This window comes from Pantoea sp. 9140, assembly GCF_000745295.1.
GTDB classification, from domain to species: Bacteria; Pseudomonadota; Gammaproteobacteria; order Enterobacterales; family Enterobacteriaceae; genus Pantoea; species Pantoea vagans.
Map to the genome: position 1 here is coordinate 2,002,353 of NZ_JQNO01000001.1, position 230,686 is coordinate 2,233,038.

The following is a 230,686-nucleotide window of genomic DNA, read 5'->3' on the forward strand; positions in this document are numbered from 1 at the left end:
TGGGACCGCTGGCCGGTGTTGGCGACCCGATCTTCTGGGGTACGGTACGTCCGGTGTTTGCCGCACTGGGTGCCGGTATTGCCATGAGCGGCAGTCTGCTGGGTCCGCTGCTGTTCTTTGTACTGTTTAACCTGGCACGTCTGCTGACCCGCTACTACGGCGTGGCGTATGGCTATCGCAAAGGGATCGACATCGTCAGCGACATGGGCGGCGGTTTCCTGCAGAAGCTCACTGAGGGCGCCTCGATTCTGGGGCTGTTTGTCATGGGGGCGCTGGTCAACAAGTGGACGCACGTCAACATACCACTGGTGGTGTCGCGCATTACTGACTCAACCGGCAAAACCACCGTCACTACGGTACAGTCAATCCTCGATCAGCTGATGCCAGGCATTGTGCCGCTGCTGCTGACCTTTGGCTGTATGTGGCTGTTACGCCGTAAAGTGAATGCGCTGTGGATTATCGTCGGCTTCTTTGCCATCGGTATCTTTGGTTACTGGATCGGCCTGCTCGGTCTGTAATTTCATCCTGCCGGGAGCCTCTGCTCCCGGCTTTTAAGCGTGGTGAGCTGAGCCACAACTGGCTGAGCTCACCCTGTTTGAGGTAGAAGTGATGTCCTTAACTGACGCGTTGATTGCGTGTTGTATCGCCGCCCTGATGGGATTTGCTGTTTACCATGAGGCGATTCTGCCGCGTCGGCACGGGCCGACCCGCTTACGGGTAACGCTGCGGAGGCAACATAAACTCGATAGCCTGATTTTCATCGGCCTGCTGCTGATTTTGCTGTGGAACAATGTCAGTCATCATGGCCCACAGCTCACCACCTCACTGCTGATGGTGCTGAGTTTTCTGGCGTTCTGGCTCTTCTGGCTGCGCAAACCGATGCTGCTGATGAAAAATGAGGGATTGTTTTACGCCGGTGTCTGGATCGATTACCGGCGGATTCAGGGCATGAATCTTTCTGAGGATGGCATTCTGGTGATTCAGCTGGAGCAACGCCGTCTGCTGATTGCCGTGCAGCAACTCGACGACCTGGAGCGCATCTACACTACGCTGGTCGAGGCGCGCTAGTCGCGCTGCCACATTGTCAGGGTAAAATCAGCATCGCAGCTGAACTGCTCACTCTGCTGCAGCGTTTGCCAGACGTCTTCACGCGCCCGCCAGGCAAAGGGCGTCATCTGCAGAAGTGTCGTCGCGGCTGCGCCGGTTAATGCCATCGGATAACGCAGGGCATGCTGCGCTACCTGCCGGAAGCCAGGATAATCTTTCTGTTCCGGCACATGTAGCTGCACTTCGCGGTAAATCAGCGCTTTGAACTGCTGCAGATGATGCGGGCCTGGCGTGACCGTCAGCACCATGCCACCCGGCTTCAGCACGCGAGCCAGTTCTGCTTCATTGCAGGGTGCGTAGATGCGTACAATCGCATCCAGGGACTGATCGGCAAAGGGTAAGCGCTGACTGGAAGCCACGCAGAAACGTACTGCAGGATAGCGCTTAGCCGCCAGCCGGATGGCCATTCTGGCAACATCCAGGCCATAAATCTCAGCGTCTCCGTCCGCCGCCTCCGCCAGTGCGGCGGTGTAGTACCCTTCACCGCAGCCGATATCCAGGATTTTGCACTCCGGCTGATTCAGCACCGGCGCAAGCAGGCTGACTACCTGCTCACGTAGCGGCTGATAATAGCCTGCCTCAAGAAATTCCCGTCGTGCCTGCATCATCTCTGCACTGTCACCCGGTTCACGCGATCGTTTATGCTGAACGGGCAGCAGATTGACATACCCTTCTTTCGCCTGATCGAACTGATGGCGGTTTTCACAGCACCAGCTGCGGTCGGTGAGGGTCAGTGGAGAGTGACAAAGAGGGCAAATCAGGGACATAGGGTGCTCCGGCATCAGATAACGCGGCGCAGTGTAACCTTAACGTTTACGCATCGGAAGCATAAAGAAAGCCCCGACTGAAGAGCCAGGGCTTTAAGATTCCATGTCAGGGTGCATTGCACCGAGGTGGAGTCGAATCAGATAGCAGTGACGTTAACAGCTGCAGGGCCTTTCTGGCCGTCCTGAATTTCGAACTCAACGCTCTGGCCTTCAGCCAGGGTTTTAAAACCGTTGCCCTGAATAGCAGAGAAGTGTACGAACACATCTTTGCTGCCGTCAGCAGGAGTGATAAAACCAAAACCTTTAGACTCGTTGAACCACTTAACCTGACCTTTAATCTTTGCCATTTTGCAAATTCCTTTAGATGTTTATTTAGCCCGAAGGCTGTCTTACAGAAAAACCAGAGACATTACTGCATGAGGCACTAATTAAGGTTCGGCAAGGAAGCGGTATTCAACGTCAACGTCTTTACTCGTACTTCTTTACTGAAGATGCCATGCATAAACAGAACTGTACCTCGTTTAACCCACGAATTGTTATCACATATCCCAAAAATAATGGCAAGCCATTTTTAAAGCCCTGGCGCGCCTGCGCACATATTTGCCAGAAGGCTCACATTGCCTGTTCCGTGGGGTTTACAACTGCACCTGCGAATAAAGTACGCGGGCAGCCAGCGCCCTCTCCTGCCTGTGTTGCCAGGCTTAACCTGATGGAGACCATAAGAAATTAATATTTCACAAATATGGCAATGGCGAAATGAATAAGCGAAACGGTAACCGTGGCAGATATCAAAGATCGGGCGTCAATCCTGTACAGCGACTTTTATTTCGTACAAATAACGCTTTTTTTGCACCAAAATCAGGAGCCAGCCATTAGCCTTGCTCCAAATAAAAGCAACGATGCGGATTTTACTTATTAGGAATTTAACTTTCGATTTGAAAAATTGACGTCTGATAAAAAACCTCCGGCTTGTATTTATACCGGAGGCTTTAGGATTATTCCTGGCTGCAATTATTCAGACTGCGACCTTCGCCTATTCGCCAGGGGGCGAAGCGGCCGTTATGTTCGTCTGCCCGCTGTAGCGCATTCGCCAGCTCCTGGGGTGGCGCATCCAGCGACTCATCGGCCAGCTCAAACACGCCCCAGTGAATAGGCAGCGTCAATGGCCTGCCTGCCGCCTGCCATAACGCCACCGCCTGATCGGGATCCATATGCTGGCTTGCCATGAACCATTTAGGTGCATACGCGCCAATCGGCAACGCAGCCACGCTGAACGGGCCAAGCCGGGCCGGAATCTCCAGCAGGCTATCGCTATAGCCACTGTCGCCCGAAAACCAGAAACGCAGGGAGGCAGAGCGCACGACCCAGCCGCACCAGAGCGAACGGTTGCGATCGCGTGGGGTTCGCATACTCCAGTGACGGGCTGGCACCGCATCAAAACAGAGGTCGCCGAGCGTTACCTGCTGCCACCAGTCGATCTGGTGCACCTGTTTCACGCCCTGCGCTCTGCACCATTTCGCCAGTCCCAGCGGCACAATAAAGGTCGCCTGCGGAAAATGCCGGATAATCGCTTTAACCGTCGGTTTATCCAGATGATCGTAATGGTTGTGTGAAATCAGCACGACATCAAGCTGCGGCAGATCAGCGATGCTGATGGGCGCGGGCGTTTTACGCTGTGGCCCCGCAAACGCCAGCGGTGAGGCGCGTGGTGAGAGCGCCGGATCGATCAGGATATAGTGTCCATTGAGCCGTAACAGGACGGCAGCATGTCCCAGCCACCAGATACGATCGTCACTGCCGCTGATATCCGCGGGCTGCCACCATTGCCTCGTGAACGCCGCATAGCCCTGCTCTGGCGGTATTGGTAGCCCCTGTGCTTTGCGCTCCCTGCGCCAGCGTTTCAGGTCACCCGGCCTGCGCTGTTCCGGTTCAGGATTACGGAATCCCTCTGGCGTGTGATGCGCTTTGCTGCTGTCATACCACGGATTTTTCCAGGCCATTCCGTCTCTCTGCTGTGATTAACGTTCCGGGATTAACCGGATAAAGTCGCGCTTCTCCCGATCGTCATCGGTTTTTGTATTTTCTGCCCCAGGCTGCATCTCAATCAGGCGGCGCAGCAGCTGATTCTGTTTCTTCTGCTCTTCCAGTAAGGATTCCAGTAAGCGGATTTGCTCACCGGCGCGCACGCTGGCCCGGTTAACAAAGAACCAGGCGATAAACGCCACAATCAAAATAATGACCAGCAGCCCATAGCTGACCAGGGGGCCCGGATTTGCGGCTAACTCATTCATAACTGCCTCGTAAAACTCAGTGGAAACGCCAGAACATGGCAACCGCCTATTCTACCTGTAGCCATCGCAAAAGATAATGGGGGAGACAGCAATGCAGAATTTGCCGTTTCAGTTATCTCTGATCGATCCCACCAGAAAAGCGAGGCATGCTGATATCATCATAACCGGCAGCACCAGGTGGCGCGCTGAGTTATCTTTCACAAGGAGACACAATGAAACTGTTTATTCGCACAATAGGCTTGCTGGCGGTGATCTGGCTGGCAATGCTGCTTACCGGCTATGGCGTGTTAACCGGTAGCACTAAAAATGCTGCCGGACTTGGCCTGCAGTGCAGCTATCTTACCGCTCGCGGCGTCATCAGCGCGCAGTATCTGCATACCGACAGTGGCGTGGTGGGCGTGACGGATTGTCCGTTGCTGAAGAAAAGCGGAGAAGTGATCGATAACTAGTGATAAAGCGGGCCGGATGGCCCGCTTTATTCAGAATGGGTAGTCGTGATAGCCCATTTCTGCTGAAAGCGTACGTGCCGCCCGATGCAGCATCGCCACATAATCCTGGCGGGCATCTTCCGAAAAGCGAATGGTGGGAAACGAGATGCTGAGTCCCGCAATCACCACGCCAAACCGATCAAACACCGGCACGGCAAGGCAGCGTAATCCCTCTTCCTGCTCTTCATTATCTTCGCCGTAACCCTGCGCTTTGACCTGATCCAGCGTCGTAATCAGCGCCTCGGCGCTCAGCAGCGTATTGGCCGTGCTGCGTTTGAACTCCACATCCCGCAGAATTTCCTCAACATCGCTGCGATCACGCCAGGCGAGCAGGACTTTACCAATCGCGGTGGTATGCAGCGGGTTGCGACGGCCAATGCGCGAATACATGCGCAGATTGTAAAGTGAGTCGATTTTATGAATGTAGACAATGCTGTCCTCTTCCAGTGCCCCCAGGTGAATCGTCTCTTTGGTCAGACGCGACAGCTCACGCATCTGCACATCCGCGCTGCGGATTAAATCGACGTTCTGTAGCGCTTTGGCACCCAGTTCAAACAGCTTCAGCGTCAGTGAGTACTTCTCGCTTTCACCTTCCTGCGTGACATAGCCCAGCGACTTCATAGTCTGCAGAAAACGGTAGACAGTACTTTTTGACATCATCACGCGCTGCGCAAGCTCGGTTATACCGTGATCGCGCTCTTCACCCAGCGCCTGCAGAATGCCGAACACTTTAAGTACCGAAGAGACGGAATCGGGCTGTTTATCATTTTCAGCAGAGGACATCACGCACCTTATTAGCCTGTTTCAAAAAAAATGGAACGGACTGTCAGTATAGATTGAGGCACAGGATGGCAGCAATGCTTTAACCATTAAGTCATATTTTAAGACAGTTTTTTATCCATCTGATCGCTGCATTTCAGCGCTGATTTCATTAGCATGATGATATTCACCCTCTTTAGTAATTAACTTATGACACTCTCTCCTCCTCAGGATGGATTACCGACGCGTCAGCGCTATATGGCTATCGTCACTATTGCGCTGGGCCTGACCATGGCGGTATTAGACGGCGCGATTGCCAACGTCGCGCTGCCGACTATTTCGCGTGAACTGAATGCCAGCCCGGCGCAGTCCATCTGGATTGTGAATGCCTATCAGATTGCGATTATCGTCTCGCTGCTGTCACTTTCGTTTCTGGGCGACATGCTGGGTTATCGCCGCGTCTATCAGGCTGGCCTGGCACTGTTTATTGCGACCTCACTGTTCTGCGCCTTTTCGACCACCCTAACCATGCTGACTTTTGCCCGCGTGCTGCAGGGGTTGGGCGGCGCGGCGCTGATGAGTGTGAATACCGCGCTGATACGCATTATCTATCCGCAGCGTTATCTGGGACGCGGCATGGCGATCAACTCGCTGGTGGTGGCCGTATCAACCGCGGCTGGCCCGACGGTAGCTGCAGCGATACTCTCGGTAGCCAGCTGGAAATGGCTGTTTCTGATTAACGTCCCGCTGGGGGGTATTGCCCTCTGGCTGGCGCTGCGAACCCTGCCTGATAACCCGCAGAAAGCCACAACACAGAAATTCGATGTGCCCAGTGCGATCATGAATGCCCTGTTCTTTGGCCTGATCATCTCCGCTCTGAGCGGCTTTGCCCAGGGACAGAGTCATCTGCTGGTGCTCTCCGAGGTCGTTGCGCTGCTGGTCATCGGCTGGTTCTTTATTCGTCGTCAGCTCAATATGGCAGTGCCGCTGCTGCCGGTTGATCTGCTGCGTATCCCGATATTCAGTCTGTCGATGGGAACGTCGGTCTGTTCGTTCTGCGCCCAGATGCTGGCGATGGTCTCACTGCCCTTCTTTCTGCAGAACGTCCTGCAGCGTAATGAGGTGGCAACCGGTCTGTTGCTGACGCCCTGGCCGCTGGCAACGATGGTATTTGCGCCGATTGCCGGCCGTCTGATTGAGCGGGTGCATGCCGGGTTGTTAGGGGGAATCGGACTGGCGATGTTTGCGCTGGGACTGTTCCTGCTCGCCTGGCTGCCGGTAAATCCGGGTGATGGCGATATTATCTGGCGCATGATGCTGTGCGGTGCCGGTTTCGGGCTGTTCCAGTCACCCAACAACCACACGATTGTCACCTCCGCGCCACGTAATCGCAGTGGCGGAGCCAGCGGCATGCTGGGTACTGCGCGTCTTCTGGGGCAGAGTATGGGTGCCGCGCTGGTCGCACTGATGTTTAATCTGTTTGATGAACGTGGGACGCACGTTTCGCTGCTGCTTGCAGGGAGCTTTGCCGCCGTGGCGGCGCTGGTGAGCGTGTCGCGCATGACGCAGACCCGGGCCTGATAGCATTAAAAAAAGGCGAACTCATGACAGAATGTGACCCGATTCACTGTATGGTCGAGCCTGCACAGGGAACCCTGTCAGATCGGAAAGACTACTGTCATCCATGACGGTCGGCCCGCACCATTGCGCACCTCATCCCTGAGGTGCGACCATAAACGGTCCAACGCTTTGCGTTGTTTAAAAACGCTCCCGGCGTTTTTGTCCAGGCGTCGGGACGCTTTCCTCCTCTGCCAGGGTTCCCTCCTCGTTCAGCTAAGATATTGCTGTCAGATTCAATCTGATGCTGATTGCTAAAACAGAAAAGGCGACCCGGGGGTCGCCTTGTTTGCTCTGCTTAGCGCTACTTCAGATACTGACCGCTGCGCAGTGCTTCAATACGCTTGTCTAACGGCGGGTGAGACATGAACAGCTCGCTGAACGATTTGCCCTTACCGTTGATACAGAACGCCATCATGCTGCTCGGCTCCTGTGGTTCGTAGCTGGTTTTCAGACGCTGCAACGCCGCAATCATCTTCTCACGACCGACCAGCTTCGCTGAACCGGCATCGGCGTGGAACTCACGATGACGGGAGAACCACATGGTGATGATGCTGGCGAGAATACCAAACACCAGTTCCAGCACCATCGACACCGCAAAGTAAACCAGCGGATTACCGTTGCTGCTCTCCTCACCATCACGGTTGCCGGACATAAAGCCCGCCGCAATCTGCGCCAGAATACGTGAAACGAAAATCACGAAGGTGTTCACCACACCCTGAATCAGCGTCATGGTGATCATGTCACCGTTAGCGATGTGCGACACTTCGTGAGCCAGCACCGCTTCCGCCTCATCACGGCTCATGTTCTGCAGCAGACCGGTTGAGACAGCCACCAGTGAGGCGTTACGACGCGCGCCGGTCGCAAAGGCATTGATATCAGGTGCGTGATAGATCGCGACCTGTGGCATCGCAATACCCGCCTGCTGGGCCTGACGGCCAATGGTATCCACCAGCCAGCGCTCAGTTTCATTGCGTGGCTGTTCAATCACTTCACCGCCAACCGAACGCAGCGCCATCCACTTCGACATCAGCAGTGAAACAAACGCACCGCCGAAGCCAAACAGGCCTGCCATGATCATCAGGCCCTGAACACTGCTTGACTGGATCCCTGTCAGGCTGAGAATCAGCCCGAATACCAACATCACAGCCAGGTTGGTCATCAGGAAAAGAGCAATACGCATCATTTTTGTTAATCTTCCTCAGTAGTTCACGCGCCTATACGCGGATACATATCCTATGAGCATTGTGCGGCTTTTCAAGCGACCTTAACGTTTAAGTGCCTAAAAAGACATAACTTTACATTCTGACATGTCTGCCGGGCGGCATGGCCTGCAGACGGGTTCACCATCGCTAATCATTGGTTACCGGAAACTTTTCCGGGGGCAAAAAAAAGCACCGCAGAGCGGTGCTTTTTCTGACAACAGCGGATTATTTCGCTGCTGGCGCGTCTGGCTGGGATTTCTCCAGTTGCGCAAGATCGTTAGCGATCTTCACCGTCTCATCAAGATACGGATCCGGCTCTTTATAATCTTTCGGCAACTCATCCAGGTTCTTCAGCGGTTTTTTGCCTTCGGCCTGATAGCGCGCATTGATTCGTTCCAGACGTGACGCATCATCTTCGTGGTTCTCTTTCTCGCGCTGAGCAAGATTAAGTGACACGATGTTGCGCTTATCTTTCAGGGCATTGTAACGGGCAATGTCCTTCATGATGTACTGGAACTCGCGATCCTGAGCGATACGGTCAGCATGCTGCTTCGTCAGCTGCGCGACCAGCGGTTTAACATCACCGGTTTTGGTATAGGTGGCCGCTTTGATGCTGTCCCATGGCAGGGCGTTATCTTCAAATTTCTCACCGGTTTCAGCCGCTTCAACGCCGGTTGGCATCAGCAGATCCGGCGTGACGCCTTTACGCTGTGTACTGCCGCCGTTAATGCGATAGAACTTCTGGATGGTGTAAGAAACGGAGCCTAACGCTGGCCACTCCGGACGTAGCATCTGATCGTAGATGCGGTTCAGCGAGCGATATTGCTGAACGGTGCCTTTACCAAAGGTTGGCTCGCCGACAATCACTGCACGACCGTAATCCTGCATCGCGGCAGCAAAGATCTCAGAGGCGGAGGCGCTGAAGCGATCGACCAGTACCACCAGCGGACCTTTGTAGTAGACCACGCCGTCGTTATCGCTGTCTTCACGCACCCGACCATTGTTATCGCGAACCTGCACCACCGGACCACTCGGAATAAACAGGCCGGAAAGCGAGACCGCTTCGGTCAGCGCGCCGCCGCCGTTGGTACGCAGATCGATCACCACGCTATCGACGTTCTGTTTCTGCAGTTTCTGCAGCTGAACTTTCACGTCGTCGGTGAGACCGACATAGAAGCCAGGAATATCAAGCACGCCTACTTTCTGCTTGCCGACATTTTTGATGGTCAGTTTAACCGCGCGATCTTCCAGACGGATTTTCTCACGCGTCAGCGTCACAGTTCGGGTTTTGGTGCCCTTACCGGCGGGCAGAACTTCCAGGCGCACTTTGCTGCCCTTGGGTCCTTTGATTTTTGCCACGACATCATCCAGACGCCAGCCGATAACATCTTCCATCGGCTTGCCTGGCTGACCGACACCCACGATGCGATCGCCCACGGTGATGGCTTTACTTTTCGCTGCCGGACCGCCTGCGACCATCGAGTTGATCACGGTGTAGTCGTCATCCATCTGCAGTACCGCGCCGATGCCTTCCAGTGACAGGCTCATCTCGGTATTGAACTGCTCGGTGTTACGCGGCGACAGATAGCTGGTGTGCGGATCGATTTCGCGGGCGAAAGCGTTCATCACCAGCTGGAAAACGTCTTCACCGTTGCTCTGGGCCAGACGACGGATCGCGAAGTTATAACGCTTGGTCAGAACGTCGCGGATCTCGTTATCGTCTTTGCCTGCCAGCTTCAGACTCAGCTGGTCATATTTAACCTTGGCATCCCAGAGCGCGTTCAGTTCAGCCTGATCTTTCGGCCAGGGCGCTTTGGCGCGGTCAATGTCGATGGTGTCATTGCCGCTGAAATTCATCGGACGCGCCAGCACCGTCAGCGCATACTGATAGCGCTCAAAACGGCGTTTCTGCGCCAGATTATAAATATCGTAAAAGAGATCCAGCTTGCCACTGCGCAGCTCATCGCCGACGGTGGTTTTTTTGCTGGCAAACTGCGCCACATCTGACGCCAGCAGCACATTGTGGCTGTAGTCGAGCATGTTCAGGTAGCGATCAAAAATTTTCGCGGAAAAGTTCTGATCCAGATCGAACTGGCGGTAATGAGAACGAGTAAAGCGCGACGTGACGCGCTCACTGACCGTCGGATCCTGCGGGTCTTCGTGAAGCTGGGGAATCTGATCGGCGCGGGTAATATTCTCTGCGCCGAAGGTTGGGCCTGCTAAGAGCAGGCCCGCAATAAGTCCAACTTTAAAAAGGGTGTTCATGCCGGGGTTAGCCTCCGTTTCAGAACTGCAAGTGTTCTGCGCGCACAATCATTGCCATGCCGGAAGCGAGCTGGACCCGAACGCCGTCTTTTGATACTTCAAGAACGGTAGCGTCCATCGCACTTTTGCCTGCTTTAACTTTAATACTCTGGCCGGGTTGCAAAGTTGAGGTATCAGTGATGGGTCGGGCTTCCTGCTCCGGACGTGGGGCTGGCTTGCGATGCTGTGAGGCGGTCGCACGCGGAGCAGTCGTCTGCGGACGGGGTTTACGCGCAGCATCGGCTTCTGCAGGCTTACGTGGCGCGGGCTTGCGTGGACGACGCGGTGCGGCGCCCTCTTCGCTTTCGCCTGCTTCACGGCGTGCAGCACGCTGCTGGTCACGCTGCGCCTGAACGCGCGCTTTGGCTTCTTCCAGCTGCTTGCGGGCATGCTCAACATGCTGCTCATCCAGCACGCCACAGGCGTTGCCGTCAAGATCGACACGAATCGCACCGGCTTTGATGCCGTACAGATAACGCCAGCTTGACGTATAAAGACGCAGCGCGGAACGCAGCTGTGTTTTGCTCAGACCCATTTCGCCCTGAACACGCTCGACCAGATCCTGAAAGATACCGATTTTGAGCGGACGCGCTTCACCTTCAGCGCTAAAGCAGTGCGGAAAGCGCTCCGCCAGAAAAGTGATGACTTCTTTACTGCTATTCAACTTAGGTTGATTTTCCATGAAATTTCCTGATTACAACGGGTTTGCCGACCAGCGCAGGCATGAACAGGCGACATTATAATGACAACATCGCTAAATGCCATGTGATCCAGTCGATTAGCTGCGCGTCAGCTGCAGATATTTTTCTAAGTCGCTGTTCGCAAGCACTTCACAAAGCCCATCGGTCAGTGTGACCAGTCCCGCTTCGTCGTCGCTGTCAAAGCGATTGTACTCCACGCTGTCGATGTCCAGCACCCCAACCACAGTGCCATTCACTTTCAGAGGAATCACAATCTCAGCATTGCTGGCAGCATCGCAGGCAATGTGGCCCGGGAAGGCATGCACATCATCTACGCGTTGCACTTTTTCTTCTGCCAGCGCCGTGCCACACACACCTTTACCGACCGGAATACGCACACAGGCGATTTTGCCCTGGAACGGGCCCAGCACCAGCGTATCGGCTTCCGTCAGCAGGTAGAAACCTGCCCAGTTCACGCCATCGAGACGTTCGTACAGCAGCGCGCTAAAGTTTCCCATCGCGGCGAGGAACGCCGTTTCTCCCGCCAGCAAGGCGCGCATATCGCGATTCAAATCGGCGTAAAAGGCAGTTTTGTTCATTATTTAACCGTTACCAATGACATCTGAACGGGGCAAAAGAAACCGTTCGTTAAAAATAAGTTTTAAATATCCAGAGCCACAAGGTGAATCATAGCGTTAGTTGCTATACCCTTAGCATTCTGTGGATCGAAGCGTGATGCCCGAGACAGGCACACAGACAATGTCTTAATGACCGATATCTGTTCCCTCTGAAGAGCGAAAATTGCATCACCCTATGAAAATTCACGCTATCAGCCAGACATTGCCTCACGCACGTTATCAGCGTTGCCCGCAATGCGATACCCTTTTTTCCTTACCGGATGTGAAAACGCATCAGTCGGCACACTGCCCGCGCTGCAACGCTGAGATTCTCAGTGGACGCGACTGGCCAATGACCCGACTGATGGCCATGGCCGCCACCATGATCGTGTTAATGCCCTTCGCCTTTTCCCTGCCGCTGGTGGATATCCGGCTGCTGGGTATGCGCATCAATGCCAGCGTACTGGAAGGGGTGATTCAGATGACCCAGCAGGGTGATGTGCTGACCGCTTCGATGGTGGCGTTCTGCACTATTGGCGCGCCGGTAACGCTGGTGGCCGGCATCTGTTATCTCGGTATCGGTCATCGTCTGGGCATGAACCTGCGGCCCGTATTGATCATGCTGGAGAAGCTCAAAGAGTGGGTGATGCTCGACATCTATCTGATCGGCATCGCCGTGGCATCCATCAAAGTGCAGGACTATGCTTCGCTGGAGATTGGCTATGGGCTGGCGGCTTACATTGCCCTGACGGTGCTGAGCGTGCTGACCATGATCCATCTGAATATGGAGCAGCTGTGGGAGCATTTCTATCCGCAAAGCCCCGGCAATATGGCCCGTGACGACATGCAGGTCTGCCTCAACTGTCACAACACCGGCCTACCTGACGAACGGGGGCGCTGCCCGCGCTGCCACACGCCGCTCGACTTCCGACGCCGCCACAGCCTGCAGAAATCCTGGGCCGCGCTCATCGCGTCGATCGTGCTGCTGATACCCGCGAACCTGATGCCCATTTCCGTGGTTTACCTCAACGGTTCCCGGCGCGAGGACACCATCTTCTCCGGCATCCTGGGGCTGGGTGAAGGCAACATTCCGGTGGCAGCGATTGTGTTTATCGCCAGTATTCTGGTGCCCTTTACCAAAGTACTGGTCATGCTGACCCTGCTGCTCAGCATTCATTTCCGCTGTGAACAGGGACTGAGAACCCGCATCCGGTTGCTGCGTTTTGTGACCTGGGTTGGCCGCTGGTCCATGCTCGATCTGTTTGTCATTTCATTAACCATGTCGCTGGTCAATCGTGATCAGCTGCTGGCTTTTACCATGGGACCGGCTGCGCTGTTTTTTGGCGCGGCCGTCATCCTGACCATTATGTCTGTTGAGTGGCTGGACAGCCGCCTGCTCTGGGATGCACATGCAACAGGAAACGCCGACTACACCGACTAACGCAACGCTGCGTAATAAGCGAAAAATTTCGCCCTTCTGGCTGCTGCCAGTCATTGCGATGCTGATCGCCTGCTGGCTGCTCTGGACCAATTATCAGGAGCGAGGCACCACTATCACCATCAATTTCCAGACGGCGGATGGTATCGTGCCGGGTCGTACCCCGATCCGTTATCAGGGCGTGGAAGTGGGCACCGTACAGGGCATTAATCTCAGCGACGATTATCGCAGCATCCAGATTAAAGCCAGCATCAAAAGCGACATGCGCGACGCGCTGCGTGAGGATACCCAGTTCTGGCTGGTGACGCCCAAAGCCTCACTGGCGGGCGTCTCGGGTCTGGATGCGCTGGTCGGCGGTAACTACATCGGGATGATGCCAGGTAAAGGTAAACCCAGCGAGGCGTTTACCGCGCTGGATACGCAACCGAAATATCGGGTCAATACCGGCGAGCTGATGATCCATCTGCATGCGCCCGATCTCGGCTCACTCAACACTGGCTCGCTGGTCTACTACCGCAAAATTCCGGTTGGCCGGGTCTATGACTACAGCATTGATAATAAAGCCGATGGCGTGGCAATTGATGTGCTGATTGACCGTCGCTTTATCAATCTGGTGAAGACCAACAGCCGCTTCTGGAACGTGTCAGGCGTCAATGCCGACGTCAGCCTGAGCGGGGCTAAAGTCCAGCTGGAGAGTCTGGCGGCGCTGGTCAATGGCGCGATTGCGTTTGACTCACCGCAGGGGGCCGAAACCGCCAAAGCGGAGCAGAACTACCGGCTCTATCCCGATCTGGCGCACAGCCAGCGCGGCGTACAGATCACGCTTGACCTGCCCAACGGTAAAAATCTCAAGGCCGGCAGCACGCCGCTGATGTACCAGGGCCTGGAGGTCGGTACGCTGACTAAACTGAATCTGCTGGATGGCGGCAAGGTGACCGGCGAGCTGACGATTGATCCTTCTGTAGTTGGCCTGATGCGCAGCGGCACCCGCATCGAGATGCACAGCCCTAAAATCAGCCTGACCGATACCAGCCTCAGCGCACTGCTGACCGGCAATACGCTGGAACTGGTGCCGGGTGAAGGCGAACCGCAGCAGCACTACACCGTGCTGGCGTCCAATGAGACTCTGCTGCAGAAACCCAACGTGCTGACGGTAAAACTCAGCGCACCGGAGAGCTACGGCATCGATCAGGGCCAGCCGCTGATGCTGCACGGTATGCAGATTGGTCAGGTGATGTCGCGTTCGCTGGATGAAAATGGCGTCAATTTCGTTGTCGCGGTCAATCCTGAAAACCGCAATCTGGTGCATGGCGACAGCAAATTTATCGTCAACAGTCGCCTCGATGTGAAGTTCGGCCTTGATGGCATGCAGGTATTAGGTGCCAGCGCCCGCGAGTGGGTGGATGGTGGCATCCGGCTGGAGCCGGGCAAAAAAGGCGAGCCGAAAACGGCCTATCCGCTGTTTGCTGATGCGGAAAAAGCGGACGAAGGCATTACCGGCGATGGCCCGTCCACGACGCTGATGCTGACCGCCAACAGCCTGCCTGACGTACAGGCCGGTTCGGTCGTGCTTTACCGTAAATTCCAGGTCGGTGAGATTGTCAAAGTGACGCCGCGCGCTGACGCTTTTGATATCGCGGTGCACATTCAGCCGGAATATCGCAAGCTGCTGACCAGCGAAAGCGTGTTCTGGGCTGAGGGTGGCGCACGCGTCAGCCTGAACGGCAGCGGCCTGACGGTGCAGGCCTCGCCGCTTAACCGTGCGCTGAAAGGCGCAATCAGTTTCGACAATATGAGTGGTGCGCAGTCGGTCAAAGGGGCTAAACGCATGCTCTACTCCTCTGAAACCGCTGCCCGCGCGGTGGGTAGTCAGATTACGCTGCACACCTATGACGCCAGCAAACTCTCTGCCGGAATGCCGATTCGTTATCTCGGTATCAACGTCGGACAGGTAGAATCTCTGTCGTTAAGCAAAGATAACAATCAGGTCGTGGCGAAAGCCGTACTTTACCCTGAGTATGTGAATGATTTTGCCCGCCTCGGCAGCCGTTTCTCAGTGGTTTCACCGGAGATTTCCGCTACCGGCGTGAATCATCTGGAGACCCTGTTACAGCCGTACGTCAACGTTGATCCGGGCAAAGGCGGTGCCGCACGCACCTTTGAATTGCAGGAGAGCACCATTACCGATTCGCGCTACCTGAATGGCCTGAACATTTATGTTGATGCCACCGAGGCAGGTTCCCTGTCGCTGGGTACGCCGGTGCTGTTCCGGGGTGTGGAAGTGGGTACCGTCACCGGCACGTCACTGGGGAATATGGCGGACCGCGTGCAGATCGCCCTGCGCATCAGTAAGAAGTATCAGCATCTGGTGCGGAACAATTCGGTGTTCTGGCTGGCGTCCGGCTACAACCTCGACTTCGGTCTGGTGGGCGGCGTGGTGAAAACCGGGACCTTCCAGCAGTTTATTCGCGGTGGCATTCAGTTTGCGACGCCACCGACGGTGCCGCTGGCACCGCAGGCCAACCCGGATAAACACTTCCTGCTGCAGGATGAAGCGCCGAAAGAGTGGCGTAACTGGGGAACGGCGATTCCGTCTCCGCGTTAATTTACTCTGAACGGGCAGCCTGGCTGCCCGTTTTCATTCCTCATGGTACACTGCCGCCTTTGCCTTAACTGGAATGTGCCCGTGTCAGATGCGTCTTCGTTTTTCCCCGCCGATTTTCTCTCATTAATGCGTCAGAGCCTGCCCGATGAGGCGAGCTTCACGCAGTTCATCGCTTACAGTCAGCAGCCCCTGCGCCGCAGTATTCGCGTCAATACCCTGAAGATCAGCGTGGCCGATTTTCTGAGCCAGACGGCGGGTTATGACTGGCAGCTGACGCCGGTGCCGTGGTGCGAAGAGGGATTCTGGATCAGCCGGGAAGATGAGAGCCTGCCGCTGGGCAGCGTGGCTGAACATCTCAGCGGCCTGTTTTACATCCAGGAAGCCAGCTCCATGCTGCCGGTAACCGCCCTGTTTGACGCCCAGCCAGAGGTCAGCGCCGTGATGGATATGGCAGCGGCACCGGGTTCTAAAACCACCCAGATTGCGGCCCGGATGGGCAATCAGGGCGTTATCCTGGCAAACGAATTCTCCTCCAGCCGGGTAAAAGTGCTGCACGCTAATATCAGCCGCTGCGGCGTCAGCAACAGTGCGCTGACGCACTTTGACGCGCGGGTCTTCGGGCCAGCGCTGCCGGAACAGTTCGACGCCATCCTGCTGGACGCTCCCTGCTCCGGCGAAGGAGTGATCCGCAAAGATGCAGATGCGCTGAAAAACTGGTCGCTGGCGAGCACCGAAGAGATCGCCGCGACCCAGCGCGATCTGCTCGACAGTGCTTTTCACGCATTAAAACCTGGCGGCACGCTGGTTTATTCAACCTGCACCCTGAATCAGATTGAGAATCAGCAGGTGATTGACTGGCTGTTGCAGCGCTATCCGGATGCGGTTGAGGTCGTGCCGCTCGATGGGCTGTTTGAGGGTGCCGAACGGGCCGCGACGCCCGAGGGCTATCTGCATGTCTTCCCGCAGATGTTCGACAGCGAAGGCTTTTTCGTGGCGCGTCTGCGTAAAACCGCATCAGTCGAGCCCTTACCGCTGCCGGGCTACAAAGTCGGCAAGCTGCCCTTCTCCCATCTCAGCCGTAAGCTGGAAAGTGAGATCGTACAGGCTGCCGCTGCTGTCTCTATCAAATGGGATGACGCACTGGAGCTCTGGCAGCGAGATAAAGAGATCTGGCTGTTCCCTAAGGCCGTTACCCCGCTGCTGGGCAAAGTGCGCTTCTCGCGCATTGGCCTGAAGCTGGCAGAAACCTTTGCCAAAGGCTATCGCTGGCAACATGAAGCGGTGATAGCACTGGCGCAACCTGATGCGACGCAGACCTTTGAGCTCACGGCGGCAGAAGCAGAAGAGTGGTATCGCGGCCGCGATATCTATCCGGAAACTGCCCCGGCAAACAATGAGATGATTGTGACCTGGCAGCAGCAGCCGCTGGGGCTGGCGAAGAAAGTCGGCAGTCGCATCAAGAACAGCTATCCACGCGAACTGGTGCGTGACGGCCGCCTGTTCCGCTGAGTCACTTTAGTTGCAGCATCGTCAGATGATTGCCAAACACTGCGCCGGTATCGATGTAATGCAGATTGGCAATCGTCAGCGGCTGTTTCAGCGGAGTATGACCGAAGTAAAAGGCATCTGCGCCAGGGATGCCCGCCTGCTCACCTGACTCCATCTCCTCCAGTCGCTGACGGCTCCAGACCACCTTTTGCCAGTCGAGTGGCTTATTCAGCGCGTATTCCCGTGCCGGATAGTCCGCATGAGCAATCACAACAGTGCGCTCACCCAATTGCAGATGCAGTATCAGCGGCAGTTCACGACAGTGCCGCAACGCGTGCCGTGCCGCGATTAACGCTGCGCCCCGCAGCCGAAAGAACCAGTCGCCCCCGTTCATCTGCCAGAACGCCATGTCCTGTCCCTGTAACGCGGACACCGCCATCTCCTCATGATTGCCGCGCACGCAGCGAAACCAGGGCTCCTGCAGTAGCGCCAGACAGCCCAGGCTGTCTGGCCCGCGATCGATGATGTCGCCAACCGAAATCAGTAAATCCTGCTGCGGATCAAACTGATGTTGCTGCAACAGCGCATCAAGTTCGCGGCGGCAGCCATGCAGATCGCCAACGACCCAGATCCGTCGCCATGCTGCGCCATTCAGGCATTCATAATACATCGGTGCATGTGCCTCTCTGTGCTGAAAGTACCCTAAGAGTATAAGAGCTGACGGAGAACAGGAGTGAGGAGAGAGAAAGCAGGGTGTGACAGAAAAGGCGTCACACTGTCGGGAATGAAAGATTCGCCGGGCCTGAAAAGTACGTCCCTCCCGGCGCTTATCTCCGGCACTCAGTTAAGGTGGTAGCTCTGTCAGGGACGAAATTCATCATAACGACATCGGGCCGCGCAGGCTATTCTGCCTCTGACGTATTCGTCGTCATTTGAGATCGGCTGCGCATTTTAGCCGGATATTTCTGTAGCTTCTCTGCCGGACGCACCGGACGGCGCACCAGTTCACCACCGCAGTTGGGACAAACATGCGCGAAATGCTCATCGCAGTCAGCGCAGAAGGTGCATTCAAACGAGCAGATGCGTGCCGCCAGAGAGGATGGCGGCAGATCGACGTCGCAGCGTTCACAATTAGGGCGCAGTTCGAGCATGGTGTGACTCCTGAAGAAACGGGTTACCCAGCATCGCCGCTGCTGGCCCGAATGTCGAGCCAGCGACCGGACAGAAGTGAGCCAGATCCGGACATCATACATTTACCCCCCGCAGAGAGGGGCGAACAACGTGATGCCCTGTCGCGGCTATTAATGACGCTGATCTTCGCGAACATCACCGGGATGATCATCGGGCAACACCTCTTCATCAGCCGTATCAGCATCCTCATCGCTCTCCACTTCCGGTTCCTGACCGCCCATCGACGCATGAATCACCTCCTCTTCCAGCGTCGGGATCAGCGCGGCACCCAGTGGCGAGGTCGCCAGACTGTCAGGCATGACCACGTGCGGCAACGGCACTTCGGTTGTCGGAAGCGGACCTGGCGCACGGACAAAACTCAGTCCGCCAATCACCAGCGCACAGAGCGCAAAGAAGAGATAAAGCATATTGCTGCCCAGCGGCTGCATCAGCGCACCCACTACCAGCGGGCCGATACTGGCACCAATACCAAACGCCATCAGCAGACAGGCGGTTAACGACACGCGGCGCTCGGCGGCAACCTGATCGTTGGCCAGCGCCACCTGCAACGGATAGAGCGCGAACTGCATCATGCTGGCGGCAAAGGCGATGCCGATCATCCAGTCAAACGTCAGATGCGGCAGCAGGATCAGCGGCACGCAGATAACGGCAAACAGCATCGCAATGATGAATAACAGCCGCTGACGATCGTAGCGGTCAGAAAGCCAGCTCAGCGGAAACTGCGACACCAGCCCGGCAAAGATCGTAAGACTCATAAAATAGCCGGTCTGGCTGGTGGTAAAGCCTTTGCTGCTGCCATAAACCGGTGCCAGACCGTAGAAGGCACCAATTACCATGCCGGTTACCAGCGTGGTGCCGAGCAGTTTGGGGATAGTGCGGATAAAATAGCCCAGCTCCATCGGGGCTGGCGTCATCGGCCTGACATGAGTGCGGGTGGTCAGCGCTATCGGCACCAGACAGAGCGCGAAACAGAGTGCGACAATCAGCAGCGTGCTGACACCAAATCCGGTCTGCAGGCTCAGTATCACCTGCCCGCCACTCAGTCCAAGGTAGGTCGCGACCATATATAAGCCGAAAATCATGCCACGCTGGGACGATTCCGCCTGATCGTTGAGCCAGCTCTCCAGCACCATGTACTGGCACATCATGCAGAGTCCGATAATCAGACGCAGAAAGACCCACAGCGGAATAAAGTCAGTCAGACCGTGACCCACCACAGAGGCGGTAATAATCCCGGCGCAGGCCACATAGGCGCGGATATGGCCGACGCGGGCGATCAGGTTGTGCCCCACCTTGCCGCCAATCACCAGCCCGATATAGTTTGCCGCGATAATCGCACCAATCAGCGCGCCGTTAACCTGCTCACTGGCCAGCCGCAGGGAGACATAGGTGGTCAGCAGACCGGAACCGAGCAACATCAACAGCGTGGTGGTGTAGAGCGGCAGAAACGTACTGAATATTTTTCCCATATGACTCCCTGTCTATACCCTTCAGGCATCAGGCCAGCAAAGCCCTAAAGATAGACGATATCGGCAGGCGACGGCGTGTAACAACTCGTTGATGGCAAAAAAAAGCCCGCCAGCACACTGCTGACGGGCCTGGTTTACACGCTCGGGAAGCTGATATTGCTGCCCGGCGCTTCACGGTTGAGATGGATGAAGTTCAGGTGTCGCTCATACTGATCCAGTATGTCGATGATCACCTGCTCTTTGCTGTAATCCATCAGGTCGTTACCCTGGCTGCCCTCCATCAGGAAGGTTTCCAGTCGGTAGTAGGTCGACTTACCGCTGCGGGCGCGATAGGTAAAGCCCGGAATCGAATATTGCTGCGGCCAGACCTGATAAATGAAGTCCTGCTCTTCGCCCAGATGGACGCGCAGATCCAGATAGCCAATCGGGTTCGCCTCATCTGCTTCGACGCTTTCCAGCGTGACGCGGGCATCACGCAGTTCCAGCTCTTTCGCCACTTCCTGCATTGCCGGGAAAATGGTCTTTTCCATCATCTGCTGGGTGTAACGCGAGCCTGGGTAGTTCATCAGGCGTGACAGACGCTTCTTCCAGGTCAGACGGTCGGTCGCATGCGCCAGATAGGGCGCGGTGTCGCGCGTCGCGCTGGCCCGGCGGTGATCCTCAATCTTCAGCGATTTAAACAGACCCGCCATCACAAAGAAGATCACAAAGCTGAACGGCAGTCCCATGATCACAGTGGTGTTCTGCAGGGCAGTAATCCCGTTAGTCATCAGCATGCTCAGCGTCAGCACCCCAATCGCCACGGACCAGAAGATGCGCAGCCAGTTCGGCGCATCGCTGTTAATATCTTTCAGCCGCGAGGTGAAGTTACCCAGCACCAGCGAACCGGAGTCCGCCGAGGTAACGTAGAACAGCATCCCGGTGATGGTGGCAACCGATGCGCTGAGCTTAAACGCCGGATACTGCGCCAGCAGACTGTAGAAGCCACGCTCCGCATGGTTCATCACTTCCTGCGCAAATTCTGTATTGCCGTGAATGATCTGGTACAGCGCGGCGTTACCGAACACGGACAGCCACAGCAGCGTAAAGGTAAACGGAATAATCAGCGTGCCCAGTACGAACTCACGGATGGTACGACCGCGTGAGATACGCGCCAGGAACAGGCCGACAAACGGCGACCAGGCCACCCACCACGCCCAGAAGAAGAGCGTCCAGCTGTTCATCCATTGAGTCGGGCGATCAAAGGCAAAGGTATTGAGCGTCATGCCCATGAAGCGGTTGATGTAATCGCCGACGTTCAGCACCAGCGCATTCAGCAGGAACTCGGTGTTGCCGAAGAACAGCACAAACAGAATCAGGCCCAGCGCCATGATCACATTGAGTTCGGAGAGGAAACGAATCCCTTTATCAACACCCGACGTTACAGAGATAGTGGCGATCACCACGGAGAGGACAATCAGCGCAGTCTGCGCGGTCAGGCCTTCCGGGATATCAAACAGCACTTTCAGGCCGTAGTTGAGCTGCACGACCCCAATGCCGAGCGTAGTGGCGATACCAAAGATGGTGCCGACCACGGCTGCGATATCTACCGTGTGACCTATCGGACCATAGATGCGTTTACCGAAGATGGGATAGAGCGCCGAACGAATAGTCAGCGGCAGGTTATAACGGTAGCTGAAGTAGCCCAGCGCGATGCCCATCAGTGCATACATCGACCAGCCGGTCAGTCCGTAGTGGAACAGCGTCCAGACCATCGCCTGGCGGGCGGCTTCCAGCGTCTGCCCTGCTCCTTCCGGCGGCTGCATATATTGCGTCACCGGTTCGGCGACCGAGAAGAACATCAGGTCGATGCCGATCCCGGCGGCAAACAGCATGGCGGACCAGCTGAGCACGCTGAATTCGGGTTTGGAGTGCTCCGGCCCGAGCTTAATCGAGCCAAAGCGTGAGCAGGCCATATAGAGCACAAAGACAATATAGAGGGTGGCAGCCAGCATGTAGTACCAGCCGAAGGTGGCGGAAACCCAATTGACCGCCTTGAGGATCCAGCTCGCGGCCAGTTCACTGTAGAGAATCGTCACAAGTGAAAACGTCAGAATCAATCCGGCAGAGGTATAAAATACAACGGGATTGAGTCTGTCTTTTTCACCGGCAGGTGGATTATTCATCAATTACCTCTGGTTAATATCCTGAAAATACGCAATGGATAACGTTTGCCGCTCACGGGGTTTTCAGGCCGTGCGGCCTCATCTCGTTCTGTCACTTCCTGTTTAAGCGCAGCGGCTGGTAAAGAGCTTAGCACTCATTACCGTTTCGCTTACGCTACATTTAAAGAACACTACCCTAACAAATTTTCTTTTTATATTGAACGTGCAATCAAAAAAAGATTTAATAGGGGCTCGATTTGAGGGTGGAGCTGGAGCTATGCCAAAGGTAGGGATGCAGCCGATACGTCGTCGGCAACTGATTGATGCGACCCTGAGCACGATTAATGAGATGGGGATTAATGATGCCACGATTGCCCAGATCGCCCGTCGGGCGGGGGTCTCTACCGGCATCATCAGTCACTACTTCAAAGACAAGAACGGTCTGCTGGAAGCCACGATGCGTGACGTGACGCGTCAGCTGCGCGAGGCGGTGCTGACGCGGCTGAAACCGCTGGCCGATGCCTCCGCAGAACAGCGGCTGTGCGCCATTGTCGACGGGAATTTTGATGAAACCCAGGTGCACACCGCAGTAATGAAAGCCTGGCTCGACTTCTGGTCGAGCAGCATGCATCAGCCCCAGCTCAACAGACTTGAGCGGGTCAGCAGCCGTCGGCTCTTCTCAACGCTGGTGGTCGAATTCCGTCGTGAACTGCCACTGGATAAAGCACGCCTGGCCGCACACGGCCTGGCGGCCCTGATCGACGGTCTGTGGCTGCGCGCCGCGCTGAGCGGTAAGCCATTCGATCCCGCTATCGCCCTCACACTGACCACCCAATTCATCCGTCAGCAACTGGCTGGCGAGCACGAATAACGGAAGGAGAAAACATGTCCCGATTCACCGAGCAGAAACTCTACATCGATGGCGCTTATGTTGCCGCAGCGTCTGGCGAAACGTTCCAGACGATCAATCCGGTCAACGGCGAAGTGCTGGCAGAGGTTCATGCCGCCGGCCAGGACGATGTCAATCGCGCCGTTGCTGCCGCCAGAAAAGGCCAGAAGGTCTGGGCCGCGATGACCGCCATGGAGCGTTCACGCATCCTGCGTCGCGCCGTCGATATTCTGCGTGAGCGTAATGATGAGCTGGCAGAGCTGGAAATGCTCGACACCGGTAAACCTTACAGCGAAACCTCCGCGGTCGATATCGTCACCGGTGCAGACGTGCTGGAGTACTACGCGGGTCTGGTTCCGGCGCTGGAAGGTCAGCAGATCCCCCTGCGTGAAACCTCCTTTGTTTATACCCGCCGCGAACCGCTGGGCGTGGTCGCCGGTATCGGTGCCTGGAACTACCCGATTCAGATCGCCCTGTGGAAATCCGCACCTGCACTGGCTGCGGGTAACGCGATGATTTTCAAACCCAGCGAAATGACCCCGCTTACCGCCCTGAAGCTGGCAGAAATCTACACCGAAGCGGGCCTGCCGGATGGCGTGTTTAACGTGCTGCCGGGCATCGGTTCGGTTACCGGTCAGTTACTGACTGAGCATCCAGGTATCGACAAAGTCTCCTTCACCGGCGGCGTTGTCAGCGGCAAAAAAGTGATGGCCAATGCAGCGGGTTCAACGCTGAAAGAGGTCACCATGGAGCTGGGCGGTAAATCCCCGCTGATCATCTTCGATGATGCCGATCTCGATCTGGCCGCTGACATCGCCATGATGGCGAACTTCTACAGCTCCGGTCAGGTCTGCACCAACGGCACCCGCGTCTTTATTCCTGCAAAACTGCAGGCGGCGTTCGAGGCCAAAATCAGCGAACGCGTTGCCCGTATCAAAGCAGGCAACCTGCGTGACCCGGCCACCAATTTTGGTCCGCTGGTCAGCTTCAGCCATCGCGACAACGTGATGCGCTACATCGAGTCCGGCATTGCTGAAGGCGCACGCGTGCTGTGCGGCGGCAAACGTCTGACCGGTGGCGATTTCGACCAGGGTGCCTGGGTGGCACCGACCGTGTTCACCGACTGCCGGGATGAGATGAAGATTGTCCGTGAAGAGATCTTCGGGCCGGTGATGTCGATTCTGAGCTACGAAACCGAAGCAGAAGTGATCCGCCGCGCCAACGACACCGAATTCGGTCTGGCCGCCGGACTGGTGACGCAGGATCTGAATAAAGCACACCGTGTGATTCATCAGATCGAAGCCGGTATCTGCTGGATCAATACCTGGGGCGAGTCCGCCGCAGAGATGCCGGTGGGCGGCTACAAGCACTCCGGCATTGGCCGCGAGAATGGCCTGATGACGCTGCAGAGCTACACCCAGGTGAAGTCAGTGCAGGTTGAGCTGACGCGTTTTCAGTCAGTCTTTTAATCACTTAACCTGAGGAACGACGAATGGAATTTGATTACATTATTATTGGAGCCGGATCCGCAGGAAACGTTCTGGCGACCCGCCTGACCGAAGAAAGCAATGTGAGCGTTCTGTTGCTGGAAGCGGGCGGCCCGGATTACCGTTTTGATTTTCGCACCCAGATGCCTGCGGCCCTTGCCTTCCCGCTGCAGGGAAAACGCTATAACTGGGCGTATGAAACCGAGCCAGAGCCTTACATGAACAACCGCCGCATGGAGTGTGGTCGCGGCAAAGGTCTGGGCGGTTCATCACTGATTAACGGCATGTGTTACATCCGCGGCAACGCGATGGATCTGGACAACTGGGCCAGCGAGCCGGGACTGGAGAACTGGAGCTATCTGGACTGCCTGCCCTACTACCGTAAAGCGGAGACCCGTGATATCGGCCCGAACGATTTCCACGGCGGCGATGGCCCGGTGTGCGTTGCAACCCCGAAAGCGGGCAACAACGTGCTGTTTGATGCGATGATTGAGGCGGGCGTGCAGGCGGGCTATCCGCGCACCGACGACCTGAATGGTTACCAGCAGGAAGGTTTCGGTCCGATGGATCGTACCGTGACGCCAAAGGGTCGTCGTTCCAGCACCGCGCGTGGCTATCTCGATATGGCCAAAGGCCGCACTAACCTGAAGATCATTACGCATGCTACCACCGATCGCATCATCTTTGACGGCAAGCGCGCGGTCGGCGTGGAGTATCTGCAGGGCGATAGCAACACCATTAACAAAGTCACCGCTCGCCGTGAAGTGCTGCTGTGCGCGGGCGCTATCGCCTCGCCGCAGATCCTGCAGCGTTCTGGCGTGGGTTCGCCTGAGCTGCTGAAGCAGTTCGACATCCCGCTGGTGCATGACCTGCCGGGCGTGGGTGAAAACCTGCAGGACCATCTGGAGATGTATCTGCAGTATGAGTGTAAAGAGCCGGTTTCTATCTATCCTGCCCTGAAGTGGTGGAATCAGCCGAAGATCGGTGCAGAGTGGATGTTTAACGGCACCGGTATCGGCGCCAGCAACCAGTTTGAAGCAGGCGGCTTTATCCGCAGCCGCGAAGAGTTCACTTGGCCGAACATTCAGTATCACTTCCTGCCGGTGGCGATTAACTACAACGGGTCTAACGCCGTTGATGCTCACGGTTTCCAGTGTCACGTCGGCTCAATGCGTTCGCCAAGCCGCGGTCATGTGCGCCTGAAGTCACGCGATCCGCGTCGTCATCCGGCCATTCTGTTTAACTACATGTCACATGAGCAGGACTGGCACGAGTTCCGCGATGCTATCCGCATTACGCGCCAGATCATCAACCAGCCAGCGCTGGATAAGTATCGTGGCCGTGAAATCAGTCCGGGCCTGGATTGCCAGACGGATGAGCAGCTGGATGAGTTCGTGCGCAACCACGGTGAAACCGCCTATCACCCGTGCGGTACCTGTAAGATGGGTAACGATCCGATGGCCGTCGTGGATGGCGAAGGACGTGTGCATGGATTGCAGGGATTACGCGTGGTGGATGCGTCGATTATGCCGCTGATCATCACCGGTAACCTGAATGCCACCACCATCATGATTGGTGAGAAGATTGCCGATAAGATTCGTGGACGCGATCCGTTGCCACGCAGCACTGCCTCTTACTATGTCGCGGGTGACGCGCCGGTTCGCACCGTGCCGCAGCGCGCAGAGTAATTAGTGACAGCGTCACTTAACAATCGCCGGGCACGCTGTTGCCCGGCTTTTTTTATGCAGGGTTTAACAGCCCCCCTTTTCCATACATCCTTTTACATAGCCTTCTTTTTTCAAACCATCAAACCTTAACCTGCGTCAAATAAAGCAGCATCTGCTGTTGATTTCATGATGTGCAGAATGCTATAAATCCGGCGTGTATTTAACCGGAGGCACTATCCGTCCACTGATGAGAAGCAACAATGTGGATGCGTTGTAAATTTTATGAGCAGAATGTTCATGTCACATCTTACCCTCACCTTCCTTTCTGGCTGGAACGTCGCCGATCAGCACTGGCGTAACGCCCTGTAGTCCTCTCACCACTTCGACACTGTTCTGAGTCTGCCCCGTGTACTGTTGCAGGTCGTCATTTATCGTTGCTGGAGAGCATCCATGTTCGCCTGGATTTTATTATCACTCGCTATTGTTACTGAAATTATTGGTACCCTTTTCATGAAGTGGTCCAGCGTTAATGGCAGCCATTCAGGCTACCTGATGATGCTGGGCATGATTGCCTGTTCCTATATTCTGCTGAGTTTCGCCATCAAACGTATCGCGCTGGGCGTGGCTTATGCCCTGTGGGAAGGTATCGGCATCATGCTGATTACCTTATTCAGCGTGCAGCTGTTTGGTGAAGCGCTGTCCGCGCTGAAAATCTGCGGGCTGGTGACGCTGATCGTCGGGATTGTGTTGATCAAGACCGGCACCCAATCATCAGCGGAGGTTAATCATGGTCATGGCTGATTTTGTGCATGCCGCCTGGCTGGCGCTGGCGATCATGCTGGAGATTGCCGCCAACATATTCCTTAAATATTCTGACGGGTTTAAGAAACCGCTGCACGGCGTGCTGTCACTCTGCTGTGTCCTGCTCGCGTTCAGCGCACTGGCTCAGGCGGTCAAAGGTATCGATCTGTCGATTGCCTATGCCGTCTGGGGCGGTTTTGGCATCATCGCCACGGTTGCGGCCGGATGGGTGCTGTTTGGTCAGCGACTGAACCACAAAGGCTGGGCCGGTCTGATCCTGCTGCTGGCCGGTATGATCCTGTTAAAGCTGGCCTGATGGATCCCCGTAATTAGTAATCCAGGTTAAGGGTGTGTCACCGCACGCCCTTAACTTACTGTGCTTTACCTCCCTTTCCCGATTGATTTTTCTCTCTTTCCTGTGCTCGGAATCCTCTTACTTTTGTAAAGGGCCGTTTACATATCTTTTGCCTTAAGGCTTAGTGAGCGCCAAAAGCCGGATAAAAACGAGGAAAAGTTATGTCTGCAACACGAGGTTGGTCAACGGAGCTGGAAGGATTACGCGGCATTGCCTCTCTCTGGGTTCTGGTTGGCCATATCAGCTTACTGGTTCATTGCCACATCACGCTGATTTCATCACCGGGCATCGGGGTCGACCTGTTTATTCTGTTATCGGGTTATCTGATGGCGAAAAACTACGTCGAACGCCAGCAGAAGGAGCCATGGCAGAGCGCGGAGACGATTAAGAAATTCTGGATCCGCCGCTTCTTCCGTATCGCCCCGCTCTACTATCTGCTGTTAATCATCGCCCTGATTTATGGCCCGTGGTTTGGTGAGATGCGTGACACCATTGCGCATTTCTATTCCGGCACCGCCACGGAGTCGTCGCGTTACAACGACCAGTCACTGGCAAACATCCTGACTCACTTCAGCTTCCTGTTCGGCCTGCTGCCCGAGTATGGGTTTAACACCGTGCTGCCAGACTGGAGCATTGGGCTGGAGATGCAGTTCTATCTGCTGTTCCCGTTCATCATGCTGGTCACGCTGCGCTTTGGTTATGCCGCCTCGCTGATTGGCATCATGGCGCTCTGCTGCGCCGGTCGCTATGTGCTGGCCGATTATTATGAAGCGTTTGAGATGCCTTCGATGATCCTGATTAAGCTGAACATGTTCCTGGCTGGAATGCTGCTGGCCGAAGCGATTCGCCGTAAATCCCTGCTCTATGTTGCCTTTGCGCTGCTTGGCCCGGTCGTCACCGTAGCGATTGGCATGGACGCGATTAAGCTGCAGGTGATTATGGAGGCGCTGATGATCGTCGGTATGGCGGCAATTCTGTGGCAATACCCGCAGGGCAGCATGATGGCTCAGCTGATTGCCCTGCCGCGTAAGCTGCTGAACAACCGCCTCAGCACCTGGCTGGGTGACGTCTCGTTCTCAGTCTATCTGCTGCACCTGCTGATTGTGATCCCGCTGATCGCCCTGCTGCTCACTCACACCGACATTGAGTATAAGAGCGATATGACACGCTTCCTGATTGTCTGCGTTTCCGCTATCCCGGTAACCTATGCGCTGGCTTCTTTACTCTATAAGTATGTTGAGAAGCCCGGCATTCAGATGGGTAAGCGCGTGCTGAAGCCGAAGCTGGCCGATCAGACCAGCTAAGTTCGCTAATAATCATGATTAAGCCCCTGACTGGGGCTTTTTTTGCCTCTGGCGCTCGTTATCAGCCCTTCACAGGCATTGATGACGCGCCGTCGCCAGCATGCCTGCTGAGGTGAACTACACTTTCCCGGTTAGCAATCTGACGCAAAGGAGAGAACATGAGCATTCAGCATCTGCTGCTATCCAGTGACGGTGGCGCGGTGATTATTGAAGCAGAACAACTCGAAAGCGAGCTGGTTATCCCGCCCCATCTGCAGACCCTGAGCGGCGGTGAAGCTGACAGTGATACCGGCCATCGGGTGGCGGTCACAAAGCATTACTGTAAGGGACGCTACTATGCGGTTGCCCTGGATCGCCATGCGGCCAGTAATGAAATCGATGACGTGATTGACCTGCTGCATCCTGCCCCGCTGGATTAGCCTTTGTCGGCCACGCTGCCTTTAACGGCATGTTCCGCTGAGGCCACGGCGGGAAAACGGCCTGTTAATGCATTACCGCCACGCGGCATCACCATTTTCAGAAGAGGAAGAGCATTATGGAAAAGAAGAAGTGGTTTGTTTCCTACGTGATTAAGCCAAAAGGTGAAAATCATGTTACGACGCACGCCTTTATTGAAGGTGACAATGTTGAGGAGGCGCTCGAAGCCTTTATGTTTGAAACCAAAAAAAGCCTGTCGCTGGAAACTGAAGAGCTAACGCTGCTGTCGGTAAGTCTGGTGTAACCTCTGATTAACCTCGCGTTCGCGGGGTTTTTTCTGCCCTGTTTGAGGGTCATTTTCTATTTATATTATTTATAGTTTCCCTGGTGCGGCACTCAGTTACTTAGTGGGATAAGGCCAGGCGTGATCCATACCCGTTGATGACATCAGGCCGGTCACAGCCAGATACGCCAGTATCAGGACAAACAGTACAATTGCAGCAATTTCAATGGATTTAAGTAAGTGATGCTTCGCCATAAATAACCCTCCTTCAGTTGTGTGTAATCAAGACCTCATCTCATAAACTATAATGTTACCGGTAAAGTGCAAGTGAAAATCACATAATGAAACATAAAGCCTTGCTTATTAATGTTTGTAGAGAATACGCGTTAAGGGTTTCACGTGGCAGGACCAGGCGCTGCAGGCATAAAAAAGCCCGCAATGCGCGGGCCTTAGTGACGATCAGTTGGGTGCTAACTGGCAGACTGACCGGTAAAGTCGATCACCATCCTGCCGCGGATTTTGCCGTGAATCATCTCATCGAAGATGGCATTGACCTCACCAATCTTCCTTTTAGTTACCTTGGGCACCACCTTGCCTTCTGCCGCAAACTGGAAAGCCTCCGCCAGATCGTTGCGCGTTCCGACCAATGATCCCACCACCTGGATGCCATCAAGCACCAGTCGCGGGATATTCAGGCTCATCGCTTCCGGCGGCAATCCGACTGCTACGACCCGACCTCCGGCTCTGACCGCATCCACCGCCGAGTTAAAGGCCGCTTTGGCGACGGCTGTGACCACAGCCGCATGCGCCCCACCGGTTTTCTCCTGAATAAAGCGTGCCGCATCTTCGCTGGCAGAGTTGACGACCAGATCGGCACCCATCTCTTTCGCCAGTGCCAGCTGTCCGTCACTGACATCAATCGCAATCACTTTGGCGTTAAAGACGTTTTTCGCATATTGCAGCGCCAGGTTACCCAGCCCGCCAAGGCCATAAATTGCCAGCCACTGCCCCGGTTTAACCTCTGATACTTTTACCGCTTTGTACGTAGTGACACCGGCGCAGGTGACGCTACTGGCGGCGAAAGGATCGAGCCCATCGGGAACTTTAACCGAGTAGTCAGCAACAACAATACACTCTTCAGCCATACCGCCATCGGCGGTATAACCGGCATTGATGACGTCTCTGCAGAGCGTTTCGTTACCGGAATTACAATATTCACAGTGCCCGCAGCCCTTGAAGAACCAGGCGACGCTGGCGCGATCGCCCGGCTTGAGCGAGGTGACATCCGGCGCGACCTCCTCAACGATGCCGATCCCTTCATGACCCAGCGTGACGCCGGTCTTGTCACCAAAATCACCGTTCTTCACATGCAAATCGGTATGGCATACACCACAGCATTCCATCCTGAGCCGCGCTTCGCCGGTTTTGAGAGGACGCAGCGTCTTCTCAACCACTTCAACCTGGTGTTCACTATTAGCAATTGCCGCTTTCATAAACATTCCTCCTTTTGACTGGAGATTAAGAATAAGCCAAACGGAGATGATGACAAGATGACAGATAAGCTTTGGGTGCGAGTCTGGCGGGGTTGTTGCGGCTTTTGCGAGTGGGGTCGGTTTTTTAGGGATTGTGTTTAGCGGCAACGCTTCGTCAGGCTTACGTTCTCTGTCGGGTAGAGATGAAGCGCGCTTACTGAACAATTTGGTCAGGTGAACATTGCCCGTTAAAAGGGGCGATTAAGCCCCAGTCGCTTCAGAAGATTTCGTACTGATTGCTCAAACGTCTCTTAAGAGTGCCAGCGGTGGATGCCATTGTCAGCGGGTGGCGGCCCCATATGCTGAGCGGCACTATCCGGCGCTGGCGGTGGTCCCATATGCTGAGAAGCGTTGTTTGCGGGCGCAGCCGGCCCGGCGTGATGGCTCCAGCTGGTGTTGTTATGCTGGCTTTCATGATGACGATGCCAGTCAGAAGATGGGCCACGGTGATGACCACCATCAGCCATCACACAACCTGACATTGCGGCACTTGCCAGCGCTAGAATCACACAAGGAATAACTTTTTTTATGAACATATCTGACCCTGGTTAAATATCACTGGGGCAGGTTACGTCCCGGTTTTTATACGGTGGGTAAACGTTAGAAGGGGTCTGGGGAGGATGTTGGGGGAGGTTGATTGAGGTCAATTTTGGGGATGACCTGCTATCGGGAAAGGATCGATTATGCTGTCAGTAAGGTGAAAGCGTCAATGAGCATTAACTGGACCTAAGATAATGACAAAAATAGTGGAGCAGTGATTGATTTTTGAGCACGCCACTGATCGTTAGTCAGATAAACGGATACGCTTTCTTAGCCTCAATCAGTGACGACAAGTTGATATAATCACTACATATAAACCAGGTCTCCTTTTAAGGGTGTTACTCTTCTCTCACTTTAATCGCTAATGATTTGAATAGAACATTTAAATATTTCCGGATCGAGCTAATACCATCTATTGTATTTAATATACACATAAGAAACGATAGCTACCCATGATATGCTAAGAAGCCCTGCATGCTCTGGAATAAACCGGATAAAAATGTACAAACCTGCCATAATGACAGCAAAAGGTATTAAATAGAAAAAAGACTGTACTAGCCATAAAAGTACACGCTTCATTTATTCAATATCTCATATAAAGCATCTGCGATTTCTTCTTCATTATTATCCCCTGAATTTATCTGATAAATTATCTGGCTCATTTGAGGCTCAATCAGAAAGTAAAGCATTTCGATATTTTCCTGACACAAGGAATGATAGTAAGAAGCATCCTGAAACTTCAGCCTGTTAGCTGCAGCTGCGGCAATTTGTGCATTAGCATACAGCGTAGCCCCATTCACAAACCATGTAGAGAAGGAGTTAACGATTTGGATACGTTTTTTTTTGAAATCGCCACTTTCAAGAATTAAATTAGCGAGAGTCAGTGACAGGGAAAGCTTGTTAGCTTTGGTTGAAGCATGTTCTGCTGCTTTGCCGATCAATTTCTGGATCCGAGACACAAGATCACTACTTTTTTGAGGCCCGAGTTTTGTTAAAGTTTTACGAAAATAAATTTCAACCATATCAAGACTAACGTCACCCCCTTGCATATATTTCACCCAAAGCGAGAACTAACCTTTTGTCCTCTCTCCACGTATCACGGCATGAACTGCGATAATATTCATCGGCAAGGAAACATGAACCATAATTCATAAGCCTTTGACTACCTAATCTGAATTTTTCAATTGTAGATATATGGTCTGCATGGATGTCATTAAGAGAATTTGTAAGAACTACCGCTAGCTGCTTATTAGCCTGCATCTTCAATTGCAAATAGGTTTGTGACATTATTTAGGTCCATGTTGTATCATTTAACCAATTTTTGATCATGTTCACCTTTAAGGGCAAGAAAGGAGATGAGTAAAGCAAAAAAAATGTTGATTTATGTCCCTGTTGTTATTATTTTTTTCTAATTATACCGGAGATTACCCTTCGACTAACGACACCTGAACAGCTGGCAAGTCTGAGTGATTTTACAAGCTTAGGAGGAATGCTGAACCCATTGCTTTCATTAATGATTTTTTTAGGATTTTTTTCGATCTTTCTGGCTGTTATCACCGTATCCGTTTCCAAAAAAATCTATCAGACAAGAGCAAACTCAAAGAACAAATGAAGTCTGGTATTAGCTGTAATTGGCTTCACTTACAATGACTGCCAATTAAGCACATGACTAATATTGATTTTAGCGTTCTGTAATTATTGCTCCCTTTTTTCGGAGCGAGGCAGGAGGAACAAGCACCTAAAATCGTTGTTTCCCGGACAACGTCACCAAGTCGATACTGATTTTCGATGAAAAACAACGTGAGCATGTCATAGGCTGAGACACAGAAAGTCTTTGAAAGGGTTAATGTATTTTCATACATGGATGAGTGTACTGAGGTTTCGGTAAATCCCGCTATCTTTGGTAAATAATAATTCTGATGAGTTGATTCAAATTCTGGCTTCAGCTTCAGCCAACCAAAAAAAGACCGAATACGATTCCTATATTCGGTCCAGGGAAATGGCTCTCAAGGAGCCGTGCGCTAAAAGTTGGCATTTATGAAGGCGGTGTCGCCTTGCAATTTAAGGTTAGAACAGCGCGGTGGAAATGCCAGCAAACGCAGGGATCAGGGCCATAAACCGGATCAGTTTGTGATCGCAACGGCAAAAATCCTTGATTGGGCGCAGTGCGAGGCTGCACCCGGGAGGTTTATTTACCGCACAGCGCCTGAGTGCGCTCAACAATCGGCTGCAGACTCATCATCTGACCCGGATGCGCCTTGTCTTCGGCCTGAATCACGCTAATCGGCTGCGCTTTCACCTGTTTGTTTTTAAACAGCTGGTCGGCGATGTCGTTCAGCGGGTATTGCATCAGCGTGCTCGGGTTGATGGCAAACATCGCACCATCTTTCTCGCAGGTCAGCATTACCTCTTCACGGTTAAACGGCCACTTCTCTTTCCCGATCTCAAAGCGGCTGACGGTAATGATTTGTGCCGCCAGCGCCTGGCCGCATACGGATAACAACAGGATTGCGGGGATCACTTTCTTCAGCAACATAATTACCCTTTTCTCTCTTAAACCACATTCAGGCGGGTGACAGCGTAGCAAATACGCTCACCAGCCCAACCACGCCACACGCCAGCAGCAGTTCAAGCTGCGTCATGCGAATAAATTTTTGCTGCGTCCCGCTGCCCGCCAGGCGGAAGCGCGGCACCAGCCAGTATCGATTGATCAGCGCCACCAGCACCATCAGGGCAACCAGCAGCACCTTGCACAGCAACAACACAATGTAGCGTGAATCGTGCCACATGAGTGGCCAGCCTGCGATCATCACACTGTTTATCACACCACTCAGCAGCGTTAGCGCTACAGCCAGATGACCATAGCGCGAAAACCGCATCATGGTACGAATCGCGTCAGTGCGTCGATCGATCTGGCGCGCCTCGCGCATCAACAGCAGCAAGGGCAACAATCCGCCCACCCAGAACGCCGCCGCAATCAGATGCATTGCCTGGTTAATCTGCTGAAGCAGACCGGGCAATCCATCACGCATCGCGGCATGACCTATCAGGGCCATGCAGGCAAGTTGCAGCAGGCCCGCCAGCAGTAACACCTGCTGACGCAGCTTTCCGGTCAGTAATAGCGCAACAAAGCCCATAACGCCGAAAATGATTTCCCACTGCCACACCGCACCAAAATGCGTGTCGAGCACCGCCAGCCAGATGTCTAAATCGGCCAGATTCGTGCTGTCGCCGCTCATCAGCACATTCTGGCAGGCCAGCATCAATAGCGCACTCAGCAGCGCCAGCCAGGCGCTCCCCTTCACCAACGGATTTAATCGTCTCGCCAGCAGAGGTCGATAGCGTTTGGGTGCCAGCAGCGCGCTGTAACAGGCACTGCCGGTCAGCAGCATCACAGCGGCAAAATGCAGCCCGCGCAACAGGATCCAGAGGGTGGTCACCGGCTTACTTCACGCTAAAGCGATAGCTTCCTGCGGTTTTATGTCCATCCACCGACAGCACATGCCAGTTGACCTGATAACTGCCCGCTTTCAGCGGCTGAGAAAGGCCAACAATCAGGCGATTTTTCTGCCCCGATTCAACGCGGGCTTTGTCGATCGCGACAGGCTTGCTGGCACTGTCCAGCAGCGTGACGCCGCTAAACGCCGCTTCAATATCTTCGCTAAAATTCAGCGTCAGCGCATCGGGGGATGTCGTCACCTGCGCTTTAGCTGCGGGTGCGGAAGACTGGAGATGCGCATGCGCTGCGGCCAGCGAGCTGAATGCCATCAGTCCGGCTGCCGCCAGCGCAATAACCATGCGGGAAATGGGTTTTTTCTGCATTAGATCATCCTTTTAACCGCCGCCAGGGCGATAAACGTGGCAAAAGGATACGCTGCTGGTTTTGCACTGTCGAGGCCAGCAATGCGATCCTTATCCTTGATTCATACCGCCGAAAACATTACTTTTGCCGGCTATCGTCAGGAGAATATTATGAGCCATAACCTTGCCGTGCTGTCCCAGGAAGAGAAAGACAAGATCAATGTCGATTTAGCGGCAGCGGGCGTGGCGTTCAAAGAGCGCTATAACATGCCGGTCGTTGCCGAGATGGTGGCGCAGGAGCAGCCCGAAGCGCTGCGTGACTGGTTTCGTCAGCGTCTGATGCAATACCGCCAGGCATCACTCAGCCTGTCGCGCCTTCCTTATGAACCGAAGATGAAGCAATGATGTTCCGCGTTATCGATACCGAAACCTGCGGTCTGCAGGGCGGCGTGGTGGAAGTCGCGTCCGTGGATGTGGTCAACGGTCAGATTGTGAACCCAATGAGCGACCTCACCCTGCCCGACCGCCCTATCAGCCGTCAGGCGATGGCGGTGCATCGCATTACCGAAGCGATGGTCGCCGGTAAACCGACCATTGAAGAGGCGATCCCGCGCTATTACGGCAGTGCTTTCTACGTGGCGCATAACGCCAGCTTTGATCGCCGTATGCTGCCGGAAATGTACGGTGAATGGATCTGCACCATGCAGCTGGCGCGCCAGCTCTGGCCGGGCATTAAATATGGCAACCAGGCACTGCGTCATTCGCTAAAACTGGATGTGACGCCGCCCGCTGATCTGCATGCGCACCGCGCGCTCTATGACTGCTATGTCACTGCGGCGCTGCTGATTCGGATTATGGAGGTCTCCGGCTGGGGTGCTTCCGAGATGATTGTGCGTTCACAACCGGCGGCCCAGCGCGACGACATTCTGCCGTTCGGCAAATATCGCGGCCAGGCCATTGCGGTGATTGCGAGAAAGGATCCGGGCTACCTGAAGTGGGTGCTGAATAATGTCAGCGATCTGCGCCCGCCATTGCGGCAGGCGCTGAATAAATACCTGTCGGAGTCTCAGTAATCCTGAGCGGGCGGCAGGGTACCCTGCGCCAGTCCCAGCAGGAAAGTGTATTCCATCGCGATACCCTCGTAGGCTTTGTAACGCCCCGACTTGCCGCCGTGACCGGAATCCATATCGGTGCAGAGCAGCAACAGGTTGTTATCCGTTTTCAGCGATCTCAGCTTCGCCACCCACTTGGCCGGTTCCCAGTACTGCACCTGTGAGTCGTGCAGGCCGGTGGTGACCAGCAGATGGGGATACGATTTCGCCTCAATGTTGTCATAGGGGCTGTACTGGCGGATGTAGTGGTAGTACTCAGGATCGTTGGGGTTGCCCCACTCGTCATATTCACCGGTCGTCAGCGGAATCGACTCATCCAGCATGGTGGTGACCACATCCACAAACGGCACCTGCGCCACCACGCCGTGGAACCGCTGAGGCGCCAGATTAATCACGCCGCCCATCAGCAGGCCGCCTGCACTGCCGCCCATCGCATAGAGCCGTTCCGGGTGGCCGATGTCGCGCGCCACCAGCGCATCCGTGACATCAATAAAGTCGGTGAAGCTGTTCATTTTGTTGAGCAGGCGACCGCCGTCATACCATTGCTGTCCCAGCTCACCGCCGCCGCGCACCTGTATCAGCGCATAGACAAAGCCGCGATCCAGCAGGCTCAGACGGCTGACGCTGAAATCGGCATCCATGCTGCTGCCGTAGGCGCCATACCCATAGACCAGCATCGGGTTCTGACCGGGCTGATAATGTTTGCGGTGATAGACCAGCGACACCGGTACTTCGGTGCCATCGCTGACTTTGATCCAGTGATGCTCGCTTTTGTAATCTTCCGCGTTAAAGCCTTTAACCTGGCTCTGCTTCAGAATGCGGCGTTCGCCGGTATCCATATCCAGTTCAAACAGCGTGGTCGGCGTGGTCATCGACGAATAGCCGTAGCGCAGTTTGCTGGTGCGCGGCGTCGGATTGTACGCCAGCCAGGTTACATAGGTCGGATCGTCAAAGGCGATGCCGCTGGTCTCGCCGCTGGCCCAGTTAATCTGTCGCAGGCTGGTTAAGCCGCGCTGGCGCTCCTCAACCACCAGCCAGTCGCGGAACAGCTGGAAATCCTCCATAACCACCTGTTCCCGTGCCGGGATCAGCGTTTCCCAGCGAGTCTCATCCAGATAGCGACTGCGATACAGCCCGAAGTTTTTGCCTTCGCGATTGGAGCGAATGAAGAACTGATGATCGTAATGGTCGATGCTGTATTCATGATCGCGACGGCGCGGCAGAAAGACATGTGGCTGTGCATCGGGGAAGTTCGCATCGATCAGCTGAATTTCGCTGGTGTTGGTGCTGTAGAGCGCAATCATGATGAACTGCTTGGAGGTGCTCTTGTGCACGCTGAGATGATAGGTGTCATCCTGCTCTTCGTAGACGAGCTTGTCTTCCGACTGCGGCATACCTAGTTCATGTCGCCACACCTGATACGAGAGCAGCGTCTGCGGATGTTTCTGCACATAGTAGATCGTACGGGAGTCGTTGCCCCAGGCGAAGCTCGATGAGGCGTTACTCAGCACTTCAGGATACCAGCTGCCACTCTCCAGGTTGCGGAACCGGATGCCGTACTGGCGTCGCGACAGGAAATCTTCGGCCAGCGCCATGACCCGGTTATCGGGGCTGATGTGCAGCGCGCCCATCGTGTAAAAATCGCTGTGCGAGGCGCGCTGGTTGGCATCCAGCAGCAGACTCCACTCGCCAGACTCCTCGCTTGCTGCCGGTTGCCGGTAATAGGCCGGATATTCGTTACCGCTCTGATAGCGGCTCTGATAGCGGTAACCGTTTTTCACATAGGGCACAGAGTGATCTTCCGGCGGCAGCCGATCGATAATCTCTTTTAATACCCGGTCCTGCAGCGGCTGCTGCGATGACATGATTTTTTTGCCGTAATTGTTTTCGGCACGCAGGTAATCAAGGACTTCGCTGTTTTCACGTTTGTCGTCGCGCAGCCAGTAATAATCGTCAACGCGCGTCTCGCCGTGCAGCGTCATCTCATGGGGAATTTTTTTTGCGATGGGTGCTTTCATCCATCCGTCTCCATCAACGTAATGATCTGTAAGCGTAACACTTCGGCAGCCGGAAGCCAGGTATGACGAGAGAAGCTGCCGCTGGCCAATCACTTCGTGTGACCAGCCAGCGGACTTCAGCCAGGATTAACCGGCAGGCAGACGGGATTTTTCAGCCTCAAGATCCTGCTGGATGCCGTCACGGACATCCTGAGGAATTTTCAGCGCGTCGCCCAGCGCGGAGAGATAGCTGCGTTCCATGAAGTGATCGACGTCGATAGCGGTACAGCTCAGGAAGTAAAGCTCCAGTGCCTCTTCCTCATTTTTCACATCGGCGGCCAGCCACTGCGGGTCCAGCGGGCGGTTCATCGCTTTCTGAATCAGCTGTTCTGCATCCTGGCCGTAACCGGACTGATGAATATTCTGCTCAATGGCTGCCCGCTCCTGATCGTCGATGTGCCCGTCACTTTTAGCGGCAAACACCAGCGCCGTGACCAGACGTTCAGCGCGCTGGTCTATGGGCGTCTGAGCCACGCCAAAATCAGGTTCATTCTGGTGCGCTTCGCTGACCCGCTGCTTATATTTGTTCCACAGCACCGCACCAGCGGCCGCGCCACCACCAATAATCAGCGCTTTGCCGCCATATCTGGTCAGCAGTTTGCGTGAAGACTTACTGGAGACCAGCATGGCGGCCAGACCGCCCAGCGCACCCGGTGCCAGCATGTCACTTAAGCCGCCGCCCGATTTTCCTTCACCGCCCTTCTTTGCCAGTACCGACTGAATCTGTTGCAACCAGTTATTCATCATTCACTCCTTATTCACTCCTTTCAGGATGTCAGCCCGCTATCCTGACCAAAAGCTTGTCAGGAAACGTCAGAGCGGGAAAAGTACGGCAAAAAGCAGTGTCAGATGGACGAAAGATGAGAACGCAAACGTTTTCGTTTATACTTGCGCGCGAATTTTGACTGCTTAGGTGAATGTATGACGACTCTCGGAACAGCGCTGCGTCCGGCGGCGACGCGTGTAATGCTATTAGGTTCAGGTGAACTGGGTAAAGAGGTGGCGCTGGAGTGTCAGCGTCTGGGTGTGGAAGTGATTGCGGTGGATCGTTACGCCGATGCCCCGGCGATGCATGTCGCCCATCGCAGCCATGTGATCAATATGCTGGATGGGGCAGCGCTGGCTGCGCTGATTGCCGAAGAGAATCCTGACTTTGTGGTGCCGGAAATCGAAGCCATCGCCACGGATACGCTGGTTGAGCTGGAGCAGCAGGGCCAGCGCGTGGTTCCGACCGCCCGTGCCGCAAAGCTGACCATGAACCGCGAAGGCATTCGTCGCCTGGCGGCTGAAGAGTTGTCACTGCCCACTTCACGCTATCGCTTTGCCGACAGCAAAGCGCGTTTCGATGAAGCCGCAACCGAAATCGGCTTCCCATGCATTGTAAAGCCGGTGATGAGTTCATCCGGTAAAGGCCAGAGCTTTATCCGCGACGCCAGCCAGCTGGAGAAAGCCTGGGACTATGCCCAACAGGGTGGCCGCGCCGGTGCCGGTCGCGTCATCGTCGAAGGCGTTGTTAACTTCGATTTTGAGATCACCCTGCTGACCATCAGCGCCGTCGATGGCATTCACTTCTGTGCGCCGATTGGTCACCGACAGGAGGATGGCGACTATCGTGAATCCTGGCAGCCGCAGCAGATGAGTGACCTGGCGCTGCAGCGGGCGCAGGATGTTGCCGCGCAGGTGGTGAAGGCGCTGGGCGGTTATGGCCTGTTTGGCGTTGAGCTGTTTGTCTGCGGTGATGAGGTGGTATTCAGTGAAGTGTCGCCACGTCCCCACGACACCGGGATGGTGACGCTGATTTCACAGGATCTGTCAGAGTTTGCGCTGCACGTGCGGGCGTTCCTGGGTCTGCCGATTGGTGGGATTCGTCAGTATGGTCCATCGGCATCTGCCGTTATCCTGCCGCAACTGACCAGCCAGAATGTGCAGTTTGTAAATGTCGAAGCCGCACTGGGGGCCGGTCTGCAACTGCGGCTGTTCGGCAAGCCGGAGATCAGCGGGCAGCGTCGTCTGGGCGTCGCGCTGGCCAGCGGTGAGAGCACCACGCAGGCGATTGCGCGTGCAGTTGCCAGCGCAGCGGCGGTTACGGTTCAGGGGTAAAGGTGTGCGGTGAGCAGACGCTCACCGCCATTACTTACTTCGCGCCTTCGACAGCTTCGCGAGCCAGGCGGGTGATGCGATCCCAGTCGCCCGCTTCCAGCGCATCGTTAGGCACCAGCCAGGAGCCGCCGATGCACAGCACGCTTTTCAGCGCCAGATAGTCACGGTAGTTGGCCGGAGAGATACCGCCGGTCGGACAGAAACGCACCTGCGGGAAAGGTCCGCCAATCGCCTGCAGCGCTTTCACGCCGCCATTTGCTTCTGCCGGGAAAAATTTAAATTCGCGCAGACCATAGTCCATACCGGTCATCAACTCAGAAACCGTGCTGATTCCCGGAATCAACGGAACCGGCCCTTCAACCGCCGCTTTCAGCAGCGATTCCGTGACGCCAGGGCTGATAACAAACTGTGCACCGGCATCGGTCACTTCCTGTAACTGCTGCGGATTAATCACTGTGCCCGCACCGACAATCGCATCCGGCACTTCTTTGATCATCGCACGCAGTGCATCCATCGCTACGGGCGTGCGCAGCGTGACTTCCAGCACTCTGACACCGCCTGCCACCAGCGCTTTCGCCATCGGCACAGCATGTTCCAGTTTATTCACTACGATGACCGGCACCACAGGTCCGGTGGTCAGAATCTGTTCAGCACTCGTTTTCCAGTTTTTCATCAGTTCCCCTTGCTTGATAACACCGGGATTGTGGCCCGGTCATGGAGCATCGGCTCCTGCCCTGTAAATTGCGTCACTACCATACATGATTCGCTTCCTGAGCGTCTATCCTCCTGCGCCCATTTTGAAACAGCAGTTCAGTTTTATTCGTATCCGCTGGCCCGGTTTAAAGGCGAAAAAAAAGCCCGCGTGGCGGGCTTCATCATCACTTCAGTTATTCAAACTCGTTCCACGAGCGACCATCGCGGGTGATCATCGCCACCGAGGCCACCGGGCCCCAGGTGCCAGCCTGATACGGCTTGGAAGAGTCACCATCTGCCGCCCATGCGTTGATAATCGAATCAACATAGGTCCATGCGGCTTCAACTTCATCGCGACGCACAAACAGCGCCTGGATGCCGCGCATGCTCTCCAGCAGCAGACGCTCGTAAGCATCGGCAAGGTGCGACTGGTTGAACGTCTCGGAGTAGCTCAGATCCAGCTTGGTGGTCTGCAACTTGTGCTTGTGATCGAGGCCTGGCACTTTATTCAGGATCTCGATATCCACGCCCTCGTCCGGCTGCAGACGAATGGTCAGCTTGTTCTGCGGCAGCTCTGAGTAGGAATCTTTGAACAGGTTCATCTCGGGGTTTTTAAAGTAGACCACCACTTCGGAACATTTGGTCGGTAAACGCTTACCGGTACGCAGGTAGAACGGCACGCCTGCCCAGCGCCAGTTGTCGATATCGACACGAATTGCGACGAAAGTCTCCGTAGCGCTCGTTTTATTGGCCCCCTCTTCTTCAAGGTAGCCTGGCACTTTTTTACCCTGCACAAAGCCCGCAGTGTACTGACCGCGTACGGTTTTCTCACGCACGTTGGTCTGGTCGATGCGGCGCAGCGAGCGCAGCACTTTAACTTTTTCGTCACGGATGCTGTCGGCACTGAGATCGGACGGCGGCGACATGGCGATCATGGTCAGAATCTGCAACAGGTGGTTCTGAATCATGTCACGCATCTGACCCGCTTTATCGAAGTAACCCCAGCGGCCTTCAATACCCACCTCTTCGGCCACCGTGATCTGCACGTGGTCGATGGTGCGGTTATCCCAGTTATTCACGAAGATAGAGTTCGCAAAGCGCAGCGCCAACAGATTAAGCACGGTCTCTTTGCCGAGATAGTGGTCGATACGGAATACCTGGCTCTCATCGAAGTATTCACCAACGCTGTCGTTGATCTCCTGCGAGGTTTCCAGTGAGGTACCGAGCGGCTTCTCCATCACCACGCGCGCCGGTTTCGCATTCAGCTTCGCGGTGCCCAGTCCCTGACAGATCGCGCCAAAGGTGCTCGGCGGCATTGCAAAGTAGTTAATGGTGGTGCGGTTTTTCTGGTCCAGCATCTTGCCCAGTTTCGGGAAGTGCGTGGTGTCGTTAACATCGAGGTTGCAGAAGTCGAGACGATTGCTGAGTTTGTCCCACAGCGCTTCGTCAATCTTCTCCTTCATGAAGGTTTCCAGCGCTTCACGTACCACTTTGGTGTATTCCGCTTTGTCCCACTCGGCACGGCCGACACCAATAATGCGGGTTTCCTCGTGGATCTGACCCGCTTTCTCTAACTGGTACAGTGAAGGCAACAGTTTACGGCGTGCAAGATCGCCTTTGGCACCGAAAATCACCAGATCGCATGCCTGGGCTGTTTGTGTTACCGCCATTTTCCTCTCCTCGTTGCAGGATAGTCCGGTGGTGATGCATCCTCTGCCACCGGGTCCAGGTTATTATTTTCTTTCAGCACAATGTACTTTTTTCCCCGCGCCAGGTAAACCGACTCGCCGGGTCAACCGCATTAACTCTGTACCGGATGCGCTGCATGCGTGTGATGACACGTGCGGATTGCCGGTTTTTTCTGTGTCTGCTGGTGTCAGGAAATCTGGCACCGGTCAAAGTATCCCAAAAAAAAGCGCCATCGGCTTGTCCGCCGTTGCGCCTGTCGGCCGCTGACGCGATATAGTCTCTGTTAATCGGCGCTGACGACAGTGATAATTGAAATTGATAAAAGCGATAATGGTCATCGGCTTATGAATATGCTGGAAAAAATTGAGGCGCAGTTCGCTGCGCTGAGCAAAGCGGAACAGAAAGTCGCCCGGCAGATTCTGGCTGCCCCCCAGGCGGCGATGCACTCCAGCATTGCGACGCTGGCAGGCGTTGCCGGCGTGAGTGAACCCACCGTAAACCGCTTCTGCCATCGCCTGGGCGCACGCGGCTTTCCCGACTTTAAACTGCTGCTGGCGCAGAGCCTGGTGAAAAGCAGCAGCTGGGTCAGCCGGGGTGTGGAGGATAACGACAGTGTGGAGGACTACAGCCACAAGATCTTCGACTCGGCGCTGGCTGGACTGCAGCGGGTGCGCGACCAGTTGAACAGCACGCAGCTGCAACAGGCCGTCACCCTGCTTGCGCAGGCCGATAAACTCACCTTTTTCGGGCTGGGGGCATCCGCGGTCGTGGCGCATGACGCCTTTACCAAATTTCTGCGCTTTAATCTGCCGGTCATCTGGTCGGACGATATTGTGATCCAGCGCATGAGTTGCATAAATAGTCGAGCCGGTGACGTTTTTGTGCTCATTTCACATACTGGACGCACAAAAAATATGGTAGAACTGGCTCGCCTGGCCCGTGTAAACGGTTCCACCGTTATTGCCATCACCTCTCCCGATTCACCCCTTGCCCATGAAGCAGCGATAGCTTTAGTGCTTGATGTACCGGAAGATACGGATGTCTATTTGCCGATGGTGTCGCGCCTGGCGCAGTTAACCGTGATCGATGTGCTGGCGACCGGTTTTACCCTGGAACGGGGTGCCCCCTTCCGGGAAAACCTGAAACGCGTGAAAGAGGCGTTGAAAGCGTCGCGTTATGAAAAGAACACCCTTCGGGAAGAGAGTGATCAGTAAAAAAATTAACATCACATTTACAATGTGAGTCGTATCACAACCCGTCGATCATATAGAATAGATAACCATGCTGTGTCCACAGACCCGGACACGCTTAAATGTTTACGGAGTCCCCGATGTCAAGACGTCTCAGAAGAACCAAAATCGTAACAACCCTCGGCCCGGCCACCGATCGTGATAATAACCTCGAAAAAATCATCGCTGCCGGTGCGAACGTTGTACGACTCAACTTCTCTCACGGCACGCCAGAAGACCATCAGCTGCGTGCCGACAAAGTGCGTGAGATTGCCGCAAAACTGGGCCGCCACGTGGCTATTCTCGGTGACCTCCAGGGTCCAAAAATTCGTGTTTCGACCTTCAAAGAAGGTAAAGTTTTCCTGAATATCGGCGACCGTTTTCTGCTGGATGCCAGCCTGGGTAAAGGCGAAGGCGATAAAGAGCGCGTGGGTATCGACTACAAAGGTCTGCCTGAAGATGTGGTGCCGGGCGATATCCTGTTGCTGGATGATGGCCGCGTGCAGCTGAAGGTGCTGGAAGTTCAGGACACGAAAGTCTTCACCGAAGTCACTGTCGGCGGCCCGCTGTCGAACAACAAAGGCATTAACAAGCTGGGCGGCGGCCTGTCAGCTGAAGCACTGACCGAAAAAGACAAGGCAGACATTATCACCGCCGCTAAGATCCGCGTCGATTATCTGGCCGTCTCCTTCCCACGCTGTGGCGAAGATATGAACCTGGCGCGTCGTCTGGCGCGTGAAGCGGGTTGTGACGCTAAGCTGGTCGCTAAAGTGGAACGTGCCGAAGCGGTTGCCAGCCAGGAAGCGATGGATGACATCATTCTGGCATCAGACGTGGTGATGGTTGCGCGTGGCGACCTGGGCGTTGAGATTGGCGATCCGGAGCTGGTCGGCATTCAGAAAGCATTAATTCGTCGTGCCCGTCAGCTAAACCGCACCATCATTACCGCGACGCAGATGATGGAGTCGATGATTACTAACCCGATGCCAACCCGCGCAGAAGTCATGGACGTGGCTAACGCCGTGCTGGATGGCACCGATGCCGTGATGCTCTCTGCAGAAACCGCAGCGGGTCAGTATCCGGCAGAAACCGTCTCAGCGATGGCGAAGGTCTGCCTGGGCGCGGAGAAGATCCCAAGTGTCAACGTCTCCAAGCACCGTCTGGATGTGCAGTTCGACAACGTCGAAGAAGCGATTGCCATGTCGTCCATGTACGCCGCAAACCATCTGCAGGGCGTTACTGCGATCATCACCATGACCGAGTCGGGCCGTACTCCGCTGATGACCTCACGTATCACGTCGGGCCTGCCGATCTTTGCGATGTCCCGCCATGAACGCACGCTGAATCTCACTGCACTCTATCGCGGTGTGACGCCTGTGTTCTTCGACAGCAACAACGACGGTGTCGCGGCCGCACACGACGCGGTTAACCTGCTGCGCGATAAAGGTTTCCTGGTTTCAGGCGATCTGGTTATCGTGACCCAGGGTGATGTGATGGGCGCCACCGGCACCACTAACACGACTCGCGTGCTGCGCGTGGATTAATTGCGCCCGCGTTTACATTGTCGGTGTAGAATCAACGACGCGACTGCCTGGCAGTCGCGTTTTTCTTTTCTGACAAGGAGGCAAGATGCCCCGTTTCCAGCCCATCAGCCAGCTTACCGGCCGAATTTTACTTTTTCCTCTGGCGTTAGTGCTATTCGAGTTTGCTACCTATATCGCCCACGACATGATCCAGCCCGGCATGCTGATCGTCACCAGCGAGTTCTCCGTTGGCCCGGAATGGGTTTCTACGTCGCTGACCGCTTACCTGATTGGTGGCGTGGTGCTGCAATGGCTGCTGGGTCCACTCTCTGATAAGTTTGGCCGGCGACCGGTGATGCTCTCCGGCATCCTGTTTTTTGCCGTCGCCTGCATACTGACCAACTGGGTCAGTTCGATTGAAGAGTTTGTTGGGCTGCGTTTTATTCAGGGTATCAGCCTCTGCTTTATTGGTGCGGTTGGCTATGCCGCCATTCAGGAAGCCTTTGATGAGGCGCTGGCGGTGCGCATGATGGCGCTGATGGCCAACGTGGCGCTGCTGGCTCCGCTGGCAGGTCCGCTTGCCGGTGCCGCCTGGCTCACCGTGGGCAGCTGGCGCAGTATGTTCTGGCTGTTTGCCGCCTGCAGCCTCGTTGCGTTTGTGGTGCTGTGGCGTGTGATGCCCGAAACCGCAGGCGACCGCAGCCACTCAATCGCCCTGCCGAATCTGGCGCGTAACTATGGCCGGTTGATGAAAGACCGGCTGGTGATGTTTGGGTCTTTTGCTATCGGGCTGGTGTTTATCCCAATCCTCACCTGGGTTGCGCTGTCACCGGTGATCCTGATGCATGACGAAGGTCTGTCTCGCATGCAGTATGCCCTGCTGCAGCTGCCGGTGTTTCTGGCGATGATTGCCGGTAACCTGACGCTGAGTAAGCTGGCCGGACGGGTGCCGATTGAACAGCCGGTGAAGTTCGCCGCCTGGCCGATTCTGATTGGCCTGAGTCTGGCGCTGGTGGCAAGCCTGCTGAACAGCCACGGTTATCTGCTCATCACGGCTGGCCTGAGCTTCTACGCCTTTGGCGCAGGGATGGTGAATGCCGGACTCTATCGCCTGACGCTCTACGCCAGCGATGAAGGCAAAGGCAGCGTGGCGGCCATGCTGGGGATGATCAGTATTCTGACGCTGGCGGTGGGGATTGAGCTGGCGAAAAGTGGCTACTTCAGCGGCGGCACGTTGTGGTTCTGTCTGATTAACTTTATCAGCGGCGTGCTGTGGTTTGGTCTCGTGACCCTGTTTATGCGCGAACGTAAACGTCGCAGCAGGCTGGAGGCGTTATAACAGAGCTGCGTAATCGTCTGCGCTGAGCATGCCACGGATGGCGATTTGCGTCTTTGCGCAGGGGGTATGCTTCCTGAGCCAGCTCTTTTATTCACTCATAAAAGGCTGCGAAAGCGGCCTTTTTATTATCACTTAATCGCTGGATCTGGGTGAATCTGAAAGCGGCAAATAAACTTAAAGCGCAGGGAACACGGGCAGAGGAGGAAAGCGTCCCGCGCCACGGATGGCGCGGGACGAGCGGCCAGGGATGGCTTAAGCGCCTTTCCGATCTGACCGTGTTCCCTAAGCATTTTCGAACTTACCGCTAACCAAACCCGACGTACCAAAAAGGCCGCTTTCGCGGCCTTTCTGCTATTTGCGCGGATAAAGCTCTTTGCGCGAATAGGGTTCGATGTCACCCTCTTTGCGGGTCTTCAGCAGCTTGAGGATCCACGTGTACTGCTCGGGATGCGGGCGGACAAATATTTCCACCTCTTCATTCATCCGGCGAGCCAGCTGGTGATCGTCGGCCTCCAGCAGATCGTCCATCGGCGGACGCACATAAATCTCAAGCTTATGCGTTTCACTGTTATAAACCGGGAACAGCGGCACCACGCGGGCATGGCACACCTTCATCAGCCGGCCAACCGCAGGCAATGTCGCCTTATAGGTAGCGAAGAAATCGACAAATTCGCTGTGCTCAGCACCGTGATCCTGATCGGGCAGATAGTAGCCCCAGTAACCCTGACGTACTGAACTGATAAACGGCTTAATCCCGTCGTTGCGGGCATGCATCCGGCCGCCATAGCGACGACGGGCCGTGTTCCAGGCGTAGTCCAGCAGCGGGTCGCTCTGATTGTGGAACATGGCCGCCATCTTCTGGCCTTCTGACGCCAGCAGCATGGCAGGAATATCCACCGCCCAGCCGTGTGGCACCAGGAAAATCACATTCTGCTGCTCAGCTTTCATCTGGTCGATGATTTCACGACCATGCCACTCAACGCGCTGCCGGATGCGAGCAGGATCGCGCAGCACCAGCTCGGTCATCATTGTCATCGCCTGCGGCGCTGTCGCAAACATCTCATCGACCAGCGTGGCACGCTGCTCTTCACTGAGTTCCGGCAGGCAATAATAGAGATTAATCAGCGCGCGGCGACGTGCGCCCTTTGCCAGCTTACCGGCAAACCGGCCTAACCGGCCCAGCAGCGGATCGCGCACTTTCGGCGGTAAATACGCCAGACCCGCCAGCGCACCTATTGCCAGCCAGCTGCCCCAGTACTTAGGTTTGAGAAAAGAACGTTCAAAAACGGGAATAAATTCAATGTTATTTTTTTTACGGGTTTCCATGCACTCGCCTCAAGCAATGACCGGCTTATGATAGTGACGACCTGAAAATTTGCAATCATCCTGCGCCAGATAGCAAAAAACCGACGGAGAAGCCGTCGGTTTTTGCGCGATTTGACGAAATTCGCTTACTTCAGACCCAGCTGAGGTAGCCAGGATTTAACCTGTGCCATGTAGTCGCTGCGATCTTTGCCGGTCAGACCTTCCATGCGCGGCAGCTTCGCCGTTAATGGGTTAACCGCCTGGTTATTGATCCAGATTTCGAAATGCAGATGCGGTCCGGTGGAGCGCCCGGTGTTGCCGGACAGTCCAATACGGTCGCCACGTTTCACTTTCTGACCTGGCTTCACCAGCACTTTCTTCATGTGCATATAGCGTGTCATATACTGACGGCCATGACGGATAGCGACGTAGTTACCGGCGGCACCGCCGTTTTTCGCTACCACGATCTCACCATCACCCACTGCGAGCACCGGCGTACCGATTGGCAGCGCAAAGTCGACGCCTTTGTGCGGCGCAATGCGGCCCGTTACCGGGTTAAGACGACGCGGATTAAAGTTGGAAGAGACACGATACTGCTTAACCGTCGGGAAGCGCATAAAGCCGCGTGCCAGACCGGAGCCGCTGCGATCGTAGAACTTGCCATCTTCCGCGCGGAATGCGTAATAATCTTTACCGCCGCTGCGCAGGCGCACGCCCAGCAACTGACTCTGTGCACTCTTGCCATCCAGCATTTCACGTGACATCAGCACGCTGAACTGGTCGCCAGCACGCAGCTTACGGAAGTCCATCTGCCACTGCATCGCTTTAATCACGGCGCTGGCTTCAGCCCCGCTCAACCCCGCCCGCATGGCGCTGGCGGCGAAACTGCCGCGCACTTCGCCCTGCATCACGCTGTTGCGCCATTCGCCCTTCTGCATCTCCGCATCCATCTTAAAGCCACCGGCTGGGGTGCGCTCATAGGTGCGGGTTTCACGACGGGAAATTTCCCAGCTCAGGGTTTTCAGGCCACCATCATCATCCAGCGTCCAGCTCAGCTGCTGACCGACCTGCAGATTACGCAGATCGCGATCGCTCACCACCAGCGCATTGATATCACTGATGTCGATGCCATATTGATTCAGGGCACTGCTCAGGGTGTCGCCGGATGAAACAGTGTAGTCGTGAACACCGGCCGTTTCGGGCACGTCGGTGTCGACATCATCCGCAGGCAGCTCTTCGTCCGGTTCCGGTGTGCTCTGATCGATCGGCTCACTGGCTTCCGGCAACAGCGTGCGGAGCGTGTTCTTATCCAGTTCAATATTTTTAACGATGGGGGTCACATCATCTGTCGGATGATAAACGTAAGGCCGCCAGACAGCGACGGCCAGAGTGACTACAGTTAACGATCCCAGCATTACGCGGTGGGGGCGCGGCAAATTATTAAATGCGAGGGCGACAGAGCGGGCTATCTGCTGCACTTTTACCTATTCCTCATGCTCCATTCAGGCAGCTTTCATACTGGCTCGACAGTTGTGAGAGGAATTTCACATAGCTGTCTTTGGCTAAGCTGATGTCCGTGCCCAGGGGATCAAGCGTGCCTTTACGCACCTGTGTTCCGCGGGAGACAGCATCGATGACTGCTGGTCTGAATTGTGGCTCAGCAAAGACGCAGACCGCCTTTTGCTCAACCAACTGTGTTCGTATCTGGTGTAAACGCTGAGCGCCCGGTTGAATTTCAGGATTGACGGTAAAATGCCCGGCGGGCGAGAGACCGTAGTGCTTTTCAAAGTACGTGTAAGCGTCGTGAAAAACGAAATATCCTTTATTTCTGACCGGAGCAAGTTGTGCGCTGACGCGTTTGTCCGTGTCCGCCAAAGCTACCTCAAACTGCTGGAGGTTGGCGTCAAGTTTGGCCTTATCTTGCGGCATAAGTTCCAATAATTTTCCATGGATTGCAACCGCGGTTTTGCGCGCAATCTCTGGCGACAACCACAGGTGCATATTAAACTCGCCGTGATGGTGATGATGCGCTTCAGCATCCTGATCTTCGGATTTTTCCGCTGCGTGTTCATCTTCATCTTCACCACCGCTAATCAATAACGGTTTTACCCCGTCGATGTTCACCATCGCGAGGTTTTTTTGAGCCGGAAGTTCAGCCGCAGACTTCGCCATAAAGGCTTCCATTTCTGGCCCGACCCAGACAACTAAGTCCGCGTTTTTTAAGCGTTTTGCATCAGATGGCCGCAGGGCGTAATCATGTTCGGACGCGCCGTCCGGCAGCAGCACCTCAACCGGTGTAACGCCATCGGCAATAGCAGCAGCAATAAAACCTACCGGTTTGAGTGAAGCCACAACATTCGCCTGGGCAGGAAGGGTTAACAAAGCTGAAACAGATAAAGCAGCCAGGGCGAAAATTGAGCCCTTTTTATTATGTAACATATTGCGTCATTCCATCGTGACCATGAGGTGGAATGTGATATTATAACATTCGAAATTCTGTGCAACCTGTAAATACTATGACCTCACTTGTCACACTCGATAACGTTTCGATAAAGTTTAACCAGCGCAATGTGTTATCAGGCGTCAGCCTGGCATTGCAGCCTGGTCGCATTCTCACCCTGCTGGGTCCCAACGGTGCCGGAAAATCAACGCTGGTGCGTGTGGTGCTCGGCCTGCTCGCCCCTACAACCGGTTCGGTTCAGCGTGATCCTGCTCTGCGTATCGGCTACGTGCCGCAGAAGCTGCACATCGATCCCACCCTGCCGGTCAAGGTTGAGCGCTTTATGCGTCTGACCCGTGGCAGCAAACACGCGGAGATTATGCCAGCACTGAAACGTGTGCAGGCGGGCCATCTGCTCAACTCCCCGCTGCAAAAGCTCTCCGGCGGTGAAACTCAGCGTGTGTTGCTGGCACGCGCCCTGCTGAATCAGCCTCAGTTGCTGGTGCTGGATGAACCAACGCAGGGAGTGGATGTGAACGGTCAGGTTGCGCTGTATGACCTGATCAATCAGTTACGCGTGGAACTGAACTGCGGCGTGCTGATGGTTTCCCACGATCTGCATCTGGTGATGGCGAAAACTGACGAAGTGTTGTGCCTCAATCACCATATCTGCTGTTCCGGCACGCCGGAAGCCGTCTCGCAGCATCCCGAATTTATCGCGATGTTTGGCCCGCGTGGCGCGCAGGAGTTGGCGATCTACCGTCATCATCATAATCACCGTCACGACCTTCAGGGACGTATCGTTTTACGCAAAGGACAGGGTTCATCATGATTGAGTTGTTATTACCGGGCTGGATAGGCGGTGTGATGTTAGCGCTGGCTGCCGGTCCGCTGGGTTCGTTCGTCGTCTGGCGTAAGATGTCCTATTTCGGCGATACCCTGGCGCACGCGTCTCTGCTCGGCGTAGCCTTTGGCCTGCTGCTGAACGTGAACCCCTACTACGCGGTGATTCTGGTGACGGTCTGCCTGGCGCTGGGACTGGTCTGGCTTGAGCGGCGTCCGCATCTGGCTATCGATACCCTGCTGGGCATTATGGCGCATAGCGCGCTGTCGCTGGGCCTGGTCGTCGTCAGCCTGATGAAGAACGTGCGCGTTGATTTAATGGCGTATCTGTTTGGCGACCTGCTGGCCGTAACGCCTGATGACCTCTGGATGATGGGTGGCGGCGTGATAATTGTGCTGCTGGTGATGGCGTGGCAGTGGCGTTCGCTGCTGTCGATGACCATCAGCCCGGAACTGGCGCAGGTGGATGGCGTGAATATCCAGCGAACCCGGCTGATTCTGATGCTGGTTACGGCGCTGACGATTGGCGTGGCGATGAAGTTTGTGGGTGCGCTGATTATCACTTCATTGCTGATTATTCCGGCTGCAACCGCTCGCCGTTTTGTGCGTTCGCCGGAAGGCATGGCGGCCGTCGCGGTGGTCATCGGCGTGATTGCCGTCACCGGCGGTCTCACCTTCTCTGCGTTCTACGACACGCCTGCCGGTCCGTCCGTGGTGCTCTGCGCCGCCATCCTGTTTATCTTCAGCATGGTGCGCAAACCGGCCATGTAGTCACTCTTCGCGCGTAATGCCGAAGTGACGATAAGCATGCTGCGTGGCCAGACGGCCACGCGGTGTGCGCTGAATAAAACCCTGCTGAATCAGGAAGGGTTCAATCACATCTTCGATGGTCTCACGCTCTTCACCAATCGCAGCAGCCAGGTTATCCAGCCCCACCGGCCCACCCATAAACTTGTCGATAATCGCCAGAAGCAGTTTACGGTCCATATAATCGAACCCTTCACTGTCGACGTTAAGCATATCCAGCGCGCTGCAGGAGACTTCTCCGCTCATATCACCATTAGCCCGCACCTCTGCGAAGTCACGCACGCGGCGCAGCAGGCGGTTGGCGATACGCGGGGTGCCGCGTGCGCGACGAGCAATCTCTAACGCCCCTTCGTCACTCAGCGCCAGGCCCAGACAGGCGGCACTGCGTCCTACGATGTGCTGCAGATCTTTAACCTGATAGAACTCCAGACGCTGCACAATGCCAAAGCGATCGCGCAACGGCGAGGTCAGCGAGCCTGCACGGGTGGTGGCACCAATCAGGGTAAACGGCGGCAGATCGAGCTTAATCGAACGCGCCGCCGGGCCTTCACCGATCATGATATCCAGCTGATAGTCTTCCATTGCCGGATAGAGCACCTCTTCCACCACCGGTGACAGGCGATGGATCTCATCGATAAACAGCACGTCATGCGGTTCAAGGTTAGTCAGCATCGCAGCCAGATCGCCTGCCTTCTCCAGCACCGGACCCGAGGTGGTACGCAGGTTCACGCCCATCTCGTTGGCCACGATGTTCGCCAGCGTGGTTTTCCCCAGACCTGGCGGACCGAAGATCAGCAGATGATCCAGCGCATCACCACGCAGCTGTGCGGCTTTGATGAAAATCTCCATCTGCTCACGCACCTGTGGCTGGCCGACATACTCGGTGAGCATCTTCGGGCGAATGGCGCGGTCAATTATCTCTTCTTCGTTAATACTGGCAGCGGAGACCAGGCGGTCGGCTTCTATCATGACTTACCTCAAATGGCGGCGCGGAGCGCTTCGCGGATCAGGGTTTCACAATCCGCATCCGGTCGGCCGACTTTACTGATCATACGGCTCGCTTCCTGCGGTTTATAACCCAGTGATACCAGCGCTGCAACCGCTTCAGATTCCGCATCGTTGGTTTCCGGCTCAGCGCTCGGCGTGGTGAGCGTAAAGGCCGAATCGCCGCCAAACAGGTCGCCGTGCATCCCTTTGAAGCGGTCCTTCATCTCAACAACCAGACGCTCAGCGGTCTTTTTACCCACGCCAGGCAGTTTCACCAGTGACGCGATCTCTTCTTTTTCTACCGCAGTCACAAACTGCTGCGCCGACATGCCGGAGAGGATCGCCAGTGCCAGCTTGGGGCCGACGCCATTCACTTTAATCAGTTCGCGAAACAGCGCGCGCTCCTGCTTGCTGTTAAAACCAAACAGCAGCTGAGCGTCTTCACGCACGACAAAGTGGGTAAAAATCACCGCTTCGTGCTGAAGTTCAGGCAATTCATAAAAACAGGTCATGGGCATGTAAATTTCATAGCCGACGCCGTGTGCCTCAAGCAGCACCAGTGGCGGCTGCTTTTCCAGAATGTTGCCCCGTAAACGACCTATCACCTGAATGCTTCCTTAACTAACGAATGTGGCGGATTTTATAACATAAAAAAGGCTGGATGAATATCCAGCCTGAGCGTCTGTTCTGTGCGATGCCCTAACCTGAGCGCAACCGTCCGCGCGTCAGCACCAGCTTGCTGTCACTCATGCGCGCGGCGTTCTGCGCCACGTGACAGTGAGTAATGGCTATCGCCAGCGCATCGGCGGCGTCCGCCTGCGGGTTTGCCGGCAGTTTCAGCAGAGTTCGCACCATATGCTGCACCTGACTTTTCTCGGCGCTGCCGATGCCCACCACCGTCTGTTTCACCTGACGGGCGGCATACTCAAACACCGGCAGATCGTGGTTTACCGCAGCAACGATCGCAGCACCCCGCGCCTGGCCGAGCTTCAGCGCGGAGTCAGCATTCTTCGCCATAAACACCTGCTCGATAGCGAAGAAATCAGGTGAAAACTGCGTGATGATTTCGCACACGCCCGCATAAATCAGCTTCAGGCGGGCGGGTAACTCGGTGGTATTGGTGCGGATACAGCCGCTGCCCAGATAGGTGAGCTGGCGGCCGGTCTGACGAATAACACCATAACCGGTGATGCGTGAGCCGGGATCGATACCCAGAATAATCGACATTACGCCTCTCCGGTTAACGCTGTGACGGTAAACGCCATTACAGCGTTTCCGCCACCTCGTCGGAGATCTCACCGTTGTGATAGACCTCCTGCACATCATCGCAATCTTCCAGCATGTCGATCAGACGCAGCAGTTTTGGTGCGGTTTCCGCATCCATTTCCGCTTTGGTGGTCGGGATCATTGCCACTTCTGCGGTATCCGCTTTCAGGCCAGCGGCTTCCAGTGCATCACGCACGGTGCCCATCTCTTCCCATGCAGTAAAGACATCAATCGCGCCGTCATCATAGGTGACGATGTCTTCGCCGCCCGCTTCCAGTGCGGCTTCCATCACTGCGTCTTCATCCTGACCTGGCGCGAAGGAGATGACGCCTTTTTTGTTGAACAGGTAAGCCACGGAGCCGTCGGTACCAAGGTTGCCGCCGGTTTTGGTGAAGGCGTGACGCACTTCGCCCACGGTACGGTTACGGTTATCACTGAGGCATTCAATCATGATGGCTGAGCCGCCAGGACCGTAACCTTCATAAATGATGGTTTCCATGTTGGCGTTGTCATCGCCGCCCACACCGCGCGCGATAGCGCGATCCATGGTGTCACGGGTCATGTTGTTCGCCAGCGCTTTATCCATTGCTGCACGCAGACGCGGGTTAGAACCCGGATCGCCACCGCCCAGCTTGGCCGCTGTCACCAGTTCACGAATGATTTTGGTGAAAATTTTGCCGCGCTTGGCATCCTGCGCCGCCTTACGGTGTTTGGTGTTTGCCCACTTACTGTGTCCTGCCATGTTAACTTTTCTCCGATCTTTTACAGGGTGCAGACTCTCCTGGCTGCGAGCTTATTTACCGTCGGTGCTCAGCCAGGTGAGTGACAACCTGACTGCCCTGAGAGGCGAGCGTTGCGCATCATCCTCACGTAGCGGTGTACGCAGGCGACGTCGCGCTGACGGTGAACAATTTCGTGGCGAGGATGACGCCTGACTGTTCAATAGGTTGGTGTAGTCCTGTTAAAACTCACCAGATTCATAAAATTTAATCTATCCGCCGCCGGAATACCGGGCGATGGCGAGCATTCAGATAAATTCTTCAATTGCCTGGCGGTTACTCCATGATCGGGTTAATGCTGCAGCGTCAGCGGGTGCCAGCCAGCGAAACGCCAGATGCTCGGTCAGCGTGATATCGCGCTCTTCCGGCAGTTGCAGGCGAAACCAGTGTTCGTGATTATGGGTGACATCCGGTGCATAGCGATGGCGGAAATGGGGAAAGATTTCAAAGTCAATCTGACGCTGACAATCCTCTATTTCCAGCCGCTCAGCCAGCACGTCAATGCCGACCTCTTCATTCACCTCACGACACGCGGTTGCCAGCGGTGACTCTCCCGCTTCCAGGCTGCCGGTCACCGACTGCCAGAATGCGGGATCGTCACGCCGCTGCAGCATCAGCACCCGGCCAGTATCGCGCGCCGAAATGACGACCAGCACTGAAACCGGGTGTTTATAGCCCATTATTTATTCTCAGGCTTTTCTTTTTTAACGACCTGGATGCCAAGCTCCAGCAGAGAAGCCGGGTTCGCTTCGCTTGGCGCTTCGGTCATCATGCAGGCTGCCGCCGTGGTTTTCGGAAACGCGATAACGTCACGAATGTTGTCGGTGCCGGTCAGCAGCATGGTCAGGCGATCCAGACCAAAGGCCAGGCCCGCATGCGGTGGTGTACCGAACTTCAGCGCATCCAGCAGGAAGCCAAACTTCTCGCGCTGCTCGTGCTCTTCAATACCCAGAATGCTGAACACGGTCTGCTGCATTTTGCCGTTGTGGATACGCACTGAACCGCCACCCACTTCATAACCGTTGATCACCATGTCGTAGGCGTTCGCCACGGCACGGGTTGGATCTGCAGCCAGCCCGTCTGCGCTCATCTCTTTCGGCGCAGTGAACGGATGGTGCATGGCGGCCAGACCGCCTTCCTCGTCCTCTTCGAACATCGGGAAGTCGATCACCCACAGCGGGGCCCAGGCTTTCTCATCGGTGATGTTCAGCTCGCGGCCCACTTTCAGGCGCAGTGCACCCAGAGCATCAGCGACCACTTTGGCGCGGTCGGCACCAAAGAAGATGATGTCGCCATCCTGCGCGCCGGTGCGGCTCAGAATGCCTTCAACGATTTCTGCATTCAGGAACTTGGCAACCGGGCTCTGCACGCCTTCCAGACCGTCGGCACGGACGTTAACCTTCATCCACGCCAGCCCTTTCGCGCCGTAAATCTCCACGAACTTGCCATATTCATCAATCTGCTTACGGCTCAGCTGCGCACCGGTCGGCACGCGCAGCGCGGCAACACGGCCTTTTTCATCGTTAGCCGGGCCAGAGAAGACCTGGAACTCCACGTTTTTCAGCAGGTCGCCAACGTCCACCAGCTCCATCGGGTTACGCAGGTCCGGCTTATCGGAACCGTAACGATGCATCGCTTCCGCGAAGGTCATCTGCGGGAACTCGCCGAGGTCCACACCCTGCACGTCCTGCCACAGATTGCGGATTAGACGCTCCATGATGTCTCGCACCTGTGGCGCGGTCATAAAGGAGGTTTCGACGTCGATCTGGGTAAATTCTGGCTGGCGATCGGCACGTAAATCTTCATCGCGGAAGCATTTTACGATCTGATAGTAGCGGTCAAAGCCGGACATCATCAGCAGCTGTTTGAACAGCTGTGGTGACTGCGGCAGCGCATAGAATTTGCCTTTGTGAACCCGACTTGGCACCAGATAGTCGCGCGCGCCTTCTGGCGTCGCCTTGGTCAGCATCGGGGTTTCGATATCCAGGAAACCTTCGTCATCCATAAAGCGACGGACAAAGCTGGTGATTTTTGCGCGGGTTTTCAGACGCGTTACCATCTCAGGGCGACGCAGATCCAGATAGCGGTATTTCAGGCGCGCTTCTTCGCTGTTGGTCTGATTCGAGTCCAGCGGCAGGGGCTCAGAGCGGTTGATGATGGTCAGCGCCTGGGCAAACACTTCGACTTCGCCGGTCGCCATGTCGCTGTTTTTGTTCTTCTCATCGCGTGCGCGCACGGTACCGGTGATCTGGATGCAGAATTCGTTACGCAGTTCAGAAGCCAGCTTAAATGCGTCCTGACGATCGGGATCAAAAAACACCTGCACGATGCCTTCACGGTCGCGCATGTCGATAAAAATCAAACTGCCCAGATCGCGACGGCGGTTTACCCAGCCGCAAAGCGTGACTTGCTGACCCACATGAGACAGATTGAGCTGTCCGCAATATTCTGTACGCATAACACTATCCTTTTAACTTCGCCGCTGCAGCTGACAGCATCCGGCCGCGTTACCTGATGCGATGCTGTCGCAAAAATGGCGGCCATTATAATGGAAAAAGCCAGACAGGATAAGCAGATCAGCGCCAAAGCGCCGATTTCCTGTGTGCATTTGCCCCTCAGCCCGACCATAGCGGATAATGCAATCTCTTAACCTGCAGCCAGGAGCGCGCGTGACACTTCGTATTGGCCTGCCCCAGTGGCAGCATTCACACTGGAAACGCTGGGGTATCGAAAGCCTGGCGGACTATGCCCGCTACTTCCACTGCGTAGAGGGAAATACCACCCTCTACGCGCTGCCGAATGCGGAAACGGTGATGCGCTGGCGCGACATGACCCACGATGCATTTCGCTTCTGCTTTAAATTTCCCAATACCATCAGCCATCAGGCGGCGTTGCAGCACAGCGACGACCTGCTGACCGATTTTCTGCGCCTGATGGAACCGCTGGCCGACCGCATCGGTCAGTACTGGCTGCAGCTGCCCGCCAGCTTCTCCCCGGCACAGCTCAACGACCTGTGGCGTTTTCTGGACAGTCTGCCGCGCCGCTTTCACTACGGCGTCGAAGTGCGTCATCCGGCTTTCTTCGCCAAGGGCGAGGCGGAACGGTCACTCAATCGGGGCCTGCTTGAGCGCGGCATCAATCGTGTAATGCTCGACAGCCGTCCGGTTCACGCCTCCACCTCGCAAAGCCCGGCAGCGCTGGTCGCGCGTTCGCAGAAGCCGAAAGTGCCGCCGCATGCCCTGCGAACCGGCTCCCAGCCGATGGTGCGCTTTATCGGCAGCGACAGCGTGGACGAGAGCGTGCCGCTGTTTCAGATCTGGCGTCCCAAGCTCGTGGAATGGCAGCAACAGGGCGACGCCATGCTCTTTCTGCACACCCCCGATATGGGCCAGGTTTTTCCGCTGGTGCAGGCACTGTGGCCGCAGTTGCAGGAGATCGATCCGGCTATTGGCAATGGACCGGACTGGCCGCAACAGACGTCCCTGTTTTGATGGCGTTACAGGACAGCAGGCTGCACGCCCGTTAGAATAGAATCATTATGGACAGTCGCTGGAGTGGCTATGGTTAGCGCGTTATATGTGGTGATAGGGGCATTGCTGGTAATGAAATTCACGCTGGACGTGGTGCGTTACCGCCGGTTCTACCGGGTGGCGTATGGTGATGGCGGCTATCACGACCTGAAAATGGCGATCCGCATTCATGGCAATGCCATCGAAACCATTCCGCTGGCGCTGTTTCTGCTGGTGATGATGGAGATGAACGGCGCCGATATCTGGATGGTGCATCTCACCGGCCTGCTGTTCTTTATCAGCCGCCTGCTGCATGCATGGGGATTGCGCAGCAGCGCCATGGCAGGCCGTAAATATGGCATGCTCCTGACGCTGTTTTCCCTGTGCGGCATGGTGATTTTCAACCTGATCTACATGCCGTGGGAACTGGTCCTGACGCTCCATTAAGCCAGCCTGGGTTAAGGGGTGCAGCCCGCCCCACTTTCTGCGAGAATAGCGCCCTTTCCGTCGTCTCTTCGGATTTTCGATATGTCTGACCGCGATCAACTCTTCTCAGCGCCCATTGCAAAACTGGGCGACTGGACTTTTGACGAGCGTGTAGCTGAAGTCTTTCCTGACATGATTCAGCGCTCGGTGCCGGGCTACTCCAACATCATTTCGATGATTGGCATGCTGGCAGAACGTTTTGTTACCCCGGACAGCAGGGTCTATGACCTGGGCTGCTCGCTGGGCGCGGCCACCCTCTCGGTGCGCCGCAATATTCATGTGCCAGGTTGCCAGATCATCGCGGTGGATAACTCCCCGGCGATGGTGGAGCGCTGCCGCCGACATCTTGATGCGTTTCGCGCTGACACGCCGGTCACGGTGCTGGAAGCGGATATCCGCGACATTGAGATTGAAGACGCCTCGCTGGTGGTGCTCAACTTCACGCTGCAGTTTCTGGAGCCGCCTGCACGCCTGGCGCTGCTGGAAAAGATCTGGCAGGGACTTAAACCGGGCGGCGCGCTGGTGCTGTCGGAGAAGTTCAGCTTTGAAGACGCCGAGGTCGGTGAGCTGTTATTCAACATGCATCACGACTTCAAACGCGCCAACGGCTACAGCGAACTGGAAATCAGCCAGAAACGCAGCATGCTGGAAAATGTGATGCTTACTGACAGCGTTGAAGCGCATAAAGCCCGCCTGAAACAGGCCGGGTTCTCGCACGCCGAACTCTGGTTCCAGTGCTTTAATTTTGGATCTCTGGTGGCGTTGAAATGATCGACTTTGGCCGTTTTTATCAGCAAATTGCAGTGGGCCCGCTGGCGAAGTGGCTGGAAGTATTACCGGCGCAAATCAGCGAATGGCAGCGTGAAAACCTGCATGGTCACTTTCGTGACTGGTATAAGTCGCTGGAGTATCTGCCGCTGCTGGAGCCGCAAAAGCTCGACCTGCTGCACAGCGTCACCGCCGACCGCGATGACATCAGCGACCGTCATCGTCAGGGGATTGAGAAACTACTGCGTAACCTGATGCCGTGGCGCAAAGGGCCCTACTTCCTCTACGGCACCCACATCAACACTGAGTGGCGTTCTGACTGGAAATGGGAACGCGTGCTGCCGCACATCTCCCCGCTGGCGGGCCGGACGGTGCTGGATGTGGGCTGTGGCAGCGGTTACCACATGTGGCGGATGATTGGCGCGGGCGCGCATCTGGTGGTCGGCATCGACCCAATGCAGCTGTTCCTGGTGCAGTTCGAAGCAGTGCGTAAGCTGCTGAATGACGATCGCCGGGCGCATATGCTGCCGCTGGGCATTGAGCAGCTACCGGCGTTACAGGCGTTTGATACCGTATTTTCGATGGGTGTGCTCTATCACCGTCGTTCCCCGCTGGATCACCTGTTACAGCTGAAAAATCAGCTGGTAAGCGGGGGCGAGCTGGTGCTGGAAACGCTGGTGATTGAAGGCGATGTGAATCAGGTGCTGGTGCCCGGTGAACGCTATGCCCAGATGCGCAACGTGTTCTTCATTCCTTCGGCGGAAGCACTGAAAAGCTGGCTGGAGAAAAGCGGGTTTGTCGATGTACGGATTGTCGATTTTGCGCTGACCACCACTGAAGAGCAGCGCCGCACCGACTGGATGACCAGCGAATCCCTCGCTGAGTTCCTCGACCCCGACGATCCCAGCAAAACGGTTGAAGGCTATCCGGCTCCCCTGCGTGCCGTGCTGGTCGCCACTAAACCCTAATGCTCTAGCGGCGAGACAACGCCAGTTTCGCCGCAAATCCAATAAACACGCAGCCGGTCAGGCGATCCATCCCCTTCAGCACCTTCGGTTTTCGCAGATGTCCGGAGAAATAGTGGCTGCCGCCAATCAGGACCGCATTCCAGATCAGCCCCAGCAGCATGTGTGCCAGTGCCATCAGCGTGCACCAGAGCGCCACCGACGCCCCCGCCGGGATAAACTGCGGCAGAAAAGTGACGTAAAACACGCCAATTTTCGGATTCAGCAGATTTCCCATTAATCCCCGACTGAAGCAGGCCAGATAGCCCTGCTGTTGTGCGGGCTGTTCAGCTGTCTCTACGGATTGCTGACGCGGCTTAAGCAGCAGCTTTATACCCAGATAGAGCAGCCAGCCGGCACCGATCCACTTCAGCAGGTTATAGGCGAACTCAGAGGCCATCAGCAGCGCGCCCAGTCCCAGCCCAACTGCGATGCCCCAGAGCAGACAACCCAGCGTCACGCCAAGGGCTGTTGCCCAGGCGCGCTGCCAGCCCTGCGCAATGGCGGTTCGCAGCACCAGCGCGGTATCAAATCCAGGTGTGAGTGTCAGAATGGTTATTGCAAACAGAAATGAAAAGAGCGTGGCGCTCATGATGATTCTCCGTTATCTCTCAGCAAGGAGTGTTCAGGCAGCTTAACAGCCCATGGCGCGGTCATGTACGGGATCGCCTGCCAGGCTGAGCGGATTGTGCCAGGCTGGATGGGGTCGAACCATTCATATTAAGGAGATGTGATTATGAGTAAATTTATTTTTTCATCACCCCGTAAATATGTGCAGGGGGCAGGTGTGCTGGATGAGCTGGGTACGTACCTGACTGAGCTGGGCGATCAGGCTTTTCTGGTGGCAGATGAGGTTGTCTGGAAACTGATTGGCGAACGGACGCAACAGACGCTGCAGTCCGCCGGGGTGAAATTCTGTTGGCAGCAGTTTAACGGCGAGGCCTCCAGTAATGAGATCACCCGTCTCAGTGCGCTGGCGAAGAGTCAGGGCTGTAACGTGGTGGTCGGGCTGGGCGGCGGCAAAACGCTGGACACGGTTAAGGCGGTGGCGGACGAACTTAAACAGCCGGTAGCTATTGTGCCGACCATTGCCTCCACCGATGCTCCCTGTAGCGCGCTGTCAGTGATCTACTCTGACAGCGGCGTATTTGAGAGCTATCGCTTCTACAGCAAAAATCCCGATCTGGTGCTGGTGGATACCGCAGTCTGCGCCAGTGCGCCTGCACGGCTCTTTGCCTCCGGCATTGCCGATGGCCTGGCCACCTGGGTTGAAGCGCAGGCAGTGGCGCGGTCCCATGCTAAATCCATGGTCAACGGTGATCCGACCCTTGCCGGCCTGGCGATTGCCCGCGCCTGCGAAGAAACACTGCTTAAGTGGGGGTACAGCGCCTATATCGCCGTTACCGAAAAACGGGTCACGCCCGCAGTGGAAGCCGTTGTTGAGGCGAACACGCTGCTCTCGGGGCTGGGCTTTGAAAACGGCGGGCTGGCAGCCGCCCACGCTATTCACAATGGTTTTACCGCCATCGATGGTGATATCCACCATCTGACCCACGGCGAGAAAGTCGCCTATGGCACACTGACGCAGATGGTGCTGGAGCAGCGGTCGGATGAGGAAATTGCACGCTATATCCGTTTCTATCGCAGCATCAATATGCCGACCACGCTGCGTGAAATGCATCTGGAAAATGAAAGCTGGGAAAATCTGGTGAAAGTCGGGGCACTGGCGAACAGTGAGGGTGATACGCTGAAAAACCTTAATCCTCATCTGTCACCTGAGGATATCGCCAACGCCCTGCTGGCGCTGGATGCCTTTAGTCAGACGGTGAAATAAGCCGCCAACAGGCGATCATCCGATCGCCTGTTACTCTTCTGCCGCAGGCTGGTCCCAGTACTCATATTTGTAGGCGGAACTGAGATGGCGCTCGATGGTGCCACGCGTGAAGATTTCGGTTTCATGCAGATAGCTCAGGGTACAGTTGCCGACCTCATCCCAGGACTGACACTCATCAACCGAGCGGATGGTGCTCAGTGGTGTGGTCGCCGTGCCGTTGAGCCGCACTTCACGCCATTGGGGGTCGTAGGTGTATTCGTCAGTTCCCCGGACGGAGGTGGTGCGCGTCACCAGACCCTTTGGATTCCAGTGGTAATGGAACTCGCCGTTGGTCAGCGGATCGCTGCCACGTGCCACACTCTTCTCCAGTCGTAGCTGGCGATCGTAACGATAGGTGGTGTCGGTAAAGCCGGTTTTACCCATACTGGTAAATCTGTCGGAGGCGCTGGTAATATTGCCATGCTGGCCTTTCTGCCAGTTAATCGTTCCCTGCCGGTTATCAACAACGACTTCTTTGCCCTCTTTCAGCACTTTGACCAGATACGCATATTCCGCCACCCAGCCGCCCTGTACCCTGGCGATATGTTGCTCCATGCTGAGGATGACGTTGCGTTCACTTTTGTCGTAGCTGACGTCAGCCACCGTCAGATCGCCACAGGCGTCAAACTGACCCAGCACCCGCTTTTGCGAATTCACATCTTTGCCAAATTCACCTGCAATCACCTGCTTCACTGCGCCTTTCGCATTGCCCCCCAGCAAAATCAGGGTGTTGCTGTTGACCACGGCGGCGTTGTCAGCGCGGCATGCGCTGGCCGCAGCGTAGCCGCTGCACAGTACGGTCAGTATCAGGCTTAAAGTAAGAATCTGATTGCGTTTCATAGGGTAAATTCCAGGCGACGTTGCTTTCAGTGTAAACGCTGCGGGGATGAACAGCGGAAATCCGGGACGATTTAACTCAACCTCTCATGACAGACATCGGCTGTGGCAGCGTAACGGATAGCATGCAGATTGTGTTGCGGCTTTTGATAAAAGTCCTGGATGACAATTAAAAACGCCTGTACGTGAAGGCTGACAGCCGGCAACAGGACGCAGACGCGGCGCATAGCCGGTCATCCGCTGGCGATAAAAAACCCGCCTGAGCGGGTTTATAACGTTTTCCTCCGGCGATCCTCTCGCCAGATCCGGGTTATTTATTCACTCACCACATCCTGCAAAACGGCCTGTCCGCGATCCTGTGTGAATACCTGCCATTTCACCTGACTGGCATTCAGGGTGAAAATGGCCGTTGCCAGCGTATTCTCTTCGTCGGGATCCTGCGGAGAGAGCCGGTAGATGGGCAATACCGCATCATGCTGATCAGAAAGAATGGCTTTTGCAGCGTCACCATCAAATGCTGGCTCTTCTTTCAGCCACACATCCAGACGCTGCTGGCGTGAAGCAGAGCTGTCGGTGATCACCTGCTCAGTCGCAATAAATTGCGGATGGATAAGATGGTTAGCATGCGCAAAGACGCCGGACAGCGGCTTGACAGAACAACCTGTACCGGTAGCTTCAACGCTGAACAGCCGGCTGTCGCCCCGCTGCCCCAGCGTATGATGAAAAGCGCCTGCGCGCGGCGAGGTCGTCAGTAACGCAATCGCCTCATCGAGCGTGGCCGCATTTAGCGCTGCACGCGCCAGAATCTGGCGCGGCAGGCCAGCCGGACGATGCACGGCACGAATGTTATTCACCGTGTTCACCACCCCACGGTCATTGACGGCAAACGTATGGCCGCAAATCGAACCCGGATAGGCAAAGCTGGTGAACCCAATGCCCTGATTCGGATCCGGCAGCACACGAACCACAGCACAGTCATCCCGCAGCTGCGGAAAACCATCTTCATTGTGCGCAATGACCAACGCCCCATCGCGGCGTTGCCCGGCCACCGTGGTGCAGCCATCTGATGTAGAACGCACCAGATCGCCCCGGCAGTTCCATGCAAATACGTCATCAATGGGTGCCTGCAAACCGCTGGCCAGCCCTTCCAGCTCAAGCCAGATTTCCGGGAAGTCAGCCTGAACCTGCGCGCGCATGCGCTGACTCTGTTCCGTGTGTTTCATGGCCGTGACCGTTTGCCACAGCGCGATGTGCGTCAGTTTCTGATGCCACGCCTCCCGACCAAATTCGCCGAGCTGCTGACCGATTTCAAACGCCGAACCACTGATTGCAATTTTTTTCATTGTGCTGTCATTCACTTCTTTCAGGAGACGTGTTGCAGGAATTCTTTTAGGCGCGGATTCGTGCTGTCGTTAAGCAGCTTATCAGGTGAGCCATCTTCAGCAATGGTCCCGCCATCAATAAAGATGAGTCTTGAGGCCACATCCCGGGCAAAGCCAATCTCATGGGTCACAATCACCATCGTCATGCCCTCTTCGGCAAGCGAGCGCATCACTTTCAGCACCTCATGGCGCAGTTCGGGATCCAGCGCAGAGGTGGGTTCATCAAACAGCATCATTTTGGGTTTTACCGCCAGTGCGCGCGCAATCGCCACACGCTGCTGCTGTCCACCAGAGAGTTCTGCGGGGTAATGGCTGGCGCGTTCACGCAGGCCGACCCTGTCCAGCAAGGCCAGCGCCTGTTCGCGGGCCGAGGCTTTGCTCTGCCTGCGCACGCGGACAGGGCCAAACATCACATTCTCCAGCGCGGTCAGGTGAGGAAACAGGTGAAACTGCTGGAACACCATACCCGCCTCGCGGCGGATATCGCACTCATTCGCATGCGGATCGGTGATGTGCTTGCCCGCCACCAGCAGCGTTCCGGAAGAGATGTCTTCCAGCTTGTTAATACAGCGCAGCAGCGTTGATTTACCCGATCCCGACGGCCCGATGATCACTACCACTTCGCCCGCCTCTATCTTCAGATTGATATCGTGCAGGACCTGCGTCGCGCCAAAATTTTTCGACACCGCGCTAGATTCAACCATGCTCATAGAATGTGGATCCTTTTTTCCAGTTGCTTCAGCAGGAAACTCAGGCAGAGTGTCACCAGCAGATAAATCATCGCGACGGCGGTCCAGACCTCCAGTGCGCGGAAATTACCGGCAATAATCTCCTGTCCCTGACGGGTTAGCTCCGCGACACCGATAACAATAAATAGCGATGTATCTTTAATACTGATGATCCACTGGTTGCCCAGTGCGGGGATCATACGCCGCAGTGCCAGCGGCATAATCACATGCCACAGGGTGCTGCGCTGCGATAATCCCATGGCAAGACTCGCCTCTTTAAATCCTTTATTGATAGAGAGGATCGCACCGCGCGTAATCTCGGCGATATAGGCGCCGGAATTAATCACAATGGTCACAATCGCCGCCGTAATGGGATCAATGCGAATCGGAATAACCATCGGCAGGGCAAAATAGATAAACATCACCTGCACCATAATTGGCGTGCCGCGAATTAACTCAACGAAAATCAGCGACAGCGTTTTAGTTATTCGCCCACCTAATGCGCGACAGGTTCCGGCCAGCAGACCGATCACGAAACCGCCCAGCAAACCCGACAATGAAATAATCAGCGTCAGTTGCAAACCCTGCAATAATAACGGCAGGGATTCCCAGATATATTTACTGTCAAAATTAATAGTTCGATCCATTAAGGCGAAATGAGGTCGGACTGGGCCGACCCGGCTGAATTATTTCGGCTGTTTCGCAAACCACTTCACATAGATTTTGTCGTAGGTGCCATCCGCACGCAGCGCCTGCAATGCAGCGTTAACTTTCGGCGTCAGGCTGCTGTTCTTTTGCATCGCGAACCCGTACTGCTGCGGCAGAATGCTGTCTGTCTCACCTGTGGATTTCACTTTGCCATTGCCCGCCGTTTTGACGTAATAGAGCACGTTCGGCGAATCATGCACCACCGCGTCAAGATTACCCGCCTGCAAATCAAGATAAGCGTTATCGATGTTAGGAAACTCAACATAGTCGGCTTTATATTTGCTCTTCATAAAGCTGGCCGCCGCAGTGCCCTGTTTCAGGCCCACTTTCTTACCGGCTAAATCGCTGAATTTTTTGATCGCGGTATCACTGCTTTTTACCGCCATCAGTAAATCCGCATTGTAATAGCCGTCACTGAAATCAACGACCTGTTTCCGCGCATCGGTAATCGTAATACCGGCCATCGCAACATCCAGATTACGGGACTGCAGCCCTGGAATTAAGCCACCAAAATCCATCGGGCGTAATTCATAGCTGACGTTCATCTTTTTAGCGATAGCATTCCATAAGTCAATATCGAAGCCCACATACTTATCGCCCTGTTTAAATTCAAAGGGCACAAATGCGGTATCCACACCTACCATCAGTTTATCCTGAGCAGTAGCAATAAAACTGGCTGAGCAGGCAACTAATACCAATGAGACCTTTAATTTAGAGAATAATCCAGACATATCTAACCCCCGGCGTCGGTGAAATAGCGTACAGTGAATATCATCCGGCGAGGTTATCGCCGGAATGACTGAACAGAATTTATTTGAAATGCAGGGCGTGTCAGGCTGCGCCCGGATTAAACGATGACTTATTCAGGAATAATATGATCCTGCGTATCGGGTACCGGCGTCTGTGCGCCGTTCATGATCATTGAGAGAAAACTGTAATAACCGTTAATGCCAATCAGATCCACCACGCCCTTCTCGCCCCACAAATCGATGGCCTGCTGCCAGGTAGCGTCGCTGACTTTCTGCTGCTGGTGCAGCTGCTGGCAGAAGTGGTAAATCACCCACTCATCGGGTTCGAGGTCTTCCGGCTGACGCTTTTCATTTATCGCCTGCACGGCGGCCGCAGAAATGCCCTTCCCGCGCGCTATAGGCGCATGGATTGCCCATTCTACCGGCTGGGACCAGTGGCGGGCGGTCATCAGAATGGCCAGCTCTGATAAACGCTGTCCCAGCGCACTGCGATACCGCAGATATTCCCCCATGCGCTGTGCGTGCGCCATCAGCTCAGGGCTGCGTAACAATGGCTCAAAGGGTGGCAGCAGCGCGCCGCGTGGCCCGTTAATGATCTCTTCTGCGAGCGGACGTTGCTGATCGTCCCATTCGTGATGCGCCAGCGGCGGCAGACGGTTAATCATAAGCTGGCCGTCTCTTCACGAATCACCTGCTCCAGCGTTTCCACCACAAAATCAAGCTGCGCTGTCGTGATGATAAAGGGTGGCGCAATCAGAATGTGATCGCCGTACTGCCCGTCAATCGTTCCGCCCATGGGATAAACCATCAGACCTCTCGCCATACAATTAGCTTTAATTCTGGCGTGCAGTTTCAGCGCCGGATCGAACGGCGTTTTGCTGGCTTTATCACGAACCAGTTCAACACCGGCAAACAGACCGCGCCCGCGGGTGTCACCGACCTGTGGCAACTCGCCCAGCCGATCGCGCAGCGCACGTTGCAGGTAAGCCCCCTGCTGTTTCACAGCGTCTAATAAATTGTCGCGCTCAATGACCTGCTGCACTGCCAGAGCGGCCGATGCCGCCGTGGCGTGGCAGATATAGGTATGACCATGCTGGAACAGTCCGCTGCCCGCCTGCAGAGCGGAGACAATTTTTTTGCTCGCCAGTACCGCACCGATAGGCTGGTAGCCACCCCCCAGCCCTTTGGCGATGGTCACCAGATCTGGCACCCCCTCATCCTGCTCAAACGCGTAAAGCGTTCCGGTACGTCCCATGCCGCACATCACTTCATCCGCGATATAGAGCAGGCCGTACTTATCACACAGGGCGCGCACGCCTTTGAAGTAACCCGGTGTAGGCGGTGTTGCGCCGGTGGTCGCGCCCACGACTGTCTCTGCGCAAAAACCGATGATCGTCTCCGGGCCAGCATCAATAATCGCCTGCTCCAGCTCATCCAGCAGGCGCTGCGTGTATTGCTGCTGAGTTTCATCAGCACGGCGGTCGCGATATTCATTACAGGCAGAAACCCGGATCACGTCGATTAACAGCGGGGCAAACTGGCGACGACGCCATTCGTTGCCCCCCACCGCTAGCGCACCCAGCGTATTACCGTGGTAACTCTGCTGGCGGGCAATGAACCGCGTGCGGGACGGCTGACCGATTTCAACGAAATATTGCCGGGCCAGCTTCAGCGCCGTTTCTACGGCTTCGGAACCACCCGAAACGAAATAGGCATAATTGAGATCGCCAGGCGCATGGCGGGTCAGATGTTCCGCGAGTTGTTCAACCGTGTCGCTGGTAAAAAAACCGGTATGTGCATAGGCGAGCTGGTCGATCTGACGATGCATCGCAGCCAATACGTCAGGATGCGCGTGACCTAAACAGGAAACCGCAGCGCCTCCGCAGGCATCCAGATACTGTTTTCCCTGTGCATCAAAGATGTACGCGCCTTGTGCGCCGGTTGCCACGGCGGGCGTACTGCGCAGACTGCGGTGAATGATATGGCTCATGCTGGGTCCTGCTCCTGAATTCGCTGCGATAACTCAGCGCATCTTGCCGGATCCATTTGGATCACGTCAACGCAAGAATGATACATATGCATTCTATTTTCTTATGGCGGATACAAATGAATCTTCTCTCAGGGTTTGCCAGGCACCACATAGGCACCTGAATCAATCAGGTAGCGTTCGGCATTTTCGATTTTGCTGACCGCCTCGCGGCCATGGCGTGCCACCAGCATCGCCAGCAGACACTCAGCCAGCCCCATACCGGAGACCACAGAAGGAAAGAACGAGGGACTCTCTACCGAGAAGAGCAGCGTACAGTCGGCGGCCTGCGCCAGAGGGGAAACCGGCGAATCCGTAATGGCGACGATTTTCGCGCCTGCCTGCCTGGCAGCCTGTAACACCGCCAGCGATTCGCGTGAATAAGGGGCAAAACTGGTCAGCAGAATCGCGTCCTGCGCCGTCAGTTCGCGGGTAAAGACTTCGATATTACTCGCCAGGCCATCAATCAATGAAACCTGGCGGTTAAATAATCGATAGATATAAAACAGCGACCAGGCGATGGGAAAGCTGGCACGAAATCCACAGATATAGACGTTTTCCGCCGCATCCAGCAGGGTAACCGCCTGATCCATCTTCTGATGATTCTCATGTTGCGTCGCCGCAAGGTTAGCCTGATGCGCCTGAAAGACCTCTTCATAAAGCTGAGGTTGTGTCGGTTTAGCGATGAGTTTTTCCGCTTTGGATACATACGTATCATCACGTAACCCCATATCATCGATAAAAGCGTCTTTAAGTTCACCCCAGCCCTCATAGCCCAGGCGCTGTGCCAGGCGCAGTAGCGTGGCAGGCTTCACGCCTGCTTCTGTGGCAAAAGCACGCATGGATTGCACCACAAGCTGATTCGTATTCTGGAGTGAGAACTCGGCAGCGCGTTGTAACTCAGGCGACAACGCACTGAACTGGCTGACAATATTTTCCCTGGGATTCATGGCGGCACTTCATCGGCTGGCAAATGCAGGCATCTAATCACATTTAGGATCCAGACTCCACTGTCGGAGATTCACGCCCGGCGACAGGCCGCGCTGCCAGCAGAAGCAGCGTTTATGTCATGAAAGAGATTGGTAACCTCGGGAGAGGTGGCGGAGAAAGGGAATCGGGAAGCAGCAGGTTTTACACAAAAAGAACCCCAGCAAGCATACTGGGGTTTGGTACTTGCAAACACCACGTCAATGATCGGCGTGCTGCGCGGCAAAATCTGTTGTGGTTCAGGCAACCCGAACGGTGCTCATCTGCATCACGCTTTTCATCGCCTCAACCACATCGCCGTCTACACAGTAACGGCTGAACTCGTCGGTTTCGGCTTCTGAACACATGGAGACACCCGCTTTGCGGTAGCGCATCGGTGACGCCATCAGGCGGCTGGCCGAGCTGTGGACTTCATCAATCCCCATGTCGAGAAACTTTTGCAGGTTGCTGAGACGCACGCCCGCACCCGCCATAATGATAGGACCGGTACTGGTCTCATTTAGTTCCCGAAGTAATGCAATTCCGTTTTCAGCGCTCTGCTGCTGACCGGATGTCAGAATGCGCGCCACCCCCAAATCCGTTAACGCTTCCAGTGCGCGCTTAGGGCTGTGACAGAGATCGAAGGCACGATGGAAGGTCACTGCCAGACCGTCACACAGCGCCATAATCTGTCGCATCTGGCCCTGATGAATATGGGCGTCCTCATCCAGCATCCCAATCACAAGACCGGGAAAACCGAGTTCACGGATTAACGCCACATCCGATTTCATCGCCTCGAATTCACGTGCGGTATAACAAAAATCGCCACCCCGTGGCCGGACAATAGGATGAACCGGAATCGAAACCTCGCGCCGGGCGGCATTCAGCATCCCCGCCGACGGCGTCAGGCCGCCTTCACGCGGTGCGGCACAAAGTTCAACCCGATCAGCGCCCGCCTGTTGTGCGGTCACGGCGCAATCCACGCCATAGCAGCAAATTTCCAGTGTGGTCATTCTCTTCTCCTTTACATGACTCTGGTTCAAGGCAGATTCATCAGTTAGTCTGGCTGCTGGAATGAGTTTACCGGGAAAGTTAACTATGGCATTCAATTTCGACCAACGGATAGACCGTCGTCACAGCGATAGCCTTAAATGGAACAAATATGCGGACCAGGACATTCTGCCGTTGTGGGTGGCAGATACGGATTTCCGATCGCCTGACTGCGTCATCGAGGCAATTAAGACCCGCGCCGCGCATGGGATTTTTGGTTATGGCGATACGCCGGTTGAGTTTATTGACAGTGCGATAGCGTGGCTCGCCTCACGCTATCAGTGGCACGTTAATCCTGAATGGATTGTGGTGTTGCCTGGCGTGGTTTGCGGACTGAATCTCGCCGTGCGTGCGTTTACCGCACCGGACGAGCTGACGATTGCCCCCACGCCAATCTATCCGCCATTTCGCGGTTCGGCAAAACTGGCAGAACGGGGTCAGCTCAGTCTGCCGCTGACGCTGCCACAGGGGCGCTGGGTAGTGGATATGGATGCGGCTGAAGATCAGCTCACCGGCAAAGAGCGACTGTTAATGCTGTGCAATCCGCAGAATCCGGGCGGCACCGTTTATCGCCGCGACGAACTGCAGGCACAGCTGGAATTTGCGCAGAAGCACGATCTGATTGTCTGTTCCGACGAGATCCACAGCGATCTGCTGCTGGAACCGGGCGCTGAACACATTCCGTTTGCGTCGCTGAGTGAAGATGCCGCCCAGCGCAGCGTCACGCTGATGTCACCCTCCAAGAGCTTTAATATTGCCGGTCTGGGTGCCTCCATCGCCGTGATCCCCAATGCCGAACTGCGTTCGCGCTTTAACCGGATGCGACGCGGGATTGTGCCGGATGTGGATATTCTGGCGCTCACTGCGGCAGCAGCGGCATGGCGCGAAGGTGAACCCTGGCTGCAGGCGCAGAATACCTACCTGCGCAGTAACCGTGACTGGCTGGTATCACAGGTCAATAAAATGACCGGCCTGTCCGTCGCCGTGCCGGAAGCGACCTACCTGGCCTGGATCGACGCCAGTGCGCTGGGTGTGGCCAGCCCTGCACTCTATTTTGAGAAGCACGGACTGGGTTTATCGGCCGGTCGTGAGTTTGGCAATGACCAGTTTGTCCGGCTCAATTTCGGCTGCACTCGTGCGCTGCTGGATGAGGCCGTTGCGCGCCTGAAGCGCGCAGTAGCCGCCCGGATTTAGTTCTGCTCGCTGGCGACAATCTCTTCCAGTCGCCATGGATGAAACTTGATTGTCGTCTGCCCGTCCGTTACCGCCAGGGTCGGATTGGGCAGACGCTCATTCTCGCCCTGCGGTGAGCTGGTTTTAAATGAAATCCCCGGCTGCGTCAGCGCGTCATCGGAGAGTAATGCCATCGCGCGCATGCCCAGCGTCTGATGATCGCCGCGCAATACCACCTCAATATGCTCCCAGCCTTCATGGCGGTAACGCTTTTCACCCGGCCATGGCAGCTCAACCACATCAACCTGCCTGCCCGCTACCAGTAACGGATCATGTAGTTTAAACAGGCAAATCTGTCGTCCGTTGATTATCGCCGCCGAAAACTGCGTGCCAATCTGCTGCAGGCCTTGCTGCCAGCGCATCGCCGTCGTGTCCTGATGACAACGCACCGCAATATGGTCCACATCCAGATCGTTAAGGCGCAAACCCAGTCTCTGCGCAAAAATTTGCAACGATTCTTCAAAACGTCCCAAATCTGTCTTTAAATCATCCAATTCTGACGGAAAAGATCGCTCAGCCACCGGGATTCCTCTCTATTTGTTTAGCATTTGTAATTAGTCGGGTTTATTGTGCGCCGCGTGTCCGGCGTCACAAAATGGTAAGATTCATCTTATTTGGACCGGAATTTACCGAAAAACCGTATAATAACATCTTTCATTTCGGATTTATCTCCTGTTTAGGACCATGAGTTCCTTGATGAAAGTAGTCCAATTTATTGATTTAAATCAACTTCTTTAATACAATAAGATAACTCTTATTTGAAGTGCGAACAATTGCAGCCTCCCCCGCCTTCCTATAAATTTGACCTAACACAACCAAAAGGAATGGCTCTATGTCTATGCTCATCGTTGTCGCTGTCCTGATCGCACTGATGGGGTTTGCAATTTCCCGCCATTGGAAGGTGCGCGAAGATAAAAGCGTAAAGAACCCACGCCGTCATCTGCGACGTCGTTAACGCCTCCGGGAAACATCTTCTTCCGCTCTGTTTCCCCGCTTCATCCAACTGCTGACGCCCACCCACATTTCACGTATACTTTTCCCCTCATTTTTTTCCGTTTTGTCTGCCCCCATCCGTTTCTGTCAATTGGTTACGCGATGCGCTCAGGCAAGATGATGACAGCCCGGCTTTTTGATCCGGGCGTTGTTCAGCACATGAAGGTAACTCGGTGAATATTCAGGCACTTCTTTCCGCAAAAGTCAGTCAGGCAATGGTTTTAGCCGGCGCACCCGCCGATTGCGAACCACAGGTTCGCCAGTCTGCCCGGGTTCAGTTTGGAGACTATCAGGCCAACGGCATTATGGCCGTGGCGAAAAAGCTGGGACAGGCACCGCGACAATTAGCGGAAGCGGTGATTCAGCACCTCGACCTGAACGGCATCGCCAGCAAAGTTGAAATTGCCGGACCGGGTTTCATCAATATTTTCCTCGACCACAACTGGCTGGCAAAGCATTCTCGCGAAGCACTAAGTCTGCCGCGTCTTGGTGTGCAGCTGGCCGAACCCCAGACCATTGTGGTCGACTACTCTGCGCCCAACGTTGCGAAAGAGATGCACGTGGGTCACATCCGCTCCACCATCATTGGTGATGCGGCGGTGCGCACGCTGGAGTTTCTCGGCCACAAGGTGATCCGGGCGAACCACGTTGGCGACTGGGGTACGCAGTTCGGCATGCTGATTGCGTTCCTGGAAAAACAGCAGAATGAAAACCACGCTGAGATGGCGCTGGCCGATCTCGAAGGCTTCTACCGTGAAGCCAAGCGCACGTACGATGAAGATCCTGAGTTTGCCGAGCGCGCGCGCAGCTATGTCGTGAAACTTCAGGGTGGCGATGAGTACTGCCGCCAGATGTGGAAGAAGCTGGTCGACATCACCATGAGTCAGAACCAGAAAATCTATGACCGCATGAACGTTACGCTGACGCGCAACGACGTCATGGGTGAAAGCCTCTATAACGATATGCTGCCTGGCATTGTTGCCGATCTGAAACAGAAAGGTCTGGCTGTTGAAAGTGAAGGCGCAACCGTGGTGTTCCTGGATGAATTCCAGAACAAAGAAGGTGAACCGATGGGCGTCATCATCCAGAAAAAGGATGGCGGCTACCTCTATACCACGACTGACATCGCCTGTGCGAAATACCGTTACGAAACGCTGAAAGCCGATCGTGTGCTCTATTACATCGACTCCCGCCAGCATCAGCATCTGGTTCAGGCCTGGACCATCGTGCGTAAAGCCGGTTATGTGCCGGAGTCTGTGCCGCTGGAGCACCATGCGTTTGGCATGATGCTGGGCAAAGATGGCCGTCCGTTTAAAACCCGCAGCGGCGGCACTATCAAGCTCTCCGATCTGCTGGATGAAGCCTGGCAGCGTGCCTACACGCTGGTGCGTGAGAAGAACCCGGAAATGAGCGAAGCGGAAGTCAAAGCGCTGGCGGAAGTGATGGGTATCAGCGCGGTAAAATACGCTGACCTGTCAAAAAGCCGCACCACCGACTACATCTTCGACTGGGACAACATGCTGGCGTTTGAAGGTAACACGGCGCCTTACATGCAGTACGCCTACACCCGGGTGCTCTCCGTATTCCGCAAGGCAGGCATTGATGCCGATTCGCTGGATGCAGAGATCGTGATTAGCGAAGAGCGCGAAGCACAGCTGGCAACCCGTCTGCTGCAGTTCGAAGAGGTTATCACGCAGGTGGCGCGCGACGGTACGCCACACGTGATGTGTGCTTATCTCTACGATCTGGCCGGTCTGTTCTCTGGCTTCTACGAGCACTGCCCGATTCTCAGCGCAGAATCAGACGCGACGCGTCTGAGCCGACTGCAGCTGGCCGCGCTGACCGCGAAGACGCTGAAGCAGGGTCTGGATACGCTCGGTATCGACACCGTCGAGCGCATGTAATCGCCGGAACGGAGAGGGAATTCCCTCTCCGTTGCTGACTTCACACGTTTCCCCTACACTCCCTCACTCTTTCAGCAGCAGGATGGCGCCATGTCCTTAGCCGCGCATCTCATCAGCAGCCACCTTCCCACCATTAAACAGTTGCAGTGCTTTCTGGCGGTCGCGCACGAGCTTAATTTTCGCCGGGCTGCAGAACGCCTTAGCATGACGCAGCCTCCGCTCACCCGTCAGATTCAGAGTCTGGAAGATCTGCTGGGCCAGCCGCTGTTCAGCCGTACGACGCATGAGGTCACCCTGACAGAGTCTGGCCGGGCGCTGGTTACGAAAGCGGAAGCGATCCTTATCGCACTGAATGCGCTAAAAGAGGATGCGCAGCCTGTCGCAGCACAGCTGCGTATCGGGCTGACCCGCACACTGAATTTCGAACTCATCGCGCCGCTTAACCGGCAGCTCGCCGGTTTTTATGCCAGCGACGAGATGGAGATGCCCAGCCTCACTTCGGCTCAGCTGCTGCAGAGCCTGGCGAAAAATAGACTGGATTTGATCCTGACCGGGGAAAAAGGACCGGAAGCGGAAGATGCCGTCCGGTACGCCTGGGTATACCGTGAGGCACTGTGGGTTGCGATGCCGTCAGCACATCCCGCCAGCCTGTCTGAAAACGTTGCGCTGGAGTCGCTGGCTGACCTTCCACTTTTCTGGTTTGCGCGCAGTGCCAATCCGCAGTTTTATGATAAATGCGAGCGCTACTTCGCCACGCTCCGCATCGCGCTGAAACGGGTGCGTGAGCCTGAAGATTCCCTGCTGATGCTGGCTCATATCGCCAGAGGCAAAGGGTTTGCGCTGATGCCGCAGTCAAAATGCACCTTCAATCAGACAGGTCTCTGTTACCGGCCACTGACTGAAGATGCAGCTAAGCAGCTGGCAATTGACGTTTATGCGGCGATTCGCGCCGATGAAACCCGTGCGGCAGTCGTGAATGCGCTGATCGCACTCTCGCAGCCTGCTGAACCCGAAACCCCCGCCCATCCGCGCGGCTAAGTCGCTGTGCTATCCGTACCCATATTGCCTGAAGCTCGCTGATACCTTTTCTGCATGACGAAAGGAGCAATTCCGTGCTTTGGCGTACGGTGAAACAATCGCGTCTCACTTACGAGGAGAGACAATGAAAAAGCGAACGTTAACTCAGGGTCTGGAGGTCAGCGCTATCGGTTATGGCGCGATGGGGCTCAGCGAATTTTATGGTCAGACCGATGACCGTCATTCCCTGCAACTGCTCAGCCAGTTGCGCGACCTGGATATCACCTTTATCGATACCGCCGACCTTTACGGGCGCGGCCACAACGAGCAGTTGATAGGCCAGTTTCTTGCCGGGCTGAGCAAAGCCGAACGGCTGAAATTTACCGTCGCCACCAAATGTGGCATTGAGCGTCCGGCGGACGAGGCCTATGCCCGCACCATCAATAATCAGCCCGACTACATCACCCGTAGCTGCCATGCCTCCCTGAAACGGCTGGGCGTTGAGCGTATCGATCTCTTTTATCTGCATCGCATCAGTCCGGCGACACCGATTGAGGAGAGCATGCAGTGTCTCAGCCGTCTGGTGCAGGAGGGGAAGATCGCCCGGGTTGGGCTGTGTGAAGCTTCTGCTGCAACGCTGAGTCGGGCGCACGCGATCCATCCGCTGGCCGCGCTGCAGACAGAATATTCACTCTGGACGCGCGACAGTGAAGCGGAGATTCTGCCGATGCTGAAAAAGCTTGGCATCGGACTGGTGCCTTACTCACCGCTGGGCAGAGGTTTTCTGACCGGTAAATATCGCAACAACAGCGATTTTGCCGAAGACGATTTCCGCAAAAATAATGACCGTTTCCAGCAGGACAATATCGACCACAATCTGCAACTTCTTAACGCGGTAACGCCGCTGGCGGAAAAATATCACGCCACCACCGGGCAGATTGCGCTGGCGTGGTTGTTGGCACAGTATGAAAAAATTGTGCCGATACCGGGCACTAAACAGATTGCTTATCTCACTGAGAATGCGCAGGCCGCGGATATCAGGCTGGAAGAGGACGACGTGCGGTTGCTGAATACGATTCATCAGCAGATTGAGGTCAAAGGCGGCCGCTACTCTGAGGAGGGAATGAAGGGAGTTAACGCCTGAAGACATATTACGCACTTGTGCACTGTGCTGCGGTGCGTTAATCTCTTTTCAGCATGATACAGGGAGGTAATCAGGTGGCGACGTTAAGAAACATCGAAAGCTTCAGGGATGACTGGCTTGAGAATTATTTTTTATATGGCAAATATTCTAAAAGAATACCCCCAACCCTCTCATCCTCATTGGCGCGAAAGCTCGACATCATCAATGCAGCGATTAGTTTTAAAGACCTGAGGTCGCCGCCAGGCAACCGTTATGAGGAGCTGAACCCGCCCTTAAGGGATACGCTTCGATCAGGGTTAATGAGCAATATCGGCTGATCTTTAAGTGGATAGAAGGTAAGGCCGTTGACCTTTATCTGGACGCGCATAGCTATAAAACGCACAAGTGATGAGCTGCATAAAAAACTGTAATACAGCATGCAACATCATCAACCTCTGTCAGTCAATTAAGAGAGCAAGACTATGAACCAGGCGACACGCAAACCGACCACTGTCGGCGATGTATTACTCTACGAATATCTGGAGCCAACCGGCCTGAAGATTCTCGACTTAGCGGAGATGCTCAAGGTGCACCGCAACACGGTCAGTGCCCTGGTGAACAACAACCGGAAGCTGACGCCGGATATGGCTTTCAGGCTGGCGGCAGCCTTTGACACCAGCGTTGAGTTCTGGCTTAACCTGCAAAACAGTGTCGATATCTGGGAAGTGATGCATGACGCCAGGGCTCAGGAGGAGATCAGCCGCGTAACGCCCTTAAAGGATTTTCTGGCGCAGAAAGAGAATCAGGTGGCGTGAAAGTTTTATCACGCATTGGGTCATGACAGAGCGTCGGACAGGTGCATCATCTGGCAGGCGTGCCAGGTCAACATCATTTCACAGCCAGCACCATCATGAAAAAGGGAGCCAGACGGTGTTCGTCTGGCTCCCTTTTCATAAGCTCAGCAGCAAGACGCTTACTGGTAATTGACCATGACTTCGCTGCTCACCACCCGCAATCCGGGTGGCAGCGCCCCGCTGCCGGCAAAACCAAACACCATATGCAGGGTTTCACCGGCATTGAGATGTGCCAGCCCGCGCGTGGTGCCGCTGGCACCCTCAAGCGTAGTGCAGCGCTGCTCGCCGCACAGCCGCACTTCCAGACCCGACGGCGCAGATCTGCTCAGCTCATAACGCCAGTTAATGATGCTGACCTCCCCGCCGACATCGGCGGGTGGCGTCAGCGGCTGCGCCCGTTGCCAGCTGCCGCGATTCGCCAGCAGCGGGCCGTTGGCCGTGGCGCTCCAGGCACCACCGGCTGCCTGAGCCAGCGTCGGCAGCATGAAAAGCACCATCAGCAGCCCGCGCATTATTTGCCTCCGATGGTAGCAGTCATACGGATCTGGCGATTGTCGCTCAGCTCCAGATTCGAGAGCACCACCAGCTGAGGCAGATTGCGGCGCAGGAATCGCGCCAGCAGCGCACGCAGCGGATGATTGACCAGCAGCACCGGTGGCGCGCCCAGCATCTCCTGACGCTGTAATGCCGCCTGTGCCTGACTTAACAGCCGATCGGCCAGTCCCGGCTCCAGGCCACCGCCGCCCTGCAGTGCCTGTAACAGCAGACGCTCCAGCGTAGAATCCAGCCCGATAACCTGTACCTCATCATTGCCCGGGAACCACTGCTGCGTAATCGCACGGCCCAGCGCCACACGCACCACGCTGGTCAGCTCCTGCGGATCGCTCTGTACCGGCGCATGTTCCGCCAGCGTTTCAATAATGGTGCGCATATCGCGAATCGAGACCCGCTCCACCAGCAGATTCTGCAGCACCTTGTGCAGCGTGGTCAGCGAGATCACCCCCGGCACCAGATCTTCGGTCAGCTTCGGCATCTCCTGCGTCACGCGATCCAGCAGCTGCTGCGCTTCCTGACGGCCAAACAGCTCGCTGGCGAACTGACCAATCAGATGGTTGAGGTGTGTTGCCACCACGGTACTGGCTTCTACTACGGTAAAGCCCTGAATCTGCGCCTGCTCTTTCAGCGCACTGTCGATCCAGACCGCCGCCAGACCAAAGGCCGGATCGACAGTCGCTTCACCCGGCAGACTGCCGGCAGCCGTGCCCGGGTTAATCGCCATCCAGCGGCCAGGATAGGCATCCCCACTGCCAATCTCCACCCCTTTCATCAGGATGCGATAGCGCGCAGGTGGCAACTCCATGTTGTCACGGATATGCACTACCGGCGGCAGGAAACCGACATCCTGCGCAACTTTCTTACGGATACTGCGGATACGGCCCAGTAGCTCGCCGTTTTGCTGATGATCGACCATCGGAATCAGCCGATAGCCCACTTCCATGCCCAGCGTATCTTCCAGCTGTACATCGGTCCAGGAGGCTTCGGTGGCGGCTGGCGTGTCCACCGCCGCTTTGTTGCTGATGCTGCCAGCAACGTCAACTTTCTTCTTCGGCTGCGTTTCGCGTCCGCGCAGCCACCAGGCCAGACCCAGCAAGGCGGCGGTAAACAGCAGGAAGACGAAGTTAGGCATGCCAGGCACCAGACCCAGCAGGCCAATCACCCCGGCGCTGAGCATCAGCACGCGGGGATCCTTAAACAGCTGGGTAACCATTTGCTCACCGACATCCTGATCGGTGGCGACGCGCGTCACGATAACACCGGCTGCGGTAGAGATAACCAGCGCCGGGATCTGGGCAACCAGACCATCACCGATGGTCAGCAGCGTATAGGTCTCTGCGGCGTGACCGACATCCATACCGTGCTGCACCACACCCACCAGCAGGCCGCCGATGACGTTGATCACCATGATCATGATACCGGCGACGGCATCACCACGAACGAACTTACTGGCACCGTCCATCGAACCGTAGAAGTCCGCTTCCTGGGTCACTTCAGCACGGCGGCGTTTAGCTTCATCTTCACCGATCAGACCGGCGTTGAGGTCGGCATCGATCGCCATCTGCTTACCGGGCATCCCGTCCAGTACAAAGCGCGCGCCCACTTCGGCGATACGACCTGCACCCTTGGTGATAACCATGAAGTTGATGATGACCAGGATGATAAACACCACGATACCGATGGCGAAGTTACCGCCCACCAGGAAGTGACCGAAGGCTTCAACGACCTGTCCTGCCGCGGCGGCACCGGTGTGCCCATCCATCAGGATGATACGGGTTGAAGCCACGTTCAGTGCCAGACGCAGCAAAGTAGAGAACAGCAGAATGGTCGGGAACGCCGCAAACTCCAGGGTCCGCTGGGTGAACATCGACACCAGCAGGATCATGATCGACAGCGCAATGTTAAAGGTGAACAGCAGATCAAGGATGAACGGCGGTAATGGCAGAACCATCATCGACAGGATCATCAGGATCAGCACCGGACCAGCCAGCACCTGCCACTGCATATCTTTAAAGTTGCCCGGTAAACGTAGTTTTGCGGCCAGGTTATTAGCCATCGTTTTTGCTCTCTCCTGCAAAGTCCATCTCTGCCGGAACCGGCAGGTTTTTTGGTTTGGTTGGGATCAGGCCGCCTTCGCGCTTCCAGCGACGCGACTGCCAGACCCACGCCAGTACTTCGGCCACGGCAGCATAGAGCGCGCCGGGGATGTGCTGACCAATTTCGGTATGTCGGTATAGCGCACGCGCCAGCGGCGGTGCTTCCAGAACCGGGATGCGGTGTTCGGCAGCCAGTTCACGAATTCTCAGGGCGATCTCGCCCGCGCCTTTGGCCACAACCTTCGGCGCGCTCATCTTCTTCTCGTTGTATTGCAATGCCACCGAGTAGTGCGTCGGGTTGGTGACGATGACATCGGCTTTTGGCACATCAGCCATCATTCTGCGTCGCGCGGCGGCGCGCATCTGCTGTCGGATACGCCCTTTAACGTGCGGGTCACCTTCCTGCTGCTTATGCTCGTCGCGGATCTCCTGCATCGACATCTTCAGCTTTTTGAAGTGGCTGTAGAGCTGCCAGAAGACGTCATATCCCACCATCGGGATCAGCCCGAGCATCACCAGTGAACAGCAGACCGCGATCATCTCCATGCCGTGAATCAGCGCGGTGACGGGCGCCTCACTGATCAGCCGCAGCATCTCCGGCCAGTGGCTCCAGATGTACCACCAGCCCACTGCGCCCACCAGAATGGTTTTGAGGATGCCTTTAAACAGTTCGGTCCAGGCCTGCGCGGCGAACATCCGTTTGAACCCCGCCATCGGGCTCATCTTCTTCAGGTCGAACTTGATCGATTTACCGCTGAAAACAAGTCCGCCCAGCAGCATGGGTGCGGCAATCGCCACCAGCACCAGACCGCCCATCAGCGGCAGCAGCGCCATCAGTGCCTGGGTAATCAGGCTGCCGATGTGGCTGACGATAATTTTGTCATCCCTGACCATGCCGTGGTCAAAACGGAGTCCGGTGGCGACCATGGCCGCCAGCCGGTGCGCCATCATGTTGCCGCCCATCCACAGGATCATGATGCCGGCCAGCAGCATCAGCAGTGACGTCAGTTCGCGCGAACGCGGAATCTGGCCCTCTTCACGCGCTTTCTCAAGTCGGTGGGCCGTGGGCGATTCTGTTTTGTCTTCGTCGCTATCTTCAGCCACGACAAACCTCGGTTGGCAGGAATTCTGAGCATAGGATGCCAAATCTGGCTTAAGTTAAAGCGGAGATAAGATGGGGAAAACAGGCGTTCTTTCGGGGATGGGTCTGACAATGCGGAACGGGGCCACCCAAAGGTGACCCTGTTTTTTGACGCCGGGAGCCGTTTTGTCCGCCCGCAGGCGGATGAAGCTTAGAACCCTAAGCTGTCCAGCAGGTCATCAACCTGATCCTGGTTCGCCACCACGCCCGGTGCATCGGCGTGGATCTGCGGTCCATTCAGCAGGCTGGTGCCTTCCTGACGCTTCTCAGCGCTGACTTCTGGCATGTTCTCCAGCAGCACCATTAACAGCTGGCGCTCAATTTCCTGGATCACATCCATCATGCGCTTGATCACCTGACCGGTCAGGTCCTGGAAATCCTGCGCCATCATGATTTCAAGCAGCTGCTTGTTGGTAAAGGCGGTGTGCTCAGGCACGGCGGTGAGGAATTCGCGCGTATCCGTCACCAACTCCCGCGCATCACCCAGTTCAATCGGGTTTTCAAACCACGCATCCCAACGCCCTTTCAGCTGGGTTGCCCCGGCTTCCATCTTATCCTGATGGGGTTGTGCTGCTTCAACACAGTTCAGCGCACGGTCGGCGGCTTGCGCCGTCATCTGCACCACATAATCAAGACGATCGCGGGCATCAGGAATGGCTTCAGCTGCATCGGCAATGGCTTTATCCAGCCCCAGCTCGCGCAGACTGTCGCGCAGCATGCGCGTCAGTGAGCCAATACGTGAAATGATGTCGTGTGCCGCGGCATCCTCAGTTGGTTTCGGAAAGTCGCTCATCACATCCCCTTACATGCCCAGTTTTTCGAAAATTTTACCCAGCTTCTCTTCCAGGGTTGCCGCAGTGAATGGCTTCACGACATATCCGCTGGCTCCCGCCTGGGCGGCGGCGATAATGTTCTCTTTCTTGGCTTCCGCGGTCACCATCAGCACCGGCAGCGAACTCATCGCCGCGTCGGCACGAATAGTCTGCAGCAGCTGCAGGCCATCCATGTTTGGCATGTTCCAGTCGGAAATCACGAAGTCGAAGCCGCCCGCTTTCAGTTTACCGAGGGCATCCACACCATCTTCCGCTTCTTCTACGTTATTGAAGCCCAGCTCTTTCAGCAGGTTACGCACAATACGACGCATCGTATTGAAGTCGTCTACTACCAAAAAGCGCATGTTTTTATCAGCCATATCTACTCCTGAGTTGTCTCGCCCGGCGGGACGGGCCTGTTAAATACGCAATGCCTGTCCGGCGCTAATTTTCGCCAGCATATGCTGGCTGATGTTGCTTAAATCCACGACTTCGCTCACGCCGCCTGTGGCAATAGCCTCACGCGGCATGCCAAATACCACACAGCTGGCTTCGTTCTGGGCGATAGTCCAGGCACCTGCCCGATGCATTTCCAGCATCCCGGCGGCACCGTCGTTGCCCATGCCGGTAAGGATGACCCCTACCGCATTTCGTCCGGCGTACGTTGCCACCGATTTGAACAGCACATCCACAGAGGGTTTGTGCCGGTTAACCGGTGGACCTTCATTCAGTTTCACCACATAGTTGGCACCACTTCGGGCCAGCTCCATGTGCATTGCGCCTGGCGCGATATAAGCGTGCCCTGGCAGAATACGCTCACCGTCTTCGGCCTCTTTCACCGTGATCTGACACAGCTTGTTCAGACGCTCGGCAAAAGAGCGGGTAAAGCCTGGCGGCATATGCTGGGTAATCAGCAACGCCGGGCTGGTCGCCGGTAACGGCTGCAGCACGTGGCGAATCGCCTCGGTGCCGCCGGTAGAGGAGCCAATCGCAATCAGCTTCTCACTACTCAGCAGTGGCCCCGCTTTCAGCGTCGCCGGCACCGGCATCGCAGCACGGTTGTGCAGTCGGGCCCGGGCCGCCGCGCGGATTTTGTCGCCAATCATCTGGCTGTAGGCCAGCATACCTTCGCGGATGCCGAGCTGGGGTTTGGTGACGAAATCCACCGCCCCCAGTTCCAGCGCCCGCAGGGTGATTTCGGAGCCTTTCCCGGTCAGCGATGAAACCATCACCACCGGCATTGGCCGTAACCGCATCAGTTTTTCCAGGAAATCGAGGCCATCCATGCGCGGCATTTCCACATCCAGCGTCAGCACCTGCGGATTGAACTGCTTGATCAAATCGCGGGCGACCAGCGGATCGGGCGCCGTAGCGACCATCTCCATATCCGGATGGCTGTTGATGATCTCTGTCATCAACTGCCGCATCAGCGCAGAGTCATCTACGCACATCACGGTGATTTTGCTCATCATCTTTCCTTCGTCAGTCCATAGACGGTTTGTCCGCGCAGCCAGAACTCTTTACTGATCTGACTGAAGTTTTCTGAGTGCCCGGCGAACAGGATGCCGCCCGGCTTCAGCAGCGGGACAAACCGACGCAGAATCTTCTCCTGCGTCTCTTTATCGAAATAGATCATCACATTGCGACAGAAAATAGCGTCGAACTGACCCGGCAGCGCCCAGTCGTTGGCCAGCAGGTTAAGCTGTGCATAGGTGACGAGGTTGGTCAGCTCGGGACGCGCCCGTACCATTCCGGCGTGTGGACCGGTGCCGCGCAGGAAGAAACGCTGCATTTGCGCCGGTGACAGCGTGCGCAGTTCCTCCTGGCGATAAACACCCGATACCGCTTTTTCCAGCACCTGCGTGTCGATATCGCTGGCATGGACCTGGAATTTACCTGGCCCGGTACCCAGCGTTTCGGCCAGCGTCATGGCGATGGAATAAGGCTCCTCACCGGTTGACGCCGCGGTACTCCAGACGCTGAAGTTGCCCTGGCGCTTACGTGCATGCTCCGCCAGAATCGGGAAGTGATGCGCTTCGCGGAAGAACGCGGTCAGGTTGGTGGTCAGGGCGTTGATAAACGCCTGCCACTCGGCACTGTTCGGATCGGACTCCAGCAGCGCCAGGTAACGACCGAAATCATCGATATTCAGCGTGCGCAGGCGACGAACCAGACGGTTATAAACCATCTCTCGCTTGTGATCGGCCAGTACGATACCGGCACGCTGATAGATCAGCTGGCTGATACGGCGAAAATGCGTATCGGAGAGCGGTAAACGCTGCACCATCTGCGACAGCAGCGTTGTCGTCTCATTTTGATCTAAAATCGTCGATTTTTTCATCTCTGCACCTGGCCCGAACTGAATACATTAACTGTCTGCTGCGATGCCCGGCGGCTCAATGGCGGCCGGGCCACGGGCGATTAAAAGGTTTCCCAGTTGTCGTCGCTGCGTACCGCAGACGAACGACCAACGGCTAACGGTGCATCTGACTGGAGCGTTTTTGTCGCCGTTGTCTTGTTAACGGCCTGCGCGACAAATTCTTTACCAATATTGAACACTGATACTGCTTGTTTTAAGTGACTTGCCTGATCTTCGAGCGCTGCAGCCGCTGCCGCTGACTCTTCAACCAGTGAGGCGTTCTGCTGCGTGACGCGATCCATCTCGGTGACCGCAAGGCCCACCTGGTCAATGCCACGGCTCTGTTCGTCTGACGCAGAGGCGATCTCGCCCATGATGTCGGTGACGCGTGTGACGGCGCTGACGATGTTGCTCATGGTGTCACCGGCGCTCTCTACCAGCACCGAGCCGGTATTAACGCGGCTTACGGAATCCTCAATAAGACCCTTGATCTCTTTGGCGGCCTGGGCGCTGCGCTGCGCAAGGCTGCGTACTTCACCCGCCACGACGGCAAAGCCGCGCCCCTGCTCACCGGCGCGAGCGGCTTCAACCGCCGCGTTCAGTGCCAGGATGTTGGTCTGGAAGGCAATGCCGTCAATCACGCTGGTAATATCGGCAATCTTCTTGGAGCTGCCCGCAATCTCTTTCATGGTGGTGACCACGCCATCCACCACTTTGCCGCCCTGCTGCGCGGTTTCCGAGGCGGTCAGCGCCAGCTTCGACGCCTGACGGGCGTTTTCGGCATTCTGCTTCACGGTCGCGGTGAGCTGCTCCATGCTGGCAGCGGTCTGCTCCAGCGAGGCGGCCTGCTGTTCGGTACGCGAGGAGAGATCGTTGTTACCGATGGAAATTTCGCTGGCACCGGTATAGATGGCATCTGAGCCGTCACGCACGGTGCGGACAGTGCGTGCCAGCTCCTGCTGCATATGCTGCAGTGACGTCAGTAACTCACCAATTTCGTTGCGCACGGTAATCTCAACCGGCTGGGTCAGATCGCCGCGTGCGATGTGCTGGATATGCTCAATGCTCTGACGCAGAGGACGGATCAGCACTGAACGCATCACGTTCCACACCAGGATAATCATCAGCAACGTCACGGCCAGCGTGGCGATAACGATAGTGATGGAGCGGCTGTAGGCCTGCTGGTTGGCTTCTACGCCCTGCTGTGACAGTGCTTTGTTGTTCTCAAGCCAGGCGCTGTAATCTTTCTGGAACTTGTCCTGGAAACTCTGTGTTGGCTGATCCACAAACCCCTTGAAGTTGCCGGTAGTGAAGAACACCATCAGCTCTGCCAGCGCATCGTGATAGGCCTTGTAGTTCGCCTGCAACGCCACGACGTTTTCAGCCGTTTTGCCCTGTTCTGACAGGTTATCGTTGAAAATTTGATAGTTGACTTCAGCCTGCTTCAGCTCCTCGCCCGCCAGTGCGACCAGCTCTTTTACGCTGGCGCCCGATCCCGACATCTGCGCATCCTGCAGAAAACGGATACCGGCGCGGTTAAGGGTGTTACGCGCCTGAACCAGCGAAACCCATGAGGTGCCCATCGCCTGTTGCAACGTATTCAGACGCTGGTTGTAGGCAAAATTCTCTTTATCTGAACTGACAGTTTTGAAAAACATTCCGCCGGAAAACAGCTGCAGCAGCGCAAACAGCGCCAGCACACACAGCAGGCCGGAAACAACGCGTACTCGACTAAACATAAACACCTCATTGGTTGGCGATTCGTGTTTATTTATCGGCGGCGTCGGGGGGAACTTTATGCGTGGCAACGGCTTTAAACCGCCGCCACGCTGAAAGGCAGAAAATCAGGCGCGGGAAATTTTGAAAACCGAGACGGCCTGGGTGAGGACGCTGGCCTGCTGCTCCAGTGCGGCGGCGGCAGCGGCAGACTCCTCCACCAGCGAGGCGTTCTGCTGGGTCACGCGATCCATTTCGGTGACGGCCAGACCGACCTGCTCAATACCGCGGCTCTGCTCGTCTGATGCAGAGGCGATCTCGCCCATGATGTCGGTCACGCGGGTCACGGCACCCACAATCTCATTCATGGTACTGCCGGCGCTTTCAACCTGCAGTGAACCGCTGTTGACGCGCGACACCGAGTCCTCAATCAGGCCTTTGATCTCTTTGGCGGCCTGAGCACTGCGCTGTGCCAGGCTGCGTACTTCACCGGCCACTACCGCAAAACCGCGACCCTGTTCACCGGCACGCGCCGCTTCAACCGCGGCATTCAGCGCCAGGATGTTGGTCTGGAAGGCGATACCGTCGATCACACTGATGATGTCTGCGATCTTCTTCGAGCTGCCTGCAATCTCTTTCATGGTCGTCACCACGCCATTCACCACTTTGCCGCCCTGCTGCGCGGTTTCAGAGGCGGTCAGCGCCAGCTGCGAGGCCTGACGGGCGTTGTCAGCATTCTGTTTCACCGTGGCGGTGAGCTGTTCCATGCTGGCTGCAGTCTGCTCCAGCGAGGCGGCCTGCTCTTCGGTGCGGGCTGACAGGTCGTTATTACCGGCGGCGATTTCGCTGGCACCAGTGAAGATGGCGTCAGAGCCGTCACGCACATTACCGACCGTCATCACCAGCGATTGCTGCATCTCATGGATACCGGCAGCCAGCTGGCTCATCTCATTACGGCCCTCAACCACAATCGGCTGGGTCAAATCGCCGGAAGCGATAGCGCGAATCTGCGCCAGCAGCTGTTGCAGCGGCTGAATCAGAACCTGACGCAGGCCAAACCAGCAGGCCAGGATCACCACGATTACCGCGACGCCAATGGTGCCCAGCAGCCACATCATCTGAGTAAAGGCTTTATGGTTCTGTGCGATGCCCTGATCGGAAAGCTCGGTCTGACGTGCACGCCACTCACCGTAGCTGCTCTGCATCGCGACCTGTTTCTGTTCAATATTCTGTTTAAACATCCCTTCCAGATCGCGGGCCTGCAGGCTGGCGACCATGCCTTTCAGCCCTTTTTCATATTGCGCGTAATCCGCTTCGAGTTTGTCGCGCAGCGCCACTTCAAGCCCCGGCGTGGCGGGCAGATCGTAATAGATTTTAAAGTGACGGTCGGCCTCTGCCAGCTGGGCGTTGGCTTTGTTCATCAGATCGTCGAGCTGACCGCCATTCATCTGCGATGCCATGCTGGTCTGTAAGCGCAGCATGGCGCGGTTCAGCGTGGTACGGCTGTTGTTCAGGGCGATATAAGCATCTGTCATCGACGTGACGTTGCGATTAGAAATCTGCGACAGCGCAAACGCCTCTTTATCATTATTCAGCGCCGACCAGAAAAGGCTGCCAGAAATCAGCTGAAGCGCGCCAAAGATAACCAGTACGGCGATTAAACTGGTGACCACTTTTATTTTTTTTAACATCTCGTTCCCCTGCAGGTTGATTAAGGTGCAGCGGCTATATCGGCGGGTTCTGGCGATTAATTAACGCTTTTCGGCGCTTTCAGGCGAGAGCGGGCTTTTGTAATTATTTTTATCAAAAGAGAGGGCGGAGTCTGACGCCAGGAGGCGGGATAGCGGAAAGGGCTGCGCATCCCGCAGGATGCGCAGCGTCAGATCAGAAGGTTTCCCAGTTTGTATCACTGACCGGAGCCGTCAGGGCTTTGCGTGGTGCCAGCGCCTTTGTTGCGGTCGAAGCAATTGGCAGATGCTTTGTCAGCGTCGGCCTGGCTTCACGTTTGATTTTAAAGACCGAAACTGACTGGCTTAACCGGCTGGCCTGATCTTCCAGTGAGGCGGCTGCTGCCGCGGACTCCTCCACCAGCGAGGCGTTCTGCTGGGTGACGCGATCCATCTCGGTGACGGCCTGCCCGACCTGGTCGATACCGCGACTCTGCTCGTCCGACGCCGAGGCGATTTCGCCCATGATGTCGGTGACGCGCGTGACCGCACTGACGATATCGCTCATGGTTTCCCCGGCGGTGCCGACCAGCTGCGAACCCACGCTGACGCGGTTGACTGAATCATCAATCAGTCCTTTGATCTCTTTGGCGGCCTGGGCGCTACGCTGTGCCAGACTACGCACCTCGCCCGCGACCACGGCAAAACCGCGCCCCTGTTCACCGGCACGCGCCGCTTCAACGGCGGCGTTAAGCGCCAGAATATTGGTCTGGAACGCGATGCCATCAATCACGCTGGTGATATCGGCAATCTTCTTCGAACTGCCTGCGATTTCACTCATGGTTCTCACCACGCCAGCTACGACGCTGCCGCCTTTTTCTGCGGTTTCAGACGCGCTGAGTGCCAGCTGTGACGCCTGGCGGGCGTTCTCGGCGTTCTGTTTCACGGTGGCGGTGAGCTGCTCCATACTGGCCGCCGTCTGCTCCAGTGACGCCGCCTGCTGTTCTGTGCGGGCGGACAGGTCATTGTTTCCGGCAGAGATTTCACTGGCACCGGTAAAGATCGCATCCGATCCTTCACGGACATTAGTCACGGTGCGGACCAGCGACTGCTGCATTTCATGCAGGCTGGCGGCGAGCTGCGTCATCTCGTTACGCCCTTCCACCGCGATCGGCTGGGTTAAATCACCCTGGGCGATATGCTGAATGTGATTAATGCTGCCATTCAGCGGCGTTAACACGATTTTGCGCAGACCAAACCAGCAAAGCACAATCACCGCGACCACGGCAGCCATGATGGCAGAGAGGATCCACATCATTCGGGTATAGGCGCTACTGTTCTCTGCCACGCCCAGTGTGGTCAGGCGACTCTGATCGGCGCGCCATTCGCGGTAAAGCGTCAGAAATGCACTCTGGCTCGGTGCCACCGGGGCTTTTGCGGCTGCGGCCATATCATTGACCTGTAGCGCACTCTGCAGGCTGTTCAGCGCGCCCGCATAATCATTGAAGCGCTGGTCAAGCTGATTGTTAAGCTGCTCATCCTGTCCTGGGGTATCTGGCATCTCTTTGAACGTCTTGTAGAAACCCGCTGCTGCCTGCTGGAAACGCTGACTATCCTCAAACAGCGAGGCGATATCGGCCGTTTTACCTTCCAGTTTACTGGTGGCGATACGCAGCTGAATGCGGGTCAGCAGCACACGGCTCTGGTTGAGACTCATATAGGCGTCATTGAGCGCCTGCGTGTTTTGCATCGCAAGCTGCGACACGGCGAAGCTCTGCTTGTCGTGGCTTAATGCGGAGTAGAAAACTGAACCGGAGAAGGCCTGTAACAGCCCGAACACCAGCAACACCAGTAACAGGCTGGTGACCACACGGATTTTCGTTAACATGAGTAACCCTGAAAAATGTAGGTGATTTAAAAGTGACAGTGTGTTTATCGGCAGGTGACAGCAGGAAATTAGGGGGAACAGCAATTTTAAGTATATGAATAAAAAGAAAAATATTACATGATGTAACAATCACGGGCCAGCCAGAGCCAGCCCGTGAAGAGGCTATTACGCGGTACGCAGGTTATCCACCAGCGCCATCTCGTCGCTGCTCAGCAGCTTCTCAATGTCGACCAGAATCAGCATGCGATCGCCCAGCGCACCCAGACCGGTCAGGTACTCGGTAGACATGGTTACCGCGAATTCCGGTGAAGGGCGGATCTGATCCTGGGTCAGTGACAGCACGTCAGAAACGCCATCGACCACGATACCGACCACGCGATTTTCCAGATTCAGCACGATGACCACGGTGTTATCATTGTACTCAACGTCAGGCTGCGCAAACTTAACGCGCAGATCGATAATCGGCACGATTACGCCGCGCAGGTTCGTGACGCCGCGGATGAATTCAGGGGTATTCGCAATACGCGTTACCTGATCGTAACCGCGAATTTCCTGAACTTTGAGGATATCGATGCCGTACTCTTCGTCGCCCAGCGTGAAGACCAGAAACTCCTGACCCACAGTTTCGCCAGCGATTTTTGTCACGGTTGCCATTCCATTCATGTTATTTACCCTTTCGTTATCTGTCAGGCGGCAGCGCCGGCCACACGTTTTTCACGGTTAAGTGACTGCAGTGCTGATACATCAACAATCAGCGCTACGCTACCATCGCCAAGAATGGTCGCGGCAGAGATGCCCGGCACTTTGCGATAGTTACTTTCCAGGTTCTTCACCACCACCTGATGCTGACCAATCAGCTGATCAACCAGCAGCGCGTAACGTTTGCCCGCGCTCTGCAGGATCACCACGATGCCCTGCGTGGCCTCGGTTTTGGCACCCTGCACATCAAAGACGTTCCACAACTCGACCAGTGGCAGATATTCACCACGCACTTCCAGCACGCATTCGCCACCCGCCAGCGGTTTCAGCTCTTCGGCACGCGGTTGCAGTGATTCCATTACCGCATTGAGCGGCAGAATAAAGACTTCATCAGCCACACGAACCGACATGCCATCAAGAATGGCCAGCGTCAGCGGCAGCAGGATACGGATGGTGGTGCCTTTGCCCTGCTTCGAGGCGATTTCAACGTGACCGCCCATCTCCTGAATATTTCGTTTCACCACGTCCATTCCGACGCCGCGTCCTGAAACATCCGTCACCTGCTCCGCGGTAGAGAAGCCCGGTGCGAAGATCAGCATGCCGACCTCTTCATCGCTCATGTTCTCGTGAACCGGCAGGCCCGATGACAGGGCTTTAGCCAGAATACGTTCACGGTTCAGACCGGCACCATCATCTGACACCTCGATACAGATGTTGCCGCCCTGGTGTTCCGCAGAAAGCGTCAGGTTACCGGTTGCCACTTTACCGGCCACCAGACGTTTCTCAGGCGTTTCGATACCGTGGTCAAGACTGTTACGCACCAGATGCGTTAACGGGTCGATAATGCGTTCGATCAGGCTCTTATCGAGTTCGGTTGAGCTGCCCAGCAGGGTCAGTTCGACCTCTTTGCCGAGTTTGCTTGCCAGGTCACGCACCAGACGCGGGAAGCGGCTGAAGACATATTCCATTGGCATCATACGAATCGACATCACCGATTCCTGCAGATCGCGGGCGTTACGCTCCAGCTGGCCCATGCTGTTCAGCAGGTCGCCGTGCGCCACCGGGTCGAGTTCACCGGAACGCTGGGCGAGCATCGACTGGGTAATCACCAGTTCACCGACCAGGTTGATCAGCTGATCGACCTTCTCGACTGCAACACGGATGCTGGTCGATTCGCTCGACTTAGCCGGTGCCGCGACGCGCTTACTTTCACGTTTCATCGCTGCCACGGGCAGTTCGGTAACGCTGGCGGTGTGAACCTCTTCTGCCACTGGTGCGGCTGCAACAGCAGCAGCGACCGGCGCGGCAACGGCTTCGTCAGCGGCCGGGAAGCGGATCTGCGCTTCGTCGATCACGAAGCAGAGCACCGCCACGATGTCATCTTTACCGACGCCATCAATGCAGACGTCCAGCGTGGTGCTGCCCTTCTGCACATTAGTCAGGGTGCCGAGATTGCTCATCTCTTCCAGCATCAGGTCGACTTCTTTCTCTTTGAGGTCGATCAGCTGTACACGCAGACCGCTGGTGCTGGCCGGTTCCGCGCTGGCAGTGGTTACCGTAGCCGGAACATCAACCGGCAAACCTTTGGCCTCGAGCGCCAGCTGGCGCAGCGCTTCACAGATATATTTGAAGCTCTCCGCGTTAGGCTCCTGCGCGGTTTTATAAGCATCGAGCTGTTCCTGCATAATATCTTTGGTTTCCAAAAACAGGTTGATGATGTCGGTGCTGAGCTGCATCTCGCCGCGACGAGCACCATCCAGAATGTTTTCCAGGATATGAGTCGTTTCCTGTAATACCGTAAAACCAAAGGTTCCGGCCCCACCCTTAATGGAGTGAGCGGCACGGAAGATGGCGTTAAGCTGTTCCGAATCTGGCTCCTGCGGGTCAAGGCCCAACAGGTGTTGTTCCATATCCGCTAACAGCTCATCGGCTTCATCAAAAAACGTCTGGTAAAAATCGCTGATGTCCATACTCACGGGAATCACCTCGGCTGTGAGGGGGCTGCTGTATTCACCGCGCTGCCTGGTGTTGCAGGTGCGGTAATCTGTTCAATGGCCGCCGGATCGCTGATCTGGACGGCATCACTTTCTGCGTTCTCTTTTTCTATTGCTGCTTCGGTGTCATGGTTCAACACCAGCAGGCTGATGCGGCGGTTAACTGCGTCATTACCGCCACGATTTTTCAGGCGCATGGTGTCGGCCATACCTAACACCCGTAAAACTTTGCCGCTATCCAGGCCGCCCATCACCAGTTCCCGGCGTGAGGCGTTAGCGCGGTCGGTAGAAAGTTCCCAGTTGCTGTAGCCCTTGTCACCGCCAGCATACTGAAAATCATCGGTATGTCCGGCCAGGCTGATGCGGTTCGGAATGTCGTTAAGGATCGGCGCAATGGCACGCAGAATATCGCGCATATACGGCTCCACCTCGGCCCGACCGGTCTTAAACATCGGGCGATTCTGGCTGTCGATGATCTGAATACGCAGCCCCTCTTCCACCATGTTGATGATCAAATGCGGCCGCAGTGCTTTCAGACGCGGATCTGCTTCGATCAGCTGGTCGAGCTTTTCACGCAGCCGGTTAAGGCGAATCTCATCCAGCTTGCGTTTCTGGGCGTCCATATCGACGACTTTGTTTACTTCGCCAATCTTTTTGGTCGGATCGTCGCCGCCACCCGGGATCGGGCTGTCACTGTCACTGCTGCGCGCGCCGCCGGTAATCGCAACTTTCAGCGGCGTTTTGAAGTAGTCTGCAATCTGCACCAGCTCCTGCGGGTTGGCGATCGACAGCAGCCACATCACCATAAAAAAGGCCATCATCGCCGTCATAAAGTCGGCGTAGGCAATCTTCCACGAACCGTGGCTGCCTTCATGGCCTTTATGTTTGCGCTTTTTGATCAGCACAATGGGGCGATTGCCGTGTTTCATGAAGCCTCGTCAGAAGTCTGTTTAGCCGGGTTCTTGGCGTTACGCACATGCTCTTCCAGTTCGCTGAACGATGGACGCTCGGCGGAATAGAGCGTCTTACGACCAAACTCCACCGCAATCTGCGGCGCGTAACCATTGAGGCTCGAGAGCAATGTCACTTTAATGCACTGCATCATCTTGGTGGTTTCCGCGCATTTCTGACGCAGTACTGACGACAGTGGAGAGACAAACCCGTACGCCAGCAGAATGCCCAGGAAAGTTCCCACCATCGCATGCGCGACCAGCGCACCCAGTTCAGCGGCCGGACGATCGGCCGAAGCCAGCGCATGGACGACGCCCATTACCGCGGCCACGATACCAAATGCCGGAAGACCATCACCCACCGCAGCAATACTTTGCGCTGGTACGTCACACTCGTGTTCGTAGGTCTCAATCTCTTCATCCATCAACGCTTCGATTTCAAAGGCGTTCATGTTGCCGCTGACCATCAGGCGCAAATAGTCAGTAATAAAATCGACTAACTGTTTATCGGCAAGGATGCGGGGATAATTAGCAAAAATTTCACTCTGGCTGGGATCTTCAATATCGCGTTCCAGCGATAACATCCCTTGCTGACGCGACTTCGCCATCAGGCGATAAAGCAGCGCCATCAAATCCATGTAAACCGCTTTGTTGTATTTGGAGCCGCGAAATAACTTAGGCAGCGCTTTCAGCGTTTTTTTAATCGATTTGCCATTGTTACCGACTAAAAAAGCACCGGCACCGGCACCGCCGATCATTAATAATTCGGCTGGCTGATAAAGTGCGCCCAGATGGCCACCTACCAGCGCATATCCACCCAACACGGAGCCTAAAACAATCAGGTAACCTATAATTATCAGCACAAAAAAATCCTTACGTCCGTAACGTGTTGGTGGAAGTTAAGCCAGAGAGCCGCAGAGGTTATTCCTGAACCGCAAGCAAAAAAAAGCAGCGGTATTAACCGCTGCTGGATGGCTTCCACAGTGCGAACAAACTTAAACGGCGTGTTTAACCTGTTCATCCAGCAGTTGTGGAAACATATCGGCAGGTTCTGCAGAAAGTTTACGTCTTTTTACGGCACGTGATGGTGGCTGGCACAGGCTGCAGGTAAAGCTGCCAACCGGCTGATGCGCATGATTAATAAAGCTGCCGTTGCAGCATTTGCAATCCGCCAGTTCCAGCATGCCACTTTCAACGAATCGGACCAGGGTCCAGGCGCGGGTCAGCGCCAACAGCGGGCCCTCGTCCGATTGCGGACACTGTTCGAGATATAAACGGTAGGCTTTAATTACGGCATCGACACCGCTGCACAAACCGGTTTTCAGTAAAAATTTCCAGGCGTTGCAAAACATAGAAGCATGGATGTTCTGCTCCCACGTCATAAACCAGTCCGTGGAGAACGGCAGCATGCCTTTTGGCGGCGGACTGCCACGTAACTCTTTATAGAGCTTGATCAGACGACCACGGCTCAGCTGAGTTTCACTCTCTAACATCTGTAAGCGCGCACCTAAAGTGATCAGCTCCATCGCGAGCTGAATATCACGTGCTTCCTGAACAATACTTTTCTCACTCATGACATTGCTCTCTTTTTAGCAGACGCTTCATCTTTAGACGCATTACGCAATAAACGGCTCGATAATAAAATGCCGGTGTGGATTTGTTGTAAATCATCCACGCGTGATTCCTGCGTCAGGCGATTAATGGTGCTGCTATCGGTAAAACGGAACTGGCAAACCAGTTGATTGGTTTCCGCCATTTTTACCATCTCAGGCAATGTTAATTCAGATAATGCGTTCGCCATTTTCTCGTCAATGCCGAGGCGAAACATTGCAGAAGCTTTATCCTGGTTAATTAAACGCTGCGCGAGCAGTAAATAAGACAAATTGAGGTCATAAATATGTTTCAGTACTTCAGAGGTGCCCATTATTTTTCCATCCTGAGAGATGCGACGTAACTGTATCGCAGATTAAAACCTGCGGTTCGAGCTGCTGTTTGTTAAATCAAAAGATGGCAAAAAAACTTCACATAATTTCAATGTCACTGTTTTTCGCCTTCTATTTTCGTGGGTTTCAGACCCACTGAAGGTCGAAAATCCATGCCATTCTATTTTCGAGTTCAGGACATCTTCCGTGACGTCTTCTTACGTTTTTTAGGACTATTCCGAAAACAACGCAAATCTATATCGTCTGATTTCGACATACAACGACAGTCAGATGAAATTTTAGATAAAGTGTGATGCAGATCACACTTTTAACGCAAATTTCTTCAGCAACCCTTTACGATTACTTACCGACTGGTCACTTTTTGAACAAAAAAGTGTGTTTTTAAGTCCAATTTGTCCTGAGAAAGGTTTAATAGGGGGTAAAAGCATCGCTATTCGACGCTTTAAGTAGTCCGGAATGATTATCGGGTGTTAATCGTTTTAACACCCTATTTAGAACCATCTAAAAGAGGGTTGTCAGCATATTATGCTGGAAAGGTGGGGCGTTATTTGCTGTTAAATTAGTTACTTAAGGGGAGTATCGCAGGGTGTGAGTAATGAAATCGTTAAGGTTTCTACGGCAGTAAGAGGGGCTTCTGGCAACCTGGCGTTAACAGTGACAGCAGAATGTTCAGGCTCCGACACCCGATGTAACAAGGGGTTACATAAGAAAGGCGAATGAATTAACGGCAGGTTATACGTTGGCACTATCATTATCGGCAGTCTGAAAAAAAACTTTAGCAAAGTAGTTAAAGAAAGCGGCGGGCAGCGGTATGACTGGGTTTTTGAGGTTCTCTGCATATATCGGGCCACTCTGCGCCGCCACTGAGGATATTGGCACAAAATCGCCGCACAGCGTCTTTAACAGATAGCGGGCGAGTTTTCTGTGAGCTGGGCCGAAAAAAAGCAGCGATACCAGGGTGGTATCGCTGCTTCCATTATTGCGATAAAGGCTCAGGTCAGGCGAGTTTCGGGAAGGTCGCTACCTTGTTCGCGGTGCTGTGGTCAACGCTGCGTGGGTCAATGCGCTCCAGATCCTTCAGGAAGCTCTCACGCCAGGCAGTAATGTCGTTTTTGCGCAATACCGCCATCATGTCGTTGTAGCGTGAAATCCTTTCGGTACGCGGCATGGTTATCGCCTTATCCAGCGCAGCAGCGACTTCATCACGGTCATACGGATTCACTATCAGCGCTGAGGTCAGTTCGTTAGCGGCACCGGCAAAGCGCGACAGCACCAGTACACCAGGATCGTCCGGGTCCTGCGCAGCGACATACTCTTTCGCGACCAGATTCATGCCATCACGCAGCGGCGTCACCAGACCTACATCGGTCAGGCGGAAGATTTTCATCAGCAGGCGACGGTCGAAATGCTGGTTAAGGTAGTAAAGCGGGGTCCAGCCCAGCGTACCGTACTTACCGTTAATCCGTCCTGCTTCGGTCTCCAGCTGATGCCGGATATCCTGATAGGCCTGCACATCACCACGTGAGGTCGGTGCAATCTGCGAGTAACGGATTTTGCCGCGATGCTGCGGGAAGTTTTCCAGCAGCGCTTCATAGGCAAGAAAGCGCTCCGGCAGCCCTTTGGAATAGTCGAGACGTTCGCAGGCAATAATGTTGCGTGCATCGCCCAGCTCTTTCTTCATGGCAGCCATTTTCGGTGGCAGTGGCCCTTCGGCCATCTCTTTAATACTGTCTGGCTCAATCCCGATCGGATAGACCTCAGTCATAAAGGTGTTGCCAAAGGCGCGATGCTTTTTGTCGCCTTTATTCTGCAGTTGCGTAAGCTGACTGACGCTGTCCAGGAAGGCCACCCGATCCGATTCAGTCTGGAAGCCAAGCAGGTCATATTCACACAGCATTTCCAGCAGCTCTTTGTGCGGAGGCAGTGCATTGAATATTTCTGGCGTCGGGAACGGAATATGCAGGAAGAAGCCGATGCGGTTATTAATCCCGGCCCGACGCAGCGCGGCAGCAAACGGTAAGAAATGATAATCGTGGATCCAGACAATATCATCCGGTTTGATCAGCGGTTTTAAACGCTGCGCCACCGCGTCATTAACCTCGCAATACCCTTCCCACGCTTCACGCTGGAACTGCACCAGATCGAGGCGATAATGGAAGGCGGGCCAGATAACCGTGTTTGAGAACTGGCAATAATAGAGATCGTAATCGTTCTGGCTCAGCGGGAAGGAAGCATACTCGATACCTTCATGTTCCTGCACACTGACGTCTTCTACTTCTTCGCCGGTGAACTCGCTGATTTCACCGTTCCAGCCAAACCATAATCCACCGGTGCTTTTCAGTGCATCGAGAATGCCGACGGCCAGGCCGCCTGCGCTGGTTTTAGACCCATCTGGCATGGCGACACGGTTAGATACAACCACTAAACGACTCATAACCTAAACTCCTTACCGACGTTGTCTTGCTCTAATAGTAATAATGTTCTTTCCAGCCAGCCATAAACGGCATCGACATCATTTAGCCGATAACCGGCCTGGCTTGACCCTTCGCCGACTTTAACTGAGACGCCCTGCCGTTCGTTAACGGCCAGGAAGCCCTTCTCATCCGTCAAATCGTCGCCAATAAAGACTGGCGTGCGTCCAGCAAAAGGGGGCTGCTGCATAAAGTCGCTGATTGCGGCACCTTTATCGATGCCTGCCGGTTTAATCTCAACCACGCATTTCCCTGGCTGAAGCGCCAGTCCCGGGAAACGCTTCACTGACTGTTCAGCCAGTCGCAACACATCCTGCTCATGCTGCATCGCCTGACGGTAGTGAAGTGCAAAGGCCATGCCTTTCACCTCAAGCTGAGTGCCAGGCCAGCATGCCATCGCATCCTGCAATTCCTTCCTGAGATTTTTTTCGACCTCAACAGGCAGGCTGATGCGCTGCACATGCCCCTCTGCATCCCGACGCTCAGCGCCATGCACGCCCGCCGCCGGGCCGTACCACGGTGCAGCCAGCGCATCCAGTTGTTCGATGGGTCTGCCGGAGACCAGCGCCAGTGCGCCCTGAGAAAGCGCAGAGAGTTGTTGAAGTTGTGCGATGACCTGCTCAGGAATAAATACCGCTTCGGGACGGGACTGTATCGCTGCCAGCGTACCGTCGACATCAAAAAAGAAGGCGTACTGCCCGCTGCTTAATGTCGGGTACCTGGCATGGGTGTCTGCCGCTTGGGTCACGTTACTTCTCCTGAAAATCAAATTTAATAAAACATTGAGTTAAAACAAGAATGTCCTGACGCAGTCAGGTCAGCAAGCGGGAAATTCTGATAAAGCGGTGATTGAGGGGTAAAACGCGGTGATTGGATAGGTCACTCTCCTCAAACTTGCAAGCGCATTGCTGACAATACTGGCTAACTGAGAACATCTTCACATTAAGTGTAGTCATTAACAGGGGTTATGCCAGAAATATGCACTTTTCATGCCAGCCGCTGCGGTTAAGTCAGCAGAAAAGCGCCATTTACACCTGTTCCTTTTTTAATAATCGTAGCGGTATCGGTCCGCATCACGCTGGAGTGATACCCGTTACGTATTCCATACGAATGACATTCTTCAAAGCTTAAGTTTCTTAAGGTTTTCCTAATATAGAAAGCGCAATCTCGTGACACTTTTATTACTCTGGTTCCTGCTCACATGGCGTTTACCCTGAAGAGGCCGCTGATTAGCCGCCTAAGTTTGCTGATCCTGGCTGCGGTTTATATCGCGGTTTTCCTTAATATTGCCTACTACCGTCAGGTGCTGGCGGTCATGCCGCTGAACAACCTGCATACCACGCTGGTATTTTTAACGATGCCTGTAGTCGCCTTTAGCGTGATTAACATCGTGATTACGCTGGCCTCGTTTGTCTGGCTGGATCGGCTGCTGGCCGCCCTGTTTATTCTGCTCTCTGCGTCGGCACAGTTTTTTATTCAGACTTATAACATCGTGGTCGATCGCTCGATGATCACCAACATGATGGATACCACCGCTTCTGAATCCTTTGCGCTGATTACGCCGCAGCTGCTTCTTACCCTGCTCACCTCGGGCGTGCTGATGGCGTTGCTGGTGTTCTGGCCGCGCATAAAACGGCAGCAGTGGCGTGGCGTGCTGGCGCGACTGCTCAGCGTGCTGCTTTCCGCCGCGCTGATCGTGCTGGTCGCCCTGCTCTTCTATAAAGATTACGCTTCGCTGTTCCGCAACAACCGCGAGCTGGTTAAAGCGCTCAGCCCGTCGAACAGCATTGCGGCAACGCTCTCCTGGTATAAGCATGAGCAACTGCAGAATGTGCCGCTGGTGCGCATCGGTGAAGATGCCCATCTGCAGCCCAGCCGCAGCAGCGGTAAGCCAAATCTGACGATTCTGGTGCTGGGAGAGACGTCGCGCGCGCAAAACTTCTCGCTGGGCGGTTACGGTCGTCTGACCAATCCTTTACTGGCGAAAGACGATGTGATCTACTTCCCGCACACCACCTCGTGCGGCACGGCGACGGCGGTTTCGGTGCCCTGCATGTTCTCCAACATGCCGCGCGCGCACTATGATGATGTGCTGGCCGCTCATCAGGAGGGACTGCTGGATATTATTCAGCGCGCTGGCATCAGCGTGTTATGGAATGAAAATGATGGTGGCTGTAAAGGGGCCTGTGACCGGGTGCCGCATCAGGATATGACCAGCCTGAACCTGCCCGGCATGTGTATTGATGGTGAGTGTTATGACGACGTACTGTTCCACGGGCTGGACGACTACATCAGCCAGCTGAAAGGCAACGGGGTCATTGTCCTGCACACCATTGGCAGTCATGGCCCGACCTACAGCCATCGATATCCGCCACAGTTCCGTCAGTTTGAACCGACCTGTGACACCAATCAGATTCAGGATTGTTCGCAACAACAGCTGATCAACACCTATGACAACACGCTGGTCAATGTGGATCATATTGTCGATAAAGCAATCAATGTCCTGCGCGCGCATCAGGATCGCTTCACCACCAGCCTGGTCTATCTTTCCGATCACGGTGAATCGCTGGGTGAAAATGGCGCTTACCTGCATGGCCTGCCCTATGCTATTGCCCCGGATACGCAGAAACATGTGCCGATGCTGATCTGGCTTTCCGATGATTATCAGAAACGTTATGCGGTTAATCGCGGCTGTCTGAATAAACTGGCGGCGACAGACGATTTTTCACAGGATAATCTGTTTTCAACCATGCTGGGATTAACCGGCACCGCGACCCACGAATATGTGCCTGCGGATGATATTTTGACGTCGTGTCGGAGCCAACCTTAATGAAGATACTGATTGTTGAAGATGATGCGCTGCTACTGCAAGGCCTGATGCTGGCGCTGGAAGGCGAAGGCTATGTCTGCGATGGCGTGACGCGGGTGCGGGATGCTGAAGCGCATTTCGCCAGCGGTCTCTATAGTCTGGTGGTGCTGGATCTGGGTTTGCCGGACGAAGATGGCCTGCATTTCCTGATACGACTGCGGCGGCAGAAAAAGATGACGCCGGTGCTGATACTGACCGCGCGCGACACCATCAGCGAGCGCATTGCCGGGCTCGACGCGGGTGCTGACGACTATCTGATTAAACCGTTTTCGCTGGATGAGCTGCTGGCGCGGATCCGTGCGCTGATCCGCCGTCACGTCAATCAGGGCGACAGCCAGGTGAGAGTCGGCGCGCTGGCGCTGGATATGACCCATCGTCAGATCACCCTCAGCGATGTGCTGCTGGATCTGACACCCAAAGAGTTTGCGATTCTGTCACGACTGATGCTGAAGGCCGGCAATCCGGTTCACCGGGAAATTCTCTACCAGGACATCTATAACTGGGAGACCGAGCCTTCTACTAATACGCTGGAAGTGCATATCCATAATCTGCGCGACAAAATTGGCAAAAGCGCCATTCGTACCGTGCGCGGGTTTGGTTATGCGCTGGTGACGCAGGGTGGCGTTCGCGAGGCCATATGATAAAACGTTTCGATCACCGCAGTATGCGCTTTCGCCTGATCCTGACCATTGGTCTGATTCTGCTGGTCTTCCAGGTGATCAGCGTGGTCTGGCTGTGGCATGAGAGTAAAGAGCAGATTCAGTTTCTGGTGGAAGCCCAACTGCAGAAGCGCAACATGGACAGTCACGTGAAGCGAGAAGTCCATGAAGCGGTGGCCAGCCTGGCGGTGCCGAGCCTGGTGATGATTACGCTGACGCTGCTGCTTTGCTATCAGGCGGTGAAATGGATCACCCGGCCGCTCTATCAGCTGCAGCGGGAACTCGAAAGCCGCAGCGAAGAGAATCTCGATCCCGTCGCCTGTCACAGTCAGGTTCATGAGATCGATGCGGTGACTCAGGCGATCAATCAGCTGGTCGCCCGCCTCAACAGCAGTCTGGAGCGCGAGCGGCTGTTTACCGCCGACGTGGCGCATGAGTTGCGCACGCCGCTGGCGGGATTACGGCTGCATCTGGAGTTAATCGAACGCAACAGCGATGTCAAAGTTCAGCCGCTGGTGCAGCGTCTGGATCAGATGACCCACAGCGTGTCACAGCTGCTGAATCTGGCGCGCGCCGGACAGTCATTCACTTCGGGCACCTATCAGAACGTCGGGCTGATTGAAGATGTGATCCTGCCGATGGAAGCGGAGCTGAGTATTATGCTGGAGGCGCATCAGCAGACGCTGGTGCTGGATCTGCCGCAGGAGCAGTTTGTGCGTGGTGATGCGACCCTGCTGAAGATGTTGCTGCGTAATCTGGTTGAGAACGCCCATCGCTATAGCCCGGATAACAGCACCATCAGCGTGCAGCTGTTGTCTGTGCCACAGCCCATGATGGTAGTGGAAGATGAGGGACCGGGCATTGATGAGAGTAAAAGTGGCGAGCTGAGTAAAGCGTTTATCCGGATGGACAGTCGCTATGGCGGTATCGGACTCGGGCTGAGCATTGTCAGCCGCATCGTCCAGTTACACCGTTTTCAGTTTTTCTTAGAGAACCGTCGCGACCGGAGCGGTTGCCGGGCCGTCATTAAGTTTTAAGCGGTAAACCAGGCAGACAGAAACAGAACAACTGTTGCTGCGGCGATCAGCAGTGCAGCATATTCGCTCATCGGACGTGAAGCAGTGACAGACAGGGTAGCAGGCGCAGTTTTCATAGCATTATCCTCCGTTAGAGCAGGCAGTATCGCGACTGCATATTAAGGAAACCTTAAGCTCGTAAGACTGCCGGTAAAAATGTCTGCTCTGCCCTGTTTCCCTGTTGACCTTACCTTTATGACCACTGACCTTTCCGCCGCACCCGCAGTGTGCTCTACACTTAATGGCACCCTTCCGTTAAAGGAGCTACGCCATGAGCCAACGCATGCACAAATATGCTTTTCCGGTCAGCAAAGCCCGCAAATACCTTGAGCCGGGACCGGTGCTGCTGCTCAGCTCGCAGTATCAGGATCAGCATGACATCATGACGCTCGGCTGGCACACGGTGCTGGAGTTCTCGCCGTCCCTGGTCGGCTGCATGATTGCCGGTATGAATCACAGCCACGAGCTGATCCGCAACAGCGGTCAGTGCGTGCTGAATATTCCTTCCGCCTCGCTGATTAATGAAGTGGTGGCTGTCGGCAACAGCCACGGTGACAGTATTGATAAGTTTGAAGCCTTTGGCCTGACGCCGGAGCCGGCTCAGGTAGTGGGTGCGCCGATGATTGCCGAATGTTTTGCCAGCTTTGAATGTCAGCTTTATGACGACGCCATGGTCGCCCGCTACAACCTGTTTATTTTTGAGATCGTCAAAGCGCATGTCGCTGAGCAGCCCGAATATCCCCCGACCCTGCACTACACCGGTGAAGGCCGGTTTAGCGTGATGAGCGACAAAATGCTGGATAAGAGCGGAGATTTTAAACCGGAGATGCTCATCTAGTTGAAAGCGCTCTGCTGCGCCCCCATTCACCTCTTTCGACCTGACAGGAGTAAATTATTATGGCAATCGAATACGCAGTTATCGCTGGCGGCTGTTTCTGGTGTACCGAAGCGGTATTTAAGGATGTGATCGGCGTTGAGTCGGTTGAAAGCGGCTATACCGGCGGTGCCCGTCCTAATCCGACCTATGAGCAGGTCTGCAGTGGCGCAACCGGTCATGCAGAAGCGATCCGCATTGGTTTTGATCCGGAGCAGGTAACTTATGGCGATCTGCTGGATATCAGCTTTGTCACGCATGATCCGACCCAGTTGAACCGTCAGGGCAATGATATCGGCACCCAGTATCGCTCTGCCATTTTCCCGGCGAATGCCGAGCAGGAAGCAGAAGCGCGCGCCGCCATTGAACGCGCCCAGACTGATCATGATGTGCCGGTTGTGACCACCATTGAGCCGCTGAAAGAGTGGTATCCCGCTGAAGCCTATCATCAGGATTACTGGGAAGGTGCCGGTCAGCGCAATGGTTACTGCATGGCAGTCATCCCACCGAAACTGCAGAAGCTGCGTAAGAGCTTCGCTAATCGGGTGAAGAGCTGATTTAGCGTCTGACGGAGCGGCGTCTGGCTGGGATACAGGCCCGGACGTCGCTCCGGGTAATTTCAGTCGTCACGCCGTCCTTAACATGACCCGATCGGCTTCTTTATTACTGTGGAATATGGCGCATAAATGCCCGATTTTAAGCCGCAGTAAATCGATTCGTTCAGAGCTTAAGCGAATAGATCGAAAGAAAAAAATAGTGCTTGACCCTTTTCAGCCGACTCCCTATAGTACCGCCCCGTTGACCCAGCGCGGTCAGCGAAGTAAATGTGGTGAGGTGTCCGAGTGGCTGAAGGAGCACGCCTGGAAAGTGTGTATACGGCAACGTATCGGGGGTTCGAATCCCCCTCTCACCGCCACATTCTAAAGAAGAGCCTGAACTTATGTTCAGGCTTTTTTTTTGCCTATTGCACAGTAAGGGGGGTGAGAAGCCCCGCCGGGGTTCGACAGCATGCACAGCATGCACAGCATGCACAGCATGCTGGACAGCGGAGCCTGCGACGCTACCCCACAATAAGAAAACCCGGCCGGGGCCGGGTTTGGGCGCTACACTTCTACTCAATCAAACGCTAGCTATATGCGTGCAGGGTGCGCTGACACAGCGCAGAACGCACACAATCCTCTTTGCCAAAGCGCACAATGCCCACCATCTCGTCCTCTTCAAAACGCGCCAGCGCGTCCGCGAGACCGGAAGGCACCCCAGCGGGCAAGTCGCACTGGGTAATATCGCCGTTAACAATGACCGTGACGTTTTCGCCCAGTCGGGTCAGGAACATTTTCATCTGCGCGGCGGTCACGTTCTGCGCCTCGTCCAGAATCACCACAGCATTTTCAAAGGTGCGGCCTCGCATATAGGCGAAGGGCGCAATCTCTACTTTGGCAATTTCCGGACGCAGACAATATTGCATAAATGATGCGCCAAGACGTTTAACCAGAATGTCATAAACCGGGCGGAAATAAGGGGCGAATTTCTCAGAAATATCACCGGGCAGGAATCCCAAATCCTCATCTGCCTGAAGTACCGGGCGCGTAACAATAATCCTGTCGATATCCTTATTAATCAGGGCCTCAGCCGCTTTCGCAGCACTAATCCAGGTTTTACCACATCCGGCCTCACCGGTTGCAAAGATCAGCTGTTTCGTTCCTATGGCATTGAGATAGTGCGCCTGAGCTTCATTACGGGCTTCAATCGGTAGCCGGTCACGCGTATCGCGCGCCATGCCAATTGCATCCAGTCCGCTCATATGCACCAGCGAAGTGACCGACTCTTCTTCACGCTGACGATGACTCCGTGAGTCATTACGAAGCACTCTTCTCGCTTCCCGACGCGCTTTGATCACTGCTTTCTGTCTTCCCATAGTGGCACCTTTCAGTTGGTTTCATTTCCTGCGCGAGGCCGGTGGCCCGTTGCGATTACGTGAACGCTTTAGAGGTTTCAGTTGGCTTCCTTTTGAGCCATGACAGGACAGGATAGTGGGTATGCAGCAGCGCAATAGCGTGGCTGAACACCGGATAAAACAGGCTGTGCTAAGACAAAAGAAATGGTTGAAGGAAGGGAGAAATAACGAGGCAGAATTGTCCTCGCGGTCAGGCGCAATTTATTCAGTGACAGTAACGTTCCATAAAAGACTCGACCCATGCGCGAACTCCAGTGTGATACATCGACACATCCGATTACGCCTGTTGAATAAAGTGCATCATTTCGTTGGACTTTTGCAATAGTAATTTTACCTGCTGGCAAAGGAATTGCTAATCACACGTAACTATTTCTTTTAAGGCGAGATGTAAAATTCATAGATTACAGTGAATTAGCTTATTTGATATATGCCAGAGCATGGCTTAATCTCAGCGAAAACTCAGTAAGCAAAGTGCTGAAACCGAAAAGGCAGGCGGTCAGGGATGAGCCGCCTGCGATGGTTAAAATTTAATCAGGACTCCAGCAACGGCTGCGCTAAATAATGGCTGGCGTCGGGGACACCGGGCAAAGCAAAAAAGTAACCGCCGCCAAAAGGCCGGATATATTCTTCCAGCGCTTCACCGTTCAGACGCTGCTGCACGGTAAGAAATCCACGTTCCAGATCGTGCTGGTAGCAGACGAACAGCAGCCCCATCTCCAGCTGGCCGGAGGCGGAGATACCCGCCGAGTAACTGTAGCCGCGTCGCAGCATCAGGCTGCTGGCCGTCTCAGGTGTGCGAGGGTTAGCAAGGCGAATATGTGCATCCAGTGCAATCACGTCGCCATCCGGGTCACGGGCATAATCCGGCACGTCACGCTCATGCTTCATTCCCAGCGGCGCACCGCTCAGCTTCTCGCGGCCAAAGATGGTCTGCTGCTCACCCAGCGGCGTGCGGTCCCACATTTCCACGTGAAAGCGGATAAGCCGCACGGCCTGATAGCTGCCGTTGCGTGCCCAGACCGGTTCTTCCTGGTCCGCGGTCACCCAAAGCAGTTGATTCATCAGTGCAGAATTACGGGTATCCGGATTCGCCGTGCCATCTTTAAAGCCCAGCAGATTGATCGGCGTCTCCTGCCCCTGACTGCGTGCCGCGTGGTCGGAGATAAAGCCTTCGCGCCGCCAGCGTACACCCAGCAAGTCGGGCGTATGCTTGATGATGTCACGCAGGGCATGAATCACCGTATCCTGAGTGTTGGCACAGAGCTGTAACAGCAAATCGCCGTGACACTGGCTGGCATCCAGCGAATCATTGGGGAAGCGCGTCATCGGCTGCAATTTTTTCGGCTTATGCGGCGCCAGATCAAAGCGTTCATCAAACAGCGAATGCCCGACCGACACGGTAATCGTCAGATTATCCGGCGCGATAGTCGCCCCCAGAATACCGGAATCCATCGGAGGCAGTTGCGGATTGGTGACCGCAGGTGCCGGACCGCCCGCAGTGAGAAAGGCGATACGCTGGGTCAGCAGTTGAAACAGACGCTTCAGTTCGGCTTTATCGTTGCTGAGCAGATCAAACGCCACCAGCATCATTGATGCCTGCTGGGGCGTCGTGATACCCGCCTGATGCTGACCATAAAACGGCTGCGTCTGCTGTCGCGCCTGCGGCGTCACCGTACCCGGCGAAAAGCTGTCAGCGGCAGCGGTATGGAACGGACAGCCGCCGCCGATGGCCGCCGCGCCGCCCAGCAGACCCAGTCCTTTCAGTAAACGACGACGCGCAGGCTGCGCGTCATCTTCCTTACGACTCATGATTAATCCAGACCCAGAGTGCCACGAAGTAATGAAAGATCTTCCGCCAGGGCGGTGATCGGCCCTTTCAGCGCGTTACGGTCGGCGCTGGTCAGCTTCTCATAGGATTCGAAACCGGTTTGGGTGCGGTACTTGCTCAGGATCGCATCCACTTTTTTAAAGTTGGCATCTACCTTGGCCAGCAGCTGTGGATTCGCTTTGCTCACCAGCGGTCGCAGCAGCTCAACGATTTTCTGTGCACCATCGATATTGGCCTGGAAATCCCACAGGTCGGTGCGGCTGTAGCGATCTTCTTCGCCGGAGATTTTGCTGGAAGCCACTTCTTCAATCAAACCGGCTGCGCCGCCGACGACTTTGGCTGGCGGGAAGGCCAGTTCGCTGATGCGCACCTGCAGATCTTTCACATCTTTATTCAGCTTATCCGCGTAGTCAGCCATGTCTTTGGTGCTGTTATCAGCAAACAGGGCTTTTTCCAGACGGTGGAAACCGGTGAACTTCGGATCGGCTGATTTCTTCTCGTAGTCATCTTCACGGGCATCGATACTGCCGTCGAGATCGGAGAACAGCTCAGCAATCGGCTCAATGCGCTCATAGTACTGACGGGTCGGGGCAAACAGCGCTTTGGCTTTTTCCACATCGCCCGCTTTAACCGCGTCCGTGAACGCCTGAGTGCTGCTCACCAGCTGGTTAACCTGCTCCGTTACATAAGCTTTATATTCGGTGATCGGCCCTTCCAGCTGCATACGTGCGGAAGTGCTGTTTGTCGCTGCGCCCTCACCCTTTACAATCAGCTTGCCTTTTGGATTGCTCAGCAGGCCACAGGTCATCTCATATTCGCCCGCTTCCAGATTAGCGGTCAGCTTCTGACTGAAGCCCGGCGCGATGTTTTCACGCTCTTCCACCACCAGCACGCCTTTGAGGATCTCCCACTCCAGCGCTTTCTGGCTGTTATTTTTAATCAGGAACTGGGTTTTGCCAGCTTTAACCGTCAGGCTCATCGGCTCACACTGCCTGTCATTGACGCTTACGGTAACCTGAGGAACCGCTGCGGTCGCCGATGCGGAGATTGCCAGCAGAGGAAGCAGCAGTGCCTTGCGGCGGAAACGCATTGTCATCTCGATATTCCCTGTTAAGTTGCAGGCGCGACGGGCGCGCCAAAAAAATGTCTGATTACACCGTGGCCGACGCAGCAGGACGCGCAGGCATAAAGAACAGAATCAGCGCCGGGATCAGGTAGACGAAGTAAATCGTCACTTCACTAACGCTTGGCGTCTCCTGATAACCCAGAATGCCTTCCAGCAGCGTGCCGAACAGCGAATGGGTCGATAAGGTATTGCTGAGATCGAAGGCCACATCCTGAAAGCGATTCCATAATCCCGCTTCGTGGAAGGCGCGAATCGCACCGGCTGCAAGGCCCGCCGCGACAAACAGGATGAAGACGCTGGTCCAGCGGAAGAAATGCGCCATGTTCAGACGGATACCGCCCCAGTAAAGCAGCATGCCCAGCACCACGGCGGTTGCCAGCCCCAGTACCGCGCCAATCGGTGGCGCATAACCGACATCCTGCGTAAACGCCGCCAGCAGGAAGAACACCGACTCCAGCCCTTCACGTGCCACGGCAAGAAACACCATCAGCACCAGCGCCAGACCGCCACGACCGGAGCGTTGCAGCGCCTGATCCACCGCCTGCTCAAGCTCGACCCTGATGTTGCGGGCGACTTTACGCATCCAGAAAACCATTGATGTCAGGATTACCACCGCAATCACCGCCACAATGCCCTCAAACAGCTCCTGTTCTTTTTGCGGGAATTCACCGGTAGTGGCATTGATGAACAGGCCAAGGCCCAGACAGAGCGCAGCGGCGATAAACACGCCCGCCCACATCGCCGGAAACCATTGGGTGCGCTGGGTGCGCTTGAGATAGCTGGCTATCAGGCTGACTATCAGCGCGGCTTCGAGCCCTTCGCGCAGCATGATGAGAAAAGGAACAAACATCGCCAACCTCTTGAATGTTAAGCAGCGTCAATGAACAGTAAAATCAGGTAAAGTGTAAACGATACCGATTATCATTATCGCTGCGAAAAAAACAAGTTACTGGCGGAGATAATTTCATCTTTGGGTGATTTATCTTTGTAACAAAAAAAAGCCCGCTCCTTACGGGGCGGGCTTTCATGACTAACGCTTCGCTTATTTGGTCTGGAACTCCGCTTCTGCGGCAGCAAAGCGCTGCTGCGCTTCGGCTGAGGGTTCACGTCCCATCAGGCTGAAGACCACAATCGCGATACTGGCGAAGATGAAGCCAGGGATGATTTCATACAGTCCCAGCCAGCCATACTGTTTCCATACCAGTACGGTCAGCGCACCAATGATCATCCCCGCCAGCGCACCGTTGCGGTTCATACGCTTCCAGCAGACGCCAAACAGCACTACCGGACCAAACGCTGCACCAAAGCCCGCCCATGCGTAGCTTACCAGGCCCAGCACACGGTTTTCCGGGTTCGACGCCAGCGCAATCGCAATCAGCGCCACCAGCAGCACCATCAGACGCCCTACCCATACCAGCTCTTTCTGGCTGGCATTTTTGCGCAGGAAGCCTTTATAGAGGTCTTCGGTCAGGGCGCTGGAGCAGACCAGCAGCTGACAGCTCAGCGTGGACATTACAGCTGCCAGAATGGCTGACAGCAGAATACCGGCAATCCACGGGTTAAACAGAATGCGCGCCAGCTCGATAAAGACGCGCTCAGCGTTGTCATTGACGCCCGTTGCCAGGGTCGGGTTGTTCTGGAAGTAGGCAATACCGAAGAAGCCGACTGCCACCGCACCCGCCAGACAGAGCACCATCCACGCCATACCGATACGGCGTGCGGTGCGGATAGAACGATGCGAATCTGCCGCCATAAAGCGCGCCAGAATATGGGGTTGCCCGAAGTAGCCCAGACCCCAGCCGAGCAGGGAGATGACCGCAACGAAGTTCAGCCCTTTGAGCATGTCGAGGTTTTCAAGGCTTTTCGCCTCAATCACCGTCAGCGAATCGGACCAGCCGCCTACTGCGATAATGACAAACACCGGCGTCAGGATCAGCGCAAAAATCATCAGGCTTGCCTGAACGGTATCGGTCCAGCTCACCGCCAGGAAACCGCCCACCAGCGTGTAGAGGATGGTTGCCGCTGCACCCGCCCACAGAGCCGTCTGGTAATCCATACCAAAGGTGCTTTCAAAAAGACGCGCACCGGCCACCACGCCCGAGGCGCAGTAGATGGTGAAGAATACCAGAATCACAATAGCGGAGATGACGCGAAGAATTTTACTATGGTCTTCAAAGCGGCTGGTAAAGAAGTCCGGCAGGGTCAGGGCATTGTTGTGATGCTCGGTCTGAACACGCAGGCGACCGGCCACGATTTTCCAGTTCAGCCAGGCACCGATGGTCAGGCCAATCGCAATCCAGCTCTCAGAGATGCCGGAAATGAAGATGGCACCCGGTAAGCCCATCAGCAGCCAGCCGCTCATATCGGATGCACCGGCAGAGAGTGCCGTGACCACGCTACCCAGACTGCGGCCACCGAGGATGTAATCATCGAAGTTTTTGGTCGAGCGATAAGCCGCAAAACCGATTAATACCATCCCAAGAATATAAACCACAAAGGTCACCAGCATTGGTGTACTTACACTCATCTGTCTCTCCACTTATTATTTGATATCCCAGAGAAATCGCCAGCTACCCGCCTGCCGGAACGGGGCAAAGCGGGTCGATTTTCTTCGTCAGGGCGTCAGTCATTTCCCAGTGGCGCGGTATCCTGCCGGAAAGGCGTTCCGCGCACAATGGATTTAACACAGGCGTTACAGTGATTTCACTAACCGTTTGTGAAAACTTGCTGATAGGTTGCACTCGCTCACAGTTATCCGGTTGTACCTCTGTATAACCGGCCGTAAACCCGCTTTTTATCGGGCCTGCCGACCTGGCGAGGATCTTGCAGCAATATCCGTGCCGCATTGTGGGATTTAACAATTGCCGATGTAAGAAGGGTGTTAACTGGCTCACATTTAACACGGTTGCACAAAGTTGCAACTTAAGTGATAGTGCAGCCAACGCCGTATCGAACCACTATTAAGGAGCTCTGGAGTCATGGCTACAACCACCATGGGTGTGAAACTGGATGACGCAACACGTGAGCGCATCAAACTGGCTGCGCAGCGTATTGATCGCACGCCACACTGGCTGATTAAACAGGCCATCTTTAACTACCTGGGCCAGCTGGATAGCGGCGATGCCGTGCCGGAGATCCCGCTTTCTGCCCAGGTGGCGGCCGAGTCTGAGGATACCCAGCCAGAGGAGACGCACCAGCCGTTCCTTGACTTTGCAGAGCAGATTTTACCTCAGTCGGTGACGCGTTCAGCAGTGACCGCCGCCTGGCGTCGTCCGGAGACCGATGCGGTACCAATGATGCTGGAGCAGGCGCGCTTACCGGCAGCGCTGGCAGAGAAAACCCATCAGCTGGCTTATCAGCTCGCCGACAAGCTGCGGCACCAGAAAGGCGCAACCGGACGCGCCGGTATGGTGCAAAGCCTGCTCCAGGAGTTCTCTCTTTCTTCACATGAAGGCGTGGCGCTGATGTGCCTTGCAGAGGCGCTGCTGCGTATTCCTGACAAGCCAACGCGTGATGCGCTCATCCGCGACAAGATCAGCAACGGCAACTGGCAATCGCATCTGGGCCGCAGCCCGTCGCTGTTTGTCAACGCCGCGACCTGGGGCCTGCTGTTTACCGGCCGTCTGGTCTCGACCCATAACGAGGCGAATCTTTCCAGCTCGCTCAACCGCATCATCGGTAAGGGCGGCGAGCCCCTGATCCGCAAAGGCGTGGATATGGCGATGCGTCTGATGGGTGAGCAGTTCGTCACCGGTGAAACCATTGCTGAAGCGCTGGCGAACGCCCGCAAGCTGGAAGAGAAAGGCTTCCGTTACTCTTACGATATGCTGGGCGAAGCGGCCCTGACCGCAGGCGATGCCAAAGCCTATCTGCTCTCTTATCAGCAGGCGATTCACGCCATCGGTAAAGCGTCGAATGGTCGTGGCATTTATGAAGGCCCGGGCATCTCCATCAAACTCTCAGCTCTGCATCCCCGCTACAGCCGTGCGCAGTATGAGCGGGTGATGGAAGAGCTCTACCCTATTCTGAAATCACTGACGCTACTGGCCCGCTCCTATGACATCGGCATCAACATCGACGCAGAGGAAGCTGACCGGCTGGAACTGTCGCTGGATATGCTGGAGAAACTCTGTTTCGAGCCAGAGCTGGAAGGCTGGAACGGCATCGGCTTCGTCATTCAGGCTTATATGAAACGCTGTCCATTTGTGATCGATGAGCTGATCGATCTGGCGCAACGCAGCCGCCGTCGTCTGATGATCCGTCTGGTGAAAGGCGCGTACTGGGACAGCGAAATCAAGCGCGCCCAGATGGAAGGTCTGGAAGGCTACCCGGTTTACACCCGTAAGGTTTACACTGATATCTCTTACCTGGCCTGCGCCCGCAAACTGCTTTCTGTTCCCAGCCTGATCTATCCGCAGTTTGCTACGCACAATGCCCACACCCTGGCCGCGATTTATCAGCTGGCAGGCAATAACTACTATCCGGGGCAGTATGAGTTCCAATGTCTGCACGGCATGGGTGAACCGCTGTATGAGCAGGTGGTCGGCAAAGTGGCGGACGGCAAGCTGAATCGCCCCTGCCGTATCTATGCGCCGGTCGGCACCCATGAAACCCTGCTGGCCTATCTGGTGCGTCGACTGCTGGAAAACGGAGCCAATACCTCGTTCGTAAACCGCATTGCCGATACCTCGCTGCCGATTGATGAGCTGGTAGCCGATCCGGTGACTGCCGTCGAGAAACTGGGGATCAGCGAAGGCGCCATTGGCCTGCCGCATCCGAAGATCCCCCTGCCGCGTGAGCTGTATGGCGAGAACCGCGTCAACTCAGCGGGTCTGGATATGGCTAACGAGCACCGTCTCGCCTCACTCTCCAGCGCCCTGCTGAGCAGCGCTGCACAGCCCTGCCTGGCCGAGCCGATGATCGACGGTGAAGCGGGTGCGGGTGAGTTGCGCGACATTCTGAACCCGGCTGCACCAAACGATCGTGTGGGTCAGGTACGTGAAGCCACAGAGCAGGAAGTCTCTGTGGCGCTGGATGCCGCCGTGAACAGCGGACCGATCTGGTTTGCCACCCCACCACAGGAGCGTGCGGCTATTCTGGAACGCGCCGCACAGATTATGGAAGGCCAGATGCAGCAGCTGCTTGGCATCCTGGTGCGTGAAGCAGGCAAGACCTATAACAACGCCATCGCGGAAGTGCGCGAAGCGGTTGATTTCCTCTATTACTACGCCGGTATGGTGCGTGACGATTTCGACAACGAAACGCATCGTCCGCTGGGTCCGGTGGTCTGTATCAGCCCGTGGAACTTCCCGCTGGCGATCTTTACCGGCCAGATTGCGGCTGCACTGGCAGCAGGCAACAGCGTACTGGCTAAACCGGCTGAGCAGACGCCGCTGATTGCCGCACAGGCAGTTCAGATCCTGCTGGACGCGGGTGTACCGCCGGGCGTGCTGCAACTGCTGCCGGGTCAGGGTGAAACCGTGGGTGCGCAGCTGACCGGGGACAATCGGGTCCGTGGCGTGATGTTTACCGGCTCAACCGCAGTCGCGACCCTGCTGCAGCGGAATCTGGCCGGTCGCCTTGATCAACACGGTCGTCCGGTGCCGCTGATTGCGGAAACCGGCGGGATGAACGCGATGATCGTTGACTCCTCCGCGCTGACTGAGCAGGTGGTGATCGATATCGTCGCGTCGGCCTTCGACAGCGCCGGACAGCGCTGCTCTGCCCTGCGTCTGCTCTGCATTCAGGAAGATGTCGCCGACCATACGCTGAAGATGCTGCGCGGCGCGATGGCAGAGTGCCGCATGGGCAATCCGGAGCGCTTCTCTACCGACATCGGCCCGGTGATTGATGCCGAGGCAAAAGCCAATATCGATCGCCATATTCAGGCGATGCGTAACAAGGGCTTCACGGTTTACCAGGCGGTTCAGGATAACCCGCAGGACAGCAAAGAGTGGACCAGCGGCACCTTTGTCAAACCGACGCTGATTGAGCTGAATCAGGTCAGCGATCTGGACAAAGAGATTTTTGGACCGGTGCTGCATGTAGTGCGCTTCACCCGCAACAACCTGCCGAAGCTGGTTGAGCAGATCAACGCCTCCGGCTATGGCCTGACGCTGGGTGTGCATACCCGCATCGACGAGACCATCGCACAGGTCACGGCCAACGCCCGTGTCGGTAACCTCTACGTTAACCGCAACATGGTGGGCGCGGTGGTTGGCGTTCAGCCGTTTGGCGGGGAAGGCTTATCCGGAACCGGTCCGAAAGCCGGCGGTCCGCTCTATCTCTACCGCCTGCTGGCCAGTCGTCCGGATGGCGCGCTGCGTCTGACCTTTGATCGTCAGGATGCCGAGCGACCGGCAGACAGCACGCTGCGTCAGTCGCTGCTGGCACCGCATCAGGCGCTGAGCAACTGGGCGAAAGATAAGCCTGAACTGGCGCAACTCTGCCAGCACTATGGCGAGCTGGCCCAGGCGGGCGTGGTCCGTCTGCTGCCTGGCCCGACCGGCGAGCGCAACACCTTCTCGCTGCTGCCGCGCGATCTGGTGCTCTGTCTGGCGGACAATGAGCAGGATGCGTTGATCCAGCTGGCTGCGGTCACCAGCGTGGGCAGTAAAGCGCTGTGGCAGGATGATGAGCTGCATCGCGCGCTGCGGGCCTCGCTGCCTGATGCCGTGAAAGCGCGCATCACGCTGGCACGTGACCCGTTAGCGGCAGAGTTTGATGCGGTGATCTATCACGGCGATGCCGATCAGCTGCGTACACTTTGTGAGCAGATCGCAGCGCGTGACGGCGCGATTGTTTCGGTGCAGGGCTTCGCCCGTGGCGAGACCAATCTGCTGCTTGAGCGTCTGCTGATTGAGCGCTCGCTGAGTGTGAATACCGCGGCGGCGGGTGGTAATGCGAGTCTGATGACCATTGGGTAAGAAGCGTTCGCCGGAGAGTGTTCGCTGCGCGAACGGGCTGCTGCGGAGCTGAAGCTGGGGTGGTTCGCTGCGCGAACGGGCTCTGAGAGGGGTTTCGTTCGCCTGGCAGATGCATGCGCTAAAGTTGGGGGTGTTCGCTGCGCGAACGGGCGCTGAGAGGGGTTTCGTTCGCCTGATCAGCTGGGCAGTTTCAGACACGCCTCTGCAGGCGACCGACAAGGGGCGCCAGTCGCCGCGCCCCTTGACCCCCGGCTCCGGCCTGCTTCACCGCCGCTTCGCGGTTCCTTCGCTTCTTCCGGATTTCTCACGGACCGGCAGGACGCGCCATCCCTGCCGCGAACCCGCCTCTTCGCGACATCCCTGTCGCTCGTCCTGAAATCCCTCATCCGCTCAGCGGTTCAGATGGCCTCTCTAACCCCCTCGCTGTTATCTCTTCTTCTTATGTTGGGTACTTTATCGCTGTGGTTTTTCAGGATTGCCTCTGGCTTCAGGCTCAGCAGTCAGAAAGGCCTTACACTCTATCCGTGGTAATCACGTCTTCTTCGGGCACTGAGATTGTAGCGGTAAGATTCCGTGATTAGCTTTTGCTTTTGCTTTTGCTTTGGCTTTTGCTTTGGCTTTCGCTTTGGCTTTGGCTTTCAGTCCAGCAGACAACACACCATCCGAAAAAACAAAGAAGGTATTACAGGCGGGGGTTTGGTAGAGGCATCCGAAGCGCTGAGGAACAACCGGAGGCCAGGATGAGCCGACAGGACGTCGGTGAAAGGACGGTTCGCGCCAGGGATGGCGCGTCCGGACGGTCCGTCGGCCGCAGGGCGTGACGAGGGCACCCCGCAAAGCGGTGCGTGCAGGCTGCCGGACGCCGGGATTGTTAAGGGGCGGGCGTCCGCCCCTTGACGCGTCCGCCTGCACGGAGACCCTGAAACTCCCCACCGCCTGGCGGGCGAGCCCCCCTCAGTGTTAGCCCGCTGCAAAGCGAAATTCGCCAACCGGCAGGGGTTTTAGGAGGGGCACCCTGAAACTCCCCATCGCCTGGCGGGCGTAACCTTCTCAGAGCCCGCCCGCTGCACAGCGTCCTCTTCCCGCTGCAAGCGCCCCTCACCCGCCGCCAGGCACCCTCTTCATCAGCGTCGGAAACACAAACAGCGACTGCCCCACCCCGCGATTGGTCAGCGACCAGATCGCCACTGAGCAGAGCGAACAGAGCCCCACGATAGCCACCGGATAAAAGCAGGCCCACAGGAACGAAAACCACGCCTGCTCAAACAGATGATGCCGCTGCGCGAACAGAATGGCCGACATCCCAAAGAACTCGATGAAAATACGGTGGATGACGTAAATCTGCAGCGTATTGCGGCCGACCCAGTTGAGATAGCGCATGCTGAAATGCTGATTCAGCCAGCGGCAGGCGGCGATGCTGAACAACACCGCCAGCACACACAGGAACAGGCTCTTATCCAGACCGAATATCACATGAATCCCGGCGACTGCGGCCAGTAGCGCCCAGGGCATCAGGTTCTCCCGCCGCCATTCACTCAGGCGCAGCATCGTCTGGCTCCAGAACGCCCCTAACAGGAAGAACAGGAAATATTGCGCCAGGCTCTGCGGTCCCCAGAACGGGATCACTTTTTCAACCGCCAGATAATTCAGCAGAATCGCCACCGCCACCAGGGCCAGCTTATATTGACGGAAAATTTTGGCACAGAGGAAATAGAGTCCCAGCCCATAGAGATACCACGAGGTACTCATGGCCATAAAGGTCAGCTTGAGAAATTCAAACAGCGAACCGGCATAGGCGGCATTCAGATTCTGCGAAATGCGCTGGCCGGTAATTTCAGTGGAGATGCCGATAATCGACCACCACTGAATAAACCCCCACAGAATATAGAGATAAAAGAGATTAGTGATACGACTGGTAAAGACCTGTTTCCAGGGGCGGTTGAGAATGCCGTTAGTCGCCAGCAATCCCGACACAAAGAAAAAGGCGGGCATACGCAGCGGCGACAGGACCGTATTAAACTGTATCCATATTTCTGCGGGGATCCACCCGGCAGTGAGGTATTTCATCGTCCCTTCAAAACCCGGTAATACCGTGTGATACAGGACCACTAGCAATATGCAGGTGCCCTTCAGGGTATCTACCCATAATATCTGGTCTGACTTAGTCTGGCTCATTCAATGACTCCTGCTATGTAGGTCAGAATGCTGGAAAGTAAAAGCGAGGAAATCAGTATTGCTTTTATGATTATCCAACGATTATTCGCCATTGAACCGATGATGAATGTAGCGAAACTCTTAAAAGCCGCCGGGTGGCCCTGACGCCACAGTTATTTACTCAGCAGAACCTTTCCTTACACTTATTAATCAGAATGCAAAAAGGCTAATTATCAGCGCCACAGCTTCGCTAAAGGGTAATAATGTTTCATATTGCAGCAAATATAAATAAGAGAAAGCGGCATCAGGAAAAACCATTAAATATCCGATGAAAGGAAAAGATTTGTCAGATGTGGCAAAAGGTTTAACGGCTGAATAATAGGTTGTGATATTACGGCGCGCATTATGCTGACAGCCGCCCGTTATCGTTTAAAAGTGAGATTATTAAGGCGGTTAAAACTGCCTTCCAGGGAAGGCAGTGAGGTTACTGACTGAGGAACTTATCGAGAAACTGACGGGTACGCGGCTGCTGAGGATGACTGAACAACGCTTTTGCCTCGCCCTGCTCCACAATGCGTCCCTGATCCATAAAAATAGCGCGGTCAGCGACGTCGCGGGCAAAGCTCATCTCATGCGTGACGATGACCATAGTGCGCTTCTCTTCAGCCAGTGCGCGAATGGTGCTGAGCACCTCTCCTACCAGCTCCGGATCCAGCGCCGAGGTCGGTTCATCAAACAGGATCACTTCCGGCCGCATTGCCAGCGCACGCGCGATCGCCACGCGCTGCTGCTGTCCACCCGACAGACGACGCGGATAGCTCTCTTCCTTGCCGTGCAGCCCGACCTTCTCCAGCAGCGTGCGGGCGCGGGCTACCGCATCCGCTTTCGCTTCGCCCTTAACGATAACCGGCCCTTCAATGATGTTCTCCATCACTGAACGATGGGGAAACAGATTGAAGTTCTGGAAAACAAACCCGACCTGCTGACGCAGACGACGCACCTGCTCCTTTTGCTTACTCTGTGCCAGCGCTGCATCCACGGTAATCTCACCGACGCGGATGGTGCCGCTATCCGGTACTTCCAGCAGGTTGATACTGCGCAGCAGCGTGGTTTTACCCGAGCCGCTGGGGCCGATAATCGCTACCACTTCACCAGCGGCCACATTAAGGTCGATATCGTGCAGCACCTTCTGGCCGTTAAAGGATTTCACCAGCTTTCTGACTTCGATGGCGCTCATTTCGACTCCGAATCCTGACGATTAACATGCTGTTCCAGCCGGTTCTGCAACGCAGATAACACTGTTGCCATTACCCAGTAAATCAGCGAAGCCGCCAGATACATGGTGAAGACTTCCAGCGTGCGCGAGGTGATTAGCTGCGCCTGGCGGAACAGTTCCGGCACCTGAATGGTCGCCGCCAGCGAGGTATCCTTCACCAGGCTGATAAAGCTGTTGCCCAGCGGAGGCAGTGCGGTGCGCGCAGCCTGCGGCAGGATAACCCGACGCAGGGTCTGCCAGCGGGTCATACCGATACTCGCCGCCGCTTCCCACTGTCCGCGCTCAATCGATGCAATTGCGCCACGCAGTGACTCAGAAGCATAGGCGGCGGTGTTCAGCGAAAGACCTATCATTGCCGACGGAATCGGATCCAGCTCAATGCCAAACTGCGGCAGGCCGTAGTAGATCATAAACAGCTGGGCGATCAGCGGGGTGCCACGGAAAATCGAGACATAAATCCGCGCCAGCCAGCGAACCGGCCAGAAGCGCGACAGACGCATCAGCGCCAGAATAAAGCCCAGCAGCAGTCCGAAGAACATGCCGCCGATGCTGAGCTGCAGCGTAAACAGCGCGCCTTTTAATAAAAAAGGTGCTGAATCCAGCACCAGTTGAAGACTTTCCTGCATTATTTCGTCACGTCCGCGCCAAACCATTTCTGAGACAGCTTGCTCAGCGAGCCATCTTTCTGCATATCAGCAATGGCCTGATCGATCGCTTTCAGCAGATCGTCGTTGCCTTTACGCACCGCAACACCCGATTCCTGACGGGAGAAGGCATCACCCGCAACTGCCATGGTATCGCCGGTTTTCTTAACCAGATCCAGCGCGGCCAGACGGTCAACCAGAATGGCATTCAGACGGCCTGAGCGCAGATCCTGATATTTTGTGGGGTCATCATCATAAGTACGGATGTCCACGCCCTTCACGTTCTCACGCAGCCACTGCTCGTAGTTGGTGCCGAGGCCCACGCCCACTTTCTTGCCCGCCAGATCGGCCGGTTTAGTGATGGTGCCCGCGTTGGCTTTCATCGTCAGCGCCTGAATGCCGGAAACCGTGTATGGCGTGGAGAAGTCATACTTCTTCTTACGCTCATCAGAGATGGTGACCTGGTTGATCACCACATCGATGCGCTTCGCGTCGAGTGAGGCCAGCATGCCGTCCCATTTGGTCGGTTTCAGGCTCGCCTTAACGCCCATGTGCTGCGCCAGCTGTTCCGCGAATTCCACTTCAAAGCCGGTCAGCTTGCCCTTTTCATCCTGGAAGCTGAATGGCGGATAAGTCCCTTCCAGACCCACCAGCAGCGTGCCGCGCTCTTTAATTTTGTTCAGCAGGTTTTCGGCTGCAAAAGTTTTAACGTTGACGCCTGCGATCAGAGCCACCGCCATGACGCCCATCACCATCTGACGACCTGCACGAGAAAAGGACATATTCACCCCATTATTGACAGTATTGTGTGTGTGTTCTTATAAGGGCAGCACCGCGTGTTGCTGCCAGTCCAGAATGATAACGCACGGAGTATAAACTGTTTTATTCGCTTGTCTCAGACCGAAGGATGATAAGCAAATAACGCCGGTGCGCCGCCCGTATGAATAAACAGCAGCGGGCCTTCACGGCGGAAACGATTCTGGCTGATGCCATCCAGCAATCCCGCCATCGCCTTGCCGGTATACACCGGGTCAAGCAGGATGCCTTCCAGCTGCGCCAGCAGTTTCACCGCCGCCATGCCTTCATCATTGGGTTCACCGTAGCGTGGCGCAAAATAGTCATCCCACAGCGTGAGCGGTGCCGTGGCCTGCACTTCCAGCGTCTCCGCCAGCGACTGACGTAAACGCTCTACCAGCGGCAACTGCGCTTCGACCTGACGTGAAACGGTGACGCCGACCAGCTCAGTTTCCGGCAACAGATGCTCCAGGCCTACCGCCAGTCCGGCATGGGTGCCGGCACTGCCCGAGGCGACAACCACGGCGGCGAAATCGACCACGCCTTCGCTCTGATGGGCGATCTCCTGCGCGCACTCTACATAGCCTAGTGCACCCAGCGCATTTGAGCCGCCGACCGGCACAATGTAAGGGCGGAATCCCTGCGCTTCCAGACGCGTGGCCTCTTCTGCCAGCTGTTCAGTAGGGTTGTGCAGTGCATCAACCATAATCACTTCCGCGTTCATCAGGTCCAGCAACAGACGGTTGCCGTTGCTCAGGTAGTTTTCAGCGTGGGTGCCAATCGGGTTTTCCAGCAGCGCCACACACTTCAGGCCAAGCCGGGCCGCGACGGCCGCCGTCTGACGCACATGGTTAGACTGGATTGCGCCCGCGGTCAACAGCACATCGGCGCCTTCGCGCAGCGCATCAGCTGCCAGGAACTCCAGCTTGCGCAGCTTGTTGCCGCCCATCGCTACCGGCGTGAAGTCATCACGTTTGATGAAAATATCGCGACCCAGATAGTCGGAAAGGCGTGGCAGGTGTTCTAACGGTGTGGGTGCGCCAAGCAGTTCAAGACGCGGGAATTGATGTAACAGATGTAAAGACAATGCTGCCTCCGGTCGGGCATGAAAATTATCCTTACAGTGTTGCAGAAGATGCGAAAAGGATCACTCTGATTCAGGTGACAGCAGATGCGGTAGTAAAAAGACGAGAAGAAAGAAGCGCCGTGCTCCCCCTTCCCTTAACCCGGCTGGCAGGTAAGGGATAACGTGCCGGAGGCACGCGGGGGAGCAATCGGTGCAGAACAGGCTTACGCCTGCTGCCAGCCTAAGAACTGATCGTACTTGCGCAGCGCGATACGGTAATTGTTATTACCGGCATCGGGCAAATCGCTTTCCAGACACTGATGCCAGCTATTTCCTTTAAGCTTTTCGGCCGGGAAATTTTTGGCTTTCAGCATCTCATCCAGTCGACGCAGACGCACCACATATTCACGAATCGTGCTGGGGCTCATCTCTGTCTGTTCAAACAAATATTGTTTAAACGCCATAATGTCGAAGTAATTAGGATGGGTATTACAAAAAATATCACTACAAAAACGACAAAGCGCGGTCAGTTCGGGCTGAAGTTTCAGCCACAGCTGCTCATCAATCATCTGGTCCATCCGTGCGATGGCCTCTTTATTGATGATCTGGCCACGAAAAACGAGCGCCATTCGATCTAATACCTTGCCACAGTGTGAACAGTTGCTCTGGCTGTGTTTATAGTCTTTAAGATAACGACTTAACGGTCTGGCCTTGGTCTTGGCTCCCATTACTGAGTCCCCGGTTTCTTATAATTTTGAATCGCCAGGAACTGATACTGCTAGCGCGCTCCCGCAAGTCGGGCCCGCAGGCGTTTAATCGCCTGACTGTGCAGCTGGCTGACACGGGATTCACCCACATCAAGTACCGCGCCAATCTCTTTCAGGTTCAGTTCTTCCTGGTAGTACAGTGTCAGCACCATCTTTTCACGATCGGGTAACGCTTCGATCGCTTCAATGACGCGCTCACGCAGACTCCCTTCTAACAGCTGGTGAAGCGGATTGGCCTCTTCATGGCCTTCCGTCACCAGCTCCGCGCTGTCGCCGTGCTCTTCCCGATACTCGTCGTAGGAGAAGAGTTGACTGTTGTTGGTGTCCAGCAGGATCTGCCGGTACTCCTCCATGGAAACATTCAGCTGCTGCGCCACTTCCTGCTCGGAAGCAGAACGCCCCAGCGACTGTTCCACTCTGTGCATTGCGCCCGCCACTTCACGTGCGTTACGACGCACGCTGCGTGGTGCCCAGTCCCGACTACGAAGCTCGTCGAGCATTGCGCCACGAATACGTTGCACGGCGTAGGTGGTGAAAGCTGTGCCCTGGAGCGCGTCGTAACGCTCTACGGCATTTAACAGCCCTATTCCACCTGCCTGCAGCAAATCGTCAAGCTCAACGCTGGCCGGCAGGCGAACCTGCAGACGCAACGCTTCATGGCGCACCAGCGGCACGTAGCGCTGCCAGAGCGAATGCTTGTCCATCACGCCTTCGGCGGTATAGAAATCGTTCACGTTGACTACCCTGCGTTAATGAAGTTATCGGCATGATTATCCAATTCTGTAGCGTTTTCGATTGGCTGAATAGGCGGGGTAAAACGAGGCTATTTGATTTTTGTTAAGTCAGCGTGCAGTTATTTCTGCACGCTTCCTGAAATTAACGACGGGCGCGCAGCCGTTGCCGCGTGGCGGGCGGCACCGCAGCCCACAAACTGCAGACACGACCCTCCAGCTCCTGATACCAGGGCGCAATGTGCTGCCGCGCCTCCTCGCCGGGATGTACCTGAATCGTTCCTGATTCAGCATCAATGCTAATCAGTCGGTTAATAAATAGCCGCTGCAGATCGCTGCGTAAAAACAGGCCATTATCGATGCTGTTGTCTGCCAGGACACCGTCATCGCCCTCCTGCGTGTCGATATGACAGGCTTCCACCCACGGCCAGTTATGCCGTTCGGTCAGCTCGGTGCCAGTCATCACGCAGGCACCGTAGCGCGCTTTGACACCGGCGCTGAATTCCGCCTGGCTGGCACGCTGCAGCACCCGTGCTTTCACGCGACGCCCCACTTCAGTGCCTGGCATCACTGCCGCAGGGACTTTGTGCTGCGGCGTACTGAGCACCACGATGAACTGAATACGCTGCGACTGTGGAAAACAGGGGTCCGCCTGCGGATTAAAGAGCTGCCAGTAGATGTCTTCATCATCCTGATGCATCAGTACCAGTTTGTAGCCGCGACTGTTTAACAGGTTCTGGGCCGTGGCCGATTGTGGATCGATCATCGCGAAGACCTGACTGCTGCCCATGACTTTCCACAGGTTGTCGCGCTTCTCGTTGTCGCTGCGACGAAAATAGAGGAAAGAGAGATTCTGCTTAAGGTAGTGCTCAAACCGGCGCAGATAATTTTTACGTTCGTTGTCATGGGAGATGAACAGCAGATCCTCGAGCGGACTGTTGCTCTCCTCCCGCGCAAATACCGCACGGATTTTCAGCGTGCGCAGGCCGGTTGACGGACTCAGCAAGGCGCGCGCCGTCAGCTCTTTATCATCAGGGTATTGCAGCGCATAACGCCGGGCGATCTCATCGAAGGTCAGCTGCTCGCCCGGTAAAAGGTCATAATTGAAGCGCATAGACACTCCACAAAGTTAAAATCAAAAAGGATGTTGTTCTGTGAGGAGTTATCGGCAGGCTGGGGGGGAACTGTAACGGGCTAATGGATCCAGCGACATGCGCCGCCTTTGCGCCCGTGCCATATCAGTCTGGTGAATGCTATACCTTATGACTGGCATCGGCTTCAACATCGACGATACGATGAAGCAGCGAGAGCATAGCCCGACAATAGCGATGACGTCGTCTGACGCAGAATGGTTAATTTGCCGTTAGCATCGTCCAGATATCGCGTCAACGTTGATGAGGCTGAGTAATGTTGTTGAAATGCTGGATGCTGGTTTGCTGCGCCAGATTATGCAGCAGCACCGGTACGGGATGCACTGCCAGTGGCTTTATGGCTCCATACTCTTCAAACAGGCCCCCTTTATCGGCAACCATCCAGACCGGATAGAGCAGTTTAAGCAGCCGTGTCGCGGCCTCCAGATTGATGACATAAGCGTGTGCGGTAGTAGCGCGACGCCCGGTTGACGAGGCGAGATTAATGATAAAGATGTTCAAGCAGCCATCAGACTTTCATCCTTAAATGTCAGACCAAAAGCATCACTGTTGCAATATTTCACGCGGTTTAAAACGGGCCAAATGGTACAGAATTGCCATTTTTTCACTTCATAATGGCAGTTGACCCTGCAGAAGGGTTAATACAATGTAAGCAGAGTATTTAATTTTGTCGGAATTCAGGAAATACAGGCTGTTATTAATCAGATAAGAGTGATGAGAAAGGCAGATTTTAATTCCCTCCTGATGTGAAACGCGGTATTTCAATAGCCGTGAGAGTAGAATGCGAAAGAAAATCATCATTCTCAATAACATATAATGCACGCTGAAAGACAATTGAGGCAATAACGACTTAACCATAACAAAAAAACCCTGCCGAAGCAGGGTTTTGAATTTTGACAGAAGGCGATTAGCCCTGCAGCAGAGACAGAACCTGCTGTGGAACCTGGTTCGCTTTAGACAATACAGAGTTACCAGCCTGCTGTACGATCTGTGCTTTAGACATGTTGGAAACTTCAGTTGCGTAGTCAGCATCCTGAATACGAGACTGTGCTGATGACAGGTTTGTCGTCGTGTTGTTCAGGTTAGTCACCGCTGAGTTCAGACGGTTCTGTACTGCACCCAGGCTTGAACGGAAGGTATCGACAGAGGCGATAGCTTTGTCCAGCAGAGCCAGTGGGTCAGCTGTTGCTGAACCGGTGAAAACGTTGGTGTTGGTTGAGGATGCGATATCACCAATAGCACTCGCGACGTTCTGAGAACCTGTGGTGTCATTGGTGTTAGTCAGTGCACCAGCAGCAGTTTTATAGTCTTTACCCTGTACAGTGACGTAACCTACAGCTGCACCCGTTGAATCAGCACCAACTTTGATGTATTTGCCGGTCATTGAACCAGCGGTCACACCGTTGTCGCTGTCTGAATAGCTGATGTCAGTCGTGTTCAGCGTGACTTTGCCGCTTGCATCGTCAACAGAGACAGCATAGTTGTCGCTACCAGAAGAAACCACATAGGTAGAGGTTGCTGCGCCAGCTGACGTCTGCACGTTTTTCAGTGACAGGGTGCTTGCATCGACTTTCAGTGCAGTAGCGACGGAAGAGAGGTCAACATCCTTCAGTGAGCCGCTTGCGCCAACCTGAGTGATTGCATCGCTGGTTTTCAGCGTGTTCTTGTCTACGCCAAAACCACTCAGACCCAGAGTTGAAGAGTCAATCTTCTTCAGGTCGATACTGATGGTTTCGCCGTCGTTTGCGCCAACCTGGATTTTCATGGTGCCGTTCTGAGCCAGCACATTCACGCCGTTGAACTGAGTCTGACCGGATACGCGGTCGATTTCGTCCAGACGGGACTTGATTTCATCCTGAATTGAAGTCAGGTCAGAATCAGAGTTGGTGCCGTTCTGAGACTGTACAGTCAGTTCACGAACACGCTGTAAGTTGTTGTTGATTTCTGACAGCGCGCCTTCAGTCGTCTGCGCAGCAGAGATACCGTCGTTGGCGTTACGAGCAGCCTGAGTCAGGCCTTTGATGTTAGAGGTAAAACGGTTGGCAATTGCCTGACCAGCAGCGTCATCTTTCGCGCTGTTGATACGTAAACCAGAAGACAGACGCTCCATTGAAGTAGACAGAGCTGATTGGTTCTTGTTGATGTTGTTCTGAGTGATCAGCGAGAGGCTGTTGGTATTAATGACTTGGGCCATGATAAATTTTCCTGTTAATCAAGTCTTTCGGTTAAGGTGTGGGCTTCAACCCGCCGGCTTCAGCGCCGTCAAAGTTGTTATCGTCTGGCGTTTAACAACCTTTAGAATTTTTTTAGTACCAGGCGAATTTTTCTGCTTCAGCCTGTCACGTTTTAAGTTATCGCCACCCTGCCGAACTTCTTTAGACCTGATTCATTAATTTTCTAGTCACTGAATTACCCTTCTCTATAGTGCTTATTTACCTCATTACCCTAAGGCAAATAACGTTAAACTTTCCCTATACAAGGCCGATAACACCGATATCAATTTCCCTGTCGACCTTATAAAGGAATTAACATGGCTACTATCTCAACGTTGGGTATTGGTTCAGGACTCGATTTGAGTACCATTCTGGATAGTCTGCAAACGGCGGAAAAAACGGCACTCACACCGATATCCACCCAGCAAACGGCCTATACTGCCAAGCTCAGTGCCTATGCCACGCTGAAGAGTTCACTGACGACCTTTCAGACGGCTAACACCAAGCTGAACAGTGCCGATCTCTTTACTGCCACCACCGCGACCAGCAGTTCCAGCGCCTTTAGCGCCACCACGTCGGGTACTACCGTGGCGGGTAAATATGCGATTTCCGTCTCTCAGCTGGCACAGGCGCAGGTGCTTACCTCGGCGGTGCAGAGCAGCAACACCGCCGCGTTGGGTGACAGCTCTGTATCCAGCCGTAGCCTTGCAATCACCTTAAAAGATGGCACCAGTAAAAGTGTGACGCTCACCAGCGATCAGACATCGCTGACCGGGATGCGTGACGCTATCAATAACGCTGATGCTGGCGTGACCGCCACGGTTATTAAAGTTTCAGATGGCAGCTACCGGCTTTCAGTGAGCGCGAATGAAACGGGTAGTGATAATGCGGTGTCGAAAATTGCTGTCACTGGCGATACTACGCTACAGGGGATTGTGGGCTATGACGCCAGCGCCAGCAGTAATGCGATGACCCAAAGCGTCACGGCGCAGAACGCCAAACTCACGGTCAATAACGTTGATATTGAGAACAGCAGCAACAAGATCAGTGATGCGCTGGAAGGAATAACGTTAAATCTTACCGCAGTGACGACGGGCGACCAGTCTCTGACAATCACCAAAGATAGCTCTAAAGCGTCAAGTGCTCTTAGCACCTGGGTCGATGCTTATAATACGCTGCTGGATCAGTTCAATACCCTGACTAAATATACCAAGGTTGACACCAACACAACCTCACAGGATTCCAGCAATGGTGCGCTCTTGGGTGACAGTACGCTTCGAACCATTCAGACTCAGCTTAAGAGCATGCTAACCAATGCACAAAGTTCGTCCACCTACAAATCACTGAGTCAGATTGGCATCACCTCTGATCCTACAACCGGTTCATTGAAACTGGATGCGACCAAGGTTACTGCTGCTCTGGACAAAGATGCGGCTGGCGTGAAAGAGATGATTGTTGGTGACGGTAAAACCGGTATCGCAGCAAAAATCGACAGCAAGCTGACTGATTGGCTGGCAACGAAAGGGATTGTCCAGGCGGCTACTGATGGCGTCAGTAAAACACTGAACAACTTAACCACCCTCTACAACACGACCAGCGATCGTATTGATGCAGATATTGCACGTTATAAAACGCAGTTTACTCAGCTTGACCTGGCCATCAGTAAACTTAACGCCACCAGTACGTATCTGACGCAGCAGTTCGATACCTCAAGTTCTTCCACAACTTCATCATAGGAGTGACCATGTACACCGCTACAGGCACCAAAGCCTATGCAAAAATTGGCGTAGAAAGCGCTGTGATGAGCGCCAGCCAGCAGCAGCTGATCGTGATGCTGTTCGACGGCGCACTGAGCGCGTTAATCCGCGCCCGCTTGTTTATGCAGGATGGCAATATCGAAGGTAAAGGCAGCTCCATCTCCAAAGCCATCAATATTATCGAAGCGGGTCTGAAAGAGGGCCTGACTGAAAACCGTGGTGATGAGCTGGCAGACAATCTGCTGGATCTTTACAACTACATGACGCGTCGCCTGTTGCAGGCCAACCTGCACAATGATGTTGCAGCGGTCGAGGAGGTCGAAGGCCTGCTGCGCAACATCGCGGACGCGTGGAAAGAAGTGGTTCAACCTAACCTGATTCAGGACGCCGTTTAATGACTACTGCACCGCATCTGATTGCCGTTTACCAACAGTTACTCGATCTCAGCCAGGGAATGCTGCGTCATGCAGTAAAAGGCGAATGGGATGAATTGATCAGCCGGGAGATGGAGTATGTCAGTGCGGTGCAGAACTTAGCCCAGTCGACAGAGGCGGTATCGCCCTCGTCGCAGACGCAGGAGCAGTTACGTCCGGTACTGCGCCGTATCCTCGACAACGAAAGCGAAGTGAAACGCCTGCTACAGGCGCGGATGGATGAGCTGGCCTCACTGGTCGGTCAGAACAGTCGCCAGAAATCAGTGATGTCCGCTTATGCCAGTCAGGGCGGCATTGTAATGGTGCCGCGCGAAACCCTCTCCTGATCCCCTGCTCTGCTACGCCGCCAGATTTATTTTTCTGCGCGGCGTCTCTTTTCTGCCGCTTACTCCATACTTGATTTTCATCATCCCCCTGGAGTGTGGTACATGCAAAACCCAACGTTATTACAGTTTTTCCATTGGTATTACCCGGATGGCAGTAAACTGTGGCCGGAAGTTGCCGATCGCGCGGCCTGGCTCAGCGAAATTGGTATCACCATGGCGTGGCTGCCACCGAGCTACAAAGGGGATTCGGGGGGCTATTCTGTCGGTTACGACAGCTACGATCTGTTCGATCTCGGGGAATTTGATCAGAAAGGCGGCGTTGCCACGAAATATGGCGACAAAACGCAGTTACTGGCGGCGACAGAAGCTCTGCGCAGCCACAACGTTGGGGTGCTGCTGGATGTGGTGCTGAACCACAAAATGGGCGCTGACGAGAAAGAGGCGATCAGCGTTAACCGCGTCAATCCGGATAACCGTGATGAAATTTACGACGAGGTCGTGCCCTGCGAAGCCTGGACGAAATTCACCTTTCCGGCACGCGCCGGTGAGTATTCGAAATTTGTCTGGGACCACAAATGCTTTAGCGGCGTAGATCACATCGAAAACCCGGACGAAAACGGCGTATTCAAAATCATCAACGATTACACCGCCGAAGGCTGGAACGATCAGGTCGATAACGAGCTGGGCAACTTCGACTATCTGATGGGTGCCAACATCGATTTCCGTAACAATGCGGTCAGGGAAGAGCTGAAATACTGGGCGCGCTGGGTGATGGAACAGGTGCCCTGCACCGGCTTCCGTCTGGATGCGGTAAAACATATACCGGCCTGGTTCTATAAAGAGTGGATCGATCATATTCAGGAAGTCGCCGAAGAACCGATGTTTATCGTCGCGGAGTACTGGTCGTTTGAAACCGAGAAGCTGCAGGAGTATGTGCATCAGGTGGAAGGCAAAACCATGCTGTTTGATGCGCCACTGCACATGAACTTCCATCAGGCCTCTACCGCAGGCAGCGCCTACGATATGAGCCAGATTTTTGCTAACTCGCTGGTGGTGGCGGATCCGTGGCATGCCGTGACGATCGTGGCCAACCATGACACCCAGCCGCTGCAGTCGCTGGAAGCGCCGGTAGAAGCCTGGTTCAAACCGCTGGCCTATGCGCTGATCCTGCTGCGTGAGCAGGGCGTGCCGACCATTTTCTATCCTGACCTGTTCGGGGCGACTTACGAAGATGAGGGCGGCGACGGCGAGACGCACAAAATTGAGATGCCGGTCATTCCTGAACTCGAAGGATTAATCCGGGCGCGTCAGCAGTATGGCTGGGGCGTGCAGACCGACTATTTTGATCATCCCAACTGCGTGGCGTTCAGCCGCAGCGGCACCGAAACGCAGCCTGGCTGTGTGGTGATCATGTCGAACGGCGATGCGGGCGAGAAAAGCGTCCCGATGGGCGAAGGCTTTGCCGGTAAGGTCTGGCGCGATCATCTGGGTAACCGTGAAGAGACCATTACTGCTGACGAACACGGTACCGCAGTCTTTGTCTGTAACGGTGGCAGCGTCAGCGTCTGGGTAGTAGCAGAATAACTGACTGAGTAAATGTAAAACCGCCCCGGCAGACGCGCGCGCGCGCTACCGGGGCGGTTTTTTTTATGGGCTGCGGTTACGACTGCGCGTTGTGCTCAGTAATCGGCGTGCGCAGCAGCTGCGGTTCAATATTCTGAATCACTGCGGCTTTCGGCTGTTTAGCCACTTCTTCCAGTGCCTGCTGACACTCTGTTGTCGGACTCGCCACCTTTCGCAGGGTCAGCCCGTCATAGTTAAGTTCGCTGTTATCGACGACCAGCGGCATGACGCGTATCCTGCGCGTCACGTTGACATAGTCACCGTTCAGACGCGTCAGTTTGCCTGGCTTCGCAATCACACGCATCCACTGACGGCAATCCAGCGTGCTGCCATCCGCATTGATAATCAGACTGGCGATGGCCTGTCCGCTGATCAGGCTGCTCTGCGGGCCGACGGTTTGCCAGTTCCCCTGCAAATCAGCCGGTGCCGGCGTCTGTACCGCATTTTCATAATCGTTGATTTGCGCACAGCCACTCAGTGCCAGCGCGGCAATCAGCATCCACTTTTTCATGTTTAATCCCTAAGATCGCGTCAATGGCGGCTACGTTATAATTTTTCCACTGCGTAGCGCAAGGTATCTGGCCGTTCAGACACCCGCGAGCGGCTGTTTGCAGCAGAATTTACCCTTGAGCCAGGAGACCGGTCAGCTTTTTGATCGGCAACGGGTAGTCTGAATGGGCTCTGGCACGCCTGACAAGCGGAAGACAACCCGCTACACTGACGCGCTGCATCAGACTTTCAGGAATATAAATATGAAAACACCAGAAGCCTACTATGCCCAGGCTCGTGAAATGTTTTTTACCGCGCATCCCGACTTTCAGTCCGCACTGGATGAGTTAACGGAGAGCGATGCCCGTGCCGCTAATCTGTCGCTGCGACAACTGCGCGAATGGCATGCCGAACGCATCTATGCAGCCTTTTTACGGCAGAAAAATCTGGATGGGATGATTTTTTCTATTCAGCTCGCTGAGCCGGATAAAGCGGTAGCGGCTGAGGCTATTGAGACCTATCTCAAATCTCATGCTGAGTCGCTGGGGATGAGCTGGGAAGAGTTCTGCATTAAAAACGAGCTGTAATTTTTAATGCACTGGACAGGCGTGAATTACATCTTTCAGCCTGCCGTACAGCATCGGATAAAGCAGTAGAGCAAAACGCGATACTTTCACGTCATGCCGCCGGCGATGATTGCCCTTACGGGCAGAGCACCTTCACTGCCTCCGGAGAGGTTGCGGGGCTTTCTTCTCCGGAGGCGTATTGATAAATGGCCCTACTCTCGCTCTTCTGTGGCTTTGCCTTTCACTTCCACATAACTTGCAACCGCCAGCAGACGATTGATGTGCGTGAGCAGCAGATCAATATCCGACTGCAGAAACTCGGTCGACGATTGCGAAGCGGTAATAATGGCATCCTGCACCGTTTCTGTAATGGTCAGCGAGTTGTCCTGTTTCGCCTGTACCAGTAGCGCTGCAACCAGCAGGGACTGCGCTTCAAGCTGCGCCGTCAACTCTTTTGCGTCGACGTCCATCTTTGCCAGCTTTAGCAGAATATCAATGACCAGTTGTCGCATCGCGGACCTCCTGAAAAGTAAGCCGACATTATGTCGCGATGCGTGCGCATTTTGCTAGTCGAAGATTGAGGTTTGAGCGAGATAAAAATTTACGCGAAATCAGGCGCACTGCCTTGCTACTGTTTTTATTTACAGTATTATATATCAGCGATTTTGCCCTGAATGGATTGCCATCATGTTTGTTGAATTGATTTATGACAAGCGCAACGTTGCCGGTTTACCGGGTGCTCGCGAGATGATTCGTGAGGAGCTGGAAAAGCGGGTACATCGGGTGTTTCCTGACATCGAAGTTAAGGTCAAGCCGATGGAACGTAACGCGATTGATACTGATTTGAGTAAGAACGACAAGGCGACAGTTGCGCGTATTGTTGAAGAGATGTTCGACGAAGCGGAAATGTGGCTGGTGGCCGACTAATCCTTTAGCGGCCACCGCATCAGTCAGCGGGAGATACTTAGCTCTCCTGCTCACTGTGATTAATTTCAATCTCGATGTCCTGAATGGCGGCATCCAGATCTTCCAGCAGTTTCCCCTGCTTATTCAGTAACGCATCGATACGATCAGCGTTAGTCTTGTCTTTATACTCACCCGCATCAAACGCTAACCAATGGCTGGACAGGGTTTCGGTGTTGGTCTGCGCGTAGTGGCGCATCTCTTTCAACTGCGAAGTCACATCGCGCAGATAGTCATTTTTGGTCTTGGTTTCTGTTGAATCGCTCATGCTAAATTTCCTTCTGGTCAGTTATCAAAAGTGTTTAGGCTTAGCGGTTCATCTACCGGCCAATCAGCGGACGCCAGTTCAGATACAAAATGTCGTCCGGAGATTTAAAACTAGTCGATAATAGCGAAGCCGCACTAAGAATAATCGGAAGTTATGGTTTCTCCATGGATTTCGCGGATGGCATCTCCTTCTCAATCACGACTTCTTTCACTTTTGTGATCGTTTTGTCGGCGACGCGCTCCGGTATCACATCAAGCTTATGCTGTAATGCTGCAACCTGACTGGTCAGCAAATCCACCCGGTCATCACGCCGTGCCGCGATAACCCGATAATCTGCCCGAATCTCCTCAACCCGCTTATTTGCCGTGTTACTGACGTAAAGAAAAATAATCGTCATCAGGATGCAAATCATCGAACAGCTCAGCAGAATGCAGCCGAGGATAACTTTGCGCTGGTATGACATAGGTGCCTTAAGCCTGTTAATCGTTGACATCGCTGCGATCCTCCAGAGTTGAGATCAGCCGATCAATCTCATTACGAAATTTATCGTTCTGATCGGTTTCGGTCATTGCCAGTAAAATACCTACGGCATTCTTGATTAACCGCAGATCCGTTTCGAGTGTCGCAATACGTCGCAGATTTCTGTCATGACGTTCACGTAACTCATCGTTCTCCTCCCGTATCAACAGGTTGCTCTCTTTCAGCAATACCACCTGCTCTTTGTAGCTGGTAATAATTTCGCCGCCGGCTCGATTACTGGTTACGATTGACGCAATACCCGCCAATAACGGTTTCCAGAACAGTGCAGCCGCCCCCCCACCCAGAACTAATGCACCCATACTGGTAATCAGACTACTTTCCATGCCACACCCCTTTGTCCGGTAAGGTCTCTGGAACACACTGCGTGCAGAACAGCCACGTCCTCCACCCTGAATTTAAGATTGCTTAAATACCAGAGTTAAGTATACTTAAGTCAATCTCAACTAAAAAGTCAAGCTGATGAAAAACGAAACGCTGGGTGACCGCATCCGACTCCGACGTAAATCACTGCAATTAACGCAGAAGCAATTGGCGCAACAGGTAAAAGTTTCCCATGTAGCTATTTCACAATGGGAAAAAGAGGAGACGCTGCCGCGCGGTGAAAACCTGCTTCGGCTTGCCGAAGCGCTGGGCTGCACGCCGGCTTATCTGATAGATGGGGATGGTCCTGTTTTCAGCGAAAATAGCTGGGCTGGCCTGCACCAGATCCCGCTGCTTTCTCAGCGCGATGTCGCACAATGGCTGAACGACGCCAGCTCTGTGCGGCATGAGCTACTGATGCACAACGATATGGCGCTTTCGCAACAGAGTTTCGCCATCCGGGTAGAAGAACAGGCGATGACGCCCGCGATTCTGCGGGGGGATGTGGTGATCATTGATCCCAGCCTGGCACCTCAGCCCGGCGACTGCGTGCTGGCAATGCAGCAACAGAATGCCCTGCTGCGCACCTGGCGTCAGCGAGGCAGTGAAGAGGGTGTTGCGCAGTTTGAACTGGCTCCGGTCAATATCAACTTTCCCGAGCTGCATTCAAGCCGGGACAGCCTGCAACTGATTGGAACACTGGTTGAATTACGCCGCTATCGGCACCCATAAAAAAACCCGCCGGGTGCGGGTTAGCTTTTCAGCGAACAACAGTCGCCAGAGTCGAACAACAGTCGCCAGAGTCATAGTCGTGCAACTACAGGGCGTCGACCAGTTGATCCACCACTACCTTGCCCTGCAAATCAGTCTGCATAATGCGATAGTTGACTGGCCATGAGCGGCGGGTGCTGAGTTTGTCGAACAGGGTCACGCCGCCTTTTTTGACACCCTGACGGCTCACAATGATCCACTCCGTCACCTCTTCCTGACCACGATTTCTCAGGCTCAGTGTGCGCTGTTCAATCAGCTGGTCTTCTGCTTCAATCTTTAAATAGTCTCGTAACATAATTTCTATCTCCTGGTAACGCAGGTCACTATATGCCTTTTATTAATCTCTTCAATCGAATTTATTTATCGACATTTTTATCGTCGGGAATGTGACCTGCCGCAGGTGATATGACAGATTTGTCCATTTCTGCATCAAACTTTTCCCGTTAGCATGATTGTGCTGCACACACCCGAACATCGAAAAATGACGTGTTCAGTATGAGAGAAACTCCGATTAGCCCGCCTCTGGCGGGCTTTTTTTGCTCTCCTGAGCCCGATGTAATGCGCGATGTCAGGGCTGGTCTAGACTTAAGGCACTGGAACAAAAGGAGTGAGTTATGTTTAAGCACAATACGAATGAAGAACGTAAGAAAGAAGGTGATGTCAGCAAAAGCCTGCCGGAAGCTGCGCCAAACGCAGGCAATGCCTATGAAGAAGATGATCATCCTGCCACTGACGCGCCGAAAGATCATGGTGAAGTGCCGCGCAAAAATGATGACAGCCAGGATGATAAAAAAGATCCCTACAAAGCAAGCTGATGTGCAGATGGCGCGCCCTTTGGGCGCGCTGGCTACCGTTGCTTAAGTAAACCTCAGGGAAGCGGTACGCCAGTATTCCCACGCCAGGAAAGCTTTGTGTAATCTCGTTTCGCCCCGCTTTATTACCTTCCTGCTTTATTATGGAAATAGTCCCCTGACAGACTGTTCACTAAACCTTAAGGGTTTAGTTTCAGCCAGCCAATTTGTTTTCATTTTCCGTAAGTTGACTATGCCATCCGGCCTCAGTTAACTGTAAATAAAGCGGGTATGCATTGTGTTCATGAATCGGTGACGCTGAATGTTGTACCATCTGCTCTGGCTGACTGAAGCACAGGCCCGTGACCATGCCTTAAAGGCGCAGATTAGCCGGGTAAATCATAATGAGAGTGGATGCCACGAATAGACTAATAATCACTCTGAGCGTAAGCCTGCTGAGCGGATGCGTGGATATGGGTCGGGTTGGATTGCACCCGGAAACGAGGACCGCGTGGTTCGACGGTCATCCTTATCAGGTTGAATCCTGCCTTACCGAAATGGCACAAAATCAGCGGGCTTATCTGGAGCAGGATGATCCGCTGACAGATGGCACGAAGCGATATAACCTCGAAAAGGATAATGAAACCGTCGCCTGGATTGAAATTGTGAAGTTCAGCCATCATCAGACCAGCGCGACATTTTACTACGATCCAAAAGCGCCGGACATCAGCGCACTGGTTTCAGGGATGATTACAAACTGCAAAACCATGCGTTAGCGGCATCGCCGGGCTGGTCGCTGGTCGCTGGTCAGGCTATTTAGCCGGTTCACAATCATAGAGCCCCCGTATGCGGATCTGACTCTGACTGGTGCGGACGATTTGCGCCCTTAACAATCCTTTTCCCTCAAGATTCGTCAGCTCCATGTCTACCATCCCCGGCGCTTTGCTGTTTTTAACCAGCAGTTTGACCGTAGCGTTGGCGTAGTCGCCCTTTTCTTTTGAAAACGTGATTTTCTGGGTCTTCGCGCGTTCCCCGTTGACTGAGAACCAGCCACTCTTATCGGTTCGAAGGTTAAACGGCCCGCATTGTGTGGCGGCAAAGGCTGGGGCTGATAAGCCGATTAATGACGTTATCAGAATAATTTTTTTTAGCATCGGGCTAACGTCCTGTTGGTGGGTGAGGAGATATCGCCTGTGGCAAAAAGTGAGTTCACGGCTGCACGGCTCATAATAAGAGGCAGTATAGCCAATGATGCCTGCATGATTGCCAGTGCAGGCCCATAGACTCAGCAAAGAAACCGGCGTTATTGCTTTCATCTCTCATCCCCCACCAGGCAGGGGCTCATTGAGCAGCGAAATCAGTTCAACTAAACCTGCATATTCATAATTTCGCTATACGCCGACACCAGCTTGTTCCTGACCTGAATCCCCATCTGCATGGAGATGGATGATTTCTGCAGATCGACCATCACATCATTCAGCGCGATGCCGGGTTTCCCCATCTCGAAATCCTGCGCCTGGGTGCGTGCAGCAGTCTGCGTCTCGCTGATCTTATCCAGCGCCGCTTTCATGGTCGCGCCGAAATCGATCTGATTAGTGGCTTCACTGCTGCGGTTACTGGCCTGCAGTGAGGTCGCCTGAAGCTGCTGCAGTACGCCGTCAATTGCCTGAATGGACATGAACGATACCTTATTAAAGAGGATGACATTTTTGATGTGAGGAAAAGTTAGCACGTTGTCAATGAGACAAAGCCGCTAAATGACAGCAAAAAACCTACCTTATCCAGCCATCGAATTTTGCTTATCACCTAATAATGCCTGGCATTGAAGTGGAAATTTTATCTACGCAGGTCAGGGAGTCTGTTTTGCCATCTCAACTTACCCGGTCAATTACGTCAGGCAGGAATCGGTCATGAATGCGAGCACAGCCGCCACAACAGAACAAGAAAAGAAAGGCTTCGGTGACCTGCTCGCTCGCCTGCGCGCAAATCCGCGTATTCCTTTAATCGTCGCGGCGGCTGCCGTGGTGGCGATCGTGATCGCGATGGTGCTGTGGGCGAAGCAGCCCAGCTATAGCGTCCTTTATAACAACCTCACTGATGAAGATGGCGGCGCCATCGTCACCCAGCTGACGCAGATGAACATTCCCTACCGCTTTGCCGAAAATGGCGGCGCACTGATGGTGCCGGAAGCGAACGTGCATGAGCTGCGTCTGCGTCTGGCTCAGCAGGGTCTGCCAAAAGGCGGCTCGGTGGGCTTTGAGCTGCTGGATAAAGAGAAGTTCGGTATCAGCCAGTTCAGCGAGCAGGTTAACTACCAGCGCGCGCTGGAAGGCGAACTGGCCCGCACCATCGAATCACTGGGTCCGGTCAAAAGCGCCCGCGTTCATCTGGCGATGCCAAAACCAACCTTATTTGTCCGTGAGCAGAAAGCGCCGTCCGCCTCTGTCACCTTAACCCTGCAGCCTGGCCGTGCGCTGGATGAAGGCCAAATTCAGGCCATCGCCCACATGGTTTCAAGCAGCGTCGCCGGTTTACCGCCGGGCAACGTCACCGTAGTCGATCAGACTGGTCGCCTGCTGACCCGTTCTGATAACGCCGGTCGCGATCTGAATGACGCACAGCTGAAATACTCGTCTGAAGTTGAAGCGCGCTACCAGCAACGTATCGAAGCGATCCTGAATCCGATTCTTGGCCAGGGCAATGTGCATGCGCAGGTTACCGCGCAGATTAACTTCGACACCAGCGAGCAGACCGACGAGAAATATCAGCCTAACGCTAACCCGTCGAACACGGCGATCCGTTCGCGTCAGACCAGCACCAGCGACCAGTCGGGCAGCCCTTATCCGGGTGGCGTGCCAGGCGCGCTCTCTAACCAGCCTGCGCCAGCCAACACCGCGCCGGTTACGACGCCAAACAACAATGCGGCCAATGGTCAGAATGCCAATGGCCAGAACAACGCGGCGAACAACGCCAGCCAGACCACCAGCACAGCAGCAGCGAGCTCAGCACCCACCAACTCGCGCCGTGACGATACCGTGAACTACGAACTGGATCGCTCCATTCGTCATACCAAAGTTAACGTCGGCGACGTACAGCGTCTGTCGGTTGCGGTCGTCGTGAACTTCCGTGCAGATGATAAAGGCAAAGCGGTTGCGCTGAACGAGCAGCAGCTGAAGCAGATTGAAGACCTGACCCGCGAAGCAATGGGTTACTCCCAGACGCGTGGCGACAGTGTCAACGTCGTGAACTCGCAGTTCAACACCACTGAAGCGGTGACCGCCGATCTGCCCTTCTGGCAACAGCAGTCCTTCTTTGATCAGCTGATGAACGCCGGTAAGTGGCTGTTGATTGCCCTGGTAGCCTTTATCCTCTACCGCAAACTGGTTCGTCCGCACCTGGTTCGTAAGCAGGCCGCCGAGAAAGCCGCTGCAGAAGCCGTTGCTGCCCGCGCCGCTGCACAACAGCCAGAAGAAGAAGCCTTTAATGTTCAGCTCAGCAAAGATGAGCTGGATCAGGAACGTAAGTCTAACAACCGCATGAGCGCAGAAGTGATGAGTCAACGCATCCGCGACATGTCAGAAAACGATCCGCGCGTTGTTGCGCTGGTGATTCGCGAATGGATGAGTAAAGAACTATGAGTCTGACCGGAACCGAAAAAAGCGCCATCCTGATGATGACCATCGGCGAAGAGCGCGCTGCGGAAGTTTTCAAACACCTGAACCAGCGCGAAGTACAACACCTGAGCGCGGCGATGGCCAACATGCGTCAGGTCTCACACAAGCAGCTGACTGAGATATTACGTGAGTTCGAAACCGATGCTGAGCAGTTTGCTGCATTGAGCCTGAACTCCAACGAATACCTGCGTTCGGTGCTGACCCGGGCGCTGGGCGAAGAGCGTGCCTCCAGCCTGCTGGAGGACATTCTCGAAACGCGCGAAACCACCAGCGGGATGGAAACGCTCAACTTTATGGAGCCGCAGGCGGCCGCCGATCTTATCCGCGACGAACATCCACAGATCATCGCCACCATCCTGGTCCACCTCAAGCGTGGTCAGGCCGCCGATATTGTGGCGCTGTTCGACGAACGCCTGCGTCACGACGTGATGCTGCGTATCGCCACCTTTGGTGGTGTGCAGCCAGCCGCGCTGGCCGAACTGACCGAAGTGCTGAATGGCCTGCTGGATGGCACCAACCTCAAGCGCGCGAAGATGGGCGGCGTGAGAACCGCAGCCGAGATCATCAACCTGATGAAAACGCAGCAGGAAGAGGCGGTTATCGAAGCGGTACGCGACTTCGATGGCGAACTGGCGCAAAAAATTATCGACGAGATGTTCCTGTTCGAAAACCTGGTGGAAGTGGACGACCGCAGCATCCAGCGCCTGTTGCAGGAAGTGGAGTCCGAGCAACTGCTGGTTGCACTGAAAGGTTCCGAACAGCCTCTGCGCGAGAAGTTCCTCAAGAACATGTCAGCCCGTGCGGCCGATATCCTGCGCGACGATCTGGCCAACCGCGGTCCTGTACGTATGTCCGCAGTGGAGAACGAACAGAAAGCGATCCTGCTGGTGGTCCGTCGCCTGGCCGAATCGGGCGAGATGGTGATTGGTGGTGGCGAGGAAACCTATGTCTGATGCATTTTCTGCCCGCCCCTGGCAGCTGTGGCAGCCTACTGATTTGGGCCGTTTTGACGAGCCTGAACCGGAGCTGCAGCCAGAAATTTACGAAGCTGAAGACGGCGTGGATGAGCAGCAACAGCAGCTCGAACGTCTGCAGCAGCAGATGCGCAAAGAGGCGCAGGGCCAGGGTTACAACGAAGGCTATCAGCAGGGTATGACCGAAGGTCAGAAAGCGGGCTACGACGCCGGTTTTCAGCAGGGACTGGCCGATACCCAGCAGCAGCAGGCGCCGCTTCAGGCGCGGATGCAGCAGCTGGTGACGGAGTTCCAGAACACACTGGAGTCACTGGACAGCGTGATTGCTGCCCGTCTGATGCAGCTGGCGCTTGAAGCGGCTCGCTCGGTGATTGGGCAGGCCACTACGGTAGATGGCACCGCCCTGCTGCGCCAGATTCAGGGTCTGCTGCAGCAGGAACCGATGTTCAGCGGCAAACCGCAACTGCGTGTTCACCCGGACGACTTACAGCGTATTGAGCAGACTTTAGGTCCGACGCTGGACCTGCACGGCTGGCGGCTGATCGCAGACAGCACCCTGCACCCTGGCGGCTGCAAACTCAGCGCTGAAGATGGCGATCTGGATGCCAGCGTCGCAACGCGCTGGCAGGAACTCTGCCGCCTTGCCGCGCCGGGAGAAATCTGATGACCACCCGTCTGAACCGCTGGCTGGGCTCGCTCGACGCCTTTGAAAAACGCATTACCCAGGTGCAGCCAGTGCGCCGTTATGGCCGCCTGACCCGCGCGACCGGCCTGGTGCTGGAAGCGACCGGTTTACAGCTGCCGCTGGGTGCGACCTGCATCATCGAACGCAACGATGGCAAAACCATCAGCGAAATCGAAAGTGAAGTGGTGGGATTCAACGGTCAGAAACTGCTGATGATGCCACTGGAAGAAGTGGACGGCATTTTACCGGGTGCGCGGGTCTATGCGCGTCAGAACGGCGACAACCCGCAGGCGGGCAAACAGCTGATGCTGGGGCCGGAACTGCTGGGTCGCGTGCTCGACGGTAGCGGCCGACCGCTGGACGGCCTGCCGTCGCCGGATACCGGCTATCGCGCACCGCTGATCACCCCGCCGTTTAACCCGCTGCAACGGACGCCGATTACCGACGTGCTGGATACCGGCGTGCGTGCCATTAATGCCCTGCTGACGGTCGGTCGCGGGCAGCGTATGGGTCTGTTTGCCGGTTCAGGCGTGGGGAAAAGCGTGCTGCTCGGCATGATGGCGCGCTACACCAAAGCGGACGTTATCGTGGTCGGTCTGATTGGCGAACGTGGCCGCGAAGTTAAAGATTTTATCGAAAACATTCTGGGTGCTGAAGGCCGCGCACGTTCGGTGGTCATTGCTGCCCCGGCGGATGTGTCGCCGCTGCTGCGTATGCAGGGTGCCGCTTACGCCACCCGTATCGCTGAAGATTTTCGCGATCGCGGCAAGCATGTGCTGCTGATTATGGATTCACTGACCCGCTACGCCATGGCGCAGCGTGAGATCGCGCTGGCGATTGGTGAGCCTCCGGCGACCAAAGGCTACCCGCCTTCCGTGTTCGCTAAACTGCCTGCGCTGGTTGAGCGTGCCGGTAACGGCATCGACGGCGGCGGTTCGATCACCGCCTTCTATACCGTCCTGACCGAAGGCGACGATCAGCAGGATCCGATCGCGGACTCCGCGCGCGCCATCCTTGACGGTCACATCGTGCTGTCGCGTCGGCTTGGCGAAGCGGGTCACTATCCGGCTATTGATATCGAAGCCTCGATCAGCCGTGCGATGACCTCGCTGATCGATGAGAACCACTATGCGCAGGTGCGCCAGTTTAAGCAGTTGCTCTCCAGCTTCCAGCGTAACCGCGATCTGGTCAGCGTCGGGGCCTACGCCGCCGGCAGCGATCCGATGCTCGATAAAGCCATCAGGCTCTATCCGCAGATGGAAGCCTTCCTGCAACAGGGCATCTTTGAGCGCAGCGATTATGACGACGCCAGCCTGCATCTGCATGCGCTGTTTGGCTCGTCTCAGTAATTAACGCGAGGTAACGGCAATGAAAACTGCAAATGCCATTGATACGCTGCGCGACTTAGCGGAGCAGGATCTCGAACGTGCCGCCATCTATTTAGGCGATATGCGCCGCGGCCAGCACGCCGCTAACGAGCAGCTGACGATGCTGCTTGATTATCAGGACGAGTATCGCAACAAACTTAACGATGACATGTCGTCCGGCATCGCCAGCACCCGCTGGACGAACTATCACCAGTTTATTCAGACGCTGGAAAAAGCGATTGAGCAGCATCGCAACCAACTGAATAACTGGAATCAGCGACTGGAGCAGGCGCTGATCAACTGGCGCGACAAACAGCAGCGGCTGAACGCCTATCAGACCCTGATAACGCGGGCAGCGGAAAATGCATTACGACAGGAAAACCGTCTCGATCAGAAACGGATGGATGAATTTGCCCAACGGGCCGCATCGAGGAGAGGCGAATGATTACGCTGCCACACATTGGCATAAAAGCGGCGGCTAAAACCGACGCGGAACCATCAGGCGCGACGGACCTTGCAGCAGGGGCTGATGCCCTGCCAAAGGACTTTCTGACCACGCTGGGAAATCAGCTGGCAGGCTTGGTGAAGCAGCAGGGAAAAGCGGCGCAATCCGCTGATGTAAAAGCAGAAAATGTCGACGACGCCCGAGCGAAGGCGCCGCTGAATGCGCTGATGGCGGCGCTGGATAATCCTGCTGAACTGACCGCCCTGTTTAAACCGGAAAATACTAAAGCTGGGTCAAAATCAGCCGATGATAAAGACAAGCCGGAGGCCACACCCTTAAGCGCCAGTGACATGCAGAATGTGCAGGCCCTGTTCGCCATGTTACCGGGTGCGGTAACGCCGACAGCGACGCCTTCGACGCCGGTCAGCAGTGAAGCAGGTGAGCTGATTGCCCAGACCGACACCGGCCGGAAAAGTCAGACCTCTCTGACACAACTGTTGAACAGCGCACAGCAGAGCCCTGCGCCGGGTAAAGATGAGAAGCACGACGCTAAAAGTGCCACACAGAACTCACCAGCCGTGAACAGCACTGCCAGTCAGAGTCAGCCCGCCGCGCAAAGTACGACCAGCAGCGGCCTGACGCTCGACAGCAGTTTCCAGCAGGCGCTGAGCAATATGGTGAAGCAGGATGATCAGAGTGCGATTAAAGCCAGCACCAGCGACAACGCGATCAGCGCCACGCCGTTCGCCAGCGCCAGCAGCCTGCCCGCGCCGGTGACCGCCTCCGCGACCAACAGCACCCCGTCCACCCCGATGCTGAATTCACAGCTGGGCAGCGACGAGTGGCAGCAGGCGCTGAGTCAGCAGATTGTGATGTTCAGCCGCAACGGCCAGCAGAACGCGGAGTTGCGTTTACATCCGGAAGACCTTGGCGCTATCCAGATCAGCCTGAAGCTGGATAACGACCAGGCGCAAATTAGTCTGGTTTCCAGCCATAGCCACGTCAGATCGGCACTGGAAGCCGCGATACCGCAGCTGCGCAGCGCGCTGGCAGAGAGCGGAATCAACCTGGGCGAGAGTCAGGTGAGCAGTGACAGTTCCGCGCAGGGCCAGCAATTCCAGCAACAACAGGAGGCGCGCCGCGATGGACAGCATGGCCGCTTCTCCCTCACCCAGGACAGTGACACCGACATTACGCCGATCGCCGTTCCCGCTGCCCTTCAGGCTCGCGTTAGCGGCAACAGCGCCGTCGACACTTTCGCCTGACAGCGGCAAACGCTGAAGGTAAGCGTAAAACCCGCGTCTTTTCTACCCATTGGTTTGACTTAAGACGCGGATAATCTGTCCCGTGAGCCGAGAGGCTTGCCCATAATTCACAGGAAGTAACTGCACCATGTCTGATAACGCGAAAGCAAAAGGCAGCAAACGTAAAATCTTAATACCAGTGTTAATCATTCTGACGCTGGCCGCTTGCAGCGTGGCAGGCTATGCAGTCTGGCGAATGATGAATAAACACGAGGGCGATAAGCCTGAGGTGGCGAAAGTTGAACCGCCTCCCGCTCCGGTCTTTTTTGCACTTGATACATTTACGGTTAACCTGGTCAATCCCGACAACGATCCTGACCGCGTGCTTTACGTAGGCTTTACCCTGCGTCTGGCCGATGAGGAGTCCCGGAGTCGGATGAATGACTATCTGCCTGAGGTGCGCAGCCGTCTGCTGCTGCTGCTCTCGCGTCAGAGTGCTGCGGCGCTGGCGACAGAGCAAGGAAAACAGGCGCTTGTTGAACAAATCAAACAGGCGCTGACACCTCCGCTGGTAAAAGGTCAACCTCCGCAGGCCGTAAACGACGTGCTGTTTACTGCCTTCATTTTGAGGTGAATCAATGGGCGATAGCATTCTCTCCCAGGCTGAAATTGACGCCCTTTTAAACGGCGACAGTGGCAGCGCGGAAGAAGAAAAGAAACAAAACGGGCCGGAGGGCGATATTCGCCCTTACGACCCGAATACCCAGCGCCGCGTGGTGCGCGAGCGTTTGCAGGCGCTGGAGATTATTAACGAGCGTTTTGCCCGTAGTTTCCGTATGACGCTGTTTAACCTGCTGCGCCGCAGCCCGGACATCAGCGTCGGGGCGATCAAGATTCAGCCGTACCACGAGTTTGCCCGCAATCTGCCGGTGCCAACCAACCTGAATCTGATCCACCTGAAACCGCTGCGCGGCACGGCGCTGGTGGTGTTCTCACCCAGCCTGGTGTTTATCGCCGTCGACAACCTGTTTGGTGGTGACGGACGTTTTCCGACGAAAGTCGAAGGCCGTGAGTTTACCCATACCGAGCAGCGCGTTATCCGCCGCATGCTGAAGCTGGCGCTGGATGGTTACAGCGACGCATGGAAGGCTATTTATCCACTGGACGTCGAGTATGTACGTTCAGAGATGCAGGTGAAGTTCACCAACATCACCACTTCACCGAACGACATCGTGGTTAACACGCCGTTCCAGGTGGAGATTGGTAACCTGGTGGGTGAGTTTAATATCTGCATCCCGTTTTCAATGATTGAACCGCTGCGCGAGCTGCTGGTGAACCCACCGCTCGAAAACTCCCGTCAGGAAGATAACCACTGGCGCGATAACCTGGTCAAACAGGTGCAGCACTCTGAGCTGGAACTGATTGCTCACTTTGCCGAAACGTCACTGCGTCTGTCACGGATTCTGCAGCTGAAACCCGGTGATGTGCTGCCGATTGAGAAGCCGGAACGCATTATCGCCCATGTCGATAGCGTCCCGGTATTAACCAGCCAATATGGCACGATGAATGGGCAATATGCGCTCCGTGTCGAACACCTGATTAACCCGATTCTGAATTCGCTTAACGAGGAACAGCCCCATGACTGACAGTAATAAACCGTCTGACGATATCTCTGCGGACGATCTGTGGGCTGAAGCGATGAACGAGCAGGTCGGCAGCAGCAGCAGTGCGCCGCAGACCGATGACGTCTTTAAGTCATTCGACAGCGGCAACGTTGCGGGATCGCTGCAGGATATCGATCTGATTATGGATATCCCGGTAAAACTTACCGTCGAACTGGGCCGCACCAAGATGACCATCAAAGAGCTGCTGCGCCTGACGCAGGGTTCGGTAGTCGCACTGGATGGCCTGGCAGGTGAGCCGCTGGATATCCTGATCAACGGTTACCTGATTGCACAGGGTGAAGTGGTGGTTGTGAACGACAAATATGGCGTTCGTATCACTGACATCATCACCCCGTCTGAACGTATGCGTCGCCTGAGTCGCTAAGAGTCACATTATGAATAGCCAGAATCAAACGCTGCAACCGGCTGCACCGCACGCACAGGCGATTTCGACCGGTTCAATGCTGGCCCAGGTCAGCAGCGTGTTAGCAGTGATTATTTTATTGATTCTGGCCTGCGCCTGGCTGGCACGCCGTGCCGGCTTTGCGCCGAAAAAGGTCAGCGGTCAGGAGCTGAAACTCACGGCCAGCGTCTCAGTGGGCCAGCGTGAGCGGGTGGTGATTATCGATACTGCTGATGCGCGTCTGGTGCTGGGCGTCACTGCCCAGCAGATTACTCATCTGCATACGCTACCGCCGGGTGAGCCGGTCGCTGTGACGCCATCTGACCGTGCGCCACAGGATTTTCGTCAGCTGTTACAGAATCTGGTTAAACGTCCCGGAAAACCACAATGATGCGTCGACTGCTTCCTTTATTGCCACTGCTGCTACTGGCACCGGTTGCCCATGCCCAGCTGCCGGGCCTGGTGAGTCACTCGCTGCCTAACGGCGGTCAGAGCTGGTCACTGCCGGTTCAGACACTGGTCTTTATCACTGCGCTGACCTTTATTCCGGCCGTGCTGCTGATGATGACCAGCTTCACCCGTATCATCATTGTGTTTGGCCTGCTGCGAAATGCCCTGGGCACGCCGTCGGCACCGCCTAACCAGGTGCTGCTCGGTCTGTCGCTGTTTCTGACTTTCTTTATTATGGCGCCGACCTTCGACAAAATTTATCAGGATGCCTATCTGCCGTTCAGCCAGGACAAGATCAGCATGGATGTGGCGATTGATAGAGGTGCCCAGCCGCTGCGCGAGTTTATGCTGCGTCAGACCCGTGAAGCGGATTTAGCCCTGTTTGCCCGTCTGGCGAATACCGCGCCGATTGCCGGTCCTGAAGCAGTACCCATGCGTATTCTGCTGCCCGCCTATGTGACCAGCGAGCTGAAGACCGCGTTCCAGATTGGCTTTACCGTGTTTATCCCGTTCCTGATCATCGACCTGGTGGTCGCCAGCGTGCTGATGGCGCTGGGGATGATGATGGTTCCGCCAGCGTCCATTGCGCTGCCGTTTAAACTGATGCTCTTTGTTCTGGTCGATGGCTGGCAACTGCTGGTCGGTTCACTGGCGCAAAGCTTCTACTCCTGATCCCCCTTTTCTTACCGGAGCACGACATGACACCCGAATCAGTAATGGTAATGGGACAGGAAGCGATGCGCGTCGCCCTGATGCTGGCCGCCCCGCTGCTGCTGGCAGCCCTGGTCAGCGGTCTGCTGATTAGCCTGATCCAGGCCGCGACCCAGGTCAATGAACAGACCTTATCCTTTATTCCTAAGATCCTGGCGGTTGCCACCACCGGTATCATTGCCGGCCCGTGGATGCTGAATCTGCTGCTGGACTATATCCGCACCGTCTTTACCAACCTGCCTTATATCATCGGCTGATGATTACTCTCGACAGCAGCCAACTGGTTCAGTGGGTCAGCCAGTTCTTCTGGCCACTGGTGCGTATCATGGCGTTGTTCGCCACCGCACCCATCCTCAATGAACGATCCGTCAGCAAACGTGTCAAAATCGGACTGGCCGTGATGATCACCTGGCTGCTGATGCCGCTGTTACCTGCTGTCAATGTGACCCTGTTTTCCCCTGCCGGATTCTGGCTGCTGATCCAGCAGATGCTGATTGGTATCGCACTGGGCTTTACCATGCAGTTTGCGTTTGCGGCTGTGCGCCTTGCCGGGGAAGTCATTGGTTTGCAGATGGGCATTTCGTTCGCCACCTTTTTTGACCCTGGCAGCCGTCTTAACATGCCGGTGCTGGCCCGTTTTCTCGACATGCTGGCCATGCTGCTGTTCCTGACCTTTAACGGACATCTTTGGCTGATTTCACTGCTGGCGGACAGTTTTCATACGCTGCCGATTGGCGGTCACCCGCTAAATGCCAACGCATTTATGGCGCTGGTGAAATCCGGCGGATTAATTTTCCTTAATGGCATGATGTTAGCGCTGCCCTTAATCGTTTTGTTACTCATGGTAAATCTGGTACTGGGTTTGTTAAACCGTGTTTCACCACAGTTATCAATCTTCGCAATTGGCTTCCCGATTACCTTATCAGTCGGAATTTTAACCATCAGCCTGCTGATGCCCCTGCTGGCCCCGTTCTGTGAGCATTTGTTCAGTGAAATATTTGATTTACTCGCCCTGTTTCTGACAGAACTATCCCGCCCCTGAACATTAAGTTTCTAACTACCTTCGCTCAGCGACACTTAAGTATCACAAAACCATCCGTGCATTTTCCGAACCATGTTTTCCAGAATGCAACTAAGGAAATTCTGATAAATGTGCTGAGAGTCTGAAAATAATTCTTATTAAACCGGGCTTCGCGTATTTTAGTTGGGTGGTTCACAGAAGCTGTCAGACTGTGAATGTGCAGGCAAAACCGGCAATACACTGAATTTACAAGAAAAAAAACTTTAAGTGATTTTTCTTGTTAAAAAATGTTTTTTCCGGCATTGTCATCGCACGCTGAGACATCACACTTTCGTAAAACAAATGTTTTTGAGAATTGTCCTATCAGAAAACTTCCTGTTTTCAGGGATAGTGACACAGGTCTCAAAAAATGCGCTTTACTGAATCTCCGGCACTTCACTGGCATTCCCCGCCATTGCCGGAGAATGTGTGACGTCATGGCAGCACAAATTTTTTTGCAGAACGGGTCAGGGATGAAGACTTTTACGGGCGTTTGCCTGTTGCCACACTGCACGAGCAGAATAAAAAAGTACCTAAGAAATCTCTCTCGTACCGCAACGCGTATTCATCGTTGATTTAAACGGATAACAAATTGGTGAGGGTCGCTATTATGCCAACTATTATTATGGATTCCTGCAACTACACACGCCTGGGATTATCAGACTACATGTCTTCAAAAGGAGTTAAGAAGAAAAATATCTCTTCTGTCTCCGATATTGAGCAACTACAGCAAAAATGTGAGCAATTAAATCCTGGTGTCGTCTTTATTAATGAAGATTGTTTCATTCATGAGTCAGATTCCAGTGAACGTATCCGCAGTATTATTACGCAGCATCCTGATACGCTGTTCTTTATATTCATGGCGATTAGTAATATCCATTTTGAGGAATATCTCTACGTTCGTAAGAACCTGATTATTACATCAAAATCGATGAAGACATCGACCCTGGATTCCTTACTCAGCACCTATTTGCAGAAGAAGCTTAACCAGTCTGCGCGCATCTCTTCGGGCATGGATGTTCACCCGCTGACGCTGAGCCAGACTGAGTCAAACATGCTGAAGATGTGGATGTCAGGTCATGACACCATTCAGATCTCAGATAAAATGCAAATTAAGGCCAAAACGGTATCGTCACACAAAGGTAATATTAAACGCAAAATCAAAACCCATAATAAACAGGTTATTTATCATGTGGTGCGTTTAACCGATAATGTGACCTCGGGTATTTACGTTAATATTCGCTGATCGTCAGACCTGAAGAACCGGCCTTAATGGCCGGTTTTTTTTTGCGCTGAATTGGGAGCCAGGTCTCACTCTTGCCGCTAAGCCTTTACGCTCTTTTGCCGATGTTAAGCCTTATAACAACAGCCTCAAGAGAGCAAGGATATGAACACTGCATTAGATAATGATGGACAGAAAAGCGCTGGCATCTGGCAGAATCTCCGCCTGGTGCCGCTGTTTAGCCTGATCTTCGGCGGCATTTTGCTGCTGTTCGCACTCTGTATTGGTGTCGCCAGTTACTTTCTGATTTCAAGCAACCACTCCCTCGATGATGCCACAAACGAGATTCAGGTTCGTATGGGCCTTGCTAACAGTTCTAACCATTTGCGTACGGCACGCCTGACCATTATTCAGGCCGGTGCCGCCGCGCGTATTGGTGACATGGACGAATTTCGCGCCAACGTGGCGGCGGCTGAAAAACGTATTCAGCAGGCTAAAGACGGCTTTGCTGTCTATCAGGCACGTGAAGTGAAGACCCCCGCTGACATGGAACTGGATACCACGCTGCAGGCACGCTTCAACGATTACATCAATAAAGGCCTGATACCGATGATCAACGCCGGTAAACAGGGCAGCTTTGAGGGCATTATCGCCCAGGAGACGGACGTTACCCGCAAGCTGGATGATGACTATAACGCGGTGTTACTCAAGGCAATCAAAATCCGTACTGACCGCGCCAGTGCGATTACCGCAGAAGCCGATCGTCAGTCGCGCATCGGTTTTATCTCGATGGCTGTGGCGTTTAGTGCCGCACTGGTGCTGGTCCTGATGACCTTCGTCTTCCTGCGCCGTGTAGTGATTAACCCGCTGCGTCAGTCTGTGTTGCGCATTGAACGCATTGCACAGGGCGATCTGACCTCAGCTCCCCTGCCCTGTGGCCGCAGTGAGATTGGTACATTGATCCACAATCTGCAACTGATGCAGCAGGCGCTGGTGACCACCGTCGGAACAGTTCGTGAGGGTGCCGTTGCGATTTATCAGGGCTCCAGCGAAATCTCCGCCGGTAACACCGATCTCTCTTCACGCACCGAGCAGCAGGCGGCAGCACTGGAGCAGACCGCAGCCAGCATGGAACAGCTCACCGCCACGGTTAAACAGAACGCCGAGAATGCCCATCACGCCAGCCAGCTGGCCGCGGATGCCTCTGGCAAAGCGCGCAGCGGGGGTGATCTGGTCAATAGCGTGGTGAAAACCATGACCAACATTTCCGGCAGCTCGAAGAAAATCGCTGAAATCACCAACGTCATTAACAGCATTGCGTTCCAGACCAACATCCTGGCGCTGAACGCAGCGGTTGAAGCTGCGCGTGCCGGAGAACAGGGTCGCGGCTTTGCGGTGGTAGCAAGCGAAGTGCGCAATCTGGCCCAGCGCAGTGCGCAGGCGGCTAAAGAGATTGAATCCCTGATTGCTGAGTCGGTTACGCTGATTAATGACGGGTCGCATCAGGTTGGCGCAGCGGGCAGCACTATGGGTGAGATTGTCGAGGCGGTACGTCGCGTCACCGATATCATGTCGGAGATCGCAGCGGCATCGGACGAACAGAGCCGGGGTATTCAGCAGGTGAGCCAGGCGGTCACTGAGATGGACAACGTCACTCAGCAGAACGCCTCACTGGTGGAAGAAGCCTCTGCGGCAGCGGCCTCGCTGGAAGATCAGGCGGGCAAACTGACACAGGCGGTGGCGGCATTCCGTCTGCAGGATTCGCCTGCCACGAAAAGTGTGGCCGCGCGCGTCACTTCACCAGCCAGAACACCCGCTCTGACACCGCGTCCGGCGCTGGCCACCGGTAGTGATAACTGGGAAACCTTCTGACGCCATGCTGGTAAGCATCAGCGACTGTCATCAACGGCAGCGGCGCTGAATGCAAAAAGCCCCGTTACGCTATACGTAACGGGGCTTTTTTATGCACGTCAGGCTCAGGCGTCGTGGTAAGGCTCGACGAAAATGCCATCCGGCTGCTGCGTTTCATTAAAAAACCAGATGCCGAGTGGATAGTCTTCCAGCGCGACCAGAAACATAGTGCCTTCGTTAAACGGCTCCATAGCCAGAATGGTGCCAACGCGACGCGGGCCGCCATCGGTTTTGACGCTGACGCGGTCATTTACCTTCATTTCGGTTCTCCTGATTATTTACTGCGTACAGTCTAAACGAAGAACCGGCGCGATGCAGCGCGTTAGCGACGGGCAATGACCCAGACGGCATGAACGATACCAGGGATATAACCACAGATCGTCAGCAGAATATTCAGCCAGAAAGCACCACCAAAACCGACCTGCATGAATACGCCCAGCGGTGGCAGCAGAATTGCGATAATAATTCTCAAGATGTCCATAACCATTCCTTTAGGTATTGAAAAAAATCAGCTTTATCATCAACTATAGCTGAATCTGCTCTGTTCAGGGACAAAGTCAGGTAAATCTGAGTAAGGACTATTTTTGCAATTTCTTAACATTTCACCGCAAGACTTCTTACGCGCCTGGCCTTTACACTCCCTCTACTGCACCACCCCCATAGGTGCAGCCACAACCTAAAGTAACAAGGATTTTGCCCGCGCAGCGCGGGCTTTTTTTTGCCTGCGATCTGCCCGATCCCCTCTTTCTGCCCGGCGTTCTATACTGATTATTCTGTTTGCTCTCAGGAGTCAGAAAATGACAGACGAAAAGCAGCACACCGATATGCCGGCGTCCGATCTGAAGGTTGATGTTGAGGGTTTACTGGCGGCGATTCAGGCGAAAACGTCAGGAGAGATACGGGAATATATGGAGCAGGGCCAGATGCCACGGCTTGAAGTTGAAGGCCAGATTTTCCACTCGTATACCGAACTGGCAGAAGCGTTTGAAATCGACATCTGTGACTATCGCGCCTATGAAGCTAACCGCTGAAATCGATTTCAAAAAAATACCCGGCGGGAAGGCCGGGTAAAAATTCAATTCGTTACACCAGGGAATTCTTAACACCTCTGCAGATTACGCGAACGCGTCACCAAAACAAGTATCAGATATGCACGTTTCTGCAACGAACCGGATCGTTATGGGGCAATAGTTACCGAAAACACCGCGCCTGCCAGTGACTTAGCGCCTGCACACTTCCTGCATCCCTCGCTTTTCCCCCTTTCCTTTTTAAGATTTATCCTGGATTTCTAGTCAGCGTGGCAGGAAAAAAAGTGTGAGCCATATTCAACTATAATATTGAAAAATCGCTGCTTTAGCCGCGAACGTGATGAAAGGAGCCTGTTAATGCCCGATCTTCAACAGCCGTTAATGATTATTACCGATCTCGATGGTTCCCTACTCGACCACCATACCTATCGCTGGGATGCGGCCACGGAGTGGCTTACCACGCTGAAACAGCACGAGGTTCCGCTGGTGATCTGTTCCAGTAAGACAGCCGCCGAAGTCATTCCGCTGCAAAAAAAACTGGGGATCAGTGGTTCACCCTTTATTGCCGAAAACGGTGCCGTGGTCCAGACGCAGGATCAGCAGCGTATCCGTCTGCCTGATAATACACTGACCTATGACGCACTCTGCCAGCGGCTGGCCGCCTTGAAAACAGCCTACCGTTTTACCGGCTTTCATGACTTCTCCGATCCGGAAGTGGCCTCAATGACCGGACTGAGTGAGGCAGATGCCGCGCTGTCACGCCAGCGCGACGCGTCTGAAGTGATTGTCTGGCGCGACAGTGACGAGGCTTTCGATAGCTTTCAGGCGGCACTGGGTGCTGTAGGGCTGGCGCTGACGCAAGGCGGCCGTTTCTGGCATGTGATGCCAGCAGGCTGCGGCAAAGGTGAAGCGCTGCGCTGGCTGCTGGACTATTCTCCCGGTGAAGCGCGCATCACAATTGGCCTCGGTGACGGGCCGAATGATGCGCCGATGCTGGATGCAGTTGATTATGCCGTAGTGATTAAGGGCTACAGTAAAACACCGGTAACACTCAGCCGGACCGATCAGCAGCAGGTCTATCACACCGCTCATCATGGCCCCGAAGGCTGGCGTGAAGGACTGGACTATTTTTTGACTCAACCTCAATAAGCTGCCCACGGGCATTAAAAGGATGATGCGATGAGTGACTTTTATCAGAATGGCGTAATCACCAACTTCCACAACCTTACCCACCGTAGCGTGGAGTCGCTGGAAAAAGAGATGGTTCGCTTTGCCCGCAAACGCAAAATGGGGCTGATCCTGCCATCGCTGTTTTCCGAACTTGAAGGCCCGGCGCTGACGAAAATCGTCGATGAGCTGGCGAAAGTGCCCTATCTGGATGAGATCGTGATTGGTCTGGATCGGGCCGACCGCGACCAGTTCCTGTTTGCCCGCGAGTTCTTCTCCCGCCTGCCGCAACGGCATCGCATTCTGTGGAACGACGGCCCGCGTCTGAAAGCGATTGATGCGGAACTGGATAAAGAGGGTCTGTCGCCTACCAATCCCGGTAAAGGGCGCAACGTGTGGTTCTGCACCGGCTATACGCTGGCTTCCGACCGCACCAGCTGCGTGGCGCTGCATGACTGCGATATCGTCACTTATGAGCGCGGCATGCTGGCCCGCCTGCTCTATCCGCTGGCCAACCCGGCGTTTCAGTATGAGTTCTGTAAGGGCTTCTATGCGCGCGTCGCGGATGGCAAGCTTAACGGCCGCGTCGGACGTCTGCTGGTCGGGCCGCTGCTGCGCTCATTGCAGAAAGTCTATGGTCACTCGGAATACCTGGATTACCTGACAAGCTTCCGCTATCCGCTCTCCGGCGAGTTCGCCATGCGAACGCATGTGCTGAACGGCATCAAAATTCCTGGCGACTGGGGTCTGGAGATTGGCGTGCTGTCGGAGATTTACCGTAACTACACCACCCGCCAGTCGTGCCAGGTTGAGATAGCCGATAACTACGATCACAAGCATCAGCCGCTGGCCGAAGATGATGGCACCGGCGGCCTGAAGCGCATGAGCAGCGATATCGTCCAGTCCCTGCTGCGTAAGCTCGCGACCATGGGTGTGCCGCTGACCAGCGATTCATTCCGGGTGCTGAAGGCAACCTATTACCGTAATGCGCTGGATATGATGGAGACCTATAACCACGAGGCGGCAATGAACGGACTGAAGTTTGATCAGCACGTCGAAGAGGCCGCGGTAGAGATGTTTACTCAGTCGATTCTGGAAGCGGGACAGGCGTTTATTGAACGTCCTAACGATAAGCCGTTTATACCCAGCTGGAGTCGGGTTCAATCGGCGTTCCCGGATGTATTGCAGCGCATCTATCAGGCGGTTGAAGAGGATAATGACGGTAACGTCTGAAACAGGGCGGCACAGGGAGTGTGCCGGGCCTCAGGCAGTCAGAAACCGGGCCTGTCGGGTCTCTGACCCTCAGGCCTGAGGCTCTCAGCTTGCCAGTTGTTGCGCAGGATTCAGCGCGCAAAGTTCATCACTGCGAAAAGCCTCACTGCGCACGGCATAGCCGTCATACCAGCGGCATTCCACCATGCCACTGGCGTAGCCGGTCACCACCATCGTGTGACCTTCTTCCTTGTGCTGCACTTCTTCACTGATTGCGAAAACCATGGGGCGCTCCTTTCATGCGTGTTATTAACCTGAGTGACTATTTTCTTTATAGCAGGCAAAGCCGACCCTTGCCTGTTAAGGCACGCAAAAAACGGGCAAATTCAGAATTAAGCAGCTGGATATGCGGAAAATAAAAAAAGCGGATAAAACTTATCCGCTTTGATGAAGTGTTGACGCTGACGTCAGATTTTACAGCCTTCGCAATCGGCTTCGTCACCGAGATCATCCGGCACTTCGCTGGCTTTTTTCTCTGCTTTCGCTTCAGCCTGCTCAAGCTGTGCGTCGATATCAAATTCAAACATGTCGTCGTTCATCGTCATTCTCCTGACCGTAAATCACAGTGCGCTTTATACCGATTTTCCGCGCACTCTGGCAATAAGGTTGACCACTAACAGCACGATCGACCCAATGATAAAGCCCAGCACCAGGTTTGCGCCGTTGCTAAGCAGCATCGCGATCCAGCCGCTGAATCCGCCGCTGACTTCCTCAATCAGATGATGCAGCGGCGCAATGCCATGCACCACGATACCGCCGCCGACCAGGAACATCGCCAGGGTGCCGACCACCGAGAGAATCTTCATCAGCCAGGGCGCGGCGGCCAGCAGCACGTTGCCAATACCCTGCGCAACGCGCGACGGTTTCTCACGCAGCCAGAAGCCAAGATCATCAATTTTTACGATGCCCGCTACGATGCCATAGACGCCGATGGTGACCAGAATGGCGATGCCCGCCAGGATGATCACCTGGTTGAGCAGCGGCGCTTCCGAGACAATCCCTAAGGTAATCGCAACAATTTCTGCCGAGAGGATGAAATCAGTGCGCACCGCACCTTTGATTTTTTTCTTCTCATACTCTGCCGCGTTCTGATTCGCCAGCGAATCAAGGCGCTGCTGGCGTGCTTCCGGTGATTTGCTCTGCTTGTCGTGCTGCAGACTGTGCATCACCTTTTCCACGCCTTCATAGCAGAGATAGGCACCGCCCAGCATCAGCAATGGCGTGATCAGCCAGGGCGCAAACGCAGAAATAATCAGCGCCAGCGGCACCAGAATGAGTTTGTTGAGAAACGATCCTTTCGCCACGCCCCACACCACGGGCAACTCACGGTTGGCTTTTACGCCGGTAACCTGCTGTGCATTCAGCGACAAATCATCGCCCAGTACGCCAGCGGTCTTTTTTGCCGCCACTTTTCCCATGACGGAAATATCGTCCAGAAGTGTTGCAATATCATCAAGTAAAGTCAGTAAACTGGTGCCCGCCAAAATCTTATCCTTAGTCTGGTTCGTTATGTTGACAACATGGGCAGCGCTCAATTTCCGTTACGGTCATCTCAGCGATGCCCTCACAATCCCACTCCACCCGCACCGCATCACCTTCTGCGCCTTCAGCATGCAGGTATTTGCTGACCGGGCTTTCGGTCATGCCGGTGATCTCCTCCGTAGCGATAAGCCTGTCGCCGCAATAGACCCGCGCAGTGGCTTTAGTGTTCACCATCCGCTCGTCACGAATCTGGTAAAGGCGTTTAACCGTCAGTTTGATGCTGCTCATGTCAGGCTCCTGGCCACGGAGAAAGCGCAGATCTAACCAATTATGGTCCTGATTAGCAATCCGCGTTGTAATGATGAATGCCCTGATGGTCGATCTCGGCACTCTCCGACATCGCCAGCAACCACTCCTCCAGCCGTTCCAGCAGATCCTGATCCGCCAGACGCAGTTTGCCACGCAGCGCACACTCCCAGATGATCAGCACTTTCCAGCCGCTTTCCTGCAGCTGGCGCACATAACGCCGGTCACGTTCAACATTGCTGTTGATTTTTCCGGTCCAGAATTCCGTGCGCGTCGCCGGCAGCTTAAACAGATAGCAGTGATGACGATGCCAGAAGCAGCCATGAACAAAAATAATCGCCTGCTGTTCGGTCAGGACAAAATCAGGCCGTCCCGGCAGGTTTTTATCCTGCACGCGAAAGCTGAATCCCCGATCTTTCAGCAACAGCGCAATACGTTGCTCAATGGCCGTATCCTGAGCGCGAATGGCACGCATATTTTTACTGCGTGTTTCGCTGGAGTGAACATCAGCCATAACGTCTCCTTTTTTGCTGGTTCTGTAACTTTAGCCTGCGCCACGAAAAGCGAAAGCCGCTGCCGGGCGACTTCGGATATTACGCCGCAAAAACAGAACTTTCCGGCGGTCTGACACAGGGCACATCCCGGCAATTTCCTCGCAGCCTCTGGAGTGTTAGCATAGGCTCCTTACTGTTAAGGAAAAACGCATGCATCCCGCCGCCCTCGCTGAACCACTCTCTGCTGCACTTTCATCTGCTGATGCGTCTGAACTCTTTGGACAGGTGCTGGACATCTATTCGGTTCGCGATCTCACGGCCCGACTGCAGCAGGCGGGATTTTCCTGCTGGACGCCAGCCCTGCTGAACCGGATCCGTCAGGGTAAAAGCGCCCTGCCGCCGCTGTGTGAGGCGGAGCTGTCGCTGTTGCAGAGTCTGCTGCCGACCCGGCCCGCCCACTATGATAATCCTGAGTTTCGTTTTATCGATCTCTTTGCCGGTATTGGCGGCATCCGAAAAGGATTTGAGGCGATCGGCGGCAAGTGCGTCTTCACCAGTGAATGGAATAAAGAGGCGGTTCGCACCTATAAAGCCAACCACTATAGCGATCCGCTGGAGCATCACTTCAATACCGATATCCGGCAGGTGACCCAGCCGGAAGGTCTGACTGACGACGAGGAAATCTACCGCGCGATTGATGCGGCAATCCCCGATCATCAGGTGCTGCTGGCCGGTTTTCCCTGCCAGCCCTTTTCGCTGGCGGGCGTCAGCAAGAAAAATGCGCTGGGCCGCGCCCACGGGTTTGAATGTCAGGTGCAGGGCACGCTGTTTTTCGATGTTGCGCGCATTCTGGCCGCCAAGAAACCACCGTTTTTTGTGCTGGAGAATGTGAAAAACCTCAAGAGCCACGATAAGGGCCGCACCTTCGCCATTATCATGGAGACGCTGGATGAACTGGGCTATGACGTGGCCGATGCAGGAGCCGGCAGCCCGGATGCCAAAGTGATCGATGCGCGCCACTTCCTGCCCCAGCATCGCGAACGTATTGTGCTGGTGGGGATTCGCCGTGACCTGAAAAAGCAGGATTTTACGCTACGCGATATCCGTCGTTTCTATCCGGCGCAGGTGCCCAGCCTGCAGAGCCTGCTGGAGAAGGCGCCAGACGACAAATATATTCTGTCGCCGGTGCTGTGGCGTTACCTCTACCAGTATGCGAAAAAGCATAAAGCCAAAGGTAACGGCTTTGGTTTTGGCCTTAACGATCCGCGCAATCCTGACTGCTGCGTGCGGACGCTGTCAGCACGCTACTACAAAGATGGCTCAGAGATTCTGATCGACCGCGGCTGGGACAGCGCGCTGGGTGAAGCGGAGTTTCAGGATGCGGATAACATGGCGCGGCGTCCGCGTCGTCTTTCTCCGCGCGAATGCGCACGCCTGATGGGCTTTGATTTGCCGGGCCACGAGCCGTTCCGCATTCCGGTCTCAGATACCCAGGCCTATAAGCAGTTTGGTAACTCGGTGGTCGTGCCGGTATTCGCAGCGGTCGCCCAGCTGCTGCTGCCGCATATTCGTCAGCTGAAGTCGTCATCGTTCTGAAATGAAAAACCCGTCTTGCGACGGGTTTCAGGCTGATGAAGAACTTACATCTGACGATTCTCACAGCAACAAGTAAGCTCAACTCGCAGGGAACACGGTCAGAAGAGGAAAGCGTCCCGCGCCAGGACGGTGCGGGCCGAGCATGCCATGGATGGCGGCTTTTGCGTCTTTCCGATCTGACCGTGTTCCCTGAGCAGGCACAGTCTCATAGCGAAACGGTCCAGCCTTTCTCCAAATAAAAAACCCGTCTTACGACGGGTTTCTGTTTTATTTCTTTTTCTTGCTCTGCTTCTTCAGCAGCAGGCGAATCTGTTTCAACTCGCTGGCGCTCAGTCCATCGGTTTTCACGTCAGCGGCACCCGTTTCTTCGGCGCCCTCTTCAGTGATGTCCTGATTATCAATGGCCGGATGCGGATGCGTTTCCAGACTGGCCTGCAAACGCTGCACAATTTCCTGGCTCATTGAAATCTGGTTTTCCAGCGCCAGCTGTTTAATCGTTTCTTTCAGCTCGGGATCAATTTTAATCGTTAAATTAACAGTTTCGGTCATCGGGCAGCTCCTTTTTGTTATTGCTCACACGCTACCGGATGACCGTTTCGATTAACATACTGTCATAAAAATTTAATATTCAGTTTTTAATGGGGTGAAATCCCGCAGTACGCCCTCATCCATCCCCACCAGATTGCCCTGAAGCTCGGCATAAAGCTTCGCCATGTAGCGCACCAGGAAATCGGCGTTATGCTCAGCCAGCATGCGGCCGGTTTCGGTATGCATAGTTTCCGGCAGACGCAGCAGCTTCTTCTGGAAATGGTCCAGCGTCCACTTAACATCATTCAGCTCGCGATCTTTACCCAGCGGATCCTGACTGTCGAATAACGGGCGATTCAGTGCACCGGCCGTGTAAAAGACCCGCGCCAGCCCGATTGCGCCCAGCGACTCCAGCCGGTCTGCATCCTGCACGATTCTGGCTTCAAGCGTCTCTGGCGGAATACCGGCGCTGAAACTGTGGGTTTTAACGGCATGCATCACGGCATCAATCTTTTCTGCCGGGAAATCGAGAAAATCCTGCTGCAGAATGCGCTGCGTTTCCGTCGCTGCATAAGTAGAAGCGAGATGTCGTTCGGGATGATTCTTGGGAAGATTCACTACATCATGAAAATAGCAGGCGGTGAGCACCACCAGCGGGTCCGCCTTCGTGCCGGTCATGATTCGCTGCGCGCTCATCCAGACGCGTCGCAGATGGGCGATATCGTGCGCGCCGTCGTCGTGGATCCAGTTCGCCTGAAACCAGCTTTCATAGCGGGATTGCCAGAGTGTAAGTGACATAATCTATCTCCCTGTAGTGATCGACAGCCGATTCACTGTCGTGATCAGTGCGCAAACGGCAAGCCATCATAGCGACTGGCTAATGACACTTTTTTTACAGTGCTGTTGAAAAGAGCGGCGCTGCCAGCGATTTCGGGCAGAAAAATGAGATCTGGATCATCTGTATAGCACCTATGTTACATAAATACCGCAATTTCGGCGGTTTTCAGCCTTTCCTCAGTGAATTGCTGCTAAGAAAATTAGTTTAACAGCAGTAATGTTTGATTCATTCTTAACCCGTTAAACCGGCCGTGCTTAGCCTTTTTTTGTCACGCAATTAATTGTAAAAGTGTGGGCAACAGCAGGTGAAAAAGTCTGAAAAGGTTCCTATTTTTATTGTTATAACGTACTGTATCCGGGCTGTTCGTCGCGTTCTGCTGATTGCGTGATAAGCTTTGGTGCGCTTTTTGCATTTTGCTGGTTTTTAACACCCAACGTGACAATTTTAAAGTGACTGTCAGGCGACAAATTATTAAGCAAAATGATTTAAAGCTTTTATGATAACTCTCAGATGTGAAGCAAATGGACGTTTACAGCAGTAACCGGGTTCTACTAATAAAAAGAGGTAATCCATGAAAGAACGGCCGATTCTTTTTTCCGAACAGCGTGTTCGTGCCCTGTTGGTTGGCCAGCAAACACAAACCCGGCGCATTATGAAAACTCAGGCTTTCGGGCCGGGACAGGATCATCACGAAGGCGTTCATGCTTTCGACGTGAGTGCTAACCATCTGCATGGCTACAAGATGATGTCGATGACCGACATCAGCTATCAGTGTCCCTACGGCAAATCGGGCGACATCCTCTGGGTGCGTGAAACCTGGCGCGGCCCGATGGTGCCAGAAAGCGATCTGGCCGAATATGAACGTGACCCGACGCCGTTTCGCCTGCCGGAATATTGCCAGTATCGTGCCGACAGTAATGAGCTGGGTCAGCATGCGATGAGCACCCCGGAAGCCGAGGAGTTTGGCTGGCAGACCGCCATCCACATGCCGCGCTGGGCCAGTCGTATCAACCTGGAAATTACCGGCGTACGTGCGGAAAAGATTCAGGATATCAGTGAAGATGACATTATGGCGGAGGGCGTACAGACCGACTCGCACTTCCTTAATAACTTCTTCACCATGAACGTTAATTCTGAGTCACCTAAAGAGGCGTATCGCAAAGCCTGGGAAAAACAGTACGGCGCGACCAGCTGGGAAGTGAATCCCTGGGTCTGGGTCATTGAATTTCAGCGCGTTGAACGCAGGTAATGCCTCAACCCTGCGCTTTGCGGGTTGAATCACAGACAACGGCCGCGCTAACGGGTTGAATAGACAGCCTTCAGCCCTGAAGTCAGACAGAAGATGCCAGCATTCGATGCTGGCATTTTTATGTCTGCCGCGTCAGGATAATGACATAGCCCGGTTCTGTGCAGGAGTTGCGATGTTTAAATGGCCCTGGAAAACGCATAACGACACCATGCTGGCGGCACTGCCGTGGCAACAGGCGCTTTCACAGCCTGTCTTCAGCCCGCTGGATGAGTCTGAACAGCAGGCGCTGGTGGAGCTGGCAAAGCGCTTTCTGCAACAGAAAAAACTGGTGCCTCTCGGGGGCGTTCAGCTGGATGAACTGCGCAGCGTGCGGATCGCCCTGCTCTTCTCTCTGCCAGTGCTGAAGCTGGGTCTGGAGTGGCTGGACGGTTTTCATGAGGTGCTGATCTATCCCGAACCGTTTGAGGTTGACGATCAGTGGCAGGATGAAGATGGGCTGGTTCACAGCGCGCCTGCCGTTCACGCCGGACAGAGCTGGACCCAGGGACCGGTCGTCCTCAACTGGCTTGATATTCAGGACTCTTTCGATCTCTCCGGCTTTAATCTGGTGATCCATGAGGTGGCACACAAACTGGATGCGCGCGGCAGCGGTTATACCAGCGGCGTTCCAGTCATGCCGCTGCGTGACGTAGCCCAGTGGGAAAAGGATTTGCGAGCCGCGATGGCAGAGATTGAAAGTGAAGTGGAACTGACAGGCGAACAGGCTGCGACTATCGATCCCTACGCGGCCAGCGATCCGGCGGAGTGCTTCGCCGTACTCTCTGAATATTTCTTTACGGCTCCGGTTCTGCTGGCCGAACGCTTTCCCGCTATGTATCAGCATCTGCGCCAGTTCTACCAGCAGGATCCCCTGAGCCGGATAGCTTCTGACACGGCTCAAACTGCTTAAATCCCGATCGCATTGCGCTAAAGCTAGCCAGTTGAATGATAATGTATTTTTTGCTGTTGACACCTCAGTGCGACGCCGCTAATATTCGCCTCGTTCAAACGATTCCTCTGTAGTTCAGTCGGTAGAACGGCGGACTGTTAATCCGTATGTCACTGGTTCGAGTCCAGTCAGAGGAGCCAGAATTTAGAAAAGCCCGCTCAGGGAAACCTGAGCGGGCTTTTTGCTTTTCAGTATTGCCAATTTTCTCCTCCTTTCTGATTACCATCTGGACCCGCCTGCAGTTACCCGCACATTCCTGATGAGTCCGGCGGCCATAACTGCAAAAAACCAGCCGGGCAATCCCTGCTCTGGCTGGCTTGTCTCCTCGGCTAACGATTACTCGGGAATAGTCAGTACCTGACCCGGCGCAATATTATCCGGGTTGCTAAGGATGTTTTTATTCGCCTCAAAGATTTTCATATATTTTGATGCGTCATTATATAACTGCTTAGCGATTGCGCTGAGCGTGTCCCCGGATTTGACCGTATAAGTGCGGACACCTGCTGCTGAGGCATCGGTCTTATTCTCAACATTTTTATCAACGCTATGTAACAACTCATCGCCAATATTTTTAATATTATCCAGAATGCTCATAATTACTCCCCTATCGTTTCCGATACGTTTAGTTTAATTAAAAAAACAGGATTGCCAGACAAATACTACGCGGCGTACGATACACCTGCTTTTATTTCGTGGATTAAACCACTGCTAAACGTGCAGTAATTTATATAAAAAGAAGGATGTTAATTGATGGGTATAATGTCATGGGTTGTATTTGGTTTGCTCGCCGGTATTATCGCCAGATGTATTATGCCAGGTAAAGAACATATGGGCATTTTCATGACCATAATTCTGGGTATTATCGGTGCGCTGATTGGCGGTGTGGCCAGTACGGCTCTGGGCTTTGGCAAGGTCAGTGGTTTCAATATTTACAGCATTGCGATTGCAACCCTTGGTTCAATTATTGTGCTGTTTGTTATTCATAAAATCAGAGCATGTAAACAGTCTTAAGCGCTTACTATTTAGGGGAAATAAAATGAGTTTACTGGAAACGGTGCTGGCGATGTGCGGCCTGAATACTCAGACCAGTCAGGAAGTGAAAGGTGTGCTGGAGTGGGTGGAGCAGCAAGGCGGTTTACACACTATCGTAAGTCATCTTCAGAGCGGCGAGTACAGTGAAGTGGTTAACTCCTGGCTGAGCGATCAGCAGAACGTTGCCCTGAGCAGCGATCTGGTGCAGAAGATGATTAACTCTGAGGCCATTGAGCAACTGGCTGCACGGATGGGGATCAACACCAGCGATGCACTGAATCTGCTGGTCAAATATCTGCCACAGCTGGTGGATAAGGCATCTTCAGCGGGCGTGATTGATAAAAAAGCCGATCTCACCGGGCTGGTCAGTCAGTTGATGCACTGAATATGATGCAATTGGAAGATAAAAGCCTGCTACTTAAGTATTGGGCTTTTATCTTTTGGGTTAGTCAGGATTAATTAAGTCAATTTTTGGCAAGCTCTTTTCAACGTTGATAGAAATTATTCAGATGACCCTATAGCAAATATCAAGATTCAACTTTAGGATCACCTGCATTTAGCTTGCCAGGTGAATTCACCAGACAGGTGTTATCACAATCACTGACTGAATCAACTCACATTATGTGAGCCATTTACCTGCATTAGAAAATTACATTTGAACACTTTCCGGAATCAACAAAAGACAACCCTGCTCAATCTTCACCGTAATAACGGTTCCGGTATCAAATCCTGCTTCGCGCAGCCATTTCCCGCTCAGATGTATTGCAGGTGTAGTGCAATCACCACGTTTAGGCTGATAGCCGATGGTATAGCGACGTTGTGTTTTAGATGGTACGCTTTTAATTGAGAAATGGCGTTGATCGAGGTTCGCGTTCATAGGGAAGTCTCCAGTATGCATCTGAATCGCCACCTGAGGTTCCAATCTCATGGGTGGCAGACTGAACGAGGTTGGAACTACCGGGCACACTGAACCGGCGCACCCTAAGGTGCCCTCGCCCAGCCCACCATTGAGGTGAAGCGAGACGTACGACAATAAAAAATTGTCGCCAGTATGCTTAACCGGAGTTCCAATTCCGTAGCCTGATTTTGCAGGCGCAGAAGTAAGAATACGTCGGTTAACGTTGGACGACAACAGGTAGAGCTGGAACACAACTCGCAGATAATAAACGAAGTCTCCTGCCTCGAACATAGGATTCTACTTTTTATATGAAGTTCCATTAAGAAGCACAGCGACACGCGCCATCCAGACTCTCCCGTCACTAATGCGACCAATTTGAGCTCACCATCGCACCTGATGAGCTCAGTTTTGATGCTGGAAAGATGAGAATTTTATGGCTTAGTAGCCAAGAACCCAGCCAACTGACCGGCATTATAATTACTTTAAGATATAATAAAATCTCTCAGACCAATTAAATTTGATATCTTGTTGTTTTGATTTCTCGAAGATCTGAACAATTCTATGAAAGCATTCACCAAGATATTGTTTAGATTGCTCAGAGTTTATCCATATTATTGTTACTGGCCTTTCCACGTCATTACTTAGACGATCTCTAAGAGCCTCAAGATTAGTTCCATAATAAGGGCCAAAATCTAATAACTTAGACATAAACTTATGGAAGTCCTGCTCATTTTTTATTTCTGAACCATCTAAAATTATTTCATTCATACTCACTTCCACTTACCAATTGAAGTCGCAGTGCCATAGTGGTCAGTCGTAATATTAAGCAAACCATCATTTGAGTATAACAATCTTGTGCTTGGCTGGTTGCCTCTCGACAAAGTATTATTTAACCCTATATCAGCTTCTCGCCACATTCGACCCTGTACTGAAGGCAGGATGTTAGTCGAGTTATCAAAAATGTCCCCGCCTAACTGGCCGCCAGGTGTAGTATTGTTAAATGCAGCCGAACCCGCTGCCACAACTGACCACTAAAGGCCGCTGGCTGGAAGCACTGGGATTTACGACCGGGCAGAAGATCGAGGTGATCACCGGGCCTGGGCAGTTGATCATCCGCCTGACGACTGAAGGGTTACTGACTCATAAAAGTAAAATCCCGGTTTGATGGCCGGGATTTCAATCAGTAAGCGATTACAGGATAATCACCTTGGCTTGTAGTGATTACATAAGATTCAAAGCCGTTGTTTTCAGGAACGATATATATATTGCTCTCGTTACCAAAGAACAATTTCAATATTTCACCATCTAGCAAAGAGCATAACTCAACCCTTTGATTAAGATATGAAAACAGGAGATTACTTGTTGATATATCCTCGCCATGCCCTACATGAAATGAGTTTTTTTTCTCACATCTAAAGGGACACTGGATGAGTATATGTGTTCCTGATGAGAACAGCAAAACCAACGATCCTATTCCAACGGTAACCCCAGTAAATATCGCCCCCTCAAATTCATGGAGTTCATTCTCAGTAATCATTTAACCTTACCTTTTTGGTGGCATCGTATTTGCAGGGAGTGGTACATGTGTTTCTCCTCGAGTACCAGTACCTCCTGTAGCTGGATTTGTTGGCTGACCATTCTTAACGGATATCCAATATCCATTTTCTAGTCCCGGAACAGGCGTTGCTCCTGGAGGCATAACTCTTATATACGAACTATTAGGACTACCAGGATTCGTATTTGGTGGATAATATATAGTACTTCCGGATGTTCTCCCAGGCTTGCTTATCCAACCCTGAGGAATGACTGGCCCTTGGGCTGGGTTCGTAAACTCTTGCAATTTTGGCGGTATCTTAGGAACTGAAGTTTTGGACATTCCATTTGTCTGAGCTTCTCCATCCGCGTTAATAATCCCAGGAGTCATCGGATTTATCGGTATGATTTTTAATGAACGATCCCCACGCTCCTGTTTCCGCTCATCTTCATCATGTCCGGGTTTGCCCCCCAAAGCATTATTCTCAACCGCATTCTTACCGGCAACCGCCCCCTGAATGCCACCCTCAACAGAACCGGATGCTAGACCCGCAGACAACTGTGCGGCCAACTGGCCGAGCGCGCTAACAATCTGCTTCTGATCCTGCGTCAGTTCGCTGGCCTGCTTGCCGGGGTACATCGAGCTGAGGATAGCTCTGGCCATCAGCTCACCACCTGCCGCCCCCGCAGCACCCGCTGTTGCGCTGTTTCCTGCCAGCTGAGCCAGCACTGCACCTGCGACCGCGTGCGCCATGGTGTTAGCCAGGACGTTAGTCTGCTCCTGTCCGTTAACAAATGTGCTGGTAGCGTGCTTGATTTTATTGGCGATATACGGTGCCATCCCACCTGCTGCGGCTGCGCCCAGGTTGCTTGCGCCAAGGCCGCCCAGCACGCCGGTCACCGCTGCTGCCGCCATGGAATAGCTGCCGCCTGTGCCCCACTTTTCTGCAACCGCCTTATAACCCTCATCTTTTACAATCAGATCGTTTAATGCCGCCCTGGATAAAGTGGCATTTTGCGGGTTCGCTTTTAGCAACCGTTCTAAGGTCTCTTTTTCAGCAGCCTGCATTTTGTAGCTGCTGATATCGCCTGCCACACGCTGGCCCAGCTCCTGGATTCCCTGAGCGAACTCAAGCTTGCGTGAGACCTTATCTTTGTCGAATATCTTGTCAATATGGCCGTTGGCGTTGTCGGTATCTCTGCTCAGGTCCGCGACGTTCTGTGTCTGAGCCTGACCATTACGTACAGTGATGGCGCCGTCCGCCACGGCTGAACGGGTGGTGCCGGATGCACTGCCATGAGTATTTGCAGAAGTGGGTATCGCGCCGCCTGACATTTGCTTTTGTTCATAGCCACCACTCATGCTGATCGATGAGCTGCTGGCTTTGTAAGAAGCGTGGTTGTCGATGTCAGACCAGCCCAGCGTACCGGTGGAGAGCGCATTGTTCGCGGACTGCGCCGTTGAGGCGATGACCGCGCCATTCAGCTGGGTGTGGTTGCCAACATAGATGTCATAGCCGCCATTCCCTGCAAACAGGCCGCTCTGATCGCCGACGCTGGCGTACTCACTGTTCACTTTGCTCTGGCTCAGACTGAGGCCAGCGGAGCCGGTCATGCTGCCGAACGTGAAGCTGAATCCACCGCTGGCACTTTGCTGTTTGCTTTGATAATCATCGGTATCCTGCAGGCTGGTCATTGTGAGGTCATGACCAACATCAGCAACAATCCGGTTACCCAGTGCCTGCGCGCCAGACAGCACGGTATCGTTGCCGCTGCTCAGGGTGAGGTCATTGCTGGCGTTCACCCGGCTGTTCACGTAATCGGTGGTTTTGCCGTTCTCCTTGCCGCTGGCCATAAAACCACTGGCCTGCACACCAATGCCTGTATCTTTACCTATTGCGACATGAATGCCGCCACTCCAGCCAGACGCTTTATTGCTGCTCTTCTGTTCAGTGTTATTGGTTGCCGCCGTGAGGTTGAGATCGTGCGCCGCAGCAAGCGTGACATTTTTGCCGGTAATGCCGCTGCCCGAGAGTGTAATATCACCGCTGCTGCCGTTAGCGCCGGTCGCCACCACGGCAATGTTGCCGCCGCCATTGAGTGAACTACCTTTTACAGCATTGGCATTATATTCCGATGAGGATTTACTCTTACTCGCGCCGACGCTGAGCTCAATTTTAATCCCTGCCTGGTTCATATTGCCGTTTGCCAGCGCCTGACCAGACTGCATGGCTTTTCCGCCCGACATCGCCCAGCCACTTTCCAGTGCTTTTACCGCACCCAGGGCTTTAAGCCGACCGTCGCCCGCCTCGCTGGCAGACTTTGCCTGTTCTCCAAGGCTTAATAAGGCGTCGGTAATTGGGCTGGTAAGCTGAAGGGTTAAGCCACTTTTCTTCTGCTCATACACCTGACGACGACTGACAAGATCATTGCCCGTATCAATATCAACGGAGCCGCCAACCACGCTGATATCTTTTTTAGCGATGACATCTGAGCCGCTGATGTGGGCATTATTACCGGCGATCAGCGTGACGCTACCGCCAGTGCTGCCTACGGCGCTGGCGCTCTGGCTTTGGGTAGTGCCGTCGCGATTAAGCTGCTGACGAGTAGAAGCGCTACCGAAGGTCACGCCTATACTCCCGCCGCTCATCATGCCGCTCTTTTTGGTCTCTTTGAGGCTATAGCTATGCTCCTCTTCAGTGGCCGCGGTGATGGCAAGATCACGTCCTGCCTTCAGCGCAACGTTGTTATCGCCTACTACGCTGGAACCCGTCACAGTCACATCACGTCCGGCGACGATCGCGACATTGTTTCCACTTAACGCCGAAGACTGTTCAGTTGTGGCTGAGTTTTCATGAACTGTGTGTGTGGTTTTTTTAGAGAAGAGCTTTTTCTTAACTTTTGTATCTTCGTCGTAGTGATAATCGCTTTCGGTTGCCGTAGTGATAGCCACGTCGCGTCCTGCCTGAACAGCAAGATCGCCTCGCGCATCCACTCTCGCCGCTTCCGCGACCATATCCCTACCCGCTTTAACCGTCGTACTCCCACCGCTGGCAATTTCAGTGCCCTGCTGGCGTACCGACTCATTAATCTCAACCTTCTTGCCGGATTTGTAGCTATTGCCAGATCCGGTTTCAGCCGCCAGCAGATTGACGTCACGCCCTGCCTGTAAGGTGACATCTTTGTCTGCGGCAATACCTGCCGCCTGGCTATTAAGATCGCGTCCGGCCTGAAGGGCTAAATCGCCGCCGCTGGTCAGCGTCGTGCGATCCAGACCGGTTGAATGGGTTTCACGTTTGCCCTTCACATCACTCTGGCTGGTCGTCGCGCTGTTGAGATTAAGATCGTTACCGGCTGCCAGCGCCGCGTTTTTGCCGGCGTTGATGCTGCTGGCGGTAACCGTCAGATCGTGGCCCGCCTGCATCGCCAGATTGCCGCCTGCGGCAATCTGGCTGCCGACGGTATGGACGGTCTTAGTGCTGGTCGCATCAACTTTTTGCCAGCGATTTCCGGAACCGGACTGCGCGCTGCCAGTGACGTTCTGATTGCCGGTGATGGCAATATCATTCCAGGCGTTCAGCAGCAGATCGCTACCCGCTTTGAGGTTCGCGCCAGTGACCGCAATATCGTTGCCCGCCTTGAGGCTCAGTGAATCCAGTGACGTGATGCTCGCCATTGGCCCGCTCAGGGTTTCGGTATAGGATTTCTTCGCACCCTTACCGTTGTCTGCATCCAGATGCCAGAGCTGCGACGTAGTCAGGTTGTTGATGTCACCGTTAACACTCTCCAGTGCCACCTTTTTACCGCTAATAGTCGCGCTGACGTTGTTGATATCGTTCAACGCGCTAAGTTGCATATCGCCACCTGCATGGAGCAGACCAGCTTTGAGGTTACTGAGCGTATTCTGGCTGTCGATGGTCAGATCGTTTTTGGCCATCACGCTACTGCCGGTGTTGGTGACGTTCCCGCCGTTCAGCGTCACGTTGTTCCCGGCAATCACGCTGCCATCGCGCATTTCCACATCTTTTGTCGACAGATAGAGCTTCGGCACCATCACCGTTTCACCGTTGATCGTGGTGGCTTCCCACCAGACCATGCTCTTGTCTAAAGAGGCGAGTTGCTCAGCGGAGAGTGAAACACCAAACTCCAGGCCCAGCGACTGCTGCGCCGCTGCAGCGTTGTCCATCAGATAGCGCATCTGGGCAAGATCGGATCCCAGGCCATTGATGTAGCGATTGCCGGTCTGGTTCAATACCGCATTGCTGACGTAGCGGGTATCAAATGCCGCATCGCCGAGAAAACGATAATCATAATCTGGCTTCAGGTTCAGACGATCGAGCATGTATGAGGAGCCGAGGAAAGCCTTCTCATCGGTATACTGAGGACGTGTTTCCTGTAATGGCGTGGTAGCAGGCTGTTTGCCCAGCTTTGCGTTCAGCTCGCCGAACAGGCTCTGATCCAGCTGGCCCAGACCATTGAGTTTGGGGTTAACGGTAATCAGATAGCGGCTATTGTTGTTCGACGCGACAAAGTAACCGTTCTCACCTGAAGGTAATGGATAGGCGCTGATATCGACCTCAGCGGCCTTATAGTTATTCAGTGACGCATGACCCTGAGGAGCATTTGTCAGGTTGACGGCTTTACCCAGTGCGGCGTTGTTTTTACCCGCCGGAGAATATTGCGTGAGCTGTGCACTACCCGGTGAAGCACTCTCCAGCGCCCCTGCGCCATTGACCTGCTGTAGCGCATTCTGGAGCTGATCGCGCCATTGCGGCGTATTGATAGCGGCTTTATCGGCTGTTGCCAGTGGCTGATGAGACTGCGCGCCAGCGGTGCCTGCAGCGGTTAAGCCGCGTAAAGCCGGGGCCGAAAGAGTATTACCACTCCAGCCAGCATTCGCTGTGGTGTTGGTATTACTGATATCGCCGCTGAAGTTAGCAGAGACATTGCCTCCGGCCTGAATAACGGCGCGGTAGAGTTGGCCAGGTGTAAAGGTGGTTTCGTGTCCGGTAAGGGTATAAGTAATGAAATTACTTTCAGTACGCAGTTGGCCCGTCCCTTTGAAAGGGCCGGTGCTGGAACCTGGCACATTATCGGTAGGCTTATTACCTTTATATTCATATACCGCATAGTCATTCTGTACACCGGCCTGCCACGACTGATTATTTAAATTATCTCCGCCAAGGCTGATATTTCGGTTCGCGAGCAAATTACTTGCCTTGTTGTCCAGATTACTGGCTCTTATCAGCAAGTCGCGCCCGGATGAAACCAGGCCTGCCCCACCGTTGCTACTGACATCTATTGTTGAACTGGAAAGGGAAAATTTTTTAATCAACGCTGACTGAAAAGGCGCATAGTAACTTTTTGTAGTGGTGTGAACAGAGCAGCCACCATCAGCACCAGCACATCCGCCACCACTTTCAGTTGTAGTGGTGACCGTATAGTAGCCATAAGAACCCGTAGCTAACTCATTAACATTAACTTTGATTGTGGCATTGCCCACACCTGCCCGTGAAGGCGAGGTCGTGTCCGTCTGCGATGTACTCAGCCCATCCCGCGTATTCAGCAGATGCCCCGTATTAATTGTGATATCGCCGTTCTGCGTTTCGATGGTGCCGGAGTTATTAATTACCTCGCCGTTGGCATTCCCCGCGGCATCGCCCTGAAGCCACATGCTACCGCCTGCCAGCATATCGGCACGCTGGTTACGAATGCTGTTAGCAAACAGCGAGAGATTACCGCCCGCATAGAGCAGCGCGGTGTTAACGATACTGCCCGGAGCGCTGAGGGTCAGATTGCCCAACGTACCCGTAAAACCATCAACCGTGATGTCACTGCGGCTGTTCAGGCTGATATTACCGCCGCCCTGCAGGCTGCCATTTCCGTTCATGGCGATGCGGTTGCCGCTTAAGGCACTGTCACCCGAACCGGTAGTGAGCTGACCACTATTGGTGAGATCGCCGCCTGCACTCAGCGTCAGCGCCCCGCCCTGCATCGTGCCCTGGTTATCTATCGCGCCATTACTGCTGACGGTGAGTCGCCCGCCCGCAGCCAGCACATCGCGACCGGTAAAGCCATTCGCGATCTCCAGCGTGGCGTTACCCAGCGCCACCACCTGTCCGCTCTGGTCAAAGCCGTTGCTGTGAACCAGCAGGTCGCCGCCGCTGAACAGACGACCACTACCTTGCTGACCGACCTGAGCGGCCATCACACTTAGCCGGTTATTACCCAGCAGCGTGCCGCTGTTGTTGACCTGCTGATAATTAACCTCAAGGTTGCCACCCTGGGCTGTGCCCTGGTTGCTGAAGCCATTGCCGGTAAATGTGCCCTGGCCGTCGGCCAGCAGCGTTCCATTGTTGCTGGCATTGGTCGCATTGAGAATCAGCTGTGACGCCTGCAACCAGCCGTTGTTATTCAACTGCGGCGTATTGAGAGTCTGCACGCCACCCGACAGCCACCGGCCTTCATTTTGCGTTAAGCCAGTTATCGTCGCGACACCGTTGCCATTGCCCTGAATCAGGCCATAGTTAAACAGTTCCGGCGCGGTCAGCGTCAGGGCGTTTTGCGTGAGCATGGCGCCGTTACCGCCGTTAGTGATGCGCCCACCGGCATTGATCAGCAGGCTGTTGTCACCCTGTAAGCGCCCGTTGTTCTCCACCGCACCACTGGTGATCTGCAGGTCGCCGCCCTGCACGCGTCCGGCATTACTGAGTGACGATGACTGAAGCGTCAGCCTGCCTGCGCTGAGCAGCGTTTTATCCTGCTGCTGGGTCAGAGCACCGTTAAGGCCCACCGTCAGCGCCTCGACACCGGTCACGGCGCCGTTATTGTTTAACGTGTCACCGCGCAGCGTCAGGTTTCTGGCAATCCATTCGCCCTGATTGGTCAGCGTCAGTGCCTGTAGCGCCGCCGTACCATTGGCCGAAATCTTGCTGCCCGCGCCCGCATCAAGGCGGTCCGCCAGAATCAGTTGCAGCGCATCCGCACTCTGGATCGCGCCATTATTGGTCAGTTGCCGGGCATTCAGCAGGATCTGCTGACCCTGCCAGCTGCCGTTATTCACAACGTCACCGCCGTTGATGTTCAGCGTGCCCTGCGTCAACAGCGATCCGCCCTGATTATTGATCAGCTGACGTGCTGGTGCGGCCAGCGCCCTGAGCAGCATTCGCCCGCTCACCTGTGGCATTGCCGCAAACGTTAATGCCTGTAACCCAATCAGGCTGCCCTGATTAATGACGCTGGCGGGTGTGATAGTCAGGGTTTTACCCTGCACCGATCCGCTGTTATTCAGCGCAGCACCGTTCAGCGTCATTGCCCCTTCACTGAGCAGTGAGCCGCTGTTGTTCAGCGTGCCAGCCGCAACCTGGGCTTTGTCCTGACTCATCAGAGAGCCGGTGTTATGCAGCTCATTGCTGATGCTGACGTTCAGATCTTTGCTGCCCAGCAGCGATCCCTGATGCAGCCAGTTGTCCGCAATAACCGTTGCCTGCTCGCCCTGTAGCAGCCCCTGAGTGTTAATCTGGCCTGCATTGAGCGTCAGTGTTCCGCCGCTCAGCGTTTTGCCGCCGGCTGATTGGGTGATGTTATCGGCCTCTGCAGTCAGCGCCGTATTGCCCTGTAACAGACCGTCGTTGTTCAGGCTGTTGGTCTGTAACCCCAGCCGGTTCGCCATGATTTTGCCGCTGTTGCTCAGCGTGCTGGCATTCAGGTCGCTTTCTCCCTGACTGACCAGCGAGCCACTGTTGATCAGATCGCTGGCGATGTCAGCGCGCAAGGCGCTGATGCCATTGATGCTGCCGCGATTGGTAAGCGAATCCAGCGTGACGTCGAGTTGCTGACCCTGCCAGCTGCCATCATTGGTCGCACTGCCACCCCTGACGATCAGCCGATCGCCGCTCAGTAATTGCCCATTGTTGTGATTGAGTGTCTGAGCAAATCCGACATCCAGCAGCGCGTCGCCCTGTAGCAGCCCGCCGTTTTCCAGCGTATTGCCGCTGGCGCTGAGTTGCTGTGCTGCAATCTGACCGCTGTTACTGAGTGTTTGTGCGTGCAGATCGGCCTGCTGACCGGTCACGATCTGACCCGTTCCGCTGTTCGTCAGCGTATCGCTAATCTTAAGATCAAGGTTGTCACTCAACAGGCGTCCGCTGTTGTTGAGACGGTTGCCGTTGACCGCAAGTTTACCGTTAACCTGCAGCAACCCATCGTTATCCAGCTGATCTAAGGTCAGCGTCAGCGGTCCTCCGGCGATCAACTGCCCGCCATTGAGGTTATGCAGCTGCTGATGATCCAGCGTTAAGGTGCTGTTGCCCTGTAGCAGACCGGCATTACTGAGCACTGGCGCATGCAGGCTGAGCTTATCCGCCGCCAGTGTGCCCTGATTATCAATCTCCGCTGCCTGCAGATTCATCTGCTGCTGGCTGAGCAGACTGCCGCTGTTGGTCAGCGCACCGTTAATCACAGCGGTGAATGCTTTTCCGCTAAGAACGGTACCGTCGTTCTGCAACGTCCCCGCGTTAAATGTCATCTCCCCGGCCTGCATTGCACCGTGGTTATTTAAAGCAACAAAGTCACCGTCCAGCGTGCCGTCACTGAGCAACTGGCCGCCCTGCTGATTGTCCAGCTGGTTGCCCTGCAACGTAATCTGCTGATTTCCCTGGATCAGGCCGCTGTTGATCATGTCACCGCGCAGCGTCAGCGCCTGTGCAATCAGCCAGCCGCTGTTATCGGTGTGGTCAGATTTCAGCGCGATGCCCTGCTGCCCCAGAATTTTGCCACTATTGACCAGGGTATCGCTCTGCAAATCGGCGTCAGTCTCACTCAGGGCATTGCCGCTGTTCTGCCAGTGGTCAGCCTTCACTGTCAGCTGCTTGCCCTGTATCAGTCCGCTGTTGTCCAGCGTCTGGTGTTTCACACTCAGCTGGCCTGCGCTCAGCAGCGTGCCGTTGTTGGTTAACGCGCTGCCCTGCAACGACAATGCCTTGTCGCCCTGGACCGTTCCGCTGTTAGTGATCTGACTGACATCACTGTTCAGCGTGCCGGCAGCCATCGTTCCCTGATTGATCAGCGCATCGCCCTGTAACCGGAGCTGATCATCTGCCAGCAATTTACCGCCCTGCTGATTATGTAAGTTTTTGAGTGTGGTGCTCAGGCTGGCAGCGTTGATCTCTCCGCTGTTGTTCAGCTGGTCGCCTATGACAGTCAGTGTTTTGCCGCTGGTGATCAATCCGCTGTTATTGAGCTGTGGCAGCGCGAGGGCAAAGTCGTTGTCAGAGCTGATCGTACCCGCAGCCAGGTTATCCAGCTGCCCGGTATGGAAGGAGAGCAGCTTAGTGCCCTGCAGCAGGCCGCTATTAGTGATTTGCCCGGCGGTGAGAGTCAGATTGGGTGCAGTTAATGAACCTGTATTGCGCAGCTGCGCGCTGTTCAGGATGAGGGCGTTCTGACTACTGATGGCGCCCTGATTTTCCAGCCAGCCACGGGCGGTCAGCTGCGCGTCACCCCGGGCCGTGAGCGAGCCGTTTTGTTGCAGCGTATCGGCGTTCATCACAGCATCGCTATGACTCACCATCCCGCCGCTGTTAATCAGTGTCGGGGCATCAATTTGCAGACGCTGACTGACCATATTGCCGCTGTTGCTGAAGGTGTCAGCGATATTAAACGCTGCATTCCCCTGCGCGGAGAGCGTGCCGTCCTGATTCAGACGATTAGCAGTGAGCAGGGCATCGCCGCTGCTGAGCATTTTTCCGCTGTTGTCGAGCGTGCCGCTGGTTATATCCAGGCTATTTCCGCTCAGTTCACCGCTGTTACTTAACCGATCGGCGACTTTCAGCTGCAATCTGCCCTGGGATGAGAGCATTCCATCCTGCTGCAGGATGCCAGAGGTAATATCTGTCTGCTGACTGCCCAGCAGATTCCCGCTGTTAAGCAGCGATCCACTGTGGATATTCAGACTGCTGCCGCTCACTTCACCGCTGTTGTTCAGCGTGCCGGTAACGTTAAGCTGATTAATGTTGCTGGCTGAAAGGGTGCCGCGCTGCTGCACGCTGTCCGCGCTGATCAGCGCATCGCCAGTGCTTAACAGCCTGCCCCCGTTATTGATTGCCCCACTTTGAATGTTCAGGCTGCTGCCGCTGATCTCACCGTCATTGCTGAGCTGTCCGGCAACGACACTGTTATTACCCTGAGCCAGTAACATACCCTGCTGCTGCAGCGTGCTGGTGCGAACCTGCAGGTCACCCTGACTGATCAGGCTGCCACTGTTGATGATCTGTGCGGCCTGAAGATCAAGTTTCTTTCCAGCTGTCATCTGACCGCTATTCTGTAGCTGCGCGCTGGCAGAGAGCTGCATCGCGTCTGCCGCATTGCCGCTGCTGCTGTTATCAATATCCAGAGCGTGGCCGCTGAGACGGGCAGTCTGGCCTGCCGTCAGGCTGCTGCCTTTAAGCGTTATCTGCCCCTGACTGTTCAGGTCGAGCGCCGCGTCGCTACCCAGTTTTGCGCCCGTTAAAGCAATATCCTGCTGCGCTGTCAGCGCAACATTGCCACCCGCTTTATGTTCTCCCTGCAGGGCGATGCTGCTGCCTTTTGCCGTCAGCGTGCCGCTGGTCAGGCTATTGTTAATGCTTAACCGACCCTGCGCATCCAGCACCATATCGCCCTGCCGGGCATTCAGATTACCGAGATTAACGCCGACGCCGTTTTCGCTGGAGACCAGATGGATGCGGTTGGCGTACATGCCACCCAGCGCGCCGGTATCGACGGCGACCGATGGCGCAGCACCCTCGCCGGCAATGGGTGTCACGCTGCCATCTGCGCCAACCCGGTTTGCGCCCAGCGTCACATTGAGATCCCTGGCATGAATGCCCGCGTTGATTTCTGTTGCGCGCGCGATGATCGAAACCGCATCGGCCTGGCTGCCATCCAGCCCTTTACCCTCAATGCTGATGGCACCTTTGGTCACTTCCAGCGACTGCAGATTGCCCTGTGCATCAAGCTGAGGTTTACCCGTGGTCAGCGTCACATTTGGCGTATTAATAAAGCCGCAGCCGTTACAGGTGATGCCATAAGGGTTAGCGACCATAACGTTGGCCGCTTTACCCCCCACTTCGGTGTAGCCCTGAAGCTGCGAACGATTGGCCCCAACCACTTCGTTGATGATTGCCCGGGCTTCCTGCCCCGCTTTCAGATTCGGGTTGTTCTGGATGAGTCCACCGAGTTGCGTCTGCGTTAACCGGTCGGTCGCGTTATTCAGGATCAGCCCTTCCTGGCCGACGTTGTAATTCTGATACTGGTTGTGCGACAGACCTGACGCATTTGGCGTCGCGATGTTGATAACCGGCACGCCATTACCGGCAGCATCGACCTGGGTACCCGGTGTAGCAGGCGTAATCGCGGCCGAAAAAGCAGGCAGCAGGGGCTGAAAAGCGATCAGTGAGCAGATGAGATAGCTCAGCAGACGCCGCGGCAGTGAAAGCGTTAATTGATCATCCATAATCGGGGCCTTTATTTAAAAAACGAGTCCAATACGCGCATAAACACTGAGGCGATCAGGCGCAAGGTAATCGGGATAGCTGACAGGAATGCCCAGCGACAGCTGAGTGGAGACGTGCGCATTTCGGGTACCCAGTCCGAGCGAGCTGCCCCACAAGGTGCCAGCGGCGTAGCGATCCTGTTTGTCGCTCTGAAGCCATCCACCATCCAGCGCCAGCGTGGTACTGACCTCGCCAATGGCGGGCAGGGTAAACAGCGTGTAGTTGAGTTCGTTGCGCAGGTAGCCGCCAACATCGCCGGAAAGATATTGTTCTTTGTAACCGCGAACCGAGTTCTCACCACCTATCGTCAGACGTTCGCTGCCATAAAGCCGATCGGGCGACCACTGGGCGTACAGACTACTCAGCCACCACATTTTCTGCGTCACCGGCCGCTGATAGCTGCTGCTGACACTCCATTTGCGGAATTGCGCTTTGGGGAGATCGTCATTTTTACCGCTGTCGCTTTCGGCATCAAACCAGGGCATCCCGCGACTCAGCATCGGGTTAAGCGTGGCCACCCCGCCCGCGACTTTTTGTGTATGGTTAAAGCCGATCTGCAGACTGGTTAGTTTGCGGCTGCTGCTTTGCAACAGCGTCTGGTTCAGCCAGTTATGGCTGACATAATGGTTCAGCCCGAGCTGAACGCCGGTTTTGATTTGCCCGTTGCGGAACAGCACCCATGAGCCGCTCAGGCGGTTAGAGATGTTATCGCCGTTGCTATACCAGTCGAAATTATTGGCGTTAAAGCGGCTGTGATAATTGCTCCAGCTATAACTGTAATCCAGCAGCCCATAGCCATAAGGCACGCTGACGCCCGCCTGGAAATTTTGCGCGTCACGCCAGTCGCTGAACGCACTGCTGCGACCACCGCTGACAAACCAGCGATCGGCAATGCCCAGCAGGTCATTACCCACCAGCGAGGCGGAAAGCTGACCAGTGCCGGTCGTTCGCTGGCCGCTGTTGTCCATATTCAGCCCCAGCGTCAACGGGAATTCAGGTGTGCTGGTCAGATTGACAATGGAATATCCTGGCTTAGTGGATGGAAGGATTTCAATCTGAACCGGCGTGGTACGCAGCCGGTTTATCTGCTCCATACCCTGTTCAATGTCGCGTAAATTTAAAATGCGACCGGCACCGGTCGGGAATGCCATTTTCAACTGACGTGAACGGGCACCCTGCAACCGAATTTCTTCCAGCCTGCCTTCCAGCACCGTAATCGTTAAAATTCCGTGAGACAGGTTCTGTTCTGTCAGGAAGGCCCGGCTGGTGATATAGCCGCGCTGGACGTACCATTCTGATATTTCGCGTACCAGCTGATTAATGCGCGCCAGACTCAGACACTGATTGATATAAGGCGCGACGAGTTTCGCCTGCTTATCTGGCGTAATTAACGTCGCCTGTTGCAGGATAATCTGGCGGATATCGAAACAGGGACCACTGGCTGGAGCTGGCACGGTTTTTTGCAGCTCAACCTGATGCGCCTGGGTTAACGCGTCGCGCTGCTGCTGATCCTGTTGCAGACGCTGCTGCTGCTGATTCTGAATAAGGTCAAGATCACCGGGCGTAACCGGCGCAGCCATGAGATTACTGATAAACAAACTGGCTCCGAAAACCAGCCACTTCCCTGTATGAGGCATTTTCATCGAAGTATTAACGGCACTTATTGTAAGTTTTGTGTAAGGACAGGCGTGCAGACTACCACCTTAACAATCAGAAGTTCCTTATGGACTTGAAAAAAAGATGTAATTTCGGAAAAAGTGAAATTATCCGTAAATAATTAATCCTTAAATCAAATTCACAGCTGTCTTGCAACTTTCGCAGGATGCCGCTCTTTTTGACTGTTAAGGGAATGAAAGTATTGTCCTGCATGCATAAATATTTATACGCGCGGGATTGTTGTTACTTATAGCAGTACGCAGGTATTAACAGGTTTAAAAGCAGTGATGGCGATATCTTCGTGATCAGAGATGAGGTTTCAAATGACACTCTGCCCTGAATGCAAAAAGGCCCGCAAAGTAGCGGGCCTTTAACCGGATAAAACACAACAACCGTTATTTTTCATGGTAGCGATGCACTGCCGGATAATATTCCAGTCCAAACAGCTGGCTCAGTGGCAGCAGCAGTTCGACGTTAATATCATGTACACGCTCACTCGCCACAGGGCCGCTCAGCAGCTGTTCAAACCAGTCTATCAGTTTCTGTTTCATCTCAGGTTCTCCGCATCAGTTGAAGCCCTGAGTAAACCCGCTTATGCGCCCGATCAGAACCAAAAATTTCTGCGCTGCTTATGCCGAAAATGGCATAACGCGCCTTGCCTGGTACACCATCAGCCGCCGCCAGACACCGGCTGCTCAGAACATTTACTGCGTTATCAGCGTCACCCAGTTCGCACCTTTACCAGCTGGCGCTTCAGCGACGCGTTTAAGTTCGCCGCTGGAGGGATTGATGGCGTAGCTGCCAATCACTGCGCTCTTCTCGCCGCTGACGATCACCCATTTGCCCTGTGCATCAATCGCGATACTGCGCGGCTGTTTTTCCACCGGCCAGCTGCCGACGAGTGTTAACTCACCCGACTGTTTATCCACCCGGTAACCGCTGGCGGTGCTGGAGGTGCGCTCGGTCACATAGATAAATTGCCCATCCGGCGTGATTTTAATGTCTGCCGCCCAGATGCGCGGCGTCGGATCGCTGTAGCTCGCCGGACGTTGCTCGCCATGCTGCAGGTTATATTTCTTCGCCACCGCGTTGGGCCAGGTTTTTAATGGCGTCAGCGTGCCATCGGCCGCACGCCTGAACTGCGTTATAGTGCCGCTCATCTCCGCGAGGTTGTAGAGGAAGCGATTGTCCGGCGAAATCACGGAATGCCGTGCGCCGCTGTTCTTCTCGCCCTGCACAAATCCCGTACCCAGCGGCGTGATGGCCCCGTCACTGGCGAAGGCATATTGCAGCACCCGATCCGCGCCAAGGTTGCCAACGTAGAGCGAATGATTACTGACGTCGGTGATCACCGAATGGGCATGCGGCCCGGTTTTCACTTCGCCCGTAACCTGGGTCGTCACAATGCCTTTGTCATCAATCCGGTTGCTGGTGACGATATCGCTGTCATAGGAGGCGGCCAGCAGGTAGCGCCCGCGCTTATCGGTAGTGATCCAGGGAAAGCTGGCCGTAACCGGCGTCACCGCCAGTTTCTGCAGATCACCGTGTGGACGGGTGACGCGCCAGCTGATGATTGCGTAAGGCGGCGAGCGCAGCGCACCATAGAGATGTTTACCATCCGGGCTGGCCGCGAGCGGCATAATCTTTTTCCCGGCGGGCGTATCGCGCCGCCATTGCAGGCTGCCATTCGCCTCGCTGAGCTGATAGCGGGATACCGTGCCTGATTCGGCATTCGACACATAAACAAAGGTTGTCGCCCACAGCGGGGTGCTACACAGCAGCGGCAGAAGTGCCAGCGCCGTTTTCAGACGGATCATAAGGTCACCTTGATAAGTAGTGTCTGCGTCAATGCGCAGCAGGAATTACGCAAACCCTGCCTGATGAGACTGGCTTTGTGCAACTGACTGAAATTATACCTGAAAGCCTGGAGATGTGACGGAGATGTTATTTTAAAGGCGGGGTCTGAGAGGTGACGCCTTCCCCCGGTTAAGGGAGAAGGCATATGCATGCTGCTACCCGGTTTTCGCGATCATTTTATAGTAGCGGTTAAGCCACTTGCCGCTGTTAAGTCGCCACCAGAAGAAGATGCCACGCACCGTCCAGTCAAGGAACATCCCCAGCCAGACGCCGGTGACGCCCATGCCAAGCTGGATGCCCAGCAGATAACCGACCACCACGCGCGCGCACCACATGCTGAACATCGACACATACATGGTGTAACGCGCATCGCGTGCGCCTTTAAGGCCCGCAGGCAGCACCCATGATGCGGCCCAGAGCGGCATAAACAGCGCATTCAGCCAGAGCAGATGTTTCGTTACGTTGATGACTTCCGGGTCGCTGGTATAGAACCGCGCCAGCAACCCGGCCAGCGGCACCGTCAGCAGCGCTATCGCGCTCAGGCAGGCCGTTGCCAGCCAGAAAACATGCCGCACCTGACGCTCCGCCTGGAAGACCTGATTTTTGCCCAGACGGGTACCGGTAATGATGGTTGATGCGGAACCCAGCGCGTTGCCCGGCAGGTTGATCAGCGAGGCGACCGAGAAGGCGATAAAGTTACCCGCAATCTCACTGGTGCCCATGCCTGCCACAAACACCTGCGTCAGCAGTTTACCGCCGTTGAACAGCACCGACTCGATACTGGCAGGCACACCTATACCTAAAACTTCCATCAGAATGCTGCTGTTCCATCGCCGGAAATAGCTCGACAACGTGATTTTCAGCGAGGCGTTAAAGCCGATCATCAGCACATAAATCACCGCGATCGCCCCGATATAACGGGTGATAGTCAGCCCGAGTCCGGCACCGATAAACCCTAAACCGTCCCACGAGAAGCAGCCATAGATCAGCACGCTACTGATGATGATGTTGAGGATGTTCATGCCGCCGTTAATCAGCATCGGGATTTTGGTGTTACCCGCGCCACGCAGCGCCCCGCTGCCGATCAGTGTGATGGCCGCTGCCGGGTAGCTCCAGGCAGAGGTCTGCAGATAGCTCAGCGCCAGCGCTTTAACTTTGGGGTCGGCGGCACCGGCGATGGCATCGACGATAAGATGGCCCCAGAACTCAATGGCGATCACCAGCACAAAAGCGAGTATCGTCATCATCGCCAGTGACTGACGCGTGGCAGCGCGGGCGCGTTTGCCGTTGCGTTTTGCCAGACTAAACGCCACCACCACCGTGGTGCCGAGATCGATAGCCGCAAAGAACGAGATGATCACCATGTTGAAGCTGTCGGCCAGGCCAACGCCCGCCATCGCCTCTTTGCCCAGCCAGCTGACCAGGAAGGTGCTCAGTACGCCCATCAACAGCACACAGGCGTTCTCGAAGAAGATAGGCACTGCTAATGGCGATATTTCACGCCAGTAGAGCGTGCGATAAGAGCGGCGTTTCGGGTACCACGCCGTGCGCTTAATCGCCTGCATCACTGCTACGCCGGGATTTTGCAAAGGATTACCAAATCAGAAGAGACTGACGAGATCTAATGATGATAGTGGGCAGAGAAATATGCAAAGTCTTTCCGGGACAAATTAATCATGGTTACAAACTTTTTCGTTCAGATTCGGCAGATTCTGCCCCACCAGGCTGACCGCTGTAGCAAACCTGATTATTTCCGGGACGTTACGATCGCCTGTCATCACGATGCCGCTAGCTGCATTGTCGCTCCCTTGTCATTTGCAGCGCAACAGACACGGCGACACCGCCTGTTTCGATCATAAAGATTTTCTTACCGAATTTTAATGATGTGTGTTCCGGCTCAATGCTGCACTGGTCAGATTACGCGCGTCGTTAGCGCAAAAAAAAGGCGATCACAGATTCTTCACCAATCTCTGCAACAAACCCGCTAAGCTTGGGGCAAATTGCGGAAAAAAATGGAAGGAGAAACCATGCCGACACTACGGAAAAACCTGACCAGCCAGCAGGCGCTGGATGAACTCGAACGCCTTTACGATGGTGCCGTTGATGCGCTGCGTGCGGCGATTAAAGTGTTTACCGAAAACGGAACGCTGCCCGATGCCGCGGAACGGGAAAAAGGACTCTTTGTTTACCCGGAGCTGCGCATCACCTGGCACGGTGAAGGTCCGCAGCAGAACCGCACGCGTGCCTGGGGCCGCTTTACCCATACCGGCAGTTACAGCACCACCGTTACCCGTCCGGCGTTACTGCGCCACTATATTTCGGAACAGCTGGCAATGCTGGAGAAGGAGTATCAGCTGGAGATCGACGTGGTGCCGTCCAGCCAGGAGATCCCCTATCCTTACGTGATCGACGGTTCCGATCTGTCGCTGGATCGCACCATGAGCGCCGGTATTGCGCGCCACTTCCCGACTACCGAGCTGTCACAGATTGGCGATGAGACCACCGACGGTCTGTTCCACGCCGACGCCAAATTTCCGCTGTCGCACTTCGACGCGCTGCGCACCGACTTTTCGCTGGCCCGCCTGCGTCACTACACCGGCACCAGCGTAGAGCACTTCCAGCCGTTTGTGCTGTTCACCAACTACACCCGTTATGTGGATGAGTTCGTGCGCTGGGCGATTGAGCAGGTGCGCGATCCCAACACCCCTTACGACAGCCTGGCCTGTGCGGGTGACGTGGTGCTGACGGCCGACACCGCCAACAGCGAGTCGATGCTTTCTGATCTGGCGTGGAAGAAGCATCAGATGCCTGCCTGGCATCTCACCTCACCTAATCGTCGCGGCATCACGCTGATTAATATCGGTGTCGGCCCATCGAATGCCAAAACCATCTGCGATCATCTGGCGGTGATGCGTCCGCACGCCTGGCTGATGATTGGTCACTGCGGCGGTCTGCGCGAGAGCCAGCGCATCGGCGATTATGTGCTGGCCCACGCCTATCTGCGTGACGATCACGTACTCGACAGCGTGCTTCCGCCAGACATCCCGGTGCCAAGCATTGCCGAAGTGCAGCGCGCACTGTATGACGCCACCAAATCGGTAAGCGGCATGCCAGGCGAAGAGGTGAAACAGCGCCTGCGTACCGGCACCGTGGTGACCACCGACGATCGCAACTGGGAGCTGCGCTACTCCGCGTCGGCCCTGCGCTTTAACCTGAGCCGCGCGGTAGCGGTCGATATGGAGAGCGCAACCATTGCCGCACAGGGCTATCGTTTCCGGGTGCCGTACGGCACGCTGCTGTGCGTCTCCGACAAGCCGCTGCATGGCGAGATCAAACTGCCGGGTCAGGCAAACCGCTTCTATGAAGGGGCGATTTCAGAGCATCTGCAGATTGGTATCCATGCGGTTGAGCTGTTGCGCGCCGAGGGTGACAAGTTACATTCACGCAAGTTGCGGACGTTTAATGAGCCGCCTTTCCGGTAGGTGTATCGCCGCTGGCTCGGGGAGTTTTGTTCGCTGCGCGAACGAGCTCTGAGCGGGGTTTCGTTCGCCTGATCAGTTGGGCAGTTTCAGACACGCCTCTGCAGGCGACCGACAAGGGGCGCCAGTCGCCGCGCCCCTTGACCCCCGGCTCCGGCCTGCTTCACCGCCGCTTCGCGGTTCCTTCGCTTCTTCCGGATTTCTCCCGGACCGGCAGGACGCGCCATCCCTGGCGCGAACCCGCCTCTTCGCGACATCCCTGTCGCTCGTCCTGAAATCCCTCATCCGCTCAGCGGTTCAGATGGCCTCCCTGCCCCCTCGCTGTTATCTCTTCTTTCTGTGTTGGCACGTTATCGCTTTACGTTTCCGGGATTGGCTCTGGCTTTGGCTTTGGCTTTGACTTTGGCTTTGGCTTTGGCTTTGGCTTTGGCTTTGGCTTTGGCTTTGGCTTTGGCTTTGGCTTTGGCTTTGGCTTTGGCTTTGGCTTTGGCTTTGGCTTTGGCTTTGGCTTTGGCTTTACAGTTCAGCAGACAATACAGCACTAGAGAAAACAAAAAGAAATCACAGGCGGGGGTTTCTCAGAGGCATCCGAAGCGCTGAGGAACAACCGGAGGCGAGGATGAGCCGACAGGACGTCGGCGAAAGGACGGTTCGCGCCAGGGATGGCGCGTCCGGACGGTCCGTCGGCCGCAGGGCGTGACGAAGGCACCCCGCACAGCGGGGCGCGCAGGCTGCCGGACGCCGGGATTGTTAAGGGGCGGGCGTCCGCCCCTTGACGCGTCCGCCTGCATGGGCAACCTGAAACTCCCCATCGCCTGGCGGGCGAAACCTGCTCAAAGCCAGCCCGCTGCAACGCGTACCCCGCTCATACCTGCCCGCCGCGAGGCGAAACTCACCCCGCCGCCAGGCACCCATCAGGCACTTAACCACCCAAGCTTAATCACAAACAGAATCGACAGGATCACCAGCGCCGCATTCACCTCTTTCGCACGACCGCTCAGCAGCTTCACCAGCGTCCAGGTAATAAAACCAAACGCGATGCCGTTAGCAATAGAATAGGTCAGCGGCATGGTCAGCGCAGTCACGGTAACCGGCACGGCCGTGGTGATATCTTTCCAGTCGATATCTGCCAGTCCCGATGCCATCAATACCGCCACAAACAGCAGCGCAGGCGCAGTGGCGTAAACCGGCACGCTGGAGGCCAGCGGCGAGAAGAACAGTGCCAGCAGAAACAGCACACCCACCACGATCGCGGTCAGTCCGGTACGGCCACCGGCACTCACGCCCGCCGCCGATTCCACATAACTGGTGGTGGTCGAGGTGCCGAGCAGTGAACCAAACAGTGCAGCCGCACTGTCGGCAATCAGCGCACGCCCCATCTTGGGCACATTGCCCTGCTCATCCGCCAGACCGGCACGTTTAGTCACGCCCAGCAGCGTGCCGGTGTTATCAAACACATCGACAAACAGGAAGGCAAAGATCACGCTGATCAGGCCGACGTTAAATGCCCCGGCGATATCCAGCTGCAGGAAGGTCGGTGCAATCGACGGCGGCGCAGAGAAGACGCCCGCGAACGGAGACAGACCGATGCCCATCGAGATAAAGGTCACCAGCAGGATGCCGATCAGCACCGCACCGGTCACGCGACGCGCTTCCAGTACCACGATCACCACAAAGCCAAGCATCGCCAGCAGCGGACCCGGTTTGGTCAGATCGCCAATGCCCACCAGCGTCGCCGGGTTATCGACCACAATGCCCGCCCCTTCCAGGGCAATAATCGCCAGGAACAGCCCGATACCTGCACCAATCCCGGCGCGCAGCGGCAGCGGGATACTGGCAATAATCCACTCGCGGATTTTAAACAGCGACATCGCGAAGAAAATCACCGCCGAGAGAAACACCGCGCCCAGCGCAACCTGCCACGTGTAGCCCATGTGCAGCACCACGGTATAGGTGAAGAAGGCGTTCAGTCCCATGCCGGGTGCCAGCGCGATCGGGTAGTTAGCGATCAGCCCCATCAGCACGCAGCCAATCGCCGCCGCCAGACAGGTCGCGACAAACACTGCGCCCTTATCCATGCCGGTTGCGCCCAGAATGCTCGGGTTCACAAACAGAATATAGGCCATCGCCAGGAAGGTAGTGATCCCGGCGATAATCTCGGTACGAACCGTGGTGTTATGCGCTTTGAGTTTGAATAGTTTTTCTAACATCATCATCTCTCGATACAGGAGACAGCCGTCTCTCTTGCCAAAGGGGTTTGTATGCTGATTATTCTGTTTCCGGGATATGGATGCTGGCCGCTGCATACTTGCGTGCCAGAACCGCCTGAAATCCCTGCGTTACCCACTGCCCAAAGCAATTGCCATGCCATCTGCCGACGCAATCGATTACCTGGCAGAGCCAGACACGCCTAAGAAGATTCCGAATCAAAACAGGGCGCGATTATGGTGCAATGCACCGATCCCGCGCAATCGTTTTCCTGCGGCAAATCAGCAATCGCCAAAAACTCTGCGCCAGCGCACGCTTCCGTACTCTCACAGGCGAAGCTGGTCACGTTTCAGTACGCTGCCTCAGCAACCTTCTCTGGCCTGTGTAGACTCCAGAATTAACTCTTTCGTAACATTGAGGCCGCGCCATGAAGCCAGCGATTTTGGTGGTGGATGATGATCCTGCTGTCTGCGACGTCCTGCAGGATGCGTTAAGTGAACATCTGTTAACGGTCTACCGCTGTCATCAGGGACGCGAGGCGCTATCGATGCTCAGCGAGCACCCGGAGATATCGCTGGTGATGCTGGATATGATGCTGCCCGATACCAACGGGCTGCTGGTGTTGCAGCAGCTCCAGCGTCAGCGACCCGAGGTGCTGGTGATTATGCTGACCGGTATGGGGTCCGAAGCGGAGATGGTGGTGGGTCTGGAGATGGGCGCAGACGACTACATCGCCAAGCCTTTTAATCCCCGCGTGGTGGTGGCCCGCGCCCGTGCCGCTTTGCGCCGCAGCGGGCGTATTGTACAGGCCGATTCAGAACAGGCGGGCTGGCGGTTCGGCGGCTGGCAACTGGACGATGGCCGCTGCCAGCTGTTTAATCCGCAGCGCGAACTGGTGCCGCTGACCCAGGGAGAATACAGCCTGCTGCGCGCGCTGGTGCGTCACGCCCGTAAGGTGCTGACCCGCGATCAGCTGCTGGAGCTGACCCACAGTGAAAGTCTCGATGTGTTTGACCGCACCATCGACGTGCTGATCATGCGACTGCGCCGCAAAATTGAAACCAACCCGCATCAGCCTGACCTGATCCGCACCATCCGCGGGCTGGGTTACGTCTTTTCCGCTGACGTAATGAAACCGGAAATCGCGCCGCGCGCCAGCCAGATCGCCTGAGTCAATCTGAGCGGCCTGCCAGTGACAGGCGTAATCACCTCAGTCGTCACACGTTCCGCCCCAGGCACGCGGCACCAGATCCCCCTTCGCCTCTCCGCTTTCGACCATTGCCAGAATTTTTTCCGCCACGCGCTCAGGCGCGTGCGCGAATGCGGCGCTCTGCTCAGCCTGCGCAATCGCGGCTTCCTGTCCCGACTTCACCGACTGATAAAATTCTGAGCGGGTCATAAACGGATACACCGTGGAAACCGTAATCCCGGCCTCAGCCAGTTCCAGCCGCGCCACGCCGGAGAGCATATTCAGCCCCGCTTTGGAGCTGGTATAGGCCGCCGACCCTGGATACGTTGCCAGCGTCGCCCCGGAGCTAACGTTGATAATGCGCCCTGCGCCCTGCCGCCGCATTGGTGGGATCACCGCATGCATCATCATCAGCGGGGTAATCAGGTTCAGCTCAAGCAGCGCCCTGAAATCCGCCGCCTCTATTTCCTCAACCGCCGCGTACAGCCCCTGAACAGCATTATTGATGAGCACATCAATCTGGCCAAAGCGTGCCAGCCCCTGTCTGACTGCGTTTGCAATCTGGCCAGGCTGAGTCACATCGCAGGCTACTGCCAGCGCTTTGCCTGATCCATCCGCGAGAGCATCCAGTCGGTCTTTGCGTCGTGCCAGTAAGATAACCCGCGCACCCGCCTGCAGCGCCGCACGCGCCGTGGCTTGACCAATCCCCGATGATGCGCCGGTAATCATGATTACTGCTTCTTCAATTTTCATTTCATACCATCCTGCTCAAAGACCAGAGAGCGAGAATAGTCCTCAGCCAGTTGCGCGGCGGCTGCAATCCTGCCTAAAATTTGCCCATTCCTGCTTTTCTCCTGTCAGGCGCTGAATCCGCCGGAGTCACGCAATATGAAAGGCCTTGAAGCGTTAAGAGATGAGGTGCTGGCGTGCGCGGCAGACGACCTCACTGCGACGACGATTCCGCGCGTGGATCTCTATCGCGTCAGCCAGCCGATGGCTCTGCCGCCAGAAATCTATCTACCGTTCGTCAGCCTGATCCTGCAGGGAGAAAAAAGGCTGCAGGTAGGTGCACAATCCATCCGCTATTCCGCAGGTGAGATGTTTACCGCGTCGTTCGATCTGCCCGCCACTGGCGACATCACTGAAGCCAGCGAAGCCTCGCCCTATCTCGCCGTACGTCTGACGCTCGATTTCGCCGCCATCAGCGATCTGCTGCATCAGATGCCTGTGACCGCTCTTCCCGCTACGAACAAAGGCATTTCGGTTAACAGGGTGGATGATGCGCTGGCGGATGCCTGGCTGCGGATGCTGCGCCTGCTGGCAAAACCGGAGGAGATCGCGGTGATGGCGCCGCTGGTGGAGCGCGAGATCCTATATCGGCTGTTGCAGGGTACGCAGGGCGGCGTGCTGCGTCAGGCAGCAGAGGTAAACGGGCATTTTGCGAAGATCAGAAAGGCGCTGGTCTGGCTGCGCACACACTATGCCACCGCGTTTCGCATTGAGACGCTGGCAGCAATGGCGGGCATGAGTCTGTCGGCCTTCCATCGTGGCTTTCGGGCCAGCACCGGGCTTTCGCCGCTGCAGTATCAAAAACATCTCCGGCTCTATGAGGCGCGCAAAGCGCTGGTGCTGCGGCCCGGCAATGTCGCCGCCGTCGCGGCAGATGTGGGCTACGAGAGTCTGACGCAGTTTACCCGGGAATATGCGCGCCTGTTCGGTGAACCGCCCGCACGCAGCATCAGAAAACTCAGGCTGACCGGCACTGAAACATGACAGGTAAGCGAACTTGATGCGCCCTGCCATTCTGCGCTCAGTGGAGGGCAACTCACAGAAAGCCGTTCGCATAGTCATTACACAGCAGCCAGCGCGGCGCTTCATCTTCATTCAGCGGGTTGAAACGGGCCAGCGGCGTCAGAAATACATTGTCATTTTCGTCATCGTTGGGCATCGATACCTCACCCACCAGCACGTCGCCGAAGCCGTTTTCGCCCCAGAAACTGTGCCAGACGCCCGCCTCCAGCGTCACGCTTTCACCCGGAGAGAGTCGCAGCTGTGTTCCGGCAACATGGATCTGGCGCAGGCCATCCAGCGACACCGCCACTGGCGAGTCTGCCAGCCCGTCGCCGTCGCGGTTATGCAGTTCGACAATCAGGTTGCCGCCGCCGCGATTGATAATGTCTTCCATCTTGCGCGGATGATAGTGCATCGGCGTCAGCTGCCCTTCGCGCACGTGCATGATCTTCTCGGCGTAGGATTTATGCCACGGCTGTCCGCCTGGCGAGCCGTTACGCAGCGTAAACAGCGTCAGACCAGTCTGCATAAAATCTGCCGCGTCAAAGCTGGTGAGATCCCAGCCCAGCCGTAGCGCCAGAATCTCCTGTATCACGTCGCGATCCTGCGCACGCCACTGGCTGACGCTGTAATCGGCCCACGGCGGCAGATGCACATCCTGCTGGCGGAAGAACTCGCGGGTATGCTGCAGGTAGTCATTAACCTCTGAACGTTGCATGGTGGTCTCCTGAGGGCGGCACCCGAAGGTGCCGCCCTGACGCTTATTTCACCGTCCAGCCCTGATAGCTGCCGATATTATTACGATCGATCAGTTTCACCGGGATCAGCACCGGTTTATCCGGCGCGGGTTTGCCCTGCAGAATGTCATAACCAATCTCGACCGCTTTGGCTGCCATGACCTGCGGGTCCTGGGCTGGCGTGGCGACGAAAAGTGAGTTTTTGCGCTTCAGCGCCTCTTCCCCGTCCGGCGATCCATCGACGCCCACGATAAAGAATTCGCTGCGCTGCGCCTGTTTCGCGGCTAAGTCCGCGCCAATCGCAGTCGGGTCGTTGATGGCAAACACGGCGTCAATTTTCGGGTTAGCCGAGAGCAGACCGGTCATCACTTCCAGTCCGCCTTCACGACTGCCTTTGGCGTTCTGGTTGTACGAGAGCAGCTTGATGTCCGGATGGGTTTTCAGCTCGTTCATGCAGCCTTCAACACGGTTCTGTACGGCTGAAACCGGCGGTCCGTTGATGATAACCACGTTGCCTTTGTTCTTCAGGCGGTCAGAAATATATTTACAGGCCATTGCGCCCGCCTCGGTGTTATCGGAGGTGATGGTCGCATTGGCGCCATCGGCGGCCACGTCAACCGCCACCACCACGATACCGGCGTCACGCGCCCGCTTCACCGCCGGGGCGATCCCTTTGGAGTCCGCGGCGTTGAGGATAATCATGTCGACTTTGGCCGCAATAAAGTTATCAATCTGGCCGACCTGCTGACCGAGGTCGTAGCCGCTGGAGACCAGCGTGACATTGACCTTATCGCCCGCCAGCTGACGCGCCTTCATCTCTGCGCCTTTAGTGATCTGCACGAAGAAGGGGTTAGCCAGGTCGCCGACCGTGACGCCGATAGATTTGAGTTCTTTTGCCTGAGCCAGGCCGGTGCTGAACAGCGTTGCCGCCAGCAGCCCGGTTACAATCGGATTAAAACGCATAGACCTTCTCCTGCTGTTTTCAAGGTGCCAACCGCTTAATGGCGTTTTTGGGTGGCGGCGGCGACACGGCGCATCCGCCCTTTAGAGCCTCAGCTCACATGATGACGGGTGCGGTATTTGTCGATCAGGACCGCGATGATGATCACCGCGCCCTTGATCACCAGCTGCCAGAAATAGGAGACGCCCATCAGCGTCATGCCGTTATTCAGCGTGGCGATAATCAGTGCGCCAATCAGGGTGCCGGTGATGGTGCCGATACCGCCGACAAAGCTGGTGCCGCCAAGGATCACCGCCGCAATCGCATCCAGCTCATAGCCGACACCAAGATTGCCGTTGGCGCTGTAGAGCCGCGAGGCGCTCATTAAGCCGCCCAGCCCCGACAGCAGGCCGCTCATGCCGTAGACAAACAGCAGCACCACGCCAACCTTGATGCCGGTAAGACGCGCCGCCTGGATGTTGCCGCCGACCGCGTAGATATGAACGCCCAGCGTAGTGCGACGCAGGATGAACCAGCAGATGGCGATCACCGCAAAGGCAATCACAATCAGCCACGGCACCGGCCCAAGATAGCCGTTACCAATCCACTCAAAGTTAATATCGGAGTTAATCACCGTGGTGCCGTTCGCCAGCAGATAAGCCGCCCCGCGCAGCGCGGTGTAGGTGCCGAGCGTGACGATAAAGGGAGGCAATCCGGCCCAGGCGACCAGGATACCGTTGAACAGCCCCATCACCAGACCCGCGCCCAGCGCCATCGGAATGGTCAGCGAGGCAAGCATCGGATCCAGCGACGCCACCAGCGCGACCACTGCCGTGGTGCCCAGCATTGACCCTACCGACAGGTCGATACCGCCGGTCAGAATGACAAAGGTCATGCCCGCCGCCAGCACGATATTGATCGACGCCTGGCGGGTGATATTCAGCAGGTTCGCTTCGGTAAAGAAGTTCGGCGTAACGAAACCAAACACCGCCACGATCAGGATCAGAATCGGCAGGATACCTACCGTTTGCAGCAGATCACCCATCAGGGCGCGTTTCAGCGTCGGCGCGTTAGTGCGGGCCAGTTGTGACATGGTGGTCTCCTCAGATTTCGCCTGCTGACGTGCTGTGCGCACCGGTTGCCAGCGTCATAATATTTTCCTGACTGATGTGGCTGCCCTCCAGTTCACCGACGATGGTGCCTTCGTGCATCACGTAAACGCGGTCGCTCATGCCGACCACTTCCGGCAGTTCGCTGGAGATCATTAAAATCGCCACGCCCTGCCGCGCCATCTCCTGCATCATGCGGTAAATCTCGCTTTTCGCGCCGACATCGACGCCGCGCGTCGGCTCATCAAGGATCAGAATGCGCGGACCAATCGCCACCCAGCGCGAGATCAGCAGCTTCTGCTGGTTGCCACCTGACAGGCCGCCCGCCCGGACCTGAGCGTGCGGTACACGAATATTGAGGGAGGCGATCGCCTCCGTAGCGATGGTCTGCCCTTTGCGGCGGTTGAGCATCCCGTAACTGGCGTCGCGCTCCAGCGTCGCCATTACGATGTTCTCCTGCGCCGCCATCTCCAGAAACAGCCCCTGCTCTTTGCGGTTCTCGGTGAGGAAACCGATGCCGCGCGCAATCGCATCGCGCGGGGAATGAATGGTGACCTTCTCGCCGTCGATCCAGATCTCGCCCTCTTTCGGCTTATGCACGCCGAAGATCAGCTGCGCCAGTTCGCTGCGCCCCGCACCCACCAGCCCGGCCAGGCCGACAATTTCCCCTGCCCGCACAGCCAGACTGCTGGGATGCACTTTGCCGCCGTCGGTCAGATGATTCACCGCCAGCCGGATGTCGCCCAGCGGGATAGCGCGGTCTTTGTTAAACAGGTCGCTGAGCGGCCGCCCGACCATCATCCGCACCAGTTCGCTGGCGTTGAGCTGGTCACGCGTCAGGCTGCCGACATACTCCCCGTCACGCAGCACGCTGACGCGGTCGGACAGCTCATAGACCTCCGCCATACGGTGACTGATGTAGATGATCGCCATGCCTTCGCTGCGCAGCCGTTTAATCAGCGCGAAGAGCTGTTCAGTTTCACGGTTTGAGAGCGCGGCGGTCGGCTCATCCATCACCAGGATGCGGCTGTTGCGCTGCAGTGCGCGGGCGATCTCGACCTGCTGCTGCTCGGCGATGCTCAGACGACTGACAAGATCCCAGGCGCTGAACTGTGCGCCGAGCCGGTCAATCACCCGCTGCGCCTCTTCGGCCATCTGCCGCCGCTTCACCAGCCCGCCGGGCGCGATTTCACTACCCAGAAAAATGTTCTCCGCCACCGTCAGGTTGGGTGCCAGGTTGATCTCCTGATAAATCAGGGTGATCCCGGCAGCCAGCGCCTCTTTCGGCCCTTTAAGGGCGTACGGCTTGCCTTCAATGAGAATTTCCCCGCTGCTGGCGGTATAGGCACCGGCCAGAATCTTCATCAGTGTGCTTTTACCCGCGCCGTTCTCTCCCATCAGCGCATGAACCTCGCCCGGATAAACCGTGAGATCGACGCCCTTCAGGGCATAAAAATTGCCGAAGCGTCGGGTAATGCCCCGCATTTCCAGTATCGGTGTGGCTGTCATCGCCCTGCTCCTGCGGACTGTGGATAGCCGCCAGTTAAGCAACGCCAGATAAACGGAAAATGTCAGCGGCCATTCATATTTGTCATAAATGCCCGACGCCGCGCTCCTATACTCGGCCCACGGTTGCCGTGAAGAAGAGGTCGTGGGATGCAGCACAGTTATCCGTGGCAGGCCGGGGCGCGTGGCCGCCTGTTGATGTTCAATCTGCTGGTGGTGTTGGTCACGCTGATGGTGAGCGTGGTGGCGATCGTCGGCTTTCGTCATGCCGGGGCGATTCAGGAGCAGGCACAGGCGCAGACGCTGGCAGATATGAACGGCAGCCTGGCGCTGGCACGCGACACCGCTAACGTCGCGACGGCGGCCGTGCGGCTGTCGCAGGTGGTCGGGGCGCTGGAGTATCAGAGCGAATCACAGCGGCTGCAGCAGAATCAGCAGGCGTTACAGCAGTCGCTGAGCCTGCTGGCGAGTGCGCCGCTGGCGGCCCGTCAGCCGGAGCGCATCGCCCGGATCCGCGCCCGCAGCCTGATGCTGGAGCAGACGATTAACAGCCTGCTGCTGAACAGCCATCAGCGGCATCTGCAGCGCAACAACATGCTGAGCGATCTGTGGCAGACGCAGATTCTGCTCAGTCATATCGACCAGCGGGTGCAGCGGGAACAGCGGACGCGGCCGGATGCCGCACTGCGCGAGCAGACCGAACGGCTGATCACCATCGCCATCCGTACGCCCTCGCCCATCGCCGTGATTGAGCAGCTTCAGCAGATCATGACGCAGTGGCGCACGGTGCCGCTGACGGGTGTCACCGGCGAGCAGGTACAGCGGCTGCTGGCCACTCAGCAGCGCCTGCTGCCACTGGCGGAGGCGCTGGAGCAGAGTGACCTGGCGATCGCCTACGCCACCTACCGGATTAAAGCGCTGGTGGCGATGCTGAACGACGATATCAATGCGTCGGTGCAGCAGGTTGCGTTGCAGAGCGAGGCGCGCACCCAGGCCACCCACCACGAACTCGACTCCATCATCAGCTTTATCGCGCTGTTTGTGCTGCTGGCGCTGGCGATCACCGGCTATGCCGGGATCTATATCTATCGCAACCTGGGGTCGAGCCTGACGGCGATAGCCGGGGCGATGACGCGGCTTGCGCAGGGTGAGCAGAACGTCAGCGTGCCGGGGCTGCAACGGCGCGACGAGCTGGGCGAGCTGGCGCGGGCGTTTAACGTCTTTGCCCGCAATACCGCCTCGCTGGCCCACACTTCGCGGCTGCTGAAAGAGAAAAGCAACCAGCTGGAGTCCACGTTCCTGGCGATGCGCGACGGCTTTGCCCTGTTCGACAATAACGGTCAGCTGGTGGTGTGGAACGCCCAGTATGCCGAGCTGCTCGGCATTGCGCCGCGTGAGCTGCATCGCGGCGTTCATTATCAGCAGTTGCTGGCCCCGCTGGCGGTCGATCTGCACGATCCCGGTGAACCCCAGGAGATCCGGCTGACCGATGGCCGGACGCTGGAGCTGCGCTTCAGCCCAATCCCGCGGCGCGGCATGGTCAATACCGTGCTGGACCGGACCTCGCGTAAAACGCTGGAGGAGGCGCTACAGCACAGTCAGAAGATGAAGGCAGTCGGCCAGCTGACCGGCGGCCTGGCGCACGACTTCAACAATCTGCTGGCGGTGATTATTGGCAGTCTGGCGCTGACCGAAGGTCAGCTGATGCCCGGCCCGCTGGCCACCAGGGTAGAACGGGCGCGGCAGGCCGCCGATCGCGCCGCCCAGCTGACGCAGCGTCTGCTGGCGTTTTCACGTAAGCAGGCGCTCTATCCGCGCGCGGTGTCGGTGGTCACGCTGGTGGATAACCTGCAGGGGCTGCTGCAGCACTCGCTGCTGCCGGGACAGCAGCTGATCATAGATGCGCAGCGTCCTGGCTGGCTGGCCTGGATTGATGCCAGCCAGCTGGAGAATGCGCTGATGAACCTGGTGGTGAACGCGCGCGATGCGATGCATCAGCAAAGCGGTGAAATCCGGCTGCGCATCTGTAATCAGCGCCAGCCGCAAGGGAATGAAAAACGTGACAGGGTCACAATTGAGGTTATCGATCATGGCTGCGGCATGTCCGCCGACGTTCGCGAGCAGGTTTTCGAGCCCTTCTTCACTACCAAAGCCACCGGCAGCGGCAGCGGGCTGGGGCTGTCGATGGTTTACGGCTTTGTGCGGCAGTCAGGTGGGCAGATTGAACTGGAAACTGCGCCGGGCCAGGGCACTACGGTGCGTCTGCTGTTGCCGCGCGCAGCGGAAGCCACTGCCACTGCCGTCATCACCCCGCCACCGCCAAAGCCCGCCGAGGCAGAGGCAGCGAACAACCGGCTGATACTGGTGCTGGATGATGAACCGGCGGTGCGCCAGACGCTGTGTGAGCATCTGCATCAGCTGGGGTATCTGACGCTGGAGTGTGGCGACGGTGAAGCGGCGCTGGCGCTGCTGCGCCAGACGCCCGATATCGACCTGCTGATCAGCGACCTGATGCTGCCCGGCGAGATCAATGGCGCGGAAGTGATCCGCCAGGCGCAGCAGAACTGGCCGCAGCTGGCGACGCTGCTCATCAGCGGTCAGGATCTGCGCCACCAGCCGGTGACGCTGCCGCTGTGCGAACGGCTGGCAAAACCCTGGCAGCAGGCTCAGCTGGTGCAGGCGCTCCAGCGCGCCTGGCAGCGCAGCGAACGGCTTAATCGCGCGCAGCAGGCTGCCACAGCGGCACCGGCTTGCCACTGATGTAGCGCTTACGCAGGCGGCTGGAGATCACATCCATCACCATAACCACCACCACCAGGATCAGCGTCAGGAACATCACCACGTCCCAGTTCCACAGCCGCATGTTCTCGGCGTAGACCAGGCCGACGCCACCCGCACCGACAAAGCCCAGCACCGCCGCAGAGCGGGTATTGGACTCAATCTGGTAAAGGCTCAGTGCCAGGAACTGCGGGAATGACTGGGTGAAGATGCCGAACCGGTGTTTCTGCAGGCTGTTGGCGCCGACCGCGCCCAGCCCGCGACTGGGTGAGCGCTCCACCGCTTCGTGCCCTTCGGCATAAAGCTTACCGAGCAGTCCCACATCCTGCAGGATAATCGCCAGCACCCCGGCCAGCGGCCCCATCCCCACCGCACGCACGAATATCAGTCCCCAGATCGCCATATCGATACCGCGCAGCACATCGAACAGACGCCGCACAAGGAACGCCAGCGGCTTCGCGGCGCGATCGTGCATCACATTGCGCGCCGCCAGAAACGACAGCGGCAGCGCCAGCAGCGAGGCCGTCAGCGTCCCGGCAAAGACAATCCCTAAAGTGATCCCCACCTGTGAAAAATAGTAGCCAAACGGCCAGTTCAGGAAGCCGTGCCAGACAAACATCCGCAGGAAATAGTGCCCCAGTTGCTGGCAGCCCATCAGCAGGCGCGACCACTCCAGGCCAAAGACCGAGAAGAAAAAGAGGTAATAGAGCAGCACCGCCAGCGCCATCAGCCCGATGCGGCGCAGATAGCGCGGCTGCGCGGCGAACAGTTCACGATGCTGCTGCTTCAGCAGTGCAACATCCGGTACGTGGCTTATCATGTCCGATCTCCTGTGACACGGCGACGAAGCTGGCCGGATAGCGTGTCCAGCAGTGACACCACGATCAGGATCAACAGCAGCGTAATGCTCACCTGATCGTAGCGGTCCAGTTTGATGTTGGTCATCAGCTCCTGGCCGATGCCGCCCGCGCCGACCAGCCCAAGAATGGTGGAGGAGCGAAAGTTAATCTCCAGCCGCATAAAGCTGTAGGAGAGAAAGATCGGTTTCACCTGCGGCCAGAAGGCGAAGCGCATCCGCTGCAGCTTACTGGCACCGCAGGCGGCCAGGCCACGCACCGGCTTATCCGACGCCGACTCAATCGCCTCGTAAAACAGCTTGGTCAGGCTGCCCACGGTGTGCAGTGCCAGCGCCAGAAAGCCGGGGATCGCCCCGATGCCAAACGCCATGACAAACATCACCGCCCATGCCAGCTCTGGCATGGTGCGCAGAAAGGCAACAAAGGCGCGAATCGTCATCCGCACGCTGACCGGCGTCTGGGTATTATCGGCGGCAAAAAAGGCCAGTACCACTGCCAGGGCGACGGCCACCAGCGTCGAAGCCAGCGCCAGCTGCAGCGTTTCCCAGATCAGCGGCAGCTGAATCGGCAGACGGTAGCCCCAGTAAGCCAGCGAGCCTTCGGTCTTACCGTCGGCAAACAGCAGCGGCAGATGCAGCACCGGCAGGATTTCGTGCAGATAGTCGAAGAAGTGCGGCAGTGACTGCCAGACGGTGAGCAGATTAAATTCTGCCACTCTCCCGGCCGCCAGATAGAGCGCCACCAGCAGTAGTGCCCAGAGCAGCGTGTCACGTTTCTGCTGGCGGCGGATGCGTTGGTAATAGTGTTCGAAGTCGGTCAAGGGGGTTCTCCGGCGCTAAAGCAGCGGGACGCAGGCGGGGTTGCCGCGTCCCGCCTTCCCCGCCTGGGCGGGGAAAGTCAGGGCGTCGTCGGCCTTAGCCGCGGCTGCCTTTCATCAGGTCACGCTTCATATCGATAATACTTTTATAGTCCGCAACGGTCGCCTCACCGATATGCTGCTGGCCCCCCACCGCTTTCACGAAGCAGGCGTGATCTTCCTTATCCAGCTTTTTAATTGCCGACACCACTTTCGCTTTGAAGTCAGCGGGCAGCTTGTTGCTGACCAGCACCGGCCCGTTGGGGATCAGTGGCGACTGCCAGATGATGCGGATCTGCTTCATCAGGTCCGGGTGATCCATGCGGATCAGACGGCCAAACGCGCCAGAGGTGTAGCCGCTGTTGTAGTCACCGACCAGTGAGGTCCAGGTAACCGCGCCATCAAACTGGTTGTTCAGCACGCCCAGAATGTCCTGCTCATGGCCGCCGGAGAAGGTGACGCTGGAGAAGGTGTTGTTATATTTGTCATCCACCGAGCCGCCGAACATCTTCTTAAACGCCTGGTTGGGCATCAGGAAGCCGGACGTCGAGTCAGGATCGGCCATGCCGAACGATTTGCCTTTCAGGTCTTCCAGCTTTTTATACGGGCTGTCCGCTTTGACGATGACGACAGAGTGGTAGCCGCGTGACTGATCTTTGTCATCGACTACGATGCCGACCACATCCACCGCTTTCGGGTCCTGAAGGTAGACCGAGGCAAACGAGGCCGGTGACATGCTCAGCACCATATCGATCTTGCCGCCCAGCAGGCCCTGGATCACGCCCGAATAGTCTGAGGCGTTGCGCATCTGGGTATCCACACCCAGCTCTTTATCAAAGAAGGTCTTCACACACTGATTGTCGCCGATCTGCTGGGTGGCGTTCTGCCCACCCAGAATCCCCAGATTAAGCTGTTTTGGCGCATCCGCTGCGCTGACACCCAACGCCATGACACTGGTCAGAAGTGCTAAAGAAGTCAGTTTCATTCGGAATTATTCTCTTGCTGTGGACGTTAATGGATTTGGTTAAGTTCATCGCCGTACAGCTGGTGAAGCAGGCTGTCGGTGAGTCGGGAAGGATGTCCGTCAAACAGCACCACGCCGCGCTGAATGCCAATCACCCGGGTGCAGTAGCTTTTCACCAGCTCAATTGAGTGCAGGTTGACCATCACGCTGATCCCCTGCTCGCTGACCTGACGCAACACATCCATGATGCGTTTGGTATTTTTAGGGTCGAGTGACGCCACCGGCTCATCGGCCAGCAGAATTTTCGGGTTCTGCATCAGGGCGCGGCAGATCGCCACGCGCTGCATCTGCCCGCCTGAGAGGTTTTCCGCCCGCTGCAGCGCCTGCGGCAGCATGTTCATCCACTGCAGCAGTTCGATGGCGTGCGCCCGGTCCTCGTCAGAGAAGATTTTAAAGAAGGACTTCAGCGTCCCGGTCTGGCTCAGACGGCCCAGCAGCACGTTGGTCAGCACGTCGAGTCGCGGCACCAGACAGAAATCCTGAAAGATCATGCCGCACTGGCTGCGCCATTCGCGCATCTGGCGGCTGCTGAGCGTGACCACGTTACGATCGGCTTCGCCTTCATGCAGGCTGATAATCGCGCCGGACGTGGCATTAATCGTGCCGTTGAGCATATGCAGCAGGGTTGATTTACCCGCGCCCGAGCGGCCAATCACCGCCACCAGCTCACCGGCGTGCAGGTCGAAACTGACCTGATCCAGCACCTGGGTGTCGCCATAGGCTTTGCTCAGTTTCTGCACCGACAACACTTTTTGTCCGCTGAGGCTGGCCGGTGGTGCATCGTTATCGACCACCGTTTTCAGAAGTGCCTGTGCCATGCTGTTCTCCGTCATCGCTGATTGCGTCTGCCGGTTATTAAGGCGTGACGCGATGAACGCGGGATGACAGCGAGATGATCAAACCGTGACAGGCCAGTGCGCACCGCACAGCAGCGTCTGGCCATCACGGGCAGGCTGCACACCCTCAGGCAACGGATTTTCTGCTAACCAGTTATCCATCTCATGACTGAGATGGGTCAGCCAGGTCTGACGCGGCTGAAGCAGCGCCGCAATCGCCAGCGCCCGGGTCACATCATTGTGGTTGCCCGCCTCTGCACGCGGCGGGTCGTTGCAGTCAATCACCAGCTGATCCAGCGGCTGGCCGCGCAGGAAATCGGCGGTGTCGGGCGGCAGTCCGCAGGTGTCGCACAGCCAGGCGAGCCGGGTGTCGTGCCAGTCGAACAGATAGCCGTGTGTCAGCTTCGAGTGCTGCAGCAGCAGCGGCGTGACCTGCAGTTCACCAAAGGCGTGCGCCACAAACGGCGTTAAGGCGGGACGGAAATCGAGCAGGCCGGGGTGTTTGTAGAGGTCGTCACAGCCGCGTGGATCGGGCGGCCCCCAGACCGGAATCGGTGTGCCCTTTCCCCAGCGCAGCGCAAACAGGCCCTGCACATGATCCATGTGGTAATGGGTCAGCAGAATGCGCGTCAGCGTGCCGGGCGGAAAGCGCGACGCCAGCAGCGGCAGACCGGCATCCAGCAGGATGCGCTCGTGGCCGAACGCGATCAGCGCGCTGCAGGGCGCACGCGCATGGGTGCTGTTGCGCTGCGCCCGCTGACAGGCGCGGCAGTCGCAGCCCGGCAGTGGCGCGGCCGTCACCCCGCCGGTGCCGAGAAGAGTGAGTTTCATGGATGCGCCTCCGGTTATGGATATCGCTGCCGGAAGGTTTCCATTGGTGCCAGGTATCATTGATGCGCCTCCAGTATCTGGCGCAGCTGGCAGACGGTTTCCGCCAGCGCGCCGTCGTTGTTAAGAATCAGGCAGCCATCGGGCTGTGGCTGGGCAGCGCGCGCCAGCCGCTGGGCAATCTCCGCCTCATCTTCGCGCCCGCGCTGACGCAGCCGCGCCGCCAGCACCGCGGGCGTCACCTGCAGACAGACCGGCAGCAGCTGCGATCCAAACCGCGCCTGCGCCTGGGCCAGGTGCAGCCGCGACCCGTTCACCACCACATTCTGCCCGCGCAGCAGCCACTGTTCCGTCTCGCAGCCAATGCCGTAGCGGAAGCCGTGCGCCTCCCAGCTCACCGCGAACAGACCGAGTGCGGCGCGACGGTCAAACTCCGTTTCAGTCAGCGCCACATGATTTTCACCGCCCGCATCGGCGGCGCGGGTGATGTAGCGATGGGCGATCAGCAGCCGGGGCGGCGGTGCCGCCCGCAGCGCATCCAGCAGGCTGTCCTTGCCGGAGCCGGAGGGACCGGTAAGCCAGATCAGCCGTGCCATCAGTACACCTGCCGGCCTTTACTCCAGACGTGCCGCACGTGCGGATAGCCGTGGGCGGTGTGCGCCAGCACCAGGTCGGCGCGGCAGCCCTCGGCGATGACGCCGCGATCGAATAAACCTAATGCGCGGGCCGGGTTACAGGTCACCAGCGCGATGGCCTGCGCCATGCCGAGGCTGTTGCGCTCGTCAGCCGCCAGCCGGAACGCCGCATCCAGCAGGCTGGCCGGGTAGTAGTCGGATGAGAGAATATTCAGCAGGCCGTGTGACGCCAGTTCCCAGGCGGCAACGTTGCCGGAGTGCGAGCCGCCGCGCACGATGTTGGGCGCGCCCATCAGCACCTGCATGTTGCGATAGCGCGAGGCACGCGCCGCCTCCAGCGTGGTTGGAAACTCCGCAATGCGGCTGCCTGCCGCGTGAGACTCTTCCACGTGCGCCGCGGTAGCATCATCGTGGCTGGCGATGGCGATGCCATGCTCCCGGCACAGTCCGGCAATCGCCTGACGATTGGGCTGCGACCACTCCGCCGCCAGAGTGAGCTGGTCATGCTCGAACTGGTCCATCTCGGCGTCGTTGAGCTGATATTTGCCCTGATAATATTCGCGATATTTGATCAGCGAGGCGTACTGACGCTGGCCCGGCGAATGGTCCATCAGCGACACCAGCGCCAGCTCCGGCGTGCCCATTAGCGCTTCAAACAGCGGCGCGGTGGTGGGATGCGGCAGTTCACAGCGCAGATGCAGCAGATGCTCGGCGCGGTTCAGCCCTTTGCGGTTGCTGTCGCGGATGGCGTCGATCATCTTGCTGAGGTTATCCAGCCGGTGCCCACCGTCGCGCACATCACCCACGCCAATCGCGTCCAGCACGGTGGTAATCCCACTTGAGACCATCAGTGCATCGTGGCTGCTCATCGCCGAGTGCGCGGGCCAGTCCACTTTCGGGCGTGGGGTGAAAAACTTGTCGAGGTTATCGGTGTGCAGTTCCACCAGCCCCGGTAGCAGCCAGGCCCCTTCGCCGTCCAGCGCACCCGGCTGCTGGCTGGTGGTTTCGCTGAAGCTGGTGATGCGCTCGTCGCGAAACTCCAGCGATCCGGTCACCACCTCGTTTTCCAGCACCAGTCTGACGTTATTGATAATCATGCCTGCACTCCTGTGTCGATCGGATGCATCAGGTGCAGCCGGTCGGCTACCCGCTCGCGCACCGCCCGATCGTGAAAAATACCGACGATGGCGGCACCCCGGGCGCGCGCCTGTTCAATTAAGTCCACGACCGCCGCGCTGTTGACGCTGTCGAGCGAGGCGGTGGGTTCATCCAGCAGCAGCACCGGATAGTCGGCGATAAAGCCGCGTGCGATATTCACCCGCTGCTGCTCACCGCCGGAAAAGGTGGACGGGGCCAGCGACCAGAGACGCGGCGGCACATTCAGCCGGGTCAGCAGTTCGGCGGCCCGCGCTTCGCAGATTTCGCGATCCACGGCGCGCTCCAGCAGCGGCTGCATCACAATTTCCAGCGTCGGCACGCGCGGGATCACCCGCAGAAACTGGCTCACCCAGCCCAGCGTGTCGCGGCGCAGGGCGATAATCTGGCGCGCTGATGCCTGCGCCATATCGATCCACTCGCCCTGATGGGCAACCCGGATGTGGCCGCTGTCGGGCTGATAGTTGCCATAAAGCGCGCGCAGCAGCGTGGATTTGCCGCTGCCGGAGTGACCGTGCAGCACCACGCATTCGCCCTCGCCTACCGTCAGGCTGGCGTTGTGCAGCACCGGCAGCGCCGCGCCGTTCTGGTTGTGCAGCACAAAGGTTTTACACAGATTTTCGACCCGCAGGCGCGGAGTGTGATTCGTCATTTAATTAAGCACCGAAGAGACCAGCAGTTGAGTGTAAGGATGATGAGGATCGTCCAGCACGCGGTCGGTCAGACCGCTCTCCACCACCCGCCCCTGTTTCATCACCAGCAGGCGATGCGCCAGCAGTCGCGCCACGCCGAGATCGTGGGTGACAATCACCACCGCCAGATTCAGCTCGCGCACCAGCGTCCGCAGCAGATCCAGCAGTCGCGCCTGTACCGAGACATCCAGGCCGCCGGTCGGCTCATCCATAAACATCAGCTGCGGCTGCGTCACCAGGTTGCGGGCAATCTGCAGACGCTGCTGCATCCCGCCGGAAAAGGTGGTCGGCAGATCGTCGATGCGCCCGGCGTCTATCTCTACCGCCTGTAACCAGCGGCTCGCTTCAGCGCGGATGTCGCCATAGTGGCGCTGCCCGGTTGCCATCAGCCGTTCACCGATGTTGCCGCCCGCGCTGACCTGCGAACGCAGCCCGTCCATCGGATGCTGATGCACCACGCCCCACTCGGTGCGCAGCAGACGACGGCGGTCGCTTTCACTCATCTGATAAAGGTCGCGATTCTGATAAAGAATGCTGCCCTGCTGCGGTGTCAGACGCGCCGACAGGCTCTGCAGCAGCGTGGTTTTACCGGAGCCGGACTCGCCGACAATCCCCAGCACCTCGCCGGGCCAGAGATCAAAACTGACCTGCTCAAACCCTTTGCCCGGCGCATAAAGATGGGTGAGCTGGTTCACCGCAAGCAGCGGCTGTTCACTGTGCATGTTGCTGTTCCTGCTGCTGATGGCAAAAGTCGGTGTCGGAGCAGACAAACATCCGCGTTCCCTGATCGTCCATCACCACCTCATCGAGGTAGCTGTGACGCGAGCCACACAGCGCGCAGGGTTCTTTCCACTGCTGCACGGTGAAGGGGTGATCGTCGAAGTCGAGACTCTCCACGCGGGTGTAAGGCGGCAAGGCGTAGATGCGCTTTTCGCGCCCGGCACCAAACAGCTGCAGCGCGGGCATCATGTGCATCTTCGGGTTGTCGAATTTGGGGATGGGCGACGGATCCATCACGTAGCGATCGTTGACCCGCACCGGATAGGCGTAGGTGGTGGCGATATGGCCGTAGCGGGCGATATCTTCATACAGCTTCACCTGCATGATGCCGTACTCCTCCAGCGCATGCATGGTGCGAGTCTCGGTTTCGCGTGGTTCGATAAAGCGCAGCGGCTCCGGGATCGGTACCTGGAAAATCAAGATCTGATCCTCTTCCAGCGGCGTTTCCGGAATGCGATGCCGGGTCTGGATCAGCGTGGCATCGGCGGTGCGTTCGGTGGTCGCCGCACCGCTGACCCGCTTAAAGAACTGGCGGATCGACACCGCATTGGTGGTGTCATCTGCGCCCTGATCGATCACCTTAAGCACATCCTGATCGCCAATGACGCTGGCGGTGATCTGAATGCCGCCGGTGCCCCAGCCGTAAGGCATTGGCATCTCGCGTCCGGCAAACGGCACCTGATAGCCGGGGATCGCCACCGCTTTGAGGATGGCGCGACGGATGGTGCGTTTGGTCTGCTCGTCGAGATAGCCATTGTTATAGCCCGTGAGTTCAGCCATGGTTGCGCTCCTGATAATCGTGCTGCAGCTGTTTCAGCAATTCCAGCTCGGCCTGAAAATCGACGTAGTGCGGCAGCTTGAGGTGCGAGACAAAACCCGCGGCTTCGACGTTGTCGGCGTGTGACAGCACAAACTCTTCGTCCTGCGCCGGGCTGGTCACGCGCTCATTCTGCTCGCGGCTTTGCAGCGCCCGGTCCACCAGCGCCATCGCCATCGCTTTGCGTTCGGCGCGGCCAAACACCAGCCCGTAGCCACGGGTAAACTGCGGCGCAGCGTCATCGCTGTGGGCGACGCCGTTGACCATTTCACACTCCGTCAGCAGCAGTTCTCCGATATCCAGCTCAAAACCCAGCTCTTCGGGACAGATGCTGACGCTGAGAGTGCCGGTGCGGATCTCGCCAGCAAACGGATGGGTACGGCCATAGCCGCGCTGGGTCGAATAGCCCAGCGCCAGCAGAAAACCTTCGTCGCCGCGTACCAGCTGTTGCAGCCGCGCGGCGCGTGAAGCGGGAAAACTCACTGGCTCGCGGGTGATATCAACCGGTTCGCTGCCGTCATCCACCTCGCCAGCGGCCAGCCCTTCCTCAGTCATCATGCTGAACATGTGCGGACACTGGTCAGGCACCGATCGATCGTCACGCGGCGCAGCGGGCGTTTCACCGTTAGCCAGCAGCGTGAAGTCGAGCAGCCGGTGGCTGTAGTCATAGGTTGGACCCAGCACCTGCCCGCCCGGCAGATCTTTGTAGACTGCCGAGATGCGGCGTTCGATACGCATCGCACCGGTCGCCAGCGGCGTGCTCTCCGCCAGGCGTGGCAATGTGGTGCGATAGGCGCGCAGCAGAAAGATCGCCTCGACCAGATCGCCGCTGGCCTGCTTGATCGCCAGCGCCGCCAGTTCCGGATCGTATATTCCGCCTTCGGTCATCACCCGATCCACCGCCAGCCCCAACTGCTGCGCCACCTGATCGCAGCCAAGTTCGGCCACTGCCCTGTCGCCGCGTCGCAGATCGGCCTGCAACTGATGGGCATTTGAGATGGCTTTTTCGCCCCCTTTCACCGCGACATACATCAGCACACCTCCACAACGGTGGTGCGCGGCACGGCCATAATCGCTTCGCCACAGGTGAAGATCAGATCCACGCCCTGCGGGAAGGGATGCGGACGGGTGCGCAAATAGTGCAGTACGCTTTCCGGTAGCTGTGGCGCAATGGCGCGGGTTTCCCGCAGGCCGGGACCGGAGAGACGCAGCGTTAATCCGCCATTCAGCGACGGCACTTCGATGATCAGCGTGGTGCTTTTTTCCGGCGACAGGTTGTCACCCGCCGCGAACTGCGTGGGATCCGGCTGCGCCGCCGCATGGCTCAGGGCAAAAGGTGCGTCCTGCTGCGAAGTGATGGGCGCGCCGGTATGGAAGCGCAGATTGTTGCGCAGCTGTTCGTTGTCGATTTGCGCATCCAGCCAGACCGGGCTTTCCTGATCGACCAGCGTCAGCAGCAGCGCTGTGGCCGCCGGTGACAGTGCGCCCCAGCCCTGTTGCAGCGGCAGCGAGACCATCACGCCCGGTTCGCTCATCGCTTTGAGAATGCGGCGAAACGCACGCTGTGCATCCGCGACCGGATGGTTAAAACTTGCCAGTAATGTCATCAGTTATCTCCGCGAACCAGCGTAAAGAAATCCACTTTGCTGCTGGCGATTTCACGGGCGCGCAGCTGTCGCTGCTCATCGCGCCACGCCGCCAGCGGGGTAATAATCTTCTCTTCCAGCAGGGGCCGGGTTTCCGGCTGCTGCAACAGCGCATCCAGCAGAGCGCAGCGTTCGGCATGGGCTTTGTCACGCCCCAGCAGATAGCTGTAGCCCAGGGTGCCGTCGCCCAGCTGCACCACCGCGCGCGTCACCGTGGCATCGCCCATCACAAAGCGTTTACCGGTGGCCCCCATCCGCGCCTGTAACCGCGTCAGCCCGATCTCTGCCGGACGAATCAGGGTGAATTCGGGCTGGAGGTTAAGCGCCTGCCAGTGCTGTTCAAGCAGTGAGGCGCTGCTGTGCGCTAGCACCGACAGCCAGCGCTGACGATCCGTTTGCTGTTTCATTAGTGCTCCAGAGTCAGTTCGATCATGTCGCCGCGCGTCAGGCTGACGGAGTATTCCGCCAGTGCGCCATCACTGGTTTTGTTCAGGGTCCGCACGCAGAGCAGTGGCGCATGCAGCGCGATATCCAGCTGACGGCACTCCTTCGCCTGCGCCCGGCGGGTGCTGATGCGCGTCTGGGTGCGCACCAGCTGCTTGCCGGTGTGCTCGACTAAGAAGTCGTGTAGCGATCCACTGTTAAATTGCTGCAGCTGTGGCCACCAGCTAAGGTCGGCGAGGAAATGGTTGATCAGGCAGAGCGGCACGCCGTTGGCGCGGCGCAGGGTGCGCAGATGAATGACGTTGTCGCCCTCTTTTACGCCTAACGCATTGGCAACGTCGTTGCTGGCCGGACGCAGCACCGCCAGCAGCCGTTCGCTGGTTGGGTGACTGCCCTGCTCCATCAGGTTCTGACTGAAGCGCGCCTGGGCATGCAGCGGATAGTCATACGGGCGCATCAGCACCAGAATGCCAACGCCATGACGGCGCTGCAGCAGCCCTTTGTGCACCAGCTCATCAACGGCCCGGCGCAGCGTGTGGCGATTCACCTCATAGTGATCGGCCAGCTGCTGTTCGGAAGGAAGATAGTCGCCGCAGCGGTAACGCTCTTTCAGCGCCTGCTCCAGTTGGGCGGCAACAGCCTGATAGACAGTGGTCGGATGTCTGGATAACTCCATCACGATGAAATCCTCACGGGTTACAGAGTGGGAACGCAGTGATAAGACGCTGCGGGATGGGGTAAGCCTGAGGGAAGCAGATGACAGAACGGTGACGCGGGGGTGAAGGAGAGGTGAATGTGAGAGTCAGGATAGAGGGACGTTAAGGCTCAGAGGTTTATGAAAATAGTGTTCAGCATGAAGCAATCGGCCCTGCTCTCCCGATAACGTAGTCAGAGTGCAGCACAATGGCTTCACACCTGATGCCGGGATTCAAACCAGGGCGTAATAAGCATATGTGGAATTGCCAGTGCGGCTAGCGCAGTAAAGAGTGACTGAATACCCGCTTTGTCCGTGGGATGCATTAGCACAATGGTGCCCGCCGCCAACAGGATTGCTGCTGTCAGTATCGGCCATGTCGCTTGCAGGTAGCGGATGGTACTGTTGCACCCCAGCCGATCGCGCCGCTGCCGGGTTTGCGGGAGCGCATGCAAAATCAGAAAGCCCATTGAAAAACCGACGAAAGGCGGAAGAAGTAACAATGCCAGTGTACCGGCCAGAAGACGCCTGTCCCGGCGGAGTAAGCCCACAAAAATAAGGCCTGCTGCACAGAGTCCCCCTGTGAGGGCAATACCCATAGCAAAAGAGTGTGGCATCGGAAATCCCAGCCCCGCCTCGTGAAGAATGGTGCTGAACGCCTGCAAATGGAGTGTGGCTGGCGTCGCTATCATGCTTATCCCCCGCGCCAGACGTTCAATACCGCATCCATGAGGGGCATCCTCCAGCGCAAAGTGTATAGCAGAGGCCAGGAGAAAAACGGGCAGCGCCAGTGCCGGCGCACCGTGCCACCAGAACAGACAAATCACAATGACCAGCCCATAGGCGGCAAGGAACGGGAACTGACGTTCGCGTCGGACCACGTCAAGGTCGCTGGCACCGTGCGCCATGCCGATAAGGCCAATGGCGACGATCGCAAACAGTACCTGCCCGGCAAGAGGGCTGAAAGAGGCAGCCAGCGCTGCCCCCCAGAGTCCTGCCCATCCGAACCGCCCCTGGCCTGTCATCTCCGTACTGCACCAACAGGCACGGCATGAGAAAGGGCTTTCTTCATGTTAGCCGCGGCGTAGAAGGCATAGAAAACTTTTGCGATGATATCCAGAATCAGGAATGCCCAGACCGATGTTGCATCAGTGATGATCCTGAGTCCTTCCGGACCGACCAGAAAAACGATCGGATAGATAAACCATACGATGGTCAGCAAAGCCACGTTTTTGTTATAGGCACCTGCCAGCGCACTACCTCGCGTAGCGGCTATAGCACGCAGCGGTCCCCAGAGCAGATAAACAACGCCCAGAAATGCCGCGCATGACCAGAGATACCAGACCCATTTAGCGACAGTATTTTCCGCCAGCGAAGAGACCAGACCGGTGACGATCATCATCACATCCAGCACAATGATGGCCGTCAGAAAACCGCCCATTTCACCCGGCTTACCCTGTTCATGGAAAGCCAGCATGACCAGCCCGGCCAGTAAGAGAGGCGTGGTGACAGACCAGTCAGCATAACGTGCCAGATACACAACTGTGCCACTATCCAGCGTGAGGTTGCCAAACCCAAACGCCATGGCCAGATAGGCCGTGGCCGCAATGAACGGGACGGATGCGTGCACCAGTGTATGGTGACCAAAAGGATATTTTTTGTCGCCCGTCGCGTAGATAATCAGTGATGCGATGGCCATGACCGAAAACCCGATCATGAATGCGGTTTGATCCATTTTTCTCTCTCCTGTGCTAAGACGCCGGTCTCGCACCAGCAATGCAGCGATAAATTGTCGTTAATAAAGCAGGTTTATATTCATTCAACGAATATGCTGAAAGTATATGGCGATATTCGTCATCTGCTCATTGCAAAAAACCCACACTTCCTGATTTAAGATTTTTTGTTTAAAATCACGCCTTTTATTAGCTTTCTGAGAGTCAGATAAAAAAAGCAATGTAAAGTTATGTTTCTCAGCGTTTCGCTTTCCTACCAGTTTTTTGACATATGAAAAACACATTAACGTCTAACCCACTGATTTAGCTGTCAACAGTCATCGTGATATTTAGCAACCCCCGCCTTTGCATAAATTGACAAAAGAGCAAAATTTTTATTTTTGAGTGGTAAATTTTAAGGCAGGCGCTATGAGAATGGCGTGGTGAAAGGTTCATTTCATTTAAACGGCACAAATAAAAACCGAATGCTGACTGTCTGTGGATAATCAAAAGAAAATAATAATTCAGTAAGTTTTATACCCAAGCGCCTTTAAAAGAGGAAGCCCTGAACCAGCTGTCTTTTCACAGACAGAATAATGTTTTGAAGAAGGCAATCCTGATCGTTATGCGGAATGTTTTGCAGGCCAATTTTACAATACGTGGGCATTTGTTGCCTCTATCCGGCTCGTTAACGTCTGCCCGGCCCGGTAAAGTCACAAACGCGCAGGATTACTTTCAGACTTCGAGAGAAAAACGGCAGCCATGAGTTAACGTACAGGCTCACGTAAACTGCCGTTTCTGTTTCACTAAAGATCTTTTACTCCAGCCCCGCTATCCCAACCTTATCCCCCCCACTCTCCGTCAGCGACGCCCTCACCTGTGGCAGGCTTTCCGGATAATTCTGCTGAATAAACTCGATCATTTTTTCACGCACATAACAGCGTAAATCAAAGGCGATCGGCGAGTTCTGGGCAGTCATCAGCATCCTGATGGTCATGGTTTTCTCGGTGGTATCGGTTACCTGAAGCACTGAGGTTTCCTGATCCCAGAGTTTGGTTTCACTCAACACCTTCTCGAAATGCTTGCGCAGTGGCTCCAGCGGCATCGAGTAATCCACGTAGAGAAACACTGAGCCTAAAATCTGGGCATTGTTGCGCGTCCAGTTCTGAAACGGATTCTCGGTGAAATAGGTAATCGGCAGCACCAGACGACGCAGATCCCAGATGCGCACCACCACATAAGTCAGGTTGATCTCCTCAATCCAGCCCCACTCCTTTTCCACCACCACCGCATCATCAATCTTGATGGGCTGGGTAAAGGCAATCTGAATACCGGCGAAGAGGTTAACCAGCGACTTCTGTAAAGCAAAACCGATAATGATACCGGCGACACCGGCACCGGCCAGAATGGTGGTACCGAATTTACGGACGCCGGGGAAACTCAGCAGAATCAGCGAAACGCAGAACAGCACCAGGATGACAATAACCACTTTTTTGACGTAAATAATCTGGGTGCGGATTTTTCGCGCACGCAGGTTATTGGAAATATTAATGTCATAGCGAATGTAAAGCATATCCTGCGCCACGTTGGTCAGTCGGATTAAGACCGAGCAGAATGACATGATAATAAAGACGTTGATGATATTGGTGATGAGTTCGAGTGATTCAGGATGGAAATCGATGTAGTTAATCCCGACATTGATCATTAATAACGGCACGAAAAAGAACATCGAACCGCTAAGGTGCTTTTCCAGGGATTTGAACAGCTTTCTGTCACGGCTCTGCCAGTAGCGGATAAAAGCAAGCAGGATAAGGCGAGCCAGAAAACCCAGAACAAATGAAAGCGAGACGAGTAATACAACAGGCACCCATGACGGGAAACCAGATAACTCACCGAATAACAATGGCATTATTTTCCCTTTTTGTTAGCTGACAGGCGCAGGCTGTCAGATAAGTGACCCACTCAGTAACCGTTGTCTACACGGTTATCCGTCTGTAACACAATCAGCGCTCATGAGTATGAACCATAGCAGCGAAGTTGGCAGGAAATGCGCAGTGATGGGGTTGCTGAGGCCTTCAGCCTTACCGCATCAGGTCAGGATGTACAATCCTGACCTGAATGCCAATGGCATGACTGCCATCCTCATTAAAATAACTGATAAAACGCGCTCACTTTCTTTTCCTGACTGTCAGCGTTCCCCGGCCACCCGTTAACAGAAAAACGCTCGCCTGTTCACTATCCATCACGCTTTTCATGGACGATCAGTTGCTATCTGCTAATTTTTAAGCTGTTGCCCTGGTGCAGAGAAAAACAACAATATGATTAACACCCTTAAACTTTCCTCTGATTTTCGCCGCAGTTTCCTGCGCGAAGTGCTGGTGCCGCTGGTGGCTATCCTTGTGCTGACATTTGCCGGTGCAGGTACGGCACTGTTTATTGGCACATCACTGACCAATACTGAGGCCCGGCATCAGCAACAGCGGATGATTGAGGCCTCTTTTTCGCAAAGTCTGAATGAGCATCTGCGCCAGTTGCATAGCCTGTCACGCTGGCGTCCCTTTGAGGAGCATCTGGCAGAGGGCAACAGCGACAGGTGGCTGGATGAGAACATCGGGCAGTGGCTCTATGAGATGTTCGGTCATCAGCTGATTATGGTGCTGGATGCGCAAAACCAGATCGTCAGAGTCTGGCGTGAAGGCCAGACCGTCTCCGCAGCAGAGAGTGATCCGCTGATTGGTGATGTGCTGCAAAACACGCTGATCCAGGATCCCAGGCGCCAGGATAACGCCGATTATGCCCGTATCACCCAGCGTGCTGCGGCACTTGCCGTGGGTAACATCCAGCGGGATAGCGATGACCTGCCGCGCTTCCGGCTGGTGAGCCTGAAATTTCTCGATGACGGTTATCTGGCTAGCCTGGCGGAGCGCAATCAGCTGGAGGGACTGCACTTCTCCGACGGTTCGTCTCAGTCCGGCACCAGCGCGCGCTATCTGCTGATCGCCCAGGCGGGCGAGCCGGTCGGCTATCTCAACTGGATCCCCTCCCGTCCGGGCGCGCAGATGCTGCGTACTATCGGGCCGTCTACCGGGCTGGCGGTGCTGGCGATATCGCTGCTCTGCCTGTATATGGTGCGGCGACTCTGGAACTCATCGGTTAACCTCTCGCAATCGATGCTCCGGCTTGGCGCGTCAGAAGCGCAGGCGCAGCATCTGGCATTTCATGATGTGCTGACCGGACTGCCGAACCGCGCGCTGGTGGAAGACCGGCTGACCCAGGCGCTGGCCCTGGCGACGCGCAACGATCAGCGGGTAGCGCTGCTGCTGATCGATCTCGACCGCTTTAAGGCCGTCAACGATACCCACGGTCATCATGCTGGCGATGAGCTGATCATCGCGGTGGCGCAGCGCCTGAACCGTATCGTGCGTGCCAGCGATACCGTGGGACGCATCGGCGGCGATGAATTTATCGTGGTGATGCCGGAGGTCGATAACATCGGTCAGGTGAACAGCCTGGCGCAGCGCATGATTGACGAGCTGGCTCAGCCGTTTACCCTGTTCGGCAGCGATGTCTGGAGCGGGGCCAGTATCGGACTGGCGCTGGCACCTAAAGACGGCATTGATCGGCTGGAGCTGATGCGCAAAGCCGATATTGCGCTGTATGAAGCCAAAAGTGGCGGACGTGGCCGGTTTCGTCAGTTTGAACGGGCGATGGATGAGTCAGTGCAGACGCGGCAGACCATTGCCGCCGATCTGCGTACGGCACTGCAAACCCGACAGGGACTGGAAGTGTGGTATCAGCCCCTGATGGACGTTGGCGGTCAGCAGATGGTCGGCATCGAGGCGCTGCTGCGCTGGCATCACCCGACACGCGGCCTGATCGCACCCGGTGAATTTATCGCGATTGCCGAAGAGACCGGCCTGATTATCCCGCTGGGCGAATGGGTGCTGGCTGAAGCCTGTGCCACTCAGCAGCGCTTTCCCGATTTGCTGGTGGCGGTCAATGTCTCGCCCGTGCAGTTCCGCTCTACCGGCTTTGTTGACCGTGTGATGACGATTGTCAGCCAGCACGGCGGTGACCCAAAGCGGCTGGAGCTGGAAATCACCGAAGGCGTGTTAATCGAGGATGAACGCGAAGCACGCGAGATTATTGTGTCGCTGCGTGAGGCGGGCTTCCGCATCGCGCTGGATGACTTCGGCACTGGCTACTCCAGCCTCAACTACCTCAGCACCTTCCCGGTGGACAAAATCAAAATCGACCGCTCGTTCACCCAGTCGCTGGGCGTGGCGGAAAATTCCGTGGCGATTGTCGAGTCCGTGGTGAAACTGGGTCACGCCATGGGCCTGATGGTGACGGCAGAAGGTGTGGAGACCGCAGGGCAGATGTCTGCACTGGCAGATGCAGGCTGTAATCAGTTACAGGGCTATCTGTTCAGTCAGGCAGTGCCCGCCGATCAGCTCGCCGCGCTGATGACATTACCTGCGCCAGAGGAGACGCAGCGGGAATAGTGCTGCGCATAGCCTGAGCGGATAACGGCGCTCAGGCTATGCGGAATCATCCTGAGAATCAGGGCAGCACCTCTTGCTATGGGATGCAATACGCTACACGCCCAGGCTATCCAGCAGCGCGGCCGACGTAGCGACCGCGCCAAAGATGCCGCCCTGCATATGGATCATGCTCAGCGCCGCCTCATGATGACGCCGCTCCGTTGCGGCACAGCAATCGGCGAGCACCAGGCATTCAAAGCCGCGATCGTTGGCTTCGCGCAGCGTGGTGTGGACGCAGACGTCGGTGGTAATGCCGGTGAGGATCAGGTTACGGATACCGCGACTGCGCAGAATCAGCTCCAGATCGGTGGCGTAAAACGATCCCTTCCCCGGTTTATCAATCACCACTTCCTCCGGCAACGGAGCCAGCTCCGGGATAATCTCCCAGCCTGGTTCCCCGCGCACCAGAATACGGCCACAGGGTCCCACATCGCCTATCCCGGCGTTCATCCGTCGCGAGCGCCAGCGTTTGTTAGCGGGCAGATCGCTGAGGTCGGGCCGGTGCCCTTCACGGGTATGAATAATCGGAAACTGCCGGACGCGCATCGCCGCCAGCACCTGTTGCAGTGGGGCGATAGGCGCGCGGGTCAGGCTCACGTCATAGCCCATGCTGTCGACATAGCCGCCGACGCCACAGAAATCGGTCTGCATATCAATCACGATCAGCGCCGTGTCAGCCGGGGTAAAGCTGCCGTCAAACGGCCAGGCGTAGGGGGTCGAATTAACGCTGTAATCGGGCATTGCTGTTCTCCATTACCGGGCGCGGCATGCGCATTTTAGTGATCAGGGTGTAGCTGATGGCGGCGGTCACCAGACCGATTACCGCTTCGCCAAACTGCGGGAAAGCCACATGGGCGATGACCGCACACAGGCTGCCAATCGCCCAGGCGGCAAACGCGGTGCCACGGAAACGCTGCGCCGGACGCTGCTCGCTGATGCGCGCCATGAAAATCAAGTCCACAATCATCACCGCACCAAACGGTGGCACCACAATCCCCAGCAGGCTGAGCCACGCCAGGAAGTAAGACCAGACCCCCGCCAGCGCCAGCACGCCGCCAATGGCACCGAGGATCAGCGTCCAGAGTCGCATTTTGCTGCTGAACAGATGACTGAAACCCACCGCGCCATTGTAGAGACAGTGTGTGCAGACCGATCCCAGGTTGATAAAGACAAACAGACAGGCCACTACCGACAGGAAGGCGCTGTGTCCCATCAGCATCGGCAGGAAGTTACCGCCGTTGGTCAGCGGATCAACCGCCGCGCCCACTGCCACAATCACCACGCCGAACAGATAGGAGATTACATTGGCGACCGGGAATGCAGAGAACGCGGCGATCACCGCCGAGCGGCCATTCTTCGACCAGCGGGTAAAGTCAGCGGTCATGGTGCCGGAGTCGGCAAAGCCGGCCACCACCATAGTGACAGCGGTGCCCATGCTCATCGCACCGGCGGCGCTGGCGCTGCCCTTCCACTGCGTCACGATGGAGAAGTCGTGCTGTTTGCCGATCAGCCATAGCGCTACTATCCCCAGCACCACAAACAGCGGCGCGGCAATCATCCCCAGCACCGACAGTGCCCGCACGCCCAGGAACGTGATACCGGTATAGAGGATCATGGCAAAAGCCGTCACCGCCAGCGCATTCCAGCCAAAGGTCTGGTTAATGACCGTACCGGTAAGACCCGTCTGGAAAGCATACCAGCCGATCACCACCGTCGAGAGAAAACCCGAGACCAGAATGTAGCCTTTGCTGCCAAAGGTGCGTCTGGCCTGTAAAGCAAAGTTCATCCCGGTGTTACCGGCGAACCAGCTCAGCGCACCGACATAGGCGAACAGCACCAGGTTGCCCAGCAGAATAGCAATCAGCGCGGGCCAGAAGCCCAGGTGCCAGGTGATAATGCCGCCAAACAGCGCGTTGGTGAGGATCATCGGGAATCCAAACCAGACCGCCGAGACGGAGCGGGTGGAATGACGATGCGACAGCGGCACCGGCTCATGTTCAAACTCCTGCTCCAGCGCAGGTGTATCAGATGTTTTCATTGGGCGATTCCGGGTTGAAGGTGATTCCACGGCTGAATGCGCTCGAAAGCGGCACTGGCAGCCAGCACTAACGCATCATCAAGATGACGTCCGACAATCTGCATCCCGACGGGCAGGCCGCTGGCGGTAAAACCGGCGGGCACGGACGCGGCGGGCTGTCCGGTGAAGTTGAACGGGTAACAGAACGAGAGCCAGTGATCGTTGCGGACCATACGGCCATCGATGATCTCCGGTCCCTGCATCCCCAGCGGAAATGGCGGCACTGCCAGCGTCGGCGTGATCAGCAGATCAAAGCGCTGCATAAAGCGCCACAGGCTGTTGCTGACCGCTTTGCGGGTGGCGATGGCATCGGTAAAGTTTTCCGCCCGCCAGTCGCGCTGCAGCATGGCGACCAGATGCGGCGACATCGCGCTGCCCTGCTCCGCCATCATCTGGCGCATGCCGGTAAGATCGCTCTCCATCGCCACCAGCGCGCCAAAGGCGGCAGCCGGATCCGGGAAACCGGGATCGGCCAGTTCCAGCTCCGCACCGATTTCAGCGGCAAAGCGTTGCACCGCCGCGCTGACCACCGCCCGCACTTCCGGGTCAACCGCCACATAACCAAAGTCCGCGCTGAAGGCGATACGCAGTTTGCCGGGCAGCTGTTCTGGTGCACCCAGCCAGTCAACGTCGCTGCAGGGGATCGAGTGGCGGTCACGCATATCCGGCCCCGCCATCAGTGACATCATCAGGGCGGCATCGCGCACGCTGCGCGTCATCGGCCCGATGTGTTCCAGCGACTCCCAGCTCGACACGCCGGGATAGCGCTCATCGCGGCAGCCGGGCCACAACGGCACCCTGCCCATTGACGCCTTAAAGCCAAAAATGCCGCAGTGCGCCGCCGGAATGCGTACCGAGCCGCCGCCGTCGCTGCCCAGTGCAATCGGGCAGAGTCGCGCCGCTACCGCCGCGCCGGAGCCGGCACTGGAACCGCCTGGCGTCATCCCCAGATTCCAGGGATTGCGCGGCGACGGAAACAGCGGATTGTGTCCGACACCGCTGTAACCAAACTCAGGCGCGGTGGTTTTGCCCAGCAGGATGGCGTCGGCGGCCAGCAATCGCTCCACCGTGATGTCGTCATCTTCCGGTACGAAATCTTTGTACGCCGCCGAACCGGAGGTGGTTCGGACATTAGCGGTGCAGATTAAATCTTTCACCGCCAGCGGCACGCCTGCCAGCGCGCCCAGCGTTTCTCCACGCGCCCGTCGGGCATCCACTTCTCTGGCCTGTGCCAGCGCCAGTTCGGGGGTCGGCGTACAAAAGGCCTGTATCACCAATTCCCGCCGTTCCATCCGCGCGAGTGCTGCCCCGGTCAGCTCGCAGGCCGAGACTTCCCCGCTGCGGATCAGTGCGGCCATCGTGGTGGCATCTTCGTCTAATAAGGAGTCAAACATGAGTAACCTCGCCAGAATTGTACCTGTCAGCTAGTGCATGAAGCGTGCCAGTTAGCGGTGATGCGAGCGGTCTGAGACAGGGATGCCAGATGGAATACGGCCTGGGATACAAGATCGAATTCTTATGATGTCGGGGGTGGGTGGCTGTTTATTTTTTAAGCGCGATGATGGCGCAGGGCTGCGCGATAAGGGGGCGTGATAGGTGAATGGTTTGCGGTCTGGCTTACAAAACGATGTTGTTAATCAGCAAGAGCAGATGAAATGCTGGAATGCATAACCACACTTTTAATATGGATATTCGACTGATCTCAGCAGTAACTGAAAAATCGATTTTCAGGGATTTATACATTACGGCAGGGATGAGAAGTGCACATTGAAGAAGATATTTATCTCGAAAACTACGAAATCAGGCGAAAAAGATTCATTTATGATCGCCAGATTTATCACAGCTACGTTTTTGTTGTCGGTAGCGAAACTTACACTGTCATCGTTGGCGACCGGATAGATGAACAGACCTTTATCCGCATCGGATATCGGATGCCAACAGGTATCTCCTTTCCGGTTAATGGCCTGGCTGAGGTTTGTTTTGACGTGTTCGATGGTCTGGATTGCCTGGGCGATTTTCGCCACATCAGCATTCCCGGATTAGGTAGTGCAGTCGTTTTAAAAAGCGTAGTACTTGCGTTAATGGCACACCATGAAAGCTTCTCTATCGGCGGTTTTATTTTCCAGCCTGCGTCGGGAGAGATCGCTGAACGCAATCGTCCGACTCCCCTGGAAGAGATTTATGACGCCATGCTTGGGTTAAAAAATGAACTACGCTACAATCGCCGAACAGGGTTGCCAAAGAAAGCGCCGCAACCTTTAATCCCGGACTGTTTCCAGGCTTATAAAGTAGTGACTACAGGGAGAGCTTGCTATGTCGTTTTATGATACACACGATGAAACAACCCCTTTGGCTCCGGTTGAAACCCGATATAAGGAGTTAAGGGCACTTTTGATTGCTGAGTGGCTGGCCCGGCCCGATCTGCCCGCCATTAAAGCCCAGTTAGCTCAGGCGAGAAAACGTTCCTCATCTGCCCTGTTGCGCCGTAAGCTGAAAGAGCTGAATGCGCGTGAAACGCAGGAAGCTAAGGCACTCGATTAGCGCTTAAAGGCCCGATAAACGGGCCTTTCGTATTTTAACGGCTTCCCGCCACCCACAGAGCACTCACCTCTATTCCGGAAAATCCGTCTCCACTGACGTCTGTTTCCACGCTTCGATCTCAGCCAGGCGCTCTTTGAGCTTGCTGGTTACGGCGTCATGGCCCCAGGCCCCCATCACCAGATGGCGTGGCGGGTTGTCATGTTCGGTGATGGCGATCATTGCCGTGGCGGCCCGTGCCGGATCGCCTTTCTGAGTACCGCTGTATTCGGACGTCGCTTTCATCCGCGCAGCCGCGGTCTCTGCATATTCCGGCAATTTACTCGGCGTCTGATGCAGTGAGCGTCCGGCCCAGTCGGTGCGGAACGGACCGGGCTCTACGCAGGTCACGTGAATGCCCAGCGGCCCCGCTTCCAGCGCCAGTGAATCGGACCAGCCTTCCACCGCATGTTTGCTGGCAGAGTAGTAGCCTGAGCTGGCAAAGCCAATCAGGCCTGCCACGGAGGTAATGTTGATGACATGACCGCTGCGCGCCTTGCGCATCGCAGGCAGTACGGCGCGCGTCAGAGCGAACAGGCCAAAAACATTGGCATCAAACTGGGCGCGGATTTCACTTTCCACACCCTCTTCCACCGAACTCTGATAGCCGTAACCGGCGTTGTTTACCAGCACATCAATGGTGCCGAACGTGTCCAGTGCTGCGCTGACGGCCTGGTCGATACTCGCCTGACGGGTCACATCCAGCGCCACCGCCAGTGCGTTGTCGTGTCCTTCAACCAGATCGGCAATCGACGCCGTATCACGCGCCGTCACGACGACCTTAAAACCACGCGCGATGGTCTGCTGCGCCAGTTCACGACCAAAACCGGTCGAACATCCCGAGATTAACCAGACAGGGCTGGAATGAGCAGTCATAACAAGACTCCCGTTGAGTATGAAGAAGGGGTTTAAGACCCGGACGCGAGTGCATCCGGGGATCAAGGTTAGCGAGGCGCGACCGCCTCACTTAGCCCTTAATGCTTTTTATGAAACAGCTGACTGGCGGTGTCGCTGATGATCTGCGCGGCCCCGCGATCGCCCTTCACCATCGACGCCATAAAGGCTTTTGCCTGCTTAAGGGTGATGTGCGGCGGTAACGGCGCGACCTCCGGATCGGTTTTCACCTCCAGCAAGACAGGGCGATCGGCACTGAGCGCACGCTGCCAGGCACCGGCCAGATCGTCCGGGTTATCGACAAAAATTCCGACCATCCCCAGCGACTGCGCAAACTCGGCATACTTCACGTCCGGCAGCTGCTGCGAGGCTTCGAAGCGCGGATTACCCTCCATCACGCGCTGCTCCCAGGTGACCTGATTAAGATCCTGATTATTGAACACGCAGACGATCAGGCGCGGATCGGCCCACTGCTGCCAGTATTTCTGGATGGTGATCAGCTCAGCCATGTTGTTCATCTGCATCGCGCCATCACCCACCAGCGCCACCACCGGTTTCTCCGGGTGAGCAAATTTCGCTGCAATCGCGTAAGGCACCGCCGCGCCCATACAGGCCAGGCCGCCGGAGAGCGAGGCACGCTGACCCTGTTTCACCCGATAGTCGCGGGCGAACCAGTTGGCGCAGGAGCCGGAATCCGACGTGACAATCGCGTTGTCCGGCAACTGAGGTGACATCTCCCACACCACCCGCTGCGGATTGACCGGATTAGCGGGTGCCATGGCGCGCTCTTCCATCAGCGTCCACCAGTCACGTACCTGAACCGCGATATCCTCCTGCCAGCTGCGATCCTCTTTGTGGGTGAGCAGCGGCAGTAGCGCACGCAGGGTTTCAGCCGCATCGCCATGCAGATTGACTTCGCTGGGATAGCGCAGGCCAAGCATAGCGGGATCGATGTCTATCTGAACCGCACGCGCCTTGCCCTCTTCCGGCAGAAATTCCGTCCACGGGAAGCCGCTGCCGATCATCAGCAGCGTGTCACAGTTCTGCATTAAATCGGATGAAGGTTTGGTACCGAGCAGGCCAATCGAGCCGGTAACAAAAGGCGCATCGTCCGGCAGCACATCTTTGCCAAGCAGCGCTTTCGCCACGCCTGCACCCAGCACATTGGCGACCTGCACCACTTCAACGGCGGCGTCGCGTGCGCCTGCGCCAATCAGAATCGCCACTTTTTTACCGGCATTAAGCACCTCGGCGGCGCGTTGCAGGTCCGCTTCGTAAGGAATGACTTTAGGACGCTGATAGCCGCTGCCGGAATGGGTAAAGCCGTGCAGATGCTGCGGCGGCTGCCACTCTTCATCCTGAATATCTTTAGGGATGATGATCACCGCAACGCCGTTTTGCGCTTTGGCAATGCGCACGCCACGGTCCAGCAGATGGCGCACCTGCGTCGTGGTCGAGGCTTCCTGAACGAAGTTGGCGACGTCCGAGAAGATGCGATCCAGATTCATCTCCTGCTGATAGCTGGCACCCCGCGCGGTCGCTTCTGCCTGTCCGGCAATTGCCAGCACCGGGGCATGGTCCATTTTGGCGTCATAGAGTCCGGTCAGCAGGTGGGTTGCACCCGGTCCGCCAGTCGACAGGCAGACGCCCAGCTCGCCGGTAAATTTCGCGTGTCCGGCCGCCATAAAGGCCGCCATCTCTTCATGGCGCACCTGAATAAATTCGATGCCGTCGCCTTTGGCATTCGCACGCTGAATCGCCCCCAGCACGCCGTTAATCCCGTCTCCCGGGTAGCCGTAAATGCGTGTGACGCCCCACTCTTTCAGTCGCTGGACAAAAAAATCACTGGTTTTCATGCTCATCGTCGCGTTTCCCCTCGTTGTCCTTACAGACTTAAAGCGTAGTAGACGATGAGCCATCGCCGTCAACTGTTCGCCATTGCCGGGTATCGCTGACGCAAATCACTGAATATTTGATTCATATCCGCCGTTTCGCCTGTCTCCTCCACCACCCGGAATACCTGGGTTTTCAGGAAGTGACGCCAGCTCACCGGCGCGCTGGCCAGAAAGGCGGTCAGCAACTGATAACGCTGTGGCGTCCAGAGCGTTTCGAAGCGCTGGCGTGCTTCGCCGTGCTCAAAATGATGCACTGGATGCTGTGGCATGTCAGCGCGCAGGCATTCTGTGGCTTCACGATCCACGCGGTTATCTGTCACCACCACGCCATACTGCGCTCTGGCCGCCGCCACGCTGAGATAGCCACAGCGCAAATCCTGCATGACTGCCTCACTATCGCGCTGCGATGGCAGGCCGTAACCGCCCGCGCCGGGTCCGCGCACGTCGACCACGTCACCCGGCTGGCAGTGGATCACATCGGTGTTACCGTGATTAATAACTTCACCGTTGCGCCGGGTACGGAAGGTCGACAGCGCGCCGCTCTGTCCGCCCACTACACCCGCCGAGGCAAACACTGACCGGTTACGGTTGCGCGCGGTAATAGTGGTGTTGGGCGAGAAAATCTCGAACGCCATTTCGGTGGCTAAGCCGCCGCGATAGCGACCGGCGCCAGCGCTGTCCTGCGCCAGTCCGTAGCGATGGAAGCGAATCGGCACTTCCGCTTCATTGATCTCGATCGGGGTATTTTTCAGGAAGGCTGAAAGACCGCCGGAACCGTCGGGTCCGTCATGACGCGGCGTGCCGCCCGCGCCACCGCCCACCGGCCCCAGTGAGGCGACCACGCTATGGTTCTGTGTCTGGGTACGGATGTTCATGATCGAGTTGCCGCCCGGTGAATTCGCGGGCAGGCGGTCCGGCATCGCCAGCGAGAAGACGCCAATCGTCGCAATCTGCGACAGCGCACAGGTCAGCGAGCGCATCCCTACCGCTGCGGGTGCTTCGCAGTTCATCACCGTGCCAGGCGGCAGAATTGCCCGGGTCGGCCGCAGCGTACCGGCGTTGAGCAGCAGTGAACGATCAAGGGTGGAGAGCACATAGGTAACGCCCACCAGCGCCAGCGGATGCCGCTCGCGCCCGCCGGTCGGCATGTTCAGCGACGACGCCAGCTGCGGGTCGCTGCCGGTGTAGTCCAGCTCCAGCCGATCGCCTTGCACCCGCAGCGTAATGGCGATGCGACAGGGATAGCCGCCCTCGCCATCTTCATCGGCGTAGTCGGCATAAAAGTATTCACCGTCGGGAATGGTACTGATAATCGTGCGCGCCTGCGCTTCAGCATAATCGAGAATGCCCTCAATGCCCTGCAAAAAATCATCAATGCCAAAGCGGGCAATGATGTCGTGGATTTTGCGCTCTCCGACGTTCACCGAGGCCAGCTGCGCCTTGAAATCGCCCCAGTTCTGGTCCGGCACCCGCACGTTGAGCCGCATAATGCTGGCGATCTCTTCATTAAGCTGCCCCTGTTGCATGATCTTCAGCGGCGGGATGCGGATCCCCTCCTGCACGATATCGGTCAGCGAGCGCGACAGCGAGGCAGGCACGGCGCCGCCGACGTCAGTGTTATGAATGTGGCCCACCACGAAACAGACGATTTCACCCTGATGGAACACCGGCTTCCAGATGTGGATATCAGGCGAGTGAGTCGCCACGTTGCCAGCATAGGCGTCGTTGGTAATGCAGATATCGCCCTCGGCGTACTCTTCTATCAGCGCCAGCACCGGCGCATAGTCGATGCCGCTGTACCAGGGCGCGCCAAAGCTGCGCGGCGAGGCAAACGCCAGCCCGCTGCGGCTGACGATCTGGCAGGAGAAATCTTCCGTCTCTTTCACGAAGGTGGAGTGCGCGGTGCGCATCAGCGTAAAGGCCATCGCGTCGGCCGCAGCAGCGCAGTAGTTCGCCAGGATCTGTAAGTTACGTCCGTCAATCGCCATGTTATGCCTCGTTCGCCGTGATCAGCAGGTTACCGAATGAATCGACCGTGACGCCCATGCCGGGCGGCACGCAGGTGGTGCAATCGTCCTGGGCGATGATGACCGGCCCACTGAGCTGATGTCCGGCGCGCAGCATCGAACGCAGCACTAAATCGACCTGATGCCAGCCGCTGTCGATCCAGGCTCGGGTCTGTTTCAGCACCGGTACGGGTGCTGTGGCGGGGGGAAGTGTGTTGATCACCGGTTTCGGCGTCGGCGAGGCGATGACCAGCCGCAGGTTGATCAACTGCACCGGTGCCTGCGGGTCACAATGACCAAACAGCTGTTGATGCTGGCGATCAAAGGCATCATGCAGCGCAGCGAAGTCCGCCTGCGTCAGCCAGCTCGCCTCCAGCGGCACGTCGATCTCAAACGACTGACCGCGATAGCGCATATCCGCGCTGAACTGCAGGCTGTATGACATGTCGCTGCCGTGCTCCTGCGCCAGCCAGCCGCAGGCGCGCTGCTGCAAGGCTTCGGCTTCACTGGCTAAGGTGTCGGCCAGCGCAGGCGTCAGATCGCCGTAGAGCGTACGGATAAAGTCGTTGCGGATGTCCGCCACCAGCCCGCCCAGCGCGGAGAGCACGCCCGGCGTCGGCGGCACGATCACCCCTTTCATGTTCAGTTCGCGGGCGAGAAAACAGCCCATCATCGGCCCCGCGCCGCCAAAGGCAAGGAACCAGAATTCACGGGGATCGAGGCCAAAGCGCGACAGCAGGCCGCTGGTGTCGCTGTACATGCTGGAGATGGCCAGCTGGATAGCGGTTTCGGCGGTTTCTTCGACCGAAATAGCGAGCGCATCCGCCAGCGGCTGCCAGGCCGAACAGGCGGCGGCGACATCCACCGTCACCGCGTCATAACCCAGCGCACCGTGGCCCATCATGCCGCAGGCGGCAAAGGCATCGGTGGCGGTCGGCTGCGTGCCGCCGCGCTGGAAGCAGACCGGACCCGGCAGCGAACCGGCGCTGTCCGGCCCCATCTGCAATACGCCCTGCCCATCAATCCACGCCAGCGAGCCGCCGCCCTGACCCACCGAGGTCACAGCGACAGAAGGAATAAAGATCGGGAAATCCCCGATAATCTCGCCGTTGCCCTGCGCCACCTTGCCGTCGATGATCACCGCCACGTCGGCGCTGGTGCCGCCGATATCCAGGCTGAGAATTTTGTCAAAACCGCAGGTGCTGGCGAGATAGCTGGCGCCAATCACCCCTGAGGCGGTGCCGGAGAGCACCATCTGCACGCATTCGCGCTTCGCCTGGTCAACGCCCATCACCCCGCCGTTGGATTTGGTAATGCGCGGCGGCGGCTTCACGCCGAGCCGTTGCAGTGCCTGCTCAAAGGATTCCAGGTAGTGGATCACCATCGGCTGCACGTAGGCGTTGATGGTGGCGGTAATGGTGCGTTCATATTCGCGGATAATCGGCCAGATGTCGGCGGAACAGGAGGTCAGCAGTTCAGGCGCCACCTCATCGATAATCGCTTTTACCGCCGCTTCATTGTGCCGGTTGCGATAGCTGTGCAGCAGCGAGACCACGATGCCCTGACAGCCGGCGGCGCGTGCCTGATCGATAGCGTCGAGCACGCTCTGGCGATCCACGGGTTGCAGTATATTGCCCTGCGCGTCGCTGCGTTCACGGATGGCAAATACCCTGTCGCGGGTAATCAGCGGTGCGGCACGACGTGAGAAAAGATCATGGATATGCGGGATTTTCAGCCGGGCCAGCTCCAGCACATCGCAGAAGCCCTCGGTGGCAAACAACGCCAGCCGCACGCCGCGCCGCTGGATCACCGCGTTGATGCCTACCGTGGTGCCGTGAGTGAAGTAGCCAATTTCAGCGGGATCAATGCCCTGCTGCTGCTGAAACTGCGCCAGTCCGGTCAGGATTTCACTGCCGGGCTTGTCCGGTCGCGACAGGACCTTCAGGGTGTGGATCTGGTTCGTTTGCTGATCGAGCACGGCGAAATCGGTAAAGGAACCACCAATATCCACGCCAACGCGGTATCGCATATCGGGTTAACTCCAGTGTCAGGAAGGGGGAAATTCCATCAGCGTCTCGGGATGTTGCACCACACGCCAGCCGAGCCGCTGGTAGACCTGATGCGCATCCTGGGTCGAGAGCATCCAGCGATGCACCGTTTGCAGCTCCGGGTGTTCCCGGACGCAGGTCGCCAGCCAGCTGCCCAGCCCGTGACCACGCCAGTTTTCATCAATCATCACGTCGCACAGCCAGCCAAAGCGGGTGTAGTCGGTGATCAGTCGGGCAAAGCCAATCTGTGCCTGCTGGTGATAGAGGCCAAACGGCAGCGAACCGGCAATCGCCCGCCGGGTTTTCGCTTCCGGCTGGCCTTTAGCCCAGTACGACTTCTCCGCCAGCTGAATGTGGATCCAGGCCAGATCGAGCCGCTGGCGATCGGTAGAGACAGTGAACGCATCGCGCTGCCACTGCTGGTCAGCAATCTGTAATGAGTCCATGACAACTCCTTGTATCGGTTGAATTCAGTGTAAAAGGGTTCGCTCAACGATTGAGGCCGTAGCACGCGACAAAACCGGACAGAGCGACTGAATTTTGGGCAGGGAAAAAATTTTATGCTGAGAGAAAAATCGCAAAGGTTAAAGAGGCAGGAAGCCGGTCTGTGAGCAAAGGCGGGTGTGGTGAACAGCAGACAGAGACAATGCGTGTGGCCGCCCTCTCCACCTCTCCACCGGGAAGGTGGCGAGGGGCGACAACCCGTTATACGCCGAATTCGACTGAGTTATGTTTGCCGATGAGCGATCGTAACGGCACGCTGCTTTTCATGATGGGGGATTTGATGACGATATAGCTGAAGTACTTATCGATGCCGATCTGCGCGTCGAGCATCTTCTCAATCACTTCCTGGTAATGTTCAATGCTGCGGGTAATAAAGCGCAGCAGATAGTCATAGCCGCCGGTGATCAGATGGCACTCCATCAGTTCATCGACGTCGCGCATCGCACTTTCAAATTTCATAAAGTCTTCGCGGCGATGGCCGGACAGGGTGACTTCGGTAAAGACGGTCACTGAATCGGTGATGCGGGTGAGATTAATGTGCGCTTCATAACCGGTGATAAAACCGGCCTGTTCCAGACGTTTGACCCGTTGCAGACAGGGGCTGGGCGAGAGGCCTACGGCGTCGGCGAGGTTAACGTTGCTGATACGGCCATCTTTCTGGAGTTGCACCAGGATGTTGATGTCGATGCGGTCGAGTTTCATTAAGCCGTTCATAGCACCCCCCTCATTGTCAGAGCCTGTTGGGCCAGGCGCTCAATCAAATGTTCAGAACCTCCCGAAGATATAACATGCTTTACCGTAAACGCGCCAGCGCTTCGCAGTGGTTATACCAGCGGGAGATTTTCAAATTACTCTAACAAAATCAATGAGGAATGCGGCTTAACCCAGCCGACCGGTGGCACGGGCCAGCGCAATATCGAAAATATGCAGCGCCTCTTCCAGCTGTGAGTCGGTGGTGACCAGCGGTGCCAGGAAACGGATGGTGTTGCGATGCAGGCCGCACTTGATCAGCAGCAGGCCTTCCTGACAGGCGCTGTCGAGGATCTTCTGAGTCAGTGACGCATCGGGACGACCGGTTTCGAAATCGAGAATCTCCACCGCCTGCATAAAGCCCACGCCGCGCACGTCACCAATGCAGGCATATTTATCCGCCAGCTGTCGCAGACGGGCATTGAGCTGTTCGCCGAGCTGACAGGAACGCTGCAGCAGGTTCTCCTGTTCAAACAGGTCCAGCACCGCCAGCGCTGCCGCACAGCCCAGTGCGTTGCCGCCGTAGGTGCCGCCTAAGCCGCCAGGCGTAGGCGCATCCATGATCGCCGCCCGTCCCACCACGCCGGAAATCGGCAGACCGCCGCCCAGGCTTTTTGCCAGAGTGATCAAATCCGGTTTGATACCCAGTTGCTGGAAGGCGAACATCGTGCCGGTACGTCCGAAGCCGGACTGCACTTCATCACAAATCAGCAGAATGCCGTGCTGGCTGGTAATGCGACGCAGCGCCTGCATAAAGGCTGGTCCGGCTGGCAGGAAGCCGCCGTCGCCCTGAACCGGCTCGATGATAATCGCCGCCACACGCTCCGGCAGGATCTGCACCGCGAACAGTTGATCCAGCGCCTTCAGACAGTCCGCTTCCGTCACGCCGTGCAGTGGATTCGGGAAGGGCAGACGATAGATGTCGCCGGGGAACGGGCCAAAATTCTGTTTGTATGGCGCGGACATGCCGGTCAGGGTAATGCCCAGCAGGGTGCGGCCATGAAACGCGCCATCAAACGCGATAATGCCGGGGCGCTGGGTGTGAGAGCGGGCAATCTTCACCGCATTTTCCACCGCTTCCGCGCCGCTGGTGAAGAAGACACTTTTGTACGCCTCATCGCCGCCCACCAGTTTGTTCAGCCGCTGCGCCAGCTCAATGTAGCCCGGATAGGCCACCACCTGAAAACAGGCGTGTGACACCAGACCAAGCTGGCGGGTCACCGCATTGACTACCGCCGGGTGATTGTGGCCGACATTCAGCACGCCGATGCCGCCAACAAAGTCGAGATAGCGATTGCCCTCAACGTCCCACACTTCACTGCCTCTGGCGCGTTCAATCACCAGCGGATGGGCGGTCACTACACCGCGCGGCACGTTCTGCTCGCGTGCATCCAGTAACAGGCTGTTATCGGAGTATGCTTGCTGCTCTGCCATGACATTCTGCATTTTAAACCCTCATCCACGTAACGTTCGGTTGGCTCAAGTATCGCAACCCGCTGGTTTCTCACGCTGCCGTAATTCCCCAGGCAGCGGCATTTCCTGTCAAAATCCCGCTGCATTCAGCAGGGAAATTTCTCTGCCAGCGCCTGACGTACCAGCGCGACAAAAACGTTAACGCCATACGGGATCAGCGCATCGTTGAAGTCATATGCGGCATGGTGCAATGGCTTGCAGGGTGCCGATCCCAGCCACAGATAGGCACCGGGCCGCGCCTGCAGCATAAAAGCGAAATCTTCCGAGGTGAGCGCGGGTCTGGCCGCGGTGTCAGCCGGGATGCCTGCCTGCGTCAGCGCCTCCAGGCAAAACTGCGCTTCCGTCGCGCTGTTCATCGTCGCCGGGTAGTAACGCTGATAGCTCACTTCTGCGTGCAACCCATGAGCCGCCGTGACGTGCTCCGCCATCTGGCGCAGCCGTGCTTCAATCGTATCCTGCGCCGCCGGGCTGAAGGTACGCACCGTGCCGGTGATACTCGCCTCGGCCGGGATCATGTTGTGTGAAAAGCCGCCCTGCATCCGTGTGACGGTAAGCAGCGCGGTTTCGCACGGATCCAAAGCGCGTGAAACCAGCGTATTGAGCTGCACCACCAGTTCACTGGTCGCCAGCAAAGTGTCACGCGTCAGGTGAGGCTGCGCGGCGTGACCGCCGCCGCCCAGCACCCGGATATCAAAGCGGTCGGCTGCTGCCATAATCGGGCCAGGGCGGGTCTCTACCTGACCGAGCGGCAGTTCCGGCCAGTTGTGAATGGCGTAGACCGCCTCACAGGGAAAGCGGCTGAACAGACCGTCGTCGATCATCGCTTTTGCACCCGCCAGTCCCTCTTCGGCTGGCTGGAAGATAAAGCAGACGCTGCCGTCAAAGCTGACGTCCCGCGCCAGTTTTTCAGCGGCACCCAGCAGCATCACCATATGGCCGTCGTGGCCACAGGCATGACTCACCTGCTCTGCCTGACTTTGCCATTCCGTGCCGCTCTGGTCCTGCATCGGCAGCGCATCCATGTCGGCGCGCAGGCCAATCATGCGTTCACTGCTGCCCTTCTTCAGTATCCCGACCACGCCGGTTTTACCGATGCCGCGATGCACCTCAATGCCCAGCTGGTGCAGGAAGTTCGCCACGATGTCGCTGGTGCGCTGCTCCTGAAAACCCAGTTCCGGGTGCGCATGCAGGTCGCGGCGCAGTGCGACTAAATGTTCCATCTTAATATCCTCGCGAACGGTCAATCTCACCGTGCAGCGGCTCGCCACGCTGGTAGCGCCGCAGGTTCTCCAGCAGGGCCGCAATGGCGCTCTCATTCTGCGTCTGGCTGGCAATGTGCGGCGTCAGCCAGATGGCGGGATGGTGCCAGAAGGGATGGCCCGGCGGTAACGGCTCCGGATCGGTGACGTCAACGACGGCGGCACGCAGCTGACCGCTCTCCAGTGCCCTCAGCAGATCATCATCATTCAGCTGCGGGCCGCGCCCGGCCTGCACCAGCGCCGCGCCGTGCGGTAGCTGGCTGAACAGCGACTGATTCAGTAAACCCTGGGTGGTGTCGGTCAGCGGAAGCAGGCAGACCAGAATCTCGCTGTGCGCCAGGAAGTCAGCGAGTTGATCATTGCCGTACCAGCAGCGCACGCCGGGGCACTCGCGCGGTGTGCGGCTCCAGCCTGCGCAGTCAAAGCCCAGCGCCACCAGCCGCGCTAACGCGGCCTGCCCCAGTTCGCCCAGCCCCATCACGCCGACCCGACGCTGCCCGGCAGGTATGGCTGCATGAGGCTGCCACTGCTGCTGCCGTTGCTGATGAAAATAGCGCGGCATGTCGCGATGCAGACCGAGCACCGCGAAGGTGACATATTCCACCATGCCCTGCGTCAGGCCCGGCTCGATCATTCTTATCACAGGCAGGTCTGGCGGCAGCGCGCTGAAGTCAAACTGGTCGGCACCCGCCCCCACCGAGAACAGCAGTTTCAGCCGGGGAAACAGCGCCGGAATATCTTCGGGTGGCTGCCAGGCGACCAGCG

General features: G+C 55.8%; 218 protein-coding genes, 2 tRNA genes and 3 pseudogenes (2 of these 223 only partly in view). 83 read left to right on the top strand and 140 right to left on the bottom strand.

The features are described 5' to 3' along the window. Both FA92_RS09460 and FA92_RS09465 read left to right on the top strand, forming a co-directional pair. A protein-coding gene (locus FA92_RS09460) for a PTS mannose transporter subunit IID (protein ID WP_033783289.1) crosses the window boundary here: on the top strand, positions 1-518 show its 3' portion. It extends 328 nt beyond the left edge of the window; only the last 518 of its 846 coding nucleotides appear in the window; its start codon lies beyond the left edge, outside the window; it ends in the stop codon at positions 516-518. Positions 519-609: 91 nt separating this feature from the next. Further along, positions 610-1,068 carry a DUF986 family protein gene (locus FA92_RS09465; RefSeq protein ID WP_033783291.1) on the top strand — a complete coding sequence of 153 codons (459 nt, stop codon included), beginning with the start codon at positions 610-612 and terminating at the stop codon, positions 1,066-1,068. Here FA92_RS09465 and rlmA read toward each other — a convergent pair. From rlmA to FA92_RS09485, 4 genes are all read right to left on the bottom strand, one after another. Further along, the gene (rlmA, locus tag FA92_RS09470) at positions 1,065-1,874 is read right to left on the bottom strand and encodes a 23S rRNA (guanine(745)-N(1))-methyltransferase (RefSeq protein WP_033783292.1); all 810 of its coding nucleotides are present in this window, start codon (positions 1,872-1,874) and stop codon (positions 1,065-1,067) included. The two genes, FA92_RS09465 and rlmA, sit on opposite strands and share 4 nt — an antisense overlap. Positions 1,875-2,011: 137 nt before the next feature. Next, entirely contained in the window at positions 2,012-2,221 is a 210-nt protein-coding gene (cspE, locus tag FA92_RS09475) for a transcription antiterminator/RNA stability regulator CspE (RefSeq protein WP_003852684.1), read from the bottom strand. Between the two features lie 648 nt (positions 2,222-2,869). Then, a complete protein-coding gene (locus FA92_RS09480; protein ID WP_033783293.1) occupies positions 2,870-3,874 on the bottom strand; it encodes an MBL fold metallo-hydrolase in 1,005 nt (334 codons plus the stop codon). Positions 3,875-3,892: 18 nt separating this feature from the next. Further along, positions 3,893-4,165 carry a YebO family protein gene (locus FA92_RS09485; RefSeq protein WP_013358106.1) on the bottom strand — a complete coding sequence of 91 codons (273 nt, stop codon included), beginning with the start codon at positions 4,163-4,165 and terminating at the stop codon, positions 3,893-3,895. Between the two features lie 212 nt (positions 4,166-4,377). Here FA92_RS09485 and FA92_RS09490 point away from each other — a divergent pair, with 212 nt between their 5' ends. Then, positions 4,378-4,614, top strand: coding sequence for a YobH family protein (locus FA92_RS09490; RefSeq protein WP_033732884.1), 237 nt, complete (start codon positions 4,378-4,380; stop codon positions 4,612-4,614). Positions 4,615-4,644: 30 nt separating this feature from the next. On the opposite strand, the gene kdgR is transcribed toward FA92_RS09490, so the two are convergent. Then, the gene (gene kdgR, locus FA92_RS09495) at positions 4,645-5,436 is read right to left on the bottom strand and encodes a DNA-binding transcriptional regulator KdgR (RefSeq protein WP_013358108.1); all 792 of its coding nucleotides are present in this window, start codon (positions 5,434-5,436) and stop codon (positions 4,645-4,647) included. A 186-nt stretch (positions 5,437-5,622) separates the two neighbouring features. On the opposite strand from kdgR, the gene FA92_RS09500 reads away from it, so the two are divergent. Beyond that, the gene (locus FA92_RS09500) at positions 5,623-6,993 is read left to right on the top strand and encodes an MFS transporter (protein ID WP_033783295.1); all 1,371 of its coding nucleotides are present in this window, start codon (positions 5,623-5,625) and stop codon (positions 6,991-6,993) included. Positions 6,994-7,333: 340 nt separating this feature from the next. Here FA92_RS09500 and htpX read toward each other — a convergent pair whose 3' ends face one another. The 4 genes from htpX to FA92_RS09520 form a co-directional block, all read right to left on the bottom strand. Beyond that, on the bottom strand, positions 7,334-8,215 hold the full coding sequence (htpX, locus tag FA92_RS09505; protein WP_003852678.1) for a protease HtpX: 882 nt from the start codon (positions 8,213-8,215) through the stop codon (positions 7,334-7,336). A gap of 244 nt (positions 8,216-8,459) precedes the next feature. Then, positions 8,460-10,499 (bottom strand): carboxy terminal-processing peptidase, encoded by a 2,040-nt coding sequence (prc, locus tag FA92_RS09510; RefSeq protein ID WP_013358110.1) that lies wholly within the window; start codon positions 10,497-10,499, stop codon positions 8,460-8,462. Between the two features lie 19 nt (positions 10,500-10,518). Then, on the bottom strand, positions 10,519-11,220 hold the full coding sequence (gene proQ, locus FA92_RS09515) for an RNA chaperone ProQ (RefSeq protein ID WP_013358111.1): 702 nt from the start codon (positions 11,218-11,220) through the stop codon (positions 10,519-10,521). 96 nt (positions 11,221-11,316) lie between these two features. Continuing rightward, the gene (locus FA92_RS09520) at positions 11,317-11,817 is read right to left on the bottom strand and encodes a GAF domain-containing protein (protein ID WP_013358112.1); all 501 of its coding nucleotides are present in this window, start codon (positions 11,815-11,817) and stop codon (positions 11,317-11,319) included. A 214-nt stretch (positions 11,818-12,031) separates the two neighbouring features. Between FA92_RS09520 and yebS the strand changes: the two genes are divergently transcribed. The 3 genes from yebS (at position 12,032) to rsmF (ending at position 17,387) form a co-directional block, all read left to right on the top strand. Next, positions 12,032-13,276, top strand: a complete 1,245-nt coding sequence (gene yebS / locus FA92_RS09525; protein WP_013358113.1) for a membrane integrity lipid transport subunit YebS — start codon at positions 12,032-12,034, stop codon at positions 13,274-13,276. Further along, a complete protein-coding gene (locus FA92_RS09530; protein ID WP_013358114.1) occupies positions 13,245-15,878 on the top strand; it encodes a PqiB family protein in 2,634 nt (877 codons plus the stop codon). The genes yebS and FA92_RS09530 overlap by 32 nt, the downstream gene beginning before the upstream one ends. Before the next feature lie 81 nt (positions 15,879-15,959). Continuing rightward, positions 15,960-17,387 carry a 16S rRNA (cytosine(1407)-C(5))-methyltransferase RsmF gene (gene rsmF, locus FA92_RS09535; protein WP_197061494.1) on the top strand — a complete coding sequence of 476 codons (1,428 nt, stop codon included), beginning with the start codon at positions 15,960-15,962 and terminating at the stop codon, positions 17,385-17,387. A 1-nt stretch (position 17,388) separates the two neighbouring features. Here the strand turns inward: rsmF and FA92_RS09540 are convergent, their stop codons facing one another. From FA92_RS09540 to FA92_RS09555, 4 genes are all read right to left on the bottom strand, one after another. Continuing rightward, positions 17,389-18,036 carry a metallophosphoesterase gene (locus FA92_RS09540; RefSeq protein ID WP_033783298.1) on the bottom strand — a complete coding sequence of 216 codons (648 nt, stop codon included), beginning with the start codon at positions 18,034-18,036 and terminating at the stop codon, positions 17,389-17,391. A 232-nt stretch (positions 18,037-18,268) separates the two neighbouring features. Further along, a complete protein-coding gene (locus FA92_RS09545) occupies positions 18,269-18,517 on the bottom strand; it encodes a DUF1272 domain-containing protein (RefSeq protein WP_033783299.1) in 249 nt (82 codons plus the stop codon). 150 nt (positions 18,518-18,667) lie between these two features. Then, on the bottom strand, positions 18,668-20,026 hold the full coding sequence (locus FA92_RS09550; protein ID WP_013358118.1) for an MFS transporter: 1,359 nt from the start codon (positions 20,024-20,026) through the stop codon (positions 18,668-18,670). A 134-nt stretch (positions 20,027-20,160) separates the two neighbouring features. Continuing rightward, positions 20,161-22,191: a choline transporter gene (locus FA92_RS09555; RefSeq protein ID WP_013358119.1), complete on the bottom strand. Its 2,031-nt coding sequence runs from the start codon at positions 22,189-22,191 to the stop codon at positions 20,161-20,163. 256 nt (positions 22,192-22,447) lie between these two features. On the opposite strand from FA92_RS09555, the gene betI reads away from it, so the two are divergent. The 8 genes from betI to FA92_RS09595 all read left to right on the top strand — a co-directional run bounded on the left by betI (position 22,448) and on the right by FA92_RS09595 (position 29,394). Beyond that, positions 22,448-23,041 carry a transcriptional regulator BetI gene (betI, locus tag FA92_RS09560; RefSeq protein WP_013358120.1) on the top strand — a complete coding sequence of 198 codons (594 nt, stop codon included), beginning with the start codon at positions 22,448-22,450 and terminating at the stop codon, positions 23,039-23,041. 14 nt (positions 23,042-23,055) lie between these two features. Further along, a complete protein-coding gene (gene betB, locus FA92_RS09565) occupies positions 23,056-24,528 on the top strand; it encodes a betaine-aldehyde dehydrogenase (RefSeq protein WP_033783300.1) in 1,473 nt (490 codons plus the stop codon). A gap of 23 nt (positions 24,529-24,551) precedes the next feature. Continuing rightward, on the top strand, positions 24,552-26,234 hold the full coding sequence (gene betA, locus FA92_RS09570; protein ID WP_033783301.1) for a choline dehydrogenase: 1,683 nt from the start codon (positions 24,552-24,554) through the stop codon (positions 26,232-26,234). 429 nt (positions 26,235-26,663) lie between these two features. After that, complete coding sequence (gene mdtJ, locus FA92_RS09575; RefSeq protein ID WP_013358123.1) at positions 26,664-27,014, top strand: multidrug/spermidine efflux SMR transporter subunit MdtJ; 351 nt, start codon at positions 26,664-26,666, stop codon at positions 27,012-27,014. Then, positions 27,001-27,330 carry a multidrug/spermidine efflux SMR transporter subunit MdtI gene (gene mdtI / locus FA92_RS09580; protein WP_033783303.1) on the top strand — a complete coding sequence of 110 codons (330 nt, stop codon included), beginning with the start codon at positions 27,001-27,003 and terminating at the stop codon, positions 27,328-27,330. Before mdtJ ends, mdtI begins: the two co-directional genes overlap by 14 nt. A gap of 200 nt (positions 27,331-27,530) precedes the next feature. Beyond that, positions 27,531-28,673 carry an acyltransferase gene (locus FA92_RS09585; protein ID WP_033783305.1) on the top strand — a complete coding sequence of 381 codons (1,143 nt, stop codon included), beginning with the start codon at positions 27,531-27,533 and terminating at the stop codon, positions 28,671-28,673. Between the two features lie 158 nt (positions 28,674-28,831). Further along, the gene (locus FA92_RS09590) at positions 28,832-29,092 is read left to right on the top strand and encodes a hypothetical protein (protein ID WP_013358126.1); all 261 of its coding nucleotides are present in this window, start codon (positions 28,832-28,834) and stop codon (positions 29,090-29,092) included. Between the two features lie 116 nt (positions 29,093-29,208). Beyond that, positions 29,209-29,394 (top strand): hypothetical protein, encoded by a 186-nt coding sequence (locus FA92_RS09595; RefSeq protein ID WP_013358127.1) that lies wholly within the window; start codon positions 29,209-29,211, stop codon positions 29,392-29,394. A gap of 96 nt (positions 29,395-29,490) precedes the next feature. Here the strand turns inward: FA92_RS09595 and FA92_RS23445 are convergent, their stop codons facing one another. The 7 genes from FA92_RS23445 to copC form a co-directional block, all read right to left on the bottom strand. Further along, positions 29,491-29,628: a hypothetical protein gene (locus FA92_RS23445; protein WP_167493426.1), complete on the bottom strand. Its 138-nt coding sequence runs from the start codon at positions 29,626-29,628 to the stop codon at positions 29,491-29,493. Between the two features lie 215 nt (positions 29,629-29,843). Then, positions 29,844-30,866, bottom strand: a complete 1,023-nt coding sequence (gene adhP, locus FA92_RS09600; RefSeq protein ID WP_033783306.1) for an alcohol dehydrogenase AdhP — start codon at positions 30,864-30,866, stop codon at positions 29,844-29,846. A gap of 290 nt (positions 30,867-31,156) precedes the next feature. After that, positions 31,157-31,372, bottom strand: a complete 216-nt coding sequence (locus tag FA92_RS09605) for a hypothetical protein (RefSeq protein ID WP_033783307.1) — start codon at positions 31,370-31,372, stop codon at positions 31,157-31,159. Between the two features lie 648 nt (positions 31,373-32,020). Beyond that, positions 32,021-32,494, bottom strand: a complete 474-nt coding sequence (locus FA92_RS09610; RefSeq protein WP_239780519.1) for a hypothetical protein — start codon at positions 32,492-32,494, stop codon at positions 32,021-32,023. A gap of 1,139 nt (positions 32,495-33,633) precedes the next feature. Beyond that, a complete protein-coding gene (locus tag FA92_RS09615; RefSeq protein WP_013358153.1) occupies positions 33,634-33,981 on the bottom strand; it encodes a YebY family protein in 348 nt (115 codons plus the stop codon). Positions 33,982-34,009: 28 nt separating this feature from the next. Further along, positions 34,010-34,885: a copper homeostasis membrane protein CopD gene (gene copD, locus FA92_RS09620; protein ID WP_033783308.1), complete on the bottom strand. Its 876-nt coding sequence runs from the start codon at positions 34,883-34,885 to the stop codon at positions 34,010-34,012. A gap of 4 nt (positions 34,886-34,889) precedes the next feature. Further along, positions 34,890-35,267: a copper homeostasis periplasmic binding protein CopC gene (gene copC / locus FA92_RS09625; protein WP_033783309.1), complete on the bottom strand. Its 378-nt coding sequence runs from the start codon at positions 35,265-35,267 to the stop codon at positions 34,890-34,892. A gap of 150 nt (positions 35,268-35,417) precedes the next feature. On the opposite strand from copC, the gene FA92_RS09630 reads away from it, so the two are divergent. Next, complete coding sequence (locus FA92_RS09630) at positions 35,418-35,651, top strand: DNA polymerase III subunit theta (protein WP_033733020.1); 234 nt, start codon at positions 35,418-35,420, stop codon at positions 35,649-35,651. After that, positions 35,651-36,319, top strand: a complete 669-nt coding sequence (exoX, locus tag FA92_RS09635; RefSeq protein ID WP_033783311.1) for an exodeoxyribonuclease X — start codon at positions 35,651-35,653, stop codon at positions 36,317-36,319. Before FA92_RS09630 ends, exoX begins: the two co-directional genes overlap by 1 nt. On the opposite strand, the gene FA92_RS09640 is transcribed toward exoX, so the two are convergent. Together FA92_RS09640 and FA92_RS09645 are read right to left on the bottom strand one after the other, a co-directional pair. After that, entirely contained in the window at positions 36,313-38,376 is a 2,064-nt protein-coding gene (locus tag FA92_RS09640; protein ID WP_033783312.1) for a prolyl oligopeptidase family serine peptidase, read from the bottom strand. The genes exoX and FA92_RS09640 overlap by 7 nt on opposite strands. A gap of 126 nt (positions 38,377-38,502) precedes the next feature. Next, positions 38,503-39,159, bottom strand: coding sequence for a DUF533 domain-containing protein (locus FA92_RS09645; RefSeq protein ID WP_033783313.1), 657 nt, complete (start codon positions 39,157-39,159; stop codon positions 38,503-38,505). A 177-nt stretch (positions 39,160-39,336) separates the two neighbouring features. Here FA92_RS09645 and purT point away from each other — a divergent pair, with 177 nt between their 5' ends. Then, positions 39,337-40,515, top strand: coding sequence for a formate-dependent phosphoribosylglycinamide formyltransferase (gene purT, locus FA92_RS09650; protein ID WP_033783314.1), 1,179 nt, complete (start codon positions 39,337-39,339; stop codon positions 40,513-40,515). 34 nt (positions 40,516-40,549) lie between these two features. Here the strand turns inward: purT and FA92_RS09655 are convergent, their stop codons facing one another. Together FA92_RS09655 and zwf are read right to left on the bottom strand one after the other, a co-directional pair. Further along, the gene (locus tag FA92_RS09655; protein WP_010258674.1) at positions 40,550-41,188 is read right to left on the bottom strand and encodes a bifunctional 4-hydroxy-2-oxoglutarate aldolase/2-dehydro-3-deoxy-phosphogluconate aldolase; all 639 of its coding nucleotides are present in this window, start codon (positions 41,186-41,188) and stop codon (positions 40,550-40,552) included. 214 nt (positions 41,189-41,402) lie between these two features. After that, positions 41,403-42,878 (bottom strand): glucose-6-phosphate dehydrogenase, encoded by a 1,476-nt coding sequence (gene zwf, locus FA92_RS09660; RefSeq protein ID WP_013358160.1) that lies wholly within the window; start codon positions 42,876-42,878, stop codon positions 41,403-41,405. Between the two features lie 363 nt (positions 42,879-43,241). Here zwf and FA92_RS09665 point away from each other — a divergent pair, with 363 nt between their 5' ends. The 3 genes from FA92_RS09665 (at position 43,242) to FA92_RS09675 (ending at position 46,988) form a co-directional block, all read left to right on the top strand. Further along, entirely contained in the window at positions 43,242-44,111 is an 870-nt protein-coding gene (locus FA92_RS09665) for a MurR/RpiR family transcriptional regulator (protein WP_197061495.1), read from the top strand. Between the two features lie 116 nt (positions 44,112-44,227). Then, positions 44,228-45,670, top strand: a complete 1,443-nt coding sequence (gene pyk / locus FA92_RS09670) for a pyruvate kinase (RefSeq protein WP_013358162.1) — start codon at positions 44,228-44,230, stop codon at positions 45,668-45,670. 85 nt (positions 45,671-45,755) lie between these two features. Then, the gene (locus tag FA92_RS09675; protein WP_033783315.1) at positions 45,756-46,988 is read left to right on the top strand and encodes an MFS transporter; all 1,233 of its coding nucleotides are present in this window, start codon (positions 45,756-45,758) and stop codon (positions 46,986-46,988) included. A 351-nt stretch (positions 46,989-47,339) separates the two neighbouring features. Here FA92_RS09675 and lpxM read toward each other — a convergent pair whose 3' ends face one another. From lpxM to znuA, 3 genes are all read right to left on the bottom strand, one after another. Next, on the bottom strand, positions 47,340-48,314 hold the full coding sequence (gene lpxM / locus FA92_RS09680; protein ID WP_033783316.1) for a lauroyl-Kdo(2)-lipid IV(A) myristoyltransferase: 975 nt from the start codon (positions 48,312-48,314) through the stop codon (positions 47,340-47,342). 125 nt (positions 48,315-48,439) lie between these two features. Beyond that, positions 48,440-49,771 carry a murein DD-endopeptidase MepM gene (mepM, locus tag FA92_RS09685; RefSeq protein WP_013358166.1) on the bottom strand — a complete coding sequence of 444 codons (1,332 nt, stop codon included), beginning with the start codon at positions 49,769-49,771 and terminating at the stop codon, positions 48,440-48,442. Between the two features lie 13 nt (positions 49,772-49,784). Further along, a complete protein-coding gene (gene znuA / locus FA92_RS09690) occupies positions 49,785-50,732 on the bottom strand; it encodes a zinc ABC transporter substrate-binding protein ZnuA (protein ID WP_033783317.1) in 948 nt (315 codons plus the stop codon). A gap of 77 nt (positions 50,733-50,809) precedes the next feature. On the opposite strand from znuA, the gene znuC reads away from it, so the two are divergent. Together znuC and znuB are read left to right on the top strand one after the other, a co-directional pair. After that, positions 50,810-51,565 carry a zinc ABC transporter ATP-binding protein ZnuC gene (gene znuC / locus FA92_RS09695; protein ID WP_033783319.1) on the top strand — a complete coding sequence of 252 codons (756 nt, stop codon included), beginning with the start codon at positions 50,810-50,812 and terminating at the stop codon, positions 51,563-51,565. Then, entirely contained in the window at positions 51,562-52,347 is a 786-nt protein-coding gene (gene znuB / locus FA92_RS09700) for a zinc ABC transporter permease subunit ZnuB (RefSeq protein ID WP_013358169.1), read from the top strand. Before znuC ends, znuB begins: the two co-directional genes overlap by 4 nt. Here the strand turns inward: znuB and ruvB are convergent, their stop codons facing one another. The 6 genes from ruvB to aspS form a co-directional block, all read right to left on the bottom strand. Then, positions 52,348-53,352: a Holliday junction branch migration DNA helicase RuvB gene (gene ruvB / locus FA92_RS09705; RefSeq protein ID WP_013358170.1), complete on the bottom strand. Its 1,005-nt coding sequence runs from the start codon at positions 53,350-53,352 to the stop codon at positions 52,348-52,350. Positions 53,353-53,360: 8 nt separating this feature from the next. Beyond that, positions 53,361-53,975 (bottom strand): Holliday junction branch migration protein RuvA, encoded by a 615-nt coding sequence (ruvA, locus tag FA92_RS09710; protein ID WP_003849207.1) that lies wholly within the window; start codon positions 53,973-53,975, stop codon positions 53,361-53,363. Positions 53,976-54,069: 94 nt separating this feature from the next. Further along, on the bottom strand, positions 54,070-54,597 hold the full coding sequence (ruvC, locus tag FA92_RS09715) for a crossover junction endodeoxyribonuclease RuvC (protein ID WP_003849205.1): 528 nt from the start codon (positions 54,595-54,597) through the stop codon (positions 54,070-54,072). A 37-nt stretch (positions 54,598-54,634) separates the two neighbouring features. After that, on the bottom strand, positions 54,635-55,378 hold the full coding sequence (locus tag FA92_RS09720) for a YebC/PmpR family DNA-binding transcriptional regulator (protein ID WP_033732924.1): 744 nt from the start codon (positions 55,376-55,378) through the stop codon (positions 54,635-54,637). A 285-nt stretch (positions 55,379-55,663) separates the two neighbouring features. Then, complete coding sequence (nudB, locus tag FA92_RS09725; protein ID WP_033732925.1) at positions 55,664-56,095, bottom strand: dihydroneopterin triphosphate diphosphatase; 432 nt, start codon at positions 56,093-56,095, stop codon at positions 55,664-55,666. Further along, positions 56,095-57,873, bottom strand: a complete 1,779-nt coding sequence (gene aspS, locus FA92_RS09730; RefSeq protein WP_033783322.1) for an aspartate--tRNA ligase — start codon at positions 57,871-57,873, stop codon at positions 56,095-56,097. Before aspS ends, nudB begins: the two co-directional genes overlap by 1 nt. A gap of 211 nt (positions 57,874-58,084) precedes the next feature. Here aspS and FA92_RS09735 point away from each other — a divergent pair, with 211 nt between their 5' ends. From FA92_RS09735 to cmoB, 4 genes are all read left to right on the top strand, one after another. After that, a complete protein-coding gene (locus tag FA92_RS09735; RefSeq protein ID WP_013358178.1) occupies positions 58,085-58,906 on the top strand; it encodes a DUF72 domain-containing protein in 822 nt (273 codons plus the stop codon). Between the two features lie 69 nt (positions 58,907-58,975). Next, positions 58,976-59,371: an MAPEG family protein gene (locus tag FA92_RS09740; protein WP_013358179.1), complete on the top strand. Its 396-nt coding sequence runs from the start codon at positions 58,976-58,978 to the stop codon at positions 59,369-59,371. Positions 59,372-59,452: 81 nt separating this feature from the next. Beyond that, positions 59,453-60,181 (top strand): carboxy-S-adenosyl-L-methionine synthase CmoA, encoded by a 729-nt coding sequence (gene cmoA / locus FA92_RS09745; RefSeq protein ID WP_033732927.1) that lies wholly within the window; start codon positions 59,453-59,455, stop codon positions 60,179-60,181. Continuing rightward, positions 60,178-61,146 carry a tRNA 5-methoxyuridine(34)/uridine 5-oxyacetic acid(34) synthase CmoB gene (gene cmoB, locus FA92_RS09750; protein WP_033783323.1) on the top strand — a complete coding sequence of 323 codons (969 nt, stop codon included), beginning with the start codon at positions 60,178-60,180 and terminating at the stop codon, positions 61,144-61,146. Before cmoA ends, cmoB begins: the two co-directional genes overlap by 4 nt. 4 nt (positions 61,147-61,150) lie before the next feature. Here the strand turns inward: cmoB and FA92_RS09755 are convergent, their stop codons facing one another. Further along, the gene (locus tag FA92_RS09755; RefSeq protein WP_033783324.1) at positions 61,151-61,774 is read right to left on the bottom strand and encodes a LysE family translocator; all 624 of its coding nucleotides are present in this window, start codon (positions 61,772-61,774) and stop codon (positions 61,151-61,153) included. 144 nt (positions 61,775-61,918) lie between these two features. Here FA92_RS09755 and FA92_RS09760 point away from each other — a divergent pair, with 144 nt between their 5' ends. Beyond that, a complete protein-coding gene (locus FA92_RS09760; protein WP_033783325.1) occupies positions 61,919-63,016 on the top strand; it encodes a glycerol dehydrogenase in 1,098 nt (365 codons plus the stop codon). 30 nt (positions 63,017-63,046) lie between these two features. Here the strand turns inward: FA92_RS09760 and FA92_RS09765 are convergent, their stop codons facing one another. The 9 genes from FA92_RS09765 to cutC form a co-directional block, all read right to left on the bottom strand. Continuing rightward, a complete protein-coding gene (locus FA92_RS09765) occupies positions 63,047-63,895 on the bottom strand; it encodes a hypothetical protein (protein ID WP_033783326.1) in 849 nt (282 codons plus the stop codon). A gap of 311 nt (positions 63,896-64,206) precedes the next feature. Beyond that, positions 64,207-65,235 carry an acyl-CoA--6-aminopenicillanic acid acyl-transferase gene (locus FA92_RS09770; RefSeq protein WP_033783327.1) on the bottom strand — a complete coding sequence of 343 codons (1,029 nt, stop codon included), beginning with the start codon at positions 65,233-65,235 and terminating at the stop codon, positions 64,207-64,209. Positions 65,236-65,255: 20 nt separating this feature from the next. After that, positions 65,256-65,978, bottom strand: coding sequence for a glutamine ABC transporter ATP-binding protein GlnQ (gene glnQ / locus FA92_RS09775; RefSeq protein ID WP_033784600.1), 723 nt, complete (start codon positions 65,976-65,978; stop codon positions 65,256-65,258). Positions 65,979-65,980: 2 nt separating this feature from the next. After that, entirely contained in the window at positions 65,981-66,649 is a 669-nt protein-coding gene (gene glnP, locus FA92_RS09780; RefSeq protein ID WP_239780520.1) for a glutamine ABC transporter permease GlnP, read from the bottom strand. Between the two features lie 39 nt (positions 66,650-66,688). Beyond that, positions 66,689-67,441 (bottom strand): glutamine ABC transporter substrate-binding protein GlnH, encoded by a 753-nt coding sequence (glnH, locus tag FA92_RS09785; protein WP_013358188.1) that lies wholly within the window; start codon positions 67,439-67,441, stop codon positions 66,689-66,691. A gap of 128 nt (positions 67,442-67,569) precedes the next feature. Further along, positions 67,570-68,124, bottom strand: a complete 555-nt coding sequence (locus tag FA92_RS09790; RefSeq protein WP_197061496.1) for a carboxymuconolactone decarboxylase family protein — start codon at positions 68,122-68,124, stop codon at positions 67,570-67,572. Next, positions 68,121-69,449 carry an aspartate aminotransferase family protein gene (locus FA92_RS09795; protein ID WP_033783328.1) on the bottom strand — a complete coding sequence of 443 codons (1,329 nt, stop codon included), beginning with the start codon at positions 69,447-69,449 and terminating at the stop codon, positions 68,121-68,123. Before FA92_RS09795 ends, FA92_RS09790 begins: the two co-directional genes overlap by 4 nt. Before the next feature lie 128 nt (positions 69,450-69,577). After that, a complete protein-coding gene (locus FA92_RS09800) occupies positions 69,578-70,435 on the bottom strand; it encodes a MurR/RpiR family transcriptional regulator (protein WP_013358191.1) in 858 nt (285 codons plus the stop codon). Positions 70,436-70,711: 276 nt separating this feature from the next. Further along, complete coding sequence (cutC, locus tag FA92_RS09805; protein WP_033732938.1) at positions 70,712-71,464, bottom strand: copper homeostasis protein CutC; 753 nt, start codon at positions 71,462-71,464, stop codon at positions 70,712-70,714. 85 nt (positions 71,465-71,549) lie between these two features. Between cutC and FA92_RS09810 the strand changes: the two genes are divergently transcribed. Beyond that, positions 71,550-72,695 (top strand): PatB family C-S lyase, encoded by a 1,146-nt coding sequence (locus FA92_RS09810; protein ID WP_033783330.1) that lies wholly within the window; start codon positions 71,550-71,552, stop codon positions 72,693-72,695. Here the strand turns inward: FA92_RS09810 and FA92_RS09815 are convergent. After that, positions 72,692-73,255: a VOC family protein gene (locus tag FA92_RS09815; RefSeq protein ID WP_033783331.1), complete on the bottom strand. Its 564-nt coding sequence runs from the start codon at positions 73,253-73,255 to the stop codon at positions 72,692-72,694. The genes FA92_RS09810 and FA92_RS09815 overlap by 4 nt on opposite strands. Before the next feature lie 311 nt (positions 73,256-73,566). Between FA92_RS09815 and FA92_RS23765 the strand changes: the two genes are divergently transcribed. The 6 genes and pseudogenes from FA92_RS23765 to FA92_RS09835 all read left to right on the top strand — a co-directional run bounded on the left by FA92_RS23765 (position 73,567) and on the right by FA92_RS09835 (position 78,586). Further along, positions 73,567-73,689 carry a hypothetical protein gene (locus FA92_RS23765; protein WP_009089698.1) on the top strand — a complete coding sequence of 41 codons (123 nt, stop codon included), beginning with the start codon at positions 73,567-73,569 and terminating at the stop codon, positions 73,687-73,689. Between the two features lie 211 nt (positions 73,690-73,900). Further along, positions 73,901-75,631 (top strand): arginine--tRNA ligase, encoded by a 1,731-nt coding sequence (argS, locus tag FA92_RS09820; protein ID WP_033783332.1) that lies wholly within the window; start codon positions 73,901-73,903, stop codon positions 75,629-75,631. A 90-nt stretch (positions 75,632-75,721) separates the two neighbouring features. After that, complete coding sequence (locus FA92_RS09825; RefSeq protein ID WP_033783333.1) at positions 75,722-76,669, top strand: LysR family transcriptional regulator; 948 nt, start codon at positions 75,722-75,724, stop codon at positions 76,667-76,669. 124 nt (positions 76,670-76,793) lie between these two features. Continuing rightward, on the top strand, positions 76,794-77,792 hold the full coding sequence (locus FA92_RS09830; protein WP_033783334.1) for an aldo/keto reductase: 999 nt from the start codon (positions 76,794-76,796) through the stop codon (positions 77,790-77,792). 53 nt (positions 77,793-77,845) lie between these two features. Next, positions 77,846-78,180: pseudogene (locus tag FA92_RS22600) on the top strand (type II toxin-antitoxin system RelE/ParE family toxin). Between the two features lie 73 nt (positions 78,181-78,253). Beyond that, positions 78,254-78,586, top strand: coding sequence for a HigA family addiction module antitoxin (locus FA92_RS09835; protein WP_033783335.1), 333 nt, complete (start codon positions 78,254-78,256; stop codon positions 78,584-78,586). Between the two features lie 158 nt (positions 78,587-78,744). Here the strand turns inward: FA92_RS09835 and FA92_RS09840 are convergent, their stop codons facing one another. From FA92_RS09840 to otsB, 18 genes are all read right to left on the bottom strand, one after another. After that, entirely contained in the window at positions 78,745-79,137 is a 393-nt protein-coding gene (locus FA92_RS09840; protein WP_033783336.1) for a flagellar protein FlhE, read from the bottom strand. Then, complete coding sequence (gene flhA / locus FA92_RS09845; RefSeq protein WP_033783338.1) at positions 79,137-81,236, bottom strand: flagellar biosynthesis protein FlhA; 2,100 nt, start codon at positions 81,234-81,236, stop codon at positions 79,137-79,139. The genes FA92_RS09840 and flhA overlap by 1 nt, the downstream gene beginning before the upstream one ends. Next, entirely contained in the window at positions 81,229-82,380 is a 1,152-nt protein-coding gene (gene flhB / locus FA92_RS09850) for a flagellar biosynthesis protein FlhB (RefSeq protein ID WP_013358223.1), read from the bottom strand. Before flhB ends, flhA begins: the two co-directional genes overlap by 8 nt. A 188-nt stretch (positions 82,381-82,568) precedes the next feature. Next, positions 82,569-83,210 (bottom strand): protein phosphatase CheZ, encoded by a 642-nt coding sequence (gene cheZ / locus FA92_RS09855; protein WP_013358224.1) that lies wholly within the window; start codon positions 83,208-83,210, stop codon positions 82,569-82,571. A 9-nt stretch (positions 83,211-83,219) separates the two neighbouring features. Then, on the bottom strand, positions 83,220-83,609 hold the full coding sequence (gene cheY / locus FA92_RS09860; RefSeq protein ID WP_010258559.1) for a chemotaxis response regulator CheY: 390 nt from the start codon (positions 83,607-83,609) through the stop codon (positions 83,220-83,222). A gap of 39 nt (positions 83,610-83,648) precedes the next feature. Beyond that, positions 83,649-84,698 (bottom strand): chemotaxis response regulator protein-glutamate methylesterase, encoded by a 1,050-nt coding sequence (locus FA92_RS09865; protein ID WP_033783339.1) that lies wholly within the window; start codon positions 84,696-84,698, stop codon positions 83,649-83,651. Next, positions 84,698-85,570 (bottom strand): protein-glutamate O-methyltransferase CheR, encoded by an 873-nt coding sequence (cheR, locus tag FA92_RS09870; protein WP_013358226.1) that lies wholly within the window; start codon positions 85,568-85,570, stop codon positions 84,698-84,700. The genes FA92_RS09865 and cheR overlap by 1 nt, the downstream gene beginning before the upstream one ends. Positions 85,571-85,650: 80 nt before the next feature. Then, the gene (locus FA92_RS09875; protein ID WP_033732948.1) at positions 85,651-87,327 is read right to left on the bottom strand and encodes a methyl-accepting chemotaxis protein; all 1,677 of its coding nucleotides are present in this window, start codon (positions 87,325-87,327) and stop codon (positions 85,651-85,653) included. A 105-nt stretch (positions 87,328-87,432) separates the two neighbouring features. Then, on the bottom strand, positions 87,433-88,995 hold the full coding sequence (locus FA92_RS09880) for a methyl-accepting chemotaxis protein (RefSeq protein WP_033783341.1): 1,563 nt from the start codon (positions 88,993-88,995) through the stop codon (positions 87,433-87,435). 193 nt (positions 88,996-89,188) lie between these two features. Further along, positions 89,189-90,859: a methyl-accepting chemotaxis protein gene (locus tag FA92_RS09885; protein WP_033783343.1), complete on the bottom strand. Its 1,671-nt coding sequence runs from the start codon at positions 90,857-90,859 to the stop codon at positions 89,189-89,191. A gap of 165 nt (positions 90,860-91,024) precedes the next feature. Beyond that, on the bottom strand, positions 91,025-91,522 hold the full coding sequence (gene cheW / locus FA92_RS09890; protein WP_013358230.1) for a chemotaxis protein CheW: 498 nt from the start codon (positions 91,520-91,522) through the stop codon (positions 91,025-91,027). 23 nt (positions 91,523-91,545) lie between these two features. Beyond that, entirely contained in the window at positions 91,546-93,528 is a 1,983-nt protein-coding gene (gene cheA, locus FA92_RS09895) for a chemotaxis protein CheA (protein WP_197061511.1), read from the bottom strand. 11 nt (positions 93,529-93,539) lie between these two features. Further along, positions 93,540-94,481: a flagellar motor protein MotB gene (motB, locus tag FA92_RS09900; RefSeq protein ID WP_033783344.1), complete on the bottom strand. Its 942-nt coding sequence runs from the start codon at positions 94,479-94,481 to the stop codon at positions 93,540-93,542. Continuing rightward, a complete protein-coding gene (motA, locus tag FA92_RS09905) occupies positions 94,478-95,365 on the bottom strand; it encodes a flagellar motor stator protein MotA (protein WP_003849139.1) in 888 nt (295 codons plus the stop codon). The genes motB and motA overlap by 4 nt, the downstream gene beginning before the upstream one ends. Before the next feature lie 132 nt (positions 95,366-95,497). Beyond that, on the bottom strand, positions 95,498-96,076 hold the full coding sequence (flhC, locus tag FA92_RS09910) for a flagellar transcriptional regulator FlhC (protein ID WP_013358233.1): 579 nt from the start codon (positions 96,074-96,076) through the stop codon (positions 95,498-95,500). After that, positions 96,073-96,426: a flagellar transcriptional regulator FlhD gene (flhD, locus tag FA92_RS09915; RefSeq protein ID WP_033783345.1), complete on the bottom strand. Its 354-nt coding sequence runs from the start codon at positions 96,424-96,426 to the stop codon at positions 96,073-96,075. Before flhD ends, flhC begins: the two co-directional genes overlap by 4 nt. Before the next feature lie 1,016 nt (positions 96,427-97,442). After that, positions 97,443-98,879, bottom strand: coding sequence for an alpha,alpha-trehalose-phosphate synthase (otsA, locus tag FA92_RS09920; RefSeq protein WP_033783346.1), 1,437 nt, complete (start codon positions 98,877-98,879; stop codon positions 97,443-97,445). Continuing rightward, positions 98,876-99,664, bottom strand: a complete 789-nt coding sequence (otsB, locus tag FA92_RS09925) for a trehalose-phosphatase (RefSeq protein WP_033783347.1) — start codon at positions 99,662-99,664, stop codon at positions 98,876-98,878. Before otsB ends, otsA begins: the two co-directional genes overlap by 4 nt. A 453-nt stretch (positions 99,665-100,117) precedes the next feature. On the opposite strand from otsB, the gene eptA reads away from it, so the two are divergent. The 6 genes from eptA to FA92_RS09955 all read left to right on the top strand — a co-directional run bounded on the left by eptA (position 100,118) and on the right by FA92_RS09955 (position 105,310). After that, on the top strand, positions 100,118-101,746 hold the full coding sequence (gene eptA, locus FA92_RS09930) for a phosphoethanolamine transferase EptA (RefSeq protein WP_033783348.1): 1,629 nt from the start codon (positions 100,118-100,120) through the stop codon (positions 101,744-101,746). Further along, positions 101,746-102,426 (top strand): two-component system response regulator PmrA, encoded by a 681-nt coding sequence (gene pmrA / locus FA92_RS09935; protein WP_033783349.1) that lies wholly within the window; start codon positions 101,746-101,748, stop codon positions 102,424-102,426. Before eptA ends, pmrA begins: the two co-directional genes overlap by 1 nt. Then, entirely contained in the window at positions 102,423-103,481 is a 1,059-nt protein-coding gene (gene pmrB / locus FA92_RS09940) for a two-component system sensor histidine kinase PmrB (protein ID WP_013358238.1), read from the top strand. The genes pmrA and pmrB overlap by 4 nt, the downstream gene beginning before the upstream one ends. Before the next feature lie 310 nt (positions 103,482-103,791). After that, positions 103,792-104,358, top strand: a complete 567-nt coding sequence (locus FA92_RS09945; protein WP_033783350.1) for a flavin reductase family protein — start codon at positions 103,792-103,794, stop codon at positions 104,356-104,358. Positions 104,359-104,417: 59 nt separating this feature from the next. Next, positions 104,418-104,951, top strand: a complete 534-nt coding sequence (msrA, locus tag FA92_RS09950) for a peptide-methionine (S)-S-oxide reductase MsrA (protein ID WP_033783351.1) — start codon at positions 104,418-104,420, stop codon at positions 104,949-104,951. 271 nt (positions 104,952-105,222) lie between these two features. Continuing rightward, positions 105,223-105,310 (top strand) — tRNA-Ser (locus FA92_RS09955). A gap of 210 nt (positions 105,311-105,520) precedes the next feature. Here the strand turns inward: FA92_RS09955 and phoH are convergent. From phoH to putP, 5 genes are all read right to left on the bottom strand, one after another. After that, a complete protein-coding gene (phoH, locus tag FA92_RS09960) occupies positions 105,521-106,309 on the bottom strand; it encodes a phosphate starvation-inducible protein PhoH (protein WP_033732961.1) in 789 nt (262 codons plus the stop codon). 570 nt (positions 106,310-106,879) lie between these two features. Further along, complete coding sequence (gene efeB / locus FA92_RS09965) at positions 106,880-108,157, bottom strand: iron uptake transporter deferrochelatase/peroxidase subunit (protein ID WP_033783353.1); 1,278 nt, start codon at positions 108,155-108,157, stop codon at positions 106,880-106,882. A gap of 2 nt (positions 108,158-108,159) precedes the next feature. Then, positions 108,160-109,272 (bottom strand): iron uptake system protein EfeO, encoded by a 1,113-nt coding sequence (gene efeO / locus FA92_RS09970; RefSeq protein WP_033783355.1) that lies wholly within the window; start codon positions 109,270-109,272, stop codon positions 108,160-108,162. A gap of 55 nt (positions 109,273-109,327) precedes the next feature. Continuing rightward, a complete protein-coding gene (gene efeU / locus FA92_RS09975) occupies positions 109,328-110,152 on the bottom strand; it encodes an iron uptake transporter permease EfeU (protein ID WP_033783356.1) in 825 nt (274 codons plus the stop codon). 192 nt (positions 110,153-110,344) lie between these two features. Beyond that, positions 110,345-111,829: a sodium/proline symporter PutP gene (gene putP / locus FA92_RS09980; protein ID WP_033732967.1), complete on the bottom strand. Its 1,485-nt coding sequence runs from the start codon at positions 111,827-111,829 to the stop codon at positions 110,345-110,347. Between the two features lie 451 nt (positions 111,830-112,280). Between putP and putA the strand changes: the two genes are divergently transcribed. Then, positions 112,281-116,228: a trifunctional transcriptional regulator/proline dehydrogenase/L-glutamate gamma-semialdehyde dehydrogenase gene (gene putA / locus FA92_RS09985; RefSeq protein WP_033783357.1), complete on the top strand. Its 3,948-nt coding sequence runs from the start codon at positions 112,281-112,283 to the stop codon at positions 116,226-116,228. A 1,098-nt stretch (positions 116,229-117,326) separates the two neighbouring features. Here the strand turns inward: putA and FA92_RS09990 are convergent. The 10 genes from FA92_RS09990 to FA92_RS10035 all read right to left on the bottom strand — a co-directional run bounded on the left by FA92_RS09990 (position 117,327) and on the right by FA92_RS10035 (position 127,006). Next, positions 117,327-118,403 carry an acyltransferase family protein gene (locus tag FA92_RS09990; RefSeq protein ID WP_033783358.1) on the bottom strand — a complete coding sequence of 359 codons (1,077 nt, stop codon included), beginning with the start codon at positions 118,401-118,403 and terminating at the stop codon, positions 117,327-117,329. 463 nt (positions 118,404-118,866) lie between these two features. Next, complete coding sequence (gene tcyN / locus FA92_RS09995; protein WP_033783359.1) at positions 118,867-119,619, bottom strand: L-cystine ABC transporter ATP-binding protein TcyN; 753 nt, start codon at positions 119,617-119,619, stop codon at positions 118,867-118,869. After that, entirely contained in the window at positions 119,616-120,284 is a 669-nt protein-coding gene (gene tcyL / locus FA92_RS10000) for a cystine ABC transporter permease (protein ID WP_013358251.1), read from the bottom strand. Before tcyL ends, tcyN begins: the two co-directional genes overlap by 4 nt. Next, entirely contained in the window at positions 120,284-121,084 is an 801-nt protein-coding gene (gene tcyJ / locus FA92_RS10005) for a cystine ABC transporter substrate-binding protein (protein ID WP_013358252.1), read from the bottom strand. The genes tcyL and tcyJ overlap by 1 nt, the downstream gene beginning before the upstream one ends. A 113-nt stretch (positions 121,085-121,197) precedes the next feature. Next, the gene (locus FA92_RS10010) at positions 121,198-122,184 is read right to left on the bottom strand and encodes a D-cysteine desulfhydrase (RefSeq protein ID WP_033783360.1); all 987 of its coding nucleotides are present in this window, start codon (positions 122,182-122,184) and stop codon (positions 121,198-121,200) included. A gap of 203 nt (positions 122,185-122,387) precedes the next feature. After that, on the bottom strand, positions 122,388-122,891 hold the full coding sequence (gene fliZ / locus FA92_RS10015) for a flagella biosynthesis regulatory protein FliZ (protein ID WP_008926851.1): 504 nt from the start codon (positions 122,889-122,891) through the stop codon (positions 122,388-122,390). Positions 122,892-122,941: 50 nt separating this feature from the next. After that, positions 122,942-123,664: an RNA polymerase sigma factor FliA gene (locus FA92_RS10020; protein ID WP_003854529.1), complete on the bottom strand. Its 723-nt coding sequence runs from the start codon at positions 123,662-123,664 to the stop codon at positions 122,942-122,944. Positions 123,665-123,806: 142 nt separating this feature from the next. Further along, on the bottom strand, positions 123,807-124,775 hold the full coding sequence (locus tag FA92_RS10025; protein ID WP_013358255.1) for an HNH endonuclease signature motif containing protein: 969 nt from the start codon (positions 124,773-124,775) through the stop codon (positions 123,807-123,809). A 271-nt stretch (positions 124,776-125,046) separates the two neighbouring features. Next, a complete protein-coding gene (locus FA92_RS22335) occupies positions 125,047-125,313 on the bottom strand; it encodes a hypothetical protein (RefSeq protein ID WP_051926498.1) in 267 nt (88 codons plus the stop codon). Positions 125,314-125,719: 406 nt separating this feature from the next. Next, positions 125,720-127,006, bottom strand: coding sequence for a FliC/FljB family flagellin (locus tag FA92_RS10035; protein ID WP_033783361.1), 1,287 nt, complete (start codon positions 127,004-127,006; stop codon positions 125,720-125,722). 336 nt (positions 127,007-127,342) lie between these two features. Here FA92_RS10035 and fliD point away from each other — a divergent pair, with 336 nt between their 5' ends. The 4 genes from fliD to amyA all read left to right on the top strand — a co-directional run bounded on the left by fliD (position 127,343) and on the right by amyA (position 131,126). Beyond that, on the top strand, positions 127,343-128,761 hold the full coding sequence (gene fliD / locus FA92_RS10040) for a flagellar filament capping protein FliD (RefSeq protein WP_033783362.1): 1,419 nt from the start codon (positions 127,343-127,345) through the stop codon (positions 128,759-128,761). Between the two features lie 8 nt (positions 128,762-128,769). Then, entirely contained in the window at positions 128,770-129,177 is a 408-nt protein-coding gene (gene fliS, locus FA92_RS10045; RefSeq protein ID WP_033783363.1) for a flagellar export chaperone FliS, read from the top strand. Next, entirely contained in the window at positions 129,177-129,542 is a 366-nt protein-coding gene (gene fliT, locus FA92_RS10050; RefSeq protein WP_033783364.1) for a flagella biosynthesis regulatory protein FliT, read from the top strand. Before fliS ends, fliT begins: the two co-directional genes overlap by 1 nt. A gap of 102 nt (positions 129,543-129,644) precedes the next feature. Continuing rightward, positions 129,645-131,126, top strand: coding sequence for an alpha-amylase (amyA, locus tag FA92_RS10055; RefSeq protein WP_033783365.1), 1,482 nt, complete (start codon positions 129,645-129,647; stop codon positions 131,124-131,126). A 76-nt stretch (positions 131,127-131,202) separates the two neighbouring features. Here the strand turns inward: amyA and yedD are convergent, their stop codons facing one another. Next, the gene (gene yedD, locus FA92_RS10060) at positions 131,203-131,676 is read right to left on the bottom strand and encodes a lipoprotein YedD (RefSeq protein ID WP_033783366.1); all 474 of its coding nucleotides are present in this window, start codon (positions 131,674-131,676) and stop codon (positions 131,203-131,205) included. A 241-nt stretch (positions 131,677-131,917) separates the two neighbouring features. Here yedD and FA92_RS10065 point away from each other — a divergent pair, with 241 nt between their 5' ends. Beyond that, positions 131,918-132,241: a DUF6388 family protein gene (locus FA92_RS10065; protein ID WP_008926858.1), complete on the top strand. Its 324-nt coding sequence runs from the start codon at positions 131,918-131,920 to the stop codon at positions 132,239-132,241. 191 nt (positions 132,242-132,432) lie between these two features. On the opposite strand, the gene iraP is transcribed toward FA92_RS10065, so the two are convergent. Further along, entirely contained in the window at positions 132,433-132,732 is a 300-nt protein-coding gene (gene iraP, locus FA92_RS10070; protein ID WP_033783368.1) for an anti-adapter protein IraP, read from the bottom strand. 175 nt (positions 132,733-132,907) lie between these two features. Between iraP and FA92_RS10075 the strand changes: the two genes are divergently transcribed. Further along, positions 132,908-133,147, top strand: a complete 240-nt coding sequence (locus FA92_RS10075; RefSeq protein ID WP_003854508.1) for a DinI-like family protein — start codon at positions 132,908-132,910, stop codon at positions 133,145-133,147. A 37-nt stretch (positions 133,148-133,184) separates the two neighbouring features. On the opposite strand, the gene FA92_RS10080 is transcribed toward FA92_RS10075, so the two are convergent. The 3 genes from FA92_RS10080 to FA92_RS10090 form a co-directional block, all read right to left on the bottom strand. Continuing rightward, positions 133,185-133,451 (bottom strand): hypothetical protein, encoded by a 267-nt coding sequence (locus FA92_RS10080; protein WP_013358265.1) that lies wholly within the window; start codon positions 133,449-133,451, stop codon positions 133,185-133,187. Positions 133,452-133,602: 151 nt separating this feature from the next. Further along, complete coding sequence (locus tag FA92_RS10085; RefSeq protein ID WP_033783370.1) at positions 133,603-133,944, bottom strand: DUF3618 domain-containing protein; 342 nt, start codon at positions 133,942-133,944, stop codon at positions 133,603-133,605. Next, on the bottom strand, positions 133,931-134,314 hold the full coding sequence (locus FA92_RS10090; RefSeq protein ID WP_033783371.1) for a hypothetical protein: 384 nt from the start codon (positions 134,312-134,314) through the stop codon (positions 133,931-133,933). Before FA92_RS10090 ends, FA92_RS10085 begins: the two co-directional genes overlap by 14 nt. A gap of 136 nt (positions 134,315-134,450) precedes the next feature. On the opposite strand from FA92_RS10090, the gene FA92_RS10095 reads away from it, so the two are divergent. Beyond that, complete coding sequence (locus FA92_RS10095) at positions 134,451-135,083, top strand: helix-turn-helix domain-containing protein (RefSeq protein ID WP_033783380.1); 633 nt, start codon at positions 134,451-134,453, stop codon at positions 135,081-135,083. Between the two features lie 85 nt (positions 135,084-135,168). Here the strand turns inward: FA92_RS10095 and FA92_RS10100 are convergent, their stop codons facing one another. Next, positions 135,169-135,417: a hypothetical protein gene (locus FA92_RS10100; protein WP_013358269.1), complete on the bottom strand. Its 249-nt coding sequence runs from the start codon at positions 135,415-135,417 to the stop codon at positions 135,169-135,171. A gap of 319 nt (positions 135,418-135,736) precedes the next feature. Between FA92_RS10100 and FA92_RS10105 the strand changes: the two genes are divergently transcribed. Then, positions 135,737-135,937, top strand: coding sequence for a hypothetical protein (locus tag FA92_RS10105; RefSeq protein WP_010247636.1), 201 nt, complete (start codon positions 135,737-135,739; stop codon positions 135,935-135,937). A 449-nt stretch (positions 135,938-136,386) separates the two neighbouring features. Next, a complete protein-coding gene (locus FA92_RS10110) occupies positions 136,387-136,689 on the top strand; it encodes a hypothetical protein (RefSeq protein ID WP_234366545.1) in 303 nt (100 codons plus the stop codon). Positions 136,690-136,725: 36 nt separating this feature from the next. Here the strand turns inward: FA92_RS10110 and FA92_RS10115 are convergent, their stop codons facing one another. Continuing rightward, positions 136,726-137,229 carry a hypothetical protein gene (locus tag FA92_RS10115; protein WP_234366546.1) on the bottom strand — a complete coding sequence of 168 codons (504 nt, stop codon included), beginning with the start codon at positions 137,227-137,229 and terminating at the stop codon, positions 136,726-136,728. A 50-nt stretch (positions 137,230-137,279) separates the two neighbouring features. After that, on the bottom strand, positions 137,280-137,591 hold the full coding sequence (gene fliE, locus FA92_RS10120; RefSeq protein ID WP_033783386.1) for a flagellar hook-basal body complex protein FliE: 312 nt from the start codon (positions 137,589-137,591) through the stop codon (positions 137,280-137,282). 232 nt (positions 137,592-137,823) lie between these two features. Between fliE and fliF the strand changes: the two genes are divergently transcribed. The 15 genes from fliF (at position 137,824) to FA92_RS10195 (ending at position 151,684) form a co-directional block, all read left to right on the top strand. Next, the gene (fliF, locus tag FA92_RS10125) at positions 137,824-139,551 is read left to right on the top strand and encodes a flagellar basal-body MS-ring/collar protein FliF (RefSeq protein ID WP_033783387.1); all 1,728 of its coding nucleotides are present in this window, start codon (positions 137,824-137,826) and stop codon (positions 139,549-139,551) included. Next, positions 139,548-140,540, top strand: a complete 993-nt coding sequence (gene fliG, locus FA92_RS10130) for a flagellar motor switch protein FliG (RefSeq protein WP_013358282.1) — start codon at positions 139,548-139,550, stop codon at positions 140,538-140,540. Before fliF ends, fliG begins: the two co-directional genes overlap by 4 nt. After that, a complete protein-coding gene (gene fliH / locus FA92_RS10135; RefSeq protein WP_033783389.1) occupies positions 140,533-141,225 on the top strand; it encodes a flagellar assembly protein FliH in 693 nt (230 codons plus the stop codon). The genes fliG and fliH overlap by 8 nt, the downstream gene beginning before the upstream one ends. Beyond that, positions 141,225-142,595: a flagellar protein export ATPase FliI gene (gene fliI / locus FA92_RS10140; RefSeq protein WP_013358284.1), complete on the top strand. Its 1,371-nt coding sequence runs from the start codon at positions 141,225-141,227 to the stop codon at positions 142,593-142,595. The genes fliH and fliI overlap by 1 nt, the downstream gene beginning before the upstream one ends. A 19-nt stretch (positions 142,596-142,614) precedes the next feature. Then, entirely contained in the window at positions 142,615-143,058 is a 444-nt protein-coding gene (fliJ, locus tag FA92_RS10145) for a flagellar export protein FliJ (protein ID WP_003854478.1), read from the top strand. Next, entirely contained in the window at positions 143,055-144,323 is a 1,269-nt protein-coding gene (locus tag FA92_RS10150; protein ID WP_033783390.1) for a flagellar hook-length control protein FliK, read from the top strand. The genes fliJ and FA92_RS10150 overlap by 4 nt, the downstream gene beginning before the upstream one ends. A 127-nt stretch (positions 144,324-144,450) precedes the next feature. Further along, positions 144,451-144,936 (top strand): flagellar basal body-associated protein FliL, encoded by a 486-nt coding sequence (gene fliL, locus FA92_RS10155; RefSeq protein WP_013358286.1) that lies wholly within the window; start codon positions 144,451-144,453, stop codon positions 144,934-144,936. Between the two features lie 4 nt (positions 144,937-144,940). After that, on the top strand, positions 144,941-145,948 hold the full coding sequence (gene fliM, locus FA92_RS10160; RefSeq protein WP_013358287.1) for a flagellar motor switch protein FliM: 1,008 nt from the start codon (positions 144,941-144,943) through the stop codon (positions 145,946-145,948). Beyond that, positions 145,941-146,351, top strand: coding sequence for a flagellar motor switch protein FliN (gene fliN / locus FA92_RS10165; protein WP_033783392.1), 411 nt, complete (start codon positions 145,941-145,943; stop codon positions 146,349-146,351). The genes fliM and fliN overlap by 8 nt, the downstream gene beginning before the upstream one ends. A gap of 10 nt (positions 146,352-146,361) precedes the next feature. Then, positions 146,362-146,760, top strand: coding sequence for a flagellar biosynthetic protein FliO (fliO, locus tag FA92_RS10170; RefSeq protein WP_013358289.1), 399 nt, complete (start codon positions 146,362-146,364; stop codon positions 146,758-146,760). Continuing rightward, positions 146,760-147,491, top strand: a complete 732-nt coding sequence (fliP, locus tag FA92_RS10175) for a flagellar type III secretion system pore protein FliP (RefSeq protein WP_033784605.1) — start codon at positions 146,760-146,762, stop codon at positions 147,489-147,491. The genes fliO and fliP overlap by 1 nt, the downstream gene beginning before the upstream one ends. A gap of 26 nt (positions 147,492-147,517) precedes the next feature. Then, complete coding sequence (fliQ, locus tag FA92_RS10180) at positions 147,518-147,787, top strand: flagellar biosynthesis protein FliQ (protein ID WP_003854466.1); 270 nt, start codon at positions 147,518-147,520, stop codon at positions 147,785-147,787. Beyond that, complete coding sequence (gene fliR / locus FA92_RS10185; RefSeq protein ID WP_013358290.1) at positions 147,787-148,572, top strand: flagellar biosynthetic protein FliR; 786 nt, start codon at positions 147,787-147,789, stop codon at positions 148,570-148,572. The genes fliQ and fliR overlap by 1 nt, the downstream gene beginning before the upstream one ends. 628 nt (positions 148,573-149,200) lie before the next feature. Beyond that, positions 149,201-149,836, top strand: a complete 636-nt coding sequence (rcsA, locus tag FA92_RS10190) for a transcriptional regulator RcsA (protein ID WP_013358291.1) — start codon at positions 149,201-149,203, stop codon at positions 149,834-149,836. A 141-nt stretch (positions 149,837-149,977) separates the two neighbouring features. After that, the gene (locus FA92_RS10195; protein WP_033783395.1) at positions 149,978-151,684 is read left to right on the top strand and encodes a methyl-accepting chemotaxis protein; all 1,707 of its coding nucleotides are present in this window, start codon (positions 149,978-149,980) and stop codon (positions 151,682-151,684) included. Between the two features lie 104 nt (positions 151,685-151,788). Here the strand turns inward: FA92_RS10195 and dsrB are convergent, their stop codons facing one another. Beyond that, on the bottom strand, positions 151,789-151,983 hold the full coding sequence (gene dsrB, locus FA92_RS10200; protein ID WP_013358293.1) for a protein DsrB: 195 nt from the start codon (positions 151,981-151,983) through the stop codon (positions 151,789-151,791). A 62-nt stretch (positions 151,984-152,045) separates the two neighbouring features. Next, entirely contained in the window at positions 152,046-152,204 is a 159-nt protein-coding gene (locus tag FA92_RS22605; protein ID WP_013358294.1) for a YqaE/Pmp3 family membrane protein, read from the bottom strand. Positions 152,205-152,520: 316 nt separating this feature from the next. Here FA92_RS22605 and FA92_RS10210 point away from each other — a divergent pair, with 316 nt between their 5' ends. The 3 genes from FA92_RS10210 to FA92_RS10220 all read left to right on the top strand — a co-directional run bounded on the left by FA92_RS10210 (position 152,521) and on the right by FA92_RS10220 (position 155,151). Beyond that, positions 152,521-152,754, top strand: coding sequence for a DUF2525 domain-containing protein (locus FA92_RS10210; RefSeq protein WP_013358295.1), 234 nt, complete (start codon positions 152,521-152,523; stop codon positions 152,752-152,754). A gap of 354 nt (positions 152,755-153,108) precedes the next feature. Then, positions 153,109-153,900 carry a mannosyl-3-phosphoglycerate phosphatase-related protein gene (locus tag FA92_RS10215; protein ID WP_033783398.1) on the top strand — a complete coding sequence of 264 codons (792 nt, stop codon included), beginning with the start codon at positions 153,109-153,111 and terminating at the stop codon, positions 153,898-153,900. A 30-nt stretch (positions 153,901-153,930) separates the two neighbouring features. Continuing rightward, positions 153,931-155,151, top strand: a complete 1,221-nt coding sequence (locus FA92_RS10220; protein ID WP_013358297.1) for a glycosyl transferase — start codon at positions 153,931-153,933, stop codon at positions 155,149-155,151. Positions 155,152-155,235: 84 nt separating this feature from the next. On the opposite strand, the gene FA92_RS10225 is transcribed toward FA92_RS10220, so the two are convergent. From FA92_RS10225 to vsr, 5 genes are all read right to left on the bottom strand, one after another. After that, positions 155,236-155,415: a hypothetical protein gene (locus FA92_RS10225; RefSeq protein ID WP_013358298.1), complete on the bottom strand. Its 180-nt coding sequence runs from the start codon at positions 155,413-155,415 to the stop codon at positions 155,236-155,238. A gap of 182 nt (positions 155,416-155,597) precedes the next feature. Beyond that, positions 155,598-155,729, bottom strand: a complete 132-nt coding sequence (locus FA92_RS23770; RefSeq protein ID WP_003854444.1) for a hypothetical protein — start codon at positions 155,727-155,729, stop codon at positions 155,598-155,600. A gap of 33 nt (positions 155,730-155,762) precedes the next feature. Further along, entirely contained in the window at positions 155,763-156,674 is a 912-nt protein-coding gene (locus tag FA92_RS10230; RefSeq protein ID WP_033783400.1) for a DUF808 domain-containing protein, read from the bottom strand. 10 nt (positions 156,675-156,684) lie between these two features. Continuing rightward, positions 156,685-156,960: a hypothetical protein gene (locus FA92_RS10235; protein ID WP_033733066.1), complete on the bottom strand. Its 276-nt coding sequence runs from the start codon at positions 156,958-156,960 to the stop codon at positions 156,685-156,687. Positions 156,961-157,012: 52 nt separating this feature from the next. Then, positions 157,013-157,492 carry a DNA mismatch endonuclease Vsr gene (gene vsr, locus FA92_RS10240; RefSeq protein ID WP_013358301.1) on the bottom strand — a complete coding sequence of 160 codons (480 nt, stop codon included), beginning with the start codon at positions 157,490-157,492 and terminating at the stop codon, positions 157,013-157,015. A gap of 190 nt (positions 157,493-157,682) precedes the next feature. Here vsr and dcm point away from each other — a divergent pair, with 190 nt between their 5' ends. Then, entirely contained in the window at positions 157,683-159,068 is a 1,386-nt protein-coding gene (gene dcm, locus FA92_RS10245; protein WP_033783403.1) for a DNA (cytosine-5-)-methyltransferase, read from the top strand. A gap of 267 nt (positions 159,069-159,335) precedes the next feature. Here dcm and FA92_RS10250 read toward each other — a convergent pair whose 3' ends face one another. Both FA92_RS10250 and FA92_RS10255 read right to left on the bottom strand, forming a co-directional pair. Further along, positions 159,336-159,617 carry an Arc family DNA-binding protein gene (locus FA92_RS10250; RefSeq protein WP_033783405.1) on the bottom strand — a complete coding sequence of 94 codons (282 nt, stop codon included), beginning with the start codon at positions 159,615-159,617 and terminating at the stop codon, positions 159,336-159,338. A 72-nt stretch (positions 159,618-159,689) separates the two neighbouring features. After that, positions 159,690-160,394 (bottom strand): phosphohydrolase, encoded by a 705-nt coding sequence (locus tag FA92_RS10255; protein ID WP_033783408.1) that lies wholly within the window; start codon positions 160,392-160,394, stop codon positions 159,690-159,692. Between the two features lie 611 nt (positions 160,395-161,005). On the opposite strand from FA92_RS10255, the gene FA92_RS10260 reads away from it, so the two are divergent. The 3 genes from FA92_RS10260 to FA92_RS10270 all read left to right on the top strand — a co-directional run bounded on the left by FA92_RS10260 (position 161,006) and on the right by FA92_RS10270 (position 162,811). Next, positions 161,006-161,683, top strand: a complete 678-nt coding sequence (locus FA92_RS10260; protein WP_033783409.1) for a hypothetical protein — start codon at positions 161,006-161,008, stop codon at positions 161,681-161,683. Positions 161,684-161,855: 172 nt separating this feature from the next. Beyond that, positions 161,856-162,632, top strand: coding sequence for a DgsA anti-repressor MtfA (gene mtfA, locus FA92_RS10265; protein WP_197061497.1), 777 nt, complete (start codon positions 161,856-161,858; stop codon positions 162,630-162,632). A gap of 103 nt (positions 162,633-162,735) precedes the next feature. Then, a tRNA-Asn gene (locus FA92_RS10270) sits at positions 162,736-162,811 on the top strand. A gap of 196 nt (positions 162,812-163,007) precedes the next feature. Here the strand turns inward: FA92_RS10270 and FA92_RS10275 are convergent. Then, a pseudogene (locus FA92_RS10275) lies at positions 163,008-163,217 on the bottom strand (LysM peptidoglycan-binding domain-containing protein); the annotation flags it as partial. Positions 163,218-163,421: 204 nt separating this feature from the next. Between FA92_RS10275 and FA92_RS10280 the strand changes: the two are divergent. Then, a complete protein-coding gene (locus tag FA92_RS10280) occupies positions 163,422-163,682 on the top strand; it encodes a GlsB/YeaQ/YmgE family stress response membrane protein (RefSeq protein ID WP_033783412.1) in 261 nt (86 codons plus the stop codon). 25 nt (positions 163,683-163,707) lie between these two features. Beyond that, positions 163,708-164,088, top strand: a complete 381-nt coding sequence (locus tag FA92_RS10285; RefSeq protein ID WP_033783414.1) for a YidB family protein — start codon at positions 163,708-163,710, stop codon at positions 164,086-164,088. Positions 164,089-164,352: 264 nt separating this feature from the next. Here FA92_RS10285 and FA92_RS23595 read toward each other — a convergent pair whose 3' ends face one another. The 3 genes from FA92_RS23595 to FA92_RS22610 all read right to left on the bottom strand — a co-directional run bounded on the left by FA92_RS23595 (position 164,353) and on the right by FA92_RS22610 (position 165,623). Next, positions 164,353-164,892 (bottom strand): SymE family type I addiction module toxin, encoded by a 540-nt coding sequence (locus tag FA92_RS23595; protein ID WP_234366547.1) that lies wholly within the window; start codon positions 164,890-164,892, stop codon positions 164,353-164,355. Between the two features lie 186 nt (positions 164,893-165,078). Beyond that, positions 165,079-165,369, bottom strand: coding sequence for a barstar family protein (locus FA92_RS10295; RefSeq protein WP_033783416.1), 291 nt, complete (start codon positions 165,367-165,369; stop codon positions 165,079-165,081). A 2-nt stretch (positions 165,370-165,371) separates the two neighbouring features. Further along, positions 165,372-165,623 (bottom strand): ribonuclease domain-containing protein, encoded by a 252-nt coding sequence (locus tag FA92_RS22610; protein WP_081917183.1) that lies wholly within the window; start codon positions 165,621-165,623, stop codon positions 165,372-165,374. Between FA92_RS22610 and FA92_RS22615 the strand changes: the two are divergent. Next, a pseudogene (locus FA92_RS22615) lies at positions 165,605-165,766 on the top strand (SymE family type I addiction module toxin); the annotation flags it as partial. The gene FA92_RS22610 and the pseudogene FA92_RS22615 sit on opposite strands and share 19 nt — an antisense overlap. Positions 165,767-165,781: 15 nt before the next feature. Here FA92_RS22615 and FA92_RS10300 read toward each other — a convergent pair. The 6 genes from FA92_RS10300 to FA92_RS10320 all read right to left on the bottom strand — a co-directional run bounded on the left by FA92_RS10300 (position 165,782) and on the right by FA92_RS10320 (position 182,746). Further along, complete coding sequence (locus tag FA92_RS10300) at positions 165,782-166,138, bottom strand: hypothetical protein (protein WP_033783417.1); 357 nt, start codon at positions 166,136-166,138, stop codon at positions 165,782-165,784. A gap of 6 nt (positions 166,139-166,144) precedes the next feature. Beyond that, positions 166,145-177,628: a hemagglutinin repeat-containing protein gene (locus tag FA92_RS10305; protein WP_081917136.1), complete on the bottom strand. Its 11,484-nt coding sequence runs from the start codon at positions 177,626-177,628 to the stop codon at positions 166,145-166,147. Between the two features lie 15 nt (positions 177,629-177,643). Beyond that, the gene (locus FA92_RS10310) at positions 177,644-179,311 is read right to left on the bottom strand and encodes a ShlB/FhaC/HecB family hemolysin secretion/activation protein (RefSeq protein WP_033783420.1); all 1,668 of its coding nucleotides are present in this window, start codon (positions 179,309-179,311) and stop codon (positions 177,644-177,646) included. A gap of 408 nt (positions 179,312-179,719) precedes the next feature. Next, complete coding sequence (locus FA92_RS23450; protein WP_197061498.1) at positions 179,720-179,875, bottom strand: hypothetical protein; 156 nt, start codon at positions 179,873-179,875, stop codon at positions 179,720-179,722. 153 nt (positions 179,876-180,028) lie between these two features. Next, positions 180,029-181,141, bottom strand: coding sequence for a beta-propeller fold lactonase family protein (locus FA92_RS10315; RefSeq protein WP_033783424.1), 1,113 nt, complete (start codon positions 181,139-181,141; stop codon positions 180,029-180,031). Positions 181,142-181,336: 195 nt separating this feature from the next. Then, positions 181,337-182,746 (bottom strand): EmmdR/YeeO family multidrug/toxin efflux MATE transporter, encoded by a 1,410-nt coding sequence (locus FA92_RS10320; protein WP_013358314.1) that lies wholly within the window; start codon positions 182,744-182,746, stop codon positions 181,337-181,339. Between the two features lie 462 nt (positions 182,747-183,208). On the opposite strand from FA92_RS10320, the gene FA92_RS10325 reads away from it, so the two are divergent. Then, the gene (locus FA92_RS10325; RefSeq protein WP_033783426.1) at positions 183,209-184,663 is read left to right on the top strand and encodes an AMP nucleosidase; all 1,455 of its coding nucleotides are present in this window, start codon (positions 183,209-183,211) and stop codon (positions 184,661-184,663) included. 347 nt (positions 184,664-185,010) lie between these two features. Here the strand turns inward: FA92_RS10325 and FA92_RS10330 are convergent, their stop codons facing one another. Together FA92_RS10330 and FA92_RS10335 are read right to left on the bottom strand one after the other, a co-directional pair. Next, the gene (locus FA92_RS10330; protein WP_156105696.1) at positions 185,011-185,214 is read right to left on the bottom strand and encodes a hypothetical protein; all 204 of its coding nucleotides are present in this window, start codon (positions 185,212-185,214) and stop codon (positions 185,011-185,013) included. A gap of 360 nt (positions 185,215-185,574) precedes the next feature. Further along, positions 185,575-186,873, bottom strand: coding sequence for an NCS2 family permease (locus tag FA92_RS10335; protein WP_197061512.1), 1,299 nt, complete (start codon positions 186,871-186,873; stop codon positions 185,575-185,577). A 422-nt stretch (positions 186,874-187,295) separates the two neighbouring features. Here FA92_RS10335 and FA92_RS10340 point away from each other — a divergent pair, with 422 nt between their 5' ends. Beyond that, on the top strand, positions 187,296-188,039 hold the full coding sequence (locus tag FA92_RS10340) for a response regulator transcription factor (RefSeq protein ID WP_033783428.1): 744 nt from the start codon (positions 187,296-187,298) through the stop codon (positions 188,037-188,039). 39 nt (positions 188,040-188,078) lie between these two features. On the opposite strand, the gene FA92_RS10345 is transcribed toward FA92_RS10340, so the two are convergent. Beyond that, a complete protein-coding gene (locus FA92_RS10345; RefSeq protein ID WP_033783429.1) occupies positions 188,079-188,810 on the bottom strand; it encodes an SDR family oxidoreductase in 732 nt (243 codons plus the stop codon). Positions 188,811-188,945: 135 nt separating this feature from the next. Between FA92_RS10345 and FA92_RS10350 the strand changes: the two genes are divergently transcribed. Next, on the top strand, positions 188,946-189,830 hold the full coding sequence (locus tag FA92_RS10350; protein WP_072008964.1) for an AraC family transcriptional regulator: 885 nt from the start codon (positions 188,946-188,948) through the stop codon (positions 189,828-189,830). A 52-nt stretch (positions 189,831-189,882) separates the two neighbouring features. Here FA92_RS10350 and FA92_RS10355 read toward each other — a convergent pair whose 3' ends face one another. From FA92_RS10355 to FA92_RS10370, 4 genes are all read right to left on the bottom strand, one after another. Beyond that, positions 189,883-190,566 (bottom strand): D-lyxose/D-mannose family sugar isomerase, encoded by a 684-nt coding sequence (locus FA92_RS10355; protein ID WP_033783431.1) that lies wholly within the window; start codon positions 190,564-190,566, stop codon positions 189,883-189,885. 43 nt (positions 190,567-190,609) lie between these two features. Continuing rightward, positions 190,610-191,548 carry an ABC transporter substrate-binding protein gene (locus FA92_RS10360; RefSeq protein WP_013358324.1) on the bottom strand — a complete coding sequence of 313 codons (939 nt, stop codon included), beginning with the start codon at positions 191,546-191,548 and terminating at the stop codon, positions 190,610-190,612. Between the two features lie 89 nt (positions 191,549-191,637). Further along, positions 191,638-192,618, bottom strand: coding sequence for a ribose ABC transporter permease (locus FA92_RS10365; RefSeq protein ID WP_013358325.1), 981 nt, complete (start codon positions 192,616-192,618; stop codon positions 191,638-191,640). A gap of 10 nt (positions 192,619-192,628) precedes the next feature. Further along, positions 192,629-194,143, bottom strand: coding sequence for a sugar ABC transporter ATP-binding protein (locus FA92_RS10370; RefSeq protein WP_033783432.1), 1,515 nt, complete (start codon positions 194,141-194,143; stop codon positions 192,629-192,631). A 147-nt stretch (positions 194,144-194,290) separates the two neighbouring features. Here FA92_RS10370 and FA92_RS10375 point away from each other — a divergent pair, with 147 nt between their 5' ends. Beyond that, positions 194,291-196,900, top strand: coding sequence for an ATP-binding protein (locus FA92_RS10375; RefSeq protein ID WP_033783433.1), 2,610 nt, complete (start codon positions 194,291-194,293; stop codon positions 196,898-196,900). On the opposite strand, the gene phnE (FA92_RS10380) is transcribed toward FA92_RS10375, so the two are convergent. The 17 genes from phnE (FA92_RS10380) to FA92_RS10460 form a co-directional block, all read right to left on the bottom strand. After that, positions 196,854-197,738: a phosphonate ABC transporter, permease protein PhnE gene (phnE, locus tag FA92_RS10380; RefSeq protein WP_033783435.1), complete on the bottom strand. Its 885-nt coding sequence runs from the start codon at positions 197,736-197,738 to the stop codon at positions 196,854-196,856. The genes FA92_RS10375 and phnE (FA92_RS10380) overlap by 47 nt on opposite strands. Continuing rightward, entirely contained in the window at positions 197,735-198,595 is an 861-nt protein-coding gene (phnE, locus tag FA92_RS10385; protein ID WP_033783436.1) for a phosphonate ABC transporter, permease protein PhnE, read from the bottom strand. The genes phnE (FA92_RS10380) and phnE (FA92_RS10385) overlap by 4 nt, the downstream gene beginning before the upstream one ends. 94 nt (positions 198,596-198,689) lie before the next feature. After that, positions 198,690-199,616, bottom strand: coding sequence for a phosphonate ABC transporter substrate-binding protein (gene phnD / locus FA92_RS10390; RefSeq protein ID WP_033783438.1), 927 nt, complete (start codon positions 199,614-199,616; stop codon positions 198,690-198,692). A gap of 26 nt (positions 199,617-199,642) precedes the next feature. Further along, positions 199,643-200,473 (bottom strand): phosphonate ABC transporter ATP-binding protein, encoded by an 831-nt coding sequence (gene phnC, locus FA92_RS10395; RefSeq protein WP_013358331.1) that lies wholly within the window; start codon positions 200,471-200,473, stop codon positions 199,643-199,645. A 78-nt stretch (positions 200,474-200,551) separates the two neighbouring features. Further along, the gene (gene phnP, locus FA92_RS10400) at positions 200,552-201,322 is read right to left on the bottom strand and encodes a phosphonate metabolism protein PhnP (RefSeq protein ID WP_033783440.1); all 771 of its coding nucleotides are present in this window, start codon (positions 201,320-201,322) and stop codon (positions 200,552-200,554) included. Between the two features lie 56 nt (positions 201,323-201,378). Continuing rightward, positions 201,379-201,915, bottom strand: coding sequence for a ribose 1,5-bisphosphokinase (gene phnN, locus FA92_RS10405; protein ID WP_033783441.1), 537 nt, complete (start codon positions 201,913-201,915; stop codon positions 201,379-201,381). Next, positions 201,915-203,051: an alpha-D-ribose 1-methylphosphonate 5-triphosphate diphosphatase gene (gene phnM, locus FA92_RS10410; RefSeq protein WP_013358334.1), complete on the bottom strand. Its 1,137-nt coding sequence runs from the start codon at positions 203,049-203,051 to the stop codon at positions 201,915-201,917. Before phnM ends, phnN begins: the two co-directional genes overlap by 1 nt. Continuing rightward, the gene (gene phnL / locus FA92_RS10415) at positions 203,048-203,761 is read right to left on the bottom strand and encodes a phosphonate C-P lyase system protein PhnL (RefSeq protein ID WP_033783443.1); all 714 of its coding nucleotides are present in this window, start codon (positions 203,759-203,761) and stop codon (positions 203,048-203,050) included. The genes phnM and phnL overlap by 4 nt, the downstream gene beginning before the upstream one ends. After that, positions 203,762-204,523, bottom strand: coding sequence for a phosphonate C-P lyase system protein PhnK (gene phnK, locus FA92_RS10420; protein WP_013358336.1), 762 nt, complete (start codon positions 204,521-204,523; stop codon positions 203,762-203,764). Next, positions 204,513-205,361 (bottom strand): alpha-D-ribose 1-methylphosphonate 5-phosphate C-P-lyase PhnJ, encoded by an 849-nt coding sequence (locus FA92_RS10425; protein WP_033783444.1) that lies wholly within the window; start codon positions 205,359-205,361, stop codon positions 204,513-204,515. The genes phnK and FA92_RS10425 overlap by 11 nt, the downstream gene beginning before the upstream one ends. Then, positions 205,354-206,430: a carbon-phosphorus lyase complex subunit PhnI gene (locus tag FA92_RS10430; RefSeq protein ID WP_033783445.1), complete on the bottom strand. Its 1,077-nt coding sequence runs from the start codon at positions 206,428-206,430 to the stop codon at positions 205,354-205,356. Before FA92_RS10430 ends, FA92_RS10425 begins: the two co-directional genes overlap by 8 nt. Next, positions 206,430-207,005, bottom strand: a complete 576-nt coding sequence (gene phnH / locus FA92_RS10435; protein ID WP_033783447.1) for a phosphonate C-P lyase system protein PhnH — start codon at positions 207,003-207,005, stop codon at positions 206,430-206,432. Before phnH ends, FA92_RS10430 begins: the two co-directional genes overlap by 1 nt. Further along, positions 207,005-207,451 carry a phosphonate C-P lyase system protein PhnG gene (gene phnG / locus FA92_RS10440; RefSeq protein ID WP_033783448.1) on the bottom strand — a complete coding sequence of 149 codons (447 nt, stop codon included), beginning with the start codon at positions 207,449-207,451 and terminating at the stop codon, positions 207,005-207,007. Before phnG ends, phnH begins: the two co-directional genes overlap by 1 nt. Continuing rightward, positions 207,451-208,164 (bottom strand): phosphonate metabolism transcriptional regulator PhnF, encoded by a 714-nt coding sequence (phnF, locus tag FA92_RS10445; protein ID WP_013358341.1) that lies wholly within the window; start codon positions 208,162-208,164, stop codon positions 207,451-207,453. The genes phnG and phnF overlap by 1 nt, the downstream gene beginning before the upstream one ends. Positions 208,165-208,397: 233 nt before the next feature. Further along, positions 208,398-209,207: a Brp/Blh family beta-carotene 15,15'-dioxygenase gene (locus tag FA92_RS10450; RefSeq protein ID WP_033783449.1), complete on the bottom strand. Its 810-nt coding sequence runs from the start codon at positions 209,205-209,207 to the stop codon at positions 208,398-208,400. Beyond that, positions 209,204-209,917 carry a bacteriorhodopsin gene (locus FA92_RS10455; protein WP_033783451.1) on the bottom strand — a complete coding sequence of 238 codons (714 nt, stop codon included), beginning with the start codon at positions 209,915-209,917 and terminating at the stop codon, positions 209,204-209,206. Before FA92_RS10455 ends, FA92_RS10450 begins: the two co-directional genes overlap by 4 nt. Positions 209,918-210,711: 794 nt before the next feature. Then, on the bottom strand, positions 210,712-211,803 hold the full coding sequence (locus tag FA92_RS10460) for a mechanosensitive ion channel domain-containing protein (RefSeq protein ID WP_033783452.1): 1,092 nt from the start codon (positions 211,801-211,803) through the stop codon (positions 210,712-210,714). Positions 211,804-212,212: 409 nt separating this feature from the next. Between FA92_RS10460 and FA92_RS10465 the strand changes: the two genes are divergently transcribed. Then, the gene (locus FA92_RS10465; RefSeq protein ID WP_033783453.1) at positions 212,213-214,399 is read left to right on the top strand and encodes an EAL domain-containing protein; all 2,187 of its coding nucleotides are present in this window, start codon (positions 212,213-212,215) and stop codon (positions 214,397-214,399) included. A gap of 93 nt (positions 214,400-214,492) precedes the next feature. Here FA92_RS10465 and FA92_RS10470 read toward each other — a convergent pair whose 3' ends face one another. The 3 genes from FA92_RS10470 to FA92_RS10480 are packed head-to-tail and all read right to left on the bottom strand — an operon-like array spanning position 214,493 to position 217,909. Beyond that, positions 214,493-215,179 carry an isochorismatase family cysteine hydrolase gene (locus FA92_RS10470; RefSeq protein ID WP_033783455.1) on the bottom strand — a complete coding sequence of 229 codons (687 nt, stop codon included), beginning with the start codon at positions 215,177-215,179 and terminating at the stop codon, positions 214,493-214,495. Further along, positions 215,160-216,476, bottom strand: a complete 1,317-nt coding sequence (locus FA92_RS10475) for a cytosine permease (protein ID WP_033783457.1) — start codon at positions 216,474-216,476, stop codon at positions 215,160-215,162. The genes FA92_RS10470 and FA92_RS10475 overlap by 20 nt, the downstream gene beginning before the upstream one ends. Then, positions 216,473-217,909, bottom strand: a complete 1,437-nt coding sequence (locus tag FA92_RS10480) for an amidase family protein (protein WP_033783459.1) — start codon at positions 217,907-217,909, stop codon at positions 216,473-216,475. The genes FA92_RS10475 and FA92_RS10480 overlap by 4 nt, the downstream gene beginning before the upstream one ends. A 366-nt stretch (positions 217,910-218,275) precedes the next feature. On the opposite strand from FA92_RS10480, the gene FA92_RS10485 reads away from it, so the two are divergent. Beyond that, the gene (locus tag FA92_RS10485; RefSeq protein WP_013358358.1) at positions 218,276-218,842 is read left to right on the top strand and encodes a hypothetical protein; all 567 of its coding nucleotides are present in this window, start codon (positions 218,276-218,278) and stop codon (positions 218,840-218,842) included. Then, complete coding sequence (locus FA92_RS10490) at positions 218,829-219,056, top strand: hypothetical protein (protein WP_013358359.1); 228 nt, start codon at positions 218,829-218,831, stop codon at positions 219,054-219,056. The genes FA92_RS10485 and FA92_RS10490 overlap by 14 nt, the downstream gene beginning before the upstream one ends. 69 nt (positions 219,057-219,125) lie before the next feature. Here the strand turns inward: FA92_RS10490 and FA92_RS10495 are convergent, their stop codons facing one another. The 9 genes from FA92_RS10495 to FA92_RS10535 form a co-directional block, all read right to left on the bottom strand. Continuing rightward, positions 219,126-219,968: an oxidoreductase gene (locus FA92_RS10495; protein ID WP_033783460.1), complete on the bottom strand. Its 843-nt coding sequence runs from the start codon at positions 219,966-219,968 to the stop codon at positions 219,126-219,128. 98 nt (positions 219,969-220,066) lie between these two features. Next, positions 220,067-221,848, bottom strand: a complete 1,782-nt coding sequence (locus FA92_RS10500) for a thiamine pyrophosphate-requiring protein (protein WP_033783462.1) — start codon at positions 221,846-221,848, stop codon at positions 220,067-220,069. A gap of 62 nt (positions 221,849-221,910) precedes the next feature. After that, entirely contained in the window at positions 221,911-223,869 is a 1,959-nt protein-coding gene (locus FA92_RS10505) for a hydantoinase B/oxoprolinase family protein (protein WP_033783464.1), read from the bottom strand. A gap of 1 nt (position 223,870) precedes the next feature. Then, entirely contained in the window at positions 223,871-225,916 is a 2,046-nt protein-coding gene (locus FA92_RS10510) for a hydantoinase/oxoprolinase family protein (protein WP_033783465.1), read from the bottom strand. A gap of 18 nt (positions 225,917-225,934) precedes the next feature. Further along, positions 225,935-226,381 carry a GNAT family N-acetyltransferase gene (locus tag FA92_RS10515; RefSeq protein WP_033783466.1) on the bottom strand — a complete coding sequence of 149 codons (447 nt, stop codon included), beginning with the start codon at positions 226,379-226,381 and terminating at the stop codon, positions 225,935-225,937. 259 nt (positions 226,382-226,640) lie between these two features. Next, positions 226,641-227,153 (bottom strand): Lrp/AsnC family transcriptional regulator, encoded by a 513-nt coding sequence (locus FA92_RS10520; protein WP_010247853.1) that lies wholly within the window; start codon positions 227,151-227,153, stop codon positions 226,641-226,643. 165 nt (positions 227,154-227,318) lie between these two features. Next, positions 227,319-228,635, bottom strand: coding sequence for a 4-aminobutyrate--2-oxoglutarate transaminase (gene gabT, locus FA92_RS10525; protein ID WP_033783468.1), 1,317 nt, complete (start codon positions 228,633-228,635; stop codon positions 227,319-227,321). A 113-nt stretch (positions 228,636-228,748) separates the two neighbouring features. Beyond that, positions 228,749-229,882, bottom strand: a complete 1,134-nt coding sequence (locus tag FA92_RS10530; protein ID WP_013358366.1) for a M20 aminoacylase family protein — start codon at positions 229,880-229,882, stop codon at positions 228,749-228,751. A gap of 1 nt (position 229,883) precedes the next feature. Next, a protein-coding gene (locus FA92_RS10535; RefSeq protein WP_033783470.1) for a glyoxylate/hydroxypyruvate reductase A crosses the window boundary here: on the bottom strand, positions 229,884-230,686 show its 3' portion. Its footprint extends 124 nt past the window's final position; 803 of the gene's 927 nt are visible here — the last part of the coding sequence; the start codon falls outside the window, past its right edge; it ends in the stop codon at positions 229,884-229,886.

Bases quoted from the DNA above. Each gene is read 5' to 3' on its own strand.
- FA92_RS09465 (WP_033783291.1), top strand. From the start codon at position 610: ATGTCCTTAACTGACGCGTTGATTGCGTGTTGTATCGCCGCCCTGATG.
- rlmA (WP_033783292.1), bottom strand. From the start codon at position 1,874: ATGTCCCTGATTTGCCCTCTTTGTCACTCTCCACTGACCCTCACCGAC.
- cspE (WP_003852684.1), bottom strand. From the start codon at position 2,221: ATGGCAAAGATTAAAGGTCAGGTTAAGTGGTTCAACGAGTCTAAAGGT.
- FA92_RS09480 (WP_033783293.1), bottom strand. From the start codon at position 3,874: ATGGCCTGGAAAAATCCGTGGTATGACAGCAGCAAAGCGCATCACACG.
- FA92_RS09485 (WP_013358106.1), bottom strand. From the start codon at position 4,165: ATGAATGAGTTAGCCGCAAATCCGGGCCCCCTGGTCAGCTATGGGCTG.
- FA92_RS09490 (WP_033732884.1), top strand. From the start codon at position 4,378: ATGAAACTGTTTATTCGCACAATAGGCTTGCTGGCGGTGATCTGGCTG.
- kdgR (WP_013358108.1), bottom strand. From the start codon at position 5,436: ATGTCCTCTGCTGAAAATGATAAACAGCCCGATTCCGTCTCTTCGGTA.
- FA92_RS09500 (WP_033783295.1), top strand. From the start codon at position 5,623: ATGACACTCTCTCCTCCTCAGGATGGATTACCGACGCGTCAGCGCTAT.
- htpX (WP_003852678.1), bottom strand. From the start codon at position 8,215: ATGATGCGTATTGCTCTTTTCCTGATGACCAACCTGGCTGTGATGTTG.
- prc (WP_013358110.1), bottom strand. From the start codon at position 10,499: ATGAACACCCTTTTTAAAGTTGGACTTATTGCGGGCCTGCTCTTAGCA.
- proQ (WP_013358111.1), bottom strand. From the start codon at position 11,220: ATGGAAAATCAACCTAAGTTGAATAGCAGTAAAGAAGTCATCACTTTT.
- FA92_RS09520 (WP_013358112.1), bottom strand. From the start codon at position 11,817: ATGAACAAAACTGCCTTTTACGCCGATTTGAATCGCGATATGCGCGCC.
- yebS (WP_013358113.1), top strand. From the start codon at position 12,032: ATGAAAATTCACGCTATCAGCCAGACATTGCCTCACGCACGTTATCAG.
- FA92_RS09530 (WP_013358114.1), top strand. From the start codon at position 13,245: ATGCAACAGGAAACGCCGACTACACCGACTAACGCAACGCTGCGTAAT.
- FA92_RS09540 (WP_033783298.1), bottom strand. From the start codon at position 18,036: ATGTATTATGAATGCCTGAATGGCGCAGCATGGCGACGGATCTGGGTC.
- FA92_RS09545 (WP_033783299.1), bottom strand. From the start codon at position 18,517: ATGCTCGAACTGCGCCCTAATTGTGAACGCTGCGACGTCGATCTGCCG.
- FA92_RS09550 (WP_013358118.1), bottom strand. From the start codon at position 20,026: ATGGGAAAAATATTCAGTACGTTTCTGCCGCTCTACACCACCACGCTG.
- FA92_RS09555 (WP_013358119.1), bottom strand. From the start codon at position 22,191: ATGAATAATCCACCTGCCGGTGAAAAAGACAGACTCAATCCCGTTGTA.
- betI (WP_013358120.1), top strand. From the start codon at position 22,448: ATGCCAAAGGTAGGGATGCAGCCGATACGTCGTCGGCAACTGATTGAT.
- betB (WP_033783300.1), top strand. From the start codon at position 23,056: ATGTCCCGATTCACCGAGCAGAAACTCTACATCGATGGCGCTTATGTT.
- betA (WP_033783301.1), top strand. From the start codon at position 24,552: ATGGAATTTGATTACATTATTATTGGAGCCGGATCCGCAGGAAACGTT.
- mdtJ (WP_013358123.1), top strand. From the start codon at position 26,664: ATGTTCGCCTGGATTTTATTATCACTCGCTATTGTTACTGAAATTATT.
- mdtI (WP_033783303.1), top strand. From the start codon at position 27,001: ATGGTCATGGCTGATTTTGTGCATGCCGCCTGGCTGGCGCTGGCGATC.
- FA92_RS09585 (WP_033783305.1), top strand. From the start codon at position 27,531: ATGTCTGCAACACGAGGTTGGTCAACGGAGCTGGAAGGATTACGCGGC.
- FA92_RS09590 (WP_013358126.1), top strand. From the start codon at position 28,832: ATGAGCATTCAGCATCTGCTGCTATCCAGTGACGGTGGCGCGGTGATT.
- FA92_RS09595 (WP_013358127.1), top strand. From the start codon at position 29,209: ATGGAAAAGAAGAAGTGGTTTGTTTCCTACGTGATTAAGCCAAAAGGT.
- FA92_RS23445 (WP_167493426.1), bottom strand. From the start codon at position 29,628: ATGGCGAAGCATCACTTACTTAAATCCATTGAAATTGCTGCAATTGTA.
- adhP (WP_033783306.1), bottom strand. From the start codon at position 30,866: ATGAAAGCGGCAATTGCTAATAGTGAACACCAGGTTGAAGTGGTTGAG.
- FA92_RS09605 (WP_033783307.1), bottom strand. From the start codon at position 31,372: ATGGCTGATGGTGGTCATCACCGTGGCCCATCTTCTGACTGGCATCGT.
- FA92_RS09610 (WP_239780519.1), bottom strand. From the start codon at position 32,494: ATGCAAGGGGGTGACGTTAGTCTTGATATGGTTGAAATTTATTTTCGT.
- FA92_RS09615 (WP_013358153.1), bottom strand. From the start codon at position 33,981: ATGTTGCTGAAGAAAGTGATCCCCGCAATCCTGTTGTTATCCGTATGC.
- copC (WP_033783309.1), bottom strand. From the start codon at position 35,267: ATGCAGAAAAAACCCATTTCCCGCATGGTTATTGCGCTGGCGGCAGCC.
- FA92_RS09630 (WP_033733020.1), top strand. From the start codon at position 35,418: ATGAGCCATAACCTTGCCGTGCTGTCCCAGGAAGAGAAAGACAAGATC.
- exoX (WP_033783311.1), top strand. From the start codon at position 35,651: ATGTTCCGCGTTATCGATACCGAAACCTGCGGTCTGCAGGGCGGCGTG.
- FA92_RS09640 (WP_033783312.1), bottom strand. From the start codon at position 38,376: ATGAAAGCACCCATCGCAAAAAAAATTCCCCATGAGATGACGCTGCAC.
- FA92_RS09645 (WP_033783313.1), bottom strand. From the start codon at position 39,159: ATGAATAACTGGTTGCAACAGATTCAGTCGGTACTGGCAAAGAAGGGC.
- purT (WP_033783314.1), top strand. From the start codon at position 39,337: ATGACGACTCTCGGAACAGCGCTGCGTCCGGCGGCGACGCGTGTAATG.
- FA92_RS09655 (WP_010258674.1), bottom strand. From the start codon at position 41,188: ATGAAAAACTGGAAAACGAGTGCTGAACAGATTCTGACCACCGGACCT.
- zwf (WP_013358160.1), bottom strand. From the start codon at position 42,878: ATGGCGGTAACACAAACAGCCCAGGCATGCGATCTGGTGATTTTCGGT.
- FA92_RS09665 (WP_197061495.1), top strand. From the start codon at position 43,242: ATGAATATGCTGGAAAAAATTGAGGCGCAGTTCGCTGCGCTGAGCAAA.
- pyk (WP_013358162.1), top strand. From the start codon at position 44,228: ATGTCAAGACGTCTCAGAAGAACCAAAATCGTAACAACCCTCGGCCCG.
- FA92_RS09675 (WP_033783315.1), top strand. From the start codon at position 45,756: ATGCCCCGTTTCCAGCCCATCAGCCAGCTTACCGGCCGAATTTTACTT.
- lpxM (WP_033783316.1), bottom strand. From the start codon at position 48,314: ATGGAAACCCGTAAAAAAAATAACATTGAATTTATTCCCGTTTTTGAA.
- znuA (WP_033783317.1), bottom strand. From the start codon at position 50,732: ATGTTACATAATAAAAAGGGCTCAATTTTCGCCCTGGCTGCTTTATCT.
- znuC (WP_033783319.1), top strand. From the start codon at position 50,810: ATGACCTCACTTGTCACACTCGATAACGTTTCGATAAAGTTTAACCAG.
- znuB (WP_013358169.1), top strand. From the start codon at position 51,562: ATGATTGAGTTGTTATTACCGGGCTGGATAGGCGGTGTGATGTTAGCG.
- ruvB (WP_013358170.1), bottom strand. From the start codon at position 53,352: ATGATAGAAGCCGACCGCCTGGTCTCCGCTGCCAGTATTAACGAAGAA.
- ruvC (WP_003849205.1), bottom strand. From the start codon at position 54,597: ATGTCGATTATTCTGGGTATCGATCCCGGCTCACGCATCACCGGTTAT.
- FA92_RS09720 (WP_033732924.1), bottom strand. From the start codon at position 55,378: ATGGCAGGACACAGTAAGTGGGCAAACACCAAACACCGTAAGGCGGCG.
- nudB (WP_033732925.1), bottom strand. From the start codon at position 56,095: ATGGGCTATAAACACCCGGTTTCAGTGCTGGTCGTCATTTCGGCGCGC.
- aspS (WP_033783322.1), bottom strand. From the start codon at position 57,873: ATGCGTACAGAATATTGCGGACAGCTCAATCTGTCTCATGTGGGTCAG.
- FA92_RS09740 (WP_013358179.1), top strand. From the start codon at position 58,976: ATGGTTAGCGCGTTATATGTGGTGATAGGGGCATTGCTGGTAATGAAA.
- cmoA (WP_033732927.1), top strand. From the start codon at position 59,453: ATGTCTGACCGCGATCAACTCTTCTCAGCGCCCATTGCAAAACTGGGC.
- cmoB (WP_033783323.1), top strand. From the start codon at position 60,178: ATGATCGACTTTGGCCGTTTTTATCAGCAAATTGCAGTGGGCCCGCTG.
- FA92_RS09755 (WP_033783324.1), bottom strand. From the start codon at position 61,774: ATGAGCGCCACGCTCTTTTCATTTCTGTTTGCAATAACCATTCTGACA.
- FA92_RS09760 (WP_033783325.1), top strand. From the start codon at position 61,919: ATGAGTAAATTTATTTTTTCATCACCCCGTAAATATGTGCAGGGGGCA.
- FA92_RS09765 (WP_033783326.1), bottom strand. From the start codon at position 63,895: ATGAAACGCAATCAGATTCTTACTTTAAGCCTGATACTGACCGTACTG.
- FA92_RS09770 (WP_033783327.1), bottom strand. From the start codon at position 65,235: ATGAAAAAAATTGCAATCAGTGGTTCGGCGTTTGAAATCGGTCAGCAG.
- glnQ (WP_033784600.1), bottom strand. From the start codon at position 65,978: ATGGTTGAATCTAGCGCGGTGTCGAAAAATTTTGGCGCGACGCAGGTC.
- glnP (WP_239780520.1), bottom strand. From the start codon at position 66,649: ATGGATCGAACTATTAATTTTGACAGTAAATATATCTGGGAATCCCTG.
- glnH (WP_013358188.1), bottom strand. From the start codon at position 67,441: ATGTCTGGATTATTCTCTAAATTAAAGGTCTCATTGGTATTAGTTGCC.
- FA92_RS09790 (WP_197061496.1), bottom strand. From the start codon at position 68,124: ATGATTAACCGTCTGCCGCCGCTGGCGCATCACGAATGGGACGATCAG.
- FA92_RS09795 (WP_033783328.1), bottom strand. From the start codon at position 69,449: ATGAGCCATATCATTCACCGCAGTCTGCGCAGTACGCCCGCCGTGGCA.
- FA92_RS09800 (WP_013358191.1), bottom strand. From the start codon at position 70,435: ATGAATCCCAGGGAAAATATTGTCAGCCAGTTCAGTGCGTTGTCGCCT.
- cutC (WP_033732938.1), bottom strand. From the start codon at position 71,464: ATGACCACACTGGAAATTTGCTGCTATGGCGTGGATTGCGCCGTGACC.
- FA92_RS09810 (WP_033783330.1), top strand. From the start codon at position 71,550: ATGGCATTCAATTTCGACCAACGGATAGACCGTCGTCACAGCGATAGC.
- FA92_RS23765 (WP_009089698.1), top strand. From the start codon at position 73,567: ATGTCTATGCTCATCGTTGTCGCTGTCCTGATCGCACTGATGGGGTTT.
- FA92_RS09825 (WP_033783333.1), top strand. From the start codon at position 75,722: ATGTCCTTAGCCGCGCATCTCATCAGCAGCCACCTTCCCACCATTAAA.
- FA92_RS09830 (WP_033783334.1), top strand. From the start codon at position 76,794: ATGAAAAAGCGAACGTTAACTCAGGGTCTGGAGGTCAGCGCTATCGGT.
- FA92_RS09835 (WP_033783335.1), top strand. From the start codon at position 78,254: ATGAACCAGGCGACACGCAAACCGACCACTGTCGGCGATGTATTACTC.
- FA92_RS09840 (WP_033783336.1), bottom strand. From the start codon at position 79,137: ATGCGCGGGCTGCTGATGGTGCTTTTCATGCTGCCGACGCTGGCTCAG.
- flhA (WP_033783338.1), bottom strand. From the start codon at position 81,236: ATGGCTAATAACCTGGCCGCAAAACTACGTTTACCGGGCAACTTTAAA.
- cheZ (WP_013358224.1), bottom strand. From the start codon at position 83,210: ATGAGCGACTTTCCGAAACCAACTGAGGATGCCGCGGCACACGACATC.
- cheY (WP_010258559.1), bottom strand. From the start codon at position 83,609: ATGGCTGATAAAAACATGCGCTTTTTGGTAGTAGACGACTTCAATACG.
- FA92_RS09865 (WP_033783339.1), bottom strand. From the start codon at position 84,698: ATGAGCAAAATCACCGTGATGTGCGTAGATGACTCTGCGCTGATGCGG.
- cheR (WP_013358226.1), bottom strand. From the start codon at position 85,570: ATGAAAAAATCGACGATTTTAGATCAAAATGAGACGACAACGCTGCTG.
- FA92_RS09875 (WP_033732948.1), bottom strand. From the start codon at position 87,327: ATGTTTAGTCGAGTACGCGTTGTTTCCGGCCTGCTGTGTGTGCTGGCG.
- FA92_RS09880 (WP_033783341.1), bottom strand. From the start codon at position 88,995: ATGTTAAAAAAAATAAAAGTGGTCACCAGTTTAATCGCCGTACTGGTT.
- FA92_RS09885 (WP_033783343.1), bottom strand. From the start codon at position 90,859: ATGTTAACGAAAATCCGTGTGGTCACCAGCCTGTTACTGGTGTTGCTG.
- cheW (WP_013358230.1), bottom strand. From the start codon at position 91,522: ATGAATGGAATGGCAACCGTGACAAAAATCGCTGGCGAAACTGTGGGT.
- cheA (WP_197061511.1), bottom strand. From the start codon at position 93,528: ATGGACATCAGCGATTTTTACCAGACGTTTTTTGATGAAGCCGATGAG.
- motB (WP_033783344.1), bottom strand. From the start codon at position 94,481: ATGAAACACGGCAATCGCCCCATTGTGCTGATCAAAAAGCGCAAACAT.
- flhC (WP_013358233.1), bottom strand. From the start codon at position 96,076: ATGAGTGAGAAAAGTATTGTTCAGGAAGCACGTGATATTCAGCTCGCG.
- flhD (WP_033783345.1), bottom strand. From the start codon at position 96,426: ATGGGCACCTCTGAAGTACTGAAACATATTTATGACCTCAATTTGTCT.
- otsA (WP_033783346.1), bottom strand. From the start codon at position 98,879: ATGAGTCGTTTAGTGGTTGTATCTAACCGTGTCGCCATGCCAGATGGG.
- eptA (WP_033783348.1), top strand. From the start codon at position 100,118: ATGGCGTTTACCCTGAAGAGGCCGCTGATTAGCCGCCTAAGTTTGCTG.
- pmrA (WP_033783349.1), top strand. From the start codon at position 101,746: ATGAAGATACTGATTGTTGAAGATGATGCGCTGCTACTGCAAGGCCTG.
- pmrB (WP_013358238.1), top strand. From the start codon at position 102,423: ATGATAAAACGTTTCGATCACCGCAGTATGCGCTTTCGCCTGATCCTG.
- FA92_RS09945 (WP_033783350.1), top strand. From the start codon at position 103,792: ATGAGCCAACGCATGCACAAATATGCTTTTCCGGTCAGCAAAGCCCGC.
- msrA (WP_033783351.1), top strand. From the start codon at position 104,418: ATGGCAATCGAATACGCAGTTATCGCTGGCGGCTGTTTCTGGTGTACC.
- phoH (WP_033732961.1), bottom strand. From the start codon at position 106,309: ATGGGAAGACAGAAAGCAGTGATCAAAGCGCGTCGGGAAGCGAGAAGA.
- efeB (WP_033783353.1), bottom strand. From the start codon at position 108,157: ATGAGTCGTAAGGAAGATGACGCGCAGCCTGCGCGTCGTCGTTTACTG.
- efeO (WP_033783355.1), bottom strand. From the start codon at position 109,272: ATGACAATGCGTTTCCGCCGCAAGGCACTGCTGCTTCCTCTGCTGGCA.
- efeU (WP_033783356.1), bottom strand. From the start codon at position 110,152: ATGTTTGTTCCTTTTCTCATCATGCTGCGCGAAGGGCTCGAAGCCGCG.
- putP (WP_033732967.1), bottom strand. From the start codon at position 111,829: ATGAGTGTAAGTACACCAATGCTGGTGACCTTTGTGGTTTATATTCTT.
- putA (WP_033783357.1), top strand. From the start codon at position 112,281: ATGGCTACAACCACCATGGGTGTGAAACTGGATGACGCAACACGTGAG.
- FA92_RS09990 (WP_033783358.1), bottom strand. From the start codon at position 118,403: ATGAGCCAGACTAAGTCAGACCAGATATTATGGGTAGATACCCTGAAG.
- tcyN (WP_033783359.1), bottom strand. From the start codon at position 119,619: ATGAGCGCCATCGAAGTCAGAAAGCTGGTGAAATCCTTTAACGGCCAG.
- tcyL (WP_013358251.1), bottom strand. From the start codon at position 120,284: ATGCAGGAAAGTCTTCAACTGGTGCTGGATTCAGCACCTTTTTTATTA.
- tcyJ (WP_013358252.1), bottom strand. From the start codon at position 121,084: ATGTCCTTTTCTCGTGCAGGTCGTCAGATGGTGATGGGCGTCATGGCG.
- fliZ (WP_008926851.1), bottom strand. From the start codon at position 122,891: ATGGGAGCCAAGACCAAGGCCAGACCGTTAAGTCGTTATCTTAAAGAC.
- FA92_RS10025 (WP_013358255.1), bottom strand. From the start codon at position 124,775: ATGCGCTTCAATTATGACCTTTTACCGGGCGAGCAGCTGACCTTCGAT.
- FA92_RS10035 (WP_033783361.1), bottom strand. From the start codon at position 127,006: ATGGCCCAAGTCATTAATACCAACAGCCTCTCGCTGATCACTCAGAAC.
- fliD (WP_033783362.1), top strand. From the start codon at position 127,343: ATGGCTACTATCTCAACGTTGGGTATTGGTTCAGGACTCGATTTGAGT.
- fliS (WP_033783363.1), top strand. From the start codon at position 128,770: ATGTACACCGCTACAGGCACCAAAGCCTATGCAAAAATTGGCGTAGAA.
- fliT (WP_033783364.1), top strand. From the start codon at position 129,177: ATGACTACTGCACCGCATCTGATTGCCGTTTACCAACAGTTACTCGAT.
- amyA (WP_033783365.1), top strand. From the start codon at position 129,645: ATGCAAAACCCAACGTTATTACAGTTTTTCCATTGGTATTACCCGGAT.
- yedD (WP_033783366.1), bottom strand. From the start codon at position 131,676: ATGAAAAAGTGGATGCTGATTGCCGCGCTGGCACTGAGTGGCTGTGCG.
- FA92_RS10065 (WP_008926858.1), top strand. From the start codon at position 131,918: ATGAAAACACCAGAAGCCTACTATGCCCAGGCTCGTGAAATGTTTTTT.
- iraP (WP_033783368.1), bottom strand. From the start codon at position 132,732: ATGCGACAACTGGTCATTGATATTCTGCTAAAGCTGGCAAAGATGGAC.
- FA92_RS10075 (WP_003854508.1), top strand. From the start codon at position 132,908: ATGTTTGTTGAATTGATTTATGACAAGCGCAACGTTGCCGGTTTACCG.
- FA92_RS10080 (WP_013358265.1), bottom strand. From the start codon at position 133,451: ATGAGCGATTCAACAGAAACCAAGACCAAAAATGACTATCTGCGCGAT.
- FA92_RS10085 (WP_033783370.1), bottom strand. From the start codon at position 133,944: ATGTCAACGATTAACAGGCTTAAGGCACCTATGTCATACCAGCGCAAA.
- FA92_RS10090 (WP_033783371.1), bottom strand. From the start codon at position 134,314: ATGGAAAGTAGTCTGATTACCAGTATGGGTGCATTAGTTCTGGGTGGG.
- FA92_RS10095 (WP_033783380.1), top strand. From the start codon at position 134,451: ATGAAAAACGAAACGCTGGGTGACCGCATCCGACTCCGACGTAAATCA.
- FA92_RS10100 (WP_013358269.1), bottom strand. From the start codon at position 135,417: ATGTTACGAGACTATTTAAAGATTGAAGCAGAAGACCAGCTGATTGAA.
- FA92_RS10105 (WP_010247636.1), top strand. From the start codon at position 135,737: ATGTTTAAGCACAATACGAATGAAGAACGTAAGAAAGAAGGTGATGTC.
- FA92_RS10110 (WP_234366545.1), top strand. From the start codon at position 136,387: ATGGGTCGGGTTGGATTGCACCCGGAAACGAGGACCGCGTGGTTCGAC.
- FA92_RS10115 (WP_234366546.1), bottom strand. From the start codon at position 137,229: ATGAAAGCAATAACGCCGGTTTCTTTGCTGAGTCTATGGGCCTGCACT.
- fliE (WP_033783386.1), bottom strand. From the start codon at position 137,591: ATGTCCATTCAGGCAATTGACGGCGTACTGCAGCAGCTTCAGGCGACC.
- fliF (WP_033783387.1), top strand. From the start codon at position 137,824: ATGAATGCGAGCACAGCCGCCACAACAGAACAAGAAAAGAAAGGCTTC.
- fliG (WP_013358282.1), top strand. From the start codon at position 139,548: ATGAGTCTGACCGGAACCGAAAAAAGCGCCATCCTGATGATGACCATC.
- fliH (WP_033783389.1), top strand. From the start codon at position 140,533: ATGTCTGATGCATTTTCTGCCCGCCCCTGGCAGCTGTGGCAGCCTACT.
- fliI (WP_013358284.1), top strand. From the start codon at position 141,225: ATGACCACCCGTCTGAACCGCTGGCTGGGCTCGCTCGACGCCTTTGAA.
- fliJ (WP_003854478.1), top strand. From the start codon at position 142,615: ATGAAAACTGCAAATGCCATTGATACGCTGCGCGACTTAGCGGAGCAG.
- FA92_RS10150 (WP_033783390.1), top strand. From the start codon at position 143,055: ATGATTACGCTGCCACACATTGGCATAAAAGCGGCGGCTAAAACCGAC.
- fliL (WP_013358286.1), top strand. From the start codon at position 144,451: ATGTCTGATAACGCGAAAGCAAAAGGCAGCAAACGTAAAATCTTAATA.
- fliM (WP_013358287.1), top strand. From the start codon at position 144,941: ATGGGCGATAGCATTCTCTCCCAGGCTGAAATTGACGCCCTTTTAAAC.
- fliN (WP_033783392.1), top strand. From the start codon at position 145,941: ATGACTGACAGTAATAAACCGTCTGACGATATCTCTGCGGACGATCTG.
- fliO (WP_013358289.1), top strand. From the start codon at position 146,362: ATGAATAGCCAGAATCAAACGCTGCAACCGGCTGCACCGCACGCACAG.
- fliP (WP_033784605.1), top strand. From the start codon at position 146,760: ATGCGTCGACTGCTTCCTTTATTGCCACTGCTGCTACTGGCACCGGTT.
- fliQ (WP_003854466.1), top strand. From the start codon at position 147,518: ATGACACCCGAATCAGTAATGGTAATGGGACAGGAAGCGATGCGCGTC.
- fliR (WP_013358290.1), top strand. From the start codon at position 147,787: ATGATTACTCTCGACAGCAGCCAACTGGTTCAGTGGGTCAGCCAGTTC.
- rcsA (WP_013358291.1), top strand. From the start codon at position 149,201: ATGCCAACTATTATTATGGATTCCTGCAACTACACACGCCTGGGATTA.
- FA92_RS10195 (WP_033783395.1), top strand. From the start codon at position 149,978: ATGAACACTGCATTAGATAATGATGGACAGAAAAGCGCTGGCATCTGG.
- dsrB (WP_013358293.1), bottom strand. From the start codon at position 151,983: ATGAAGGTAAATGACCGCGTCAGCGTCAAAACCGATGGCGGCCCGCGT.
- FA92_RS22605 (WP_013358294.1), bottom strand. From the start codon at position 152,204: ATGGACATCTTGAGAATTATTATCGCAATTCTGCTGCCACCGCTGGGC.
- FA92_RS10210 (WP_013358295.1), top strand. From the start codon at position 152,521: ATGACAGACGAAAAGCAGCACACCGATATGCCGGCGTCCGATCTGAAG.
- FA92_RS10215 (WP_033783398.1), top strand. From the start codon at position 153,109: ATGCCCGATCTTCAACAGCCGTTAATGATTATTACCGATCTCGATGGT.
- FA92_RS10220 (WP_013358297.1), top strand. From the start codon at position 153,931: ATGAGTGACTTTTATCAGAATGGCGTAATCACCAACTTCCACAACCTT.
- FA92_RS10225 (WP_013358298.1), bottom strand. From the start codon at position 155,415: ATGGTTTTCGCAATCAGTGAAGAAGTGCAGCACAAGGAAGAAGGTCAC.
- FA92_RS23770 (WP_003854444.1), bottom strand. From the start codon at position 155,729: ATGAACGACGACATGTTTGAATTTGATATCGACGCACAGCTTGAGCAG.
- FA92_RS10235 (WP_033733066.1), bottom strand. From the start codon at position 156,960: ATGAGCAGCATCAAACTGACGGTTAAACGCCTTTACCAGATTCGTGAC.
- vsr (WP_013358301.1), bottom strand. From the start codon at position 157,492: ATGGCTGATGTTCACTCCAGCGAAACACGCAGTAAAAATATGCGTGCC.
- dcm (WP_033783403.1), top strand. From the start codon at position 157,683: ATGCATCCCGCCGCCCTCGCTGAACCACTCTCTGCTGCACTTTCATCT.
- FA92_RS10250 (WP_033783405.1), bottom strand. From the start codon at position 159,617: ATGACCGAAACTGTTAATTTAACGATTAAAATTGATCCCGAGCTGAAA.
- FA92_RS10255 (WP_033783408.1), bottom strand. From the start codon at position 160,394: ATGTCACTTACACTCTGGCAATCCCGCTATGAAAGCTGGTTTCAGGCG.
- FA92_RS10260 (WP_033783409.1), top strand. From the start codon at position 161,006: ATGAAAGAACGGCCGATTCTTTTTTCCGAACAGCGTGTTCGTGCCCTG.
- mtfA (WP_197061497.1), top strand. From the start codon at position 161,856: ATGTTTAAATGGCCCTGGAAAACGCATAACGACACCATGCTGGCGGCA.
- FA92_RS10280 (WP_033783412.1), top strand. From the start codon at position 163,422: ATGGGTATAATGTCATGGGTTGTATTTGGTTTGCTCGCCGGTATTATC.
- FA92_RS10285 (WP_033783414.1), top strand. From the start codon at position 163,708: ATGAGTTTACTGGAAACGGTGCTGGCGATGTGCGGCCTGAATACTCAG.
- FA92_RS23595 (WP_234366547.1), bottom strand. From the start codon at position 164,892: ATGTTCGAGGCAGGAGACTTCGTTTATTATCTGCGAGTTGTGTTCCAG.
- FA92_RS10295 (WP_033783416.1), bottom strand. From the start codon at position 165,369: ATGAATGAAATAATTTTAGATGGTTCAGAAATAAAAAATGAGCAGGAC.
- FA92_RS10300 (WP_033783417.1), bottom strand. From the start codon at position 166,138: ATGATTACTGAGAATGAACTCCATGAATTTGAGGGGGCGATATTTACT.
- FA92_RS10305 (WP_081917136.1), bottom strand. From the start codon at position 177,628: ATGGATGATCAATTAACGCTTTCACTGCCGCGGCGTCTGCTGAGCTAT.
- FA92_RS10310 (WP_033783420.1), bottom strand. From the start codon at position 179,311: ATGAAAATGCCTCATACAGGGAAGTGGCTGGTTTTCGGAGCCAGTTTG.
- FA92_RS23450 (WP_197061498.1), bottom strand. From the start codon at position 179,875: ATGAAACAGAAACTGATAGACTGGTTTGAACAGCTGCTGAGCGGCCCT.
- FA92_RS10315 (WP_033783424.1), bottom strand. From the start codon at position 181,141: ATGATCCGTCTGAAAACGGCGCTGGCACTTCTGCCGCTGCTGTGTAGC.
- FA92_RS10320 (WP_013358314.1), bottom strand. From the start codon at position 182,746: ATGCAGGCGATTAAGCGCACGGCGTGGTACCCGAAACGCCGCTCTTAT.
- FA92_RS10325 (WP_033783426.1), top strand. From the start codon at position 183,209: ATGCCGACACTACGGAAAAACCTGACCAGCCAGCAGGCGCTGGATGAA.
- FA92_RS10335 (WP_197061512.1), bottom strand. From the start codon at position 186,873: ATGATGTTAGAAAAACTATTCAAACTCAAAGCGCATAACACCACGGTT.
- FA92_RS10340 (WP_033783428.1), top strand. From the start codon at position 187,296: ATGAAGCCAGCGATTTTGGTGGTGGATGATGATCCTGCTGTCTGCGAC.
- FA92_RS10345 (WP_033783429.1), bottom strand. From the start codon at position 188,810: ATGAAAATTGAAGAAGCAGTAATCATGATTACCGGCGCATCATCGGGG.
- FA92_RS10350 (WP_072008964.1), top strand. From the start codon at position 188,946: ATGAAAGGCCTTGAAGCGTTAAGAGATGAGGTGCTGGCGTGCGCGGCA.
- FA92_RS10355 (WP_033783431.1), bottom strand. From the start codon at position 190,566: ATGCAACGTTCAGAGGTTAATGACTACCTGCAGCATACCCGCGAGTTC.
- FA92_RS10360 (WP_013358324.1), bottom strand. From the start codon at position 191,548: ATGCGTTTTAATCCGATTGTAACCGGGCTGCTGGCGGCAACGCTGTTC.
- FA92_RS10365 (WP_013358325.1), bottom strand. From the start codon at position 192,618: ATGTCACAACTGGCCCGCACTAACGCGCCGACGCTGAAACGCGCCCTG.
- FA92_RS10370 (WP_033783432.1), bottom strand. From the start codon at position 194,143: ATGACAGCCACACCGATACTGGAAATGCGGGGCATTACCCGACGCTTC.
- FA92_RS10375 (WP_033783433.1), top strand. From the start codon at position 194,291: ATGCAGCACAGTTATCCGTGGCAGGCCGGGGCGCGTGGCCGCCTGTTG.
- phnE (WP_033783435.1), bottom strand. From the start codon at position 197,738: ATGATAAGCCACGTACCGGATGTTGCACTGCTGAAGCAGCAGCATCGT.
- phnD (WP_033783438.1), bottom strand. From the start codon at position 199,616: ATGAAACTGACTTCTTTAGCACTTCTGACCAGTGTCATGGCGTTGGGT.
- phnC (WP_013358331.1), bottom strand. From the start codon at position 200,473: ATGGCACAGGCACTTCTGAAAACGGTGGTCGATAACGATGCACCACCG.
- phnP (WP_033783440.1), bottom strand. From the start codon at position 201,322: ATGAAACTCACTCTTCTCGGCACCGGCGGGGTGACGGCCGCGCCACTG.
- phnN (WP_033783441.1), bottom strand. From the start codon at position 201,915: ATGGCACGGCTGATCTGGCTTACCGGTCCCTCCGGCTCCGGCAAGGAC.
- phnM (WP_013358334.1), bottom strand. From the start codon at position 203,051: ATGATTATCAATAACGTCAGACTGGTGCTGGAAAACGAGGTGGTGACC.
- phnL (WP_033783443.1), bottom strand. From the start codon at position 203,761: ATGACGAATCACACTCCGCGCCTGCGGGTCGAAAATCTGTGTAAAACC.
- phnK (WP_013358336.1), bottom strand. From the start codon at position 204,523: ATGCACAGTGAACAGCCGCTGCTTGCGGTGAACCAGCTCACCCATCTT.
- FA92_RS10425 (WP_033783444.1), bottom strand. From the start codon at position 205,361: ATGGCTGAACTCACGGGCTATAACAATGGCTATCTCGACGAGCAGACC.
- FA92_RS10430 (WP_033783445.1), bottom strand. From the start codon at position 206,430: ATGTATGTCGCGGTGAAAGGGGGCGAAAAAGCCATCTCAAATGCCCAT.
- phnH (WP_033783447.1), bottom strand. From the start codon at position 207,005: ATGACATTACTGGCAAGTTTTAACCATCCGGTCGCGGATGCACAGCGT.
- phnG (WP_033783448.1), bottom strand. From the start codon at position 207,451: ATGAAACAGCAAACGGATCGTCAGCGCTGGCTGTCGGTGCTAGCGCAC.
- phnF (WP_013358341.1), bottom strand. From the start codon at position 208,164: ATGGAGTTATCCAGACATCCGACCACTGTCTATCAGGCTGTTGCCGCC.
- FA92_RS10450 (WP_033783449.1), bottom strand. From the start codon at position 209,207: ATGACAGGCCAGGGGCGGTTCGGATGGGCAGGACTCTGGGGGGCAGCG.
- FA92_RS10455 (WP_033783451.1), bottom strand. From the start codon at position 209,917: ATGGATCAAACCGCATTCATGATCGGGTTTTCGGTCATGGCCATCGCA.
- FA92_RS10460 (WP_033783452.1), bottom strand. From the start codon at position 211,803: ATGCCATTGTTATTCGGTGAGTTATCTGGTTTCCCGTCATGGGTGCCT.
- FA92_RS10465 (WP_033783453.1), top strand. From the start codon at position 212,213: ATGATTAACACCCTTAAACTTTCCTCTGATTTTCGCCGCAGTTTCCTG.
- FA92_RS10470 (WP_033783455.1), bottom strand. From the start codon at position 215,179: ATGCCCGATTACAGCGTTAATTCGACCCCCTACGCCTGGCCGTTTGAC.
- FA92_RS10475 (WP_033783457.1), bottom strand. From the start codon at position 216,476: ATGAAAACATCTGATACACCTGCGCTGGAGCAGGAGTTTGAACATGAG.
- FA92_RS10480 (WP_033783459.1), bottom strand. From the start codon at position 217,909: ATGTTTGACTCCTTATTAGACGAAGATGCCACCACGATGGCCGCACTG.
- FA92_RS10490 (WP_013358359.1), top strand. From the start codon at position 218,829: ATGTCGTTTTATGATACACACGATGAAACAACCCCTTTGGCTCCGGTT.
- FA92_RS10495 (WP_033783460.1), bottom strand. From the start codon at position 219,968: ATGACTGCTCATTCCAGCCCTGTCTGGTTAATCTCGGGATGTTCGACC.
- FA92_RS10500 (WP_033783462.1), bottom strand. From the start codon at position 221,848: ATGAGCATGAAAACCAGTGATTTTTTTGTCCAGCGACTGAAAGAGTGG.
- FA92_RS10505 (WP_033783464.1), bottom strand. From the start codon at position 223,869: ATGGCGATTGACGGACGTAACTTACAGATCCTGGCGAACTACTGCGCT.
- FA92_RS10510 (WP_033783465.1), bottom strand. From the start codon at position 225,916: ATGCGATACCGCGTTGGCGTGGATATTGGTGGTTCCTTTACCGATTTC.
- FA92_RS10515 (WP_033783466.1), bottom strand. From the start codon at position 226,381: ATGGACTCATTACAGATTGCTGACCAGCAGTGGCAGCGCGATGCGTTC.
- FA92_RS10520 (WP_010247853.1), bottom strand. From the start codon at position 227,153: ATGAACGGCTTAATGAAACTCGACCGCATCGACATCAACATCCTGGTG.
- gabT (WP_033783468.1), bottom strand. From the start codon at position 228,635: ATGCAGAATGTCATGGCAGAGCAGCAAGCATACTCCGATAACAGCCTG.
- FA92_RS10530 (WP_013358366.1), bottom strand. From the start codon at position 229,882: ATGGAACATTTAGTCGCACTGCGCCGCGACCTGCATGCGCACCCGGAA.